The 192,014-nt window shown below is 44.8% G+C and carries 157 protein-coding genes (1 of these 157 only partly in view); 80 read left to right on the forward strand and 77 right to left on the reverse strand.

The window, feature by feature from the left end; all coding sequences use genetic code 11:
* Positions 1-514, forward strand: partial view of an SDR family oxidoreductase gene (locus KIT90_RS15035; RefSeq protein WP_009704802.1) — the 3' portion only. It extends 206 nt beyond the left edge of the window; 514 of the gene's 720 nt are visible here — the last part of the coding sequence; the start codon falls outside the window, past its left edge; the stop codon is at positions 512-514.
* Positions 515-599: 85 nt separating this feature from the next.
* Here the strand turns inward: KIT90_RS15035 and KIT90_RS15040 are convergent, their stop codons facing one another.
* Positions 600-1,253 (reverse strand): GntR family transcriptional regulator, encoded by a 654-nt coding sequence (locus KIT90_RS15040; RefSeq protein ID WP_010451199.1) that lies wholly within the window; start codon positions 1,251-1,253, stop codon positions 600-602.
* Positions 1,254-1,401: 148 nt separating this feature from the next.
* Here KIT90_RS15040 and KIT90_RS15045 point away from each other — a divergent pair, with 148 nt between their 5' ends.
* From KIT90_RS15045 to KIT90_RS15055, 3 genes are all read left to right on the forward strand, one after another.
* Positions 1,402-2,757 carry an FAD-dependent oxidoreductase gene (locus tag KIT90_RS15045; RefSeq protein ID WP_264406721.1) on the forward strand — a complete coding sequence of 452 codons (1,356 nt, stop codon included), beginning with the start codon at positions 1,402-1,404 and terminating at the stop codon, positions 2,755-2,757.
* 10 nt (positions 2,758-2,767) lie between these two features.
* Complete coding sequence (locus KIT90_RS15050) at positions 2,768-3,892, forward strand: mandelate racemase/muconate lactonizing enzyme family protein (protein WP_009696264.1); 1,125 nt, start codon at positions 2,768-2,770, stop codon at positions 3,890-3,892.
* A 188-nt stretch (positions 3,893-4,080) separates the two neighbouring features.
* The gene (locus KIT90_RS15055; protein ID WP_264406725.1) at positions 4,081-5,685 is read left to right on the forward strand and encodes a BCCT family transporter; all 1,605 of its coding nucleotides are present in this window, start codon (positions 4,081-4,083) and stop codon (positions 5,683-5,685) included.
* A 100-nt stretch (positions 5,686-5,785) separates the two neighbouring features.
* On the opposite strand, the gene KIT90_RS15060 is transcribed toward KIT90_RS15055, so the two are convergent.
* Positions 5,786-7,021 (reverse strand): hypothetical protein, encoded by a 1,236-nt coding sequence (locus KIT90_RS15060; RefSeq protein ID WP_285377327.1) that lies wholly within the window; start codon positions 7,019-7,021, stop codon positions 5,786-5,788.
* Positions 7,022-7,247: 226 nt separating this feature from the next.
* Positions 7,248-8,435 (reverse strand): hypothetical protein, encoded by a 1,188-nt coding sequence (locus KIT90_RS15065; RefSeq protein ID WP_009704807.1) that lies wholly within the window; start codon positions 8,433-8,435, stop codon positions 7,248-7,250.
* A gap of 228 nt (positions 8,436-8,663) precedes the next feature.
* Here KIT90_RS15065 and KIT90_RS27935 point away from each other — a divergent pair, with 228 nt between their 5' ends.
* From KIT90_RS27935 to KIT90_RS15095, 7 genes are all read left to right on the forward strand, one after another.
* Positions 8,664-8,915 carry a helix-turn-helix transcriptional regulator gene (locus tag KIT90_RS27935; protein ID WP_080773153.1) on the forward strand — a complete coding sequence of 84 codons (252 nt, stop codon included), beginning with the start codon at positions 8,664-8,666 and terminating at the stop codon, positions 8,913-8,915.
* A 104-nt stretch (positions 8,916-9,019) separates the two neighbouring features.
* The gene (locus KIT90_RS15070) at positions 9,020-9,733 is read left to right on the forward strand and encodes a response regulator transcription factor (protein WP_005442490.1); all 714 of its coding nucleotides are present in this window, start codon (positions 9,020-9,022) and stop codon (positions 9,731-9,733) included.
* Positions 9,733-11,019, forward strand: a complete 1,287-nt coding sequence (locus KIT90_RS15075) for an ATP-binding protein (RefSeq protein ID WP_285377328.1) — start codon at positions 9,733-9,735, stop codon at positions 11,017-11,019. Before KIT90_RS15070 ends, KIT90_RS15075 begins: the two co-directional genes overlap by 1 nt.
* A 133-nt stretch (positions 11,020-11,152) precedes the next feature.
* Positions 11,153-11,545, forward strand: coding sequence for a glycine zipper family protein (locus KIT90_RS15080; protein ID WP_020194094.1), 393 nt, complete (start codon positions 11,153-11,155; stop codon positions 11,543-11,545).
* Positions 11,546-11,724: 179 nt separating this feature from the next.
* The gene (locus tag KIT90_RS15085; RefSeq protein WP_011999519.1) at positions 11,725-12,081 is read left to right on the forward strand and encodes a diacylglycerol kinase; all 357 of its coding nucleotides are present in this window, start codon (positions 11,725-11,727) and stop codon (positions 12,079-12,081) included.
* Between the two features lie 21 nt (positions 12,082-12,102).
* Positions 12,103-13,755 carry a phosphoethanolamine transferase gene (locus KIT90_RS15090; RefSeq protein WP_285377329.1) on the forward strand — a complete coding sequence of 551 codons (1,653 nt, stop codon included), beginning with the start codon at positions 12,103-12,105 and terminating at the stop codon, positions 13,753-13,755.
* A gap of 127 nt (positions 13,756-13,882) precedes the next feature.
* Entirely contained in the window at positions 13,883-14,815 is a 933-nt protein-coding gene (locus KIT90_RS15095) for a Gfo/Idh/MocA family protein (protein WP_285377330.1), read from the forward strand.
* On the opposite strand, the gene KIT90_RS15100 is transcribed toward KIT90_RS15095, so the two are convergent.
* Positions 14,816-15,739, reverse strand: a complete 924-nt coding sequence (locus KIT90_RS15100) for a GlxA family transcriptional regulator (RefSeq protein ID WP_285377331.1) — start codon at positions 15,737-15,739, stop codon at positions 14,816-14,818. It lies immediately after the preceding gene.
* Between the two features lie 120 nt (positions 15,740-15,859).
* On the opposite strand from KIT90_RS15100, the gene KIT90_RS15105 reads away from it, so the two are divergent.
* The 5 genes from KIT90_RS15105 (at position 15,860) to KIT90_RS15125 (ending at position 19,384) form a co-directional block, all read left to right on the forward strand.
* The gene (locus tag KIT90_RS15105) at positions 15,860-16,378 is read left to right on the forward strand and encodes a cysteine hydrolase family protein (protein WP_038893544.1); all 519 of its coding nucleotides are present in this window, start codon (positions 15,860-15,862) and stop codon (positions 16,376-16,378) included.
* Positions 16,379-16,484: 106 nt separating this feature from the next.
* Positions 16,485-17,207, forward strand: coding sequence for a hypothetical protein (locus KIT90_RS15110; protein WP_285377332.1), 723 nt, complete (start codon positions 16,485-16,487; stop codon positions 17,205-17,207).
* Positions 17,208-17,379: 172 nt separating this feature from the next.
* Positions 17,380-17,532, forward strand: coding sequence for a hypothetical protein (locus tag KIT90_RS15115; protein ID WP_005535284.1), 153 nt, complete (start codon positions 17,380-17,382; stop codon positions 17,530-17,532).
* 12 nt (positions 17,533-17,544) lie between these two features.
* A complete protein-coding gene (locus tag KIT90_RS15120) occupies positions 17,545-18,759 on the forward strand; it encodes an MFS transporter (RefSeq protein ID WP_038867296.1) in 1,215 nt (404 codons plus the stop codon).
* Positions 18,760-18,952: 193 nt separating this feature from the next.
* The gene (locus KIT90_RS15125; protein ID WP_009704819.1) at positions 18,953-19,384 is read left to right on the forward strand and encodes a YccF domain-containing protein; all 432 of its coding nucleotides are present in this window, start codon (positions 18,953-18,955) and stop codon (positions 19,382-19,384) included.
* A 113-nt stretch (positions 19,385-19,497) separates the two neighbouring features.
* On the opposite strand, the gene KIT90_RS15130 is transcribed toward KIT90_RS15125, so the two are convergent.
* The 3 genes from KIT90_RS15130 to KIT90_RS15140 all read right to left on the reverse strand — a co-directional run bounded on the left by KIT90_RS15130 (position 19,498) and on the right by KIT90_RS15140 (position 22,022).
* Positions 19,498-20,148, reverse strand: coding sequence for a hypothetical protein (locus tag KIT90_RS15130; protein WP_020194085.1), 651 nt, complete (start codon positions 20,146-20,148; stop codon positions 19,498-19,500).
* An 87-nt stretch (positions 20,149-20,235) separates the two neighbouring features.
* Complete coding sequence (locus KIT90_RS15135) at positions 20,236-20,901, reverse strand: zona pellucida protein alpha (protein ID WP_285377333.1); 666 nt, start codon at positions 20,899-20,901, stop codon at positions 20,236-20,238.
* A gap of 179 nt (positions 20,902-21,080) precedes the next feature.
* The gene (locus KIT90_RS15140; RefSeq protein WP_033006722.1) at positions 21,081-22,022 is read right to left on the reverse strand and encodes a LysR family transcriptional regulator; all 942 of its coding nucleotides are present in this window, start codon (positions 22,020-22,022) and stop codon (positions 21,081-21,083) included.
* 662 nt (positions 22,023-22,684) lie between these two features.
* On the opposite strand from KIT90_RS15140, the gene KIT90_RS15145 reads away from it, so the two are divergent.
* Both KIT90_RS15145 and KIT90_RS15150 read left to right on the forward strand, forming a co-directional pair.
* Positions 22,685-23,302 carry an NAD(P)H-dependent oxidoreductase gene (locus KIT90_RS15145; RefSeq protein ID WP_009704823.1) on the forward strand — a complete coding sequence of 206 codons (618 nt, stop codon included), beginning with the start codon at positions 22,685-22,687 and terminating at the stop codon, positions 23,300-23,302.
* On the forward strand, positions 23,299-25,257 hold the full coding sequence (locus tag KIT90_RS15150; RefSeq protein WP_171305741.1) for a monovalent cation:proton antiporter-2 (CPA2) family protein: 1,959 nt from the start codon (positions 23,299-23,301) through the stop codon (positions 25,255-25,257). The genes KIT90_RS15145 and KIT90_RS15150 overlap by 4 nt, the downstream gene beginning before the upstream one ends.
* Before the next feature lie 51 nt (positions 25,258-25,308).
* Here KIT90_RS15150 and KIT90_RS15155 read toward each other — a convergent pair whose 3' ends face one another.
* Both KIT90_RS15155 and KIT90_RS15160 read right to left on the reverse strand, forming a co-directional pair.
* Complete coding sequence (locus KIT90_RS15155) at positions 25,309-25,602, reverse strand: hypothetical protein (protein ID WP_005442525.1); 294 nt, start codon at positions 25,600-25,602, stop codon at positions 25,309-25,311.
* Positions 25,603-25,754: 152 nt separating this feature from the next.
* Positions 25,755-26,621, reverse strand: a complete 867-nt coding sequence (locus KIT90_RS15160) for a LysR family transcriptional regulator (RefSeq protein ID WP_285377334.1) — start codon at positions 26,619-26,621, stop codon at positions 25,755-25,757.
* 117 nt (positions 26,622-26,738) lie between these two features.
* Here KIT90_RS15160 and KIT90_RS15165 point away from each other — a divergent pair, with 117 nt between their 5' ends.
* Positions 26,739-27,110 (forward strand): nuclear transport factor 2 family protein, encoded by a 372-nt coding sequence (locus KIT90_RS15165; protein ID WP_009704826.1) that lies wholly within the window; start codon positions 26,739-26,741, stop codon positions 27,108-27,110.
* 76 nt (positions 27,111-27,186) lie between these two features.
* Here the strand turns inward: KIT90_RS15165 and KIT90_RS15170 are convergent, their stop codons facing one another.
* Positions 27,187-28,323 carry a permease gene (locus KIT90_RS15170; protein WP_285377336.1) on the reverse strand — a complete coding sequence of 379 codons (1,137 nt, stop codon included), beginning with the start codon at positions 28,321-28,323 and terminating at the stop codon, positions 27,187-27,189.
* A 251-nt stretch (positions 28,324-28,574) separates the two neighbouring features.
* Here KIT90_RS15170 and KIT90_RS15175 point away from each other — a divergent pair, with 251 nt between their 5' ends.
* From KIT90_RS15175 to KIT90_RS15185, 3 genes are all read left to right on the forward strand, one after another.
* Entirely contained in the window at positions 28,575-28,868 is a 294-nt protein-coding gene (locus KIT90_RS15175; RefSeq protein ID WP_005433559.1) for a helix-turn-helix transcriptional regulator, read from the forward strand.
* Positions 28,855-29,415 carry an RNA polymerase sigma factor SigZ gene (sigZ, locus tag KIT90_RS15180; RefSeq protein WP_285377337.1) on the forward strand — a complete coding sequence of 187 codons (561 nt, stop codon included), beginning with the start codon at positions 28,855-28,857 and terminating at the stop codon, positions 29,413-29,415. The genes KIT90_RS15175 and sigZ overlap by 14 nt, the downstream gene beginning before the upstream one ends.
* 175 nt (positions 29,416-29,590) lie before the next feature.
* The gene (locus KIT90_RS15185; protein ID WP_285377339.1) at positions 29,591-30,034 is read left to right on the forward strand and encodes a GNAT family N-acetyltransferase; all 444 of its coding nucleotides are present in this window, start codon (positions 29,591-29,593) and stop codon (positions 30,032-30,034) included.
* A 34-nt stretch (positions 30,035-30,068) separates the two neighbouring features.
* On the opposite strand, the gene KIT90_RS15190 is transcribed toward KIT90_RS15185, so the two are convergent.
* The gene (locus KIT90_RS15190) at positions 30,069-30,962 is read right to left on the reverse strand and encodes a LysR family transcriptional regulator (protein ID WP_285377341.1); all 894 of its coding nucleotides are present in this window, start codon (positions 30,960-30,962) and stop codon (positions 30,069-30,071) included.
* 85 nt (positions 30,963-31,047) lie between these two features.
* On the opposite strand from KIT90_RS15190, the gene KIT90_RS15195 reads away from it, so the two are divergent.
* A complete protein-coding gene (locus tag KIT90_RS15195) occupies positions 31,048-32,163 on the forward strand; it encodes a linear amide C-N hydrolase (RefSeq protein WP_285377343.1) in 1,116 nt (371 codons plus the stop codon).
* Between the two features lie 104 nt (positions 32,164-32,267).
* Here the strand turns inward: KIT90_RS15195 and KIT90_RS15200 are convergent, their stop codons facing one another.
* Entirely contained in the window at positions 32,268-33,266 is a 999-nt protein-coding gene (locus tag KIT90_RS15200; RefSeq protein ID WP_285377345.1) for an AraC family transcriptional regulator, read from the reverse strand.
* A 9-nt stretch (positions 33,267-33,275) separates the two neighbouring features.
* Entirely contained in the window at positions 33,276-34,055 is a 780-nt protein-coding gene (locus KIT90_RS15205; protein ID WP_045479523.1) for an SDR family oxidoreductase, read from the reverse strand.
* 235 nt (positions 34,056-34,290) lie between these two features.
* Here KIT90_RS15205 and KIT90_RS15210 point away from each other — a divergent pair, with 235 nt between their 5' ends.
* Together KIT90_RS15210 and KIT90_RS15215 are read left to right on the forward strand one after the other, a co-directional pair.
* Positions 34,291-34,794, forward strand: a complete 504-nt coding sequence (locus tag KIT90_RS15210) for a lactoylglutathione lyase family protein (RefSeq protein ID WP_005441115.1) — start codon at positions 34,291-34,293, stop codon at positions 34,792-34,794.
* A gap of 74 nt (positions 34,795-34,868) precedes the next feature.
* Positions 34,869-35,858: a zinc-binding dehydrogenase gene (locus tag KIT90_RS15215; protein WP_020194076.1), complete on the forward strand. Its 990-nt coding sequence runs from the start codon at positions 34,869-34,871 to the stop codon at positions 35,856-35,858.
* A 66-nt stretch (positions 35,859-35,924) separates the two neighbouring features.
* Here KIT90_RS15215 and KIT90_RS15220 read toward each other — a convergent pair whose 3' ends face one another.
* Both KIT90_RS15220 and ppiC read right to left on the reverse strand, forming a co-directional pair.
* A complete protein-coding gene (locus KIT90_RS15220; RefSeq protein ID WP_285348202.1) occupies positions 35,925-37,274 on the reverse strand; it encodes an alpha-amylase family protein in 1,350 nt (449 codons plus the stop codon).
* Positions 37,275-37,761: 487 nt separating this feature from the next.
* Positions 37,762-38,055 carry a peptidylprolyl isomerase PpiC gene (gene ppiC / locus KIT90_RS15225; RefSeq protein ID WP_223976268.1) on the reverse strand — a complete coding sequence of 98 codons (294 nt, stop codon included), beginning with the start codon at positions 38,053-38,055 and terminating at the stop codon, positions 37,762-37,764.
* Between the two features lie 253 nt (positions 38,056-38,308).
* On the opposite strand from ppiC, the gene KIT90_RS15230 reads away from it, so the two are divergent.
* Positions 38,309-39,223, forward strand: coding sequence for a chemotaxis protein (locus KIT90_RS15230; protein ID WP_005441118.1), 915 nt, complete (start codon positions 38,309-38,311; stop codon positions 39,221-39,223).
* A 6-nt stretch (positions 39,224-39,229) separates the two neighbouring features.
* Here KIT90_RS15230 and KIT90_RS15235 read toward each other — a convergent pair whose 3' ends face one another.
* The 5 genes from KIT90_RS15235 to hutW form a co-directional block, all read right to left on the reverse strand.
* Positions 39,230-39,640: a hypothetical protein gene (locus KIT90_RS15235; protein ID WP_285377348.1), complete on the reverse strand. Its 411-nt coding sequence runs from the start codon at positions 39,638-39,640 to the stop codon at positions 39,230-39,232.
* Between the two features lie 141 nt (positions 39,641-39,781).
* Positions 39,782-40,318 carry an ATP:cob(I)alamin adenosyltransferase gene (locus KIT90_RS15240; RefSeq protein WP_054823712.1) on the reverse strand — a complete coding sequence of 179 codons (537 nt, stop codon included), beginning with the start codon at positions 40,316-40,318 and terminating at the stop codon, positions 39,782-39,784.
* Positions 40,319-40,422: 104 nt separating this feature from the next.
* The gene (hutZ, locus tag KIT90_RS15245) at positions 40,423-40,953 is read right to left on the reverse strand and encodes a heme utilization protein HutZ (protein ID WP_005441121.1); all 531 of its coding nucleotides are present in this window, start codon (positions 40,951-40,953) and stop codon (positions 40,423-40,425) included.
* A 107-nt stretch (positions 40,954-41,060) separates the two neighbouring features.
* Positions 41,061-41,564, reverse strand: coding sequence for a heme utilization cystosolic carrier protein HutX (hutX, locus tag KIT90_RS15250; protein WP_020194073.1), 504 nt, complete (start codon positions 41,562-41,564; stop codon positions 41,061-41,063).
* A gap of 22 nt (positions 41,565-41,586) precedes the next feature.
* The gene (gene hutW / locus KIT90_RS15255; RefSeq protein ID WP_285377350.1) at positions 41,587-42,957 is read right to left on the reverse strand and encodes a heme anaerobic degradation radical SAM methyltransferase ChuW/HutW; all 1,371 of its coding nucleotides are present in this window, start codon (positions 42,955-42,957) and stop codon (positions 41,587-41,589) included.
* A 167-nt stretch (positions 42,958-43,124) separates the two neighbouring features.
* On the opposite strand from hutW, the gene KIT90_RS15260 reads away from it, so the two are divergent.
* Genes KIT90_RS15260 through KIT90_RS15285 form a run of 6 tightly spaced genes read left to right on the forward strand, consistent with a single transcriptional unit; the run spans position 43,125 to position 47,704 of the window.
* Positions 43,125-43,871, forward strand: a complete 747-nt coding sequence (locus KIT90_RS15260; protein ID WP_285377352.1) for an energy transducer TonB — start codon at positions 43,125-43,127, stop codon at positions 43,869-43,871.
* Complete coding sequence (locus tag KIT90_RS15265) at positions 43,871-44,569, forward strand: MotA/TolQ/ExbB proton channel family protein (RefSeq protein ID WP_005441125.1); 699 nt, start codon at positions 43,871-43,873, stop codon at positions 44,567-44,569. Before KIT90_RS15260 ends, KIT90_RS15265 begins: the two co-directional genes overlap by 1 nt.
* Positions 44,566-44,979, forward strand: a complete 414-nt coding sequence (locus KIT90_RS15270) for a biopolymer transporter ExbD (RefSeq protein ID WP_005441127.1) — start codon at positions 44,566-44,568, stop codon at positions 44,977-44,979. Before KIT90_RS15265 ends, KIT90_RS15270 begins: the two co-directional genes overlap by 4 nt.
* 26 nt (positions 44,980-45,005) lie before the next feature.
* Positions 45,006-45,875: a hemin ABC transporter substrate-binding protein gene (locus KIT90_RS15275; protein WP_005441128.1), complete on the forward strand. Its 870-nt coding sequence runs from the start codon at positions 45,006-45,008 to the stop codon at positions 45,873-45,875.
* Positions 45,876-45,884: 9 nt separating this feature from the next.
* The gene (locus tag KIT90_RS15280) at positions 45,885-46,922 is read left to right on the forward strand and encodes an iron ABC transporter permease (RefSeq protein WP_285377356.1); all 1,038 of its coding nucleotides are present in this window, start codon (positions 45,885-45,887) and stop codon (positions 46,920-46,922) included.
* On the forward strand, positions 46,922-47,704 hold the full coding sequence (locus KIT90_RS15285; RefSeq protein ID WP_061008322.1) for a heme ABC transporter ATP-binding protein: 783 nt from the start codon (positions 46,922-46,924) through the stop codon (positions 47,702-47,704). Before KIT90_RS15280 ends, KIT90_RS15285 begins: the two co-directional genes overlap by 1 nt.
* 87 nt (positions 47,705-47,791) lie before the next feature.
* On the opposite strand, the gene KIT90_RS15290 is transcribed toward KIT90_RS15285, so the two are convergent.
* Positions 47,792-48,253, reverse strand: a complete 462-nt coding sequence (locus KIT90_RS15290; protein ID WP_005441131.1) for a TetR/AcrR family transcriptional regulator — start codon at positions 48,251-48,253, stop codon at positions 47,792-47,794.
* A gap of 527 nt (positions 48,254-48,780) precedes the next feature.
* On the opposite strand from KIT90_RS15290, the gene KIT90_RS15295 reads away from it, so the two are divergent.
* Entirely contained in the window at positions 48,781-49,080 is a 300-nt protein-coding gene (locus KIT90_RS15295) for a YfcZ/YiiS family protein (protein WP_005441132.1), read from the forward strand.
* A 71-nt stretch (positions 49,081-49,151) separates the two neighbouring features.
* Here the strand turns inward: KIT90_RS15295 and KIT90_RS15300 are convergent, their stop codons facing one another.
* The gene (locus KIT90_RS15300; protein ID WP_032802124.1) at positions 49,152-49,424 is read right to left on the reverse strand and encodes a YnjH family protein; all 273 of its coding nucleotides are present in this window, start codon (positions 49,422-49,424) and stop codon (positions 49,152-49,154) included.
* A 147-nt stretch (positions 49,425-49,571) separates the two neighbouring features.
* Here KIT90_RS15300 and KIT90_RS15305 point away from each other — a divergent pair, with 147 nt between their 5' ends.
* Positions 49,572-50,171 (forward strand): hypothetical protein, encoded by a 600-nt coding sequence (locus KIT90_RS15305; RefSeq protein WP_041053686.1) that lies wholly within the window; start codon positions 49,572-49,574, stop codon positions 50,169-50,171.
* A 75-nt stretch (positions 50,172-50,246) separates the two neighbouring features.
* Here KIT90_RS15305 and KIT90_RS15310 read toward each other — a convergent pair whose 3' ends face one another.
* A complete protein-coding gene (locus KIT90_RS15310; RefSeq protein ID WP_005441135.1) occupies positions 50,247-51,353 on the reverse strand; it encodes a 1-acyl-sn-glycerol-3-phosphate acyltransferase in 1,107 nt (368 codons plus the stop codon).
* A 192-nt stretch (positions 51,354-51,545) separates the two neighbouring features.
* Between KIT90_RS15310 and KIT90_RS15315 the strand changes: the two genes are divergently transcribed.
* Positions 51,546-52,154, forward strand: a complete 609-nt coding sequence (locus KIT90_RS15315) for a hypothetical protein (protein WP_039985250.1) — start codon at positions 51,546-51,548, stop codon at positions 52,152-52,154.
* Between the two features lie 63 nt (positions 52,155-52,217).
* Here KIT90_RS15315 and KIT90_RS15320 read toward each other — a convergent pair whose 3' ends face one another.
* Complete coding sequence (locus KIT90_RS15320; protein ID WP_005441137.1) at positions 52,218-52,700, reverse strand: hypothetical protein; 483 nt, start codon at positions 52,698-52,700, stop codon at positions 52,218-52,220.
* A gap of 26 nt (positions 52,701-52,726) precedes the next feature.
* Entirely contained in the window at positions 52,727-53,248 is a 522-nt protein-coding gene (locus KIT90_RS15325) for a nicotinate-nicotinamide nucleotide adenylyltransferase (protein ID WP_285377360.1), read from the reverse strand.
* A gap of 210 nt (positions 53,249-53,458) precedes the next feature.
* Here KIT90_RS15325 and nadE point away from each other — a divergent pair, with 210 nt between their 5' ends.
* Positions 53,459-54,289 carry an ammonia-dependent NAD(+) synthetase gene (gene nadE / locus KIT90_RS15330; protein WP_039839882.1) on the forward strand — a complete coding sequence of 277 codons (831 nt, stop codon included), beginning with the start codon at positions 53,459-53,461 and terminating at the stop codon, positions 54,287-54,289.
* Positions 54,290-54,399: 110 nt separating this feature from the next.
* On the opposite strand, the gene KIT90_RS15335 is transcribed toward nadE, so the two are convergent.
* Positions 54,400-56,217, reverse strand: a complete 1,818-nt coding sequence (locus KIT90_RS15335) for a hybrid-cluster NAD(P)-dependent oxidoreductase (protein ID WP_285377361.1) — start codon at positions 56,215-56,217, stop codon at positions 54,400-54,402.
* A gap of 272 nt (positions 56,218-56,489) precedes the next feature.
* Here KIT90_RS15335 and KIT90_RS15340 point away from each other — a divergent pair, with 272 nt between their 5' ends.
* Entirely contained in the window at positions 56,490-56,654 is a 165-nt protein-coding gene (locus KIT90_RS15340; protein WP_005453437.1) for a YqaE/Pmp3 family membrane protein, read from the forward strand.
* Between the two features lie 154 nt (positions 56,655-56,808).
* Positions 56,809-57,837 carry a dihydroorotase gene (gene pyrC, locus KIT90_RS15345; protein WP_061008314.1) on the forward strand — a complete coding sequence of 343 codons (1,029 nt, stop codon included), beginning with the start codon at positions 56,809-56,811 and terminating at the stop codon, positions 57,835-57,837.
* Between the two features lie 104 nt (positions 57,838-57,941).
* Here the strand turns inward: pyrC and KIT90_RS15350 are convergent, their stop codons facing one another.
* Complete coding sequence (locus tag KIT90_RS15350; RefSeq protein WP_285377363.1) at positions 57,942-58,850, reverse strand: DUF808 domain-containing protein; 909 nt, start codon at positions 58,848-58,850, stop codon at positions 57,942-57,944.
* 173 nt (positions 58,851-59,023) lie between these two features.
* On the opposite strand from KIT90_RS15350, the gene KIT90_RS15355 reads away from it, so the two are divergent.
* Complete coding sequence (locus KIT90_RS15355; protein ID WP_285377365.1) at positions 59,024-59,941, forward strand: M14 family metallocarboxypeptidase; 918 nt, start codon at positions 59,024-59,026, stop codon at positions 59,939-59,941.
* On the opposite strand, the gene KIT90_RS15360 is transcribed toward KIT90_RS15355, so the two are convergent.
* A complete protein-coding gene (locus KIT90_RS15360; RefSeq protein WP_038893499.1) occupies positions 59,936-60,724 on the reverse strand; it encodes a helix-turn-helix domain-containing protein in 789 nt (262 codons plus the stop codon). The two genes, KIT90_RS15355 and KIT90_RS15360, sit on opposite strands and share 6 nt — an antisense overlap.
* 98 nt (positions 60,725-60,822) lie before the next feature.
* Here KIT90_RS15360 and KIT90_RS15365 point away from each other — a divergent pair, with 98 nt between their 5' ends.
* From KIT90_RS15365 to KIT90_RS15375, 3 genes are all read left to right on the forward strand, one after another.
* Positions 60,823-61,728 carry a DMT family transporter gene (locus KIT90_RS15365; RefSeq protein ID WP_038893498.1) on the forward strand — a complete coding sequence of 302 codons (906 nt, stop codon included), beginning with the start codon at positions 60,823-60,825 and terminating at the stop codon, positions 61,726-61,728.
* A 160-nt stretch (positions 61,729-61,888) separates the two neighbouring features.
* On the forward strand, positions 61,889-62,374 hold the full coding sequence (locus KIT90_RS15370; protein ID WP_005441158.1) for an acyl-CoA thioesterase: 486 nt from the start codon (positions 61,889-61,891) through the stop codon (positions 62,372-62,374).
* Between the two features lie 189 nt (positions 62,375-62,563).
* Positions 62,564-62,809, forward strand: coding sequence for a hypothetical protein (locus KIT90_RS15375; RefSeq protein ID WP_027726536.1), 246 nt, complete (start codon positions 62,564-62,566; stop codon positions 62,807-62,809).
* A gap of 372 nt (positions 62,810-63,181) precedes the next feature.
* Here KIT90_RS15375 and malG read toward each other — a convergent pair whose 3' ends face one another.
* From malG to malE, 3 genes are all read right to left on the reverse strand, one after another.
* Positions 63,182-64,072, reverse strand: a complete 891-nt coding sequence (gene malG / locus KIT90_RS15380) for a maltose ABC transporter permease MalG (protein WP_005441164.1) — start codon at positions 64,070-64,072, stop codon at positions 63,182-63,184.
* Between the two features lie 12 nt (positions 64,073-64,084).
* A complete protein-coding gene (malF, locus tag KIT90_RS15385) occupies positions 64,085-65,659 on the reverse strand; it encodes a maltose ABC transporter permease MalF (RefSeq protein ID WP_122069707.1) in 1,575 nt (524 codons plus the stop codon).
* Between the two features lie 79 nt (positions 65,660-65,738).
* Positions 65,739-66,917 carry a maltose/maltodextrin ABC transporter substrate-binding protein MalE gene (gene malE, locus KIT90_RS15390; protein ID WP_009704861.1) on the reverse strand — a complete coding sequence of 393 codons (1,179 nt, stop codon included), beginning with the start codon at positions 66,915-66,917 and terminating at the stop codon, positions 65,739-65,741.
* A 669-nt stretch (positions 66,918-67,586) separates the two neighbouring features.
* On the opposite strand from malE, the gene malK reads away from it, so the two are divergent.
* The 18 genes from malK (at position 67,587) to KIT90_RS15480 (ending at position 87,206) form a co-directional block, all read left to right on the forward strand.
* Complete coding sequence (malK, locus tag KIT90_RS15395; protein ID WP_005441167.1) at positions 67,587-68,705, forward strand: maltose/maltodextrin ABC transporter ATP-binding protein MalK; 1,119 nt, start codon at positions 67,587-67,589, stop codon at positions 68,703-68,705.
* Between the two features lie 407 nt (positions 68,706-69,112).
* Positions 69,113-70,513, forward strand: a complete 1,401-nt coding sequence (locus tag KIT90_RS15400) for an undecaprenyl-phosphate glucose phosphotransferase (protein ID WP_009704862.1) — start codon at positions 69,113-69,115, stop codon at positions 70,511-70,513.
* A complete protein-coding gene (locus tag KIT90_RS15405; RefSeq protein WP_285377369.1) occupies positions 70,503-71,729 on the forward strand; it encodes an outer membrane beta-barrel protein in 1,227 nt (408 codons plus the stop codon). Before KIT90_RS15400 ends, KIT90_RS15405 begins: the two co-directional genes overlap by 11 nt.
* A gap of 12 nt (positions 71,730-71,741) precedes the next feature.
* Positions 71,742-72,275, forward strand: coding sequence for a polysaccharide biosynthesis/export family protein (locus KIT90_RS15410; RefSeq protein WP_005441171.1), 534 nt, complete (start codon positions 71,742-71,744; stop codon positions 72,273-72,275).
* Positions 72,275-74,470 carry a polysaccharide biosynthesis tyrosine autokinase gene (locus KIT90_RS15415; RefSeq protein WP_285377371.1) on the forward strand — a complete coding sequence of 732 codons (2,196 nt, stop codon included), beginning with the start codon at positions 72,275-72,277 and terminating at the stop codon, positions 74,468-74,470. Before KIT90_RS15410 ends, KIT90_RS15415 begins: the two co-directional genes overlap by 1 nt.
* A complete protein-coding gene (locus tag KIT90_RS15420) occupies positions 74,448-75,263 on the forward strand; it encodes a putative capsular polysaccharide synthesis family protein (protein ID WP_009704865.1) in 816 nt (271 codons plus the stop codon). Before KIT90_RS15415 ends, KIT90_RS15420 begins: the two co-directional genes overlap by 23 nt.
* Positions 75,260-76,312 carry a glycosyltransferase gene (locus tag KIT90_RS15425; RefSeq protein WP_285377373.1) on the forward strand — a complete coding sequence of 351 codons (1,053 nt, stop codon included), beginning with the start codon at positions 75,260-75,262 and terminating at the stop codon, positions 76,310-76,312. The genes KIT90_RS15420 and KIT90_RS15425 overlap by 4 nt, the downstream gene beginning before the upstream one ends.
* The gene (locus KIT90_RS15430; RefSeq protein ID WP_285377375.1) at positions 76,278-77,540 is read left to right on the forward strand and encodes an O-antigen ligase; all 1,263 of its coding nucleotides are present in this window, start codon (positions 76,278-76,280) and stop codon (positions 77,538-77,540) included. Before KIT90_RS15425 ends, KIT90_RS15430 begins: the two co-directional genes overlap by 35 nt.
* Positions 77,541-77,583: 43 nt before the next feature.
* Complete coding sequence (locus KIT90_RS15435) at positions 77,584-78,417, forward strand: putative capsular polysaccharide synthesis family protein (RefSeq protein WP_005441181.1); 834 nt, start codon at positions 77,584-77,586, stop codon at positions 78,415-78,417.
* Positions 78,414-79,445: a glycosyltransferase gene (locus tag KIT90_RS15440; protein ID WP_285377377.1), complete on the forward strand. Its 1,032-nt coding sequence runs from the start codon at positions 78,414-78,416 to the stop codon at positions 79,443-79,445. The genes KIT90_RS15435 and KIT90_RS15440 overlap by 4 nt, the downstream gene beginning before the upstream one ends.
* Before the next feature lie 8 nt (positions 79,446-79,453).
* A complete protein-coding gene (locus KIT90_RS15445) occupies positions 79,454-80,761 on the forward strand; it encodes a polysaccharide biosynthesis C-terminal domain-containing protein (RefSeq protein WP_285377378.1) in 1,308 nt (435 codons plus the stop codon).
* Between the two features lie 2 nt (positions 80,762-80,763).
* Positions 80,764-81,153, forward strand: a complete 390-nt coding sequence (locus KIT90_RS15450) for a VanZ family protein (protein ID WP_033006403.1) — start codon at positions 80,764-80,766, stop codon at positions 81,151-81,153.
* Positions 81,154-81,251: 98 nt separating this feature from the next.
* The gene (locus KIT90_RS15455) at positions 81,252-82,652 is read left to right on the forward strand and encodes a serine hydrolase (RefSeq protein ID WP_285377380.1); all 1,401 of its coding nucleotides are present in this window, start codon (positions 81,252-81,254) and stop codon (positions 82,650-82,652) included.
* 98 nt (positions 82,653-82,750) lie between these two features.
* Complete coding sequence (gene yqfB, locus KIT90_RS15460) at positions 82,751-83,071, forward strand: N(4)-acetylcytidine aminohydrolase (RefSeq protein WP_005432046.1); 321 nt, start codon at positions 82,751-82,753, stop codon at positions 83,069-83,071.
* Between the two features lie 50 nt (positions 83,072-83,121).
* Positions 83,122-83,709, forward strand: coding sequence for a TetR/AcrR family transcriptional regulator (locus tag KIT90_RS15465; RefSeq protein ID WP_039839911.1), 588 nt, complete (start codon positions 83,122-83,124; stop codon positions 83,707-83,709).
* 102 nt (positions 83,710-83,811) lie between these two features.
* Positions 83,812-84,843 carry an NADP-dependent oxidoreductase gene (locus KIT90_RS15470; RefSeq protein WP_285377382.1) on the forward strand — a complete coding sequence of 344 codons (1,032 nt, stop codon included), beginning with the start codon at positions 83,812-83,814 and terminating at the stop codon, positions 84,841-84,843.
* 14 nt (positions 84,844-84,857) lie between these two features.
* Complete coding sequence (locus tag KIT90_RS15475; protein WP_039985273.1) at positions 84,858-85,475, forward strand: glutathione S-transferase family protein; 618 nt, start codon at positions 84,858-84,860, stop codon at positions 85,473-85,475.
* Positions 85,476-85,769: 294 nt separating this feature from the next.
* Positions 85,770-87,206, forward strand: coding sequence for a catalase (locus tag KIT90_RS15480; RefSeq protein WP_009704876.1), 1,437 nt, complete (start codon positions 85,770-85,772; stop codon positions 87,204-87,206).
* A gap of 195 nt (positions 87,207-87,401) precedes the next feature.
* On the opposite strand, the gene KIT90_RS15485 is transcribed toward KIT90_RS15480, so the two are convergent.
* Positions 87,402-88,280 carry an NAD(P)-dependent oxidoreductase gene (locus tag KIT90_RS15485; protein WP_285377383.1) on the reverse strand — a complete coding sequence of 293 codons (879 nt, stop codon included), beginning with the start codon at positions 88,278-88,280 and terminating at the stop codon, positions 87,402-87,404.
* 116 nt (positions 88,281-88,396) lie between these two features.
* Complete coding sequence (locus KIT90_RS15490) at positions 88,397-88,765, reverse strand: DoxX family protein (RefSeq protein ID WP_285377385.1); 369 nt, start codon at positions 88,763-88,765, stop codon at positions 88,397-88,399.
* A 101-nt stretch (positions 88,766-88,866) separates the two neighbouring features.
* Between KIT90_RS15490 and KIT90_RS15495 the strand changes: the two genes are divergently transcribed.
* Positions 88,867-89,754: a LysR family transcriptional regulator gene (locus KIT90_RS15495; RefSeq protein ID WP_285377387.1), complete on the forward strand. Its 888-nt coding sequence runs from the start codon at positions 88,867-88,869 to the stop codon at positions 89,752-89,754.
* 62 nt (positions 89,755-89,816) lie between these two features.
* On the opposite strand, the gene KIT90_RS15500 is transcribed toward KIT90_RS15495, so the two are convergent.
* Complete coding sequence (locus KIT90_RS15500) at positions 89,817-91,688, reverse strand: fructose-specific PTS transporter subunit EIIC (RefSeq protein ID WP_038870415.1); 1,872 nt, start codon at positions 91,686-91,688, stop codon at positions 89,817-89,819.
* Positions 91,689-91,920: 232 nt separating this feature from the next.
* Between KIT90_RS15500 and KIT90_RS15505 the strand changes: the two genes are divergently transcribed.
* Positions 91,921-92,220, forward strand: coding sequence for a PTS fructose transporter subunit IIB (locus KIT90_RS15505; RefSeq protein ID WP_005441202.1), 300 nt, complete (start codon positions 91,921-91,923; stop codon positions 92,218-92,220).
* Between the two features lie 12 nt (positions 92,221-92,232).
* Positions 92,233-93,009: a PTS sugar transporter subunit IIA gene (locus KIT90_RS15510; protein WP_005432062.1), complete on the forward strand. Its 777-nt coding sequence runs from the start codon at positions 92,233-92,235 to the stop codon at positions 93,007-93,009.
* Between the two features lie 12 nt (positions 93,010-93,021).
* Here the strand turns inward: KIT90_RS15510 and KIT90_RS15515 are convergent, their stop codons facing one another.
* Positions 93,022-93,864, reverse strand: coding sequence for a helix-turn-helix transcriptional regulator (locus tag KIT90_RS15515; protein ID WP_005451367.1), 843 nt, complete (start codon positions 93,862-93,864; stop codon positions 93,022-93,024).
* A gap of 382 nt (positions 93,865-94,246) precedes the next feature.
* Here KIT90_RS15515 and KIT90_RS15520 point away from each other — a divergent pair, with 382 nt between their 5' ends.
* The 4 genes from KIT90_RS15520 (at position 94,247) to KIT90_RS15535 (ending at position 99,636) form a co-directional block, all read left to right on the forward strand.
* Positions 94,247-96,154, forward strand: coding sequence for a fructose-specific PTS transporter subunit EIIC (locus tag KIT90_RS15520; RefSeq protein WP_078608990.1), 1,908 nt, complete (start codon positions 94,247-94,249; stop codon positions 96,152-96,154).
* A gap of 77 nt (positions 96,155-96,231) precedes the next feature.
* Positions 96,232-97,464 carry a mannose-6-phosphate isomerase, class I gene (manA, locus tag KIT90_RS15525; protein ID WP_285377389.1) on the forward strand — a complete coding sequence of 411 codons (1,233 nt, stop codon included), beginning with the start codon at positions 96,232-96,234 and terminating at the stop codon, positions 97,462-97,464.
* Between the two features lie 186 nt (positions 97,465-97,650).
* Positions 97,651-98,586: an ADP-ribosylglycohydrolase family protein gene (locus tag KIT90_RS15530; protein ID WP_285377390.1), complete on the forward strand. Its 936-nt coding sequence runs from the start codon at positions 97,651-97,653 to the stop codon at positions 98,584-98,586.
* A 144-nt stretch (positions 98,587-98,730) separates the two neighbouring features.
* Positions 98,731-99,636, forward strand: coding sequence for a LysR family transcriptional regulator (locus KIT90_RS15535; RefSeq protein WP_285377392.1), 906 nt, complete (start codon positions 98,731-98,733; stop codon positions 99,634-99,636).
* A 65-nt stretch (positions 99,637-99,701) separates the two neighbouring features.
* Here KIT90_RS15535 and KIT90_RS15540 read toward each other — a convergent pair whose 3' ends face one another.
* The 6 genes from KIT90_RS15540 to norV form a co-directional block, all read right to left on the reverse strand.
* Complete coding sequence (locus KIT90_RS15540; RefSeq protein WP_285377394.1) at positions 99,702-100,697, reverse strand: HlyD family secretion protein; 996 nt, start codon at positions 100,695-100,697, stop codon at positions 99,702-99,704.
* A complete protein-coding gene (locus KIT90_RS15545) occupies positions 100,697-101,020 on the reverse strand; it encodes a DUF3302 domain-containing protein (RefSeq protein WP_020194030.1) in 324 nt (107 codons plus the stop codon). The genes KIT90_RS15540 and KIT90_RS15545 overlap by 1 nt, the downstream gene beginning before the upstream one ends.
* A gap of 425 nt (positions 101,021-101,445) precedes the next feature.
* Positions 101,446-102,303: a DUF2608 domain-containing protein gene (locus KIT90_RS15550; RefSeq protein ID WP_285377395.1), complete on the reverse strand. Its 858-nt coding sequence runs from the start codon at positions 102,301-102,303 to the stop codon at positions 101,446-101,448.
* 320 nt (positions 102,304-102,623) lie between these two features.
* Complete coding sequence (locus tag KIT90_RS15555) at positions 102,624-102,962, reverse strand: DUF1971 domain-containing protein (RefSeq protein WP_285377397.1); 339 nt, start codon at positions 102,960-102,962, stop codon at positions 102,624-102,626.
* Positions 102,963-103,004: 42 nt separating this feature from the next.
* The gene (norW, locus tag KIT90_RS15560) at positions 103,005-104,153 is read right to left on the reverse strand and encodes an NADH:flavorubredoxin reductase NorW (protein ID WP_285377399.1); all 1,149 of its coding nucleotides are present in this window, start codon (positions 104,151-104,153) and stop codon (positions 103,005-103,007) included.
* Positions 104,154-104,163: 10 nt separating this feature from the next.
* The gene (gene norV / locus KIT90_RS15565; protein WP_285377400.1) at positions 104,164-105,669 is read right to left on the reverse strand and encodes an anaerobic nitric oxide reductase flavorubredoxin; all 1,506 of its coding nucleotides are present in this window, start codon (positions 105,667-105,669) and stop codon (positions 104,164-104,166) included.
* A 190-nt stretch (positions 105,670-105,859) separates the two neighbouring features.
* Here norV and norR point away from each other — a divergent pair, with 190 nt between their 5' ends.
* From norR to KIT90_RS15580, 3 genes are all read left to right on the forward strand, one after another.
* Complete coding sequence (gene norR / locus KIT90_RS15570) at positions 105,860-107,392, forward strand: nitric oxide reductase transcriptional regulator NorR (protein ID WP_285377402.1); 1,533 nt, start codon at positions 105,860-105,862, stop codon at positions 107,390-107,392.
* 97 nt (positions 107,393-107,489) lie between these two features.
* Positions 107,490-108,137 carry an HAD family phosphatase gene (locus tag KIT90_RS15575; protein ID WP_045479627.1) on the forward strand — a complete coding sequence of 216 codons (648 nt, stop codon included), beginning with the start codon at positions 107,490-107,492 and terminating at the stop codon, positions 108,135-108,137.
* Between the two features lie 156 nt (positions 108,138-108,293).
* Complete coding sequence (locus KIT90_RS15580) at positions 108,294-108,827, forward strand: cytochrome b (RefSeq protein WP_285377404.1); 534 nt, start codon at positions 108,294-108,296, stop codon at positions 108,825-108,827.
* A 51-nt stretch (positions 108,828-108,878) separates the two neighbouring features.
* Here the strand turns inward: KIT90_RS15580 and KIT90_RS15585 are convergent, their stop codons facing one another.
* The 12 genes from KIT90_RS15585 to KIT90_RS15640 form a co-directional block, all read right to left on the reverse strand.
* Positions 108,879-110,186 carry a dicarboxylate/amino acid:cation symporter gene (locus tag KIT90_RS15585; protein ID WP_285377406.1) on the reverse strand — a complete coding sequence of 436 codons (1,308 nt, stop codon included), beginning with the start codon at positions 110,184-110,186 and terminating at the stop codon, positions 108,879-108,881.
* Between the two features lie 83 nt (positions 110,187-110,269).
* On the reverse strand, positions 110,270-111,499 hold the full coding sequence (locus KIT90_RS15590; RefSeq protein ID WP_285377408.1) for an NAD(P)/FAD-dependent oxidoreductase: 1,230 nt from the start codon (positions 111,497-111,499) through the stop codon (positions 110,270-110,272).
* A 222-nt stretch (positions 111,500-111,721) separates the two neighbouring features.
* A complete protein-coding gene (locus tag KIT90_RS15595; protein WP_285377409.1) occupies positions 111,722-113,434 on the reverse strand; it encodes a GMC oxidoreductase in 1,713 nt (570 codons plus the stop codon).
* Between the two features lie 211 nt (positions 113,435-113,645).
* A complete protein-coding gene (locus KIT90_RS15600) occupies positions 113,646-114,596 on the reverse strand; it encodes a hypothetical protein (RefSeq protein ID WP_285377410.1) in 951 nt (316 codons plus the stop codon).
* A 246-nt stretch (positions 114,597-114,842) separates the two neighbouring features.
* Entirely contained in the window at positions 114,843-115,610 is a 768-nt protein-coding gene (locus KIT90_RS15605; protein WP_285377412.1) for a LysM peptidoglycan-binding domain-containing protein, read from the reverse strand.
* Positions 115,558-116,598, reverse strand: coding sequence for a hypothetical protein (locus tag KIT90_RS15610; protein WP_045417303.1), 1,041 nt, complete (start codon positions 116,596-116,598; stop codon positions 115,558-115,560). The genes KIT90_RS15605 and KIT90_RS15610 overlap by 53 nt, the downstream gene beginning before the upstream one ends.
* Positions 116,579-117,271, reverse strand: a complete 693-nt coding sequence (locus KIT90_RS15615; RefSeq protein WP_285377414.1) for a pilus assembly protein — start codon at positions 117,269-117,271, stop codon at positions 116,579-116,581. The genes KIT90_RS15610 and KIT90_RS15615 overlap by 20 nt, the downstream gene beginning before the upstream one ends.
* 5 nt (positions 117,272-117,276) lie before the next feature.
* On the reverse strand, positions 117,277-119,979 hold the full coding sequence (locus KIT90_RS15620) for a TcfC E-set like domain-containing protein (protein ID WP_285377416.1): 2,703 nt from the start codon (positions 119,977-119,979) through the stop codon (positions 117,277-117,279).
* Between the two features lie 76 nt (positions 119,980-120,055).
* On the reverse strand, positions 120,056-120,565 hold the full coding sequence (locus KIT90_RS15625) for a hypothetical protein (RefSeq protein WP_285377418.1): 510 nt from the start codon (positions 120,563-120,565) through the stop codon (positions 120,056-120,058).
* Positions 120,566-120,609: 44 nt separating this feature from the next.
* A complete protein-coding gene (locus KIT90_RS15630) occupies positions 120,610-121,209 on the reverse strand; it encodes a hypothetical protein (RefSeq protein ID WP_038893452.1) in 600 nt (199 codons plus the stop codon).
* A gap of 650 nt (positions 121,210-121,859) precedes the next feature.
* Complete coding sequence (locus tag KIT90_RS15635; protein WP_285377419.1) at positions 121,860-125,195, reverse strand: Ig-like domain-containing protein; 3,336 nt, start codon at positions 125,193-125,195, stop codon at positions 121,860-121,862.
* 347 nt (positions 125,196-125,542) lie between these two features.
* Positions 125,543-129,166, reverse strand: coding sequence for an Ig-like domain-containing protein (locus KIT90_RS15640; RefSeq protein ID WP_285377421.1), 3,624 nt, complete (start codon positions 129,164-129,166; stop codon positions 125,543-125,545).
* A gap of 611 nt (positions 129,167-129,777) precedes the next feature.
* On the opposite strand from KIT90_RS15640, the gene azu reads away from it, so the two are divergent.
* Complete coding sequence (azu, locus tag KIT90_RS15645; protein WP_285377422.1) at positions 129,778-130,230, forward strand: azurin; 453 nt, start codon at positions 129,778-129,780, stop codon at positions 130,228-130,230.
* Between the two features lie 81 nt (positions 130,231-130,311).
* On the opposite strand, the gene KIT90_RS15650 is transcribed toward azu, so the two are convergent.
* From KIT90_RS15650 to pstS, 15 genes are all read right to left on the reverse strand, one after another.
* Positions 130,312-132,378 (reverse strand): EAL domain-containing protein, encoded by a 2,067-nt coding sequence (locus tag KIT90_RS15650; protein WP_285377424.1) that lies wholly within the window; start codon positions 132,376-132,378, stop codon positions 130,312-130,314.
* 337 nt (positions 132,379-132,715) lie between these two features.
* The gene (locus KIT90_RS15655; protein WP_285377426.1) at positions 132,716-134,806 is read right to left on the reverse strand and encodes an EAL domain-containing protein; all 2,091 of its coding nucleotides are present in this window, start codon (positions 134,804-134,806) and stop codon (positions 132,716-132,718) included.
* Positions 134,807-135,090: 284 nt separating this feature from the next.
* Complete coding sequence (locus KIT90_RS15660; protein WP_285377427.1) at positions 135,091-135,939, reverse strand: mechanosensitive ion channel family protein; 849 nt, start codon at positions 135,937-135,939, stop codon at positions 135,091-135,093.
* Between the two features lie 97 nt (positions 135,940-136,036).
* Complete coding sequence (locus KIT90_RS15665; protein WP_199438034.1) at positions 136,037-136,942, reverse strand: OmpA family protein; 906 nt, start codon at positions 136,940-136,942, stop codon at positions 136,037-136,039.
* Positions 136,943-136,951: 9 nt separating this feature from the next.
* A complete protein-coding gene (locus tag KIT90_RS15670) occupies positions 136,952-140,467 on the reverse strand; it encodes a hypothetical protein (RefSeq protein WP_285377429.1) in 3,516 nt (1,171 codons plus the stop codon).
* A 68-nt stretch (positions 140,468-140,535) separates the two neighbouring features.
* The gene (locus KIT90_RS15675) at positions 140,536-151,857 is read right to left on the reverse strand and encodes a hypothetical protein (RefSeq protein WP_373417691.1); all 11,322 of its coding nucleotides are present in this window, start codon (positions 151,855-151,857) and stop codon (positions 140,536-140,538) included.
* 142 nt (positions 151,858-151,999) lie between these two features.
* Positions 152,000-152,491 (reverse strand): DM13 domain-containing protein, encoded by a 492-nt coding sequence (locus KIT90_RS15680; RefSeq protein WP_009704910.1) that lies wholly within the window; start codon positions 152,489-152,491, stop codon positions 152,000-152,002.
* A 364-nt stretch (positions 152,492-152,855) separates the two neighbouring features.
* Entirely contained in the window at positions 152,856-153,773 is a 918-nt protein-coding gene (locus KIT90_RS15685) for an OmpA family protein (protein WP_285377432.1), read from the reverse strand.
* 29 nt (positions 153,774-153,802) lie between these two features.
* The gene (locus KIT90_RS15690) at positions 153,803-157,318 is read right to left on the reverse strand and encodes a hypothetical protein (RefSeq protein ID WP_285377434.1); all 3,516 of its coding nucleotides are present in this window, start codon (positions 157,316-157,318) and stop codon (positions 153,803-153,805) included.
* 30 nt (positions 157,319-157,348) lie between these two features.
* The gene (locus KIT90_RS15695; RefSeq protein ID WP_373417693.1) at positions 157,349-167,818 is read right to left on the reverse strand and encodes a hypothetical protein; all 10,470 of its coding nucleotides are present in this window, start codon (positions 167,816-167,818) and stop codon (positions 157,349-157,351) included.
* Between the two features lie 440 nt (positions 167,819-168,258).
* Positions 168,259-168,984: an SDR family NAD(P)-dependent oxidoreductase gene (locus tag KIT90_RS15700; protein ID WP_285377437.1), complete on the reverse strand. Its 726-nt coding sequence runs from the start codon at positions 168,982-168,984 to the stop codon at positions 168,259-168,261.
* A gap of 125 nt (positions 168,985-169,109) precedes the next feature.
* A complete protein-coding gene (gene pstB, locus KIT90_RS15705) occupies positions 169,110-169,970 on the reverse strand; it encodes a phosphate ABC transporter ATP-binding protein PstB (protein WP_174575002.1) in 861 nt (286 codons plus the stop codon).
* On the reverse strand, positions 169,967-170,803 hold the full coding sequence (gene pstA / locus KIT90_RS15710) for a phosphate ABC transporter permease PstA (protein WP_045479653.1): 837 nt from the start codon (positions 170,801-170,803) through the stop codon (positions 169,967-169,969). Before pstA ends, pstB begins: the two co-directional genes overlap by 4 nt.
* Positions 170,800-171,729 (reverse strand): phosphate ABC transporter permease subunit PstC, encoded by a 930-nt coding sequence (gene pstC / locus KIT90_RS15715; protein WP_199459021.1) that lies wholly within the window; start codon positions 171,727-171,729, stop codon positions 170,800-170,802. The genes pstA and pstC overlap by 4 nt, the downstream gene beginning before the upstream one ends.
* 51 nt (positions 171,730-171,780) lie before the next feature.
* Positions 171,781-172,815, reverse strand: coding sequence for a phosphate ABC transporter substrate-binding protein PstS (pstS, locus tag KIT90_RS15720; RefSeq protein ID WP_285377442.1), 1,035 nt, complete (start codon positions 172,813-172,815; stop codon positions 171,781-171,783).
* A 369-nt stretch (positions 172,816-173,184) separates the two neighbouring features.
* Between pstS and KIT90_RS15725 the strand changes: the two genes are divergently transcribed.
* Both KIT90_RS15725 and KIT90_RS15730 read left to right on the forward strand, forming a co-directional pair.
* The gene (locus KIT90_RS15725) at positions 173,185-174,579 is read left to right on the forward strand and encodes a sensor histidine kinase (protein ID WP_285377444.1); all 1,395 of its coding nucleotides are present in this window, start codon (positions 173,185-173,187) and stop codon (positions 174,577-174,579) included.
* A complete protein-coding gene (locus KIT90_RS15730; RefSeq protein ID WP_005441035.1) occupies positions 174,576-175,205 on the forward strand; it encodes a response regulator in 630 nt (209 codons plus the stop codon). The genes KIT90_RS15725 and KIT90_RS15730 overlap by 4 nt, the downstream gene beginning before the upstream one ends.
* Before the next feature lie 90 nt (positions 175,206-175,295).
* Here KIT90_RS15730 and KIT90_RS15735 read toward each other — a convergent pair whose 3' ends face one another.
* From KIT90_RS15735 to KIT90_RS15775, 9 genes are all read right to left on the reverse strand, one after another.
* Positions 175,296-175,856, reverse strand: coding sequence for a sugar O-acetyltransferase (locus tag KIT90_RS15735; protein ID WP_020197144.1), 561 nt, complete (start codon positions 175,854-175,856; stop codon positions 175,296-175,298).
* A gap of 136 nt (positions 175,857-175,992) precedes the next feature.
* Complete coding sequence (locus KIT90_RS15740; protein ID WP_285377447.1) at positions 175,993-177,333, reverse strand: HlyD family type I secretion periplasmic adaptor subunit; 1,341 nt, start codon at positions 177,331-177,333, stop codon at positions 175,993-175,995.
* The gene (locus tag KIT90_RS15745; RefSeq protein ID WP_270050373.1) at positions 177,308-179,026 is read right to left on the reverse strand and encodes a type I secretion system permease/ATPase; all 1,719 of its coding nucleotides are present in this window, start codon (positions 179,024-179,026) and stop codon (positions 177,308-177,310) included. Before KIT90_RS15745 ends, KIT90_RS15740 begins: the two co-directional genes overlap by 26 nt.
* Positions 179,027-179,087: 61 nt before the next feature.
* Complete coding sequence (locus KIT90_RS15750; protein WP_009704923.1) at positions 179,088-179,672, reverse strand: calcium-binding protein; 585 nt, start codon at positions 179,670-179,672, stop codon at positions 179,088-179,090.
* A gap of 205 nt (positions 179,673-179,877) precedes the next feature.
* A complete protein-coding gene (locus KIT90_RS15755) occupies positions 179,878-180,534 on the reverse strand; it encodes a LuxR C-terminal-related transcriptional regulator (protein WP_038893431.1) in 657 nt (218 codons plus the stop codon).
* 230 nt (positions 180,535-180,764) lie between these two features.
* Positions 180,765-181,433 (reverse strand): LuxR C-terminal-related transcriptional regulator, encoded by a 669-nt coding sequence (locus KIT90_RS15760; protein WP_009704925.1) that lies wholly within the window; start codon positions 181,431-181,433, stop codon positions 180,765-180,767.
* A 178-nt stretch (positions 181,434-181,611) separates the two neighbouring features.
* Positions 181,612-181,812 (reverse strand): chromosome segregation ATPase, encoded by a 201-nt coding sequence (locus KIT90_RS15765; protein ID WP_009704926.1) that lies wholly within the window; start codon positions 181,810-181,812, stop codon positions 181,612-181,614.
* A gap of 59 nt (positions 181,813-181,871) precedes the next feature.
* Complete coding sequence (locus tag KIT90_RS15770) at positions 181,872-183,788, reverse strand: methyl-accepting chemotaxis protein (protein WP_038893430.1); 1,917 nt, start codon at positions 183,786-183,788, stop codon at positions 181,872-181,874.
* 226 nt (positions 183,789-184,014) lie between these two features.
* Positions 184,015-184,758 (reverse strand): Crp/Fnr family transcriptional regulator, encoded by a 744-nt coding sequence (locus KIT90_RS15775; RefSeq protein WP_171370796.1) that lies wholly within the window; start codon positions 184,756-184,758, stop codon positions 184,015-184,017.
* 113 nt (positions 184,759-184,871) lie between these two features.
* On the opposite strand from KIT90_RS15775, the gene KIT90_RS15780 reads away from it, so the two are divergent.
* The 7 genes from KIT90_RS15780 to KIT90_RS15810 all read left to right on the forward strand — a co-directional run.
* Positions 184,872-186,248, forward strand: a complete 1,377-nt coding sequence (locus tag KIT90_RS15780; protein ID WP_171370795.1) for a hypothetical protein — start codon at positions 184,872-184,874, stop codon at positions 186,246-186,248.
* 83 nt (positions 186,249-186,331) lie between these two features.
* Positions 186,332-187,006 carry a hypothetical protein gene (locus KIT90_RS15785; RefSeq protein WP_285377452.1) on the forward strand — a complete coding sequence of 225 codons (675 nt, stop codon included), beginning with the start codon at positions 186,332-186,334 and terminating at the stop codon, positions 187,004-187,006.
* 174 nt (positions 187,007-187,180) lie between these two features.
* Entirely contained in the window at positions 187,181-188,137 is a 957-nt protein-coding gene (locus KIT90_RS15790; RefSeq protein WP_005432145.1) for a MoxR family ATPase, read from the forward strand.
* A gap of 14 nt (positions 188,138-188,151) precedes the next feature.
* Positions 188,152-189,078: a DUF58 domain-containing protein gene (locus KIT90_RS15795; RefSeq protein ID WP_285377454.1), complete on the forward strand. Its 927-nt coding sequence runs from the start codon at positions 188,152-188,154 to the stop codon at positions 189,076-189,078.
* A gap of 43 nt (positions 189,079-189,121) precedes the next feature.
* Entirely contained in the window at positions 189,122-189,598 is a 477-nt protein-coding gene (locus KIT90_RS15800; protein WP_039839969.1) for a DUF4381 domain-containing protein, read from the forward strand.
* Complete coding sequence (locus KIT90_RS15805; protein WP_009704930.1) at positions 189,591-190,595, forward strand: VWA domain-containing protein; 1,005 nt, start codon at positions 189,591-189,593, stop codon at positions 190,593-190,595. The genes KIT90_RS15800 and KIT90_RS15805 overlap by 8 nt, the downstream gene beginning before the upstream one ends.
* Positions 190,588-192,014, forward strand: a 1,427-nt coding sequence (locus KIT90_RS15810; protein WP_285377456.1) for a VWA domain-containing protein, incomplete at its 3' end; no start/stop codon positions are given. The genes KIT90_RS15805 and KIT90_RS15810, both read left to right, overlap by 8 nt.

Here is a 192,014-nt window from a genome sequence, read left to right on the forward strand (position 1 = left end):
GAAATTTGGCCCTGCTGACGCACTAGTAAACAACGCAGGCGTGATGCTACTTGGTCAAATTGACACACAAGATGCATCAGAGTGGAAACGTATGTTCGACGTGAACGTACTTGGTTTGCTAAACGGCATGCAGTCTGTGCTAGCACCAATGAAAACTCGCAACAGCGGTACTATCATCAACATTAGCTCAATCGCAGGTAAAAAGACGTTCCCAGATCATGCGGCTTACTGTGGTACTAAATTCGCAGTTCACGCAATTTCTGAAAACGTTCGTGAAGAAGTGGCTGCGTCAAACGTTCGCGTAACAACAATCGCACCAGGCGCGGTAGAAACTGAACTGCTTTCTCACACTACATCACAAGAAATCAAAGATGGTTACGGTGCGTGGAAAGAAGACATGGGCGGCGTGCTAGCTGCTGATGACATCGCACGTGCAGTTGTATTTGCTTATCAGCAACCACAAAACGTTTGTATCCGTGAAATCGCTCTAGCACCAACTAAGCAACAGCCTTAATCTCTGCGATTCTAAGACGAAGAAATTCAAAAAGCGGCTTTAAGCCGCTTTTTTGTTGCTGTAATCAAACGGATCTAAAACGACATTACTTCCTCGGTTTAATCGTTCGATAAGCCACATCAGTTAGGTAGTCATTGAGACGATGTGATGCCGCGACCGCTTCCTCAGCATCAGTATGGCTGACAGCGCGTAAAACGGCAGCATGAAGAGAAGATGCTTCAACCAAATCTGAGTCTTGGTTTTTAAATGCAAACCAAAAGCGGCGGGATAAGCCTTGTAGTGGTGCCATTGCTAACTGTAGATACTCATTACATGCAGCTTTGACGAGCAAGGTATGGATTTCTTTAAGTAAAGACGCGTAAAGCAGATCATCTTTGTTTTCTGCACAAGCTTCTAACTGCTCTGCCAACATTAACATCTGCTGTTTCTCTTCAACACTTGCTCGCGAGGCAGCGTAGTTGACACATAAAGCTTCAATGTCGCGACGGACTTCTAAGATCTTTAGTTGGCTCTCGACAGAGATTGCTGGGATTTGAATTCCACGTCGCGGGTGGATCTCAACCATACATTCATAAGCCAATCTTTGTAGCGCTTCTCGAACTGGCGTTCGCCCAAGTTCTAACTCTTCTGCCAACTGTTTTTCACTGACCATGCTCCCTGGTTCTAATTCGCGGAAGATGATCATTTTTTCAAGTTTGCTGTATGCAACTTCTGTCTTATTGACTGAATTTACGGTCATTCTCGTTCCTATTCCATTGATCAATCTTTTAGTGAGCAATCTCACGATAAGAAGTTTTGCCATTGTACCAAAAAAAGAAATCCGAATATATTAAAAACATACAACTGATATATCAAATGAACATCAGTCATCTATTAGTGAGGTAAGAATGAAATCTTGGAACATTATCCGTCGTTATGAACACACTCCTGACCTACCTGTTTTGGCTGAAGTAGAAGTGTTAGTCATTGGCGGAGGTCCTGCTGGTGTTGCCGCAGCTGAAACGGCTGGTCGTCTAGGTAAAAACACTTGGCTAATTGAGAAATACGGTTTTTGCGGTGGTGCTGCCGTCGCGGGCTTATCTGGCACTATTTGCGGTATGTACATGGCATCGGATGATGAAAATGCACAACCAGAACAAGTGGTATTCGGCTTTACAGAACGTTTTCGTCAAGCATTAGAAAACAAAGGTGGCGTCACAGCTCCACAGCGTTACGGTAAAACGTACACAGTGACGCACGATCCTTTGATGTGGCGTGAAGTAGCAGATGATTTCCTAGAGCAAGCAAATGTCAAAACTCTATTCCATACGTCAGTCACAGGCGTGATCATGGAAGGCGATGCATTTAAAGGCGTGATCATCGAATCAAACGCAGGTCAAAGTATCATCTTAAGTAAACAAATCATCGACGCTTCTGGTGATGCTGCTGTGGTAGCTCGTGCGGGCATGGATTATTACTTTGGCGACAATGGCCGTATTCAAAACCCAACCATGTTCTTCCGTTTTGGCGGAGTCGATATGGACACTTATCTTGACTACTACGGCAACGACACGATCTGCCCTCCAAAAGTCACCGAAAATATTCTTGCAGCCAACGAAAGCGGTGAATACCAGTTGCCACGTCATAAGATTTGGATTTTTCCGACCACACGCGCGAATGAGCTGATGGTTAATGCGACACGCCTTGCAGGTCAAGATGGACGCATGCTGAACGTCATTGATCCTGAAGATTTCACAGAGGCTGAAGTGTTTGGTCGTCGCCAAGTTCGTGAGTACGCCCGTTTCTTGAACAACTTTGTTCCAGGTTGTGAGCAAGCATTCGTTGTCGACACCGGTGTAGAAGTCGGCATTCGTCAAACGCGCTCTATTGTGGGTGTCGAAACGCTAACTAATGAAGACGTTGTTAACTGTCGCAAGCGTGAAGACGGCATTTGCCGTACACCTTGGCCTATTGAATTGCACTCCGGTGACAAACCAAAACTGCACTGGCTAATTAACGATTACTACGACATCCCATTCCACACGCTAGTGCCAGTAGTTGGTGAAAACATCATTGTTGCTGGTCGATGCTTGAGCGCCGAACACGAAGCCCTTGCTTCTGCTCGCGTCACCGCGCAATGCTTTGAGCTTGGTCATGCAGCTGGCATTGCTGCTGCACAAGCGATTGATACAAATACGGCGATTCGTGACCTAAATGTCGCGGAGATTCGCGCCACCATGATTAAAAATGGCTCACGCCTGTAAGGACTGAAAAATGACCGATCTAAAAATTGAACGTGTAGAACTTTACGCTGTAGCAGACCGCGATGCAGCACCTGTACCATGGGCAGATAACCAAGAACCTTTGTTATACACCAATAACATCGTCCGTCTAATTTGTAACGATGGTACAGAGGGGTTAGGCGCAACAATCAGCTACACAGAGAACGATTTTGACCGCTGCATTATCGAATCTCAACGCACCATAGTTCCAGGTTTACTGGGTAAAAATCCATTGGCAACTCAAGAGCTCTACAACTGGTTAATGGCGCGTTGTACTTGGGGTGGTCTGCCGGCTAAAGCGCCAATTGATATTGCAGCATGGGACATCAAAGGCAAAAAAGCGGGCATGCCTCTTTACATGCTTTTAGGTGGCGCTCGAAACAAAATGTTGTCTTACGCATCGACGCCAATGTTCGACACCGTAGAAGAGTACTTCCCGTACCTAGACGACTGTATTGCACACGGCTTTAAAGCAATCAAACTTCACTGCTACTGCGTGTACGAAAAGGACGTTGCCCTTGTTGACGCAGTTCAGGCTCGTTACGGCAAAACAGGCATTCGATTCATGCTTGATACGGCAACCTTCTACACGCCAGAACAAGCAATGGCAATGGCCAAACGCCTAGAACGCTACCACTGGGAATGGTTAGAAGCACCGGTTTCTGATTACGACTACAACACTTATAAACGCCTAGTTAAAAACACTGACCTTGAGATTTCTAGTCATGGTAACTGCTTGTTAACACTGCAAGAAGTGACCTATGCCTTATCACAAGAGATGTGGTCTGACATTCGCCAAGACGCGACGGTTTGCGGTGGTATTACACCTCTAAACAAATGCTTCCACATTGCAGAGGGCTTCTCTAAGAACCTAGAGATCCAATCAATGGGTTACACGCTAACGCAAGCCGCAAACCTGCACGTCGCTCTTGCGCACAACAACTGCAAATTCTTTGAACAGTTCTACCCTTACGAAGACTTTGAGCTAGCGTCGAAAACCGTTATCCGCACCGACAAAGAAGGTTATGTCCGTGCTCCTGAAGGCAATGGCTTAGGTGTTGAAATGGATTGGGACAAAGTGAAAGAAATGTCTGTGGCGTCGTACGTTTTCGAATAAACCGCATGCTTCATGACATAAACAATTAATACAGAGACAGCAAAAGACTGACATCCCTCTAACCCTACACTGTCTGCCTTTCTAATTACTCGTATGGGAACGGGAGAAAGGCAGACACCCTGAGTGTCAGTGACAATAAACAAGGCCGTCCGAGTATTCTCATTAATAGACAATATTGGAAAGTCACAATGAAATTGAATACTTCAGAAATCGACTGGAAACTTACTTTTGGCAGTTTTGGATTTGTACTGCTTCTAGGTATTCTTGCAGTGGTATACCCAGAAGCCGTAAAAAGCACCATGAGCGGCATGCTAGATTTTACCGTCATTAACTTCGGTTCTGGTTTCCTTTGGTACACACTTTTTGCAACAGGTGCCCTATTGTTCCTCGCCTTTTCTAAATATGGCGATATTCGTATGGGCGACACCAAACCTAAGTTTACGAAATTCCAACTGTTCGCAATGGCATTGTCTGCGGGCATGGGTGCAAGCACCATGTACTGGGGCTTTATTGAAGCGGTATACTACTTCATGGACCCTCAGTTCGGTATTACAGATAAAGCCATGGCAATGGAATACGCTACGGCTTACAACATGTTCCACTGGGGCGCAGCAGGCTGGTTTATCTACCTCATTGTAGCCATCCCATTCGCCGTCGTATTCTACCTAAAGAAAAGCCGTCGAATGAGCTTAAGTGGTGTCATTAACTCACTGTTTGACGACCGTTTACCGGTTTGGGCGCAAAAGTTTATTGACCTACTGTTTATTATCACAACGCTTGCTGCAACCGCATTAACATTAGGTTTGGGGATCCCGATGATTTCCTCTAACCTAGCGAGCTTAACGGGCATTCCAGACAATTTAATGTTGGGTATTGGCGTTATCCTTGGGTTGTCAGTGATCTTCTCTCTCAGCTCTTACATCGGCATTGAGAAAGGCATGGCCCGCCTATCTAGTGCAACCATTTATATCTGTGCAGCGTTTGTTGGTATCATCTTCATCATCGGACCATCCGCTCTGATCATGAACAACTTAACCAATGGCATTGGTATCATGTTGACTGAATACATCCGCATGAGCACCAACACAGATCCATATGGCACAACGTTGTTCCCTCAATACTGGACGGTATTCTTCCTAGCGAACTGGATTTCTTACTCACCGGGTGTAGGTGTCTTCATCACTAAGATCATCCAAGGTCAGAAGCTAAAAGACGTGGTTCTCATCCTCGTGATTGGCGGCACAATGGGCTCTGCGGTTATCTTCGGTGTATGTGGCACCTTCTCAATGGATCTTGTAAACAACGGCGTCGTTGATGGTGTCAAACTGATTGGTGAAGGTCAGCCAACTGAGTTGGTGAAGCAAGTATTTGATTCTACCTCTATCCCGATGTTGCTTACTGCTATCTACTTAGTCACGATGATTCTGTTTACAGTAACAACACTAGATGGCACGTCTTATTCACTGGCAGGCATCGCGACTAAGCAGCTAGATGAAGAAGCAAACGTAAACCCGATGTTCCGCCTATTCTGGTGTTTGTTGCTAACAGCGTTGCCAATCATCTTCTTGCTGATTAATGCAGACTTAAACATCCTTAAAGCATTCCCTGTACTGATCATCGTATTGATCGTACCAGTGTTCTTCATCGCGGCGGTTAAAACCCTCCAATACCTTAAACAAAACTACGGACAAATTATGGAGCATCAACGCCAACAAGATGAAATCCTTGCCAAGGAAGTACAACAAGAACAAACCGAGGTTACCAACCAACAACCTGCTCCACAGGCTAGTTAGTCACCTTTAGGCAATTAAAAAGCTCCGAGTAATCTCGGAGCTTTTTTGTTTTGACTGATCCGTCCTGAAATGTGTTTTCACATTGTGTGGCGAATTACAACTACTTCACCCAGATCCTAGCCGCTTTGTCATTGTAATGACTAGAAGAGTGCCAGATTCGAGTCCATCGGTAACATCCATAATAATGGTGTTTACCACGTTTTTTACCCAGTTTGATTTTGTAACCACGAGTCAATCGTGGTGATATTGTCATCGCAGAAAATGTGTAGATGTAATTATCACTCAAGTCGTACACAGCTTTCTTTGGTGCAACGCATAAACGCTTACCTGTAAAGTCATCATTTTCGTAAAAACAGGCAAGACTATCATCAGGTTCGATCAGTATCATTGATGTCTTATCATTCAGATACTTAACGAACTTTTCATCCTTGTAATAAGTCCTATATTTAGTTTTTCGACCAAATTCATAGTCAGAAACTAAAGTCACACGATACCCATTACGAATAGTGAAAGATGACGTGATGTCGTTAAAGTCAGCTGGAAGCTTTAAAGGTTTGTTTATGTCCTTAGTGGAATAGCACAAGCTGCGACCATTGTAATGAGCATGCTCGTAAAGACATAAGGCTGTTTCACCTACCCCATCATCAACTTGATACGAAGGAGAACAATCACTTACAACAGTCGGATTACCAATTGAAAAACCACCCATAGCGCAAGCTTTAATAGTGCTTGTTTCGTTAGTAACAGCTTTGCCTATCAATGTTTGTTCATCGACAAAATAACTAATCGTATTGTCTAGTACACGTTCATTTTGATCCAAGTGCTCTTGGTAGATGAACGAAAACACTCCCGCCCCATCAATAGACTGAGAGTAGGACTCTGGTTGTACACCCACCATAAGGTTATCACTGTCAACAAAATCGATCTCAATACCGCCTGTATTCTCAATGATTTGTCTAGTGCTTACAGGACTGCTCACATACTCAGAACACTGAACCTTCAAGTTGTTATCAATACAAAATCGTACTTTATTTGTTTCAATAGTGTTACTGGTTAAGTAGACTTTGCTACTCAGTTTGACACCATTCTCAGCTTGCCAGTAAATGTCTTGAGGGTTCCCTTGTTTATCAAAGTTCGTCGCCAACGCACCATCAACATAGGAAAAAAGAACATACTGCCCAGATGTACCCATGCTTTGCCGCGTTATAGAGAAGCTTTCGGAGACTATTTCTAGACTACCTAAATTGTCTAGCGCTGATGCTGACGTACCGGATAGCGCTTTCTGGGGTATTATTCCCACTAATATATAAAACAAAATAAATGAAAATTTTTTCATAATACCTTCCGTTTGTTCGTTACCTTATTTCATTAAGTAAGAGACTTTTAAATCTTCCGATGAGTTATAATTAAGAAGCTCAGTCACCTATGTTCAATGAAACAAATTTAAGTTGGTTAGCAAGAATGTAAAAAGTAAAATATCTCGCTAACCAACACTTATTAAATAGAACAAACTATTGCTAGCATTTGTTGTAAAAATAAAGCAATAGTGCTAACAATAAATATTAATCCGTATTTTTCTTACAGATATAATATCCCTTATAGAAAGAGCGAGGTGCTTTTTGAACGGAAAGATCATCACTTAACATAGTGACTTCTCCCCACCCACCAGTGACAGCGAAACCGGATTCGATGTGATTGCTTGACCAGTACCCTGTTTCTCCAGGCCAAGTCGCATCAATCTCATCCATATCTTCATTGACGAGGGTTTGCATATCGGCAGCAGAAAGCGCACTTATCTTGCCACCTAGTGCTTTACAATATGAATTTAGAAGATGCTCATCTCCCTCAAAAGACGGGGCTGCTGTGTAAGTTTTTTTCGCAGTTTTATCTGCATTCCAAACATCCTCTTCATGTTTGAACGATGTCGAAGGGAAAAGAACATCAAATTGTTGTTTAGTAGGTGGGCGGCAGTAAGGATCACAATCAGATTCCGCAACAATCCTAGTAGTACACGCATTCCAAGTTGTACTACCTACATCAAAGTAAACCTCCTCACATATCTCTACTACATTTACTTCAGCCAAATTAAGGCTCTTCAATTCGTAATATGCTTGAACGTCTACCTTTTTCCCACTTAGATCCGGAGTATTGGTGCCCTCACTTACCTGAGTTGCTATGACTTTTTTATCAACTTTATCTTGTATCAGACTCAACCATAAGCCAACACCAACTTTGGAGCCTTCTTCGTCATCCCCTGTAGGTCCGATATATGAAAAATCCACTGTAATGCCGATATCGCTATCTGCACTCAGTACAACATTATCTTGAACTGTTTGACTCACAGACCACCAGTCTCGATAATCAACAAGATCATTAGCAGTTCTTAACCGATCAGGAAAGTTCACATAAACGGAAGCAGAACACGATGAGTCTAAACACAGAGATATGCTTCTCCCTGCATCAGCTTGCTTCGGAGTATACAAGATACCATTCATCAATCGTTCTTTACTTGTAGCGTCAATCCAATAGTAATTGTTCCTCTCACCCGTTGCAGAGTAAAGGTTCAATCCCATGCTCCCATTAACGCTTCCTGTAATACTTTGTCCAACGTTAACAACTCCACTTTGATGCAAAGTCGGTATTTCAATCTTTTCAACTGACGCATTACTTTTCAGTGGTAAAAAAGAGGCCAAAAATAAAACTGGGACACTATACTTATGTATAAATTTTTCTCTAAATAAAAAATGCATTTACTAAATCTCATGTAAACCAATGGAAAAAGTAAATATTCATCATCGCTTTATAATTTAAAAGTCCCCACTTCATAATTCTTCTTATACTATTTGATAAGAGAGCTAATTATTTTTAGTTTTATGTCATTCATTCACACAATAGCTTGTCATAAATTACATATAAATGGACGAAAATCTCAGTACCATTTTTACTAATTGCATTAAATACTTTCTGATCACAATCCCATGCAGTCTAATAACGTAAATGAGCTTCCCTCTTCAAGTGATCTTCCATCAAGCTCAACTTGCCAACTGATCAACGAACTAAGAAGTAAAAGAAATAGAATTAATATGAGCCAAGAAGACTTAGCGTCATTTTGTGATACATCAGCGAGCCATATCAGCAAGATCGAAAACCTCAGAGTTGTTCCTAGGCTAGATACGTTTTTGAGAATGTGTTTAGCCTTAAACGTAGAATTCACCATACTAACAAGGTAAAAAGCCTTTTAGGGTAACCATTCATCAATGCAAATGCGTTTATTGAAATCCCTGACAAATTTGTTTAAGTTTCAGGGATAATTCCTACAAGATGCATCACTGCTATGAACGTACAAGACACTAAGCAATCACTTATCATCGTGGAAGACGATCCCAAGCTGCAGGCTATGCTAAGCGAATACTTTGAAGGACAAGGCTTCGAAGTTAGCTGCATAGACAATGGAACGGACGCTCCGGATGCGATTCTTGAAAGCCAGCCAGATCTCGTTCTTTTAGATTTGATGTTGCCGGGGCAAGATGGATTGAGCGTTTGCCGCCAGATCCGCGAATGCTACAAAGGAAAAGTGCTGATGCTTACTGCCAGTGATGATGACTTTGACCATGTTGCTGCGCTTGAAATTGGTGCCGATGATTTTGTGACTAAGCCGATCAAGCCACGTGTTCTGCTTGCTCGCATTCGAATGCTATTACGCCGTAAAGAAGCATCAGCAACAGATTCAGACACATGTTTAGAGGTGGGCGTCCTTTGCCTTAACCGTCTGCGTAAAACGTGCGCTCTAAACCAAGAACCCATTCCTCTCACCGACGGTGAATTTGATCTCCTTTGGGTACTCGCAAGCCATCCTGAACAAACCCTTTCTCGCGAGTGGCTCACCAAAACATTACGTGGCATCGAATACGACGGCACCGACCGCACCATTGATAACCGTGTCGTGACACTGCGTAAAAAACTCGGCGACAGCACTACACCACCACAGAAAATCATTACTGTGCGCGGTAAAGGTTACTTGTTTATGCCCGATGCTTGGAATGCGTAATGAAACGTATTTATCTGGAAAGCTTTTTAGGTCTGATCATCCTATTTGTAGCCAGTCTTGTTGGCTATGAAGTCATTGTTTATCAGCTTAATACGGACTACGACTACCTACTAGAAGAGCATGAAGCTCAAGCTTTCCATGAGCTGATCTATCCGATGTATCAAGAAAAAGGCGAGGAATACACCGTTCAGCAATTAGAGAAATTCGCAACATCGAGTCACATGTTGTTAATTGCTCAGGAAATGACGAATCTTCCTCCAGAGGTGCAGAAAGCATTCGATGAAGATCCATCCGTTAATACATCGTTTGATGATGAGCGAGACTTGTGGTTTCGCTTTGAGCCCGGCTCCCCTATCTTCAAGTTAACCCAAAACCCCAACAGCCCTATCATTCAAGCCATCAATTTTGACGACAACATCGTTTGGCTGTTTTTCCTTGCTGGTTTTGCGCTGTATTGTGTCTTGCTGATTTGGTTCTTAAGTCGACGAGTTCGCGCTTTAGAGAAGGTTACCGTTGATTTTGCCTCTGGAGATTTCAACGCCAGAGCGGACACCTCCAGTGCCAAATCCGTCGGTACGTTGAATAGAAGCTTCAACCATATGGCGGATAAGGTGTCTCGACTCATCACCACCAATAAAATGCTCACCAACGCGGTAGCGCATGAGCTTCGCACCCCGATTTTTCGTCTGCAATGGCAAGCCGATCTACTGGCCGACGCCGCTTTAAATGAACAACAACAGAAATACGTCGACAGCATCGTAGAAGATATCGACGACATGGAAAATATGGTGGAAGAGCTGCTCTACTACGCCAAAATGGAGCGACCAAATGCCGAGATTCAAACTTCCTCTGTCGCCCTATCAAGCTTTGCCCAATCGTTTTTACCCAAGTGGCAACGTGACACCCAACTTTCTATCTTGATTAACGACACGAGCTCACAACAGGCAATCATTGACGCCGACCCAAAACTGCTAAAACGCGCCTTAGATAACCTACTTCGCAATGCGATGCGTTACGCACAAACCCAAATCGTGCTAGAGATTATGGAGACACCGGAGAAATCTTGTATTCGTGTGCATGACGATGGCTGTGGTGTGGAAGAGAAAGACTGGCCTCATCTGTTTGATGCGTTTTACAGTGCTGATAAATCACGTAACAAGAGCACCAGCGGGTTCGGTTTAGGGCTTGCGATCGTCAAACAGATCGTTGAATTGCAGAATGGCGAAGTCTATGTCTCACACAGCCCGTACGGCGGTGCGTGTTTTACAATCTGCTTTCCCAAGTAAATTCATAAACTTATCAATACTCCCTTAAACGCCATTACAAAAGGCGACACTTCAATACAATTGGCCGACAGAGCATCACAATAAAACAGTGTACATTTAATCCATAAATTCACAGCAATAATGGATCAACGCAATGTATAAACCTCTTCTTCTCGTCACCCTTTCTTCCACACTTGCTGCTTGTGCTTACAACCAAGAACCAGTTGTCGATATGACCAATGTTGACCAAGCCCAATACGAGCAAGACTTCACGTATTGCCAAGGTTACGCAGAAAAAGTGGATAAAGGCGAAGCCGCTAAAACTGAAGCACAAAATGGTGCCGTTACAGGTGCGTTGGTCGGTGCCGTTGCAGGTGCATTAGAAAATGGCATTGGCGGCGCTGCTGTGGGCGCGGTGGCAGGCACTGCTGTTGGTGCAGGTGCTGGGGCTGTTGGTGGTGCTAACGATTCAACCAAAACTCAATCCTTAGTTCTGCGTAAATGCCTAGCGAACAAAGGCTATACCGTATACGACCTTGATTCATAACGTATAAATTCGCATCAATTACACAAAATTTTGCGTTGAGCGACGTTAATTTCACAAATGTTTCACGCTCGACCTATTAGTTTCATGTTTTCCAATTCGATGCACTTCTGTCATCAGGGGAGGCTTTATCCCTCAAAGCGCCCCTCTTTTTTAGGGCTTAGCAGTTAAAAGGCCACATTTTGAAACCAGGTAAAACAGGCATTCGCCGGATATTGGACGCAACCGGCTATTCACTTCAAGGATTGAAAGCAGCGTGGACTCACGAAGCCGCTTTCAGACAAGAACTGGTACTTACACTTGTCCTTTCTGTTTGCGCATTCTTGCTTCCTGTCACCACCTTAGAACGCATCATGATGATCAGCAGCCTTCTGTTGGTCGTGATTGTTGAATTGATTAATTCCGCCATCGAAGCGGTTGTCGATCGTGTCAGCGATGACTGGCATGAACTCAGTGGAAGGGCCAAAGACATTGGCTCCGCAGCAGTATTTGTTGCACTTTTTCTCGCCCTATTTGTTTGGGCGTCGATTTTACTTTAGTCACATCGAAGCACGTCAATTATGAAGACAATTGAACTCCCAACGAAAGGTATCTCCTACATTACCTTTACGCTTTTATTAGCCTTGTATTTCGCTCTTGTAGTCAATATCCCCATCTACAAAGAGTTGGTTCATATATTTGCGGATCTCGACCAGGTTAAGATCGGTTTCATCATTACGATTCCAATCTTCTTTTTTGCGGCGTTGAATTTCCTATTTAACCTGTTCAGTTGGCCTTGGATCAGCAAGCCCTTCTTCATCTTATTACTGATCACATCGGGCATGGTGAGTTACGCAAGCTACAACTACGGCACCTTGTTCGATACGGACATGATCACCAACATCGTTGAGACAGATACCAGTGAAGCCAGCTCATACTTGAGTGCCTACTCACTTATCTGGACACTATTGATGGGAGTTCTCCCTGCCCTGATCGTCTTCAAGATTAAGTTCAAGCCTCTTGAAGGCAAATGGCTTCGCTTCACGTTGACCAAAATCGTCTCAATGCTGGCTTCATTGGCTGTTATCGCTGTGATTGCAGGCATGTATTACCAAGACTATGCGTCAGTTGGTCGCAACAACAGTTACCTAAAGAAAGTCATAATTCCGACTCAATACGTGTACGCGATCTCTAGCTATGTAAAAGAAAACTACTTAACCACGCCAGAACCCTACCGTGAGATTGGTACGGATGCGAAACAATCCCAACTTGCACTAGAGCAAGCAAAAGAGAAGCCGACGCTACTTGTCTTTGTATTAGGTGAAACAGCACGAACTCAGAATTATCAAATTAATGGCTATGAACGAGAGACTAATCCATACACCAGTAAGTTAGATGTCATCTCGTTCCAAGACGTTTCTTCCTGTGGTACCGCAACGGCTGTCTCTGTGCCTTGTATGTTCTCTCAATTACCACGCCACGACTTCGATCGCAGTAAAGCAGACAACCAAGATAACGTATTGGACATCATGCAGCGCGCTGGCATTGATTTGATGTGGAAAGACAACGACGGTGGCGACAAGGGCGTTGCCCATAAGATCAACAAGATGGATGTCGCACGCGGCAAACAAAACACGCTTTGTAACGGTAACACCTGCTACGATATGGCGCTGCTAGACAATTTGGACGACCAAATCGCGAGCATGAAAGGTAACCGAGTTGTTGCGCTTCACCTGATTGGCAGCCATGGTCCGACATACTTCCAGCGCTACCCGAAAGACAAAGCGTTTTTCCAACCAGACTGCCCTCGCGCAGATATTGAAAACTGTAGTGTGGAGCAAATTGTTAACTCTTACGACAACACGATCCGCTACACAGACTTCGTCTTGGATCAGACCATTGCAAAACTGAAAACGTTGGAAGATAAATACAACACGGCGATGATCTACGTCTCTGACCACGGCGAGTCTCTGGGCGAAAACGGGTTGTTCTTACATGGCATGCCTTATGGTTTAGCACCGGATTTCCAAAAGCGTGTTCCTATGATGCTTTGGATGTCACCAGGCTTTAAACAAGCCAAACACGTCAACACCGATTGCTTGGCACAAGAAGCGCAGCAAACCGCAACGCACTCACACGATAATGTCTTCCACTCATTGTTGGGCATTATGGATGTGGAAACCAATGCCTACGACGGCGCTTTAGATATCTTTAAGACTTGTCGAACATCTTAGTTAAAGACAAATAAGTAAAAGCCTGTCCCATTTACTCGGGTCAGGCTTTTTTATGACATTTCGCTCTCAGAAATCCAACAGGTTCTCGTTATAATGTTTATCCCGTCAACGAACAAAGTAGAACCAAATGAAAATTGGCATCATCGGCTTGGGCGACATTGCTCAAAAAGCTTACCTTCCTGTTATCACTCAGCTTCCAAATGTTGAGTTGGTATTTTGTACCCGCAATGCGAACGCACTCAACGCGCTCGCTCAACAGTATCGAATCGCAGAAACCTGCCAAGACTATCAACAACTGGTTGGCATGGGCGTAGATGCGGTCATGATTCACGCCGCTACTAGCGTTCACCCTCAAATCGCGTCTTTCTTTTTAGAACAAGGCATCCCGACATTCGTTGATAAGCCTTTGGCAGACAGCGCTGCTGAAGTAGAAAAGCTATATGAACTGGCTGAACGCGTGAAACAGCCTCTGTATGTTGGCTTCAATCGCCGTCATATTCCGCTCTACAATCAACATATGCCGAACATCCAGAAAGGCGAACTTTCAGGCTTGAAATCTCTGCGTTGGGAGAAAAACCGTCATCAATTACCGGGGGATATCCGTACCTTCATTTTTGATGATTTTATCCACCCTCTTGATAGCGTGAACATCACGGCCAGAGCAGATCTGAAAGACGCTTACATTACACATCAAATGGATGGTGACCAACTGGCTCGTTTAGATATCCAATGGCAGCATAGTGAGACACTGCTTCACGCATCCATGAATCGCCATTTTGGGATCACCACAGAGCGTGTCCAAGCCTGCTATTCGAACAAAGCAATGGAATTTGATTCGTTTGTTGAAGGGAAACTGTGGCAAGACAATCAGGAGCAGAAGTTGAGCTTAAGAGACTGGACGCCAATGCTGACCAGTAAAGGCTTCCACTCTATGCTGTTGGATTGGTTTGAAGTCATCCAGTCAGGCAAAATCGCTTCTGAAATAGTAGCGCGCAATATCGCTAGCCACCAACTTGCCGAAGCGATTTGTCAGCACATTGAACAGTCAGTGCGTCGATAATTAAGCACTAAAACGAGCGCGGAACGCTTTGGGAGCCAATCCCATGGTTTTAATGAACACTTTGCGAAACGCGCTCGCGTCTTGATACCCAACTTGATAAGCGATGACTTCAAAAGCTAAGTTACTCGACTCTAATAAATCACACGCCTTTTGCACACGAAGATGCTGTAGATACTGATTCAAGTTCAAACCTGTCGCTTTTTGGAAACGTCTCTGAAGCGTGCGCTCAGTTAAACAACTGATCTCCGATAGAGATTGGTTTGAAATCACATGTGAGAAATGATCAGCCATGTAGTGCTGAGCACTAAGAACGGCACTATCACCATGTTGAAAGTTAGGTGTGAATTGCTGATAAAAACGTTGCTCTCTGGCACCAGTATCGACCACCAGCATCTTTCCCAACAAACGCATCACTGCAGGTGTACTTAGCTGAGAAACCAGCTCCAACCCCAAATCAAGCCAAGACATCATGCCACCAGCGGTAATGATACTGCCCTCGTTGATAAGGATGGACTCGGGCTTAAGCGTCACGTTAGGAAACCTATCTCGGAATAACCCTGCCAGCCCCCAGTGTGTTGTGCAAGCTTTGTTATTCAACAAATCAGCGTGAGCGAGAACAAACGCCCCTGCACATGCAGAGGCCACAACCGCACCGGCTTTGTGCTGCTCAAACAACCAAGACGTTAACGCCTCACTTGGCGAAAGGTAATATTGCTCCGCACCGCTTGGCGGCAGTATGACGACCGTGAACTCATCGGCTCGAATAACGCCTTCTTTGCAATCAATGATGTCTGCATGAAAGCGGCATTCAACATCCAGCTCAATCGAAGCGCGGTTTGCCATCTCAAACAGCTCCTGCAAGCCATAGACTGACGCTTTTGAAGCCCCCGGATAGTTCACAATAGCAATGTTTATCTTGTTCATTCCAATTGTCGTTTTTGACCTATTTTTTGTCATTTTAGACACTGAGCAAGATAAAAGAAAGTACGCATAATAGCTCCCATACCAAAGCAACACATTCACTGAAAACAAAAGGAAAACACCATGAGCCAAGCAGCACTTCTTGTTATCGATCTACAAAACGACTACTTCCCTAACGGTAAATTCCCTCTATGGAATACAGAAGCAACACTAAACAACATCAAGAGCGCCATTGCTAAAGCGAATGAGAAAAATATTCCTGTCATTCACATTCAGCACATCGCCGACCCAGCAATGGGCATTGCGCCTTTCTTTAATGAAGGTTCTGAAGGCGCAGACATTCATCCTGAGATTTTAGCGCTAGCGCCAAATGCCGATGTGGTTATCAAACACTTTGCGGACGGCTTTGAACAAACAAACCTTGAAGAAGTACTGCAAAAACACGGGGTAACAGAGCTATTAGTAACTGGTATGATGACGCAAAACTGTGTCACTCATACTGCGATTTCTAAAGCGGCAGAAAAATACGAGGTATCGATTCTTATGGACTGTTGTACAACGGTCGATGAAATGATTCACAACATCGCGCTGCACGCTGTATCAACTCGCGTTCCACTTGTAACGGCAGAACAAAAACTGTAAGCCTGCGAGCATCCACTATACTGTCTTAATTAGAATGACCCGATGCGCCACGCGTCGGGTCCTGTTGGTTGGCACTGACTCTCATTAACTCTATAGGGACAGCACAATGAAGTGGATGTCAGTTTTATCAATTATAACCTTATCGAGCGCACTCTCCGGCTGTGGAGGGAGCGATTCCTCAGATCCAGAGATTGCGGTAAGAGCTCTCAACTTTCAGACCGTTAACTTCGTCAACCAAAACCCGAGCGGTGTTTCAGATATCAGTGTTCAAGCCAATTATGGCAGCCTGCAAGAAGATATTTATTCCAATCTGCCACTTTATGGTGCGACAGAAACAGGCTTGCTGTTGATTCAAGAAAACGCCAGTACTTTTGATATCACGTTTGATTTGATTGAAACCAATAGCCAGCAAACCTTAGTCAGTGAGACACGTTCAATTGCTGTCTCTAATCCTCAAGTGATCTTTGCTTTTGGTGACGCTAACACAGGTTTTTATGACCTCGTCTTCCAAGACAAGCCCGACACGAGCAGTACAACCAATACCCAAGTCTCTGTATTCGTTATGGATGCTAGCCAACTCCAAGGCGGTATCAACAGTGATGTTTGGGTGGATGGGTCCCAACGGATCTTTAATCTGAGCAAAAGAACCTTGTCGAGCCAGATCATCGTAGGTGCGAATACCGCAAATGTTCCGATTGAAATCAGAGAAACAGGCACTATAACGGTGATAGACACGTGCAGTATTTCTACCGAAACCAGAGCCATCATGGTGATATTGGATCCATTGGGCAACTGTCGAGTGCTGTCTGTTTTAGACTCTGTTTTTTAAACCATTTGTTGGTATTTTGGACACTCAATAAGGTATGCATAAAACGCATACCTTACTTCACATTTTATCATTTGTGTCATCACAGACTTATCTCTACACTTCGCGCTCTTTTTTCTACTTGAGCGCACAATGCATGCTTTTTTCTCAAACCATTTTCGCTCAGGTGCTGAGAATGTCCGTCATGTTGGGCCTGTCGTTAATCATCGTCCATAACTCACCTAAGTTATTGGAAATATTGGCAGAACAAGCCATCAACAGCGGTTGCCATCAAACCACTGGCGACGGCGAACACCAGGATCACTCTCATCACCACCATCATCATTAATAAGAGCAAATTATGAGTATTTTCCGATTTCCAATTCTTGTTTGGCTTGGAATAGGGATTTTGATTATCTGTCTAGGGATCAGACAATCGTTCGGCATTTTCATGATGCCAATTTCAGACCACTTCCAAACGGGCCGTGAGTTCTTTAGCTTTGCTATTGCCTTGCAAAACCTGTTGTTTGGAGTGTTCCAACCATTTGTTGGTATGGCGTCAGACCGTTGGGGGGCAAAGCGTATAATCATTTTAGGTGCCATTTCTTACGCTTTGGGTCTTTACCTGACTTCTATCGCGGTTGAACCAACCATGATGTATTTGTCGCTGGGTGTGCTGGTTGGTTTCGGCTTAAGCGCGACCAGTTACGTGATCGTGCTAGGCGCAGTGGCGAAAGTGGTTCCTGCCCAACACGCTGCAAAAGCATTTGGTTTGACAACTGCTGCGGGCTCATTCGGCATGTTTGCGATGATCCCCGGCGCACAAGCGCTTTTAAGTGACTTTGGTTGGCAAGGTGCACTTCAGGTGTTTGCCGTATTGTGTAGCTTTATGGTGATGTTTGCGTTGTTCATGAGAACGGCAAAACCACAAACCAACAACGCCGCAAGTGCTCAAGAAGATACACAAACTTTGAAAGAAGCGTTAAAAGAAGCTTTCGCACACAAAGGTTACTGGTTGATCCACGCTGGCTTCTTCGTGTGTGGCTTCCATGTCATGTTTATCGCCACTCATTTACCAAGTTATTTGGCGGATAAAGATTTACCGGCTTCAACAGCAGCAATGGCACTGGCGTATGTTGGCATCTTCAACATCTTTGGCTCTTACTTTTGGGGCGTGATGGCTGATCGCTTTAACAAGCGTCACGTTATGTCTGCACTGTACTTAATGCGCACGGTGGTGATCGGTGCTTTTGTGACTTTACCTGTCACCGAACACACCGCTGCCATTTTTGGCGGTGCTATCGGCTTCTGTTGGTTAGGCACGGTGCCACTGACTTCCGGCTTGGTCCGCCAGATTTTTGGTGCTCGTTACCTTTCTACATTGTACGGTTTGGTGTTCTTCACTCACCAAGTAGGCAGCTTCTTGGGAGCTTGGGTTGGTGGCCGCATTTACGATTACTACGGCTCTTACGATCCAATCTGGTGGTCAACAGTCGTATTGGCATTTATCGCGGCTCTTATTCACCTGCCGATCAATGACAAACCGGTACCACGTTTGAACTTGGCAACCGCGTAATCAAAGAAGGCTCTTAACGTTTTCGTTGGGAGCCTTTTCTCTTTTCTCCCCGCAACACGCTTTTTGTTTTCCCTCAATCGAATAGGCATTCTCATCAATGATTGCTTATTTAAGATAAAGTGCGTCCATTCATCCTCTGTTAAGATTCGTGTGACATACTTAACACAACGCTATAAATCAAAAAGGGTTTTAAATGAGAACACTCGGCAACATCATCTGGTTTGTATTCGGTGGCGTATTCATGGGTTTGCTATGGTGGTTCTTCGGACTACTGGCCTTCATCAGTATCATCGGCATTCCATGGGGACGCGCTTGTTTTGTGATGGGTAACTTCTCGTTCTTCCCATTCGGCAAAGAAGCGGTTTCACGAGATGAACTGACCAATGAAATGGACATCGGTACTAGCCCGCTTGGCGTGATTGGTAACGTGATTTGGTTTGTATTTGCAGGTATTTGGTTGGCAATCGGTCATATACTTTCTGCCGTAGCATGCTTCGTAACCATCATTGGTATTCCGTTCGCACTTCAACACCTGAAACTGGCGGTTATCTCTCTGGCTCCGATTGGTAAAACAGTCGTGACAACAGAAGAAGCGGCAATGGCTCGCTACAACATCAACCGTTAATTTTGTCGCCCTCTGAGCATCCTGCTTAGAGGGTTATTCCTGTCAAAAGTAAGCCCATAATTGCCACTGCATACTCAAGAATAATGGATTGAAAGTTCATACTCCCACCTTAGTTAAAAGTTAAAATTAATACCTAGTTCTACGCTGTTCTCTTCACTTATCTTGGTCGACCCCGGTGAAACTCGATGCTCACCAAATGTGTACTTCACATAAGGCTCTACCCATTTCGGTTTTAAAGTAATACGCACTTCGTGATTGGTTCGATGACCGCCCTCAGTAAGTTTTTTATCGTAGTTATAAGAATAACCAAGCCGGATAAAATCAATCGGTGTATAGCTTGCACCAACGGTGTTTTTCCACTCTCTTTCTGTTTTTTCCAATGATGGGAATGACTTACCAATTGAGCTGGTTCTCCACTCATGAGAACTATTGGCGAAAACCATCCAATCATCCCCTAACGCGGTTCCGGTAAACACGCCCGCATCATAGACGTCGAACAGATCTGCACGTCCATAGCTCACAAATGCTTCTGTGTAGAATTGCCCAAGCATAACGCCATATCCTGTCCCCAATTCTAAATACCCCGTAGAATCGACCTCAGCAGAAATGTTCCACTCTTCTGTAGCTTGTAAATACCCTGAGGCAGTCACAATCCATTCATCATCTGTATTGGACACATCTAAACCAAACTCTGGCATTTTGTGGTCAGCAGAAAAACACGGCACGGCAAAGAGCGCGCAAAGCAGCGTCAGAGATTTATTCATTTGGATACCTATCAGAAAGACTCGAAAAGAAAAAAGGAGCCACTTAAATCAAGCGGCTCCTTGCTACTTACCCTTATGCGATTTGGTTTACGAGCGCTCAACGCGGTCGCGAATCGCTCTTTTTATTTCCTGACGTTGCTCTTGTGATAGGGATTGAACCTTTTGTTTCAATTCTGCGCGCTGTTCCGGCGTTAAGCTCTTCGCCGATGCCTCCATTGCAGGCTCAGGCGTCGCCTCAATAGGGTTTTCAGGCGTGATCTCAATTGGATTCACTGGACCGTCCGCGATTGGATGCTCTGGAATCGGCTCCATCGGGTTAGAAGGTGAACCAGCGATAGGATGTTCTGGTGTTGGTTCAATTGGATGAACAGGGTTTAGTTTCGCTTCTTCTACGATAAGGCGACCATCTTCAACGCTTAAATGTACGAAGCCATCATCACTAACAAAGATAAGTTCGTTATTACGGACTTCAATGTGACCCACTACTTCGCCTGATGAATCTTTAACAACCTCACCGTCAGTGTAGTAAAGCTCACCACCGACGTTAAATACGGTGTTTCCCTCTTCGCCACGGATCGCAACTGTCGTAACTTCGCCGTTATCACCTTGGATAGCCATGCCATCAAAATGCTCGCCATTAAAGGTTTGAACAGAAGCAACACCTACTGGCTCATTTGAGGAATCTGAACCTGATGAAGAACAGCCAGCTAGAAATGTCGCCGCGATGATTGCACTCAGTAATTTAACTTTCATGATTTACTCTCTTAATTTGTCGAAACTCAGGGATGCCTCTTGCAAGAAAAGTGGACTCCCTGCCCGATGAAGAGAAGTATATTGAGCAGTGTTTTATTACTCTAATCGCTAAAAAGAAACCCGCACTTAACGGCGGGTTATTAATAAACAAGAGTAGAGAGCGTGATAACCAAGGGTTATTATCGCTGTTGTGAGCGCTCTAGGTGTTTGGTTATGACATCAGTGATGATGCTGCGCAGCCAATGAACCATTTCATTACGGCGATTTTTATGGTGATAGTAAGCGTGCAAGCAAGGCTCAATCACGATACCGTCGAACTCGATATCCAATCTTCTTAATTGAGAGATCTTATCGACGTTCACCGTTTTTGAAGCGGGAAACACCATGTCCGAGTTTGCCACCACGTCGATGATGGCCGACGGCAATTCAGATCGAAACGCGATTTTTGGCTCCACGCCTTTGATTTTCATTATCTTCTCAGAAAACGATACGCTCGAGTTCCAATCGGCTGCAATCACGGTCGCAAACTCTAAATCCCTGCAATCCGAGATTTGTAGTCGGTCACCGGGAAACGGATGATCTTTTCGCACGTACGCACAGAAGGTGTCTTTGACGATCATTTTCGTCAGTAGCTCTTTTGGAGCGTGGTTGATTTCATAGTTCACACCAAGCGTGACATCGTCTTTGATGATCTCATCCATGGTGGAGCGAGACCAATTCAACAAGTGGATCTGAACGTTTGGCGCTGCTTGTCGAATCGCCTGACAGATTTCACTGGCGTAAGAGCTCAAGATAAAAGGCGCTAACGCAATCTTGATGGTTCCGTTCATTTCTAACGGGTTAAATGCTTTGGAACCGTTGAGCGTGATAGAGATTTCATCCAGTAACGGCGCGAGATTTTCTGCTAAATCGTTCGCATACTCCGTCGCTCGCAACCCGTGATGGGTTTTCACAAACAGCTCATCTTCAAAATGATCACGCAGCCGCTGCAATGCCTTACTCACGGCGGGTTGAGAAACAAACAAGCGCTCTGCCGCTCGGCGCATATTGCGCTCTTGGTGCAAAATGATGAATGTTCGGAGCAAATTCAGGTCGAGGTTTGAGAAGAGATCTTTGGCCATATTCCACGTCGATAATAACTTGAGGTTATTATTCAGCATAAGAACAGATTTGCGTACTTTCCAATCTCAACGCATGAATTCTTTGCGCTCGCTACGCTTCTATGACGGAAAAATAACAGTGGCTGCGATCAAGTTGGCGTTTATAAAATTCGAAATGCACCGCTTCGATGAACACCATGCTCTCAGTAAACGTTAATCTGCGGCATTCTTCGCTTATCACATTGCTCAAACTTATCATTTCACATCGCTTTGAAATAAGTCGTTTGTTCATCCTAGTATCAGCTCGGATGCGGGCTTTTAGATAACTTCTTTGATGCAGGAGTGAGGATATCCAGTATTGGTTTTTATGCGTTGATTCTCAAAAAGTAGAGTAAAAAACCTAGTACATTAAACGAGATAACCCACACCAAATTTGTAGATTGAGAACTTCCGTCAAGTGCATCCATCTTTCTCTAATAAAGGAGCTGCTCAAGCGTTTATTAAGGAAGATAAAAAGCAGTGCCCCGTGAAGATTTTCTATATTTCATTGAAAGTGATTTTAACTTTCCAATGTTCAATCACTAAAGTAGATAGGATAAGGTTTATGGGTTACAGTTTCTTACAACAATCAAAGTCTTTCATTCTTATACCAAAAATGGTTTAGACGCATAGCAAGGATTCCTATGATAAATAAAAAAGTATTGATTCTCTTTGCGCATCCTTCCCAGCATCGCTCAGAGGTGAATGCTCCCCTTTTTAAAGCAGCTAATACAATTGAAGGTGTCACTTGTGTCGATCTCTACGCCGAGTACCCACACTTCAATATCAATATTGACCGAGAACAACAGCGTTTACGCGACCACGATGTGGTGATTTTTCAGTTTCCGCTGTACTGGTACTCCACACCAGCCATTCTAAAAGAGTGGCAAGATCTGGTTTTAGAATACGGATTTGCTTATGGCTCAGAAGGTACAGAGCTGCATGGCAAAACCATGCTTTGTGTCTTATCCGCAGGTGGTAAAGAAGAGGCCTATAAAGCTGAAGGCTACAACCACTTCACCATCCGTGAGCTATTAGCTCCTATCGAGCAAATGTCGGCATTGACCGGGATGAACTACATCGCTCCACTTGCGTTGTTTGGCTCCCGTACTGCCCAAGAAGAAGATCGAATTCCACAGCACGTTGAACGCTACAAAACGCTGCTCAATGCGCTCGTCAATGACACACTTGATCTTGAAGCAGCGGCATCGCTAATCAAACTCAACAGTGCATTACCACAACTGATTAAGGAAGCATCATGACAGGGATATTCTTACAAGCCTTTGTTTACCTTATTGCCGCTGTCGTCGCCGTTCCTTTAGCAAAACGTCTAGGCTTAGGCTCGGTATTAGGTTACTTGATTGCGGGTGTGGTCATTGGCCCTATTATTGGCCTCGTAGGTGAAGAAACCACGACAATTCAACACTTTGCTGAATTTGGTGTTGTTATGATGTTGTTCCTCGTTGGTTTGGAACTTGAGCCTAAGATGCTGTGGGCAATGCGTAACCGCTTAATGGGCTTAGGTGGCTTACAAGTTGGTGGTACTGCCGCACTGATCATGGCGATTGCCCTGTACTTTGGTCAATCTTGGACCATAGCATTAGCGATCGGTTTGATCTTCGCGCTTTCCTCCACTGCGATTGTTCTGCAAACCTTTAGCGAGAAAGGACTGACCAAAACAGAAGGTGGTCAGAACGCGTTCTCAGTGCTGCTTTTCCAAGATATCGCAGTAATTCCAATGTTGGCATTTATTCCGCTGTTGGCACTGCCAGAGTTGGTAGAACAAGCGCAATCGGCAGCGCAAGCAGCTGCAGAACACCATGAAGAACTTAGCCTAGTGGCTGGACTTCCTGGCTGGGCTTACGGTCTAGTGATTACGGCTTCTATTGCTATCGTCGTTGTTGGCGGGCATTTCCTAAGTCGCCCACTGTTCCGCTACGTAGCAAGCTCTGGTCTACGTGAAATCTTTACTGCAACGGCATTAATGCTGGTGATCGGCATTGCGGCTTTGATGAGCCTAGTGGGTCTGTCTCCGGCGCTGGGTACGTTCTTAGCAGGCGTAGTATTAGCGAACAGTGAGTTCCGCCATGAGCTGGAATCAAACATTGAACCGTTTAAAGGTTTACTGCTTGGCTTGTTCTTTATTACGGTAGGTGCTGGCATCGACTTCTCAGTACTGTTCAGCGACTTTGGTTTGATCATCGGTCTAACGCTAGGCGTGATGATTCTGAAAGCAGCGATTCTATTCGCACTTGCGTTCATCTTCCGTATCAAAGGCAGTAACCGTTGGTTGTTTACTTTGAGCTTGGCGCAAGCGGGTGAATTCGGCTTTGTGCTATTGAGCTTCTCAGTACAAAACCACGTCATCCCATTCGAGCTTTCACAAACACTGGCATTGGTTGTTGCGATCTCTATGTTCCTAACGCCTGGTCTATTCATTCTATTTGATAAGGTGATTCTTCCTCGCTTTGAAAGTGAATCGAATGAGCGCGAAAGTGACACGATTGAAGAGCAAGGTACCGTCATCATTGCAGGTATTGGTCGCTTTGGTCAGATCGTAAACCGCTTGTTGGTATCTAATGGCGTGGAAACGGTTGTACTAGACCACCAAGCCAGCCAGATTGATAATATGCGCCAGATCGGTACACGCGCTTACTTTGGTGATGCGACTCGACCAGACATGCTACACACGGCAGGTATTGAGCATGCCTCTGCGCTTGTCGTCGCGATAGATAATCAAGAATCGAGCGTGGAGTTGGTTAAGTACGTAAAACACACCTATCCAAACGTGACTGTGATTGCGCGTGCATTTGACCGCGGACATGGTTACCTACTACGTCAAGCGGGCGCAGATATCATCGAATCAGAGACTTACCATTCTGCATTGGAAATTGGTGGTCACGCAATGAAAGCCATTGGTATTCATCCGTTCTTCACTGAGCAACAAAAATCGACTTATCGCCGCGTTGAAGATCGCAAATCCAACATGCTTTACGAAGCGTGGGTCGATGACTCAGAGGGTGAACGTTACGACAACAACTTCCGTCAGCTATTTATTCATCTTGAAGAAAAAATGGCAGAAGAGATGCAAAAGGATCGTCACGATAAGCTCTCCCGCTCAGAGCGTGGTTGGACACCGCCACCAAAAGGCTATGCCGACGACTTCAACGAAGAAAACGTCCAAGAGCTGCATCCACCGAAAGAAGACACTCAATAAACGCGAAAACCTCCCACTGGGAGGTTTTTTATTGCCAGTGAAAAAGCAGAGCTACATGAGATCACTCATCAATGTCTCATACTCTTCATTCGCTTCATCCACTAAATGCGACAGTTCTAATGCGTCGGTTTTCGCTAGGTTGAACTGCCACGGAACGGTGTCTTCTTTCCCGCAAATACGCGTTTGAGCGCCACTACTTTCAAAAGAAAGATCATCAAACTCGGTGGTGTGGTGTTCATGAAGCTCGACAATTTCAACTTCCAATTTACCGACGGGATTGACTTCAACATGGGCGTGTAAATCTGGGCTATTCGATAAACAATACTCTCGATGAACTGCAATCATGGCTGCCTCCTTGGTCTGCCAACTGACAACTCATCAAACAGTGTAGTTGAGGCATTTTGAACGTGGGGTGAAATAATAATGAAGATTGATCCTGAATAAAAATCAATCAATTTTAATTCCAAACCGACTCTGAGTGTTCGCCCCGATAACCGTCAGTTTTTACATAAAATGACTTCGTCAATGCGCGATTCAATCGCTTTTATTGCTATTGTCACTGCCATCGGTACATGAGCTTGGTAGGGATGCAATACATAAATTGGGTTCACCTTTGACGCTTTCGCACTGGGTACAGGTTCAAGAAGCGAGTTCGACTCCAACATAAAGTCAGGCAAAATACCAACGCCTAACCCCATTTCTAACAGGCTGGCCACATCAAAGACGGTATTCGCTCGGTGCTTCACTGGATATTGAATTTGATGTTCTGGCTCCTTGGAAGCAAACGCATGGATAACAGGTTCAAGCTGCCAATGTTGAGCAATATAAGGCGCACTTTCAAAATCAGAATGCGCACCTTTCGCACGACACAAAACGTCACAAAACTGTCCTACTTTGCGCTGTTTAATGTTTGAATCGCCAGAAGCACCCACCCGTACCGCAAGATCGATATCCTGCTGGACAATATCCACATGCTTATCATCACTGATCAAATTTAACTGCACATCAGAGTAATCAGCAAAAGCACTCGTTAAAGCAGGCAACACTATCGAGCGCATTAGTGCATGTGGCGCAGTGACAGTAAGCCTTCCCGTTGGCACTTGTTTTAACTCTGCTGCTTCTAACCACGCAGCTTCTGCTTGTTTTGTCATTTGCGCGCACTGCTCGTAAAAGCGTTCGCCCGTCGAGGTCAGAGTTTGCTTTCTGGTCGTACGTTTGAGTAAACAAGTATCCAGCTCTTGCTCTAGTTGCTTCAAAGCAGAGCTCAACACTGACTTAGAAAGCTCTAACTTATCTGCAGCTTTGGAAATTGAACCACACTCGACAATATGAACGAACAGAGACATCAAACGCAGCTTATTCATCGCCCTTCCTTATTGTTCTTTTTTACAGAACATTCAATTCTTATTACTTTGTTTTTCTATCTCAATTCTAACCCTATGATTGCTACATAAACAAACACCAATCACAGGATATTCAGGATGACTCAATCAGTTTTAGAACGCGCTCAAGCAGGCATCTCAGCATGGCAAATCGCTTTCAATAATCAAGACGCTGCGGGCTGTGCAGCACAATACGCAGAAGATGCGGTTATGATTGCAAAACCATTTGGCACCTTTGAGGGACGTGAAGCGATCCAAGCATTCTGGCAAAACATCATGGACCAAGGTTTTAACAGCGTGGACTACACCAACACTAAGTGGGAAAAAGACAGTGAAAATGGCTACATTCTTACTTCAGATTGGACGATGAACAAGGCGTTTGGTGTCGTGCACAAAGAGTTATGGGAAATTCAAGAAGATGGTTTGTCTCGCCTAACTTACGATGAGTTTGAAGTGCTTGGTGAGCGATAAGCTTTAAGTCTTTCAGCATAAAAAAATCCCCAAGCAGAAACTTGGGGATTTTTGTTTTTCAGTTTACTTAATTAAATTAAGCAAAGATGAAGGTGTATAGGTAACCTGCGCCCATTGCCATCGTTAAGATAACGAATAGGAAGGCTGCAATCATTTGGTTCTTAAAGATTGATTTCAACAAAATCACTTCTGTAAGACTTGCGCCTGCGCTACCAATGATAAGTGCCATTACCGAACCCAGTGCCATACCTTTTTGTACTAGCGCCGCACTTAGTGGAATAACTGCCTCTGCACGGATGTACAATGGAATACCAATAATTGCTGCTACTGGAATCGCGTACCACTTCGCTTCACCTGCGTACTCCGCAATAAGATCCGTTGGGATGAAGCCGTAGATGAATGAGCCAATCGCGATACCCATCATTAGGTAAGGAAATACTTGTTTAAAGTCTTTCCAAGTTGAGTGCCAAATACGTACCCAGCGGCTAGGTTCTTTTTCTTCCACGATTGTCGCTGTTGCACTACCGTCTGACGAGCAGCAAGACACTTCCACTTTAGGCTCTGCTTTTGGTGCGCTATCACCACAACAAGATGTTTTCGCTACCACAGGCGCTGGCTCACTACAGCATGATGCTTTTGCTGCAACTGGTGCAGGTTCGCCACAAGCGCTGGTACCACAGCTTGATGCCGGTTTCGCTTGTTCTTTTTTCTTGCTTGAATCACCGCAAGATGTACCACATGAAGAGGTGCCTGCCGCTTCGTACGCTTCTGGTTTTACGTAACGTTCAAAGCCTAGTTTTTCAAGAACATAACCCGCAACCACAGACACTGTCATCGCGATAGCAAAGTAGAATACCGCGACCTTCCAACCAAAGGTCACTACAAACAAACCAATGATCACTGGGTTAAGCAGTGGACTGGCAAATAGGAACACCATCATAGGTCCAAAACCTGCTCTTGCACGCAATAGACCTTTCAAGAAAGGAATGGTCGAACACGAACAGAAAGGCGTAATCGAACCTAATAGCGCAGCAATGAAGTAACCTTTACCCTTTTTCGAGCTCAGGATAGATTGTATTTTTTCTGGCGTTAGAAAGTCTTGCAACACTCCCACTATGTAGCTAATTGCTAGGAATAGGATGATAAGTTCGGTTGCTAGAAACGCAAACATATCAAGCGCTTCCTTAGCCATGGTCATGATTTCTGGATTCATATTGATTCTCCTACTGATGTCACATCAGTAACTGTAAATTTCCTAATGAAGCTGAACTCTTCATTTCTATTTTTCTCGAATTATAGAATTAAAAATCGACGCGTCAACCATTATATTTCGATAAATATCGAAATATATTTTAAAGTCTTAATAATCAATTAATTAACTATGGAATTTTTCTTGTTTGCTATTCACCCACACTTTCACTATCATCGAAATGTATTTATCGTCTGTCATTCCAAGAGGTCAGTATGGAACTCGAAGCTGTAGCAAAAGCGCTCAAAGAGCTAGGACACCCTACCCGTTTATGTATCTATAAAGAGGTGGTCAAAGCAGGCTATGAAGGAATCGCGGTTGGTGGCGTACAAGATAAACTTGGTATTCCAGCCTCTACCCTTTCTCATCACATTTCGAGCCTAGCCTCAGCCGGCTTAATCAGTCAGCGTCGTGAAGGTCGTACTTTATATTGTGTTGCTGAGTATGAATGCTTAGATACGGTTATTGGTTTCTTGCGTGACGAGTGTTGCATCAATGAAAACTGCTAACCTCGAATCAATTTGGAGCGAATACGAGCACGCTATTCATGCGTTCTTGCGCTCTAAAGTCAGCAATGAAGATGATGTAGACGACTTAAAGCAAGAGATTTTACTTAAGACTTATCAAAACCTTGCGGATATTCGTGATGTATCAAGCGTCAAATCTTGGCTCTTCCAAATCGCGAATAACGCCATCATCGATTTCTACCGTAAACGCGCTCGAAATCAGCGTGATAATGACCTCATTGCTGACGATCTTTGGTTTGAAGAGCAAGAATCAAACCTGAAACAAGAACTGTCAAAGTGCATTGCGCCGTTTGTGCAAGCATTACCAGATGAGCAATCGCAACTGCTCTCTTCTATTGAGCTTGAAGGCATGAACCAGAAGAAGTTGGCCGAAGAGCAAGGTATCAGCTACTCAACCCTCAAATCGCGCGTACAGAGAGGACGTGTAGAATTGAAAAAGCTATTTGAAGAATGTTGCAGTTTCTCGTTCGACAAACAAGGTCGTATGACAGATTGCAACCAAAACGGTGCTTCTTGCGATAAATGTTAATCCCTCGCTGAATGTCCACTTCACAATGAATACCGATAGCTTGGCGGCTCTTCATTGAGTCGCCTATCCATGAACTCAATCACAGCTTTATCTCTTCATCCGCTCTCTCATTTGCTATCTTGCTGAATAGTAAGCTTTACTTCTTCTGCTTTAAGGAAGAAGGAAGCTCATGTTTATGATCTCATTAAGAGAACTCACCAAAGAAAACTATCTAGATTGTATTCGTCTCAATCTTCACCCAGAACAAGAAGAAAACCTTGCCTCCAACGCGATTACGATTGCTCAATCACGCTTTGAAACCGACTACCGATTGAAAGTGATTTATGAACAAGAGACGGTGATCGGTTTGCTTGCGTTTTGCCATGAAGACGAACCGCTTGATTACTCCATTTACTGGCTGTTCCGCTTTATGATCGACAAAGATCACCAGAACAAAGGCTATGGAAAGCAGGTGCTTAACTTGCTCGTTGAAGAAGTGAAACAACTCGGAGGGAAAACCTTATTCACGATGCATAAACCCTCCAATCAGCAGGCAGGTCAGCTATATCGTGCATTCGGATTTCAAGAGGATGGCGTACTCGATGATGGTGACATATCACTACGATTAGTGCTTTCTTAATCCAGTACGAATCCAAAATGGAGAATTCTGGCTTTTACACCTGTTTATCAAACCATTCGGTCACCAATGCCACCAGATTTTGATGTACGGGGCTTAACGTATTGCCTCGCTTTAGTAGCACATAGCCAGCACGACCTTCGTTCGCCATAAAATCGATGTTTAACGGGACAAATTCGCCTTTCTCATCATGGGCTTGCACTAAATGATGAGGAAGCAAGGCAAAGCCATCATTTTTCAATAATCGCATCAACACATCGATGTTACTGATTCGCGAGATGTTCGGTGACATCACCTGTTGATTACCAAGTGCACTGGTACTGAAATTTTCTGCAATGTACTGATGATGTGACGCGAGATCCTGCAGAGTCACCACGGGTTTCTGCGCTATTGGACTTTTCTGGTGTGCATAGAAGGTAAACTTCGGGTAGCCCAAGTTAACAAAAGACATCCCTTCGGTTGGGAACGCTTTGCCACTGTTGAGCACCACCGCGAAATCCGCTTGTTTCGCCATAAGCATTTCTAACGCTTCATCTCGGCTGCGATGTAACCAATGAATCGCTGTACTCTTGTATTGCTTACGCATAGACAGGTCGATGTCCGCTATGGCATCGCACGGTACCGACATGTCGTGACAAATCGTTATCTCCGGAACATCCCCTTGAGAGTAGCTGTCACAAGAAAGCTCTAAAGACTGCATTTGGTAAAGAATGTGTTTGGCTTGGGTCAGTAACGTAGCTCCGATCTCCGTCAAGACTGGTGTCCTTCCTTTGCGTTCAAACAAGATCACATCCCAATCAATTTCGAGATCGCTGACTTGATGATGCAGCGTCGCTCTGTCTTTCCCGATTACCCTTGCGGCTTGGCTAAATGATCCATGCTCTGCGACAGCGACAAATGCAGTAAGTTGGTCAAAACTGGCTCTGGGCATTGGAAGCTCCTCAAACAATAAATCCGATTATCTTAGCTCAATCTAAACTTCTTTGTTGCAAAATCTGCAACATAACTGAGATTACATGGTGAATTATAAGCGTAATAATGACCTCATATTGAAACGTTACGAGGGCAATTCAATGAAAGGTTTTAGCAAAAAAGTTCTTCTAGCAGCATCTGTTGCAATGGCAGTTGGCAGTATCTCTACTGCGGCAAATGCGTGTTCACGTTTGGTTTGGGAAACTCAAGACCATGGTGTATTTGTCTCTCGTACTATGGATTGGATGGAAGCTAACCAGCCAACCATTGATGTTCGTCACGCAGGCCAAACCTACCGCGGCTACGATAAAGACGATGCGCTTACATGGACATCGAAATACGCTTCTATCGGTGTAAGTATTTACGGCGTTGGCATTATTGATGGCTTTAACGAGAAAGGCTTTGCGGCGAATGCCCTGTTCTTGGATGAAGAAAACCCAGGCGCACCGCAGACTGGCAAACAACAAATCGAAAACTCGCGCTTTGTCGCCTATTTGATTGATAGCTTTGCATCCGTTGATGAAGCATTGAAGCATCTAGATTCAATCCAAATCCAACAGTTCAGCCACAATGGCATCGAAATGAAGGGACATTATTCATTAGAAGACGCAAGTGGTGACTCTGCTGTGTTGGAATACATCGACGGCGCATGGCAAGTTCATCATGGCAAACAATATGACGTGATGACTAACAGCCCAGAGTACGCGCAACACTTGAAAAATTGGCAAGAAGCGCAACCAAAAGCGAAGAGTGATGTGAATGGTGAATTCCCGATCCCGGGTAACATTAATTCTGCTCAACGTTTTATCTGGAACAGCTACATGAAGGACCAGCTTAAAGAGCCTAGCAGCTACACCAATGGCATTGCGAAACTGGATAGTGTGACCTACAAAATCCCATTGGATGCGGCAAACCGCCCAGTGAATGGCGAAATGCGTGGCTACGCAACCATCTATGGTTTGGTGTACAACCTAGACCAAAAAGTAATGAACGTGCGTTACCAGTATGACGACAGTTACACGCAGTACTCAGTGGACTTTAATAAGTTGAATGACGGCCATAACTACACCATCAAAGCCGATTTACCGGATCTGTTTGGTGACATTTCATCTCGCTTAGAAAAAGGCGATGGCGTAATGGGTCAACACTTAGTGAAATAACTCAGATTACGTAAAAAACAGAACTTGAAAGGTGTGTGGACAAAAGCACCATTCAAAAAAAGCGCCGACATGTTCGGCGCTTTTCCTTTCTATTCATTTTGTGCTTAATGACACTGGTCTCGATAATGCCCGGGAGATATTCCCTTCCAAGCGCTGTAAGCTCGAATAAATGAGTTCGCTTCTTGAAATCCCAGTAGGAAGGAGATTTCACCCAGTGACATTTGAGACTTCTCTAAATAGTGATCGGCAAGCTCCGCCCGTACCATTTGCAGCACGGATTGATAACTTTCAGCTTCTGCGGTGAGCTTGCGCTGCAATGTACGTTTACTCATTGCCAGTTTGTCCGCGACCATTTCAATCGCACTGTTCCCCGCGGGTAATGACTCGACCAAGACTGCTCGAACACGTTCTACTGTTGAGGCACTGACATCAAGATCTTTTAGCTTTTGGTTCAGCCCTTGTTCGAAAAAGCCCCACATTTGCGCATTTGAAGTCACGAACGGATGCACTGCGTCTTCCGCTTTAAATCGCACCTCTACGTCATCACCTTTGACCAACGGGCAACCAAAGTAAGCTTGGTATTCCTCAAGGTTGTTGGGAAGCTCAGGCAACGTAACTTGTAGCGGTTGAATCCGCTTTCTCGTCGCTAAACGAGCTAACTGAGTAAAGAACACCACTTCTGTCAAAGCCAAAGATTTAGGCAGCGCTTGTCGTTGACCATAGCAACTGATGCTGAGTTTTGTTTCTTTATCGGTAACGTCTAACATCATTACCATAGGTCCAATCAACGGCTTATATTGCTGAATCCGTTTGAGTGCGGTGTTCAAATTCGGACTGCAAATAGCGGCAAAAATTGGGGCGTCAAACCCCTCAACCGACATATGTTCAGCAAGGAGCAACGGCATCTCGCGCTCACCGGACGCTTGTTCAACTCCGACCCAAAGCTGAAAGTACTCATTTGGGCTAAGCGTTGCCTTTTCTCGATTGAACAAGTCGGCAGGTAACTTGGCGTATGCCAGCACCAGTTGCGGATCGATATCCATATCGTTAAGCAGCACTTTCCAACTCTGAGGCACAGTGAATTGACTCGCTCGCTTGATCATATTTGATTCCTAAGCACTTTTTTCCATGGTTTGACGCGATATTTTTAGCACCAATTTTCTTGGTAGGAAAGGCACAATCCATTCAAGCATGAACTTCAAACCACCTTCGTTGAAGGCCACCAACTTACCCTGCTCCATCGCATTGTAACCACACTCTGCAACAGAACGAGGAGACTTAGCATTTTTAAACACTTCCACACCTTGCAAATCCCCGGCAGCAACAAAACCCGTCGCTACGGCACCCGGACACAACGCTGTCGCCGTTACATTGGTGTCTCTAAGCTCTTCCGCTATCGCTTGAGTAAACGAAGTAACATAAGCCTTGGTTGCGTAGTACACCGCCTGTAATGGACCCGGCATAAACGACGCCGTTGATGACACATTTAAAATCTTACCGCGATTGCGTGCCACCATGCCTTGCAGGTACAGGTGCGTCAGATTGGTTAACGTCACCATATTAAGTTGCATCATGGCTTGGTCTGCCACCAATTCGCGTTCATGGAATTTTCCGTGTCCACCAAAGCCTGCATTGTTAATCAGCACATCAATTTGCAAGCCTTGCGCTTCGGTTTGCTCAAACACACGTGCAGCAGAGTCAGCCTGAGTCAAATCCTCTGCAATCACAGCAACCTGAACCTTGTGTTTTTCGCGAAGCTCTGATGCCAGTGCCTCTAGCTTGTCTTTAGAGCGAGCAACAAGCACTAAGTCTCCCCCCTTCTCGGCGTGTATACGCGCTAATTCTTCACCGATACCACCTGATGCGCCTGTAATTAATGCTGTATTTGTCATGTGCTTGTCCTCTTAGTATGAGCTAACGTCGTTGTTGGTATGGATAAAGTTTATGCAATCCAATCGCGCCACACACTGGCAGAAGATGACATCTTACTTGCCGATCGTGCCAGCCTGATTAAAGACCGTTGATTACATAAATTTATTACAATGAGAACAAATGATAATTTTTGGATAAAGATTGAACTAGCTAATATGCTTTGAACAGGATGAACACACAGAAGAGGCAAAGGTTATGTCTATCCCATATCCAAGAACGTTTTCTCACATTGGTATTTCCGTACCCGATTTAGAAGCAGCCGTAAAATTCTATACCGAAGTTCTGGGTTGGTACCTGATTATGGAGCCAACTGAAATCGTCGAAGACGACAGTGCGATCGGTGAAATGTGTACTGATGTCTTTGGCGCAGGCTGGGAGCGTTTTCGTATCGCTCACTTATCTACAGGGGATCGAATTGGTGTCGAACTGTTCCAATTCAAGAACCAAGAAAATCCTGAAGATAACTTTGAATACTGGAAAACCGGGATTTTCCATTTCTGCGTCCAAGATCCTGATGTCGAAGGTCTGGCTGAAAAGATCGTGGCGGCAGGTGGTAAGAAACGCATGAAAGAACCCCGTTACTACTACCCAGGCGAAAAACCTTATCGCATGATCTACATGGAAGATCCGTTCGGCAACATCCTAGAAATCTACAGCCACAGCTACGAGTTAACTTACTCAGCAGGCGCATACCAATAAATCATCAAAGCTATCCAACGGTGATTGCGCCGTTGGATTTTTATTTTTCGGGCAAGTGCCCTTTGGGGAAAAGAATGAAAGCGATCACTTACCAAAAAGATCAAGATACCTTCACCTATACCGACATCGACACTCCAGCGATTGCGAGTGGGTTAGATGTGTTAGTAAAAGTTCATGCCGTTGGGCTCAACCCTGTCGATGCGAAAGTGAATCTTTGGCACGAGATGGTCGATGGTATGGATGATACTTTCGTTGGTGGCCTCGATGTTTCGGGGGAAATCGTTGCCATCGGTGACAAGGTTTCGGGTTGGCAGGTAGGTGATCGCGTTCTCTATCATGGCAACATGCGTCGAGTGAACGGTGGTTTCGCCGAATACGCGATTCAAGACTCGCGTACGTTAGTTGCACACCCTGATGTCACTCCAGAAGTCGCAGCCGCGTCACCTTGTGCGGGCTGGACGGCTTATCGAGCGCTCGTTGATAAGCTGAACATTTCTAAGCGTAAGAGCATTTTTATTGCTGGTGGTTCTGGTGGCGTGGGTAGTTTTGCTATCCAGCTCGCTCGCTTCTTCGGTGTAGAAACCATCATCACTACAAGCTCTGCATCAAACCACGAGTTTGTACGTTCGCTGGGTGCAACACATGTCATTGACTACAAACAAGAGGATGTACGTGAGCAGATCATGGCTATCACTGAAGGCTTGGGCGTAGAGGTATCATTGGACTGCGTTGGTGGCGACAACGACATTCTGTGTGCTTCTGTGCTTGGTTTTGAAGGTGAAATGGTAGAGCTAGTAAGAACAACGCGTGCAACCGAATACCCAGGAGCCTTTTTGCAAGGGCTCACCTTCCACCAACTGAGCTTAGGCTCTGGTCATGTGCATGGCGAACAAGGTTTTGCTTCTATCGTTAACGCTGGGGTGGAATTCTCCCACATGTTAGAACGTGGTGAGGTAATGGTGCCTAAATTGGAAGTCGTCGCATTAAAAGACGTCGCTCAAGCTCTAGTGTCTATTCGTCAGCAACGAACGGTCGGAAAGATCGTCGCTAAACTCGTCGACTAAATCCCAAGCGACAAATAAGGAAAAAAGAAGCGCAAACTCCAAAGCTGTTTGCGCTTCTAAGGGGTATTACTTTTCTACAAGCAGCATCGCTGATTTCGCCGCCACTTTAATCTCTTCACCGCTAGGCACTTCTTCTCCGGTCATCATATCAACCAGAGCCTTGTTCACTGTCAGTTGCAGTGATTGCGCTCGCGCAGATTTGTTGAGTACCAAGATGCCCTTCTCGCCGCGCTGAAGTACCAACATATCGTCGTTACCTTCCAGTACCGTCATTGGCTCGCCATGAACAAGATTATGGAATGCCACCATCTTTGCCATACGTGCGTCCTTCCACGCATTCTGCCATCTTGGTTTACCATCCACGCCCTTGATACCACTGGTGTCTAAATCCGTGTAGATAAGCGGAACACCGCCATCGCGTCCCAGAATGTAAGCATACGCCAGCCATTCGTTCTCTTCATCCATGACTAAATCCAAGAACACATCATTGTTTGGAATATCATGAGTAATCGCGAAAGTAATAGCTCGACGGTTAGATAAAGCCTGACCAAAACAGTACGGGTCGATCAAAGACTTAAAACTACCCTTCTTCGAGAACGCCTTAAAGATGGTTGAGAACAACGGAAAATCGTATGCACCTAACCGTGTTTCTTTCAAATACGGTTCTAGGAACAGCTCATATTCTTCTTCTGTCGCGCCACCATCTGTGATGATTTCACCAAAGATATGGACGTCTTGAGTAATGTCTTCGGTCCAAACCAACTTTAGGTGTTCTAGCGTCATGTGCTTTGCGGCATCAATACGGAAACCTTTCACGCCCAGAGCCTTAAGCGCTTTCAGGTAAGTACGTTGCTGCTCAACAACATGCTTGCACACACGTAAAGTCGGCAACCCAGGATCGGTTGGACCGCCCGAGATTCGACCATTTTGAACTTCCCACTTGTCTTTCCAATCTTTAATGCCAAAAGCTTCAACGAAGTCATTCTCATCAAACAGCGGCTCTGACAAGTCACCGAATAGAATCAGATCTTGATACTTGCTTGCATTCTGCTGGTAATCATCCATCACGGCTTGGCGTGGATATTGTAAATCCGAGCGTAGATGGGCTTCGTTCGCCATGTGATTAAAGACGACATCGGCGTAAACCAATACACCTACACGGTCGAGTGCTTCAACCATGTTTTTAAAATCTGTGGTATTACCGAGCGCATTGTCGATAACACGATAATCTTGAGGTTGGTAACGCTGCCACCAGCGTTCGTCTTGTGCGCTTTTCATCGGCGGAGAAACCAATACCGAGCCATAACCTAGCTCGCTGATCTCCGCTGCGCGTTGGGCAATGTCAGCATACTTCCAATCAAAAGCGTGCAAGATAACATTTGCACCTGTTGATTGTGTTTCCTGTAAGCCACTCATGTTTCTCTCCTCGTCGCGTTCGCTCACCCATTGTTACTCGTATTCTTCGTGAGCGAATCCAATAGCCAAAATTATAAGAACTATTAGCGAACCTCCCTCACCCCTTTTGCGTTTCTGCTAGGTGGAAAAACAAGGCGTAGCTCATCCCCAGTTAAGGTTTAAACGTCCGTTTAAAAGTATTCGAACGCCCAAGCCAAAACAAAGATCGCAAGGATACCGATTTAAACACCTGTTTTATAAGCATTTTGCAGATAAGCCATTCTGATCGCGCCTACTCTCACTATTACGCCTTTTCTCAGTAAGAATGTGGATTTGGGGCAATAATTCGATATGTAACAAATATTTAAGAAAGCGAAACTGCTGCTCACGTCACAGTTGGTGCGGTTTATAAATTGATAGGAAAAGAGAGGAAGAGTCGAAATGATGACGACAGGTGCGCGAATAAAGAACGCTAGATACAAAAATAGCGCGATAAACGCGCTATTTTTTAAGTGCGGTATAACACCTTAACAACGTGCCAACCGAATTTGGTTTTGACTAGGTGTGGCGTAAGAACCTCACCAGAAAAACAAACTTTGTCGAACTGTGGCACCATTTGACCGCGGCGAAACTCACCTAGGTCGCCACCACGTTTACCAGATGGACAAGTCGAGTATTTCTTTGCCAATGTCTGGAATTTAGCACCTTTTTTAAGCTGCTGGATGATGTCTTCAGCTTGTTCTTTATGCTTTACAAGAATGTGTAAAGCGGCTGCTGTATTTGCCATGTGTCTGTCTCTCACTGTTCGGGTCGCGCAAGTTTACCGAATCGCTTCAATATCGCAATAATTTCTCTAATGCAGCCCTTATCTTCATCTTTTGATATTCGGTTCTATCTAACAATTTGATGAAAACTTGGCCGCTCACCGATTCAATTTCAACTTTAATTTGCGCTATTTCCTAAAAAGCTCAATTTTCCACGCTCTACGGTTGAAGCGGTCGCCTTATAAGATTAGATTAGTTACATAAATCAGTGATATTGATAAGGTTATTTTCATGGCAAAAGTCGCGAGTAAAGCGAACCAATCTCAAGGTATGTTGGTGTTTAAACTCACCCTGCAACAGAACTTCGCAATTGGCACACTTAAAGTCCGTGAAATTGTTCCTTATATGCCGACCACCAAAATCCCCTATTCGCACCATCATGTAATTGGTACTGTGACGATTCGTGATTTGACGGTGCCAGTCATCGATATGGCGGCAGCAATTGGATTCCGTCCTATCCAAGAGGAAGAATACAAGAATTGCTATTTGATCGTGACCGATTGCCTACGTACTGTGGTGGCATTTATGGTGCGAAGTATCGAGAAAATCATTGAATGTGATTGGAAATCTATCGAAACACCACCATCAAGTGCGGGTCATAATATCTTTGTAACGGGTATTACTCGCTATGAAGAGAAAATCGTACAAATGTTGGATGTGGAACTTCTACTATCGAAGATCTACCCGCAATACGAGAATACCAAGATTCCAATGCTTACAGACATCGAGCGCGAGCGTTTGAAAGCCTTAAATATCCTTTTGGTGGACGACTCTTCTATCGCTCGCAAGCAATTGAGCGACGCGCTAGACCGCATCAACATCCCGTATCAAATCTGTAAAAACGGCTCAGACGCACTCGATTTGATGAAGCGAGATGCAGAAGCAAACCGCCCAATTGACCTTTTAGTGAGTGACATTGAAATGCCAGGGCTGGATGGTTATGAACTTGCGTTTGAAGTTCAAAATGATTCTGCGCTGAACAACTCTTACCGTATTCTTCACACGTCTCTATCAAGTGAGATCTGTGTTGACCGAGCTCACCAAGTTGGCGCTCACGAGGCATTAGAGAAATTCAACGCCGGGGAATTGATTGAAGCGATGCTGCGCGGTGCAAAAGAGCTGGAAGCAAAAGCGATGGCTTCTTAATCATATCTAATAAGTTTGCTTGATCTGGTATACATCAATAACTTTTTCGGCAGTAAACAAACTCATTATACTCGCTACCGAACATGAAAACAGTGCAACAAAGACGAACATTTTGATGTGACTATTGAGCAATAACCCTCCGCCGAAGAAATACAATCCTATCGCGATAACCGCTGGCATAATCAATGCGGGGCGACACAACAACTCCATTGAAAGGGAGAAAAAGTAAACCTCCTCCCTTTTAGCAATCGAATACCAGTTGTAGAGAACAATAGAAGCTGTCGCACCCACCGCTACCGCTATAGCAATCAAGACACTCGAAACATGCTGCCCTGCAAACAACACAAACCCCGCTCTGATAGACAATACCGCGCAAAACAGCCAAATCAATAAAGGTCCCCCAACAACTAAACCCATCGTTTCTTTCCTCTGAATCAATTTTAATCGTTATTCAAACAAAGGCAGAAAGATGGGTAAAGGTAATCAAAGCACTCGAATGAGAACTCTGCGACGGCTAGCTTAAAGTCATTAAATTCAGACTATCAGGTGATATTTTTCCTATTTACTTGGCATTGTGTAGCTGCGAGACACAAACTCAGTTTCTTCGACTTGATAAATGTGGTTGATGTAAGACGCCAGACTGTAGAGCACATTCGCGAGCAGGTTTGAATAGCGGAACAAAATCGGAGCGGGTTGTTTCTTACCTGAATGCTCAACGGCAACCAATGCACGAACCACCTTTTTAGCTTGGCAACGACACAAATGCAACTGGCTTGACGTTGGGTGACCGCCTGGAAGCACAAATCCTTTAAATCCACCGTCGATACGAGCCTTAACTGCATCGTAATCTGCTTTTAGCTCATCGACTTCTGCTTCTGTAATCGCGAGTTTTCCGCGGATAGAGCCATTTACATGATATACGTTGGGCTGCATTCGAGTCAGTATGTCACGGCTAAAGTCATCGAGTTCCATCGATAGAACCAACCCAATTCGGCTACACAACTCATCAGCGGTGATTTCAAAGTCACATACTGGGCTGTCTTCATAGATGAATGGGTAACAAATCTCGCCAAGTTCCTTGCTTACTGGTCTCATGCTCTTTCTCTGTGCTTTTGTTCTAATAAAAAAGGGAGTCAGTATAACCTAACTCCCTTTGAGCATTCACATCCGTTTAAACGATCATAAGTTAGAAAATCGGCTTATGCGTTTTCGATTTTCTTGTGACCTTCTTGAAGGTGAACGAAGTCAACCAAATCATCACCTGATACTTGGTAAGCTTGACCAAAGCCTTTCACGAATAGACCTTGTTCTGCTTTTAGGTTGAACAGAACGAAGTCTTCTAGTTGGCTCAGACCATCGATGATCTCACCAAAACGATCTTTCATCTGGCCAACAACTTGTTGCCACATTTCAGTATCACGCTCAACAACGGTTGCAACTGCATCAAACGTTAGACGCTTACGAGCAAACAACTGCTTCGACGAGTCTTCATCTTCAATCATCATCAAAGATACGTTTGGATTCTCTAGTAGGTTGCGTGCGTGACGAGCAATCTGAGAAATAAGAACGAAGTAACCTTCCTGGTTTTGAACGTATGGTGCGTAACTTACGTTTGGACGGCCTTCCGCATCAACTGTTGCTAATTGAATGGTACGACGTTCCTGACGAAATTCCTTGATTTCTGGTCCTAGACGACCTTGTAAACGCTCTTGTTTAACTTGCTGATCCATTTTGATACCTAACTTTACTTGTTTGTTGTTCCGAGTTTTAACTCGGTTATTCTTTAATAAAATGACACTGCGCTAACGAATTAGTGCAGTGTCATGCTCATTCGAGACTACTTGTTGAACTCTGCTTGCATTGCACGGAATGCTGTTACTTGATCTTCGATTAGCTCACGCTTCTCGTTGCGGCCTAGGTAAATCTTAAAGATGTTGCTGCCACACTCAGAGAAGAAACCAAAGTAATGGCTCTCACGTCCCATAAACGGTTTACTTACTAAGGCAATGTTTTTCACGTTATCCAGTTTTAGGTGGCCATGAAGCTCACCTTCTTTGCCCATAAGGTTGTAGTAACCACGAGCAACTTTACCTTTCGGGAACGGCGCTTTTACTTCAAAGATAGAACCAAAAGAATGAACGATAGTTGTTACTGGGCCAAAACCAACAAGACCTTCTAAAATGCTTTGTGCTTGCTCACCAGGAGCTACTGCAACCATCTCTTGAGGAAGTGCTGCTACCACTTCAAACTCTGATACACCAAGGCGCTCAGCCATTGCTGCAGGAAGTAGTTGCGGCTCTTGTTCTAGTAGGGCTTCGACCTGTTGCTTGATTGATTCCATTGTTTTTTCCATTTCTTTCAGATTAATTGTTAGATACTTTTGGTACGTTTTCGTTCATTTCAGAAGTCAGTACTTGAATGCATGCTTGAGCCAAAGACACCGCCCAGAAGCTACCTGCTAACGTCAGTACTAAACTGCGATCTTGTAACTCGACCAAACCTTTGTCATGCCAAACTTTGAATAGTGGCATCAGGAAACTGAAGGTGTCTTCGCCCATAAATGCTGGCAGTTTGCTCGCCTGAACAATGCCTCGATCAAAGCCAGACTTCAGCGCTGCGAATAGTGGCTCTAGTGGGCTTTGCTTCATCATCATTGCGATGGTGCTCTGCCCTTCATTTACAGCTTTAACGTAAGTGTCTAGCGTGCGGTGTTGCATCATGCCGTAACCACCGATGTTACCGCCCGCACCACAACCGACAGGCAATACTTCTGCATAGGTCTTCGCTAAGCTGTTGTATAAGCTGCGTTCACGGTTATCGATCGCCCAGTGGTTAACACTAAGCTGCTTCATGTGGTGCTCTGCCATAAACTTAGCACCAAGCTCGTACATGCCTGCTTTTTCCGGTGTCGTTGCAGGTGGCGGCATTTTGCCTTTTTCAACCAAATTGAGCATTGGCGCTGTACCGCCAACCACTAACTGATAAAGGTCCAAACCATGAACGCCTGTAGACATGAAGTCCTTAAGATCTTGCTCTAAAACGTCTTTTGTTTGGTAAGGCAGGCCGTAAAGTAAATCAATGATGACAGGGATCTTGTCTTCTTTTGCCAACTCACTTACGCGATCCAATACGTCTTCGCGATCATCCAAACGCTTAGCACTGCGACGAACTTTGGTATTAAAGCTCTGTACACCAAATGAGAAACGGTTGAATCCGCCGTCTAGCGCGCCTTGATATAACTCGTCTGAGAATCGGTTGATACGCCCTTCAAGTGTAATTTCGCAGTCAGCTGCTAGAGGGAAATAGTCGTGAATGGCCTGACCAAGAATACGAACTTGTTCTGGTGCCAGATCCGTTGGCGTGCCACCGCCGATGTAAACCGCATGGAAGATGCCACTTTGCGTCCACGGCATTGCCGCTTTCTCTTTTAGCTCTTTCATCAGAGCATCAAAGTATTCATCGACTAACTTACGGCTGGCAGCATTTTGGAAGAAGTTACAGAAAGTACAGCGCACACGACAGAATGGAACATGAATATATAAGCAGCGCTTATTGTTCTTAGTCGTCGTTTCCGAGGTGATTCTCGATAGGATGTCACCTTGTTGTGGCGGCGGCACTGGCATGCTACTGCCACCCGCATGCGCAGAGTGTTTTTTCACAAAAGCAAAGCGCAACGGATCGGGGCTATCACTCCCAAGGATTGATTCGTCAAATTTATAAATATCGACGGTCATATTTACTCACTTAAAGCCCACCACACAAAGGATTGAGGCTCATTTCAAAAAAACTGCAAAGATCATAATTTGGCCGTAATGATAATGCAATTGATAATTGATCTTATTTCTTTTGTAAGTGATAATCAGTCCAAGTTGATAATGATTAGCAATACCGAGATTTACCCGTGAACGTAAAAAGATATGTCATTGCCGGAGGCGCCTCTTTAGTGGTGCACGCTGCACTGCTTTTTGTCTCTCAAGAGACGAAGGTGTTTGCAATGCCTGCAGGGAATCCTACTAGCTCGGTTAGCCTCAATTTAGTCTCGGCTCCCAAACCAGTCCAAGCTGAACCGACACCACAAGAAGTGGTAGAAGAGAAGCAACCAGAGCCACAAAAAAAGCCTCAACCAAAGCCAGGGCCTAAACCGGTTAAAAAGACGGTAGAAAAGCCAATCGTGAAGAAAGAAGCGATCAAAAAGAAACCTGTCGAGAAAAAACCGAAGCCAGTTAAGAAGCCGCAAACATCTAAGCCTGTTGCCAAGAAAGATCCACAGCCAAAAGAAAAAGTGGAAAAGAAAGTGGCAAAAGAGCCTGTACCGCAACAAAAAGCAGCGCCGACTGAACAATCAAAAGGTGCAACGTCTCAGCCTGTGATGATTGACCAACCTGCTTTTGTTTCCCAGCCTGTTCAGCCTCGTTACCCTCGTTCAGCTCGTAAGCGTGGTATCGAAGGCGTGGCACTCTATGAGGTTTGGTTGGACGAAAATGGCAACCAAGTAAAACAAGTACTTATCGAATCTTCCGGTGCTGAAATGCTCGATGTTTCAGCCCTGCGTGCCATCAAACAATGGCAATTCTCACCACATATTTCTGGCGGGCAAAAAGTTGCTCACCGAGTTCAAATCCCAGTTCGTTTTAAGTTGGATGGATAATGGAACAGCTACAACATTTACAAACCCAATTTGGTCTTATGACTTGGCCTTTAGTTATTTGCTCTGCACTTACAGTCATGATCATCGCGGAAAGACTCTTTCAAGTATTCATCAGTCTAGGCGTAGGCAAACGCGCAATTCGTCAAAAGCTGAATAACCTTGATCCGACCAACAACAAAGATATCGAAGCGCTAGCGGATGAACTTTCTGGCAAACGCCCTCTTCTTTATCGTGGTGTTGCAATGTTGCTAGCGCATCACTCGTTCTCTAAATCTTTACGTGAAGATGCGGCGGGGATTTGGCTACAAGAAAAGCGCCATCAATTGCACTCAGGTCTTCGTTTATTGACTCTGATTGGTGTGATCAGCCCACTTATCGGTTTATTAGGTACGGTACTTGGCCTGATCGATATGTTTAAAGGCATAGCGTCTTCCACAGGTAACATCACGCCAAACGATTTGGCTGATGGCCTAGGTCTCGCGATGCGCACGACCGCTGCAGGTTTGATCATTGCCTTGCCCGCAATTTCTGGCGCACAACTGATCGGTCTTTGGGCTGACCGCGTTATCGCTAAGCTTGAGCATACACTGAACTATGTAAACCTCTGGCTAGAAGGCATTTCTTTGCAACACGTTTCTCCAGAAAACAACAAAGAAATCGCAACGGTTGCTGATCATGTTGAAGCGAGAAGCTCATGATTAAAGCACCTCAAGACAATAGCAGCCATGGTTTAACACCGGACCTCACCCCGTTACTGGATATTATCTTTATTGTAATGGTGTTCTTGATGTTGACTGCGGCAGTCAAGCTCGACTCTTTAGATGTCAACCTTCCAAGCACTGATTCCCAAGCCGTTGCCGAAGTTGATAAACAATCAATTACGGTCAACATCCTTAAAGACGAACCGCACTGGGCAATCAATGGCAAGTCTTACATCGATTGGGAAAACTTCACGATTGCTCTGCTAGAAGAAAGTAAATCAACAGATAAACCGATTGTGATTGGCGCTGAAAAAACCGCCGATATTCAGTCACTGGTTAAGCTTCTTGGCTTTTTACAAGAAAACGGAATTCAAGCGACTCAATTGCTCACTGAAGAGTCGCAATAAAAGAACATAAGATTGAGAACATCCTAATGAATAAAACACTATCTCCAGTTCGCACCGCCTTAACAGCAGCTGTCACTATGCTGGCAAGTGCGAGTCTTTTTGCCAATGAAGCCCCATCTTCTGAACGTGTTGTTAGTGCGGGTAGCGCTGTCACCGAATTGCTTATCGCGCTTGATGCAAAAGACAGCCTTGTTGCTGTTGATGTCACCAGCCAACTGCCAAAAGAAATGGAATTGCCAAAAGTGGGTTACCACCGTCGTCTGTCTGCTGAAGGTTTGCTAGCACTCAGTCCAACGAAAGTGATTGGTTCTGATGAAATGGGCCCGAGCACAACACTTGAGCAACTAAAGTCTGCTGGTGTAGATGTAGAGATTGTAAACACAGAAGCAAATGTTGAAGGTCTTGTGGATCGCATAGACCAAATCGCCAACATCATGCATCGTGAAACTCAAGCAGCAGCGCTAAAGACTGAAGTTGAAACGCAAGTAAAAGCGCTTGAGAGCAACCAACCTGCAAAAGCTGACAAAAAGAAAGTCCTCTTCCTTCTTATTCATGAAGGCCGCCCTGCAAACGTCGCAGGTTCAGAAACCACGCCAGATGCCATCATTCAGCTTGCGGGTGGTGAAAACCCAGCGGCAGGTCAGCTGTCGTCATACAAACCTCTATCTACAGAGGCCATGGTTGAAATGCAGCCGGATGTGATCCTAGTAAGTGGCCGCAGTTACCAAACAATGGGGGGTGCAGATGCCATTTTGAAAGCGATGCCTCTACTTGCTGCTACGCCGGCTGGGATGAACAAAAACATCGTGACAATTGATGGCCACGCACTCGTAGGTGGTTTGGGACTAAAGAGCCTTTCTGAAGCGAAGCGCCTGAATGAGCTGTTATACCCGTAGAGAGATTCAATGCTATTAAGACGTACCCCTTTACCTACTATTCTGCTTGCTTTATCCGGCATTTTAGCCTTTATCGCAGTTGCTTCAATTACGGTAGGCCCAATGAATATCAGCTTCACAGACAGCCTGCGAAGCTTAACAGGGGCGAGCTCTGATCTTGCTCCTCACATCCAACTGGTTATCAACGAAATACGACTTCCTCGCACTATTCTTTGCATGTTTATCGGTGCCATTTTAGCGATCTGTGGTGTCGTCATGCAGGGCTTGTTCCGAAACCCACTCGCCGAGCCTGGCATCATCGGTGTCTCTGCTGGTGCGGCGCTAGGTGGTGCATTTGCTATCGTCGTTTTTGCTGATTTCAGCCAAAACTATCCAACATTAATGAACCTAGCAGCACTGCCTTTCTTTGCTTTCTTAGGCGGTGCTATCACTACTGTTTTAGTTTACTGGTTAGGGACAAGCAAGTTTGGTACATCCGTTACCATCATGCTTCTCGCTGGTGTTGCTATCAGTGCACTATCAGGGGCCGCAATTGGCTTCATGAACTTCATCGCAGACGATCAAATGCTGCGTGACTTAACACTGTGGTCTATGGGGTCACTAGCCGGTGCGAATTGGTCAGGTATTGGCTTAGCGGCCGTGGCATTGGTATTGCTGATGTTCTGGTTCCAGAAAAAAGCGATGTCGCTAAACGCTCTCCTACTGGGCGAATCTGAAGCAAGGCATTTGGGCGTTCCCGTTCAAAAGCTAAAACGACAGCTCATTTTGTTATCTGCGGTAGGTGTGGGGATTACCGTGAGTATCTGTGGCGCTATTGGCTTTATCGGCCTTGTTATTCCTCACTTAGGTCGTATGCTCGCAGGGCCTGACCATCGAACTCTGCTTCCTATTTCTGCGTTGATGGGGGCATTACTTCTTACGGCAGCAGATATGTTTGCACGTGTCGCAGTTGCACCAGCAGAATTACCAGTAGGTATCGTTACTGCACTGATTGGTGCCCCATTCTTTATCTACTTACTGTTCCAACAAAAAGGGAAAATCCTGTAATGAATAACACCGTTTTGTCGGGCAGAAATATTTCGATGCGATACGGAAGCCGTGTCGTTCTGGACGACATCAGTATTGAGATTCGAGCTGGAGAAGTCACAGCATTGCTTGGTCCGAACGGAGCCGGCAAGAGCACGTTATTAAAGCTGCTGTGTGGTGAAATCCCATCTCAAAATGATATCGAATTCTTTGGTACCCAAAAGAATGATTGGGAACCTACAGAGAGTGCAAAACACGTCGCTATGCTGCCACAACACAGCACATTGACGTTTCCTTTCTTAGCGAGAGAAGTGGTAGAGCTCGGAGCAATCCCTCTTTCTATCTCCAATAAGGAAACCAGTGAACTCGCGTTGCACTACATGCAACAAACTGATGTTTTGCATTTAGCTGATAGCCTCTACCCTGCTCTATCTGGTGGCGAAAAGCAGCGTTTGCATTTAGCACGTGTTCTCACACAGCTTCATCAGTCTGGCGATAAGAAAATCTTGATGTTAGATGAGCCAACCTCCGCTTTGGATTTGGCTCACCAGCACAACACCTTAAAAATTGCTCGCGCAGCAGCCAAAGAGAATAATGCTGCCGTCGTGGTTGTGTTGCATGATTTGAACTTAGCTTCTCAATATGCAGACCGCTTAGTCCTGCTGCATGATGGCAAGTTAGTATGTGATGACACGCCTTGGAATGCACTGACTCCAGAACGCATTGAGCAAGTCTATGGCTACCGCTCAATCGTAACTAAGCACCCAACCTTGGATTTTCCTCAAGTGCACGCAGCGGCTTAATCAGCGCGTTTTATGCCCTTGTTTGTCATTCCAAATGATAGGCATACAAAAAAGCCCCGCAACGTTGCGGGGCTTTTTGTTTTGGGGTTATTTGCTCATTTGAATCAACGAACGACCAATCAACCACTCTAGCTCTTTGTCGCTACCTGCACCAAATTGGCTTTCTGCCATCTTGTACAAACGGTCAATGCCATTTGCAGCAAACTCATGTGCGCTTTCTGAAGTAACAATATGGTGGAACAATAGACGCAAGATCGCTAAGAATTCAGTATCTTCTAGAGCCTTAATCCAGCTCTTAGAGAACGCATCCAGACCTTTATCAAATTCTAGATGTTCTACGAACATTTTGAAGATACGACCGTCTAACGCGGCGGTAAAGTCCGTTTTCTTAGGGAAATGGTGGCTAATACCTGTACGCGATACACCTGTTTGTTGACTTAACGTGGTGTAAGACATTTTGTCATAACCAAGTCTTAGAAGCTGATCAACAACGGCATCCATGATTTTCTGGATAGTGATTTCGGTATCTTCTTTACTACGCTTTGGCATATTTTAAGCTCTTCTCTTTGTAAATCCATCTAACTCACAATTAAATGAGGCCAGAATGAAAATCATCCTCAGCATTATGTACTGTATGCCTCTAACAACAAATCAGAGGACCAATCATAACTAAAGTGCACTGCGTAACGTGCAATTTACAGTGATATTTCTGTCAATACATGTGACTCAAAATATGGCGAAAAGTCCACTCCATCAAAACCTTGCACCAAATCATTCATCGAAACTATTCTCAGGCTAAGAATGATAATTATGTAAAAATAATTAATCCGGAAATAGTCTTATAAATTGAACCCCAGTTCAACTAACCTGACAAAAATCTCACGAATATCTAGGTTAATTGATTTTAAATATTGATACATATCACATTAATTTCCTTAAGGAAGTTCTAATAAAATTAATTAACTCACTGTTAACAACATAACATACCGTGCCTTTTTTATCCAAAATCATTCATTTTTGTAGATAGAGATCAAATACCTGATAGAATACCCACAGTATTTACAAGAGGATTCGTTATGAGTGTCGAATTAGAAGAAAACCAAGTATGTGAAGCTTGCGGTTGCGCTGGTGAAATGGGTTTTATCATCAAAGAAGGTGACGATGTTGCCGACGTAACGATTTTCGCAGAGACTAAAGCAGCACTAGAAGCTGAGTTGGCGAAATACATCGAACTAGCAACACAAGTTTGTGCTGACGTTGAATACAACGTTTCAGAACTGACAGAAGAATCTAAAGAGCTAACGGCTCGATTCAAGTTTGAAGTAAGTGCTGAAAAGCTTATCTTTGAACTTAAGACTCGCTCTCTAGCGCGTTAATCATCGATATATAATCGACATATAGATAAAAGCGAGCTCTTAGCTCGCTTTTTTAATGCTTGATTGGCTTGTTACTGGTTGTCTTTCTGAAACACAACCCACTTCAGTGAACCGTTGGTTTCAAAGTCATTCTCATCGGTACACACGAGCAATACGCCATCTATGTTTAGCACCGCCCCAGTGGTGTATGCCTTATCGTCGTAGTAACAAACCCGCTGTCCTAGCTTCCCGTCTGCCACTACTAGAGCCTTTGTATCTGGTGTACTGTAAGATTTTGCTAATACAACGCCTGAGAAGGCCATAGCAGTACTCGCCACCAGCATAGAAATCGTTCTTAAGTTCATGAATATCCCCTCAATGAAGACCACATAAGTTAACAAAGAAACGTTTCGCGTTCTTGGCAGCATCTCATATTCTTGAGACATTGAGCTGTAGCGACCTACAATGCTTTACGTTATCCTTTTCCACTTATCCTTAATACTGTATCGGTTATGCGCGCTTTACTTCTCTTACTCGCTCTAACGGCTTTTTCTAGCTCATCCATCGCTTATGAGCTCGATTACTATGCCAAATTTGGCCATACCGATAACTATGGCAATATTGACCTTCGTAATAAGCCCTATACCACGATACCTGATGGGTTAGTTGTTAAAGGCAATCTAAACATTTCACAAACACCAATCACCAAATTGCCGAGAGGATTGGATGTTCAAGGAAGCCTAGAAGCCACCAACAGCGCATTAAAAACGATAAGACCAGGGGTGAAAATTAAGGGTTACGCGAACTTACTCGGTAGTAAGATTGAACGTTGGCCACGCGGTGTCAAATTAGGCGGCTATTTAAACTTAACCGATAACCCGTTAACCAGTTTGCCCGCAAGATTAAGAGTGAAAGGCGATCTAAGCGTCATTCGCACACCGCTTACCGAACTGCCGGAAGGTTTAATCGTGGATGGTAACCTGTACATAGGTGGTTCTAAACTGACAAAATTTCCAGACACCATGACAGTGAAAGGCAATATCTTTTTGGGGGGAAATCGAGTTACGAAATGGCCAACGAATTTGACCCTAGGTGGCGCAGTTGCGCCATAGAAAAGCTTGGATGAAAGCTCCTTCCTGAAACCAAGCGCTCAGTGCTTTATTGCAAAGCACTGAGCGAAGTTTAAATCATTCTTGGTTGTTTACTGGGTTAGCGTAACTAGCCACCAAGTAACTGTGAGCACCGTTAGGCAGTTGCTCCAACTTCTCTTGCAACTGAGATTTCACCGACTCCGTAATCGACTCATCTTCACGACCCGCAGCAAGCAGGTTGATTGGGAACACACGGTAGTTATTATGAATTTGACGATCGATTTCGTTCGCGAGCTCATCCGGAGTTTCAAACTCTTGGTCAATCACATCACCAAATGCAACGTGCACTTTACCTTTGTAACCAACGATACCTTGGATGATACTTTCGATATCTTCGAATTCGCCTTTCTCGTAACTACCATTCTCTGCTTTCTCATACAGCTCTTTGGCTTTTGCGATGTCACAAGGATCGTTCTGGTAAGAGATGGAAACAGGCACAATCTTCAATGAACGCGTGTATTCACCAAAACTTACTTTTTGCTTACGCCCTTCAACATGAAACATCTTTAAGATGGCAGGATCAGTAAAGTCATTCCCATCTTTGGCACGACCTTCTTTTTGCGCAATCCAAATCGAGTTGCCGGTATCAAGAGAGTGCTTGATGTAGCTTGATAGCAAGCCTAACGCTTTCATCATTTCACGCGGCGCTTTCGCCGAGCGTTTAACAATAAAGCTTTTGTTCAGTCTCATTAGCTCAGTCGCACAAGGCTTCTTAAGCAGGTTGTCACCAATTGCAATACGCACTGTACGATGATCCGTTTGGTGCAAACCGTAGTTTACGAGAGCAGGATCCATCGCGATATCACGGTGGTTAGAAACAAATAAGTAAGACGTATTCTTGTCCAGTTGGTCAAGGCCAGAAAACGTCACGCCGTCAGTGGTGCGATTAAGCGTATCTTGAAGGTACTTCTTCACTTCCAGCTGAATTGCCTCTACAGAATCCAATTTGCTCCACTTCGCTTTTAAGTAGACACGGATAATCGGACTCATGAGAGTTTTGAACCACGCCGCTTTGTTTGCAAAACGGTGGTTTAAAATCGCGCTGATAAACTCATCGTCTTTGATCAGGCGGTCCAGCGCAGCTGGGATTTCTTCGTCGTTGTATGGACGAATTTCAATATAAGGATCGGTATTGGCAGTCATTATTCAATTCATTTCAAAAAGAGCTGGCACATTTTACGCATTGTTTTGCCAACCCGCAGCAATTCAGACCATACTTTTAACATGGTCATACCAGTACCATTACAATTTCTATTCGCAAAAAAATCTGTTATCCGGTTGGCAATTTAGGGGTTTAGCGTTACCCTTAGCGCCCCAAAAACTCTGGTATTCACAATGAACTACGCAATTGAATTTCACGACGCTAATTACCCTTTTCTTAATGTTGCTGCGCGTAAAAAAGCGCTAAAACACAGCTTACTATCAGTAGTAGAAGGTTTGGCGATCATTAAATTGGGTAAACATGAGTATGCCATTGAACCGGGTCAGTATTTCTGGATTCCTCAGGGATGTTTGAGCTCCCTCACCTTTTTGCCTAACACGCGAGTAACTCGCTGTGACTTTTCTGTGCGCTTAACTGACGCATTTGCTCAACAAGCAGGTTACGTGAAGCCATCTGCTCTATTGTCAGCGTTGATTGAAAAGTTGGTGACAACAAAAGCACGTAGCGAACACCAGATGGATTTACTGGCAGTTGTTAGACATGAAGTTCTGACACTAAAGCCAATGTTGACTAGCTCTCCACTGACAGACTCGATTAATAAGTGGAAGCCGGGCTGTGATTCTTCAATTTCGATAGAGCTTTGTCTTGTCTTGACCTTAAGAGAAGCACGTAAGATGAAGTTGTCAGGCAAGAAGCAAGCGGACATCGTTGCAAGATTGTTCAACAACAACGACGAAGAATACGAACAGTTGTGTTTTTTAGTGTTTGGGGAAGCACTATAAAAACTAACGAGGCGAGAATGAAAAAAAGACGTACTCAGTACGTCCTTTTTGTTTTGAATTCGATTAAAACGGCACTTCTATCTGCATCATCCAATCGGCGTCGTAGTATTCATGCCAGCGGTAATCAAAACGCATTCTTGGTTCATCACCGCTCTTATCACCAAAACCGACGCTGAACATCAAGCCATGGCTTTTTAGCCACTCTTCTGTGCTCATCTTCGCCTCTTCATCCCTCAGTTCTTCTGGCATCCATAGCCCAAGACCAAAGTAGTTACTTTCTAGATTCTGAGTAAGAATCGGCGTGTCTTCCGATTTGATTGCCCACTGATCCCAATAGCTCTCTGTAGGCCCCTCAATCGACTTTTCAGCAATGTACCAGTTGATCGTGTCCATACTTAACACACCCACACTATCAAAAATATCTTCACAGATAGGCATGGTGTTATCAGCAAACACGACGGAACGATCAGATAAATAGTTACAAGCAGAGCTAGCCTGTGTTGCCACAAGCAGCGCGCATGCACTAAGTACCACAACTCTGACCATGAAAATCTGACCTCTTCGTTTTCAGATTACGATTGTTTGTATAAGCCTTCGCTTAGTAATAGTTTATTGACCGTTGGTGTCGTGAATGCACTGATGTCTTCACCCTCTAACAGTGCATTACGAATGTCCGTGCTTCTGATTTTGACTTTTTCAGGACACGCCATCACGGTCCAACGTTCGGTTATTTCTTCTGCTCTGTAAAATTTAGCAAATTTGAAAAAATTATCAGGACCTATGACAAAAGTTATATCGGCTTGCGTGTGGATTTCTTGAATTTTTTCTAATAACGCAAAAGTCGTCACATTTTGTCCAGGCTGGTACAAAGCTTGCTCAAGGTCAGAGCGTTGAACATTAGAAAGCCCCATGTCCTTAATGAAGGCATCAACCAGTTTGCACCGAATTGGGTAATCCAACATGTTTTTGCCCCAAGCATGTGCAATGCTTGGCTCAAGTAGCACGAGATCAAAGTGGCTCAGTGACTCGATCACGCTCTTGTGACCTAAGCTTGGCGGGTTAAATGCGCTGCCAAAAACGGCGATTTTTTTCATATCCGGTGATTACCTGGTTGAAGAGAGTTTTCTAATCCGATGATTTCGGTATGATACTACTAATCTTTAGAGCTTTTTGACACTAAAGCGACGTTTATGAATATCAACTGCATGGTTTCTCACCATTTGTGAACTATAAACGCCTGCCGCAGTATGAATTTATTCACACTCATTTGGTGTCGTACATATTTGCAGGAAAAGGAACCCTAAATGGAACAATCCATCCGCGATGAAATGCGAGTACTCCCTTCTATCGATCCGCATTTCGAAATTGAACGCCGTGTCGCTTTTATCAAGCGTAAATTGCAAGAAGCAGGCTGTAAGTCTCTTGTTCTTGGCATCAGCGGTGGCGTTGACTCAACGACATGTGGTCGTTTGGCTCAATTGGCTGTAGACCAACTGAACGAAGAAGCTGGCGACAATAGCTACCAGTTTATCGCCGTTCGTTTGCCTTACGGTGAGCAAAAGGATGAAGACGAAGCACAACTTGCTCTTGCTTTTATCCAACCAACGCACTCTGTATCGGTAAACATCAAAGCAGGCGTAGATGGTCTTCACGCTGCTTCTCACGTTGCATTAGAAGGTACTGGTCTTCTTCCAACGGAAGCAGCAAAAGTAGATTTCGTGAAAGGTAACGTAAAAGCGCGTGCTCGCATGGTTGCTCAATACGAGATCGCTGGTTACGTTGGCGGCCTAGTGCTTGGTACTGACCACTCAGCGGAAAACATCACGGGTTTTTACACCAAGTTTGGTGATGGTGCGTGCGATATGGCACCTCTGTTTGGCTTGAGCAAACGTCAAGTTCGTGAAGTGGCTGCAACATTAGGCGCACCAGAGCAACTGGTGAAGAAAGTTCCGACGGCAGACTTAGAAGAACTGGCGCCGCAAAAAGCAGATGAAGATGCTTTGAGCCTGACATACGAGCAGATCGATGACTTTCTAGAAGGCAAGCCTGTATCGCAAGAAGTGAGTGATCGTCTTGTAGCTATCTACAAAATGACTCAACACAAACGTCAGCCGATCCCAACGATCTACGACTAAATGACGATTTTACTCCTGAGCGATTTGTTGCTTAAACCGCTCTGAGATAAATAGAAAAACGCCGCTAAATTAGCGGCGTTTTTGTTTGTTACGGTTTATTTTTAACGCGTTCAGTCCGCGAGTGTCACGTCCGTTTGTGGGATTGCACAACATGCCAACACTTTACCCATCGCACGTTCCTCTGCGCTGATAGCAGGTACATCTGGGTGATCGACTAGCCCTGATTCTAATTGAACCTTACAAGCACCACACAAGCCCGCTCGACAGCTGTTGCTAATGGTTTTGCCTGCATTCTCTACTTGCTCAAGTAGCGTTTGTTGGTTGTTACCCATCAACTTAAAGCCGTTGAATTCAATCTCAACACTTTTCTCTGGCTTGGCTGTAGTAGCCGCAACGCCGAATGCTTCTTGATGATAGTTATCTTCCGGTAGCCCTTTCTTGAGTAGGAGATTTTTCGCCTTTTGCATAAAACCATCAGGGCCACAAACGAACACTTGGCGCTTCTCAACATCTTTGATCTGTTTTATATGGGATAAGCTGATTCGCCCCTTAAGACCAAACCAATCCACCGCAGGTTGAGTTAAGCAAATCTTCACATCTAGTCCCGGATGCTGACGTTTCAGTTCATCGAGCTCATCTTTACATGGGATATCAATCTCGGTGCTGCACTGATGGTAGAACACCACATCATCAAGTTGGTTGTGATCAGCTAAGTAACGAACCATTGACAGCATTGGGGTTACACCGCTTCCTGCAGACAGTAAAAGCAGAGGCTGAACAGAATGCTCTTTTATATAAAATTGACCATCTGGCGATTCCGCTTCCAGTACATCCCCTACTTGCAGATTATCAAGCAGTGAATTAGACACACGCCCACCAGAAACGCGCTTAACCGAAATCGCGTAGCGCCCCGGGCGAGATGGGCTCGAGGACAAGGTGTAACGACGCCCTACTTTCTTACCTTCTATATCCACTTCGATAGGTAAATGCTGACCCGGTAAGTACGTTGGTAGCTGACCTTTACTTGGCTCAAGCCATAAGGTGACAAAGTCGCGCGCAATCTCTTCTCGTTCGACACAAGTTAGCGTCATTCGATTAGGAGAGTTATCTGGATAAAACTCTGGCTCTTTGTATTCCAGCACTTCAACTTGGTCACCAGAACGAATAATGCCTTCGTTAAGGGCAACAAGATTTTGGCCAAAGAACACGCCCCCACGCTCATTCGCACGGAACTCTTGCAGTGTTTTAAGTGGTTCTTTGCTTTCTCGGAATGTACCGCGTTGAGTGTTAACGGTGGTTAGAATGCAACGCTCACAAGGTTTTACTGATTCAAATTCGACTTCACCAATGCGAATGCGCTTCCATGAATCTTCTTCAAATGGCTTGGTATCAGATACCACTAGGTTGGTTCGGAATTGATCCATTGAGTGCTGTTCAGAGCTTCTGCGATTTAACTCTTCCAGTGACGCTTCACTGATAACAAGCACCGGATAACCATCAGCAAAGCTAACGTTGTGCCCCAACTTCTCTCTTACACGATTGGATTGCTCACCAGTAAAAAGTAACTCAACGCGAAGACCTAACACTCTACTAAACCAATCATCCGCTTCGTCAGTGGTGGTGTATGCCGTAAAACTGTCTTTCCAAACCGTTGCAGGTGCTTCCTGCATTTTGAAATCTTGATAACGAATCTTTAGTGGCTCTTCACCAAGACTGGTAAACACTACGCCATCGGGCAACAACGCTGATTTAATGGTCACCATTTGGGGGAATTTTCGGGCGGTCACCATTGAGCCATCTGACGTCGCAATCATAAATCGACGATCAAAACTCAATCCTTGTTTTTCTACCCAAGCGGAAGATAAGGCAACACCTCCGACGGATTTGACTGGAAAAACATTAATTTGGGACAAAACTGATTGCGACATAGCCTTCTTCCTACAGGTACTTTCTCATTATTGGACTATCATATCCTCATAAGAGTAATGACCCAAGTGCCTATAAAAACTCAATTTTTATAAGGTATCTTCCCAAGGTGATTGACGTTGTCTCTCTTTAACGTTCTTTTTTGTCTCACTTTATGAACAGAGTTCCATAAATTTGCACAGTATTGACGAAATAAGGATTGCCAAAACGTGACATCGCACACATAATTCGCCAACTTTTTGACACTATACATAACCTATCCGGAGCATAGACCATGGATACTAATAAACTGATTCTAATTCTACTTTGTATCTTCCTTCCACCAGTGGCGGTTTACATGGAAAAAGGTCTAGAGAAAGACTTCTTCATCAACCTGATCCTAACGTTCTTCTTCTTCCTACCAGGCACAATTCACGCGCTTTGGTTGACGATGAAGTAACCAACTGAGCTCCTGCCGAAAAGAAATGTGAAAAATGGGATGAAATGAAAGTGCAATTCCACTATCATCCTGTCGCCTAAGCGCAAGCGTTTGCTCTTGAGGTAAATGCAGCGTTTAGGCTCCAAACATAACTTTTAAATGGTGGGAGCAATTAATGACAACACTGACTATTACTCGTCCTGACGATTGGCACGTTCATTTACGCGATGGTGAAGTTCTAAAAGATACCGTTCGCGATATTAGCCGTTATAACGGCCGCGCACTGATCATGCCAAACACCGTCCCACCAGTGACTAATACTGAAATGGCGCTAGCCTACCGTGATCGCATCCTTGCTGAACAACACGGTGAGCAATTCGAACCTCTTATGGCGCTGTACCTAACAGACAACACCACGCCAGACGAAATCCGCAAAGCGAAAGCGACAGGCAAAATCGTTGCAGCAAAGCTTTACCCAGCAGGCGCAACCACCAACTCTGATTCTGGCGTAACCGATGCAAAGAACATCTACCACGTTTTTGAAGCGATGGAAGAAGTTGGCATGCTGCTTTTGGTTCATGGTGAAGTGACTCACAACCACGTTGATATTTTTGACCGTGAGAAGGAATTCCTAGACACGGTTCTTGCTCCTATCGTCAACGACTTCCCTAACCTAAAAATCGTTCTTGAGCACATCACGACTGCGGATGCGGCTAATTTCGTCAACAACGCTTCTGATAACGTTGCAGCAACTATCACCGCTCACCACCTGCTGTTCAACCGTAACCACATGCTAGTCGGCGGCATTAAGCCACACTTCTACTGCCTACCAATTCTTAAGCGCAATACCCACCAACAAGCGCTTATCGAAGCAGCAACAAGCGGCAGCAAGAAATTCTTCCTAGGTACGGATTCAGCACCACACGCAAAAGGCGCAAAAGAGTCGGCTTGTGGTTGTGCTGGGTCTTACACTGCACACGCAGCGCTAGAGCTTTACGCTGAAGTCTTTGAGAACGAAGGCAAGCTAGAAAACCTAGAAGCATTCGCAAGCTTGAATGGCCCTGATTTTTACGGCATAGCTCGTAACTCAGATACAGTCACGCTAGAAAAAGCAGCGTGGGATGTACCAGAAACGATGCCATTTGGCAGCGACATCGTTGTGCCAATCCGTGCAAATGAAAAAATTGAGTGGGAAGTGAAGTAATCACCCTCAAGAAATGAAAAAGGGTCATGCCACCATATTCGATATGGAAAGGCATGACCCTTTTCTTTTGGCTTTAATACAGCCTCAACAAACTGAACTCGCGCTTATTTACCGCGAACCTTTTCAACCACAGTCCAAGCAGCAACCACAATCAAACCAGCAATGACACCAATCATACCGTTAAGCAGTGTCGGTACGATCGCAGTAGCAATGGTGTGACCACGGAAGTCCATAATGATAGGTTCAATCAGATGATGAATTGCAGGGACGTTATGAACAACAATACCGCCGCCAACCAAGAACATCGCAGCAGTACCAACAATCGCAAGCATCTTCATCAGTTTCGGGGCGAACGCTACTAACGCCCCACCGAGTTTGGCTTTCAGACCTTCGCCATTGGATTTACGCTCTAGATAGAAGCCCAAATCATCGAGCTTAACAATGCCAGCCACTAAACCGTAGACACCAATGGTCATCAAGATCGCAATCAGGCTTACTACCAAAATCTGCGTCACGATACTTGTTCCTGTGACGGTGCCTAACGCAATCACGATGATTTCAGCTGACAAAATAAAGTCAGTACGGATTGCACCCGCCACTTTTCTCTTCTCATACTCTTCCACGGATTCACCCGTATCAGAGGACTCTTCCGCGTTACCTTCATGCTGATGAGCGTGAGGGAATAGTTTCTCTAGGATCTTCTCTGCGCCTTCAAAGCAGAGAAACAAACCGCCAATCAAGAGTAATGGCATGATCAACCAAGGAATAAACGCACTAATGAGCAACGCCGCAGGCACCAGTATCAACTTGTTTTTAAATGAACCTTTCGCGACTGCCCATACCACTGGAATTTCTCTTTCGGCAGCAACACCCGATACTTGCTGCGCGTTTAGCGCCAAATCGTCGCCCAATACACCAGCGGTCTTTTTCGCCGCTACCTTTGACATCAATGCGACATCATCCAATACAGCTGCAATGTCATCCAACAGTGTCAGTAAACTTGCTCCAGCCATTTATTTATCTCTTTTATGGAATTGAATAAGTAACAAAATGTAACACCATTAAATCACTCAGCAAAGTTATGATTCTGCAAAGAATAAGGTCACAAATTGTGTTTTGTGTTGATGTGGCTTTGAGACAGGACTAGTCTTGTCTTACCTTTCAAGCACACAAAAGAAAAGTATAGATGAAAAGCGGATACACTTACCCAATCGGTACCCCAGGTCAGCCATGGGGCGAAGCAGAACGCAAAGCTTGGTGTGAGCAACGTGACGTAAAACGTAGCTACCAAGAAGAAGTCGTAACAAAAATTGATGCCCTTCGCGAGCGTTTTGATGTTGAGCAATACGGCGCACTTTCTTACGATGAAGCACGCTTCCCTCTGTTTTGTATTAAGACTCGTAACTGGGATGCAGCAAAACCTGTTGTTTTGGTCACTGGCGGCGTACACGGCTACGAAACAAGTGGTGTGCACGGCGCACTGAAGTTTGTTGATACACAAGCTGAACGTTATGCAGAACACTTCAACATTGTCGTTGCGCCATGTGTTAGTCCTTGGGGTTACGAAGTGATTAACCGCTGGAACCCAAATGCGATCGACCCAAACCGCTCTTTCTATGCAGATAGCCCTGCGGAAGAGTCAGCAAACTTGATTAAGCTGGTTGCGACCTTGGGTGATGTTCTAATGCACATCGACCTGCACGAAACCACCGATTCTGATGAAACTGAATTCCGCCCTGCACTTGCGGCACGTGATGGCCTTGAATACATCGAAGGCATGATCCCAGACGGTTTCTACACGGTGGGTGATACAGAAAACCCGCAACCTGAGTTCCAAAAAGCAGTCATCGAGTCAGTAGCGAAGGTAACGCATATTGCACCTGCTGACGATAAAGGCGAAATCATTGGCTCGCCAGTGGTGCAATTTGGTGTGATTAATTACCCAATGGTGAAACTGGGTTTGTGTGGCGGCGTAACCAACTGCACTTACGGCACCACTACGGAAGTTTACCCAGACAGCCCAAAAGTGACTGATGAAGAGTGTAACGACGCTCAAGTTGCAGCAGTTGTAGGCGGCTTAGACTACGTGCTCAATCAGCTATAACAAACGGTTCTTATATTGCTCCGGTGTAATGCCGGAGTATTTCTTGAACATAGCAATGAAAGGACTGGCTTGGTTATAGCCCAACGTCAACGCCACCTCTTTCACGGTTTGTCCTTTTCTTAACAGCTCCATTGAATGCAGATAACGAACTCGCAATCGCCATTCAGTAAAACTCATCCCTAACTCACTTTGGCAATGGCGAGCTAACGTACGTTCGGTGGTATGCACCTTTTCCGCCCACTCTCCCAAACTAATCTCATCCGTTGGCGCTTCTTCGACGGCTTTTAGGATGGGTTCTAGATATTTGTTGTCTGTGGTTGGCAAGAAATGATGCTCAACCTCTTGCTTCGCTAACTGATCAAGCAGTACCTGTACGATGCGTTTGTCTTCTTCACTCTTTGCCACGTTAATGTCGCGCTGACGGAAATCTTCTACAATCGCAGACACTATTGGCGTTACTTTGATCAGACTGGTTTTAGACGGGAAGTGCTGCGTTAGCTCTGGTGCAATATTTAAAGAGCAGTATTCCAATGGTTTACGGTTATAGCTGGTATGACGAATTCCGGCCGGCACCCAAATAGCCAGATGTGGTGGTGCTAAAAAGCGTGTGTCTTCTGCATCCATTTCTAGAATGCCGCCACTTATCAACTGCACTTGTCCCCAAGGGTGACTATGAATCCGAGTTTCAGTATTCGACAGAAAGGCTTCAAAATTCATAAACACATCTGATGGTGCTTGCTCAATTGATAATGAGGGATGAAGATTCCTCGTGCTCTTTTTCAAAATTGTCTTCCTATCGCTTACGATGTCTTTCCAGAGATACTTTTCATTATAAAGACCTGTCAGACTAGCGCCATTAATTATTGTGCGATGAGGTTCTCATGGTTTATTTGCTTCCGTTTTTTACTGTCATGATTTGGGGTGGGAATTCCATCGTAAATAAAATGGCAGCAAGTGCCATCGAACCGAGTGCAATGAGTTTCTACCGTTGGTTTGTCGCTATGGTGCTTCTGACGCCATTTTGCTTACCTGCCGTAATCCGTCAACGTCATGTCATTCGCCCTTACCTGCCAAAGCTCGCGTGCCTTGCGCTGCTTGGTATGGTGCTAAACCAATCGTTGGGCTACTACGCAGGTTTGACGACGACAGCATCGAATATGGCACTGATCACTTCTCTTGTTCCTCTTATCAGTGTTTTTCTGAGCGTACCCTTGTTAGGTAAGTCAATTTCTATGTTGAGCGTGGCGGGCGGCGTGATTTCGCTTGGCGGTTTGGCGTTTATGCTTGGCCATGGCGATATTACCTACTTCCTACATCAAGATATGACACAAGGTGACAGCTTGATGCTTCTTGCTGCACTTTGTTACGCGATTTACTGCGTGTTACTTAAGCGTTGGAAGATGCCATTCAACAGCATGACTCTGGTTTACATGCAGGGCTTTTTCTCATTAGTCATGCTTGCACCGTTGTGGTTGAGCAGTGATCAACTTCTGCCAAGCCAAAGCGCATTACCTTTAATTGCTTATGCGGGTATTGCGGCGTCTATCTTTGCCCCATTGATGTGGGTGAAAGCAATTGATTTGATTGGCGCGGATTCTAGTGCCATGTTCATGAACCTGATGCCTGTGGTCTCGGTAGCTTTAGCTTCAACTATGCTCGGCGAAGAAGTGCATGTTTACCACATCATTGGCGGCATGCTGGTTATCTCTGGCGTTATCTTGTCGCAAATTAAGATTCGCAAGAAGATACAATCGCCAAGCCCAGATTTACCACCAGCGACATCGTAATTCAATCTCACAAGCCACGCTCATTAGCGTGGCTTTTTTGTATCTGACGGCTTTATCTGAAACGTTGATAGAAAAGTTAATATTTTGTTGCATCAGCTATTCCAGTATCGATTCCTTATTGATACATTGAAGTGAGTAACAACGCACAAAGGAATGACAGATGAGCAGTGGTCAAAGAGATATTACCCTTCGTTTTCTTGCTGAACCGGGAGACGTAAACTTCGGTGGTAAAGTGCACGGTGGCGCCGTGATGAAATGGATCGACTTGGCCGCTTACGCGTGCAGCGCGGCTTGGAGTGGCAAGTACTGCATCACAGCGTATGCGGGTGGTATTCGCTTTGTTGCGCCGATTCATGTCGGTAACTTAGTCGAAGTCAGCGCGAAGGTCATTTACACAGGTCGTAGCTCAATGCATATCGCGATTGATGTACAAGCTAGCGACCCAAAAGAGTTAAAAAACCGCCTAACGACGCATTGTATCGTCATCATGGTTGCGGTCGATGAAGACGGAAAACCAACCGATGTACCAAAGTGGATTCCTGAGTCGGATGAAGACAAAGCACTAGAACAATCGGCTATTCGCTTGATGAACATGCGTAAGCAAATTGGCGAAGAAATGGAAGCGCACGTCAAATATCTCAAATAGCTCAAACAGTTCAAATAACTTGCCCCCAAGACCCAAAACTGATTATCAAGTAATCGTTTGCTCCCTATATGTGTGAAGTAATGTCATGGTTCTGTCATTCACTTCACACTAGATTCAAATTGTCATAAATCTTTCACTTTGATTTGATTAAATCCACGCACAATTTTAGTGTTGGATAGAGTTTGGATCTTGAGATTAAAAGAGACCACATTAAGTGAAAAGACATTGACCAATTTAAAGGCGGTCGAGTACCAATGGGTGCGCACCATGTATGTGGAAGGTTATAACGAAGACGAAATTAACCACTACATCCAGACTTGCTTTGGTGGCGATACCACATTTGCCGATCTTTTCCGTCGTGTCGCATTGCAACAAGAGAGTTTGTACACACTGCTGCAATATGTAGGCTGTGCGCCATCTAGCCGCGAGTTTTAAAGCCCTCCCCTGAGTACACCACCGTTTCCTTTCGAATACCCCTACACTAATTATGTGAAGTGATACGCACGGCATTCGGATGCCGCTGTGTAATGCATTGCAAACTGGTTAGTCTGTATCTGTTATAAATACAAAATGAATCTATAGGCATAAAAAAACCTGAGTCTAAACTCAGGTTATGGTTACAAGAAACTGTTAGTGATTAAAGCGTAAGGAACTAAGCTAACAGCCAGCTATGCGTAACGCCAATAGAAGCGAGATATTACTGATCGGCGGCCAAACCAAAAGTGTAATATCGATTGCTAAATATAAGGGCGACCTAATGGTCGCCCTTTTCTAGTTATTCTTTTGTATCTTAGTGACCAACCAAGATTAACCTTTCACACCACCAGCCGTTAGACCACCAACAAGCCAGCGTTGCGCCAGTAAGAATACTGCTGTGATTGGCACTGCTGAAAGCACTGCTGCTGCCGCAAAGTCGCCCCACAAATAGTTCTGAGGGTACAAGTACTGCTGCATACCAACCGCAAGAGTGTACGAGTTTACATCAGATAGCAGTAATGATGCTACCGGAACTTCGCCTATCACCATGATAAATGACAAGATAAACACTACCGCTAAAATTGGCACTGACAGTGGAAGTAGTACCAGACGGAATGCTTGCCAAGGCGTTGCACCATCAAGCGCTGCTGCTTCTTCTAATGAAGAGTCGATACTTTCAAAGTAGCCTTTGATTGTCCATACGTGAAGCGCAATACCGCCTAAGTAAGCGAAGATCAAACCACCGTGGGTGTTCAAACCTAGGAACGGAATGTACTGACCTAGCTTGTCAAACAATGCGTATAGAGCAACCAATGCCAATACTGCAGGGAACATTTGGAAGATCATCATAGCTTTCAGGATAGTGTTCTTACCTTTGAACTTCATACGAGCAAACGCATAAGCTGATGTTGTCGATAGCGCCACAATCAAGATAGCTGAGATTCCACCAACTTTTACTGAGTTCCATAACCAAGTCATAACTGGGAATGGAGGTGGTGTAATTGAACCATCTGCGTTTGTTACTGATATACCAAGCGCCAGTTTCCAGTGGTCTAGCGTTGGGTTGTCTGGGATAAGGCTACCCGTTGCAAAGTTACCTTCACGGAATGAGATCGCAATGATCATCAACAGTGGGAAGATAATCAGCGCTAGGAACGCCCACATTGCGATATGTGTAGCCCAAACACGATATTTTAATGACTTGCCTTGTACCATTGCCATTGTTCTGTCTCCTTAATCCTGAGCTACTTTAGTAACACGTAGGTTCAATAGTGCTAGTGCGCCAACCAATAGGAAGATAAGCGTTGCAACTGCACTTGCTAGACCGAAGTCTTGACCACCAGCACCTTCAAATGCGATGCGGTACGTGTAGCTTACAAGTAAGTCCGTGTAACCTGCCGGCTCTGATGTGCCAATCATGTTTGGACCACCACCCGTCAATAGCTGGATAAGTACAAAGTTGTTGAAGTTAAACGCAAAGCTAGCAATCAGCAGTGGCGTTAATGGTTTCAGCATCATCGGCAACGTAATGCGAGTGAAGTTAGTGATGAAGTTTGCGCCATCAATAGCCGATGCTTCGTACAGATCTTCAGGAATAGCTTTCAGTAACCCCATACAAAGAATCATCATGTACGGGAAACCTAACCAAGTGTTAACCACTAGGATCATGGTTTTCGCCATGAATGGGTCTGAGAACCACGCAGGGCTAATACCAAACAGCCCTTCCAACAACATGTTGATCTCACCAAAGCTCTGGTTGAAGAGACCTTTAAAGATCAAGATAGAGATAAACGCTGGTACCGCATACGGAAGAATAAGCAGTAATCGGTAAACAGAGCGGCCTTTCAAGGCTTCCCACTGAACGACACTTGCAAGTACCAAACCGATAACCAGTGTACAAACAACGGTCAACGCAGAGAAAACAATCGTCCAGATAAAGATGCTGATGAACGGTTCTTTAATGCCATCATCTTTCCAAACACGTTCAAAGTTGTGCGTACCGATGTTTACCACGAAACCTGGAGAAACCGTGTTTCCGACAAACTGACCATTTTCGTCTACTGGTTGGTAGTAACCCACATCCATATTAGGACGTAGTGTCTCTTGAGTACGATTGTTGTATAGCGTCTCACCATCATCTTGCAGTGTGTAAAGAGGAACAACTGCCGCAAACTTACGAAGACCGCTCATACGGATGTCATCGCCGTTCGGCATGTGTAAATCAACGCCACTCAGAGCACTGCGGTTTTTAACGATCGTTTTAATCGGTTCTTTCTCGCCCGTCGCTTCTGTGATTGGTGTTAAGTCTAAATCCGTTGCAGAGAAACCTTGCAATTCAAAGGTTGGTGTTGCTAAAAGCGCTTCACCTTTCTTCACTACAATTTGGTGACCCTGCTCAGTTTTGTACAGAGTGAACGGGTAGCTGTCGCCACTTTGGTACGTTCTGTCCATCAAAACGGTCTGCGCACGGTCAAAAGAGAGTTGGTTTTTTGCGCTGTAGTTAGTGAATGCAAGACCTATGGTATAAGCCAAAGGGAAAAGGATGAATAAGATCATCCCCGCAATACCTGGGTAGATATAGCGATGAGCGTAGGTCTTTTTACTACCAAAAATAAATAGCGCTAAAGCGGTAAGAATGAGCGTAAGGAGTGCAAACGCAATCTCACCACGAGAATACATAAGGATTGTTGCGTAGCCATTGATAATGCCGACTGTGCCCAATAGTGCCCACTTGATAAACACTTTTTTGCTGCTCGGAAGGCTGGCGTCTGGTGCTGTCATAGCATTTGTACCTTGAACTGACTGCATAGGGAACCTGCTAGCGAATATAGGATAAAAATAGAAAAGTAAGGAGGAGTTGCCCCCTCCTTAAAAGGGTATTACTGAATTATTTAGTCATTTGTTTTTCTGCATCTGCTAGTGCAGCATCTACAGTTTGACGACCGTCAACAACGTTGATGATAGCGTTCTTAGCAGCACCCCAGAATGCGTTCATTTGTGGGATGTTTGGCATGATTTCACCGTTCATCGCATTGTCCATTGTTGCAGCAATACGAGTATCTGAATCTAGCTCTTTTTGGAATGAGTTTAGAGCAACCGCGCCAAGTGGCTTGTCATTGTTAACCATACGTAGACCGTCGTTAGTTAGTAGGTAGTTCTCGATGAACTCTACTGCTAGGTCTTTGTTAGGTGATGCAGTGCTGATACCAGCAGTTAGAACACCAACGAATGGCTTAGAAGATTGGCCTTGGAACTTAGGTAGCGTTGTTACGCCGTAGTTCACACCAGACTTCTCGATGTTGCCCCATGACCATGGGCCATTGATAGTCATCGCCGTAGTGCCTTGGTTGAACGCAGACTCAGATACTGAGTAGTCCATATCTGCAGAGATAACCCCTTTATCTACAAGGCCTTTCACGAAGTTCATTGCGTCTTTCACGCCTTCGTTCGCGATACCAGCATCTTTAACATCGTAACCAGCTGAAGTGTACTTGAATGCGTAACCACCATCAGCAGCCATTAGTGGCCATGTGAAGTACGGTTCTTTTAGGTTCCACATAATTGCAGACTTACCGTCTTTCTTAAGTTTTGCGTCTAGCGCAGCAACTTCTTCCCAAGTCTTAGGTGGGTTTGGAACTAGATCTTTGTTGTAGATAAGAGATAGAGACTCAACCGCTACAGGGTAGCCGATCAATTTGCCGTCGTAACGTACTGCATCCCAAGCGAAATCAACGATACCTTCTTGAACCTCTTTAGAAGGTTTGACTTCAGCAAGTAGACCAGCTTCTGCATAACCACCGAAACGGTCGTGTGCCCAGAATACGATATCAGGACCATCACCTGTCGCTGCAGTTTGAGGGAACTTATCTTGTAGGCCGTCTGGGTGAGCCACTGTTACTTTGATACCAGTGTCTTCTTCAAACTTCTTACCAACCTCTGCAAGACCGTTGTAGCCTTTATCACCGTTGATCCAGATAGTAAGTTGTCCTTCTTCGATGGCAGCGTTTGCACCGAAAGAGCCCAGAGCAACAAGAGTACCTAGTGCTGCAGCGCTTAATTTTTTCATGTTCGTATCCTTTTTATATTTTTGATGTAGGGCTAGTCCATTGAGGTTCAGCCGTATTTCGACATATATCATCTGAAATAATCCCATATGTCTCATCCTCCTAATCCCTACGCCCTTGCAATTATGACGTATTTTCGTGATCTGAATCGCCAAGGGTTAGAGACTCAAATCACAAAATGAATACTTCCTGTGATCGATTTCAACTTTAGGTCACGCAATAATGTGACTTCCGCCCAACTCCACCTCTACTCCTACTTTTTGCCTCCTCCCTGCCTACTCCCCCTACAATTATTTCGATTAGGAGGATGTAGCAGTGAACACAATCTTAGAAACTGCAGTCATCCAAGAGTGGATGGTAAGAACCCTTTCCCAGCAGTACCTACCCTATAGGTAAAAAAGATTTGCTGGTTTTTCATTGCCATACGAGTGGAATGTCATTATTGGTGTTGTTTGTGGTAATTATTTCACGGGGGAGACAACACGAATAATGTGGGGGAGAGAAACTCGTATTTGGCTATGGTGGGTAGTGCTCCAGTTCAGGACATTTGGAGTACTACCCTGTTTTTCTTACCAATCACAATAACTTACCGATTCCTACTGTTACTGCTCGCTAGATAATTCATATAATGATGAGCGGTGAATAATAAAAATTGATCGAGGACGAGCTACATGGCGAGTGTCACGTTAAAAAATGTTTGTAAAGCGTATGGCGACGTACTGATTTCTAAGAACGTAGATCTGGAAATCCACGAAGGTGAATTCGTGGTTTTCGTAGGTCCATCAGGTTGTGGTAAATCTACCCTGCTACGTTGTATTGCCGGTCTTGAAGACATTACTTCAGGTGATTTGTATATTGGTGACCAGCGCATGAACGACGTAGAACCATCCAAACGTGGTGTTGGTATGGTATTCCAGTCTTACGCTCTTTACCCACACCTAAACCTATATGACAACATGTCATTTGGTCTGAAACTAGCAAAAGCAGACAAAGCAGAAATGGACAAGCGCGTAGAACACGCTGCTGAAATCCTACAGCTTGGTCACCTACTGGACCGTCAACCAAAAGCACTTTCTGGCGGTCAGCGTCAACGTGTTGCGATCGGTCGTACGCTAGTGTCTCAGCCAGACGTATTCCTTCTTGATGAACCACTATCAAACTTGGACGCGGCACTGCGTGTAAACATGCGTGCTCAAATCACGAAACTTCAGCGCCAACTTGGTTGTACCATGATCTACGTAACGCACGATCAGGTTGAAGCAATGACCATGGCAGACAAAATCGTTGTTCTAGACGGCGGTTACGTTTCGCAAGTTGGTAAGCCTCTTGAGCTTTACCACTACCCACAAAACCGTTTCGTAGCTGGTTTCATCGGTTCTCCAAAAATGAACTTCATGAGCGTATTCATTGAAGAAGTCGAAGCAGAGCGCGTAAAAGTACAACTTTCTAACGGTGTGTCGTTCTGGATTCCAGTCGATGGCACAACAGTTAACCGTGGTGACCGTATGTCACTAGGTATTCGCCCTGAGCACTTAGTTCAAGCGGTTGAAGCTGACGCGACGATTCACGGTGAAGTGATGATCGTTGAAAAACTAGGTAACGAAACTCAGGTTTACCTAAACCTGGAAGGCGCAGACGCTGACGTTATCTACCGTCAACCAGACACACTACCAGTTGAAACTGGTGACAAACTTGAGATTGGTATCCCTGCGTATCGTTGTCATCTATTCCACAGCGATGGCCGTGCATGCCGCCGACTACACAAAGAAAACGGCGTAGATTTCGAGTAAGAACTCTTTCACCTTTGCTTGCTACTAATCCCTCTCATCTGAGAGGGATTTTTTATTTCCGAAACTAAAGCATTAATTTCAATGGAAATAAATAACCCCTTCGATAAGACATCTATTAAGCCTTATTTTTTATGGTAAAACTCTCCGTATAATACTTTTCCTCATTCCTACTGGCTAAGTACTAACTTTGTCTTAAACCTCTAAACTCGACCCAACCTCAAAATTTCATTCTTATTTCCACTTACCTAAATAGCACAACTTTTTAAACTTATCTTCAAAATATAAGAGCATAAGTCTGTACGTCGGAAGCTAGGCATCTGAATACTTTCTGTCTATTCAAACACTAAGTTAAAACCATCAATTTTGGCCGCTAAAGAACGGTAGCGTACCGTTTAGGAAATTAGGATATGAAACATAAAGGACTTATTCGTTCTCATGAGGTGGAATTTGCATTTCTCTACCGCCTCACCGACCTTGCAGTCATCGTCTCATTCATGCTTTTTTTAATTCTGAATGACGCCAATACGTCGATTGAAAAGGATTACGTTATTCTGTCTTTCGTCAGCAGCGTGACTTTCTTCATCATTGCTGAAAGTGGCAAGCTATACCGCTCTTGGCGAACCAGCTCATTCAAAGACCAAGTCTTCATCGTTTGTGTCTCATGGCTTGTGACCTGTACATTCTTGTTTATGGTATTGTACTTTTCTCACGTTCATACCTTGTTTGAGCGCTATATTCTTGCGACTTGGCTATTAATCACTCCTGTTCTTCTGCTTTCTTGGCGTACACTCTTTCGCGCCGCTTTGGCTTACATGAGAAAGATGGGCTATAACACGCGCACTGCAATCATTATTGGCCAGACGCCACATGGGCTAACCCTTGCTAATGAGCTAGAGAGCCATACAGAGCATGGAGTACTATTCGATGGTTTCTATGACGAGCGATCCAAGGACCGTTTACCTCAGTCGGAGTACCCAATCAAAGGCAATGTTGGGCTAGCACTTGAAAGAGCAAAGCGTGGTGAAGTCGATTATGTTTACATTGCGATGCCAATGCACGCTAATGAGCGTATTGCGTCGTTCCTGAACCAGTTTTCGGATACCACTGCTAATACCTATCTCATCCCTGATTTCTTCACTTACAACTTACTGCATTCACGTTGGGATCAAATCGGCCAAGTTCAAACCTTGAGTGTATTTGATACGCCATTTGCAGGTATCTCATCATGGGTAAAAAGATTAGAAGACATCATCTTATCTAGCATCATCTTGCTACTTATCTCTCCGATTTTGCTCGCCATTTCTATCGGCATAAAAGCGACCTCTAAAGGTCCGGTTATCTTCAAACAATTCCGCTACGGTTTAGATGGAAGAAAAATCGAGGTCTGGAAATTTCGCTCAATGACCACCATGGAACAAGGCAGCGACGTTAAACAAGCCACCAAGAATGACCCGCGTATCACGCCTTTTGGTGGGTTTCTTCGCCGAACTTCTCTGGATGAGTTACCGCAATTTATCAACGTTCTTCAAGGCACAATGTCCATCGTAGGCCCACGTCCTCATGCGGTTTCGCACAACGAAGAGTACCGTCAGATAGTAGACCGATACATGCTTCGCCACAAAGTAAAACCGGGCATCACTGGCTGGGCGCAAATCAATGGCTATCGTGGTGAAACAGACACACTCGACAAGATGGAAAAACGCGTCGAGTTCGACTTGGACTACATCCACCACTGGTCAGTTTGGATGGACATCAAGATCATCTTCCTTACGATTTTCAAAGGGTTTACCGGTTCCAATGCGTACTAAGTTCATCAACATGACAAAAGCGGCGAGTTTTGTGTCGATTGCTTTGGCTTCGCTTTCTGCGAACGCTGACCCAATGGCGTATAAAACGGATTCTGGGATTGAGTTCATCCCGACCTTAGGCGTGTTCTACGAAGGTGATGACAACATCAACAAGGCCGATCGTGGAGAGAAAATCGAATCGGTCAACATTTGGGGAGTAGAGCCTGCCCTGCTGTCTAAAATTGAACGTAATCAATATCGAGCAAACATCCTGTACAAGCTGAGTGCTGGTTTCTCTTCCGATGAGCAGAATGATTACGATGACCACACCTTTCAATTTACCAACTTTTTCGAGTTCAACCACCGCAATCGTCTAGTGGTTGACTATCAGTTTCGTGCACAGCATGAAGAAAAAGGGGAGGACTTTACCGAAGGGCAAGGCAGCTTATTAAACGACCCCGTTGAGTTTCATCGCAACGACGTGAGAACAAACTATGTATTTGGCTCTGAAGGCTCAAAAGGTAGGCTGGAATTGGGTGTTGGCTATCGAGACAAAACTTACCAAAACTACCGTGATGGCTTGCCGGGAAAACCTGACGCCAAGACCAAATACAACGACTTTCGCGCCCCAAACGCGCATCTAGAATTTTATCTTCGAGCAACACCAAGAACATATTGGTTGGTTGGTACTCAACAAATGAGCACCGATTACCTTTCAGACAATCCTTCAGTGCCATCAAAAGACAGTTACTCTGGTTTCTACTACACCGGCGCACAGTGGGAAGTCACAGGGAAAACCAAAGGTATCGCCCGTTTAGGTTATCAAATTAAAGACTTTGACAGCCATCAACGCGAGACCTTTAACGGCTTCAGTTGGGACATCGGTTTAGAGTGGCTACCTCAAGAGCACTCGTTGATTACGCTCAAAACCACTCAAGCCGCAGTGAGCCCAGATCAAGATGGTGATTACGACTTACAAACTCGCTATCAGTTAAACCTCAAGCACGATTGGAATAGTTATCTCACGACACGCTTAGGTGCGCTTTATCAAGAGGATGACTACACCGGTGTCACTCGTAAAGAAGACCGCTATGCCCTCTCTGCCGGGCTCGATTACCAAATCAAACGATGGGTTTTACTTCAAGCAGATTGGCGCTACCAAGATAAGACCTCCAACTGGCAAGGCTACAGCTTTGACCAAAACGTTTGGTCTCTCAGTGCTCGATTCTCTTTGTAACAAGGAATGTGAATGAACTTACTAGCAACGTTATTTGGCTTGGTACTTGTGCTTCTGAGCACACCTTCTTTTGCCAGTGCCAATGAGCAAGATTACTTACTCGACACTGGTGACACCATTTCGGTTCAGGTCTACGGTGAGGAAGATCTTTCTATAAAGAACATCCTGATCACTTCAGACGGCTATTTTGATTACCCATACCTTGGACGCATCAAGGCCATCAACAAAACCCCTAAACAGCTTAAATACGAAATAGAAACGGGATTAAAAGGCGACTACCTGATTAACCCAAAGGTGATGGTAACCATCAATAGTTTTCGACTTTTCTACGTTAATGGCGAAGTGAGAAAGCCTGGCGGATTTGAATATCAGCCCGGTTTAACCATTGAGAAAGCTATCGCCCTTGCCGGTGGCTTGACCGATAGAGCCTCTCGCAAAAGCATTAACCTAACCCAACACAACACGGGTAAAACCGTGGAAAGCGTCAGCATGCAGCGCTCTGTAGAACCTGGCGACATTGTATTTATCGATCAGAGCTTCTTCTAATGACAGGCAATTCAATGAACGGAACTCATTCTACTCACCCTTCTTCGAATCACGTCGAGTTGATTCGTTTTGGGCATCACTTTAGAACACTCAAAAAAAACTGGCTGAGCATTCTCGCTTTCACCATCATTTTTTCTTTGACCTGTACTTGGTATATCTATTCTAAGAAGTCGGTATACCAAGCCACGGCAACCCTTCTTATCCAAGACGAACAAAAAAGCGCCCTTTCGATAGAGGAAGTTTACGGTGTAGATACGACCAAAAAAGAGTACTTCCAAACTCAAATTGCGATCCTGAAATCAAACCATATCGCTGACAAAGTGATCACACAGTTAAACTTGACCAAGCACCCGGAGTTTACCAGTGCCAGCGGCTTGAAGCAGAAGATAGATGAAGTAAAAGCCATCCCATTTGTACAGGACTTACTTCATGTTACACCGAATCCAAAGGAAACCTCGCAACACAGTAAGCCTTATTATCAAGCACTCCAAACCTTCAAGAGAAAACTTGAGATTGAGCCAGTACGCAATACGCAGTTGGTGAGAATTCGTTTCCGCTCGACTGCCCCTCAATTAGCGACAACCATCGCAAACGCCGTTGGTCAGGCTTATATCGACGCTAACTTCGAAGCAAAGCTCGTTGTGACACAAAATGCAGCGACTTGGCTAACCAATAACTCACAGAAGCTCGAAGAACGGTTAAGAGCTTCTGAACAAGCTTTACAAGACTTCTTGATGCAGGAAGGACTCATCGATATTAATGGCATTGATGATATTTACGCTAACGAACTCGAAGAGCTCAACCGTAAATTGAACGCCGCAGTCAATAAACGTATCGAAGCCCAAACTCTGATTGAATTGCTAAAACGTAAGTCATCTCAAGACTTAGATAGCCTATTGTCGATCGACGAATTTGCCAACCAAGCACAGATTCGTGATTTAAAGCTTTCAGAAGCCCAAGCGGTAAAAAACGTATCTGAACTCTCTCAACGATACGGTCCAAAACACGATCGTATGATCCAAGCGAAAGCACAATTAGCTTCGATTCAAGCAAGAACGCAGCGACTGATTCGCGAAATTTCCTTTAGTAAACAACAAGACTTACTCGCTGCTAAGTCACAAGAAGATTTGTTACGAGCAGAACTAGACGGCAAGAAGTCTGACTTCCAAATGTTGGGCTCACAAAAAGCGCGTTACGAGCAACTCAAGCGCGAAGTGGAATCAAACAAAGACTTGTACGAAGCATTCTTAAACCGCGAAAAAGAGACGAACGCAACCAGCGATTACAAAAACGTTACGGCGCGATTTACCGATCCTGCAATCGTGCCGCTCTTCCCTATTGCGCCTCAACGCATGAAGTTAGTCCTGATTGCGACCCTCTTTGGCTTCGCTATCGCGTGCGCGCTTGTGATCATCTTGGAAACATTGCGAGAAGTGATTCGTACCTCATCGGATGTACAAGACAAACTTGGAGTCACTTGTCTTGGCACTATTCCAAAGGTTAAAAAACGCAGCTTAAAACAAGGCGGAGTGACCTATTCGGCATACTTAGATCAGGATGAAAAGCTCTTTAGTGAAGCTTGTCGCTCGGTTCGAACCTCACTATTGCTGAGATTAACCAACACGAAACAAAAAGTGTTGCCCTTCACCTCTGCTATACCGGAAGAAGGAAAAACATCCACCAGCATCAATATGGCCGTTTCTTTCTCAACGATGGAGAAGGTTCTACTTATTGATTGCGACTTACGCAGACCATCATTGGCTAAGCGATTCAATCTTCCTGAATCAAACCCGGGGCTGACTAATATCCTCACCATGGATACGCCTTTGAGTGAGTGTATTGTTCGTAGTGACGAAGCGAACTTGGATGTATTGCCAGCAGGCATTATTCCGCCAAACCCGCAAGAGTTATTAGCTTCCGAACGGTTCGAAAAACTTCTTGAATACCTCAAGAGTAAATACGACCGCATCATCATCGACACCCCGCCACTGCTCTCGGTGAGCGATGCGTTAATCCTTGGCCAAAAAGCCAACGGGCTGATTACGGTCATTCGATCTGAATCCACCAAAGCATCACTGGTTAACGTAGCGTTATCCAAACAAATTCAACATTCAATACCATCACTTGGCGTTCTGATCACTCAAGCAAAATCTAAGGAAGGAGAAGCGCTTTATGTCCAAAAATACGCCTACTAATCAAAGTATGCAGTGGTATCAGCTTCTCAAAAGCCAAGCAGAACCTGTACTCATTTATCAAATGGGCAAAGTGGGCTCTAGCGCACTGGAAAAGTCGATCCCAAATTCGCTTCACCTGCACGATTTGATGTCGATTGAAGCTGGCAAACAGATTTCACCCGTTCGAGCTCAACTGCATAAACCCATCACTAACCATGTGAAACGCATTTTGAAACGAACCATCATGGTCAATTTGCTTAAGCGTAAACAACAAGTACGTATTATCTCCCTAGTTAGAGAACCAGTGGGCCGAAACATCTCTATGTTCTTTCAATCACTGCCGTTTTGGATGGCGGATAAGTACCTGAAAGACGACAGTGCAGTGCGTTCCGAACGCCCTCAATTGCTTCATGAAGCGTTTGAAGAACACGTAAACCACCAATATCCGCTCCAGTGGTTTGATAATGAAATCAAAGCGCTGACAGGCATCGATGTTTTCGCTCAGCCTTTCGATCAAGAGCTTGGTTATCAAACCTATCAAAATCGTAACTTCTCACTCATGGTGATTCGTATCGATAAGCTCGATCAATCACAACAAGCCATTAGTGAATTCCTGCAACAAGACGTCACAGTCGTTCACGAAAACCAAGCCGACAACAAATGGTATTCGCCATTGATTAAAGAGTTTAAAAGCTCATACCAGCCAAAATCCGAGTTTGTTGAAGAAATGCTTTCGTCAACGCTGACTAGGCATTTCTTTACCGCGCCTGAAATTGAAAAGTTCAAACAAAAGTATCTAGCGGCCAAGTCATGAAAACTAAAATACTTCATATTATCAATGATCTATCTAAGAACGGCGGCGCTCAAAAGTTTCTCGTTGATTTGGTTATGGAGCACACACCTGAGTACGAGATCAAAGTTCTCGTTCTCTGTGATGACAACGATTATTTAGAGCAACTCACTTCCAAGAACATTGAGTGCTTTAACTGGCAAACCCTCTCCCTCAAAGAGAAATGGACGCTGTTGCGCTGGCCAGATCTCGTGCATGGGCATTTATACCCATCAATCTACCTCGCATTACTCGCTGTTGGTAAAAAGCGAATTCAGACTGAGCATTGCTCATATAATCGCCGTCGTGACTATCCATTGTTTAAGTTTATGGAATTCCTTCTGTATCGCGGCCATAACCTTACAGTGAGCATCAGTGAAAAAGTACAAGAAGAGCTGGTTAAGTTCATGCCGCATTTTGAACATAAATACCGTGTCGTGCATAACGGTGTGGATTTAGCTCGCTTTCCTCTTACGGTAAAATCAGGCAGTCAACTTATGGGCAAATCGACGATCAACATCGGAATGGTGGGTCGTCTGCATGAGCACAAAGATCATGAAACGCTGATTCGCGCCACTGCCCAACTCCCCTCACACTATCATCTCCACTTAGCGGGAGATGGTGTTAAGCGAAGTGAACTCGAATCTCTAAGCCAAGAGCTCAATATTACTCAGCGTGTTCACTTCCATGGTGTTGTCTCGGACATTCCCGCCTTCTTGTCTGATATGGACGTATATGTTCAGTCTTCACATGTTGAAGGCTTCGGTTTAGCAGCGGTTGAAGCCATGGCAGCCGGTCTACCTGTTCTCTCTTCTGATGTGCCTGGGCTAGATGAAGTCATGGGTAGTGATACTTACCTGTTTAAAGTCGGCCAACCAGACCAACTAGCCGAGAAGCTCACGCAGCTGTGTAACACCGCAGAGCTTTACCAACAAGCGAGCGAATATTCAGTGAATCGCGCCAAGCTCTACACTATCGACAAGTTCCGAGATGGATACTATGGCATTTACCAACAACTTTGCGCTAGCAAGTAACCGTATCGCGCTACTGGCGGCGGTAACTCTGGCTCTTTTTTTTGTTCCAGTAAAAGTTAGAGCAGGTGGAGTCGCATTAGCACCGTCTGATATTGCGAGTTTGTTGTCATTAGGGTTAGCAGCGCTTGTGGTGATTGAAGGTAAGGCGCATAAGCTGTTTCACCCTTGTATCGGCTTCTTACTCCTGTTTACTAGCTATGTATTTATCAATGGCCTGCTCAACCGTGTCCCCCTACTACCGTTGATTACCGAGACGGTACAATGGATAGCGATCCTCTGCTTATTAGGTGTGTTATTCGCGTATGGGGTATTTGATGATGAGCGGGTAATGGTATACCTCACTTATTGTCTTGTACTGATTTGCTCTCTGGTGGCAGCATGGCACTTCGCGCAAGGTTACCACAGCGGTTTTAAGCTACTTGGCGTAAGTAAGTATGCTTTCGGCGTGCTCTGTTCCTTACTCTATTTGTATCGTGACCGAATTAGAGCATTCCCTTTCTTAATGCTGTTTGCTTTTGCACTTCTTCTACTCTCACAAGAGAGAAAAGCACTACTCGGTTTCTGTTTATTAGTCTTTGTTGATCAATTGGTTATTAAACGGCTGATACGCCAGACTATTAGCGATACTTATACATGGACAGTGTTAATCGCGAGCGCCTTAATTGTATTGGCAACCGTCTCTACCACCCTTTATTTTGGCTTTGATCTGTTCGCTGACAAGCTTGAAATCACCCAAGAAGACATCCTGTTTGCGAATCAAAGTGAAGCTCGTTGGGTCTCCAATTTACACCGTAAATTGCTGCTAGCAAATGGCTTAGACATCTTACTTCAGCACCCTATTTTAGGCGTTGGGGCAAAGATGCTACCTAACTATATGATCAACTACTTCAATTACGATGAGCTCGCGATTTACACCCACAACTTCATTCTCGACACTTCAATCGAATACGGCTTACTTGGTATCGCTTTGTTGTTTGGTGGTTATTTCTTATTTATGAAGTTTTGCTTCAACACATTGAAAGACAATAGAAAAAGCCTATTACTTTCCATCTATGCGCTGATTATGGTGTTTTTCGTTGCCGTCAACACCACCATCATTTTAATACTTTTACTACCCGTCATGATGAGCAAAAAACGGCATCATAGTCTTCAGGCAGAACAGCAAAAACAAACTGATCATCACCATCAATCTGAATTACCGATTCCGCCAATAACAAACAATCAATAAACGCCGCGGAACAACGAATTTATAGTTATCAAGGATAGGATAAATGAAATATTCAATCTCTCGACAATTTGAAAAAAACCGAGAACTTCAAGCCGACAATTTCGTATTGGTTTATCAAATGGGCAAAGTCGGCTCTTCGTCTATTGAGCACACGTTAGGTGAAAGAAAAATACCGAGTTACCACATCCATACCTTTGATGATCATGAAGAATTTCACATGTATCACAACAAAAAGGATGTAAGTAAGTTCTTTGATTTTAAAAATCGCACCATGTATCGCTTAGTCTTAAACAAACGTAAACGCATCTTGCAAAAACGCGAACACATTAAAATCGTCACACTCGTTCGTGATCCTATAGCGACCGTTTTCTCTCGATTTTTCCAAGACTTACATCTTCAGTTCATTGAAGGTAAGAAAAATGACGCGATTCATCGCGATATGGATGTGACCTACAAACACTTGGAGCATTGCTTCGATAACTACATCAACCTGAATTACTTCGCTAACTGGTTTGATAACGAACTTAAGCGCAACTTCAACATTGATGTGTTACGCCAAGAACTGGATAACACACAACCTTTCTATACGTTTAACAACGATCAAGCGAGCGTTATCCTGATCAAATGTGAGCAACTGAGCTCACTCGATCAAGAGATTGGTGAGTTTCTTCAACTTGATGACTTCATTCTTAAAAACAGTAATGAGGCAAAGAATAAGTGGTATTCCAACATCCACCAGTACTTCAAAGAACACTACGACTTTTCCAAGCTTTTTTACATGTATGACCTCCCTCTTTATCGCCATGTTTACTCAGAACAAGAGCGTGAAGCTTTCAAAAATAAGTGGAAGCAAACACCAGGGACAAAGTCAGCATGAAAAAAGTATTACACATTACCGAAGCCTTTGGTGGCGGGGTTCAAACGGCACTTTATAGCTACGTCCATTCGTCACGCTCTGAACCTTTCGAGCACTCATTGCTCGCCCGTGCACGCTCAAATGACATGACGAACGAATCCAGTAATCATGTCTTCCAACATACGAAATGGGTCGAAGGTGGCTTATTACAATTTATGAAAGATGCGAACGCATTTATCAGTGAATTAAAGCCAGACATTGTTCATTTGCATTCGAGTAAAGCTGGCTTCTTAGGGCGCTTTTTAAAGATCGGCCATGCCCGTTTAATCTACACACCACATTGTTATGCATTTGAACGTGAAGATATCTCCGGTTTTGCTCGCCACGTATACAAGACGTTAGAAAAAGTCCAAATGAACAAGATTGACGTTGTCGCAGGTTGCAGTCAGCGTGAGTGCGATTTGGCTGTCAGCATTGGTGCAAAACGAGCAGAGTTGCTCAATAACTACGTCACTTATGAGAGTAACGAACGACCAAAAAGCGAAACGCTATCCAGCTTAAAACTTGTGGTGCTTGGCCGAGTCGCCCCCCAAAAAGATCCGCAATTCCTGCTCGACACGTTAAGTCATATCAAACAATCCGACCTAACACGCCAGTTCAATATCACTTGGATTGGCGGAGGTGATACAGAACTCGAAGATCAGTTGCGTAGTCATGGGATAACAGTAACAGGGATGATTCCACGTAATGAAGTCGTGAGCTTACTGAAAAACTCAGATTTGTATTTGCATACCGCTGCTTGGGAAGGGATGCCACTCACCATCCTTGAGGCAGCAAAAATGCATTTACCTATGGTGATTCGCTCTATCGGCGCAACGAAAGACCTAAATTATCCGTTCTTAGCACAAAGTCCTCATGACATGGCGAAGCAGCTGACTCATTGCATCAACCATTACCATGAAATTGACTTTCATCCATACACGATTGGGCTCAACGAAGCGTTCAGTGAAGAGAAGCAACGTTTGGCGTTAAACAGCATCTATAACTAAGGTTTTCTATGCTTCAATCCATTAGTCAAAAGCTCCAAAACTTACCGAGTGAAAAGAAGCAGTTCTTCTCACTCGGTGCCGCGACCGGGATAGTCAAAGCCCTCGCCGCTTTCTTCGCATTCTTACTCACCCTAGTAGTATCAAGATACTCTGACGCCAACACTGCGGGTCAGTTCTTTTATCTGTTTAACCTTGTTTCTTTAGTCGCCATCATTGCTCAATTGGGCTTCAATATATCTCTGGTTAAGTTCAATGCCATTGCGTTTAAAAGCCAAAACAGGAGCGAGCAAAGTAATAATTATCGGATTGCTTTAGTGCGCAGCCTTTCGTTCAGCTTTGTTGCATGTGCTCTTATTTACTTGGCGTTTATCACCTTCCCAAGCCAACTCAACACCACTAACGTATCTAATTTCTCCCTTATCTTCGCGCTTGCGGCTATTCCTCTCCTCGTGATCGGTCAAACCAACAGTCGAGTACTACAAGCAAGCAAGAGAATGATTTCATCTCTTATCGCACTGCAATTGGGCGTCAGCTTTCTTATGGTGCTATTGATTATTGCTGCAAGGCCATCATTGTTGATCACCACAGATACATTGATGACGTTACTCTTAATTGCGGCAGCGATTGTTGCGTTACAGTCGACGCTTCAATGGGTTCGTTCTGGCGAATACCAGCATGGAAAAACGAGTGCAAACAGCGAACTCTCCTATTCAGCCAAACAAGTCTGGATTGGCAGTATCTTCACCAATTTGGTCCAGTGGGGAAGCTTAGTCATTGCGGGTTTCTTCATCTCAACTTCTGAGCTTGGCTTACTTGCCGCAGCGCAGAGAACATCATTGCTCATTGGCTTTGTCCTCATCACCATCAACTTCGTTGTCGCGCCTATGTTTGCCTCACTCTACAAAGAGGGCAAGATGGATCGATTACGTAATCTCAGCCGCCTTGCGTGTCGTGCGAATATCGCAGCCGCAACCATTCCGGTGATTGTTTGTGTCTTGTTCCCTGAGTTTGTGATGCAGTTATTTGGCAAAGAGTTTGTCGCTGCGGCCCCACTCCTTATCGCACTATCTCTAGGGCAATTAATCAACGTGGCAACAGGCTCGGTTGGTTTCCTATTACTCATGAGCGGGCACGAAAAAACGATGAAATACATTACTATCGTGTCTGGCGTTGTTTCTATCTTGCTGCTGATCGCTCTATCTCAATTCTATGGCGTTCTAGGGGCAGCTTGGGCCATCGCTATTGGATTAGCGATTCAAAATCTAGCCGCGCTGTATTTTGTGAAACGTTATCTAGGCTTCTTTCCTGTGGGGTAAACATGACAAATACGATTGCAAGAGTGAGCTTTATTGGCGTACTGCTACTGACCGTGTCTCTATCACTTTGGAAGAGCTCAGACATCGACCATAACATGTATCAAAGCATGGAGAACTACGTCGGTGGTTCGAGCACGTTACACTTCACCTTTAGCCTATTGATTGGTTTTCTTGCTGTGTTTAATTTCCCTAAATGGGTGAAGGCAACAAAAGCAGATATGTTTGGCATTCGTCTGCTGATTATTCTGCTTTGTATCGTTTCTCTTGAAGAGTTTAGTCAGCTATTTATCGAAACTCGCTCATTCAGTTTTGATGACTTAAGCACCAACTGGATAGGTATCATTTTGGGCTATTTCTGTGCCAAACTTATAAAACTCTTTGCTAGTCAGTGATTTTTCCGGCGTACACGCCACTCTAAATCGACAAACTACACGCCTGTCCTCCACAGGCGTTATACTCTCTCTATCCTTTCTCCATTCTGTACAGCGCCTTGATTTTAAAAAGAACACTTTCCCGAATTGCATTCAAATCCGCTATTGCCTTAGTTGCTACGCTCTCGTGCCTAACACAAGTACAAGCACAAGAAGACAAACTCACCGTCATCAACAGTTATATCGACGATCTCTTCACATACAGCAAAGCCATGGGCAGCTTCACTATTTTGGATAAAGGTAACGTGGTGTTGGACAAACAAACTGGTTACTCAAACCGTAAAGTTGGTTTGTTAGCCAGCCGTGGTTATGTTCGTGCAGACAGCTCAAGCCCATACAAAGTGGCATCTATCTCCAAAACCATGACGGCTACCATGGTGATGCAGCTAATTGAAGCAAATAGGCTTAGTTTAGACACCAAACTGAACGACTTCTTTCCTGAGATTAGCAACGCTAAGAACATCACTATCAAAGATTTGCTCCAACACCGCTCTGGGTTGGTGAACTTTATTGATGAACCCGACTTTCTGAGTTACTACACAAAACCTCAAACGCAAGCACAAATGATTGCGAGATTGGCAGCGCTACCCTCTAACTTTCCACCAGGCAGTCAATATGAATACTCAAACGCAAATTACCTTTTGCTAGGCTATATCATTGAAAAAGTGACGGGAAATAGCTTTGACGAGGTACTCCGCGCTCAAATCACACAACCATTAAACTTAACGCACACTCAGTATTGTCTTGATCTCAAGGCGTGCGATATTCACATTACTTCGTTCTATTACTGGAACAACGCATGGGTGGCAATCACACCACACTGGTCGCCAACCGTAACAGGCGCAGCGGCGAGCATTACGTCAACAACACTCGATGTTTCTCGGTTTATTCGGGCACTGTTCCAAGGTGAGTTGCTCCCGAAAGAAGCAGTGAAAATGATGTCGAAGGAGTATTTTGGTATTTACAGTCCTGAATACTCGCAACTTGAACGCTATGGACACGATGGTCTCTTGGAAGGTTATCGCTCGTCAATGCTGTACTTCCCCAAACAAGATGTTGCGATTGTCATCTCAGTCAACGGACTTCATGAAACTTATGACGACATTGTGAGAAATATTGTCGGTTTGTACTTTGATGAGAAGGTTGAATTGCCAGATTATGACCGCCCAAACATGACAATGAATGAAGGGCAACTTAAGGCCTTCACGGGAACATACAAAGCCTTGGATGGCAAAAAGGTAGTAGAGGTGTTCATTGATGATGGAGCATTAAAAGCTCAGATGGTAGGTCAACCCTCATTTACTTTCATTCCAATGACGGAAAACGAGTTCGAGAACAAAGCTTTCGGCATCATTTTAACCTTCAACCCTGTCAAAAATGAACAGGGAAAGACCAATAACGTTAAAGCGAAAAGTGGCAATCATACTGAGACCTACTACCGGCTACGCTCCTCGAAATAGCAACTCAGCACAGGTTTCCTCGGTTAGCACTTTTTTGGATATTTTTCTTAGAGGGCGAGATATACTCTTGCCCTATTACATTAATATGAGCATCGGTTATGTCTTCACATCCAACTAAAATCACTTTCTTTGAATTCCTAACTCCACTTATCACTGCGGGTAAAAAGACAATCACGATTCGTGATGAATCAGAGAGCCATTACGTGCCAAACACCGAAGTGGAAGTGTTCACCCTAGAAACAGACCGTAAGGTGTGTGACATCAAAATCCTATCAGTGGCACCACTGAAGTTTGATGACATCAATGAGTTCCACGCAGAACAAGAAGCGATTGAACTGCCAAAACTGAAAGAGCTTATTCGCGAGATCTATCCGAATATCGATGAACTGTATGTGATTGAATACGAACTGATCAAGTAAGAACCACAATTTACTAGACGACTGGTCTAATCGCTTTTATAGTATTGCTCATGAACGCAAAAACGAACGATACACGCCAACACATTCTCGATGTCGGCTACCAATTGGTAGTGACCAAAGGTTTTACGAGCGTTGGGCTCTCAGAACTTTTAAAGGCAGCGGATGTGCCGAAAGGCTCTTTCTACCATTACTTTAAGTCGAAAGAACAATTTGGTGAGGCATTGATTGAAGATTACTTCTCTCGCTACCTTAAGATGATCACAGCCCACTTTACTGAAAGTGAAGGCTCTGGTTGCGACCGCCTTTTGAGCTATTTCGAACGCTGGATGGCGATTGAAAATGGCCAATGTAACGCCAACAAATGCTTGGTCGTGAAGTTGAGTGCTGAAGTCTCTGATCTTTCAGAAGCAATGCGCGTAAAACTGGCTTCGGGAGCCACTCAAGTGGTGAAAGCCATCGAAGATTGTGTCCAAGCGGGCATTGAAGACAGCTCTATCCAAGTTGAGTCAGCAGAACAAACCGCCCATTTGATTTACCATCAATGGATTGGCGCAAGCTTACTCAACAAACTGTATCAGGATCGTTCCGGTTTAATGCGTAGCTTTGAGAGCACTCAAAGTATGCTAAAAGGCAAATAACGAACCAAACTTAATCCGCCTTATCTTTACCCAAAAAGTACGGCGGATTTTTTAGGAATCAAAACTAGACGACTGGTCTAATAATTAATATAGGAACTTACTATGACCCAAACGCTCAACCGTCAGATCGTATTGGCTAACCGTCCAAAAGGTTCGCCAGTCCCAGAGAACTTCCGTTTAGAACAGGCTGCCATCCCTACCCCGAGTGAAGGTGAAGTGCTTTTACGTAGCGTGTACCTGTCTCTTGATCCATATATGCGCGGCCGTATGAATGAAGGCAAATCCTACGCTGATCCGGTAGAGCTAAACGATGTGATGGTTGGCGGAACCGTTTGTCAGGTGGTGGAATCGAAGAACTCAGGCTTCCAAACTGGCGAGTGGGTGGTAGCTTACACAGGCTGGCAAGATTACGCGCTATCTAACGGCGAAGGTCTGTTTAAATTAGGCAGCGAGCCGACGCATCCGTCTTATGCCCTAGGTGTGCTTGGTATGCCTGGCTTTACCGCTTATGTGGGTTTATTGGAAATTGGTCAGCCTAAAGCTGGCGATACCTTAGTTGTCGCAGCTGCAACTGGTGCGGTGGGCTCTATGGTTGGTCAAATCGGTAAGCTAAAAGGTTGTCGTGTAATCGGTGTCGCAGGCGGCGCAGAGAAGTGTCAGTACGCAAAAGAGACCCTAGGCTTTGATGAATGTCTTGATCACACCGCAGATGACTTTGCAGAGCAGCTAGCAGCAACATGCGACAAAGGTATCGATGTCTACTTTGAAAACGTAGGCGGTAAAGTCTTTGACGCGGTATTACCTCTACTTAATGTCGGCGCTCGCGTACCACTTTGTGGTTTGATTTCTCAATACAACGCGACAGCGTTACCAGAAGGTCCAGATCGTATGTCGATGCTGATGGGTAACATTCTGGTTAAACGCATCAAGATGCAAGGCTTCATCATTTTTGACCACTACGAGCAAAGCTACACAAACTTCGTCAAAGATGTAAGCCAATGGCTAGCAGAAGGCAAAATCCACTATCGCGAACATCTAGTAGAAGGTTTAGAAAATGCGCCAGAGGCATTCATCGGTCTACTGGAAGGCAAAAACTTCGGCAAGCTTGTTATTCAAACCAATCAACCTGTATAAGAAAGGATTCTTCTATGATTAAACTGCATCATTTAAACCAGTCTCGCTCGAAACGCATCATTTGGTTGTTAGAAGAATTGGGGGTGGATTATGAGATCGTGCCTTACCTTCGTGACAGCGTCACATTCCTTGCGCCACCTGAGCTCAAGAGCATTCACCCACTCGGCAAGTCACCTGTATTGGAAGATGGCGACGAGATCGTTACAGAGTCTGGTGCTATCACTGAATACTTAATTGAAAAGTATGCAGATGGACGTTTTGCACCAGTGCGTGGCAGTAAAGCTTACACGCAGTACATTCAATGGCTGCATTTTGCAGAGAGCTCAGCCATGGTTCCCCTGCTGCTCAAGATGTTTGTTGCTAAAGATGGCGCACAAACCAATTTCCTTGCGGATTACGCCGATGCGGAAACCATGAAAGTCATGGGCTACGTTGATCAAAGCTTAGAAGGGAAAACCTACTTTGTAGAAGAGCGACTAACAGGCGCGGATTTCATGATGTCTTTTGTCGTCGATGTCCTAAACAAGTTTGGCGTCATTGAGCGCTTCCCAAACATCCAACGTTATGGTGCACAGCTCGCGACTCATCCTGCGTTTACTAAAGCAGAAGAACTTGAAGTGAAGTTCGGTTAATCGAGTTTAGACCTTCTCAAACCGTTGAGAATTTCTGTCTATTTCGGGAATCTTTGAAATAGGCAGAAACCATTCACACTAAACATACCTGAATACCATTTATAATCCACACGACAAATAATGTTAATTGACATAAAGCCATTAATTAACAACCACTTAAAGCATAGGTGATACCTATCACACTGATTGCTAATAACAGTTTTTTTCTTCTCAATTGCAGCGTTATTCTCCTCGCATAACTTTCGGATTCATCCAAAAGACAAGATTTATTATCACTATTGCAAGGAAATTCAAATGAGCAAGAAATTGACTACAGCAGCAGGTTGCCCTGTCGCACATAACCAAAACGTTATGACTGCAGGTCCTCGTGGCCCTCAACTATTACAAGACGTTTGGTTCCTTGAAAAATTGGCACACTTTGACCGCGAAGTGATCCCTGAGCGTCGTATGCACGCAAAAGGTTCTGGTGCTTACGGTACGTTCACAGTAACGCACGACATCACAAAATACACTCGCGCTAAAATCTTCTCTGACATCGGCAAAAAAACAGAACTATTCGCTCGCTTCACTACTGTAGCTGGTGAGCGCGGTGCAGCAGACGCAGAACGCGACATTCGTGGTTTCGCACTAAAATTCTACACTGAAGAAGGTAACTGGGACTTGGTTGGTAACAACACACCAGTATTCTTCCTACGTGACCCACTAAAATTCCCAGACCTAAACCACGCAGTAAAACGCGACCCTCGCACTAACATGCGTAGCTCTACCAACAACTGGGATTTCTGGACATCACTACCAGAAGCATTCCACCAAGTGACTATCGTAATGAGTGACCGTGGTATCCCAGCTTCTTACCGTCATATGCATGGTTTTGGTAGCCACACATTCAGCTTCATCAACGCAGAAAACGAGCGTTACTGGGTGAAATTCCACTTCAAAACTCAGCAAGGCATCAAAAACCTAACTGACCAAGAAGCAGAAGCAATCGTAGGTAAAGACCGCGAAAGCCATCACCGTGACCTTTACGAAGCGATTGAGCGTCAAGACTTCCCTAAATGGAAGATGTACGTACAGATCATGCCTGAGCTAGAAGCGGATGAAGTCAACTTCAACCCATTCGACCTTACACGTGTATGGTCTCAAAAAGACTACCCACTGATCCCAGTTGGTGAGTTTGAACTGAACCGTAACCCAGAAAACTTCTACGCAGAAGTTGAGCAATCAGCGTTCAACCCAGCAGCAGTAGTACCTGGTATCGGCTTCTCTCCAGATAAGATGCTACAAGGTCGTCTGTTCGCTTACGGCGATGCTCAGCGTTACCGTCTAGGTGTGAACCATCATCAAATCCCAGTGAACGCACCTCGTTGCCCTGTTCACAGCTACCACCGCGATGGCGCAATGCGCGTTGATGGCAACTTTGGTTCAACACTAGGTTACGAGCCAAACTACAAACAAGAATGGGCAGAGCAACCAGATTACTCTGAGCCACCTCTACGCATCAATGGCAACGCTGATCACTACGATCACCGTGTAGACGAAGACTACTTCAGCCAAGCGGGTGATCTATTCCGTCTGATGAGCGAAGAGCAACGTCAAACTCTGTTCGACAACACAGCTCGCGCAATGGACGGTGTGCCAGAGTTCATCCAACAACGCCACGTTCAACACGCATACCAAGCGGACGAAGCGTACGGCAAAGGTCTTGAGATTGCACTAGGCTTAAACAAGTAAGCGAACGCGGTAATCATCACACTGTGTGATTAAAAGACATAAAAAAGGAGGTGCCCAACAGCACCTCCTGATTTCAAATCACTAATCCTTAATCACTAGCCACAACCAATGCTCAAGGAGATTCATTATGATCAACTTAGATTTCTTTAAGCTCTTTGATACCAAAGAACTGTTTATCTATTACTGATTCATCAACTACTGATTTTTAGCGACCGCTTTGATCAGTACTGATGTATCCATGCGACCTAAACCATCACGTTGCAGGTCTGCGTATTGCTCATCCACTTTCTTAGTCAGTGGAAGCTCTAGGCCCACTCGCTCTGCTTCTTGCAGGCAGAAACCCAAGTCTTTGCGCATCCAATCAATAGCGAAGCCAAAATCGAACTTATCTTCCGCCATGGTATTTGCGCGGTTTTCCATCTGCCATGAACCTGCAGCGCCATGCTTCAGCGTTTCTACAACTTGAGCGATGTCCAAGCCTGATTTTTGTGCCAGCAACAAAGCTTCACTCAGCCCTTGTAAAACGCCACCAATACAGATTTGGTTTACCATCTTACAGCGTTGACCCTGACCGTTTTCGCCCAGTAGTGTCATCTGCTTCGCGTACACATCCACCGCTGGAGAGACACGTTCAAAAATGCTTTGTTCACCACCACACATGATGGTTAGAACACCATTTTCTGCGCCCGCTTGACCACCAGAAACTGGCGCATCAATGAAGTGATTGCCGTACTTAACACACGCTTCAGCCAGCTCAACCGCTAGGTCTGCAGAAGTCGTTGTGTGGTCCACTAACACTGCATCCGCTTTCAAGCCAACCAGAATGCCTTCTTCACCGTAAACAACGCTACGAACGTCATCATCATTACCCACACAGGTAAAAACAATGTCACAGCCTTCTGCCGCTTCACGTGGTGTTTCACAAGCCACGCCTTGGTATTCTTCAGCCCATTTGTCGGCTTTCGCTTTTGTGCGGTTGTATACTTTGGTTTCAAAGCCCGCTTTACTTAGGTAACCAGCCATTGGGTATCCCATCACACCCAGACCAATAAATGCTACTCTTAGTTTTTCCATTGCAAGCCTCCTTGAATTCGAAATAAGTGACGTTTTGAAACTATTACTATTTGAAACAGTTAATATTTGAAACATGTTACTAAAGATTTCAGAACATTACTTGTAATAATTTCGTCTTAAATAAGCGCAACAAACTCAGTTAAAGGCGAAGCCACCAAAAGTGATAATAAAAGCGTCACAATAGACGGAATCGCATCTTTCCAAGTATCAAAACGAAAATGGAAAAACATCGCACCAACTGAGGTGAAAACAATAAAACTTGCACCTATCGCACTTAACAAGTTGTTCGTCGATAACAAGCCAATTAACATCAAAATTGCACCCGTTACCTCAACCATTCCAACCAAAAACATAGCGGCACGGTTCAACCCATATTTTTGGAAGAACGCGAGCTGAGGCTCAAAAATCGGCTTCACCCAACCGATGATTTTGATCGAACTGGCAAACAAGAAAAACGCGATTAACAACCCTTGAATCAACACCATGATTTTAACTCCTGAACAGATGATGGAAGTATTAAAGCATTCCACTTAAAACTTAAGGAGGGTAATATTTAGCTACTTATCATTCCAAACAGGAATGCATCATGGATAAATTTGATTGTTTGAAAGTCTTTTCTCGTGTCGCTCAGTTAGGTTCATTTACTGCCGCGGCTAACAAACTCAATACCACTCAGAGTGCGGTGAGCAAGAAGATCGCTTGGCTTGAGAGTGAAGTCGGCATCACCTTGTTTCATCGTCATGCTCGCGCTATCAGCTTAACCTCTGGTGGAAAACAATATCTCGAACTGGCGCAGACACTCACAGAACAAATGGATTCCTTCGAGTCGCAGCTTAGACAAGAGCAAGCGTCGGTCTCTGGCGAGCTCAAGCTTTCAGTGCCGAGTGCGTTTAGCGTTCGCTTATTATCTGCGCCACTGAATGAGTTTCTCAACCAACATCCAGAGCTTAGCGTTGATGTGTCGGTTTCGGATAAGTTTGTCGATTTAGTTGAAGGCAATGTTGATATCGCGATTCGTGCCGCCTACCTAAAAGACTCGGGTTTAAAAGCTCGTTGGCTGATGGATAACGAATTAGTTTACTTCGCGTCTCCCAGTTACCTCGACAAGCACAAACCTATTCATACCGCTAACGATTTGAGTAAACATCTTTGCTTAACCTACTCACTCTCCAATCCGTCTAACCTGTGGCGTTTTAGCGGTGGAAATGAAACCATTAAAGTCAAAGTGAAAGAACAGGTTCGAAGTGATAGTCCTGAGATGTTGGTGCAAATGGCAAAGCTTGGGCAAGGCATCGCTGCAATGCCAAAATGGATGGTAGAACAAGAGCTTATCAACGGTGAGTTAATTCAAGTACTAACGCAATATCAATCAGTTAAGCTACCAATGTACTTGGTTTACAAAGATAGTGAGTACCAACCTCAGCGCATTCGCAGTTTTATTGATTTCTTGGTTAAGCACTTTTCTCAGGGATAAAAAAAGCTCCATCAAAAATGATGGAGCTAACTAGCAGATAGCCTTAGTTAGGGGCTACATACTTAAGGGATTCTTTTCGCCTGCAACAGTGCTGCAGCATTGAGCATCGCGTCTTTAGTGCTGACATCCAGCACCTTCATTTTTCTAAATCGCTCCGGCTCTTTGATGGCGACATCGTGAGCGAAGATAACAAACCTCGCCTTGGCGATATCTTTGTCAGTGATTCGGTTAATGATGCCGTTCGCACCTTGCGTTTCGACCTTGATCTTAATGCCTAACGCACAGGCGGCTTTCTCTAATGACTTCGCTGCTAAGAAGGTATGTGCCACCCCGGATGGACAAGATGTCACGGCAAGAATATCTGCCTCACCCTCACCTTGCACAGACGTATAAGCTTGAGATTGACCAACCGGACTGTCGTCTTCTGTGACCGTCTTCTTAAGCGCAATAACAATCAATGCTGTGGTAAACGAGCCTGCGATTGTGCCAACTATGTAGCCAATCTTGCCATCCACAACAGGCAGTACAATCCAGCCGCCCCACGGAGCGTGGTTAATGACATGGAACATAAAACCAATCACGTTACCGACAATGCCACCAGCAACAATCGCAGGCAGTACGCGAGCTGGGTCACCGGCGGCAAACGGAATCGCACCTTCACTGATCCCAATCATGCCCATGATGCCCGCCGCTTTACCGGCCTCACGCTCATCACGTTTAAATTTACTTGGCGATAGGAAAGTCGCTAACGCCATGCCCAGAGGTGGGGTACAGATCGCAATACCGACACCACCCATCAACCACGGCTGAGTATTCACCTGTGTCTGAGCAAACAAGGTCGCCACTTTGTTGATGGGGCCGCCCATGTCAAACGCAGTCATTGCACCCAGTACAGTGCCCAACATCACTTTACCTGAGCCCGCCATACCCGTGAGCACATCGTTCATGGTTGTCATTGCGCTCGCGATCGGTGAGCCGATCACCCACATCACTGCGCCACAGGTGACAAACGTACCAACCAGTGGGTAAATAAAGATCGAGCCGAGCGAACTCATGCTGTCCGGCAATTGAATCTTCTTCAGCAGCCAAACCACAAAGCCGGCGAAAAATCCGACCACAATCGCGCCCAAGAAGCCGGTGTTGTAGTGACTAACCGCAATCCATGAGCCAATCATACCCGGAGCCAGACCCGGCTTATCCGCAATCGAATAGGCAATGTACCCCCCCAATACCGCGGTAAACAGTGTCAAACCTGCGATACCCATCTCAGCGATATCTGCCAGAATACCTTCTTCCGGAACACCGCCATGGCCCGAAATCATCACAGACAGAGACAACAACACGCCGCCCGCGACGATAAACGGAATCATATGAGAGGTGCCAAACAGCAAGTGCTCTTTCATTCTGCCGAGCTTTTGTGCCCAAGGGCTGAGTGGCTCAGACGCAAACTCTAAAGGGTCGATACCAGAATCATTCGTGTTCGATTGAATATCGGTGAGTAGCTCGCGCGCTTCCTCCACCGACTCCGCCGCTTTCAACTTATTGACGAAACCATCTTCAATGATTTTGGTGGAAATTTGTGCCAAGACTTCGATGTGGTGATGGTCATCCCCATCCGGAGAAGCCAACATAAAAAATACGTCAGACAGTTCGCCATCATCAGCGCCGTAATCAATCCCTTTTCGGCTGATGCCCACTGCGACTGCGGGTTTAGCGACCGCATTACTTTTGGCGTGAGGAATGGCAATACCCTCGTCAAAGCCGGTATTGCCAATCTCTTCTCGTTTCCAAATGTCCGCCAAGAACTGACTTTTGCTAGTGAGCTTGCCCGCCGCGTCCAACAATTCGACGAGCTCTTTGAGCGCTTCATCTTTGGTTTGAGCCTGCAAATCCAAGCAAATGGTTTCCGGCTCAATAAGGTTTAATATGTCCATTGTTTGTACCTTGCAATGTTCACGCTCGTGAGTCATGAGTTATTTGTTCCATCTATGACTGTGTACAGAGTAACCAACACTTTCTGTTTTCAATACAGGATAAAAAGTGCATTAACTGGATTAATGTAACATGAGATTTAAACTGTGATAGAGCTCTTGCGATTATCTGCTTTAAATCCATCCTTTCGTCGACCACTATGCTAAAATCCACAAAAAATAAAATGGATAGAACATGAAAATCGTAGCGGTGACAGCGTGCCCTACAGGCATCGCTCATACTTATATGGCGGCAGATGCTCTAATGAAAGCTGCGCCTAAGCATAACGTACAAATTAAGGTCGAGACGCAAGGTGCGATGGGTATTGAGAATCAGCTCACTCCCCACGACATTGCACAGGCAGATCGTGTCTTAATTGTGTCCGATATTGAGATTGAGCAACCAGCCCGCTTTGAAGGCACCAACAAAGTCCAAATTCCAATTGAAGATGTGTTACTCAATGTCGATAAAGTGTTCCTCGTGCACTGTCGATGATACGCTGTGCTGATGAACGAATACCAAATCACCTTTTTTGTCGACGATATTAATGCCAGTGCTCACGTAGCGCAGCCCCTCAATCGCGTCGCCAAAAAGTTCAAAAGCACCATACACATCATTAACATAACGCAAAACCGCATCGCTGAACTCACCAAGTCAGTCGCGGTTTTACAGGTCGGCTTGCAGCAAGGCGACCTGTGCCAAATCACTGCCATCGGTATTGATGCCGAGCTTGCCTGTTTCGTTATCAAAGACATCATTGCTGAGAACTTTACCGTTGTGGGTTCCCACATTAATTACGAGTTCTCAAGCCAACTTGCAGAGCGTCTTCCCCAGATTTGCCCACCGTGTGAAATCCAATGGCATTACGCCAAAGCGCACACCGAGCTCACCAAATTTGAGTGCTTGAAAGGGCTAGCTCAGCTTATTCATCCGATTCACCCAGACGAACTCATTCTCGCCTTTATCAAACGCGAAGAACGCTCTTCGACCGCAGTAACACCAGGCATTGCCCTGCCCCATGTCATGTTCGAAGGTGTGGACCACATTTCTGTAGCGGTTATCGCGAACGAGATTCCGATGGATTGGGCATCTAAAATGGGTGAAGTGCATCTTGCTATAGCATTAGTAATGCCAGCAAAACCCACACGCGAGCACATCATTGCGGCAACCAACTTAACTCGTAATCTGCTGACCGACCAAATGGCTGAACGTTTACTGCTAACAAAAAGCAGCGTCGACTTGCAGGCGCTTCTGATGTACGCCATGTCGAGGCTGCTCGCTTAATCTTTACTTGCTTTAAATTGAACCGCGATATTCCGTTGGCGTTCTGCCCGTGCGGTTCTTAAAGACTCGGCAGAAGTAGTTCACATCTTTGAAACCACAGCGCACCGATACCTCATTCAACTTAAAGTTGTATTTCTTGAGCATAAACTTCGCGCGGTCTACCCGTACCCACGTAATGTAATCGGCTAACGTCATGTGACCTTGCTGACGGAACAAACGCGACAAATGGTTAGAAGAGATGCTAAATCTTGACGCAATACTGTCACGCGTGATTGGACGATGGAAGTTCTCTTGGATGTAGATACAAATGCCCTGATACAGGTCTTGCACTCGGCTGTGCGCCTGCGTCTCAATAGGCGCATCTAACATCGACTTAGCGTATTGCAACAAGGCTTGCAGCAGTAACTCATCCATTGGCTTCTTATTACACTCACGAGCCAATGAACTCAGTGCTTCCAAGATATTATCAATCGCAAATCCAGAACGAGTTTGAATACTGTGCTTTTGGATATCGTAAAAGCTCGCTTCCCCTTTACGTTTGGACACAAGACTCAAACCCAATTGACGGCGACCAAAGAGAATGCTTAATACCGAGCAATCTGTATCCCAGTCAGGTTTATTCCAACAGTTAGGCGGAATAAATATCGCATCACCGGTTTTCGCCACGATATGCGTCACTTTGCGATCATGACTTTCCATTTCATTAATATATTCACCAGATAAGACCAATTCTAATCGAGGGAAGTTAACCTGATAGCTAAATTCAGGCGGTGTATGAAAATCACCAGCAAACCATATATTGTGGAATGGTTCTCGCTCGTTTAATACTGATGAGATCAAATCATGAAAAATCATTTTACGTACTCTTAAACACGCATCCATGATGCTATACCTATAGATATACACCCTACTGGATTTTTGTGCTATTGAGCAAAATCACACTTCCATTTTAAGGTTACAAAAATCCAGTTAACGCATCAATTTTCCAGTCTAGAAAATCATCAACAAAGCCCTTAAATCCTTATATATGGGAGCAATAACACATTTCACTTATGGTTCATCGACTTCCACATAATGTCACAGATATGCAGTAAGTTTATCCAGTAGACGATCTACGTCACACTCTAGTCGGGCGGTTACAATCGTCCAGTAAATGCATTTTTTCTTCACTACTGTCTCCGCTTGGTTAATTTCAAAATACCCCTGAAATAAAAATTATATTTATAGGGGTTCGACAATGATCACCAAACTAATAAATGAAGACTTGATTAAGCTTGATCTTCAAGCGACTTCAAAAGAAGACGTATTTAAAGAACTGGTTGCAGTTCTACACGCCCAAGGTCGTATTTCAGACCAAGAGCAATTTCTTGCAGATATAAAAGCACGTGAAGAATTAGGTAACACTGGATTTGAGGATGGCGTTGCTATCCCACACGCGAAAAGTGCAGCGGTTCTTGAACCAGCGGTTGTGATCGGCGTAAGCAAATCAGGTATCGAATACGGCGCAGAAGACGGTTTGCCTTCAAAACTGTTCTTCATGATCGCTTCTCCAGACGGTGGCGATAACCACCATATCGAAGTTCTTGCAGAGCTATCTTCAAAACTGATTGAAGATGGTTTCATTGATGCATTCTTAGGTGCAGCAAACAGCCAAGACGCACTGGCACTTCTGCTTGCTAAAGAAGAGCCTCAAGCAGTGACAGACGCACCAGCAAACCAAGGCTTCATCATTGGTGTTACTGGTTGTCCTGCGGGCGTTGCGCACACTTACCTAGCGGCAGAAGCGCTAGAGAAAGGTGCAGCGGCGATGGGTTACGAAATCAAGGTTGAAACGAACGGTTCAATCGGTGTGAAAAACAGCCCAACCGCAGAAGAAATCGAGCGTGCAGACGCAATCATCGTGGCATGTGACAAGCAAGTCGACATGAACCGCTTTGCGGGCAAACGCGTGGTAAAAACCAACGTAAAAGCCCCTATCCGCGATGCTCAAGGTCTGATTAACGAAGCGTTAAGCGCTCCAGAATACCAAGCAGAAGCAAGCAGCAATGCACAAGCGTCTGTTGCAAACAAAGCCTCTCAGGCTCGCTCTGACCTGTACCGCTACTTGATGAACGGCGTATCACACATGATCCCATTCGTTGTAACGGGTGGTCTGTTGATTGCACTTGCTCTTGCCGTCGGTGGTCAGCCAAGTGAAGCGGGCATGGCAATTCCTGAAGGCAGCATGTGGAACCAAATCCTCAACGTAGGTGTGGTTGCCTTTACGCTGATGATCCCAATCCTAGCGGGTTACATTGCTTACGCGATTGCTGACCGTCCTGCTCTAGCTCCTGGCTTGATCGGTGGTTGGATTGCAAACAACGGTTCTTTCTACGGCGCAGACGCTGGTACAGGCTTTATCGGTGCCATCATCGCTGGTCTGCTTGTGGGTTACTTCGTGAAGTGGATTACGTCGATTAACTACCACAAATTCATTCAACCTTTGGTGCCAATCATGATTGCGCCAATCACAGGTTCGCTATTCATCGCTGGTCTTTTCATCTTCGTTATCGGCGCGCCAATCGCAAGCCTAATGGACGGTCTGACTGCGCTACTAACAAGCATGAGTACAGGTAACGTCGTTCTACTAGGCATCGTACTTGGTGGTATGGCTGGCTTCGATATGGGTGGTCCATTCAACAAGGTCGCATTCCTATTCTCTGTAGGCATGATTGCGAGCGGTCAAACTCAATTTATGGGTGCGATGGCGTGTGCAATTCCTGTTGCACCTCTAGGCATGGCACTGGCAACGGCGCTTGGTCGTAAGTTCGACCTGTTCGAAGAATCAGAAACCGAAGCGGGTAAAGCAGCAGGTGCTATGGGTCTGGTTGGTATCTCTGAGGGTGCGATTCCGTTCGCAGCGCAAGATCCAATGTCAGTGATTCCAGCAAACGTACTTGGCTCAATGGTGGCGGCAGTAATGGCGTTCTCATTCGGCATTACTAACAGTGTTGCTCACGGCGGTCCAGTTGTCGCTCTACTTGGCGCGATGAACCACCCAGTACTTGCTCTGATTTGTATGGCAACTGGCGCAGTGGTTACCGCAGTAACGTGTGTAACTCTGAAGAAAGTTCGCAAAGCAAAAATGATGCAAGCAGCCGCTTAATCACCCCTACCCCCAAATGGCTCCTATGGCTTGGGCAATGTCGCCCAAGCCATGATTTTCTCTCATGGTGACACTCTATGTCTGATTTAACGATGTCCGATACACAAACGATTCAAACTCAAGCTAAGCATCCGATGTTTTTCCTGATGAACAACGTGATTCAAAACTACGCTTGGGGCAGTACTACTTCTGTTAACCAACTGTTTGGCATTGAAAACCCAACGGGCGAACCACAAGCAGAAGTATGGATGGGCGCGCATCCAAACGGTTGCTCATTGGTGATGGTAAACGGTGAGGAGACCAAACTCTCTTCACTGATTGCTCAAGACATGAATGCCTTTCTGAGTGAAGAAGTCACAAACCGTTTTGGTGAACTTCCATACCTATTTAAAGTGCTTGCCGCTGAGAAAGCACTGTCGATTCAGGTTCACCCAAACAAACAACAAGCAGAATTAGGCTTTGCACTGGAAGAAAAACAAGGCATTCCCCTAACCGCTGCAAACCGTAACTACAAAGATCCAAACCACAAACCTGAGTTGGTTTACGCGCTCACCGAATACCAAGCGATGAATGGCTTCCGCCCAACAAGTGAAATCATCAGCTTCTTCTCTGAGTTGGCGATTCCTGAGCTGCAAGGCTTAGTGGATGACCTTATCGCAAACCAAACGCCAACTGGCTTGGCGACTTTCTTCTCGGGTCTACTATCACTAGAAGGCGAACAGAAAGAGATGGCGTTGACGGTGCTATTGGCTCAAGCTCGCATCACCGACTTACCTCTGTTCAACCTTATTCTTGAGCTAGAGAAGCAATACCCTGGCGATATTGGTTTGTTTGCACCACTGATGCTTAATGTCATTACCCTACAACCGGGTGATGCCATGTTCTTGGATGCAGAAACGCCACACGCTTACTTGAAAGGTACGGGTCTTGAGATCATGGCGAACTCAGACAACGTATTGCGCGCGGGTCTGACACCAAAATACATGGACGTGAAAGAGCTCGTTGCATGCACACGCTTCAACGAGAAGCCGTTCGACAGCCTATTGCTCGCACCAAACGAAATCGACGATATGTTGGAATACCCAATCCCAGTCGACGATTTCAAATTCGCCATCGTTAAACAAGCTCACAAGCGTACTCTAGAGGTTCAAACCGCTGAGATCCTTATGCCTCTGGATACAAAGCTTGTGCTAACTCACGCAAACGGCGAAACATGCGTGGTTGAAAAAGGACAATCAGTTTTCATTCCGGCTTACGCAAAACAGGTTACTTTGGATTGTGAAGGCCGTGTCGCACGCGCTTACAGCTAATCGTTATTATTAATAGTACGCCACTAAAACCAACGCCTCGCCACTCGCGGGGCGTTTTGCTTTTAACCCTAGTAAAGCAATGGTTAATTAAGCACTATAGTCTTGATCCAAAACAGAAAAATTTCCCTACAAAACCAAGAAACTGTGTAAGACTTATTGAGTAGCCCTGTTGATAAAGGTGGCAAGATGACTCATAGAAACGCTCGCTCTCTTCATGCCATTATCGGCGCACTCGTCGGTGATGCAGCATCTCTCGGATTTCATTGGCTTTACGATCAAGAACTCATCAGGCAGTTTGGTTCTCCGCATCCGGAATTTCATCAACCTAACCGAACTGAATACCATGACAAAGGTTATTTTGCCCACGGTAGCAAGCAAGTCGGTGACCTCACCCACTATGGCGCGCAGCTTGTTGCCATGTTAGACGCTCTGGTTCAAACCGGACACTACGACGAAGCGCGTTACATTCGCTCCTTTCGAGAATGGTTTGATTTTGGTGGTAAATGGCAGGGCTATACAGACAAACCGACTAAGCAAACACTGCTCAACATTCATGAGTTGGAAGCCAAAGAACTGCGCGTAACTTTGTGCGGGGCTGACGACACACAAAACCCTGCATTATCTAAGCTTCCGCCTTTGGTGGCTTTTCATTCCGATGATGACAAACTCGCCAAACTGGTCGATTCCGCCGTGCGGGTTACCAATAACAACGACACCGCAGTTATGTACGCCCAAGCTGTCGCAGTGATGATTCAGATGGCGTTGCAAGGCGCCGCGCCCAAAGCGTGTGTGATGGCAGCTCAGACGGTTTCTCCAAAGATTGCTAACGATATTCAACGTGCAGAAGCGATGAGCGGCAGAAGCGCCACCAGCGTTGCGGAGTCCGTTGGGATGCATTGCGGTTTAGACGCTTCATTTGTGGTGATTTGTCATTTGTTGATGAACTCCGAAAGCTACGAAATCACCATGCGTGAGAACATTTACTGTGGCGGCGATTCAAGTGGGCGAGCCATTCCGCTCGGTGCCATTCTCGGGGCAAGTTACTACGACACGCCAATGTCGATTCCAAATCATTGGATGGATCAAACCGCGCTACCTCGCCGTTTACTGCAGTGTTTATAACCCTTTTCAACCAGCGAAAAGAACAGAACCCATACTCTGGTCTTTTCGTTGGTGATGATTTGAATCTCGCCTGACAGAAATAATCCTCGAAATCTTTGCGCTATCCACCTACATTGAAGATAAAGCAAATCAAAGAGATAGCCTATGGACCTTAACTTGTTAAAAACGTTTGATGCGGTCATGAAGTCAAAAAGCGTCAACGATGCCGCTACCGCATTAAACATCACTGCCCCCGCCGTGAGCCACGCACTCAACAAGTTAAGAGATCAATACCAAGATCCCCTCTTTGTTCGTCAAGGCAGAGGTATCGTGCCGACGAATTTCGCGATTGAGCTACACGCAGAAATCAAAGAGCCTTTAAGCCTATTGATCAACGGTTCGAAATCTCGTCAAGAATTCACGCCAGAAACCAGCCAACGCACGTTTCGAATCTCTAGCCATAAAGATATAGATTTAATGCTCGTGCCAGCCTTGGCGAAATACAAATCTCAGCATGCGCCATTGGTGTCTATTGAAGCGGATGTGGAACACTTAAACGAACAAGACCGTCAAGACGACTTAAGACGCCGACGCGTGGACGTGATTCTTGCTACCGTGCCTTTAACGGATCATGGTTATCACAATGAATTGTTGTTTGAACAAGAACTTATGGTGACAGTGAGCCAAGATCATCCTCGTATTCAGGGCGAGCTCACGTACGACGACTTCATGCGTGAATCACATGTAACTTGGCGAACTCAGCGACTCAACACCAATGCTTTAGACTCTTTGATCATTGAAGATACGCTGCCCCCGAGACAAGTGGCTTACTCCACCGGCTCGACCATGACAGCGCTACAGTTAGTTTCTCAAACCGATTGGATTTGCGTTACCTCGCGTTGGTTCTCTGGCAACTTGGCAAGCAAGCTCGGATTGAACACTTTCCCTTTGCCCTTTGAAGCCAATAAGGTGCCTATTTACATGACTTGGCACCAATCACAAAAGAACGACAAAGGGCATGAATGGCTGAGGAATGCGATTAAACAAGCGGTCACTCAATCCATTGTGTAACAGACGAGCAATAGCAGTACACCCACAGAAAAAGGGCGAAGCCTGCTGCTTCGCCCTTGATGTCATTAGCCTTCGAATAACCAGTTTTGCCAACTCTGCATTCTCAGAATCACTTTACGTACAATGCTGAACATTTCCCATTTCGGTGAGTACACCGCGACGTGTGCATCTGTGCCGGATGGCAATGGCATGTCTTTGACTAAGTTTGGATTATCCAATTCCACTTTCACTAAGATTCGGCCACCAGCAGGAATCTGCTCTGGGTACTTCATGTTACCTGATGGTGATATCGCGCCCTGAGCAAAAATGTCATTCACTTGTGTCACATGCGCCTTGTAAGCATGACCGGGAATAGTATTAAAGGTCACTTCCGCCGGATAACCGACTTTCACATATCGTGCTGGCGCTTGTTTAAATGCAGCAAACAACTGTTTGTCTTCTTTATGGACGAAGGTCAGGTTGCCTTGAAACGGCACAATACGACTCTTCATACCCGGACGCAGCGCCACTTGCGTGACATACCCATCCGTTGGTGCGGTTACGGTGGTTTTGCTCAGATTAAACTGCGCAACCTCAAGCTCTGATTGGTATTTGCTTTGATTAGCTTTTTGCTCCAATAATTGGTTCTCAATGTTGTCGATTTTCTCTTGAGAAGAGTAACCTTTGCTGCCTAGCTTTTTGTATCTCGTTAATTCAGATTGGTAAAAATCAATCGCTGATTCGGTACGTTTGATGTCACCTTGAATACGGTTCACTTTGTCTTTAAACGGCGTGTCGTCAATTTGATAAAGTGGATCACCCGCTTTCACTTGCTGGTTTCCTTGCACATACACTTGGGTAACCAAGCCTTCAACCTGAGAAGTGATTGGCGTCGTCACGCTATACAAACGCGCCATACGAGAAACCGGTTGATACATCGCCATGTAGAGAAAAATCCAACCAACGATGAACATGCCAATGACCGATGCCGTGGTGAGTGTCCACTTGGTTTTAGGCACACGAAATACTCGAAACACGATAACGCACAGCGCTACGTAACTTAGGATGATGAGTGTTTCCATTATTCTTCCCCTCTCGCTTGCTCAAGTTGATTGATGCGGGCTAACAGCTGCTCGTAATCTTGTTGAGATATCGAAGGCTTAGCACCTAACCAGTTTTTCTTCTCTCCGTCGTACATGGTTGCCCAGATCCAAAGGAACGGCCAAATCACATGGAGGAAGAACAAGCTCACCCATCCCGCAACATGAATCGCATCGGCGTGAGGGTGGTTACGTTTTTTCGCAATTTCGTAGGGAATATCGTGCAGGGCAATCAATCCAAAAATCAGAATCAACAGCACCACAAATAAGATCGCCAGAGAGGCGTAGTCCAAGGTTAAATTCATTGTGGAAGCTCCTAGTTTAAGACGTTCTAGACGTTTAAGACGCGCTAAACACTGCTAAAACGTAACTGAGTGATGACTTTCCTTAAGCTTGTCGCTCCGTCGCAATGAAGAAATAGTAGGATGAGGCTTACATCAGGACTATTGATTCCTGTTTAAATGACAGTTTAGTGATATTTAATTGTCCATAAAATCATCAAGTTAGACCTCTATACCCATTCAAGTTCTGAATAGTTTCAGAATAAGCAGAACAGGACCGAATCTCGCTTTCTACAGACAGAAAAAAAGCGATACCAATATTGATATCGCTTTGGATAAGGTTGCAAGACCAGTAAATATTCCGAAAAAATCGATTGGACCCCTCCATCTCTCTAAACGGGTATTAATAACCCGGCACAAGCAACAAACCTAAAATCACTTTTATCTGTCTACTGACCTAAACAAGTATCACCAATACGCGCTGGGGCGATCTGGTCTAAGACTTTGTTTAACGCTTTCCAATCACTTGCCATCTTGTTGGCTTGCTCTTGCGTTAGCACCGTGCCATTGGCAGCAATGCGGTCGTGCTCCACCTTGGTGTAGTGGAAAATCGTCATATCCATCGCTTTGTCGTCTTTGTAAGCATTTTCCATGTTGACGACGTTCTTTTTGCTGTCATCGACAAACACGACGTCACTGAAACTTTGACCTGTTTTATCCAGAATGTACTCAAGCATGGTGCCTTTGTTCATTCCTGTCGTCATCATGACGCCGTTGATGTAACTCATCGGACGCTCAGGGTTATCAATGTAAACCGGCAAAGATTCCGCCCCTTTTTCCTTAAGCGCGGTACGAGTCATATCGAATTGGTTACGCATTAACTCTCGTTCGGTTGCGTAACGATAGTTCGGAGAGCGAGACGTTAACGCTATAACCGTTAAGCCCTCATCTTGCCAACCACGAAGCATGGCTGGTACATCACTTTCAATGGTTTTCATCGGAACCAGCTCGTACAACATGCCAATAGAGTCTTGGAACAGGCAGTCTACTTTGTCAGATTCTTTTGGCTTCACATCGAGTTTGCCTCGTTGCCATTGGTACCAGATATCACCACCAATATCGGACGTTGAAGTCAGTAATGTGTTATCAATATCGACCACAATCAGGGGACTTTTTCCTGCTTGTTTGAGTTGGTTTACTTTAGCCGCAACGTCGTTAAAGCTGTTGGTATCTTTGACAACCACATCCGCCATTGCATTAGTAGCAAAAGACAGAGCGCAGAATAGAACCGCTTTTTTTAGCGTCATAGTATTTCCTTAGTTTGATTGTTTCGACTAGCTCGAGTTCGTCAAACAATATTTACGTTATAACATAACAAAATCACAGTAACTTGTTGTTACGTTCCGACTATATAGTTGATGTACATCACATAAATGGGAGCAAGGTTTCATTTTGGAACTCCGCTCATCGGATCTCCCACAAAGTTTCTGTGCTTCAAGGTGCCAGCTTGCGACAAACAAAAAAAGAGCAGAGACGAATCTCTGCCCTTTCACCTACGCTTAATGATTAAGCTTGATAGCAAACGCCTCTTCCCGACAAATTAGCGCTGTATTAACTTCTGTATGCGTTATTTCTTCGCGTGGAACATCGCTTGCCCACTCTTGTCTTTATTCGACCAGAAATTGATGTTGAACTGAGCATCATCGCTCATCTCAATACGGTGCCAGTACTTCGGTGGGCTGGTAGCAAACTGACCTGCATTAATCACCACCACTACTTCTGCTTCTGTGGCGTGTTCATCAGCAAAGCCGTAGTAAGTCACTTGCCCTTCCATGACACACAACTGTCCAAACACACCCTCAGCGGTATTGTGATGAGTCAGTAGCGCTGGTGGCACATTGTCTTTAGTGAAGAAAGGCGTTGAACGTTGAACAGTCCAGTCTTTAGGAATTCGTAGATGCGACATAATGATACCCTCTCTAATTACAATTCTTTTCGTTTAAATCGGTTAAGCCTGACCGGCTTGAGACAACTCTCGAAGTAATGGAAATGCTTGCGTAACTTGTTCTCCCGTCACGACGAAGCCCATGAGTCGGCTATTTTCATCTTCTGCCTTTGCGGCAATGCCGGTTTGAGAAATCTGCACGCTCCAGTTCGTCACCGAACTAAAATCGCCTGCCAATTGAATTGGGTAGCTCGGCGTTTTCACCTTTACCATCATGGGCGGTAGTTTCAACTCTGCTTCTTGCCCCAGTAGTTGTTTGCCCAAAGCATTGGCACTTAGCACGATCGGTTGGAGGTACGGCATCATTCGACCTTGGATCTCAGCGCAATCGCCTAATGCGAACACATTGACTGCTGATGTCTGTAATCGGGCATCTACCTCGATGCCTTTATTGACACTCAACCCACAAGCCTTCGCTAACCAAGTGTTAGCACGTAAACCCGCCGCTGAAATCACTACATCAGCTTCAATTGCTTTACCTTGGCTCAAGCTTGCCACCAGCGAATCATTTGAGTGATTAATCGCAGCAACTCCAGTCTCCAAGGCAAGTTGAATACCTTGCTGCTTGAGTTGGTTTTCAAGCGGCAATGCAACGAATTCAGGAATCAAGTTAGCGAGCAAACGGGGATTTGGCTCAACCACCGTAACTGCTTTACCACTGGTTGCGAGATCCATGGCGATCTCGACGCCGATCAAACCACCACCCATTACTAGAATTCGTTTCGCACGGCTAATTTGCTCTTCCGCTAATTGATATTCTTGTAGCGAGTTCAGCGTTATCACCTCTGGTGCTGCATCACCAGATATTGGCGGCACAAAGGCTTTCGCGCCTGTCGCAAACACCAGTTTGGAGTAAGGGTAGGCTTGACCATTGACTAACACTTGCTGAGCTTGCACGTCGACATGCTCAATCATGGTATGGGCGAACAGTTCGATGTTGTGTTCCTGTGCGAACGCCTCACCACTTTTAACCACTAAGTCTTGGGCGGTTTGCTTGTTGCTGAATACATGACTCAAATCGGGCTTGTTGTATTCCGCACCATCATCAGCAGTAAACACTTGCAGCGGAATATGTGCGTCCATTCGACGCACTGTTTTCACCAATTGGTAAGCCGCAAAACCGCTACCAATAATCACAATAGGTGCTTGCATATTTGCCTCCTTACCCGTTGTATTCAACAAAGACGTCTTTACCCAAGTGGCATTCTGGGCACAAGAAGTAATCTGGCACTTCAGACCATGCCGTACCCGGCTCAACACCTTGGTTAGGCTCGCCTTTTGCTGGGTCGTATACCCAATTACAAACTGTACAAACCATGCATTGGCAATCTGCAGGATGTGACTCAGCACTAGGGTTGCTGCTATGAGCAGCATCAACTACCGCTTGTGTTGCTACTTGTGCAACGGGTTGTGATTGAACTTGTGGTGCAGACGCAGCAATCGCCGGAGCAAGAACAGGACTTGTCAGGTCATGCTTTGCCCACAATTTCGCGATGCTTTGACCATGTTCGCGACATTCACGCATCGCTTTACCATCTGGTCGCCATTTGGTTTTCAAGCTCACTGCGGTTTCAAAACCTGCGTCAGTCAATCGAGCATGGATACGATCCACCGCGCCACCATTCCAACCGTAGCTACCGAACGCAGCGGCTTTCTTCTCTTTAAAGCGCAGACCGGTAATTTCTTCTAGCATGCCTGCGATCTTCGGCATCATGACGTTATTCATGGTAGACGAACCAACCAAGATGCCTTTTGAGCGGAATACATTGGCGAGAATTTCATTCTTATCATGCTTAGAGACATTAAAGACTTTGACCGCCACGCCAGGATCGACATCGTGAATACCCTGCGCGATTGCATCAGCCATCATTCGGGTGTTGTTTGACATAGAGTCGTAGAAAATCGTAATGCGATCTTCTTGATAATTGTCTGCCCACGCCAAGTATTGCTCGATGATTTGAACTGGATTATCGCGCCATACAATACCGTGTGACGTTGCGATCATGTCGACAGGCAAATTAAAGCTCAGCACTTCTTTGATTTTAGCGGTTACCAAGCTGCTGAATGGCGTTAGGATGTTTGAGTAGTAACGCAAACACTGTTCCATCAACTCATTTTGATCCACTTCATCATTGAATAAGCGTTCATCGCAGTAGTGCTGACCAAATGCGTCGTTACTGAATAACACTGCATCGTCAGTTAGGTAAGTCATCATGCTGTCTGGCCAATGCAGCATCGGCGCTTCCACGAACACCAATTGCTTACCGTTGCCAATATCAATGCTGTCGCCTGTTTTTACGGTTTTGAAGTTCCACTCAGGATGGTGGTGATGACCCACAATCGAATCAATTGCCGCTTCTGTACAGTAAATTGGCGTGTTCGGAATCTTCTCCATCAATGCCGACAATGCGCCTGAGTGGTCTTCTTCAGCATGGTTTACCACGATAAAGTCGATAGACTTAAGGTCGATTTCCATCTCCAAATTTTGGATGAACTGTTGACTGAATCGATGATCGACCGTATCAATCAATACGGTTTTCTCTTCACGAATTAGATAACTGTTGTAGCTGGTACCTTTTGTCATTTTGTATTCTGTACCGTGGAAGTCTTGAACTTCCCAATCGCGTTGACCTACCCAGTGGATGTTGTTTTTTACGTGAATTGTCATAATTACTACCTTGAATGACGGGATAAACAAAAATAATTTCTTCTTGTATTGCACTGGGCGTGCCAACTTTTAATTACTATATATTTCAATATCTTAATTAAAACCTAACTTTAACGACTGTCATTTAGACACAGTTGAAAATTGTTATTTAGACACTACAATAGTCATATTGACACAACCGGTATTGGCTATGACTTCTTTAATCGCGCAATGGCTACACATCACGCAAGACCTTAACTCGGCGCTCACTCAACAAGCTCGCTTTGATACGTTATTAACCACGATTCGAGAGGTATTGAAGTGTGACTCTTCTGCCCTTCTTTTGTATGAAGACCAGCACTTTAAACCTCTAGCGATCAATGGATTGGCGAAAGAGGTCCTTGGACGCCGTTTCTCCATTGAGCAGCACCCAAGATTAGAAGCCATTGCCCGAGCAGGCGATATCGTGCGCTTTCCCTCCGACAGCGACTTACCTGATCCATACGATGGCTTGATTCCAAACCACGATGACAAACTGCATGTCCATTCCTGCATTGGTTTACCTCTGCTGATCGACGATCTACTGATTGGTGCCATTACGATTGACGCCTTCGACCCCAATCAATTTGATGGGCTACGCAACCAAGAGTTACGTTTTGTCAGCGCGTTGGCAGCAGGTGGCCTACACACTGCACTCCTACTAGAACAACTAGAGACACAAGCGAGCCTGCCACGTGACTCTTACGCCGAGAAGCGCACCTTAAGTAATGAAATCATTGGTAACTCTCAGGGTATGAAGAATCTTCAAGAGCAGATTGAAGCAGTCGCCGATACGGAATTGTCTGTGTTGGTCATGGGAGAAACGGGCGTAGGTAAAGAGTTGGTTGCCAGCGCTATTCACCATCGCTCTAGTCGCTCTAGCAATACTTTGGTTTACCTCAACTGTGCGGCGCTGCCGGAGTCAGTCGCGGAAAGCGAGTTGTTCGGCCATATCAAAGGCGCATTCACAGGCGCAATCAGTAATCGTAAGGGTAAGTTCGAACAAGCCGACGGCGGCACACTGTTTTTGGATGAAGTCGGCGAACTGTCGTTAGAGCTGCAAGCTAAGTTACTTCGAGCTCTACAATACGGCGACATTCAACGTGTGGGTGATGACCGTCATATTCGAGTCAACACACGCATTGTCGCCGCCACCAACCGTATATTGCATGAAGAAGTGACCGCTGGTCGCTTCCGAGCCGACTTATATCACCGCCTAAGCGTCTTCCCACTTCATGTTCCACCTCTTCGTGAACGTGAAGACGATGTGGTATTACTCGCAGGCTTTTTTGCCGAACGCTTAAGAAGCAAATTGGGATTGAACAGCGTTCGTTTGTCCCCTATTTTAGTGCAAGCACTCAAAGACTATTCATGGCCAGGCAACGTGCGAGAGCTTGAGCATGTAATTAAACGTGCCGGTGTTTTGGCAAAAGCGCGCACTCACGCCATGGACATTGAGCTAGTTGAGCAAGATTTTGATATTCGAACGCTGAATCAGAACATCAAGAACATTGAAGAAGGGGAACAAAACTCTCGGCTTGAGCTACCAGAAGGCGGATTAAAACCAGCCACAGACGCCTTCCAAAAAGCGATGATTGTTCGAGCTCTGGAAGAGAATCAAGGCAACTGGGCAGCAACGGCACGTCAGCTTGAATTAGATAACGGCAATTTGCACCGATTAGCAAAACGCCTAGGGATAAAATAGGGATTGGGTAAAAAGCGTGTGAGATGGTGGAATTCCGCAGGAAAATCGATGTTGCTTGTGTCAAAATGCGCCATCTCAATCGACAAGTCATAAAGTAATGAATTATCAAGCAGCTATTTTCGACATGGATGGGTTACTCCTCGACACAGAACGCGTCTGTATGCGTATCTTCAAAGAGGCATGCGAAGCACAAAATCTTCCTTTCTTCGAAGAGGTTTACTTAACCATCATTGGCCGCAATGCCGCTGGTGTTGAAGCGATTTTTCGTAAGACCTATGGTGATGACTTAGACCGTCTGCACAATGAATGGCGTACTCGCTACGATGCGGTCGTGAAGCATCAAGCCATTCCGGTAAAAGAAGGTGTGGTTGAACTGCTTGAATGGTTGAAAGAACAAGGCTTACCTATTGCGGTTGCTACTTCAACTGCAAAAGAAGTGGCACAGAAGAAGTTGGAACTGGCGGGCCTAAGCAAGTATTTCGACAACTTAACGACAGGCTGTGAAGTGTCCCACGGCAAACCAGATCCAGAGATCTACCTGCTTGCAGCAAGTCGTCTAAACGTAGATCCAACCAAATGTATTGCGTTTGAAGATTCCAACAATGGCGTACGTTCTGCAGTAGCAGCGAACATGGTTACTTTCCAAATCCCAGACCTTGTAGAACCTTGCGAGGAAGTTCTTGCCTTTGGCCACGCGATTGTTCCTTCTTTGCATCACGCATTAGCTGAGTTAAAACAGGCATAACCCGTTCCCACTCATCTAACTGACTAAAAACGCTCCATCTTTTGGGGCGTTTTTTGTGGATAATATTTACCCAACTTTACACTGAGATGTGTAGTTCTATTCACAACATTGATGGATAATTGCTCGTATAACCACAAATAAAACGAGGATTAATTCATGCTCAACAAGAAGCCATTAACTTGGCAAACCATTACATTGCACTGGATAACAGGGCTTGCCTTTATCGGTGTATTCGCGCTTGGTCTATACATGGTTGATTTGCCACGCAGTCCAGAAAAGTTTGAGTGGTATGGCATCCACAAATCACTAGGCGCTATCATTTTAGTTGTCGCTCTTATCCGTCTAGTGTGGCGCTTAAAAGAAGGCGCTCTGCCACCCGCTTCAGAAATGCCTGTATGGCAATATAAAGCGGCCAAAGCAGTACACGGTATCCTTCTGCTCGCTACTTTGGCAATGCCTATCTCTGGTATCGCAATGAGCGCAGGTGGTGGCCGAGCGGTCGATATCTTCGGTTGGGTTATTATCGCTGAAGGTCCAGAAACCCCTTGGCTTCAAGAGATTGGCTCAACCATTCATCACTCTGCAGTTGAAATCTTGATTGCCGTGTTTGTTCTCCACGTTGCTGGCGCCATCAAACACCAAGTGGTCGACAAAGATGGCACCATTTCTCGAATGCTTGGTCGCTCATAGAGTCCATATAGATACAAAAAACGCACTCTCGATTGGGAGTGCGTTTCACTTTTAGCTCATCAACATCTCAGAAGAATCGAGCGATTGAGGTTCTACCGCCTGCTTCTTCTGCCAGCGGTCGATCACAAGCGTCGCAATCAAATCCCCCTCCACATTAACAGCGGTGCGGAAGGTGTCTAGCGGTCTTTCTATCATCAATAAAATCGCAATCGCTTCCAGTGGAATACCCGCTGCTAGCAGCACTAACTGCATCCCCGACATGGAGCCCGAAGGCATACCCGGCGCACCAACGGAAGAAACCATTGCCATGATGAAAATCATCACCAATCCAGTGGTACTCAAATCCACACCAAACAACTGTGCTAGGAAAATCGCGGCGACACCTTCAAATAGCGCGGTACCATCCATGTTCATTACAGAGCCGAGTGGCAGCACCATGCTGCTGACTTCTGGCGCGACATCTAAATTATCTTCCGCGCTTTGTTTTGCCAAAGGCAGCGCCGCCGCACTTGATGACGTCGCAAACGCCATGGCTAATGGTGCTGAAATCGCTTTAAACAGCGCAACAGGAGAGATGCCCGTCATGACCTTAGCAATCGTCGGTAACACCACTAGCCCGTGCACCATAGTTAGGACAAACACCAGTAACGCAAACAACGCGAGTTGTTGAATCAGATTCCCACTTGAAGTCAGCGTGATATCAAACACGATCGCAAAAATAGCAATCGGAGACAGTTTAACGATGCCTCGAATCATGGTGTTGACGCTTTTGTTCAGCCCCGAAATCACCGCTAGCAACGGATGACCTGACGGAACAGAAAGCAAAATCGCAACGCCTGCCATAAAGGAGAAAACCACGATCGCCAGTAAGTTGCCATTCGCCAGTGCAGCAAACGGATTCACCATCGCCATCTTAACGAGATTAGTGAGTATGGCGGCACCACCAGCGCCTTGCTCGTCAATCAAATGGACATCACTACCCACAGAAATGCTTTGGCTAAGTGGCTCCCATGCAGGTAAGGCTAACGACGCACCAAGCCCTAAACTAATGGCAATTAAGGTGGTGAAACTGTAGAAGAGCAGTGTTCGCCCACCCAGAGCTTTAAGGCGAACGGTTGAGCCAATATTGGTGATGCCTTCAACAAGAGAAAACAGCACCATCAAGCCCACCACCATTTTCAGTAAGCCGAGGTAGACCGTTTTGCCCAACATTAAAATTTGGTAGTAATCACTCGACAGTAAAAGCGATTTGTCTGCCAACCCATGGTCGACTAAAAGAAGGATGGCTTGAGCCCCACCCCACGCAAGTAGGGCAGAAATAAGAAGTTGAACGGGCAAAGAGAGTTGCAAATGACGCATAAAAAACACCTAGCGCCACAAATCCTGATGATTTGGGCGCTCGATAAAAATGAAAAAATGGAAGTGAAGAGTCACGGCTTGGATTAAGACCAAGAGCCTTTGTAATATGGGTTCAATAAACCTTTTACGCGTTTGAGCACTACCAAAGCCGACACACGGAACCAACCGAAAATAACGCGCTGATGAAGCCTAAAGATCGTGTCGTACAAGCGGCGAACGTAGCGTCCACGCAATACGACTTTATCATTCATCAATGCGCCAACCGCGTAGTCATGTCCAAGAGCAACGACCATTCCGCCGTCTTTGAATACAAACGGTTTTAACTCTTTGCCTTTCACCAAGCGTTTAAATTGCTTCGCCAAATGTGCAGCGGCTTGGTTGGCGGCTTGCGCTCGTGGTGGTACAACACGTCCATCCTCTTGTGGACATTCTGCACTATCACCGATGACAAAAACGCTCTCATCAAGAGTGGTTTGCAACGTTGGCAACACTTTAAGCTGGTTAATGCGGTTGCTTTCTAGACCATCAAGATTCGCTAACCAATCCGGGCATCGAATCCCCGCCGCCCAAATTTGCAGATCGGCAGGAATGACTTCATTTTCCGTCACGATACGGTCTGCTTCTGCACGCTGAACTTTAGTGTTTAAGCGAACATTAACGCCTTGCTTTTGTAGTTTCTTCAGTACCTTGGCAGACATACACTCAGCACTTGCAGGTAAAACACGATCCGCCGCTTCGATAAGCGTAATGGAAAGTTGAGTATCATCTTGATAGCGGTTTAATTGCTTGCTGACTTTCGCCCACTCGGCTGCCAACTCAACACCAGTCGCACCTGCACCCACGATAGAAACACGATGTGAGCCACCGTTCGCCAGCATTTGCTTCATCTGCTCCCACGCTTTTTCTGCTTGAGAAGCCGAATCTAAGAACAAGCAATGATCGCTTACGCCCGGAATTTTGAAATCGTTACTGATCGCGCCAACGGCAATCACGAGGTAATCGTATTTCAATATTTGCTCTGGAGAGAACTCAGCGCTCACCGTAATGGTTTTATTTGCTCGGTCTAAGCCTGACATGCGCGCTTGAACATATTGGTAACCGTGACAAGCAGCATGAAGACGAAACGCAACCGAATCGAGCTCATTATCAAACGTGCCCGCCGCAATCTCATGCAGTCTTGGTTTCCATAAGTGATGAGAAGATGGCTCAACCAAAGTAACGGTATGGTCAGATTTGCCAGCAAAACTGCTCGCTAAACGCGTGACCATTTCTAGACCCGCAGCACCACCACCGACAACAACAAAATTCGACATACTCCCCTCCCGGAAACCATCCATCGAAAGATAAAAATCAAAAACGCAGCAAATACGTTTGGAATGGCGGGAATTATATTGAGTTACAAATAAATGATAATAAGCTGAAAAAGAAAATAACTATTACGAATTTGTAATAATGAAAACTAAGCATCTGAGCCAAATGCTAAAAACAAAAAAGCCACCACTTTTCAGTGATGGCTCTTATCGATACATAATTGGTTATGAAAAATCTTTTGAGATAATGTTTTCAATATTTCTTTCTGCTAGTGCAGCAATGGTCAGCGCAGGGTTTGCGCATCCATTGTTTCCAGGAATAAGCGCCCCATCAATAACATAAAGACCGCTGTATCCATCTACACGCCCAAATAGGTCTGTCGCTTTCCCCATTTCCATTCCTCCAACTGGGTGCGCACCAGTAAAAATAACGTCGGAGAACCCCTGAGCTCCTATTCGTTGCCAGTTGGCTCGTGCAACTTTATTGTTTACTGCTCTTAACGCATCCGTTGCATCTTTCTCATTCTCTTTCGGATAATGAAGAACTGCATCATCGATAGAGGCATCATAATAAAAATGACCTCGATTCTTAAAGTCCGCAGTCACGGATAGCATCATAGAAATCCCTACGTCGGCAATACCAGCATTTGCCCAGTTTTCTGCTGCGACCGGGCTTCTTCCGGCTTCATCAACATAAATTGCTGTAGGAGAAGGAGAAGCTTGAGCAATACCAGCAGGTAATCCAAATAACGACTGTCTAAATGCCATTCGGTTGCCATTATCACCCCAGTTCTTGCCAACATATTCATTTAACTCCGGCAAGTCTCCTCTCTCTTTTGCTCTAACAAGCATACGTGTTGTGTGGTAAGAACCAGCCGATAGAATAAGCTTTTCGCACGTAATCGTTTTTTGTTGAACAACATTGCCGTGAGCATCAAGCTCTTGAATGTCTAATTCATAAATATCACCATTCATTCGAATGTTGATCAGTTCATGCTTGTGGTGGAAAGTGACGTTCCCTGTTGCCTCTGCTAATGGAATATAGTTTTGCCCAAGGTCATTCTTACAACCGTTACTATTACCGAAATTAGTTAAGCCAATAGTTGCTGAAGGTAAGCTTTTCCCTTTGAGTTCTTGCCTGATAACATCCCAATTCCAGTTACCTTCGATAAGATAAGGAGAGTAGCCTGCTTTTGAAACTTCTCTATTCCAATCTCTACAATGCTTAAACGGCGCACTGGCAAAAACATCTTTAGGCATATTGCTGTAGTTTAAGATGGATTTCACTCTTGGATAGTAAACGTCCACCATTTCTTTGTAAGAAAGCTCGTTAGGGTAAAGTTTCTTGAAATGCTCTTCCTTTGGAACAACCATAACACCGGTATAAATCACCGAGCCGCCACCTACCGCAGTTCCTAATAATAGGTCGGAACCATCTTGGTTGTTTTCTCCAGGCTTATCGACAATATCAAGAACACCACCGAATTTTTCGATACTACGTGGCGTAATCGTTTGAAGGAACGGAAGATCAAACGTGAGTGCAGGAAACGTGGTCTTTGTTCTTTGCCAAAACATCCGCTTGTCAGCCAACATATCATGTGCAAATACCGCTCGCTTTGGGTCATTAGGCCAGCGGTTTCCTCTTTCAATTACCGCCGTTTTGATACCAGCAAGACCAAGTCGATAAGCGCTAATTGCACCACCAAAGCCGCTCCCAATGACAACGACCGGCAAATGGCCATTTATTTGAGGAGGGCGGTCAAAAAGCTCTGGTAGATAGCTTTCTAAAACAGGTAAGCCTTTAAACTTGTCAATCGGTTGTTCATTTTCTGGGCGAAAGAAGAAAGCCTGAGCCTTTGGAGAAGTGACACTCATACCAGCAGCAACCGAGGTAGCAACACAAGATTTTAAAAATACTCTTCGATTTGTACCATCCATTAGTAACTCTCCTTTGTTATTAAACAAGATGAATACTATCGAAAATACTACCGAAGCTTATTGTTTGTAGTTGGCATATACGCATAAATGTTAATAACCATGCTAATTCTCAGCATACTCATTTTTACTGTTTAAGTCGTATAATAACGCGATAAAACACTGGCATGGAGTCTAATACGTTTGAAAACGTATACATTTATGTGAATTCAAATCAAACAGCAATCGCATCATATGTATCATTAAAAAATACATTAGCATCCACACCATGCCTTCGCATTTGCTCATACTCTTTTTCGTAAATAGGGTGATATTTAATTATCAACCCTAGGAAGATTGGATGACTAAGAATTTTCTGCAAATCAATATGATAAAGATAAACGTTGCCGTAATCCTTGGAACAATCAATCAATTTTATCTGCTCAGCCCCCAATGTCTCATACAAAGACATATCTTCCCTACCTCTCGCAGTAAAAAAAGCATTTTTTACGTTAAAATGGTGGCGAATAATATAGTTGAGAACCAAACCAAACAAAAGCTCATAATCATCCGAATTCTTGAAGAAAGATAGCCCAAAAAATAAAGTGTCTTTATTGGGATTACTTGTGTAACGATCAATGGACAAACCCAAAATATCAAACAGAGCGCCAACTTCTTGATGGAAGTACATATATGATTCTGGAATCTTACTTTCTACATTTCCTTTATAAAAAACGTCAACATTATATCTTTTATTATAGTCATCAAAACTATTTGTTTTAGCAGATACTAAATTAATTTTAGAGGTATAATCACCATATATTTCACGGGCTTCGTAATTGCTACCTTTGAAGTGACATACCCTCGAATCACGCTCTGGATTGAGAATAATAGCATGATAATAACTATTAAATTGGTTTAGAAATTTTCGATATTGCGACTCTAAAGAAACCGGAACTTTCGGTGCTGAACATTGATTTAAAAAAACATTTAAACAACTAGCCGCATTGGCAATAAGTAATTGACGGCAAGATGATGGTTTCGTTACACCGTTTGTCCAACGACTCATCGTAATATTATCCAATCCTTGGAATTCGTCATATTCTAAGTGAAGTTTAATCATCAACTCCTTCCTAGGAATTTTTTTAAAAACCACTTCTTTTAAGAATTCGTGAAACTTTAACATTAAAATGCCCTTCAGAGTTCATGACATATCGAAAACCATGATTATCAATAAGCAAAAGAGTGAATACCAGAAAAGGCAGAGAAAAATGTAACAAAAGGAACATTCCTACAATCAACGTAAGAAAATAAAACGTCGACTACAGGAATGCCCCTACTATATCTTTTAAACTTAAAATTTAATTGCTCTTTTTTTGCATTTTACTATCAAGCAATAACAATTTGATAAAATAGAGCCAACAAATATGCACTACTTGAAGACAACCACCTGATTTGGAAAGATTAAATCTGGGTTCTTTTTAAACTTTGGATTCCAGTGTATGAGCTCTCTAAGGTATACCTTACAGTTCCGTGCAATTTTAGATAATGTATCACCAGAGACGATGACATAAGGATCAACACATTCTTTATATTGGGCAACATCATGTATTTCGTTGTTCAATGGTAAGTCATTGTTTGGTAGCACAATGTCTTCTGGCGAAGAATATTCCTCAACATATTCACTTTCCGAAACACCTCTGTCAAATTCAGAAAGTTTAAACTTTAATCCGGCTTCAACAAAATAATCACCATAAGGATTGGCACGACTGAATTTACTCTCAATAAAAAAATCAAAGTAGTTTGATACTGAAGCTGAAAAGCCAAGCCCTAACTTGCTATCTACCCCACTATCAATAAAATCCATTCCGATTATTGGATAGATCGAATACACATCATCAAACTCATACAGATATCCGGCTTCCAAGCCAAAGTATCGTTGAAAGTAGCTATTAGATGAATGATGCATTTGTCCCTTAAGCAAATAATCTCCTAGCGTATAATCTAAGAAGTAACTGTAATAGTTGTTGTTTTTGTCTGTGCTTTGATCTTCTTTGATATTGTAATAACCCGTAGAAATACCAATACTCGCCGATTTTTCATTTCCAAGTGCAGGTTGATGAAAAAATGCGATAAGTGCACACAAGCTATAAATCCAATTCAAACCGGACGGTAACTGCATCCCTGTAATCTCCTTCATTTACATCACCAAAATAAAGCTCTTTAAAAGAAAAGGCCAAATCAAAATCTAGCGTTTTTCCAACAAAAGGAATCTTAGAGGTTGCCTGCTTCAGCTCTCCAGCTTCGACAATATTACTCTTTTCACACTTCGAACAAACTAAGCTATAAGGAATAACATCATTTGACGTAGAGTGTTCTAACTCAAACTTATCCGCAGTCCCAGAAGAGAAAAACTGCATCTTTATCCCTGGCTCTATATGCCCAGAGATACTAACTTCATAAGTTGTAGTCCCCTCAACACTGTGATTAGCCGTATCATACGAAAGAGAAAAAATACCATCACCTGTTACGTCAACAGCTGAGATGAACGACGGTTTATAGTCAATGGTAAATACCGTCGTGTCATTGTAAGTTTGGTAAGTTGTCGCTGTTCCGTACTTCATGTAATAAGTAACAGGTAAGCTCACCGTTGCATAATAAATACCTGTAGGAGCGTTGGCAGCTTTAAATGCATCAACGAGATTATCCAGCTTGTAAGCACTTCTATAAAAATCAAATGGCTTATACTTTCTAGTCGCGTTCAGATCATAACTTGCACGACAAGTGTTATTATCTCGAAGAATGTATTGGCTTCCTGCCGAGCTCTCATAACTGCACGTATCAGCATTCGAGTTTTTTGCGACGGTAAAAGGGCTTGCGGTGCTAAATTGAATCCCCGAGTGCTGAAAAGACGTGGATACTTGTACACCAGTAGTCGAACTAAAAGTGATCGTCGAAGTTGGACTCTTCTGAAAACTTGGACTCCAGCTATAAACAGGCAATAAATTGAATGAGCTACTTGGTTGCCAAATCTGTTGCACCACTTCTCCGCCAACAACATTTGCATTCATCCAAGTAACCTCACTCCCAACAACTTTTGCCGTAATGTTATTGGATGCATATGCTGTTTCTGAGTTTAATCCAGCAGCTAAAACAGCAAGTGATAGGCTACATAGATACTTGTTCATTGATACTTTCATTTGCATTTATCACCGTGATATTAATATTGTTCTTCCCGACATAGCTTTCAGGCAATTTAAACACCTTTTCAGATCCTGCTAATAACTTGTATTGGTAAATACAGTTACTAGAGAAACCCTTTTCACAGGTATTAATTACAGCATTTAACATGGTGTTACTTTTGTTGGAGAATCTAAACTCTTTGTTATTTACGCGCTTAATTTCGTAATTTAGTTTCACTTCAGACGCAGGGTCCATGAAATAAATTCTGTATCCAAAAGCAACGGAAACCGCAGAGTCTTCACCTTCACCGACATAGGGATAAGGGTTTACATCAACCGCATAAACCTGATCTTCATCAAAATCACATGTTTGCTTCGCGCAATCATTTCGCATCCTAACCGTTCTGGTTTCACCATCTTTTAATATGATCTGGCTTGGTGAAACTGAAAACGTCCAAGTTGACAAATTATCTTTGTTTACCTTAGTGACGATTTTCTCTCCATTAACATAAGCGACTTTTGCAATTTCTAAGTTAATGAACATATCCTTACCATCATTATTCGTAATAGAAAAGTCAGCATAATGTTCATCGTTCGCCACCTCAAACAGACTGCTTACTGCTACAGCATGGGTAAAGAAACTCGTTAATGAAGTAATTAATAATAATAATGTTCTCATGACTACTACCTATTTTTAGTAAATTTATTGGAATCAGATGTTGATAACGCGTAGTTTTGTAATTCAAGAATAACTTGTTTATTTTTTGCTATTGATAATGTAGGTTTCGCGTATAACTTAGCAAAATAATGACGGTTCCCATTAAAGGATATTTGTATTACCTCCATATCCGACATTAATTTTTTATACTTTTCAATAATACTATTGTCATCAAAAGCACCTAGGTAATAAATGTGTTCACCTTTATCACCCAAGCCATTTACAACAATTTGCAAACCTAATTCGTCTTCTTCTATTTGCGGGAAACAATTACTCTTACCATAAGTACTATCTAGGTACCCTTCACGTAACGCACAAATCTGTTCATTTGCCGTTAACAGAAACTTTTCACCCCTTTGCACTGAAATGTTATAGACACCATCTCCAACTTTCGCGATAGACGAACATCCTTTGCACTCTACATTATTAATTGGGCGACTATTGAAATCTTCAAAGTAAGTCAAAACGGAGACCACTTCTTCAAACTCGGTGGTGATTTCTTTCAGTGTTCCTGGGTAACTAAACATGTCACTATTTTCTATTTGTTTGTGTTTATAGCCACTTAGTTCAGTATCCAAGTTGAATCCATACTCATTGTATTCTTCCAACTCAATCAAGGTATATTTACCCTGAATCGTTTCTCGTAGGTTGTTTTGCCCGTTTCTTCGAATCTTAACTAGCCCCAGATCATTCTGATCTTGGGTACTCGTTTTCGCGTTTTTTATGACTAGATAGGATTGCGCTCGCTCTCTAGATGCGTATATATCATCAGATGTAACGATGGTTGTTGATTCAATGTTAGCGGTAAAATTCTGATAATCCTCAGTGGTGCCATTCGCATATAAATTTGCACTAAATTTATCATTGTGGATATTTGCACTTACACCGTAGACAGATTGTGAGTCATTACCATCAACATACTGAGATAAATCCGCGCCTCCGGACAACATCACTCCACCCGCTTCAACTTGAGGCGCAGAATATTGTAAAGTATTACTAAATCGTGTTTTACTTCGTGTCGAATAATCAACACCAGAGATATATGAAAAACTATCATTTAGATCGAAGTTAACGTTAAGTGAGAATATATGCTCGTTTAATCTAGAGTTGTTAAAGTCTTTTTGATAGCTATAACCTAAATCGACGTACACATTATTAAAAATGTTCTTATTGTAATTTGTCGATAAATTTAAATTGCTTACCTCTAAACCAGAGTCCTCATATGTCTCTCGGTATCTATTAGCATAAAAACTAAGCGTCCCCTCATAAATTCGAGACGAATAAGAAACTGTCGCTTGTGTATAGTCATTGCTTCCGTATCGGATGCTCCCCAACTGAGATGATTCTGAAGGCGCTTTATTCGCATCTAACATTTCATAATCAAAGTTAACATCAGCGACCCGAAAGTTTGTATTGAACAGGTAGCCGCCCTGAAACTTATTGATATAACCAGCCACTGCTAAATCTGAGTCTGTATAGTTTGCGCCTACGCCAAACGAAGCCTCTTGATTGGTAAATTGAGTATTACTACCAATTAACAATCGGTCACTTAACAACGAATAGGTTGCCGCTAAATCGAGATAAGTTTCCTCATAGTCACCTCGGTTGAACGTATTGCTTGATTTCATGACCGAGGCAGAATAATCGTAGCCTCTTTGAGATGTTTCGGAGTTATTGTTGTGTATGATTTTCTTTGAAACTTCTTCTGGATAGCCAACTGGTTTCAATACGATTGATACCTCGTAATTTCCTCGCGGAAGGTCACGGTAGCTTACGCTGTGTTGCCCTTTTGACACCGAGTTCGTATAAATGATTTGGCCGCCTCTCAACACTTCAATCGTGCCTCTAGCTTTCATATCGAAAAACAGCTTTTTAGTGTTACCAATATCTTTAACTAGTAGGTTGTCATTCGAGAAATAACTGATCCCTACCGTTTCTTCTTCTCTATTAAAGTTGAAAATAGAGGTCGAGTTTTCTGCTGTGTTTCCGCGATGAGTCTCATACGCTTTTATCGAGCTACCTTCTAAATCATAGGTGTAAGCCAATTCATCTACATCGAACTGACTAGAACTGTTGTCGACAACATAGAGTGATGCTTCTAGATCAACGTGTGAACGACCAAAACCAATTGTGGAGTTATTAGTGAGTGTCGCACTTGTTGAGCTTTGATAATGAGTTGTGAAAAGACGATTAGTTGAGATTAGAGCGCGACGATCTTCACTCAATTGAGTAAAGCCTAGATCTGTCATACCTTCTGAGAGGTAGTTTGCAGGTACTTCAATTAAGACTTGTTTCTGTGAATGATCGTAAACGTAAAGAATGTTCTCGTCACTTTTTTGCTCTTCTACGATCGTTTGTAAAACTGCATCAATATGATCGCTAGCGACACCCGACCTTCTGAGTGCTTGTTTTAATTTCTCTGGTTCTTCAATGGTCTTAATACCATCAAAATTGGAAACAACTGAAACAGATGTACGTGTCTCATTTGGTAGGACAAATACTATTTGATTTGATTGATACTCATAAAAGTGCTCAAAACCTGGAGGAATAAACTTTGAATTGGCATACGCTGAAAACGCAGACGTAGCACTAAGAACCAGGATTGCAGTTTTAATCGAGCAAACGCCTATTCCTTGTAATTCTTTTCTATTTTTTGTTTTAGAATCCATGCAGAAAAACAACAAACCAAATACCTCCAAGCCTCAGCACATGAACACTCGTAGTGCTAAGTAAACGGGTCTCTTATTAAAAATCTAATCCAATGGAGAGCGTGACTTTTCCACTACATCGCTCATCCTCAACATCAACTTGAACGTTGTTATCAAAGTCGATTCGAAAATCCTTCTCTACCCATAATGTGTCTCTATCAGTAAAGAAATCGTCCAACCTGATCTCTTTTCCTACGCTCAATACTTCACCATCCAGCGTGTGCTCAGCAAAGTTGGATTTGATTGGGTTGCCTTTATGGTCAAAGCATTCACTTACAAGAACGTTGGTCGATATCTTATATCCAGCAGAAAAACTGCTTGGAACATCAGTCGTCACGATAAGCTTGGTATCAATAGTTTTCAGCTCACCTGTCGCTCTATTTACATCAACTTTTAAGCTAGGTTCTTTGAACTTGAATTCTTTAATTCTGTATGAGAAAAATTTTTCATTTTGGATCTCTGCCGACAGCGGTAACACCTTGGTTACAGAGTTGGAAGACAGAGCAATAGAAGGATAAAGCAGAAATAAGGTGATAACTTTCTTCATAGGCTTAATGTGCGCGGCCTAAGTATTAGGCCGCGCGTTCCACTTTATGGCGTCGTGTATGCTGCAAATTCCACATCTGCACGTAGTACGGTTGTTGCTGTGATCACGTCACCAGCAATCACGTTGTCCATACCAGTACCTGGTGCGTTAGCAATTTTCCATTCCGTCTTCCAAGCGTCAGAAGCTGTTGATGTCAAAGCTGAGTTTGTTTTAACAACAGTGCCATCTTTGAATACGCTCACGTCAACATTTGATAGGTCAACGCCTTTCTCAGATACAAACGCTGGCACGTCAACACGGTAAGTGATGCTTTCTGGTGCTACGCCAGAACTCGCTGCGCTCTCTGTACCAACAACAACAGGTAAGCCAACTTCATTAGTATCAGAATCGTAGTAACGAACCTCAACTAGTACATTTTCAGAAGTGAAGCTGCCGTCTGGATTGATAGTTAGACCCGCATCAACAAGAGCGCCACCGTTTTGACCAGTGATTGTAATCCACTCACCGTTTACTACTGTTGGTACTTTTGCTTCCCAAGTTAGTGTTGCGCTTGTTGTATCGATATCACCAGCTGATGGGTTAGCCGATGCGCCAAAAGCAAATAGTCCAGTTAGAACCGCTACAGATAACATTGTCTTTTTCATATTATTACTCTTACTATCCTGTTAAAAATATTAATTGTGGCAATGTTGAAAAATTGATTTCCTCTCTCACCCCACAGTTCATATATTAATGGTTTCATTATTTTCGGAATTAGCATCACATTTGATTATTCGCCTTTCATGCCAACATACATAAAAAACTCGATTAGAAACAGTAAGAAACATGTTTATACACATATTAAAATTAACAATAATCACCTAAAAATCAATAACATAAAATAAGATCAGCAACAAAAACAAATCTAAATAAGAATAATCCTACTTTTGATATTACATATTCTTACACTGGTTTTTACTCGATATTACAAGACATATTAGATGCTCATGAAATTTGCACCTTCGACTTTAATTTAAAAGTATAGATAGACAAAGATAATCTTTTTTCACTAGGTGGTTCTTCTTATTAACACTATAGAATCTGGCGTTAACTTCTAAGTACCATAAGTTTAATAATCGCGAGAGTGCTATTAGTTTCTTTCAATATGATGCCTTTGGATAAAAATCTTTGCTGTTGCAAAGACAGTTATTGACTTTGATGTGCGGCAAGAACCGATCTGAAAAATGCTACTTAACTAAAAAAGCCTGAATCTAAGATTCAGGCTTTTTTCAACGTTTATGGCATAAATACTAAGCTACAAACATTGAATATTTTTCAATGTTGCTACAGCGCCAGTATCAGGGTCGAAAATATCAACTGAGCCTGTACCAGCAGATGAACACTGGACAGTGTAGTCTGGATGTAACGTCCCATTGCCACTCGGTTGAACATAACCATTGCCAGGAATCAATACACCAGTTGGGTTAATGAACTTATACGTTTTTTTAACTCCACCGTTAAAAAGATAAATCATATGGTTTTTTCTATAGTTCCTGCACGAGCTATCTACAGTTCCTTGACTATTTTTCACTTGGTAGCTGCGTTGATTTAGAGTAACGTCAACCTCAGTGTCTACTATGCTCGTATGTACCCAAACCCAGTCATACCAGTTATTAGGATTCTCACTAAGTTTAAAGTTACAAGTACTCGATAAAGAAGAAGAATACAACTGATAAACGACAACCCTTGTTCCTCCGCTCAATGTAATTAGATTCCCTCCTTTGAAAGTCACATTTGTAGTTTTGGAGCTTGTGCCGTACTTAGCCGTCACAGTGACAGTTTCAGCATTTGAGTTAGTAATATTTGCACTTGCATAGCCACTACTATCTGTCTTGGTAGTTTGCGATACCTTTGCACTTCCTGTTGCAGTAAAAGTCACTGTCTGGTTACTTACGGGGTTGTTGTTCGCGTCAGCTAACAGTGCCCTAACTTGGTTTGCTTCTGAGCCATTTGCAGTAGCGTTATCTTTGAGCACCGATATTGATTTTACGGTCGCTGTACTTACGTTCGCTATAAAGCTAACGTTTGTTGACCTCGTACTCGTACCATATTTAGCTGTTACTGATGTCGTTCCAGCCTTTGTGTTTTTCACATAAACCGAAGCAACACCACTTGCGTTCGTTTTTGTTGAACTGGTGATACTACCATTCGACACTGTGAAGTTTATGGTTTGATTAGAGACTAAGTTACCGTTTGTATCTGCCAGTACTACATTGACCTGATTCGTGGCGGAGTTATTCGCCACAGCATTATTTTTTGCGATTTCAATTTTGGTAATCGTCGCAGAACTTGCATCGGCATTAAAAGAAAGCGTCACTGTTCGAGAAAATGAACCAACGGATAGCGTGACATTAACGCTTTCTGCTTTGGTATTGGTTAACTCAAATTTCGCCTTACCATCATTCCCAGTTGCAACGGTACTACTTACGAACTTAGCGCTACCAGTTGTCACACCTTTAATATCAACACCAACTGCCGCACTGCCATGTTGCTTGAACTCGGCCTCTACAGAGACTTTTGAACTACCATTAGCGGCCGCAGAGGCAGTCAATGTTTTGATCGTCAAGACACCGTAACTGTAATCGTTCACAAATCTGGCATAGGAAGTGAGACCTATCGTCTTGTAAGTTGCTTTGATACCTACTGATTCAGCAACTGTGTTTGTAAAATTGACGACCGCGTTACCACTTGCATTCGTCACACCAGTTGTATTTTTTAGTTTAGCTGTTGAGCTATTCGTAGCAGCAAAGTTAACAGTCACCCCAGGAACGGAATTAAAGTATTTATCCACAACTAGAGCAGTTATCTGGTTTTGATCGATACCATCCGCTAAAGCATCATTTTGAGAAGTCGATATCTGTCTTAAAACGGCAGTACTAACGTCTGCAATGAAAGTAACTGTTTGAGAAACTGAAAATGTTCCGCCAACATCTACGGATACACTGACTGATTCAGCTTTGGTACTGGTTACCTCAAATCTTACTTTGCCACTATTGTCTGTAACCTGCGAGTCTTTAACTAGGTTCGCTCGTCCCGATACTGAAGCATCAACGGTAATTCCTGAAGCCGCTTTCCCATTAACAAGGAAAGTTGCTTCTACAATCGCCTTGTCGCTGCCATTCGCTACTGCAGTGCCATCGATTGCTCTTATAGAAAGAGCACCGTTACTCACACAGGTTACATAGTAGCCTTGACCATCATCAGTAAGCTCCTGTCCGCTAGACAAGCTAACCACTTTATAAGTTGAACTATCTAGAGTTATATAGCCTCTTGAGAGTGGCCAGTTTTTGCTATTCCCTTTGTCACTCGCCCATACAGCTTGAAGTTCAGCTTTCGTTGGTAAGCGACCAAACGTTCCACAATACTGAGCCGCATTACCTTGACGGAATACCGCTACGGCAGGTTTCGCTGAATGCGCTGAGTCAAAATAGGTGCCGTCATTTCGAATACCACCACTATCTGCTTCACTTTTCGTTAGAGGTCCACTGTAGATCTGGTTGTTGTAATAGTAATCACCCCATAATCCCGTTTGATTTGGGTTAATCGCAACAATCTTCATCAATGCAACATCAAAGCCACCACGATGATCGGTGACAATGGCATTTACATAATACTGTCCCGCATGCTCAACTCTGAAGGTGAATGTTTTGTTCGCTGTATCTGAGGCATCCGACAAAGCAACAGCTGAATCAAACGCAACAACTTGGATTAATTGGAAGTTGTCGTCCTGCTTATCAATAACGTATGGTGAAATATCGATAACTGCAGTTTTGCCAACTTCTACGGTATCGAGGATTTCAATTTTGTCAGGAATGTCTATACCAACAGAACTGCGTTCAGAAACCGTCACCACAGCAGAACCAACCAGCACGTTACCGCTACTATTTTCTAGCGTGTATAAAATACGCTCATTGCCTTTGAACGTTGCTGCAGGTGTATATGAAATCTTGTTATTTGTTTTATCGAGAGAGACAGTTGATGAACTGCCTGTTGGCATTAAGATGACATCATCAGTCAAAGAGAAACCAGACAAAGACGTGTTATCACCAACTTTTGTGAGCTCATTTTCGATGTTGATTTCCAAGGTCTCACCTTGATAACCAGCAACACCAAATGGAACCAATTCTGCTTGTTGCGCATTGTTTGCAACCACGACACGGCTCACGCCACTTCGTTTACCAATCATTTGGTAACCACTTGAATATCCATCAAGTCCAACCGTGTATTGGTAGTCACAAACCATTGCGTGATCAGAGATAATTTGGAAGCTTTCATTATCACTATCAACAAGTTGACAGCTTGGATCTGATGATAAAACTTCAACTTCGGCAAGGGAGATACGCTCGCCTCCTGAACGCGCAACTTTATCGACTACATTAACTCGGACTTCTTCCGAGTCAGTACTTTGAACGACACTATAGAAGTCTTCCGCGTGAACAGAAACATATTGGTCAACTTGGTTTTCAGGCCATATTTCGCTTGAATTTCCTGAATCAGATTCGCCACCGCACGCAACTAAGATAGGAAGTAAACCTAGAGGTAGAAGTGTACGTACCCATTTCTTAAAACTATTTAATTTTTGTATCGGCATAGAACTCACACTTAAGTAATCGCCTCTTAAATCTGCGCGAGTGGGTTCATTAGACGGAAGGTAAGCTGCATTTGGGGAAAGAAACAGAGCTAGATAAAAGTGCTTTCCCAATACTCGTAGAATTTAAATTCGAGCTAAACCGCACACCACTAATAGAACCACCAACACACGCCAAGGCTTTGGATGCATATTTACCGATTATCATTTTTTAAGCGATTCATTGTTTAGCACTAAAAGTACATTACTCATTAGCTTGCTAACAAACATGGGAAAGCCATGATACAAAAACAAAAAAAGCCACCACTTTTCAGTGATGGCTTTGCTTCATTGATGTTGCTTTGTCTTAATTATCGAGGATCAAGACCTAGCTTTTGTAGTACCAATTTGAAGTTTTCGCGGCGCTCTTTCACGTTGTGAACATCACCTGTCGAACACGTCAGATCCGGACAGCCACGGTTAACGATGCCTGAAACGTCATCGATAAATTGTGAACCTTGCAGACCACTGTCCACGTACTTCTTCAGTTCGTTGTGGTAGTTCCAATCAGCGTACTGACCGCCTTCATCGTTGTATGCCTGAACTGATGTTACCCAGTAGAACAGACCTGCGATCCACTTGATCTCTTTGTTCTCTTCCGAGCTACAAATCAGACCTGGGTTAGAACAGAAGTCTAGCTCAGCATAAAGTGGGTTCGCCGGTGGCGCTTCTACCGTTACGCCATCAATTGTCTTACCAATGGTTGATGGATCGACGTGCGAGCGACCTAGGTAGTGGTTAAGCGTACCGAAGTTCTGACGACCTGTGGTTTGGATAACACCACGACCCCACCAGCCACAGCCTTCAACGCTTTCTTGGCTGCTGCCGTCCCAAATGAACTTACCTGCTTTCTGACCCACATAAGTCTTACACTCGTCGCGTTCCCATACTTGTTTAGACGTATCTACACTTTCCGGAACATCGTTACAGTGACCGTTGTTTGTCCAACGACCTGCTGCACCGTTCACCAATAGACCACGCTCTTCAAGCACTGCATCAGGTGCTGCAAAGACTGGAGCTGGAGCGCCATACCATTTCGCGTGAGTCAGAGCGCTGACTTCCATTTTGTCATCACGAGGACAAGAGTACGCATGGTCCAAACCAGAAACTGGGTTTACACCGTAATCTGCGTATTTCTGGCCCAATTGACCACAACTTGCTGCCATTGGGTAATCCGCAGGCGCGCCGTATTTCACTTCAGACCAGTTGTTTTCATCACACGCGTTGTAGCGGATGGTCTCTTGCATACTTTGCGCAAGGAACGCAGCAATCGCGACTTTCGCGTATTTGATGTTGGTTGCATCATCAACTTCATCGTTCATCAACCAGAACTTGTTGCCTGCTACACCAATGTTGTGCATTGCATTCAAGCCATCTAGGAAGTCGTTCCACTTGTAAACCGTTGACGGAACCCACTGAGATTGTGGTGTTTCGTATAGGAAGGCTTCGTTATCCATCACGCTTTCAGCATTTGCTAACTCTTGGTTTAGCGCTTCAATGCGAGTCAATGAACCTTTCTCTAACTCTTCACCTACGTAGTACAGTGGCACTTTCGCCGTTTGGTAAAGTTCAATTTTGCTGGTTAGGGCTTGAGAGTCTTGATCAAACATCAATGCAAATACGTTGCTGTACGCGGCTTTACGGATTTGCTGATCGGTTTGCGTGTTACCCATGAAGTAGTTTGCGGTTTGCTCTGTCGGCATGTTCGCTAGCATCGCAGGCGCATCAACGTAATCTGTTACCTGTTTTACGTACTCAAGTGCGTAATGCCACTGCTCGCTGGTTAGCGCAGCGGTTGCGTTCGATTTAGTAAACACTACAAAGTCAGCTTTGTTCGCAGCATCTGCTTTGTAAAGCTCGAAGCTATCAAGTAGATCGGCTGTGAAAACGGACGCTTCATCCCATACAGACTGACGACCAGAGTGGGTATCGTAAGCAAACTCGCCAATGCTTAACGACCAACCAAATGTCGCTTGTGGCGCAAGGGTTGTGAAAATCAAGTTGTAAGCATGTGCCCACCCTTTCACGTCGTTGCTCAGTGCGTTGATCGCATCGATATCAATACGGCTACCCGTGATATCAATGGCATTCGTCAGTGCTTGTTTAACCGCTACGGCACCAAACGATGCACCTTTCTCTTGCGTAGCTAGATCCAGAACATCCGATTGAATCACGATAGACGCTGCACCCGCGTTCTCTGCTTGTTCTATAGCCGACACAAACGAACGTGTCAGTTGCTCTAGGTCTGTTAAAGCATCACTGCTGCTTGCTGCAATAGTTGGCGTGCTTGGTGCTTGAGTTGATGGGCTCGCCACTACGAATGTATTTGGCCAACCTGCCACTTCTAGACGCACTGGGTCCATTGGGTTACGCAATGATAGCGCTGGCGCTGTACCCGGCTCAGTACCATCACAGTTTAGATGCAATGACCATGAGCTATCGCTACCAGGAACAGATTGCGTCCAGTACACCGCTGAGTAAGCAATGTTTTTATGAACCATAATGTCACCGCCTGTTGCGTGATCACCACGAGTCCAGTCTGGGTACACATTAAAGTCAGCACACAGTCCACCTGTTGGTGGAGGTGTCGGCGTTTCTACTTTTTCAACTGTGATGTTTACACGTGCTGTCGCCGTTAGGTTCTCAGCATCCGTCGCAATCGCTTCTAGCTTAACTGCACCAACTTCTGACGCCGTCCAGTTACAAGAGAACTGGTTTGTGGTTGCTGCGTTGAAGTCACAGATTTGCTTGTTGTTTGCTTTCACGATAACGCGAGACAAATCATTATCAGCATCCGTTGCACGAACGGAAATCGATACCGCTTCGCCTTTTTCAAACTTAGAACCGTTTGAAGGCGAAGAGAAGCTCACTTCTGGCTTAACAAAGCTTGGAGCTGCTTCTATAGCAACAGCGATACTGCGTTGTTCAACCATTTGGTTGTTCTGATCGAGAACCACCACTTTAAGTGTCGCATTGCCCACTTCATTTGGAGTCCAAGATTGAGAATACGTCGTTTGACCTGCAGCGATGTTACGTTGACCTAACTTACGGTCATTTGCCCAGAACTCCAGTTTCGAGATTAATTCACCATCAACGTGTGCTTTGATCGTCGTTGCCTGACCCACCATCAATGTTTGACCTTGTGTAGGCGCGACGAACGTCAGCTCATGCACTTCTGGCTCCACAGGTGGCTCAACTGGCTTCTCTTTTACTGAAATGCTGACCGCTTGTTGCTGTGTAAGACCTGAGGTGTCTTCCACTACAGCTTTGATCGTGTGAGCGCCTGCACCAACAGAAGTCCAACTTGCTTGGAATGGAGCTTGTGTTACGCGAGCTACTTGTTTATTGTCGACAAAGAAAGTCACCGCTTTAACGCTGGTATTAGTCGCCGTTACGTTTGCTAGCATGGCAACCGCTTGACCTTCTTCAAACTCAGCACCGTTCACTGGCGATGCCAATTGAAGAGAAATTTCTGGTTCGCCGACTTCACCTTCATCGTCAGCAATCAGACGAATAGTATTTTGAAGAAGTGTCAGATCCAACACGCCGCTCACACCAAGCGTTAGCTCAATACGTTCACCTGCCGGAAGTTGAGATTTCACCCAGCTACCGCTATCAAAAGCGAGCGCAAGCGTGTTCTTGAACAGGTTACCTTGTGCGTCGCTGATGAACTTCATTCCCGGGTAGCTGATGCCAGTCGCAGACCAAGAGGGTGTCGACGTCGATAGGTTTGAATCAAACGTCACTTTCGCATCACGCAGTTCAACTGGCTTTGAACCGTCGTTCGTTAGGATAACTTTGTAAGTGTTCCACCACTGGCTTTCTGAGCCGACGATAGTTGCGTCTGTGATCACTCCTGCGTGTGCAGCAGGCAACCCCATACCGATCGCCAGTGCTAAAACACTTGGCATGATCGCTAGCGTATTCTTTCTCATAATTAAGGACTTATACAAACAACAATAAAAAGGAACAGCATTATAGAGGGGGACTTTTTTCGCGCCGCAGCGGACAGATGTAACCAAATGTAACTCAACTTACAGGTGTAAAAGTGCCAAAAATAAAGCGTCTTTTTACGTCAATTTGACGACATTTCGCACGTAATCGATAAGCAAACATAAATCTGGGACTCTAGTTCAATTTTCTGAAAGTGTGCGCAAGATAAAACAAATCAATTTATCCGTTTCTACAAATAGTGGAATTTGTGTTTTTAACGCCTTTATGCATCTGAAAATCAATAAGTTACAGAATAAATACACTTGAAATACTTAGTTACATGTTAGCGAAAAAAGCACCAAAACTTGGGCGATATTAAGGCATAAATAAAGCGCCTAAAGCGGTTACCAAGATCGTCTTCACACTTCTTAATTGAAGCGCGAAAAATAAGGTATATGAATGATCATCCAGTGAAAACGATAAGTATAACTTTGCAACAAAACGTCAATATCCGGATTGAAGCACGGTTTCAGATTGAATATTCGATGATAATGAGATGTATTGGATCGGTTTGAATCCAAGTCAGCCCAAAATAAAATATGGAGAGTGTTATATGTCTTTACGTTTAGTAGCAGCAACCTTTGCACTAGTTGGAATGAGCTTTGGCGCACAAGCGAGCGCAGAGTGTGAAGTATCTATCGATGCAAACGATATGATGCAGTTTTCGACCAAAACTTTAAGTGTTCCAGCAACGTGTAAAGAAGTAAAACTGACGCTGAACCACACAGGTAAGATGCCAGCACAGTCAATGGGTCACAACGTAGTCATTGCAGACACGGCTAACCTACAAGCAGTAGGTACAGAAGGCATGTCAGCAGGCATTGAAAACAACTACGTGAAACCTAACGATGATCGCGTTTATGCCTTCACTAAAGTGATCGGCGGCGGCGAGAGCACATCCATCACGTTCAGCACAGAGAAAATGACTCCAGGGGGCGACTACTCGTTCTTCTGCTCTTTCCCTGGTCACTGGGCAATCATGCAGGGTAAGTTTGAGTTTAAGTAAGCATTCACGCTCAAACTTAAGCCTCTGAAAAAGAAAAGGGAAGCACGATGGCTTCCCTTAATTGTATCTGTAGTTCAAGAGTTAAAACGCGAAGTGATCGTACTCTGAACTGTCGTCTGATTGGGTGTATTCAAGTTTCGCAATGTCATCAAACGGCATGGGTTTATAGAAGTAGAAGCCCTGAATCAAATCAATCCCCTGCTCTGCCATAAACTCTAATTCACGCTCCGTTTCGATACCTTCCGCAACAGTTTCTGCCCCAGTGATTTTCACAAGTTTAGCTGTCAGTCTGAACAACTCTCTTCCGTTCTTGTTATCAAGGTTGAGCACTAAAGAGCGATCGATTTTCACCTTATCAAAATCGTATTTCGACAAGTAGCCGATCGACGAATAGCCGGAGCCAAAATCATCAAGCGCGATCTTCACTCCCGCTTCTCGTAACTCACTCAACACACGGTGGGTACGATGCTCATCTTGAATCAACATGTCTTCGGTAATTTCAAACTCAACTTGCGAGTAAGAAAGTGCGCTTTGATGAATCATCATCAACACTTTCTCTGTGAAATCTGGCACCAAACACGTTTCTGGAGACAGGTTGATCGACACCTTAAAGCTTGGACGGTTCTCTAACGGCGCAACTTCTCGCAGCGTCGTTTCTACCACCCACAAGTCCAGTTCACTCATCAAGCCCACTTTGGCAAAATCTTCTAGAAACGTTGGAGGCGAGATCTCACCCGTTTCAGAGCGATGACGAATCAACACCTCAAGCGAACGAATCTCACCAGTGCGAGCGTTTACCTGCGGTTGGTAGAACAGGACGAACTCACCGTGTTTCTTCAAGTCGCTAATGCGTTTCTGAGCAGCAAATTTATTGGTGATCTCTGGGAAGAAAGCCCCCGCGACTTTACCGTTGTCTAACCCTTCATAGTTGAAGAAATCGTCAGAGACTGACTTCGCAAACAAAGCGTTTGAGCTGCCAATTTTGTCCATCTGCTTAAAGAACGGATAGTAAATCACGATACCGACCAGAATAATGATCAGCTGTAATATCGCGCCCGTCCACGTGTAACCTGTACCGATGTAGCCACTGGCTAATGGGGGTGTCATCCAACTCATGATTTCTGTTATCGGCGCAACTAAGCCCATCACCGTGGCAATGTACGCAATGATAAGACCGATAATAGGCGCAATCAGAAACGGCACAATCATGACCGGGTTGAACATGATTGGTAAGCCATAAATGATCGGTTCGTTGATGTTGAACAAGCTCAGTACTAAGGCCGTCGCCGCCAATGCTTTGTAACTGCGATTCTTGGTCAGAAACAGCATACACAGCACCAGAGAAATGGTGTTTCCTGCCCCACCCATTCCCGCATAAAAGTCATAGAAGTTGGTGGTTAAAATTGGCAGCGGTGTGCCGAGTGCTTCGTGGTTCTCTATCGCGACACGCGTTGTCTCATACAACTCTGCTTTGTAAGGAGCAAAGATGATGTGACCATTGATGCCAATCGACCAAAACAGGTTACGTACAAACTCATAGATAATGCCATCAAGCAAAGAGTTCGAGTCAAGTTCTGGAAGCAGAAAACTCGCGATATCCGCTGCGCATACCGCCTTGCCCAGCACGTAGCCAAGAGCCGAATATCCGACCACCAATACAACGGTTGCCATCACAAGGTTGTATGACTGATCCACCACATTTGGCAGCTCTGAGCGCATGAACCATTTTCGGTTTTGCATTACACGCACAGACCAAGCGATCACTGTTGGTACAAGGATCGCCAGTGGATAGTTACTCGGAACGACGGTGCCTTCTTGCAGCAAACCCCATTCGTTACACACGATAAAGTAAACCATCAGCGATGGCGTGATGACATTCACGCGAGAGACTTTCAACAAAGAAGAAAGAAACTGCGAGAAATACACTAACAGTAAAATCGGGAAAAGCTTCCAAATGATCGCGCTTGCCGTGCCAATCGTGATGCCAAGTTGCTCATAACCAGCAATCATGGATAGGTTACTCAGCAAGGTACTAAATGCTGAAATAAGCGACACGGGCAATAACATCACAAGGACATTACACAAACCGTTAATGTATGAATTGGAAGAAATTAAAGTAAAAAGCCGATTAATGTATCGATTATTCATTTGGCTAAGTAAATCCATCAAAGTACGACTCAAAGAGCCGTTCAGGAAGTTCGCCGCAATTAAATCCGTTTAGTTTGTTTCGCAATGAGGGAGAGTTTCGACATGCTCGTCGAGGACGGTATCATTCGAGTAACAAAGCGTTGATCGTTCAACGTTGCGAATAGTCACTCAACAAAGGTAGCCATAGCCAACTTGTTGTTATCATCCAAACAAAAAGAGCACAAGCTAGAACCCTCGTACTCTTTTAGTCTGGTTAAACGCGTTGTTTCTTGGGTCAACGTCGTTTGTTATTTCGCCTGCTATTTAAGCAAGGAGGCGCACATTAGCGTCAGCAAGTCTATATTTCCACTCGACTTTGTGATTGTGACGATAAAAGTGGCTTGTCTTGTTGCTCACCAAGGATATCCACCAGTGGTGACGGGCGAGCAAAGAAATAACCTTGCACTTTATCGACACCACAACCTTTCACAAAATCGTACTCTTGTTGAGTTTCCACCCCTTCTGCGACCACTTCGCAATGGGTAATGTGGCCCAACTTTGCGACCAACTCATAGAGGTCTCTGCCCTTTTGATCGTTGGCATCGAGTAAGAGAGAACGGTCGAGCTTGATCTTATCAAACGGGTATTTCAGCAAATGCGGGAACGACGCATAGCCCGTACCAAAGTCATCCATCGCGATACGAATGCCTTGTACTTGTAGCGCTTCCATGGTTTTAATCAAAAACACCTTATTGCTAAGAATCGCTTCTTCGGTAATTTCAATTTCCAACCATTCTGGCGAGATGCCGTAGTGGGCTAAGCGCGATAGTAGGTGCGGCACAAACTCTTCTTGCTCAATCGTTGCTACTGCGATGTTGATGGCAATACGGCGATCTTTCGACAGCGTCATTTGCTGCATATCTGCCAAGACTCTTTCAATGACTAACTTATCCAACAGCGGCATTGAGTTGAGCATTTGGAAGTCACTCACAAACGTCGGTGGGCAAAGATTTCCATCTTTATCGATATAACGAAGTAACGCCTCATAAGAGAACACGTTAACCTTCTTAGTCGACTGAAGTTTTTGATAAAACATCACCAACTCACCTTCTCGCAATATCGTGGTTAAACGCTTTTGTGCCGTCGATTTGCTGATACTGGAGTTATTGGAGTCTCTTACGTTGTTCAACAATGATTTGAATATCGAGCTCTCAATACCGGTATAGGCGGTGTTCGCACGAAACTGCGCCGAAAACTTCCCTGCGTATGCCAAGTAAAATGGTCGGTAAATGAAAACACCCAACACAATGATCAACGCTTGCAGAATCGAACCTTCGATTTGATTTCCCATTGCCATGTAGCCGCTGAAAATGGGTGGAGTCATCCAGTTTACGATGTTCTCTACTGGTGGCACTAAACCAAAAGAGATACACGAATAGGTGAGAACAAAACTTACCAAAGGAACCAAAACGAAAGGTACGATCAGGATCGGGTTAAAGATGATCGGCAAGCCAAACAGCAACACCTCGTTGATGTTAAAAATCACCAGTGGCATTGCGGCCAGAGCAAGCATCAGGTGGTTGCGCTCTCTCGCGAACATCAGCACACACAACAACAAGCTAATCGAGTTACCAGAGCCGCCCATCGACATGAATGCATCATAAAAGCCTTGGCTAATGACGTTGAGTGGCGCATCCCCTGCTTGCCAAGCCATCATATTGGCCTCTGTGGCAGCAAAAATCTGCTGCTTAATCGCAAACAGCAAATTGTGTCCGTTGATGCCAATCGAGCCAAGTAACCCAAGCACGGTTTGATACATCAATCCGCCGGTGAGTGTAAGTGGGTCGACACCCAAATCACGGACCATACCACCAAACAGCGCCATAAAAATCGCGGTGAAGTGGGACATGACCAAGGCCACCAGCACAAACAAGAAGAAGTGCACCACGTGCTTGAGCAAACGGGACGAGAAATCTAGGGCTTGTGGCTCTAGCAAACGTATCTTGAACAGGCTGCAATACACGTACGTCATCGTCGCGCTCAATAAAGCGAGCAACGGATTGTTTGGCAACATATAAGTCGCTGACAAGCTGCTGTTTTCTATCGAGACCAAATAAAACATGATCAGCGAGTAGATGATGAACAGAGCGCTCGAAACATTGGTTTTGTGGGAAAGGTAGTACCCTGCCACGACACAAAACGCACTTGGATAGAGGTTGATCAAAATGTCGGAGACGTGGAATAACAGCTGCGACAAATCAGCCAAACCAGTAAGCCTGAAAACGTGTCCGAGAAATATAGCCAACGCATTAGACAAAGTCAGTGGAAGTAACAGCAAAGCAATAGACGCCAAATCCGTTAAATAGGACTTGGAGCTCGCTCGCCATTGACTCACCACTGCCAATAAACGTTGGGCAGGTGCAAATTTGAGTGTAAAGCCAGTTTGCATGAAGCATCTTATTATAAATGGGGGAGTGAGCTGTTAAACGAACAGCCGTAATTGCAACCTGTGCCTTTTTAGGCGTGACCATCTATGTAGTCTCAGTTAGTAGTAATTTGTATTTCTTAGCAGCAAGCGTAAGTTGTGCGGATAGGTTGCGAGGCGTAATTTAGCGATTATATGCGCCTCGATCCATTAAGATTATTTGTCGTGACGATAATTAGATACATAAAAATAACCCTCACAGTGAAAAGCGAGGGTTATCATTTGCCAGATGATTATTGAGTGAGAACTTAATGCTCAGTATTCATTGGAAATCGTTGCTCATAAAGCTCCATAAAGTCTTTACGAATCAGATGCTCTAAATGGTTTGCCTTGTCAGTCGGGCAGAAAATCATGATATGCAGGATTTGCTCACCATTGATGTTACTTGAGATATGGATGTGCGGCTCTGCACCCGGCAGATCAACACCAGCGTGTTTCTCGATCATCGCATTGTAACGGTGAGCAACATCGGCAAAGTAACTGCAATGCTCGTCAATCTTATCGGTCAGTAACGGCAAAAGTGGGTAGAGATTGACGAAGTCTTTCATCACGACAGAAAAGTCATGGTAGACGTAACGCTTCATGAAGTTGAGGTTCTTCACTGGGTAGGTGAAGAACATGCTGTTGGGCAACGTCGCGGTTTTCCCCGTGAAGTGGTATTGCCCATGATGCAGGTCGATTTCTTGAATCACTGTCGCCATCATGTTGTGCTCAATAACCTCACCACACAACTTACCGACTTCAATCCAGTCACCAATGCGGAATGAACGCGAACTGGCGCGTTGAATCGAACCGGTAAAACAAAGAATAATCTCTTTAGATGCGACCACAATCGCCACAGCAATCGCCGTAACGCTTAGGGCGAACTCGCTGATTTCAGATTGCCATAAGATGAACAATAGAATCAGAGTGAGAGCAAATGTGCCGTTTTTGGTTCTCGACATCCAACTGCGTTGTTCTTCCGTAATGAAGGCATCGTCGCCACGAATTCGAGACAGAATCAAACGACGTAGAACAATGATAAACAGCAGGATTAATGCGGAAAATAAAATTTTGTGAGTGAGAAGAAAATCGACGACTAACTGCACTTTCTCCATTACCCGACTCCCTGTTTGGTTTAGATAGGTTGACCTTTCATGCTAAATATCGCTCAGAAAACAGATAGCTAGCTTGCGAGAGGACAACCTTACCAAATTATTCAGTCGGTTGCCCCAGTTCGCTTTCTTTAAATACGATAAACGCACGGCGGTTTAAAGCATTGGCTTCTGGAGATTCCTCGTTGATCACAGGTTGAAGCTCACCAAAGGCTTTTACTTCCCACACAAACTGCGATGGATCGAGTTTCGTCTTGAGATACGCCACCACGGTTTGCGCTCTTCGCTCCGCCAATTGTTCATTATAAGAGAGCGAACCCACTTGGTCGGTATGACCAGCCACCATAATGCTACCTTCTAAACCTTGCAGTTTTGCGATGAAATCATCTAATTGTGAAAGGTCTTCCGGTTTTAATTCCGACTTATCGAAATCAAAGTGGGGGGTCATCGCCATGTAGATCTTACGTTCTGGTTTTGGTGGCTCACAGAAAGGCATCTCTTCGTACTTCTTCGCCTCTTCAAACATCACGTAAGCACGACGGTTTTCGGCGCGAGCTTGATCCGATTTACCCAACGCTAGCGGCTGCGACTCACCAAAGTGCTTCACTTCCCAGTCGTATTGCTCTGGATCGAGTTGTTGCTGGAGATACGCTTCTACCGATTCAGCACGGCGCATAGACAGCTTCTCGTTATATTCGTCAGAACCTTTAAAATCGGTGTGACCAACAATCGTGATGCGCCCGGTCAAGTCTTGAATATCACGGATGAACGCATCCAGACTTGCCGCATCGGCTTCACGAATGATGGATTTATCGAAGTCGAAGTGTTCGGCAACCGCAATATGGATTTCGCGTTGCGGCGCTAAACATTCACTGATCAGAAACTTGGAGACATTGACATCGGCAAACTTTTCTCGGTTCTCTTGGCTTACATACGCATCCGCCGAACAACCTGCCAATATTGCCCCTGCGATCATGCCGCTTAACAAACGAATCGTCGTTTTCATATCGCCCTCTTATAACTTACCAACTAGGTTAATGAACACGCCTGATGCATCGTAATCGTCATCATTCGCTAGGTTGCTATCAAAGCCTGAGAAGTTGTAACCCACGCCGACTTTGAAGTTGTCGCTCAAATGTTTGTTAACCGAGACCAATGCGCCCTGCTCTAGTTCGTCGTAGGTGCTGTCCGTCTTCCAGTGGTACTCACCAGTCACATCCCAGTCTTTCATAACACGGTAAGAGGCACTCAAACCGTAGAGAGAAATTTTACTGTCGACTGGAATGTCTTCGCCTGACTGACGAGTGAAAATTTCATGCTTGTCCTTATAAGCGTATTTCGCGCCTAAATCCCAGTTTGCATCCAACGAGTAGATACCTTCGATTTCGATGATGTGGCTTTCTTCATCTTTGTAATCCACATCGCGGTTAAGTTGGTCGAAGTCCACCAAATACGTGTAGCGAGAGAGTACGTTCAAACGGTCGTTGTAGATCGGGCGATATGCTAAACCTGCAGTGGATTCAATAAAACGAGCCAACACTTTATCGCTCGATTTACTTTCTGAGCGTGAGTAGTTGAATTTACCAAATAAGGTGTACTCTTCCGTTAGATGATGCGTGTAACGGTTAGTCGTCACCCATTGTTCGACACGTTTCTTATCTGGGTCGGCGGAATCATCAGTCTTGTCGACACGGTATTCGACTTTGTTCTTGAACAATACGTCATCCACATCAATCGAAGTGCTTACACTCACCGCTTGGCGCTCTGTGGTGATCTTCTGGTCGTCTTCGATTTCGCCTTTTTGATAGCCGATACCCATGTCGATGTCGTCGTTCATGTCGTAACCAAAACCAAACGAGTCAATACGACCTTTGCCGTTGTTCTCATCAACAAATTGGTTTTCTTGGTAGAAATCGACCGTTGTAGTCAGGTCTGCACGTTGACCGACAATCACGTTGTTTTTGCCTTCGTAAGTGTCGTCTACGTAGGTTAAATACGTGCTGTAATCTTCGGTTACGTCATACGTCACGCTTGCTTCTGCCGCATCGCCGCGATCACCCGTGGTGTATTCTGCACCAACCACAAAGTCCTCTAGGATGCGGGTTTCACCACCTAGCGTAACGCTGTCGTTCTCGTCGTATTCGTCGGTTTGGCCCACGGTTTTCTGGCCTTTTATGTACACGTTGTTGTCGCTGTCCCAGATGTAGTCAGCACGCAGACCCGCTAACGTCCCTTTGCCTTTTTCATCTTGGTTGTTTAGCTCTTCAACTTGTTTACCCGCTGCCGAGATCTTGATGTGTTTGGTGACTTTAACTTGGGTTTCCAATTCCACTTGCTGAGTATCGGTTCGCAGATCACCATCGGATTCACGCTCTTCAACCGAGGTAAAGCGCGTCTTCACAGCAACTCGGTCAGTGGCTTGGAAACGAATTTCGGTACCGTAAGACTCTTGCTCTAAGTCATCATCTTGGCTAGCAAAACTGTAACCTGCGTCTTTGGATTTGTACCAAGCTTTGACGTCATTACCCACCGCAGAGAATACGTTTGGTGCTAGGTCGTAAAGGTTCATCACGCCTTTCACTTGGTAGATATCGCCTTCACGATCTTCCGCGTTGCTGCCAATCGGAGTAAAGGTTAAACCACCATCGAAAGAAACATAGTTGGAATCGGTTTGACGGCCTTTACTGTGTCCAAATTCGGCTTTCAAGTACGTACCTTCTGATGCACGCAAAGTTAAGTCCGTGCCGTACGCTTCGTAATCTTGGTTGTCTTTTTCTTCGGTTTGGTAGTTTGCGCCCACACCAATGTAGTCGTTCACCCAACCTTTCACACGACCACCAGCGGTCATTGCGTCAAGCGCGTCACTGCCTTGAGGAACGTATTCGTAGTCCACCGAAAGGTAGTTGTCATAGCCAGATGCGGGTTGGTCGTTGATGACAGTGCCGAAGTTATCCGAAATGATGTTGTTCAGCGGTCTGGTCAGAATAATACGGCCTTGATAAGGATCGATTTCATAGTCACGTCCCGATTGGAGCGGCATTTCTTGCACAGTGATGCTGCTGTCTGGGTCGACAACTTTCACCATCACTTTGTCACTGCCCGGTACTACTTCACCATGACGCAAGAAGTACAACGAACCACCAGTACCTAGGAATTCATCGTGAGCGAAGAGTGAATCAGATTCAGCCGCAAAGCCAACAATATTTAGGCGATCTTCACCAAACTTGGTGGTTGAGCGAGTACGGTAATCCCCTTTAAAGCCGTATAAACTACGGTTGTAATCGTTGTTGTCGGTGCCAGTAATGCCAGTGTTGTAGTTACCCCACAACACATTGGATTTGTCGTACTCAACGTTGAGGTAAACCTTACCTTTGGTGTTCACCACTTTGTAGATGTTGGAGCTGTCACCATAGTTGCCGTAATACATCTCATCGTCGTCTTCGAGAATGTCGAATACGCTGGAGGAGTCAGAGGCAAACGGGTTCTTAAACATGTCTCGAACGTCACTCTCTTTAGTATCAAAGTGAGTGGTCACTCTGAGTTTGTCGCCAAACTTACCCTGACCAAAGTACGCCAAGCGCCCTTGGTTATAGATGTCATCTTGGTATTGTTCGTCGACGGCTAATGCGGCGGAGTTGCCCGTCACTTTATTTTTACCGATGTAGAAATCCGCAAGGCCCGCTTGTACCCAATACTCATCAGGGATACGCACGTACAGTTGGTAGCGGCGCTCTTCACCGCTGTCGAATACCACACGAGTTGGGAACAGATACGCATCTGCTGGCAAGTATTGTTCTGCGTATAGCTCGCCCTCTTCCACATCAAACTCGTCTTCACCAATCACGACTTTATCGACGCCTTTTAGTCCCGTACCCATGAATCTTGCCAGACCCGCAGAGGTAGGAATGTTGTGACGCATCAACTGAGCTTTGCCGAGCTTGCGGCTTTGCTCTTCTTCACCGTCGTTCTTATCGATATCGACTTCAGAATCTGGCTCGACAAGGTCAATCACACCAACCGTCGTCACGTCCATGTTGCCGTCTTTATCAAAGGCTTTTAAACGGAACAACAGCTGTGTGTTGGATTCAAATTGATACTCTTGGTCGGTCGTGCCATCCCAAACAATGTTGAAATCGTTTGCAAATTGCTGACCTTCTACCACTGCTAAAGGGTCAACCAAGCCACGGTCACCACCACGGAAGACTTCCAGTTGGTAATGGTCAACGTAGTAGCTGAAGTTGGTTGTGATAGCGAAGCTCATTTCTTGCAATGGCTTGCCATCTTTCACTTCAACATCGCTGCTAATACTCAGGTCAAGTACCGGGTCAAATCGCATGATGTCGCGGCTTACCCAAATCGCACCTTGGTCTAGGTAGATACGTGAGTTATCCGTTTGTTCGTGAGCTTTTACTTCAATACCCAGTGAGTCACTGTCAAGTTTCTCCAATTGGCTGGTGTCTTTCGCGTACGAAAGTATCGGCAACGCAGCCGCGATACACATTGTCAGTTTTGATTGTCTAAATCTAATCATAATAATCCTGCTTAACCGCTTGAGTGGTTGGCTGGGAAGGCCCCAGCCTGCGTCTGTACTGCGAACGGTTAATCATCCCCACTGCTTTGAATACTGAAGTTAAATTTCGTCAGTTTGTTTGGTGTGATCCGGCGTACTTTCGGGTTCTCACTGACCACCCTCATACCTGTCGGTAGCGAGTCTGTGTCGACTTTGACCAAGAACTGCTTACCTTTTTTATTCAACACCCACTGATCTGGAACGTGGTATCGACCATATTGGTCTGTCTCGATGATGATGCCTTCGACCGTTAATAGTCGAACGCCTGGGATACCGTCTTCGTAAAGTCCTTTGTTCTCTACAATGATTTCCCATAAGTACATATCACCATCTCGGTAGAGGTTTCTCACCACGTCGATGCTCTCTGCCGACAGACCTTTTTTCTTATCTCCTTTGTGCTTGGTAATCGCGTTACCTTGCTTATCGAACTCGATGTGCGTGCCGTTATCCGTTGTCACCTTGAAAGGGAAACCTTGGCGAGTTCGAGTATTAAACTGGAACACCACTTTGTTGCTGTGTTCGAGGGTACGGTTACGAGATAGGCCGTACAGCTCATCGACTTCATAGCCTTTATCTACACTCGACATCACGACGTCTTGGCCTTTGTGCTTCACCTTCACATCTTTAAGTTGGGTTTCAACACCATCTTGAGTAATAAAGGTTGAGCCCGGTACGTAATCGCCCGCGGCAAGGTCTACATCGATATAAATGTCATCTGCCGTTGCGTCTGCTTGGAAACCGTCACCGTTGTGATCTTCAAACACCTTGCCGATGATTGAAGCGGTATCGAATACCTTGTCTGGCATGACTTCGACCGTTGCACTGGCAAGGTTCGACTTCACAACGTAGTTGGTCGTGGTGTTTTGTGCCGAGAAGCTTTCTGCCGGTGGCGCTTCAGCCCATGCGGTGTTGGTGTAAACGCCAAAGGTGGCACCAACGCTTACACGCATTAGGTAGCGGATACGAACAGCATCAGCGGTTTTCGAATCGCCCTTGCCGTAGATATTCATGTCGCCGACTTCGAAGAACAATTGATTGGTCTTCGTTGGCTCTACGGTAATTTGGATATCATCCGAGGTATCAAATACGCCATCAGGGCCACTGTTAACCATCTCTGTCGAGTCTGGGATGTAAGCAAAGCCGCCCGGATAGCGGTCAACCAAACGTACACCAGTGAATGGGTTATCGTTTTCATTGGTAATCACGACTTCGTATTCGACAACTTCACCGACGCTCGCCTCTGACTTGCTCGCTACCTTGGTCACTTTCAGCATGCCTTCGTTGTAGGCTTGCTTCTTAACCTTAATCGTGACGTTGGCGGACGCGACTTCACCTGTCGATGCTTTCGCGGTAAAGACGTTCGTGAAGTTGTCATCAATGCCTTGGTTGATTTCACCCGTCACTACGATTTCGTATTCATTACCTTGGTACGCCTTCATAGTGTGGTTTGAATCGACGTTGCTATCTGAATCGACAGAAACCACCACACCAGACTTAAGCTCAGTGATGGTCGCTTTCCATGTGGTGAACAATGGATTGCCGTTGTTACCAATAAGCTTATCGATTTCGTCCAACAGGTTGACGCTTTCTGCATCTGCAGAGCCTCGGTTGGTCGCCGTCATCGTGAAGGTAATTTCATCGTCGTCGTTGGTGTATTCCGCTTTATCTGCCACCTTGGTCACCGACAAAATGATCGGCAGTGGTTTGATAGTTGCGAAATCATCCGCCAGAACATCACTTTCGGACTTGTCGTAGGCATACGCGTGGTTGGTGATTTCTCCCATCGCATCTGCGTTGACGACACCTGTGATTTCAATGTCCAACTTATCGTTTGGCGCAATAATCACACGGCTATTCACATCCAAATTGTCACCTTGAATCTGTGGTAACACGATGGTGCGATCGTCACTGTATGAGCTTGTCATGCTCCAACTGGTAAACGCTGGCGCTTCGGTGTCGTGAATCGTATTTACTTTCAACTCAGAGATAAGATCTTTAAGCACTATCTCTTCGGTAAACGAGCCAGATTCATTACTTAACACCACGTGGTAAGTGACGTTTTCACCCGGACGGTAGTACTCATCATCAACGGTCTTCTCCAGCTTGACCGACTCTGGCATCGCCAATAGCATCGCTGTTGCTTCTTGTGTTTCACCGCGGAACAACGCACTTGCCGTGTTCTCAATCTCGCCCGTTGCGTACTGATTCACCAAACCAGTGATAACAAACTCCACCTCATCATTCGCTGCTATGTTCAGCGTTGAATCGATGTCCGTATTTACGCTTGGAATATTGGTAATGTCAGTATCGGAACTGCCCTTGTTCACTTCGATACGCCACGAATCGAACGCTTTGACTGTCGTGCCATCTAAGCGAACCACTTCAAGATCACTAATGGCATCTTTCACCTCGACGTCTGTTGCTGGCACCGTACCTTCGTTCTTCACTTTGACGCGGAACGTCGCTTCTTTGCCCGGAATATAGAACTCAGTGTCAGCGGTTTTCTCGATAGAGATACCTTGTGATTGAGGTTGAATAGTCGCGCTCGATTGTTGTGTGGTGCCATTCAAATCAGCGGTGGCAGTGTTGGTAATTTCACTCGCCGCTAATGGGTTGGTTTTCGCCGTAATGGTGAACTCAACAATGTCATGGGGCGCGATATCGATCACTGAACGAATGTCTTGGTTATCGATAGGCATTGGTGTGATCGTTGTGCGGCTGTCACTGTTGGTTGTTTCAATCGTCCAGCTTTCAAACGCTCGCTCATTAACCCCGTAGATGTTGGTCGCTTTGATACCCGACAGGATGTCATCCAATTTAATGTCGTTATCGAAGCCATCGGTACCGTTGTAAACACGAACATGGAACACCGCTTCCTCACCCGGAATGTAAATTGGTGATTCTGCTGTTTTCTCAATCCAAACTTCTTCAGGTAGGGTTTCTAACGTTGCCGTTGCATCGGTAGTCGCACCGCCGAACTCAGCCGTCGCGGTGTTAACGATGTTGGCTACCGCACTGCTGTTAACTGTACCTGTGATGGCAAATTCAACCGTGTCGCCAGGTGCAATATCAAGGTTGGTTGAAATGTCACCATTTGGCCCCGGTACCGTTTCGATGTTGGTGCGTGGGTCGCCTTTAGTGGTCACGATCGTCCAGTCATTCAACGCAGGTTCCATTGCCCCACCCGAGGTTTCCACTTCAAGTGAAGAAATGATGTCCTCGACTTTTACATCGGCCGCAAAGCCAGAACCGTTGTTGGTCACCTTGACACGGAATGTAGAGAACTCTCCCGGTTGGTAGTAACGCTCATCGGTGGTTTTCTCCAGAACAATATCGCCCGGACGCGGTTTCAACGTTGCCGTTGCCGTCACGTCTTTACTGTTGTGATTCAACGTTGCGGTGTTAACAATGTCACCCGTCGCTTCCGTATTGACTAAGCCAATAACGTAAAGGGTAATGGTGTCGTTCGGTGCGAGGTCGATGTTGTAATCGATATCCTTATCGACAACGAGTGAGTTAGCATCGACTGTGGTCAGTGAGCTGCCCGTAACATACTGAACCGCCCATTGTAGGAAGGCTTGGTTCGCTGAGCCATCAATGGTGTTAACGGTTAGCGCACCAATTTCATCTTTTAGGTTGATGTCATTCGCGTAGCTGTTGCCTTCGTTGACGATTTTCAGGATGTAACCTGCCGCTTGGTTAGGGCTATAAAACTCTACCATTGGCTCTTTGGTGAAGGTTAAATCTGGGATCTTCGCTGTGCTGGTCGCTTCTGCAGTTTTAGTTGAACCGTTGTAGGTCACTTCAACTTGGTTAGTGACATCGCCCACCACTTCTGGGTCAAGCTCCCCTTCCGCAGTAATCGTCACCACATCATTTGGACCGATGTCCAAGCTGCCATCTAAAAACTCACCAGTGGACGATGGGAACTTGGTGTCACCCGTCTGTGAAGATGCATTGAAGAAGATGGTGCCAGATTCAAACGCTTTTACTGTCGCGCCAGTAATACTGGTTGAAGTGATGTCGTTGACCAGATCTTTGATCGCCACATCACTCGCCCAGTTGGCTGTGGTGTTTTCGATCTTGATGGTATAGGTCAGCTTGTCACCTGATTCGTATTGGCTCTTATCAACCGTTTTATCGACCGTGAGGTCAGCAGTTGCCGCCACGTAAGTCGCATCCGCAGTTTGAGAGCCGCTTGAATCGCTCACTTCCACTACGTTGGTGATATCGCCAACAAGGTCCGCTTTTACAACACCTTCGACATGAAGTTTCACTGTGTGATCTGGGTGAATGTTGTAGCGAACTTGATAACCGTTGTCGCCAGTCACCTCAGAGCCCGCGATTGGTTGAGTCAGCGTTGGATCGGTACCATCAACACTCACAGATGTTGCTGACCAAGAATCAAACGCACGTACAGGTAATGTTGCGCCAGCTTTCTCTGCTCGAATCGTCTTCCAAAGGTCTGAAATCAACACATCGGTCGCATAACCTGTACCGGTATTTTTCACCTCAATGTCGTAACCGATGGTATCACCCGGATGGTAAATCGCAGGGGTGATTGAGGTGACTTTAGTCACAGCAAGGCTTCCCGGCTCTGGGACGATAACTTTTTCTTTGAGGTTGTAGGTGAAGTACTTGGTTCCTGAATTCAGTTTGCCTTGTAGTTGGTTTGTAAACTCACCAACGGCATCATCACGAACATGACCAACGACTTCGATTAGGATTTCACTTTCTGCACCGCCATCAACTTTACCATTCATTTTCACGGTAACATCGATGTCAGTATTGGCTGCGATAGATTGAAGCGGTGTAATGTCACGGAACCCAGAAGCATTACCGTCGCTCACCACACTTGCTGTTACTGTCCAATCTTTAAGTGCTGTCTGTTCAGAGCCATCAGCAACTTCAACCTTGTACGTCGAGATCAAATCTCGAACATCAATTTCTTCGTTAAGTAGCGTTTCATTTCGAATACGCATTTCATAGCGAACCTCGGAACCTGGTGTGTAAGTTGGTGTGCTGGTTGACTTCTCTGCCGTTAAGCTTGAAGTACCCGGATCCAACACAATCGCATTACTATCAACATCATTCACTTTTGCAATATTTGTGATTGTGCCAGACGCATCCGCCGCTACCGTGCCGTCAATCTCAAACACAACCGTATCACCCGGCATCAAGTCGAACGCTGCATTCAGTGGTACGGTTCCTTGGTAGTTACCCGTAATAGAGAATCGGTCTGGATCAGGCGCACTCACAATTGCCACACTGTAGTCTTGGAATGCAGCCTTACCATCTGATGTATTAATGGTGTTTAGCTCATCAACGATAGTCGCGCCATTGGTAATACTGTCACCCACGTTGGTCACGCTAACTTGATATTGAACTTGGCCGTTCGGGTTGTAGTGACAATCTGTACCCGTCGTTGATGGGAAAGTACATGTACCACTGTCTGCGGTAGTACTCAGCACTGACTTCTCGAAGTTCAATACAGGCACTACTGGTGGAATCACATCTGTTGTATCACTTTGATTGCCAGCTTTACCCGTGTTGCCATCGATATCACCCAGTGCATCTGGGCGAACTTTACCGGTAACCGTAAATTCAATGACTTCTTCGGGGGCAATATCGACTAACAGGTCAAGATCATCAGTCGCATCATAAGATTCAATATAAGTGTCTTGTGTTCCCGTTGTACCTGTTGAAGTAAAGGCATGAGAGATGTTTGTCTCTGAGAACGCAGATTTCGTCGTCCCACCAATCACCTCAACGCGAACGTTAGAGACGATATCTTGGATAACGGTTTGGTCACGCCACACGGGTTCGGTGTTGGTCACCGTAAATTTGTAGATGACCTCATCTTCCGGTTTGTAGGTGTCACCGGATACATAAGATTTGCCATCGATAGAGACAATTTCTTTGCTCACCGACAGGTTACTGCCCTCTGGCGTGACTTTCGCAGAATTGAAGTTGCTACCGTTGTATTTCGGAGTCGCAACAATCTGGTCGAGCGCGTCTTGGCGGATTTGAGACTCCATGACAAAGTCAATCCAACCACCCGGCGCAATTGAAAGTACAGGAATGTCGATGTCTGCATTCGCGCCGCCGGTATAGCCGTCAATTAGCGTCGTCGCTTCACCCGAGGTCGTCGCGGTCACTGTCCAACCATATTGGCCAAATGCCTGTAGCGTTTGTGAGTCAGACTCGCCCGCTGCGTTTTGCGCGACACGCACTTTAACGTTTGAGAAAAACTCTTTCAGTGATTTGTTGTACTCCAAACCTTTACCATTGTTCTCAATGCGCAAGTGGTAAACGATCTTTTCACCGTCTGTCGTATGGTTGTATGTGGTCTTGTGTGTCGCTAGTGATGTATCGGTGTACGCTTTATGCGACTTAGCAATGCTCACCGGCAGCATGTTCACTGGTTCTGACGGTAAATTATGACTGTTGTCAACCACCGCAACGTTGAGAATTTGGCCAACAGCTTTCTCACTGATCTTCGCTTTGATGGTGTAAGTAACAAAGGTTCCACCTGTCGCGAATCCGTTTGCGGCTAAGTTAAACTTAGTGTCGATATCGCTGTTATTGCTGACAGAGCCTGCATCACTGATACCACTCGAATCGGTACTGGTCACAATGGTCCATGAATCAAACGCACGACCTTTACCGCTTCCATCGAAGTAATCAGTCTGGATTTTGCTGATTTCATCCTTGATTGGCATCTCATTGATGTGAACGTTGTTCAGGTTCTTCAGTGAGATTTCATACTCGATGTAACCACCCGGCGTGTAGCCACCGCTTAACTCGGTAGTACCATCCTGATCGTAGATTTTGGTAACATGTTTAGAGAAGTCGTACTTCTCAGCAGAGGCTTTGGTCTCCGCACTCACGGTATCACCATCGACGGTAAGCAAGTTCAAGATCTCACCGACGGCGTTGTTGTTCACCTTCGCTGTGACAACATACTCAATAGTTGTGCCTTTAGGGATGGATGCATGAGTATCGATGTCTGCGTTATCAGCAATCTTGCCATCCAGATCGAGAATAGCCGAGGAGCTACCACTGACGATCCTTGGAACGACCGTCCAACCCGAGTCAAACGCTTTACCGCTCGTGCCATCGACAAGATCGACCATGATATTGGATAGTCGGTCGATAACAGGAATGTTGTATGCGTTGCCCTTACCATCGTTTTCGATCGTTAAGCGGTAAACCAGAGGTTGTCCCGGTTCATAGCTTGATTGATCTACCGTTTTGGAGAATGCTAGATGGTAGCTGTTCGGAATGACCGTGATACCACCAATGGTGATTGTGCCAGTCGCGTCTTCGCGCACTACACCAACAACTTCAAAGGTAACAGAGTCTTTTCCTGCGACATCAATCGTTGTATTGATGTCTTGATTATCCGCAACGGTGCCATCTAACGTGCCATCGGTTGTGCCGTCGCCACCATTAGAATCGTCCTTCGAAACATCTACTGTGAAACCTTTATCAAATGGCGTCGCTAAAGATCCATCCAACAACTGAGTCGTCACACCGGTAATGTTTTCACTTACTGCGTGGTCATTGACATAACCAGTTTGAGAAGAAACCGTCACTTGGTAGGTAAGCGTATCTCCCGGAGAGTAGAATTTTGATTCCACGCCATTAACCAATAGCTTTCTGACTACATCACCACCATTGTATGCGCGCTCCATCTCGTGATGAGAAACGTGTGATTCTTCAGTCACTTGGCCAAAGTCACGGTAGACGTAGGCGTCATTCTCAATTTTGTCATTTAAGTTACCCATTGAATCCTGAGAACCAATGACATTGTCTTTAACTCGAGCTTTAATGCGGAAAGTGCGTAAACCTTTAGATACAAGTGTCATCGTGTTTGATGCATCACCCGGTGGGTAGATAAAATCTTCGGTTGTTTGAGGTTGAAAACCGCCACCGTCATCATAGTCAAACTGCCAGTATTCAAATGGCGATTGGTCTGGGTAGTTTTCATACTGATTGTCTTTGTCATTCGCCAAAACAGAACGAATGTCTGTCAGTAAATCAACGACCTTAAGACCACTTTCTTCATTAGCGCCATTGTTAAAAACACGAATTTCATAAGTGACGTCATCGCCAGGAATGAAACGAACTTTGTCCGCCGTTTTCAGAATAGAAACGTTAAGAGAATCCCCCGATGTACCACCAATTTCAGCGGAAGAAGATTGGTTTAAGTTCGTCGATGGATCATAGATCTCTGCGGTATTAGAAATCTCATCTTCTACATAGTCATTTTTTACTGTAGCGTTAATGGTATAGACGACATAACCTTCTGAGCCATTGATCTTAGGGTCAATATCGATGTAGCTATTGATGTTGCCGTTATTTGGAAAACCTGACTTTTCACCTTCATAACTGCCTGTTTTAAATGGTGAATTATTGGAGTCTGTCGACGCTGTAATTGTCCAATCTGAGAACGCATTTAGGCCGAGGATATCATCCGTAACATGCACTTCGTTGGCATAGCCTGGACCAGTATTGACGATTGTGACTTTAAACGTCACCTTATCGCCGGGCTTGAAATCATCATCTGGTGTCGTTTTGGCGACAATAACTTTCGGGTCATGAGGGTAAACCACTACCGTGTCCGAAGCTGAGTTTTGAATGCTTGAGTCAGGCGTTTTAATTTCTGCCGTGTTATCAAATCGAGAGTAAATGATCTCGTTTTCATTTGAGCGATCGATTTGTGCCACGATGGTGTAAAGCACTTCAACGTTTGGCGGGATCTGCGCTGTGGTGTCTAGATCTGTGTTGTCACTGAAGGTACCGACATCTGTATAAGCAGGGTTGCCATCAAGTTGAGGATCATCCGAGATGATCTCAGCACTGATCGTCCACGACTTGAAGACTTGTTTTGACGTCGTGTCTGGTTCCAATATCTTCGCGGTGATCGAAGATAAGGCGTCTTTTACCGCCACATTTGTCGCATAACCGTTTTCTTTATCGTTCTTCAGGCTGATTTGGTAAGTGACTTCGGTATCCAGCTTAGAATAAGCCGTCTGCTCACCATGAAAACCTGAGTCAGTATTGGTCTTAACGCGTTTGTTTAGCTCAATCGCAAAATCACGAGGATCAGAACCACGGTCTGCATAGACAGAGCCATCCACCGTGACTTCGTTTGAGATATGACCATTTGCAATTGGGTTAGTGTCAGCAACGATGGTGTATTCGATATAGGAGTGAGGTTGAAGCGTTGCGATGACATTTAAATTGTCAGGGTGTTTAACTTCTCCGGTAATCCCCGTATTTGAAGCAGTTGCTGGTGTGCCATCGTCTTTAAATGCTTCAGCGGTGATCGTCCAATCCGAATAAGCATTGATTTCTTTGCCGTTGATATCGGTTGTTTTCACTGAGTTCAGGTCATCTAGCACCTGAACTTGGTTTGCAAAACCATCACCGTCGTTCGTCACGGTAATGGTGTAAGTAAGAGTCTGGCCTGAAGAGTAAAAACGGCTATCTACATCTTTACTTGCGCGCAAGTTGTCATCTGGTGTTTGAACGCCCGAGCCTTCTTCAGTAACGTTATCGTTAGAACAGCTTGGGTCGTCATCAAGAATGAGACCTGTGCTGGTATCATTGGTTTTCGCAGTCAGCTTGTACTTGATGGTTTTACCTGGAGCGATATCTGGGGTTAGCGAAAGTGGGCTCGACGTCCAAGTGCCGTAGCTAAAGGTGCCAGGGTCCGAGCCAATCGAATCCTCACCCGAAATAACCTCAACTTTCCACTGCTCAAAAGCTTGACCATCTCCTGCACCACCCGCTTGCTCAGTCTTAACACACGTCAGGTTATCTTGAACTAACAGGTTGTTGGCAAAATATTTTGATGAGCCATTTGTAACAGTAATTTCGTACTCAATTTCACCACCTGGTACATATTCGGATGCAGAAGTGGTTTTAGAAATAGAGATATCAGAATCCGTCACACTCAACACTTTTTCAGCATCAACCGTATCAGAAATACTGGAGCTTTCGACCAATGAGCCTGAGTCATCCGTTACAGAAGCAGTAAAACCTTGCAAGGTGCCAATCGTGATTGGGGTAAGGGTTGCTTTAATTTGGTAAGTGATCGACTCACCCGGATAGATAGAAACGGTATCGTCAAAATCGACATCCGTCTGCGTGCTGCCTTGGTAGTCAGAAAGTGAGTTACTGCCAATGCTTGAAACCGTGATATCCCAAGTCGTGAAGGGGTTACCATCCACATCGGTGTTGTTGTAAGAAGGGGATAAATTGTTAGCTAAACCATTGCGGCTAACTAGGTCTTTAATGTTTTGTTTTACATGATAATTATGAGCAATCGCGCCACCGTTGTTACTCACCTTCAATTCAAAATCCACCTCACCGTTAATCAGGTATGGCGATGTTGAATTGAGCGTGTGTCCCAGTTCAATTTCAGGATCAGATGGAGGCGTTGATAGCGGGTTGCCGTCGACCGTGCCAGCACGAGTCGTGGAGCTTGCTTGGGTATCAATATCGGAGACTAAGTCCGCAGCAACCGTTGCTTTGATGGTGTAAGTAATGTAACCACCAACAGAGATCTCCGCATCGGTGACTGACAAATCTCCTGTTGTTGCAAAGGTACCCGCATCGCTCCCTGATGAAGCGACGGCACTAATGCTCACGCTGCTAAATGCACTCCCGGTTGTGCCATCTAACTTTTGTCCTGTTAAAGACGCAAACTCTTGCTCAATATCTAATCCTTTAACCGCATAAGCACCGTTATTGGTTGCCGTTAAAGAATAAGTCAGTGTGCCGCCAACATCGTATTCGGTCGGGCTAACGTATTCTTCGAGAAGATAATCATATTCAGCCGGAGGGAAAGTAATTGTATCTGGGTTAGTAAAAGTCGTCTCTGTGCCGGAAACCGTTCCTTTTACTTCGGTGTTGCCAAGAACAATATCTTCAGCAGCATCATCAGCAACCGTCGCTTCAATTTGATAAGTAATACGCCCTAGCGGTAATAAGTTTGCGCCGGTCACATTCAGGTTGCTATTGCTAGAGGAGTAAGTACCTGAATTCGTACCTAGCGTGTGAGTATCAGTGATCTTGACACTACTGAACGCCCTATTCGAACCAGACATCACATCCCAAATGGCATTCGTTACGGAGACATCACTGATCGTGCTGATCGTCGTATTTCGAACTTCAATCGAGTATGTAATGACCTGTCCATTTTCGTAAGGCAGACCGAATGTTGGATTAAAGGATATTTCTATTTCCCCTGCAGCTAATGCTTTGAAAGGAAGCAAAAACATCAGCAAAAACAAGGCTAGATAACGTTGAACAATTGGCACAATACTTTTCCGACTCATATAAAATATTAATTATTCAGATATTTATGACTAAGCTAGCAATAGCGTCAAAAACTAGGCGCCGAGATATTGGCGACAGAAAAATTAACATTGTCACGTTTCTGTCATTTTTTATTCGGCATCCGTTAAAACTTTTTGGCTGTCAGTTCTGGTTCAGATTTGCGACAGATTCGAGCTGCGCAGAGGTAATAAATTCACCAAATGTTTCACACCAAATAATAACGGTCGTGTAGTTGTCTAAAGGCAGATCTTGAGGAAGAGTGACCATAAAACGGTCAAATGTTTTCACGTCACCCACATTAATCATTTGCGGCTTCAATCGATTGAAATCAGCTTCCGTTTCAACGAATGTTGGAGAGAGGTAAACTTTGTAATCAGGGCCAGGAGCTAACTCACCTTGGAACGCGATGGTGTCCTCAGTTAACCAGATCTCCCCTTCTCCCCAGTGCAGGAAATCACTGTCAGTTCGATTGCGATCAAAAGAACCTTGATACAGCACACCTTCAGTGGAATTAGAGATGACGGAAACATCCGGGGAATCCGGTTGAATAAGAATAGGTAGAGCGTAAATTCCCGCAGCAAAACCAGCCAAAACACATAAAGTGTGGCTTACAAGCAACAAAATCCATTTCATAGTTATATACCTAGCTTTAGCTAACACGACGTCACTAATAAAGTTAGTCTATAAATCTCGCTAAATCAGGGTATTACCCATAACTCAGAAAATTCCTATATGTTTTTCAGGTCAATATCACAATTCTCGTTATCATATTGCGATTCTAGATACTTAAATCGAATAATTGTTATTCAGCCAAGTGCAACTCATGGAAATGCAAATGAAAATAATTTGTGCTAAGGGCAAAACGGTTTTATTTCATCTAGGATGTATTGGCCAGCGCTTGAGAAAGTAGGAAAGGAGGAGAAAATAGAGTGGAAGTACGGGATAAAGGTAAAAAAAGCCAGCCTTTATTGGTTCAATTCTAGGCTGGCTTTTTTAATTATTGTTTAGGTTGGATGGTTGGCTGCTCTATCGAACCTTCTTTGAATACGATGAAGGCTCGGCGGTTAAGGGCATTGGCTTCTTTCGAGCGTTCATTGATAACCGGTTGTAGCTCACCAAACGATTTCACTTCCCATAAGAATTGCGATGGGTCGATTTTGGTTTTCAGATACTTCACCACTTCAGATGCTCGGCGCTGTGCCAACTTCTCGTTGTATGACAGCGAACCAATTTGGTCAGTATGGCCTGCGACAAGAATACTGCCCTGCAAACCTTGTAGCTTATCAGTGAAGCTGTCCAATTTAGCTAAGTCTTCCGGCTTCAGTTCAGACTTGTCGAAATCGAAGTGCGGTGTCATCGCCATGTAGATTTTGCGATCCGGTTTTGGTGGCTCACAAAATGGCATTTCTTCATATTTTTGCGCTTCTTCGAACACCACAAAAGCACGACGGTTTTCAGCACGATCTTCATCGGTTTTACCTAGCGCTAGTGGCTGCGTTTCACCAAAATACTTCACTTCCCAGTCATAATGGTCTGGGTCGAGTTTTTCTTTCAGGAAGCTTTCCACTGATTGAGCGCGGCGCAGTGACAAGGCTTCGTTGTATTCCAGTGAGCCTTTGTAATCGGTATGACCAACAATGGTAATTCGACCGCTTAAGCCTTCGATTTCATGCGCGAAGGCATTCAAACTCGTCGCATCCACGTCTCGAATGTTGTACTTATCAAAAGCAAAGTGCTCTGCCACAGCAATGTGAATTTCTCGCTCTGGCGCTAAACATTCGCTGATTAAGAATTTCGATACGTCCAAGTCGGTAAATTTGTCTCGGTTCTCTTGGCTTACGTAAGTATCAGTGGCGCAACCTGCGACAAGCAGCGTGCCCACTACCCCACCAAGAAGACGAAGGGTTGTTTTCATAAATTCCTCTCACTCATTCACGGATGGGGTTATAACTTACCAACCAAGTTGATGAATACGCCTTGTGCGTCGTAGTCGTCATCGTTGGTTAAGTCGCTATCAAAGGCAGAGAAGTTGTAACCAATACCGACTTTGAAGTTGTTGCCGATGTGCTTGTTCACTGACACCAAGGCACCATGTTCTAACTCATCATTTAAGGTGTCCGTTTTCCAGTGGTATTCACCGGTGACATCCCACTCTTTCATTACTCGGTAAGAAGCGCTCAAACCATACAGATCAATGTCACTTTTGACGATTTCGTTCTTGCCGGATTCACGCGCAAAGACTTCTTCTTTGTCTTTGTGTGCGTATTTCGCGCCGACATCCCAGTTTTCATCGATGCTGTAAATCGCTTCGACTTCGATGATTTGACTGGTTTCATCTTGGTAATCCACGTCGCGGTCTAGTTGGTCATAATCCGCAATATAGGTATAACGGCTCAATAAGTTCAGACGGTCGTTGTAGATTGGACGGTATGCTAAGCCACCTGTTGCTTCGACAAAGCGCGCCATAGTCTCACCTGTGGTTTGACTCTCAGTGATCGAGTAGTTGTACTTACCAAACAAGGTGTGCTCTTCCGTTAAGCGATGCGTGTAACTGTTGGTCGTCACGATCTGCTCCAGCTCTCGCTGTGCGACATCGGGATCGTCTTCGTTCTTGTCGACACGGTATTCCAGTTTGTGACTCAAGTTGATGTCATCCAAATCGATTGACGCGTTCAAACTGACCGATTGTCGCTCGGTGATTTGGTTTTCATCGTCTTCGATTTCACCTTGTTGATAACCAATGCCCATTTCGACATCGTCCGTCACGTCATAACCAAATCCGTAGGAGTCGATACGGCCGTGGCCATCGTTTTCATCGACAAATTGGTTCTCTTGGTAGAAATCCACACTTGAAGTTAGGTCAGCACGTTGGCCAACAATCACGTTGTTTTCACCTTCGTAGTTGTCATCCACGTAAGTGACATAGGTAGAGTGGTCGTCAGAGACATCATATGTCACCGTCGCTTCGGCAATTTCGCCGCGATCACCAGTGGTGTACTCACCGCCCAGTGATAAGTCTTCCAACACGCGGAACTCAGCACCAACAGAAACGCTGTCATTATCGTCGTAGTCGTCCGATTGGTTCATGGTGGTTTGGCCTTTGACGTACACGCTGTTGTCGCTGTCCCACATATAATCCAAACGTAACCCCGCCAAGGTTGCGTTACTTTGCTCATCGGCTTGGTTGAGCTCATCCACCTGTTGGCCTGCTGCCGATAGCTTGATGTGCTGAGTCAATTTGAATTGGGTTTCTAGCTCAATGGTCTCAGAATCGGTTTTCAGATTGCCATCCATGTCACGCTCTTCGTTGGCAGAAAAACGCGATAACACAGCAATACGGTCAGTGGCTTGCAGACGCAATTCCGCCCCATACGCTTCTTGCTCAAGGTCGTCGCTGCTACTTGCATAGCTGTAACCGGCGTCTTTGTCTTTGTACCAAAGTTTGACGTCGTTACCGACCGCACCGAAGATGCTCGGCGCCAAGTCATATAAGTTCGCAACGGCTGTCACTTGAATGCTGTCACCTTCGCGGTCTTCTAGACTGTCACCAATCGGCGTAAAGGTTAAACCACCATCGTACGAGACAAAGTTCGACTCAGTTTGTCGACCTTCACTGTGAGCGAATTCCGCTTTAATGAACGTTCCTTCCGTTGCGCGAAGCGTTAAATCAGAGCTGTAAACTTGGTAGTTTTGGTTGTCTTTCTCTTCCGTCGCGTAGGTGACGCCAAGGCCGATGTAGTCATTCACCCAGCCTTTAACACGGCCGCCGTAAGACATCGCATCCAGTGAGTCAGAGCCTTGAGGGACGTATTCGTAGTCCACAACCAGATAGTTTTCGTAATCGTCGTTGCCTTCAATCACGCTGCCAAAGCTGTCAGACATGATGTTGTCTAGCGGCTTAGTCAGGATAATTCGGCCTTGGTATGGGTCGAATTCATAGTCACGCCCCGGCTCTAGTGGCACTTCATTTTGCGTTAAGCCGCTTTCATCCACAACCCTAACGTAAACCTTGTCACTGCCTGGTACTGCTTCGCCGTGACGCAAGAAGTAAAGTGAGCCGCCAGTGCCAAGAAATTCATCGTGTGCATACAGAGAATCTGCTTCTGCTGCAAAACCAACGATGTTCAATCGGTCTTCACCGTACTGAGTTGTATCGCGAGTGCGGTAGTCCGCTTTAAAGCCATATAAGCTACGGTTGTAATCGCTGGTTTCTGTGCCTGTGACGCCCGTGTTGTAGTTACCCCACAAGTACTGCGACTTGTCGTATTCTACATTTAGGTAGACTTTGCCTTTGGTATTGACCACTTTCTCGATGTTTGAGCTGTCGCCATAGTTGCCGTAGTACAACTCGTCATCGTCTTCTAGAATGTCAAACACGTCTGAATCTTCCGATGCAAACGGGTGCTTAAACATGTCTTTCAGTTCACTTTCTTTGGTGTCAAAGTGGGTAGTAATACGCAGCTTGTCACCAAACTTACCTTGGCCAAAGTACGCCAAACGACCTTGGTTATAGATGTCATTTTGGTATTGTTCATCAACGCCAAGCGCTGCACTGTTACCTGATACGTTGTTCTTACCGATGTACAAATCTGCCAAACCAGTTTGTGCATAGTAAGTGTCTGGGATACGCACGTAGAGTTGGTAACGGCGCTCATCGCCATTATCAAACACGACTTTGGTTGGGAATACATACGCGTCGGTAGGTAGGTACTGCTCTGCGTACAAGTTACCATCTTCAACGTCGAACTCGTCTTCGCCAATGATGACTTTATCAACGCCTTTAAGGCCGGTACCAATAAACTTCGCGAGACCTGCGTCGGTCGGAATGTTGTGACGCATCAACTTAGCTTGGCCATAGCTGCGGCCTTTGCCTTCTTCGTCTTCGTTGTCGTTTCGGTCGATGTCCACTTCTGCATCCGGACGAACGAGATCCGTCACACCCACCGTAGTGACATCCATATTGCCGTCTTTGTCCCATGCTTTTAGTCGGAACAACAGCTGGCCGCCAACATCAAACTGGTAGTCTATATCTGTAGCACCGTCCCAGTTGATATCAAAATCGTTGGCCAACTTATCGCCTTCTAGCACGGCAATCGGCTCGGACAAACCAAAGTCGCCCACGCGATAAACTTCAAGTTGGTATTTTTTGATGTAGTAGCTGTAGTTAGTGGTAATGGTGAAACCAACGCTATCGCGCAGCGTACCCTCTTCCACTTCTAGCTCATCACTGACGCTCACATCCAGCACAGGGTCAAATCGCGTGATATCACGACTCGCCCAAATTGCGCCTTGGTCTAAATAAATACGCGATGCGTCGTCTTCTTGTTTTGGTGTTTCGACCGAGATATCAGTGGTCTCTGACTCGAGTTTTTCTAGCTTGCTGGTATCAGCTGCCATGCCCATCATCGGCATGGCAGAAATAATACAGGTAGCTAAACGAGACTTGCTAAATACTTTCATACAAATTCCAGATACTGCTCCAATGACTCACTACTCTTGCTCGGTGTCTTTCGCTTTGCGATGAACACTGAAGTTAAACTTCGTGAGCTTATTCGGGGTAATTCGCAACACTTTCGGGTTTTCGCTCACCACTTCCATCGAAGTCGGTAACGAGTCAGTGTCTAACTTCACTAGGAAGTTTTTCCCTTTCTTATTCAGCACCCATTGGTCGGGCACGTGGTAGCGTCCGTACTGGTCTGTATGAATGACGATGCCTTCCACCGTCATCAGCTTGACACCAGGTATCCCGTCTTCATAAACCCCTTTGTTCTCAATCACGATTTCCCACAAGTAGGCATCGCCATGTCGATAGAGGTTTCTTGTGACGTTAAGATTCTCTGCACTTAGGCCGTTCTTTTTGTCTGATTCATGAGCAAACTTGATTTGGCCTTGCGCATCAAATTCGATGCGGGAACCACCGTCCGATGTGACGGTAAAATCAAAGCTCTCACGAGTACGTGTTTTGAATTGAATCGCGACAGATTTTGTTTCAGAAATGGTGCGGTTTATCGAGTGGCCCCAAAGATCACCCAATTCAACACCTTCTTGCACGGCTGAAATCACTTGACCATTGTCGTGCTCATCCTCAACCGACAGCTCTTTCCCATCGCGGACGACGATTGTAGAGCCAGCGATGTAGTCCTGTGTAGGCAAGTTGGCAATCAATTCCACATCAAATGCCGTCGCGTCTGCTTGGAAACCGTCTTTGTTGTGGTCTTCAAACACCTTACCGATGATGGATGAGGTATCGAATACCTTGTCCGGTTCTACGGTCACTTTGGCACTGTCTTCGTTCGACACCGCAAGGCCATCGACTTTCGATACCGCGGTGTTGATGTAGTCTCCAAACGTTGCGCCAACGGAAACTCGCAGTAGATAACGAATACGTAGCTTCTCGCCCGGATCGAAGTTCAATGAAGTAAACAGCAACTTGCCCGTGTCTGATGGTTCGATCGTCAACACTCGATCGTCTTCATTACCAAACTCACCATCTGGGCCACTCAACACCACTTCCGATGTATCAAGGATGTACTTGAAGCCGCCTGGGTAACGGTCTTCCACTGTGACGTTTTTGAAGTACGATTCGTTGTTGTTTTCTACAATGACTTCGTATTCCACGGCATCGCCCACTTGCGCGGTGTCTTGCAACGCAGCTTTTGTTAGCAGAAGTTCACCACTGTTATCTGGGATCTTCTTGATGTGCGTGGTCACGCTGTCACTGGTTTGTGTACCGTCGGTTTCTGTCGCGGTAAAAGTGTTAGTGATCTCGTCATCCAAACCTTTACCTAGCGTGCCCACAACTTCAAAGGCGAACGCATTACGTTTTTTCGACTTCAGGTTGACCGTTAAGTCCAAATCTTCGCTTGCTGGGAAGGTGTGGCGATCAATCACGCTGCCGCTGTCGTCTACTTCGACACCTTCGATGGTCCAGTCGGTGAAGACTTTGTTGCCCGCTTCATTTTGCAGCTCACTGATTTCATCGGTTAGACGAACATTGGCTGCGTTACCATCACCTTGGTTTGTCACGGCTAAGTAATAAGTGACGGAATCATCATCCGGTGTGTATTCCGGCTTATCAGAACGCTTCTCGACCACAAGCTCAGCAGGAACAGGCGGTAAATCCAACGCTGCAACTTGGTCTGCTGAACCCTGCACTGAGGTTGGCGAAGGCATCATGCCTTTTGAGCGCGCCATTGCAGCCGGATTCCACGTCAGATCTAAGTAGTAACCGAGTACATCAATGTTGGTCAGCATGTCTTCGTTGACGGTCAACGTGAAGGTGTAATCAATCTTACCGCCCGGTGCGATATCAACGATGGTGAACAGATCTTTATCGTCTTCATAATCGCCCGGTTGAGTTTCAGCCCCCTGCCAATCGGCCGTTAGCGTCCAATCATCAAAGGCTTTGTCACGAGAACCATCGATGTAATCACCCATGGATTCACTGAACTGGGTATAGATAGCAACGTTCTTCGCAATACCGCGTCCAATGTTTTCAATCACTAGGTGATATTCCACTTTTTCACCCGGCACGTAATGTGGTGCGTCGGTATAAAGCTCAGCTTGCACAACCGCACTCACACTCTGAACAGGAGGGCTGATCACATCCCCACCATCGACTTGCGCGGTGTTCACAATGGCCCCAGTCGCTGAATCCACAACCGTCCCTTTCGCGCGGAATACCACCTTACCTTTTGGTGCAATATCCACGCTGTATTCTGTTGGGCTAACTGATTCGACATTGCTGCCTATGGTTTGTGATTCAACCTCAAGCGATGTTGAGCCATCTACAAACGCAGGGCCTGTCGTACCATCGTAATAACCAACTTGGATAGAAGACATGTCATCCACCACGCTCAAATCGGTGATGTAGTTATTCGAGGTGTTCTCGATAGTGATCAAGAACTCCAACTCTTCACCAGGCTCGTATTCGGTTTGAACGTTTGTTTTGGTGGCAACAAAATTGGAATCCATCGGCAGCATAATCGCCGTTGAATCTTGAGAAACACCGTTGTAAGTGACGGTTGCAGTGTTGCTGATCTCACCAATCGCGGTGGTACGGATCAGCGCTTTCACACGGAAGGTCACGGTACTCTCAGGCGCAATATCCATGGTTGCATTAATGTCATCGCTCAGCTCGAACGTTTTTGGTGTCACAACCGTACGTTCATCCGATGCTTCGTATGTCACTTCCCACAACATAAACGCCGATTCTTTATTACCACTGGTGGTGTCAACATCGATGTCACTGATGATGTCTTTCAGTTCAACACCAGAAGCAAACGCCAATGATGTGTTACTCACGGTAATGTCGTAGTTGATCAGCTTCGTCACTTCATAGGTTGGCGTGTCTACCGATTTGTCGATGGATACCGTCGCGAGGATCGGTGTACTGATTGCGCTTTTTTCTGTTGTATTCCCTTCAAACGTTGTACTCGCGGTATTGGTGATGTCACCCGTCGCATTGGCTACCGTTGTCGCTTGAATGGTATAAACGATCGTATCTTCAGGAGCGATATCCAGCGTCTCTTTCAGATCTTCACCTGTTGTTGGTGCTGGTACTGGCGTTTCACCCGTTGTTGAAACCGCTGAAATCTGAATTGAACTTGGGTCAAGCGCTTTTCCTGTGGTACCACCAGCAAGCGTTGTTTCAATCGACTTCAATGTGTCTTCAATTTCAACGGCTTCTGCCCAACCTAAGCCGTTGTTCTTAACCGTCACGGTATAAGTCAGCGTATCACCCGGTAGGTATTCAAGCTTGTCGACTTCTTTCGCCAACGTGACTTGTGCGTCTTCAGGCAAATACGTCGCTTCCGCTGTGTAGTCTATGCCATCACTGTTCACTTTAACTAGGTTAGTGATGTTGCCTTTGGCCTTGTCGTTAACGGTATTCGTCACAACGAAAGAGTAACTATCACCAGGATGGATACTGTAAGTCGCGCTGTAACCTTGATCGGTATCGATCACGTTTTTACGAGCGTTCAGCAAAGGATCGCCACTACCACCGAGTACTTCATCACTGATCACCCATTTACCCGAAAAGGCTTGTGCTTTGTCAGTACTGTTCGCCACATCGGTCATAATGGTATCGATGCGATCCACCAACACTTGGTCGACCAAGTAACCTTCACCGACGTTAGTTAACGTAATTTTGTACGCAACAGGCTGACCCGGTTGGTATTTCGCATCCGGTTCTGCAATAGGCGTAGTCTCTTTGATCAGTTCCAATTGGCCCGGTTTTGGTGTGATGTAGCCTTGCTCAAGTCGAGCAATCTTAGAATCATCAAGACCGTGTTTTAGGTATGCCGTGTTGGTGAATCGGCCAATTGCATCATCACGAACCTTGCCTTCCACGTGAATGCGGAGAACCGTGTACTTATCTCCGCCGCCAGTGCCTGCGTCATCACGACCAGCCATTTTGATCGCTTCTGATGGCAAATCGATATCTGGATTCACGGCGCCAACATAAACATCCAGAGCAGTGAAGTCATTTGCCGTTGGATCACTTGGAGCAGAGTTAAACAGCACTTCGTAATCAAGCGTCCACTCTTTAAGCGCCGTCTGCATTGAACCATCAACCGTCTCGACTTCAAAACTACTAATAATGTCACGCAGTGAGAACAAACCGGAATCGACATCATCATTGGTAATATCGATGTAGTAGTTGATAGTGCCGCCTGGGACATATTCTGGAGTATCGGTCCACTTATCGATCAGGATTTTTGAACGCCCCGCCTCAAGCACAATGTCATTCGTGTCATTGCCATTCACTTGCGCCGTATTGGTAATCGAGCCCGTTGCTGAAGCAGAAACGGTCCCCTTCACGTCAAACACGATGTGTTCACCTGGGCGAAGATCTACCGTGGCATTCAAAGGTACGTTGCCGTTGTAGTTACCTTGAACGTCGTAGGTTCCCGCAGGCTCAACAGCAATACCTGTGTTCCATTCAGTGAAGGCATCTACACCATCTTCCGTTTTAATATTGTTAATGGCGTCGATAACACGAACGTCATTAGCAATGCTGTCGCCCGTGTTTTCTAGGGTGACTTGATATTCCACATCACCGCGAGGAGCATAAGTACAGCCACTGCCATCACTAGAAGGAACCGAACAACTCGCGGAATCGCCATCGGTGTACTCTAACGTCTTGAAGTAGTTGATTTCTGAAGGCTTAGGTGGAATAGGTTCAGACGAATCCGACTTACCATCAGCGGTCACTCGGTTCGCTTCAATCTCACCCAGTGCGTCGTCTATTACTGTACCTTTCAGGTTAAAGGTCAGCGCTTCTCCAGCTGCAATATCCACTTCGATATCGAGATTACCGGCTACGCTGTAACCCGGAACATAGGTATCAATGTTCGCGTCGATACCATTACTCACCGTATGACTGATATCACCAGAGGCATACGCCGGTTTGGTTGTACCGCCAATAACTTCAACGCCAATATCGGTCACCGTATCTTGAATACGCACATTGTTCGCCCACCCATTTTCTGGGTTAGTAACCACGAATTCGTACTCCACTTCATCACCAGGAATGTAAGTATCTCCTGAGGTGAAAGGTGCACCATTAATAGACACGACGCGTTTTTCCACATTGATGTTGTTCGCCAAAGGCAGCAATGTAGCCGTGCGGTTTTTGCCATCGTAGTTCGCGGTGTTTTTAATATCACCCAGTGCATCTTCGCGGATAGTGCCATGGACGGTGAACGTCAATGATTCCTGAGGGGCGATAACAATGTCATTATCAATATCGATATTATTGCCATCGACAAAATCTACCGCTTCGGTAATTGAGCCCGTTGCCGCGTCTTTGACTAGGCTTACTTCCCAGCCAGCAACAAAAGGTTGTCCAACCGGATCGCCACCCGCCGTCAAATTATCTTCCGCAATACGGGTTTGAATCGCAGAGATGGTGTCTTTTAGATGAGAGCCATACTCGGTGCCATAGCCGTTGTTTTTCAGCTGAATACGGTAGTAGACCTCACTCTCACCCGCTGCTTGCGAGTAAGTCGTTTTCTCTGTACTGAATCCAGCGTCAGAGAAGGCTTTCTTATTGAAGCTGATTTCCGGATCGGCCATAGAAGACGGAGGAGAAATCGCAATAAGTTCATTACCATCGTCTTCATCAATAAACGCACGGTTACTAAAAGAGCCCACCGCTTTCGGACTGATCTTCGCAAGAATCACGTAGCGAACATAAGGCGTAGTTAAGAAACCACCGAAGTCTTTGGCTGCAATATCAAAGTGGGTATTGATGGGCTGATTGTCTTGAATTGAGCCGTCTACGTCTGGATCGGTGATTCCTGAACCATCAGAAGTGGCTTCAATTGTCCAACTGTCAAACGCAGGCCCACGAGTACCGTCATAGTAATCGGTAGTAATCTCATCAATTTCATCACGAATACTGATGTCATCAACGTGTGCTTCTGCAACGTTTTCGATCAGAATCTCATACTCAACGTAGCCACCTGGCATGTAGTGAGTTGCACCAGTTAGCTTGTTTCCATCCACATCGTAGTAAGCAAGGATGTTCTTCTCGTAGTCGATCTGACGAACAGTTTGTCTAATCTCATGCGAGATATTATCGCCATCAACGGTGAGTAAGTTGACAATGTCGCCATTGGCTTTGTCATTAACCGTCGCAACCACTTCATATTCCAAGGTTGCCCCCATTGGAATATCAGCCAATACGTCTAGGTTACTGTCGCTGGAGGTATAAACATTGCCAGCACCTGCGCCTGCGTCGACGTACTCTTTATTGTCGCCGGTCGCCTTTGAGGTAATATCCCAAGTAACGTATGCATCACCTGTACTGCCATCAACGAGATCTACCGAGATATCTTCAAGATTATCGACAATAGGAATGTCATCAGCATTGGCTTTACCGTCATTCTCGATGATCAAACGATAGGTGACCGTTTTACCCGGCTCGTAAACCGTTTCATCAGTGATTTTGTCAAAATTCAGATGATAATCATTCGGAATAACAATGGTGTCACGATAGCTGATATCACCAACCGCATCGGGACGAATCATCCCCTTCACGGTGTACGTGACATCTTCTCCTTCATCGATATCAATCGTGGTCACAATGTCATTGTTGTCAGCGACCGTACCGTCTTTTGTACCATCTGTAGTGCCCGCATTCGCAAGATCACTTTTCTCTACACTTACGCTGAACTGATTAGTCTTTGTCGTAGGATCATAGAACGGGTTGCCCGTTGATCCATCTTGCAATTGAACTGAAATACCATTAATCAATTCATTCACATCAACGTTATTGCGGTAGCCTTTACCATCTTGTGAGGTGTACTTAAAGGTATAGATCAGCTCATCACCTGGAGAGTAACGGTTGATGTTAGTGGTACGGAAAACATCACCATTGTTGTAAACCTGATGGTTTTCAGCAACGGCACGCTTTAAGTACTCACATGAAGTTGTACAACCTGCATCATCTTTGTGAATCAACAATGCCTCGTTGCGGATCAAATATTGTTCACCCGCTTCTACTCCGTTAGAAACCGCATTGTCTTTGACCAACGCTTTGATCTTAACGGTAATAAAATCGTTCGCAGGAATGTTAAGCGGGATCTCAACATCGTCGGTATTAGGCGTACTGTAGGCACCACCATCAACTGAATACGACCAATGTTCAAACGGATTTTGCTCAAGTAAATCCTCTGACTCACCATCTTTGTCATTCGCAAGCGTGGTTGTGATTTCACTCAAACGGTCGATCAAGATCAGATCCATTTCTGGAATATCACCATTGTTGCCGATCACGATGGTGTACTCGAGATCTTCACCAGGGGTGTAACGCACAACATTGGTTGTTTTAGTCAACGCAACGTTGATGTCATAAGCACTGTCTTTGTTGTCGATTTGAGCAGAAGAGCTGTGATCGCGGTCCGTTAATGGATCGTAAACATCAACACGGTTAGAAACCTGATCGAATGGATAATCATTTTTGACGATACCGGAAACTTCATAATGCACCCACCCTCCCGGAGTGATATCAACGTCGGTATCGATGTTTTCGTTGTCTGAAACGTCACCGTAGCGTGAGCCTGGCTCATCGGTATTTGTTGAACCTGTTATAGACCAGCTGGAGAAGAAGTTCAGCGCTTCGATGTCATCCTTAACGGTTGCATCATTGGCGTAACCCACTCCACGGTTGTAGATGTAGATATCAAACGTTGCACGCTCACCAACAATAAAATCAGTGTTTTGAGCGGTTTTCGCCACAACGAGATTCGGTTCGTTTGGATGCGTTGTGACTGAATCCGCTAGATTGATGTTGTCTTCTGCGTCAGTCGACTTGACGGTTGCTGTGTTAGAGAAAGATCCCCACAAGATTTCAGTATCAACACTGCGATCAAGAGTACCAACAATGGTGTATGTGATGGTTACACCCGGTGGGATTTGAGCGATAACATCAAGATCGTTGTTATCAGAAAAGTCTCCTGCGTCAGCGGCTACTTTTAACCAAGGCGAATCTGCCTCAATGTCTGCTGAAATAGTCCACGAGGTGAAGACTTTCTTCATCGTACCAGCAGGCTCCAGCAGTTCTGCCTCAATGGTTCTGATGTCATCTTTAATTTCGATATTAGAAGCAAAACCATTGCCTTCAGGGTTAGTCACACTGATGGTGTAAGTCACTTCATTGGTCGTATTGGTGTACCAGCTTTCTTCATCATTCCCATCTACGCGCTTATCCAGCACTAGGTAGTAATCACGAGGGTAAGAGCCTCGATCCGAATAAAGCTTGCCATCCACTTCAACTTCGTTTCGGATTTCATCATCCGCAATTGGGTTAACTACTGCAGCAATCGAATAAATAATGGTTTCTTTAGGGGCAACTGTCGCATTTACATCTAAGATGTTCTTATTGCTCTGATTACCAGCAATTTCGCCCGTAAAGCCCGGCTTACTGTTTGTGGAAACATTGCCATCCTCATCATAAGAGGTCGCCGTTACCACCCAACTTACGTAAGCTTTGGTTGATGTACCGTTGATAGAAGTAGTGGTTACAGAAGCCAGATCATCATAAACAGGAACGTCGATCGCGTATCCTTCACCGCTGTTTTCTACCGTGATGGTGTAGTTTAGAGTACTACCTGACGAGTAGTAGCGAGAGTCTACTTCTTTTTGAACTTTTAAGTTGGAGTTCGGCATTTGAACACCAGAACCAATTTCGCCTAGGTTATCCCCCAAACAAAGTCCCGCATCTGTGCCATCATCAACAATCTGACCAACACTGTTATCTGCGACTTGCGCAACAAGTTCGTAGCGAACATACCCTTCCGGAGCGAGATCCACTTTTAAGTTGATATCTTTTTGACTCCAGTCGGAATACTCGTCGACGTTACCGTAGTTAGAACCATCTCCCCTTTTACTGGCAACTCTCAGCTTCCACTTCTCAAACGCTGAATCAACATCACCATTCACCTGTTCTGTACGAATACATGAAAAACTGTCTATTACCCTGACATCATTGGCAAAGTATTTCGAATCCGCGTTCGAGATTTCGATGTCGTAAACCACTTCATTCTCACCAGAAACACCTGGCACATACGTCGTGTCTTTAGTTCGCTTGTTTCGTTTAATTTGGCTCGATGATGAATCGAGAACCTCTTCCGTGTTTAGCGTATTTGCAAGCACGCCAGCTGAATCAGCGCCGCCTTCGTCGTTAAGAACTTTCGCCTCCAACTGAGGGATCTTACCGATAGAAACGGGACTTGCATGCACCACAATGGAATAAACGATCTCTTCACCAGGGTAGATAGACACTTTATCGTCGAGTGATTTGTCGGTTTGCTTGCCCGATGCTTGTAGCTCAGAAAGGCTGTTCGAGCCAATCGATACTACTTCATTGGTCCAAGTCGAGTACGGGTTACCCGTTGTGTCGTCGGCATTTTTGTCGTTACTGATGTCGTTGCCTAGATCCGACTTCAACGAGTCCATCAACTGCTGAACAGTGTAGTTGTGAGCGATACCTGCACCAGAAGCGTTACGCACTGTGATGGTGTATGAGAAATCTTCGCTAACGAGATAATCGTCCGTTTTGTTGAGCGAGTGCGAGAGTGTGACATCAGCGTCTTTTGGCGGCGTTGTGATGCCACCCGCTGATTGGTTGTCGTCACGTGTTTTTGCTTCAGCGCTGTCATTGATGATGTCGCCGACCAACGTTGAATCGATTTGACCTCGAATGGTATAGGTGACTGAACCACCAACTGCGATAGATACATCCTTCGCATCCAAGTTACCGCTTGTTGAGAACGTCCCCGCATTACTCCCTGAACCCGAAGTAGAAGAACTGTTAGATACAGACGTAAAGGCTGAAATCATTGCACCATTGATGTCTTCGGCCTCAATATCGGACACAAGGTCGGTAACCGTCATACCTTGGATTTTTGCAGAGCCTGTGTTCGATACTTTTAGCGTGTAAACCAGAGCCTGCCCTGTGCCATATTTGTCAACCGACGCAGAAAGATCGATGCTGTGTTCATACACTACTCTCTGGTGGGTAGTTGTGTTTGAGTCTTCTCGTGAGAGTGCACTAGAGCGAACATTGGCAACGTTGTTAATATCGCCCGCCGCCTGCTCAGAAACGGTTGCTTTGATGGTGTAAGAAACCGTGCCGTTATTGCGAATTCGAACATCAGTGGCAGTTAGGTTGCCATTTCTGTCGTAGTCACCAGCAGAAGATAGAAAAGAAGCGGACGCGGAGATCTCTGCGCTTTCAAATGCATTCACTAAACCGCCGGAATCACCGGAAGTCATGATGTTCATGATCTCATCATTGACCTCTAACCCAGAAAGTGTGGAACCAGAGGTGTTGGTTAAGGTCAACGTGTATTCAATCTGGTTGCCGTTATCGTATTGGCCACTTACTGGTGACAACTGGACATCAAGCCCGGCTATATCCGCTTTCGCAGGCATAGCAATCAATACCATTAGGAACGACAAAAACGCACCACCTAGGGTGCGAATCAAACGACTAAAATCTTTCGACATGCTTACTTCTACTACCCAAATCAGCTAGTTAAGGAGAATTAAGATTAATTAAGGCGAATTAATCAGCAGAAAAGTTTAGCGAAGCGAATGTGATTACAGTCGGCATCTTTTGAGCGAAGAGTTTTTTAAATGCCTATTACGACCATGAAGAAAAACAATATGTAAGACAGGATTTAAGGGGGTAGCATTCAAAGCATTGATATATCGCTACAACTCGCCAAATCAGAACCAATGATTTTATAACTCTTTAGTTGATAAAAACTTATAAAATCGGTCAATAAGCAATCAATTTAAAATCGGGAAGGGAAATTTTTGTTGACATGAAAAACTAGGAACGCGCTATTTTAGAGCATTCCTAGTCGATAGAAATGGGACTTTTCTTAATCTAGCAAGCTGTCTTGATAAATCATTTTTTTACTCATTCCACCATCAACGACCAAGTTATGGCCATTAACGAAGTCATTCTCTGGGTGCGTTAAAAAAAGACACGCATTAACAATATCTTTTGCTTTCCCGACTCGACCTGATGGATGCTGCTGATGGTCAAAACTATCAAGCTCATCATACCCTTCAACCTGAATCCAACCGGGGCTAACCGCGTTGACGGTAATTGGCGTATCTGACAACGAAATGGCCATCGATTGTGTCATAGAGACCACACCACCTTTTGATGCGCCGTAAGCATCCCAACCAGATTCATTTTGATTCCAGCGCGTGGAGGCAATGTTGATGATTCGTCCATAAGGCTGAGCATGATTCAATGCGATAAATCGTCGGGAACAAGCAAACGCGCCTTTGAGGTTAACGTCAATCACACGTGAAAACTCTTCAAAAGTCAGCTGCTGAATGGGCTTGTTAAAGTTGGCGATCGCACCATTGTTGATTAGAACATCGACTTTGCCGTACTTTCCTTGGATCTCATCAAAAGCCTGTTCAATCTGCTCTGGTCGCCCTAAATCAACGAGGTGAAAATCCATATCTGAATTCTTGTTAGGCGCAATGTCTAGCACGATAACTTTTGCTTGTTGCTCAAGGTAAGCAAGAGCAAGGTGTTGACCGATACCTTGGCTACCGCCAGTAATCACGACCACTTTATCTTTATACATACAGAGTTCTTAATTGTTTTTAATAACACCAATTTTAGAGCCCAAACGCATAAAAAAATAGGCACGATTCTCGCAAAATCGTGCCTAAAGAGTGCTGAGTCAACAGCCGCTATTGTTGTTATTCGTTATCCAAAATCACCAGAGATGTATCGCTTAGTACGATCATTATCTGGGTGGTGGAAAATTTTATCGGTCGTGCCATATTCTTCTAACTTACCGAGGTACATAAAGCCGGTGTAATCAGAGATGCGCATCGCTTGCTGCATGTTATGCGTAACGATAACAATGGTGTATTTCTCGCGCAGTTCAGTAATCAAGGTTTCAATCGCTGCAGTCGCAATTGGGTCAAGCGCTGAAGTCGGTTCATCCATTAGGATTACTTCAGGCTCTAGAGCGATCGTACGAGCGATACATAAACGCTGCTGCTGACCACCAGATAAGCCATTTGCATCGGCATCCAGTTTGTCTTTCACTTCTTCCCACAAGTGCGCGCGTTTTAATGCAGATTCAACACGATCTTTGATTTCCGCTTTACTAAACGTACCTTGGATTTTAAGACCAAACGCCATGTTCTCGTAAATCGACATTGGGAATGGTGTCGGTTTTTGGAAAACCATACCGACTTTAGAGCGCAGCTCGTTAACATCGGTGTTGTTAAAGATGCTTTCGCCATCCAACAAGATTTCACCTTCTGCATACTGATGACCGTACAAATCATAAATTCGGTTCAAAGTACGAAGAAGCGTGGATTTACCACAACCCGAAGGGCCAATAAGTGCTGTCACACGGTTTTTGTAAATCGGCATGGATACCGATTTCAGTGCTGCATCTGCGCCTTTGTTGTAGTAAAAATTTAAGTTTTGAATATCCATACGATGAGTCAGATTTGCTGTCACATCGTTGGTATTAATGCTGTCTACCAAAGTGCTCATAGTTGGCCCGTTCATGTTGTTTGTAGTGACTGGGTTTAAAGTTGCCGTGTTCATGCTCTTCTCGCTTTAAATAGCTGCGGCAACGAGGTCGCCAGTACGTTAACAATCAAAATAAAGGTCGTGATAATCAGTGCGCCAGCCCATGCTAGCTCCTGCCACGATGTGTAAGGACTCATCGCAAACTGGTAAATCGTTACTGGCAAGTTTGCCATCGGTTTGCTCATGTCCGTAGTCATAAAACTGCTGTTTAGCGCGGTAAACAACAAGGGTGCTGTTTCACCCGAGATACGTGCGATAGACAATAGAATCGCGGTAATAATACCCGGTGCCGCAGCTCGGTAGCTCAGTTGAGTTATCACGCGCCATTTAGGGGCACCTACGCCACTGCCCGCTTCTTTGAGTGTTGGTGGAACAAGACGAAGCATCTCTTCTGTTGAAGCAACAATCACTGGCAATGCAAGTACCGCGAGTGCAATTGCCCCCGCCCAACCCGAGTAACCACCAGTTGGAACCACAATCAAAGCGTAAACAAACAGACCGACTAGAATCGATGGTGCGCTCATTAGCATGCCGTTAAGGAAGCGCAAAGACTCAGCGACTTTGTTGTCTTTGTCTGCCTCAGCAAGCCAAGTACCAGCCAGAACACCAATCGGTGCTGCGATTAAAATGCCCAAACCAGTCAGCATCAAGCTACCAATTAGTGCGTTTTTCAAACCACCTTGGCTGCCAGGACCTGGAGTCAGTTCAGTGAAGATAGCCAAACTCAAGCCCTTCACGCCTTCACCAACAAGCGTGTACAAAATACTGGCGAGTACAAAGACACCGAATGCGGCTGACAAAGAACAAAACGCTAAGAAACTAAAGTTCTTTAATTTTCTAGTATTCATGATGACTTCCTTAGTAAACGTCGAGCAAAGCCCATCACGAAGAAAGTGATAATAAAGAGCACAACGCCAAGCCCAATAAGTGAAGCGATATGAATTGGGTCTGTCGCTTCATTAAATTGCTGAGCAATCGTCGATGAAATTGAGCTCGCTGGCATAAAGAATGAAAACTCAATACGACTCGCACCACCGATAACAAAAGCCACCGCCATTGTTTCGCCAAGTGCTCGCCCTAGGCCTAAGATGCATGCGCTCACCGTTGCATTTTTCACTTTTGGGATAAGAACTTTGGTGATCACCTCAAATGGTGTCGCACCTGTTCCATACGCCGCTTCACGAAGTACATCAGGGACCGATTTAAGTGCGTCACGCGTCAATGACGTCATGATTGGCAGAATCATAAATGAAAGGATAATGCCCGCCGCTAACAAACCGATACCAATCGGTGGCCCATTAAACCAGCTACCGATCAAAGGAATATCAACTAAATGCATGCCTGCCCACATTTGGAACCCTTCTGAGAACCAAGGAACAAAGACAAACAATCCCCACATACCATAGATAATGCTTGGTACAGCAGCGAGTAGCTCAATGGCTTTACTCACTGGCTGACTTAGCCATTTAGGTGCCAGTTCAGCGAGGAACACTGCCGTACCTAATGCGATAGGTGCAGCAATAACAATAGCGATGAAAGAAGTAACAAGTGTGCCGTAAATTGCAGAGGCAGCACCAAATTGACCATTAATAGGATCCCAAATATCTCTAAATACAAAGCCAGGGCCAAATTCTTTAAAAGCAGGCCATCCACCTTCAATTAGTGATAATAAAATACCAATTAGGGTCACAAAAATTAATAAAGCACTCGCGAAACTCAATTTATTAAAAACCGAATCACCATTTACTTTATTTTTAATAGCTAATGTAGTCATAATATTTTATTCAGTTGTCTGGAGAACATATTCCCCAGACAACTTAATGAATTATTGAATAATCGCTTGGCCGTCTGATTTCAAACCATTTTTCCAAGTTTCGTTAACCATGTTAACTACCTTGCTTGGCATTGGGATGTAATCTAACTCTTCCGCAAGCTCACCTTGCTCATAGCTCCACTCAAAGAACTTCACGATTTCTTTTGCTTTGTTCGCATCCGATTGGTCTGTGTGCATAAGGATGAACGTAGCAGCCGTCATTGGCCAAGAATCAGCACCTGGCTGGTCGTTTAGTAGAAGGTGATAACCTGGTGCATTTTCCCAATCAGCGTTAGCTGCAGCTGATTGGAAAGTGTCCATACTTGGGTTTAGGAACTTGCCTTCTTTAGACTGCATTTGGGTGTAAGCAAGGTCGTTTTGCTTAGCAAATGCGTATTCCACATAACCGATCGCACCGCGAGTACGGTTTACAAAGTTTGCTACACCTGCATTACCGTTACCGCCAATGGTTGTTGCTTTCTTTGGCCATGTGATGTCTTTACCAACGCCAATAGATTCGTGCCATTCAGGGCTTACGCGGTCTAGGTAATCCGTAAAGTTGTAAGTCGTACCAGAACCGTCCGAACGATGCACTACGTAGATAGGTTGATTTGGTAACTTCACGCCTTCGTTTAGCGCTGCAATCGCCGGATCATTCCAGTTCTTGATATTGCCTAGGTAGATGTCAGCAAGCACTTCACCTGTTAGCTTAACTTCACCAGCATCGATGCCTGGGATGTTTACTACAGGAACAATTGCCCCCATCACCATAGGGAACTGAATCATGCCCTCTTTGTTCAACTCTTCAATAGTCAACGGCGCATCTGTCGCACCAAAGTCTACTGTGTTTGCTGTGATCTGACGGATACCGCCGCCAGAACCAATCGCTTGATAGTTAATCTGAACGCCCGTTTCCTTTTGGTACTGCTCAGCCCACTTCGCATAAATTGGATGAGGGAATGTCGCACCAGCGCCATTGATCGTTGTTTTGGCAGCAACGCCAAATGATGCTGCAACCAGAACTGAAGACACTAGAGCTGATTTCATGAATTTCACAATATATCTCCGATATAATTTAGCGATTAAGTTGGGCTAATAAAAAGCAACATTTAATTAGCCCAGATTAGTTTTAGTGTTCAAGTAAAACTAGGTATTGAAATAAATCCAACAATCAATCGGTGCTCACCAATCGACGGGTGCAGATTAGAAATTCAATATGACAGTTTTATTAAACATCGAAACTAAAGCGCACCATGTGAATAACAATTATCTCGGTAGAATTAATTATGATAAGAAAACTTCACACAACTTTTATAAAGTAAGTACAGATGTAAAAGGATATGTATGCAATGCACCATAATAAGATTGCAAATATTAAATATTGATGAAGGGTACGGAGTCATTTAGACTCAAACCATGGACATGTTACTCATCTTTAAGATCTACCTCTTCTATGGCTTAGCTTTCTTCGCCATCTTTTTTGCCATTCTTTTTCGAGACTTACGCAAAAGCCGGATCGCTATCGCTTCTGCTTTACCTATTCTTGCGTTATTTGGGTTCATTCACGGTTTCCACGAATGGTCAGAACTTTACTTGGTCATGTATGAGCATGAGTTCACGCTCACCAAGGGAATAGAGACTTTTAAGGTATTCAAGCTCTGGTTCTCATTTATTGCGCTTGGTGCTTTTGCATGGAAGATGCTGGATCTCACTGACTGGAAGTACATTAAAGCCATCAAATATGGTGCACTCACCGTGCTTACCTTATTCGTTATCAGCTTAATCGTTCGGTTCGGAAGTAACGAGTACGCAATTTACATTCACAACACCGCAAACCAAGTCCGATGGGTCTTCGGCTTGGGCGCTGGCGCAATCTCTGGGTTAGCAATGATGAGCTATGCGAACATCCTAGAAAAAGAAGGTCATGGCGCATCACTCCCATTTAAGTTAACCGGCCTTGCTCTGATAGCTTATGGCATTGCGGCAGGTGTACTGACCTCCGATTTAGGGCTTTGGGTACTTGGCGTTAGAATGGTTTGTGCCATTTGTATTTTATGCACCTTATGGATCGCACTGCGCGTGTTTGACGATGAAAAAAGCAAACAACTTGAAAGTAACATCCAACTCTCTCAACAAGATGCCAAACTTAAAGAACTTGGTGAACTGACTTCCGCGGTCGCTCATGAAATCAAGACGCCGCTTTCCAGCGCAACAATGAGTTGTGATTTATTGGAGAAACATTTACCCGACAACGAGGCCAGTCACAGGCATCTAGCCCGCATCCGTCACGGCTTAGAACGTGCTGCAGAGATCAGCCATGAAGTGCTGAATTACGCTCACCACAAACCAATCCAACGCGAAGTGGTTTCTTTGAAAAAGATCGTGGACCAAGCACTTTCTTTAAACCAATACCGCTTAGAGGGCTTCATTGTAAGTACTTCCCTTGATGACACGCTTAATGTCTTAGGTGATGCAGGCCAACTAGAAGAAGTGGTAACCAATATCATCGGCAATGCGATTGATGCTAGCCAAGAACACAAGCAACTCTACATAGAAACGTATCAAGACAAACTGGTGGCGATTCTCTCCATTTCCGACTGGGGAACTGGGATGCCACTGGACAAAATTGCTAAAGCGAAAACACCTTTCTACACCACCAAACCAAGGGGTGAAGGCACAGGTATGGGATTGGCAATCAGTAATCAAATTATCTTACAACACGGTGGCGAGCTAAACTTGAGGAACTCGAAGAAGAGTGACCACATTACTGGCTTAACAGTTGAAATCCGCTTACCAAGGAATATTGAATGACACTAAAACTCTTACTTGCAGAAGACGATGTTGAATTGCGAGAGGTCCTCATTGAGGCATTAACCTTGGAATCGTTTGAAGTGGTCGCGTGTGATAACGCTGAAGACGCACTAGATATTGCAAGCGAGCAACATTTTGACTTAGCTTTGTTTGATGTCGTGATGACAGGAATGACAGGGATTGAAGCCCTTTCAGCTCTAAGACGCCTACATCCAAACATTGGCATCATCATTACCACCGCTTTTGCCACTGTTGATGTCGCTGTCGATGCGATGAAGAAGGGTGCTGATGAATTTCTTACTAAGCCGTTCAACCTTGCTGCATTGTCTGTCACGTTAAAGCGTGTTCACGCAGAGCGGTCACCAAAGTCACCGCTTGATGAAAGAAAGCATGACCAGATTTTTAGTGCGCTCTCCAACCCAATTCGTCGTTCAGTGATAAAGCAACTCAAGATCCATCGAAAAATGAAGTTCATGGACCTCTGCCGTGTGGTTGGTATTGAGGACCACACCAAGTTCAACTTCCACCTAAAACAACTGGTCAACAGCGGTTTGGTTATTAAAGAAGATGGGCGAATTTACTCGCTGACAGAGCAAGGGCAACAAGTTCACTCCAGCATGCTTTAATACACCTTTAAAATGCATAAAAAAGCCGACTGAATGTCGGCTTTTTAATTTTAATTCGCTGTCCCGTCCTGAGATAAGTAACCAATTCGATTATTTTTGTTCGATTGGACGAATTACTTTACATGGATTTCCCGCAGCAACAACGTTTGGTGGCACATCTTTCGTAACAACACTGCCCGCACCAATCACCGAGTTTTCACCGATAGTCACACCTGGGCAAACAATCACGCCGCCGCCTAGCCATACGTTATCGCCAATAGTAATTGGCGTGCCAAACTCAACGCCCTCTTCTACACGGCCTTTAACATCCAAAGGGTGTCCTGCAGTGTAGATCTGTACATTAGGAGCAAATAGAACATTATCTCCAATATGTACTTCCGCCACGTCTAGTACGACGCAGTTAAAGTTCGCATAGAAGTTCTTTCCTAGTTTGATGTTTGAGCCATAATCGCATCGGAAAGGCGGTTCTAAATACGCCCCTTCAGAGTCAGGAATAAGCTCGTCAATTGCACTGCGCCATTCCTCAGTATCTGGAATGCTGTTGTTGATTTTCTGCAGTACTTTTCTGCATTCAATACGTGCTTGGTAAAGTTCTTTATCCCATGCATTGTATGGCTCACCAGCCAACATTTTTTCTTTTTCTGTTCTCATTGTTCACATCATCTCACACAAAATAAAGGCGCATCAAAACACATCCCAATCTCACAAAATGTGACCTCGTTAATGGATCATTTATTTACGTAATTTACGTGCGTTCAATGACGAGATTTCAAACAGAAGTTATCCGTTAGTCTTCTCGGAATGCGCGATTCATACTCTCGGTTAATGGTTTAACAAGGTAACTCAGCGGTGTTCGTGGCTCTGATAGAATCAACACTTCAGCGTTCATACCAGAAGTCAGTCGATGCTTGGCAACGTCCTCTTGAGCCAAAGCAATACGGGCAAGATAAAAGTCATCTTGGTTTTGCTCTGAGAGCTTATCCGCGGAGATAGTTAATACGGTGCCATCGAGAGGTGCTAGCGTTCTTGCATTCAAAGCCGTTAAACGAACTTGAGCATGCTGACCTGGCGTAATCAAATCGATGTCTTGTGGACTCACACGCGCCTCCACCAGCAACTTGTCATCTTGAGGAACGAGCTCAAGCAAGGTTTCCCCCGAGCCAATCACCCCCTTTTCAGTAAACACTTGCATGTTCACTACTCGACCGGAGATTGGAGCGACAATCGCTGTTCTTGCGACGACATCTTTTGCAGAGCCGTACTCCTCTTTGATCGAAACAAGCTCTGTCTTGGTGTTACGCAACTCTTCGACAATTTGATTGAGTCGCTCTAGTTTCAATTCTTCGATTTTTGCTTGGTTTTCATCTAATCGCTTGGCCACGGTCAAAGATTGACGGTCCAATTGGCTGAGCGTACTGCGGACTTCTGCGGCAAGACGTTTAAGTTGAAGTAAAGCAGATTTTCCTGAAAAGCCTTTTTGCACTAACGCCTGATTACTGGCAATCTCTTCCTCAATGAATTTCAAGCGCTCGCGTTCGATTACTTTCGTTGCATTGAGGTTATCCAATTCCAAATTCGCGCCTGAGATGCTCTGCGCAATGATGTTTAGTTTGCTGTCGAAAAAGCGCTTTCTCGCCTCAAAGATCTTACGTTGTACTGATTTCGCCTCAGCAACAATCTCTGCGTTTTTAATCGTCTCAATATCTTGCGCCCAGTTAATCTCCAGTAATTCATCGAGTTCGGCATTCAATCGATTTTCTTTGGCTAGAGTATGAATGTACTGACCACCAAGAGAATCTAATTTTGCATTTGCTTGACGCTTCGAAAGCTGGATAAGCAACTGTCCTTTTTCTACCAAGTCACCTTCTTGAACGTAAAGCTTTTCAATAATGCCACCTTCCAAATGTTGAATCTCTTGGCGCTTACTCAATACAGATAAATCACCGTAAGCGATAGCAGCACTCTCTAGCTTTGAGGTAGCCGCCCAGTAGCCTAGTCCACCCAAGAATAAACTTAACGTCAACACACCAAGTAGAATGGGACCTTTAAGTTTAAGCTCGGCCGTTGGCATAAAACGGAAAACGCTTTCCGCCGTCAGTTTGTTATCGGTTGGCAGTTGATTGCTCATTTCGCACCCTCGGTATATCTGTTCTTTCTTCTCCCATTAGGCGCTTTAACACCTCATCTCTCACTCCATACAATTTGACGCGACCTTCAGCGAGATACAGTAATCGGTCCATTTGGCGCAACGTACTTGGGTTATGAGCAATCACGATGACAGTGGCCCCTTCTGACTTAAGGTGCGCGATTAAACGCTGATATGATGCTTCGCCTTCTCCATCAAGGTTCGCGTTGGCTTCATCGAATACAACAACGGATGGATTGCCGTAAACGGCGCGAGCCAGAGCAATGCGCTGACGCTCTCCACCTGACAATCCACGTCCATTTTCGCCAATGACAAAATCATAGCCTTTGTTTTTCTTAAGGATAAGCTCGTGACAACCGGCTAACTGAGCGGCATGAATGACTTTTGCAGGGTCTTCATCTTTAAATCGCGCGATGTTATCTCTAATCGTCCCCGGAAACAGTTCCACTTCTTGCGCGAGATAACCAAAGTGGGCTCCTCTATCTTCAGAAGCCCACGAAGAAACCTCCATCCCATCTAGAGTAACCTTGCCCGCGAGCGGTTTGATGTTACCGAGAAGCAGTCTTGCAAAGGTCGACTTTCCTGTACCAGAGGGACCAATTACCCCCACGGAGACACCGGGAGGGATTGATAAAGAGATGGATGATAAAACAGGCTCTGTCGCGCCAGGGTGACGATAAGCTAAACCCGTAAATTCAAAATGTCCTTTCGGACGAGGCAGGGGCATGTCCGATTCATCTTGTTTAACGATCCTATCAATTTCCCACAACCGCTTATAAGCATTCCTAGCAGACATCGCACTGCGCCATGTTCCTATGGCTTGTTCCATTGGCGATAACGCTCTGCTCATCAAAATGGAACTGGCAATCATGGCGCCTGCAGTAATCTCGTGCTGGATCACCAACCATGCACCTCCTCCTAACAAGCATATTTGCAACGAGCCACGAACAAACTTAGAAAAATTAGCGAGATAGATCGACTTCCCCGCTACCGTCTGCTCTAACAAGTTGGATTCGTTTGCTTTCGCGTGCCATCGCTCTAGAAACGCATTCATCATCCCCATTGCGACAATCGAGTTTGCGTTTTGAGTGGCGATTTCAGCGTGATTGATATGCGAAATTGAGCGAACTTCACTCTCTTGTAACACCTTTCTTGTCACTAATTCATTGATGATTCCAAGGCTAAACAGAACAATCGAACCGCCTAAAGCAATGTGACCTAAAACAGGATGCAGCAAATAAACGAAAAGGATAAAAACAGGCGTCCAAGGCGCGTCCAACAAAGGATAAGGTGCCTGACTACTTAAAAAACTCTTAATGTTTTGTATATCCCTCAATACTTGGGATGTGTAACTTTTACCGGTATGAGTTTGATATTGGATACTACGCTTGAGCATAAATGCCGACAGTTTTGCATCCAGCCAATAGCCAAATGACTTACTCATTTGCGCACGAGCAATATCTATCAAAGACATAGTAAGTAGTGCCGCAAGGACAATAACGGTCAGCAAGAAAAGTGTATCGATTGAATAGGAAGAGATAACGCGGTTGTACACTTGGAGCATGTACAGAGGAATAGCAAGTACTAATAAATTTATGAATAAACTAAAACCAACCAGCAAGCCTATGAGCGTGCATAGTTTTTGTCTAACTTCTTTGAAAACCGTTTGTTGCACGATTATTTCCACATATTTTTATACATTAGGCGCTAGACTCGCTAGCGCCCAAAAAGGTGACTTAGATAATGAATAAGTCGCTGCCGTATGAGTTGATGTCCTCTTGCGTAACACCAAGCAATTTGACCGTTAGATCCGCGCCATCAGTAAAGACAGCATTGCCTTTAGCGTCATAAGTAAAGCTCAGATCAGCATATGATGTTACAGAGTCGCTGATGATATGCAGTGAATCTTCACCAATAGTGAAATCAACGACTTTCGCTTCCCCATGACCGCCAAATTTGTCGGTAAAGATAAACTTGTCTGCGCCACTACCACCAACCATTACATTGTCGCCAGAACCAGCAACCAGTAGGTCATCGCCTGTACCACCGTTTAGCTTGTTGTCACCTAGCAAACCGAGCAATAAATCACTACCCGTACCACCACCGAGGTAGTCGTTACCTGTGCCAGCCATTAGAATGTCGTCACCTGCACCACCAGTTAGACGGTCATTTCCCTCACCACCGACAACGAAGTCGTTACCACCGCCACCAACGAAAGAATCGTTGCCACCAAAACCGATAAATACGTCATTGCCACCGTCAAAGTCAGCGACCTGATGGTTATCACCCGCGTCACCATAGTAAGTGTCATTTGTGCTCATTTTATGTCCCTCTTGGCTTTCTATTTGAATAGACCTTTATTTCACGCCTGCTTAACTTCCTACAGACACCGGAAGTCTAATAAACAAAAGCATAGGAACAAGTTTGAATATGGATTGATATTTCAAACTAACAATATTATTAGCACATTAAAAACTGGTACTTTTAGATATAAAAGGCATTTAAAACATAAGGTTAAATCTAGTACTACAGGTTTCTTCTCGCCCAACTAGTGGCTTGCGTTCGGTTTTTGACTTCTATTTTTCGAAATATGTTGTAAAGGTGAGATTTAATAGTATGCTCGCTGATAAATAAAGAGTCGGCAATTTCCATATTTGATCCGCCTTCTTTAAGCATCTGTAAAACTTGAACCTCTCTTCGCGTGAGCTCTACCTCTATAGTTGGATCAATAATATGACTCGCTTCTTTGCCTTTATAATAATTGACAAGTTGATCAAGCAAACGACGCGATAGCCAATTCTCTCCTCCTATAATTGCACTTAAGCCTTGGCATAATTTCTCCATAGAATCACTTGGACCAAAAATACCTTTAACATTGGGCCAAGAAGCTAACTCCGATGTATCCAACTCATGCCCTAAATTGAGCATAATAGTACCTAATACTTTATCGCTATCCTTTAAATAAACTAAAGTATCAGATGGCGTATCTACTGAAAAATCTACCAACAGGAAATATTGTTCTGGAATGAGTTCATGATAGCTTGGATTTTTGCTATCGATAATCGTAATCTTGGTATCTGTGTTTTTTGAAAGCATCTCCTTGAAGTTCTCACTCTGCAGACTTTGTTGAGTGATCATTAGGATTTCAGGTTTTTCTTTATACTGTCCCATAATGTTTCTCATACTTTTATTGACTAAATATTTTAGATTAATAACTAGTTATAAGTATTTGAACTCATATCTAAGTGCTAGCCGATAGAGTAGAGTTATTTGCTACTTTTTTAAATTGCAATTTCGTTAAGATCATAAACAAAAAAAGTGTTTCTCATAAAAGAAACACTTTTTTAGAACGAGATAATTATATTAGATATAAGTCGCAAAGATTATGAAATCGATTGAAATAACCATATTTATTATACGGCAATCGAAAGATCAGACATATTCTCTTTAGCCCAAATTAATGCTTGCACTCTATTTTTCACGTCAATCTTCTTAAAAATATTATGAAGATGTGTTTTTACAGTATTTTCACTCACAAATAACTGTTCTGCGATCTGTTGATTCGAAGCACCCATTGATAAGAAGGTAATTATTTGCTGTTCTCTTTTAGTTAAAATTGCGGGAACGTTCTTATTAAGTGGTCTGCTGTGTCTACGTAGATGAGTAATGTACTGTTGAGAAAACTTGCGGCTAAACCACATGTCACCTTGTAATACTTTACCAATTCCAACTTGAAGAGTGCTTATGTCATCCGATGTGTAGAATATTCCCGCGAGCGTTTGCCATACAAATAACTCTTCCGTAGAAATAGACTTGTCACAGTTTATCAAGACCTCAATAGTGTCTTTAAATGTAGCTTTCTTAAATTCCATGTAGTGAGAGAACACTTCATCGGTAATCACACTGTAGTCCAACACGATTGCTGAGGCGGGATTTTGCAACTCTGCTTGGGCAGCAAGCTTTTCAGGTGCGATTAGACTTACGTTGATGCTGAGCTTCGTTTCGAGCACATCCTTCAATAAAGAGGACTGTAAGCTGTCCTCAGTTATTAAGATCACGTTCCTTGTATTTTGATGCTCCATCTTGTTCGCTGCCCTTTAGTTATTTTGATTGAAATAAGCAATAGATTTAGTTAGAGCGGCAGCATTGTCAAGTATGAAAAAAAGTAGTAACAACTAATAACTTATTGATTAGTAAATAGTTGCAAGGCATGAGTTAAATGGCGGGTATTAAAAAAGGGAGTATGAAACTCCCTCTTTATTAGTGCACTGGCACCGAACTTTTCTGATTGAACTTACCAAAGTATTGCTCAAGGATTTCTGGTGTCAGCTTTCCTTCAGCCTCTAGCTTTTTAAGCTCTGCTACGATTTCCTGTTGTTCTTCAAGAGATGGCAGCTTAACCTCTGGTTCGTCACCAGCTTCTTGTGAGATCAGTTCTAGTTCTTTTTCGAAATCATTCATAGTACTTACCTAAAATATCGAGTCATTAAACTTGTAAACTAGCCCTATTCTATCCAACTCTACAGCTTGAAGCTACCAACCATCTTATCTAGGCGAGATGACAGCTCTTGTAGATCTCGGCTTGCTCCAGCCAGTTCTTCTGCTGTTGCTGTTGTCATCTCATTGATAGCGTTAATTTCTTCAATGTTTTGGTTGATAGTGTGCACCACTGTCGATTGCTCTTCTGTCGCTGTCGCAACTTGGGTGTTTCTATCTGAAATATCCGCAATACGCTCAGAAATATTCATCAGTACATCAACCGCTTCATCTGTTGATGCCACACCTTCAAACGTTACCGCTTTACCAGCTTCCATCGCGGTCACTGCGTCTTGAGCATCACTTTGAAGTTGGTTGATCATCTTCTGAATCTCTTCCGTTGAATCAGCAGTACGAGATGCTAGATTACGCACTTCATCTGCTACCACCGCAAAACCTCGCCCTTGCTCACCTGCGCGTGCTGCTTCAATTGCCGCATTCAACGCAAGTAAGTTGGTTTGCTCAGAGATATCGCGAATCACATCCAGAATAGAGCCAATGTCTTTGGTTGTGGTTGCCAGTTGCGTCACTACCATGCTGGTCGTTTCTACGTCATCAGCAAGACGACTAATCACTTCCTTCGCTTGCGTCACGACTTGGCGACCTGTCTGCGTGTTGTCAGATGCTTGGTTTGCAGTATCTGCCGCTGTTGCTGCGTTTGAAGCAATCTCGCTGATCGTCGCACCCATTTGGTTAATTGCGGTCACGACTTGGATCGTTTGGTCACGTTGTTCTTGGCTGTTGTCATGAGTTGAAGTCGCTTTGCTAGAAACACTATCCGCAGCCTCACTTAACGCACCACTGGTTAGAGACACTTCTTTCATGGTTGCGTGGATCTTCTCAATAAAGCCATTAAAGCCTTTTGATAGCTGAGCGATCTCGTCGTTACCCTTGATTTCAATACGTTGAGCAAGATCGCCCTCACCTTCACCAAGATCGGTAAATCGGTCTGCAATTTGGCGAATTGGGTTAGTAATGCTGTTTGCTAACAGAACGCCCATTGCGATGAAGATCAGCGCGACGATCGCTGTTGTGAACAACATTTTCTCTGCAGTTGCATCAAGATCCGCAAACACTTCATCGACAGGTACAACACCAACAACAAACCAATCCATCGAAGGCACATACAAGCTAGACACGAACATGTCTTGGCCTTCAAACTCTGTTGTCACTAGATTGAAGTGACCTTTGTTAAGTAGCTGAGAAGCTTCACGTCCAAACAATTGGCTAATAGAGGTTTTGTTTTTGCCTTGCTGACGGTGGATCTGGATATCACCTTTGCTGTTGGTTAGAAAAACATAGCCTGTTTTCTCAATCTTAAAGCCATTCAATAGCGACACCATATCATCCATCGACTTAGACAGACCTGACATCGATACGCCATTCACATCTTGGTAGTTAGTGAACATTTTCACATCGCCATTCGCTTCTTGGAAAACGCTTACCGAAGTGTCTTGACCAGAAGAAGTAAAACCAAAGAACCACGCATCTTGCGAACGATTAAGCTGGCGTAAGAAACCGTTTTGGTTCCAGTAATATGCTGTTTGTCTGTTTGCTACCGAAGCGTCGTTCAACTGATATTGGGACTTCACATTGTTAAGCTGTTGAACGAGTTGCGCTTCTACCATTGGGTTGCGATCTGTCGTCGAGAGCGCTTCAATGACGAATTCGTTCGTGGCAAGTTGCTTTGCCGCTTGCTGCATTTGTACAACTTCACGGTCAATTTCAGTATTAATCTGCTGCAACATTGCAGGTAATTCAATATCGATTAAGCGATGACTTAGCACTTCACGTGCGTGTCGCTGTGCCATGACACCGACAATGATGGTAGAAGCGAGCACGGCAAAAGTAATACCGATGACAACCTTCTGTTTGATACTCAGGGAGTTAAGTTTCAACATATCTGGACCTTTAAAAAGAATCACTCGTTATCTGTATTCTAAACAGGATAAAACTGGATGCATAACAACTCGCTATGCACGGCTTGAAACTTATATCGACCTTCCCCTACAAAACTAGAGAAATTTCTCACAAATGTATGCAATTAAAATGCAATGGAAACTTAAATGCGTGACATTAATCAATCTCAGCTAAAATTTCTTTCTTTTGATCATGAACTTAACATCATCAATTGGGCAGTCCGGAGCGAATAAAATCGTCCAACTTTTCGCCATTAATAATATCGATTCGACGATAGCCAATGCTGATGATTCCTTGTTTAGCCAACTGTTGTAGTGAACGACTTAATGTCTGGCGTGAACACCTTGAAAGGTGAGCTAATTTATCTTGAGTGTATAAAATAGGAGCGTTGTGCCCTCTAGACGTATTCAATCGACTAACCAACGCAATCAATTTAGCGACTCGATACTCATTTTTTAGCAACACGGATTCTGTGGTCCACTCCATCAAAAGCCTGAAACGGACGCTGATTTCATGGATTGCGATTTGATAAAGTTGAGGATAACGCGATGCGATATCGCGCATTTTCTTCACTGGTATAGCGATGGTGAGCGTATCAGAAGTAGAGTAAAAATCATGTTTTGTTGGTTGGTCTTCAAAACAGCCTAGCCACGTCAACCAACTTCCTGGACCTAAAATCGCAATGCAGGCCTCTTCCCCATTTGCATTACAACTCACCAGCTCGATATGACCGGACACAACAAGGCGCATGGTATCTACCTTGGTGTGGGCTGAATTTAGCAAAGTAGGCACTTTATAACTCTCAACTCTAGCTGCGAGTACCATTTCGTCCACTGCCTTTCTATCCAACTCTGCCAACGTCGGATCTGCATGCAGTACTTGGTCAGTAAACACAATGGGATCTTCTTGGCTCAATGAATGACTCAAGTGAGATTGTAAGATTTTAGACATTGTTCGAATCCTACCTCTGATACGTTGTTAATTAATTGTTACAGAAAGACTAACAATTAATCGAATAAAAATACCAGAGAAAAACCACAAGGTTGTGGGACGAGGATTTAATTATGCTAATGCCATGCGTAACAACTCTAAGCCGATGGATACGTACGACCGCCATCACAGCAATGTATTTTACCATTGCGATTTGGACGGCAACTTCTGTTGCGAGCGACACCTTTGAGGGTATTCCCGGAGAAAGAACTTGTTTCTTTCGTTATGGGCCAGTTTCAGCCGATCCTTACATTAACGTTGCCTACCCTGATGCCGCGGTAAAATATTGGGGAGCAGCATTTACCGTACCTAAAGGGGCGAAACTGAAGCTAGAAGGTCAATTTCCCCATGCTCGATACATGTCACTGATTAGCTATGATGATCGAGGAAGGCCGGTTCAATCTCTTCCAGATTACATGATTAAGCCAAGCCAAAGTAACGTGAACCCTTTTCGTGAAGGAAGCCAAAGGGATAGCGTTTTCAGAAACTATGCTGTAAATGTGCTCGATTACGAACCCAAAGACGATTACACCGCAGGACAAATTCGTGAGGGAGTCGAGTCAGACCAACTGCATGCACCAAAATCTTCTGCGAATCAGCAAGTGCTGATTTATCGAATTTACGCCAAAGACGAAAATAGCGATGGAACCGCAAACGTATCCTTACCTAAACCCATCCTAACCCTTGCCTCTGGTAAAGAGCTGCGTGGTTCTGAAGCGTGTGCAGCTTTGAATAGTGCCCAACCCTTAAAGGCACAACTCAACGCCCTTGGAATACCTGTCGAGAAATATCGTAAACTGGTCACCCAACCAAATAAGCCAGCAGGATTCCCCGCGACGAACCCTTCTACTTGGCATATTCAGTTAGATCGTCAGAGCTTGCTTGGCATCTACACGGGGAAGATCAATCCTGAGGCGCGTCGTAGTTCAGGTGGTTTCTATCCAAACTTAGACAATAACTACATTAGAACCGTAGTGAATCGTAAACATGGTCCTGTGTATGTTTTGCGCGCAAAAGCTCCAATAACCCCGAAAACGTTTCATGGCGATAAACAGATGACTGGAGGTGAATTGCGTTACTGGTCGGTATGTTCGAACAAAGGTTTTGCGGTTACCAAAGTCAACGATTGCCTATACGACGAGCGCATCCCCGTCGACAAAGATGGTTACTATACCATTGCCGTAAGTCGCAAATCAGACAGGCCTCGCAATGCTTTTACTCAATGTGGTATTGGTTGGCTTCCAATGGCTGATGATGGAGATGGGATTGTAGATAAAGATGCATCAATAGTTCAAATTCGTCATATGCTTGCCTCACCTAAATTCGAGCATGCCATTCAAAATATCCAACAAGACAAAGACATTGCCTCCGTGATGCGCGAGTACTACCCGAGAACCTTCTATACCACCACTAACAACTTTGAACTGATGTTCCCTTGTCATCAAAGTTAGTTACTCCACTCGCTTGATTCCTATGGCAGGTATCCCCCTTCCTGCCATTCCTAATTCAAATACAGACTGATATCGAGGTAGCCATGACTCTTAAGCTACTGTGTTTGCTGTTGTTCGTTTTTCTCGTCGCAACAGTGTACGCATCACCAACTTCTCACTCTGAAAGTAATACGGAACTGGACGACCCTACTGCACTCAGTTCATTTGTCGGGCTCCGTTCTGGTAGCAATGGATACGGTGCCATTGGCCAACTGAGTTTCCATCATCCTGATAGCGCATTTGGTCATAACAGTTTCCTTCAATTTAAAGACGACTTTGAAACCGTGCATTTACGCCACTTCTCTATTTATAAACCAACAGGGACAGGTTTGTTTGTCGATGCGCAGCGCAATAATACCAACCCAATTCCTATCAACCGTGCTTCTTTTGGGGCAATTCAAGTTATTCTTGTCACTGAGACATTACGCATTAATCCTGCACTCTTGTATGGTTCAACTTGGACAGACGATAAACGAGCACGACAAAGCCTGCTTCCCGACACACCCATTATTACGCTTTATAGCTTCATTCGCTGGCAAGTAAGCAGTGACTGGTTTGTGAACTTAGTGCCTCAATACACCTACAGTGTTGGAGGCAAAAAAGTACGTTTGTTTGAATTGGTGACTCAAGTTGGCCACAACATCACAGAAGAAGCGACGGTTTCAATAAATGCGGATGAAGATGACAATTTTTGGCTCACACTCAAGCACGCATTGTGAGCTACCGTATGGTTAGAACGTCCGATACACCGAAGACTACGTCAGAACCTTGTAAAACATAGCAATACCCCAATATTGAAAAGATAAATTACACGGACGTACTGGAACTTTTCCCCTTGAGAAAGTGACCAATACTCAAAACAAGAATCATATGGATACCAGAGAGTCCAAAAAATGCACAAAACAAACTTCGAAACTCTTCAAAGCTACTTAGAGTCTCAGATCATTGGTCAGCATGATCTGGTAAAACAGTTACTTATTGCTCTACTTGCCGATGGGCATATCTTGGTTGAAGGTCCTCCAGGATTGGCCAAGACCCGTGCGGTGAAATCTCTATCGGATTGTGTAGAAGGTGATTTCCACCGTATTCAGTTCACACCAGACTTACTGCCAGCCGATTTGACAGGTACCGATATCTTCCGTCCAGAAACGGGCGAATTTACTTTCCAGTCTGGTCCTATTTTCAACTCACTGATCCTTGCTGATGAGATCAACCGTGCGCCAGCTAAAGTGCAAGCCGCGATGCTTGAAGCAATGGCTGAGAAGCAAGTGACAGCAGGACGAAACACATACGCACTCCCAGAGCTATTTTTGGTGATGGCGACTCAAAACCCAATTGAGCAAGAAGGTACTTACCCGCTGCCAGAAGCGCAGCTTGACCGTTTCTTGCTACACCTTGATGTGGATTATCCAGATGCGGAACACGAGTTGGCTATCTTGCGCATCAACCGTGGTGAGGCAAAAGGCGAAGCAACGATTGAACGTCCAAGCTTGAGCCAAGAAGACATTTTCACTGCACGCAAAGAAGTGCTCAACATTCACATGGCAGACGCGATTGAGCAATACATCGTTCGTCTTGTGATGGCGACTCGACAACCAAGCGATTACGACTCAGAGCTTGCGAAATGGCTATCTATGGGTGTGAGCCCGCGTGCGACGATCGCCCTTGACCGTTGTGCTCGCGCTCATGCGTGGTTGGCAGGTCGTGACTTCGTTTCACCAGAAGACGTTCAAGCCATGGCTTACCCTGTGCTACGCCACCGTCTATTGCTTAGCTACCACGCTCAGGCAGAAGGCATTACAGCCAATCAGGTTATCGACAAGCTTCTTAATCTTGTAGGTAGCGCATAACGTAGGTAGGTGACATGTCTGCATCATATGCATTGCCACCTCATGCGAATGGGGTGACATTAACCCTTGAAGAGCTGCTTCAATATCGCACTCAATCGGTTCGTTGGTTGCCACCAGCACAGAGTATTTGGTCGCAAATGAGTGGTAACCATACCAGCCGTCAAAAAGGGCGCGGTATGGACTTTATGGAAGTACGCCAATACCAAGCGGGTGATGACATTCGCAGCATCGATTGGCGAGTCACGGCTCGAACGGGAAAAGCGCACACCAAGTTGTTTGCTGAAGACAAAGAGCAAGCGGTGATTTTGTACATCGACTTGAGCCCAAGCATGCACTTTGGTTCGCAATATGTATTGAAGTCAGTTCAACTGGCGCATTTCGCTAGCGTCTTGATTTGGCTGACGTTAGCCAAGAAAGACCGCATCGGCGCGGTGATAGATGATGGTTCCCAGTGTATTGAGTTCCGCCCTTCTTCTCTTCAAAAACAAGGGCTGAGAATTCTTGACGCGATAGTGAATACTCACAATCAATTGCTTACGAATCAACAAGCTGACAGCACGCGTACGCTGCCTTACATGAGCGCAATTGAAACGCTACACAACCTGGCACCGAAAGGCAGTGAGCTCATTCTGCTGAGCGACTTTGCTCAAGTGGAAGAGAAAGAGTTGGTTCAACTGCGTCGGTTAAAGCAACACAACAGCGTTCGCGCGGTTCAATTCTATGATCCCTTAGAGCGAGGCGAAACCGACTTCCGAGGCCAAGCAAAAGCATCCGATGGTCATCGAAGTCAGTGGTTCAACTTCGGCTCGAAAGGAGAACGCCAAGAATTGGAGTCTCACTTCGTTAAGCATCAACAAGCCATTAAACAGCAGTGTCATTCAATGGCAATTCCATTTAACAGTCTGTCGAGCGGGTTACCGCTGGTTCAGCAGTTAAGCTAATCAAAGCAACAACATACAAATCATTCAAGCAGTAGTAATAATAATGACAACGAATAATCAAAGCCTAAACCTTGAACCTTTAATCCTACCGAATGCACCTGATTGGTTCCCACTTGCTTGGGGATGGTGGGCTGTTCTGGGCGGTGTAGTTCTCTCCATCTTAATCGTCGTACTGTACTTAAGATGGCGTACAAAGCGTCTTGTGGCTAAGAAGACCGCATTGAAATTGTTGGCCAATCCGATCACACCACACACACCGTCTTCTGCATTAGAGGTTCTTCGTCAAGCGGCTTTGAGTTACTTCCCTCGTGAAGAAATCGCGCCATTAACAGGTTCTGCTTGGTACGAGTTTCTTGATAGCTACACCAAAGAAACTCGATTTGTCGATAAACAACAACAGTGGCAAGCGGCGCTGTATCAAAAGTCTGGTCAAGAGCAGCATCAAGCCTTAATTGATGATTGCGCTTTCTGGATTGAAACCGCATTGCCACCAAAGAAAAAGGCAAAAACTCGTGACTGAGGCAACTCTCGTTTCGAGCCTCTCTCAGTGGTTGAACATTGAGTTTGTCTGGTGGTGGGCATTATTGTTACTGCCCCTACCTTGGCTGATTTATAAGTTCTTCCCTGAAGAGACTCAGCAAGCTGAAATTAAGCTGGCGTACCTGCCAGACAACAAACACAGCAACAAACCAAAACAGGTCGTGCAAAAATTCCTGTCTATTGGCGTATGGGCTCTGTTGGTTGTCGCTTGTGCTCGCCCAGTTTGGTACGGCGATCCGGTTGAGTTCCAACCGAAATACCGTGACATGATGTTAGTGGTCGACTTATCTGGCTCTATGCAGAAAGAAGACATGAATGACAACGGTGAATACATAGACCGTCTAACCGCCGTCAAAAGAGTCTTATCTGATTTCGTAGAAAAACGCCAAGGTGATCGATTAGGTGTGGTTCTATTTGGTGATCATGCATATCTACAAACACCGCTGACCGCTGACCGTAAAACCGTGATGCAACAGATCAATCAAACCGTCATTGGCTTGGTTGGCCAGCGCACCGCAATTGGTGATGGTATCGGCTTAGGCACCAAAACCTTTGTAGACAGTGACGCACCACAACGTGTGATGATCTTGCTCAGTGATGGTAGCAATACTGCTGGTGTCCTTGATCCGCTTGAAGCCGCTGAAATCGCTAAAAAATACAACGCAACCATCTACACCGTAGGTGTGGGCGCTGGTGAAATGATGGTGAAAGACTTCTTCATGACGCGCAAAGTCAATACCGCCTCAGACCTTGATGAGCAAACGCTGACCAAGATTGCAGAGATGACAGGTGGTAAATACTTCCGAGCACGTGATGCTAAAGAACTTGAAACGATCTACGACACCATTAATCAACTAGAGCCAGTTTCTAGCGATACGCAAACTTGGCGTCCTCAGTCGGAATGGTTCCCTTACCCACTAGGTGCTGCACTTGTGCTTTCCGTGTTCCTGTTTGTTCTAAGGAGAAAACATGGCTGAGTTTACTTTCCTAAATCCTTATTGGTTGTTGGGTTTGCTCGTCATTCCTGTCGTTCTTGCGATTAACAGCCAATACAGAACCAAAAAGTCATCGTTGATTGCGCCCCATTTAGCCAAAATGCTCGGTCATTCAGTGAATACCAAGCATTACTTCGCCATTTGGGGATTAGCATGGGCGTTCGCTTGTGTTGCTCTAGCAGGTCCAAGTTGGCAATCCAACACTCGCCCAAGCTTTGAACTAAGCCAAAACCGAGTGTTAGTTCTGGATATGTCGCGCTCTATGTACGCAACGGATGTGAAGCCAAATCGCCTGTCACAAACCCGCTATAAAGCGTTGGATTTATTGCCGAAATGGAAAGAAGGCTCAACAGGTTTGGTCGCGTACGCGGGCGATGCTTATACGTTAAGTCCACTGACGACAGATTCCAGCACACTCGCTGGCATCATCGAAAACTTGTCTCCTGAGTTAATGCCTTATCAAGGCTCCAACTTACCATCAGCGATTGAAACCGCGCTTAGCCAGTTTACTCAAGCGGGTGTCAATCAAGGTGACATCGTCGTGCTGGCAGATGATTTGGATGACTCCGAATTGTCTCGCTCGTTAGCGTTATTAAACGGTAAAGACTTTCGTGTGTCAGTACTCGCTATCGGTACATCAACTGGCGCACCAATTGCTCTTCCGGATGGTTCTTTAATGAAGAGCCGACAAGGCAACACCGTGGTAGCGAAGACTAACCTGAAAAACTTACAGAAGTTAGCCAAGGATACCGGCGGATTATTTGTGCCAATTCAACACAATAACCGTGATGTTGAGAACATTGCCGCGTTTACCAATAACGCGAGCAACAACCTTGCAGCCAAGCAAAATGACGACGTAAAAACCGACTCTCGCTTGAACGGTGGTTTCTGGTTGCTACCTCTGCTGTTGATTCCTGCAGCCCTACTCTTCCGACGCGGCATGATTTGGGTACTGGTCGCCGCCGTATTACCGATGAGTTGGACACCGAAAGCAGAAGCAAATGCGTTCTTGAATCAAAACCAACAAGGCGAACAGCTTTATCAACAAGGTGAATACGAAAAAGCCCAAAGTACCTTTACTGATCCTAACTGGAAAGGCGCAGCAAGCTACCAAGTTGGGGATTACGAAAGTGCGATAGAAGCATTCTCCAATAATCCAAGCCTTGATGGCCGTTACAACTTAGCAAACGCACTTGCCAAGAACGGGCAGCTTGAGGATGCGGCTGAGCTTTATAAAAACGTAATTCAAGAAAAGCCTGACTTTGAAGCTGCGAAAAAGAACCTGTCGGTTGTAGAGGAGAAACTGAAGCAACAGCAGCAACAGCAGCAACAGCAGCAACAGCAGCAACAGCAGCAACAGCAGCAACAGCAGCAACAGCAGCAACAGCAGCAACAGCAGCA

This window comes from Vibrio sp. B172a, from assembly GCF_030248355.1.
Classification (GTDB): Bacteria; Pseudomonadota; Gammaproteobacteria; order Enterobacterales; family Vibrionaceae; genus Vibrio; species Vibrio owensii.

What these genes read in the sequence shown, in the direction of transcription:
- KIT90_RS15320 (WP_005441137.1), bottom strand. Translation starts at nt 52,700, where the DNA reads ATGGTCAGAGTTGTGGTACTTAGTGCATGCGCGCTGCTTGTGGCAACA.
- KIT90_RS15690 (WP_285377434.1), bottom strand. Translation starts at nt 157,318, where the DNA reads ATGAAAGTATTTAGCAAGTCTCGTTTAGCTACCTGTATTATTTCTGCC.
- KIT90_RS15125 (WP_009704819.1), top strand. Translation starts at nt 18,953, where the DNA reads ATGAGAACACTCGGCAACATCATCTGGTTTGTATTCGGTGGCGTATTC.
- pyrC (WP_061008314.1), top strand. Translation starts at nt 56,809, where the DNA reads ATGACAACACTGACTATTACTCGTCCTGACGATTGGCACGTTCATTTA.
- KIT90_RS15410 (WP_005441171.1), top strand. Translation starts at nt 71,742, where the DNA reads ATGAACTTACTAGCAACGTTATTTGGCTTGGTACTTGTGCTTCTGAGC.
- KIT90_RS15765 (WP_009704926.1), bottom strand. Translation starts at nt 181,812, where the DNA reads ATGAATGATTTCGAAAAAGAACTAGAACTGATCTCACAAGAAGCTGGT.
- KIT90_RS15155 (WP_005442525.1), bottom strand. Translation starts at nt 25,602, where the DNA reads ATGATTGCAGTTCATCGAGAGTATTGTTTATCGAATAGCCCAGATTTA.
- KIT90_RS15465 (WP_039839911.1), top strand. Translation starts at nt 83,122, where the DNA reads ATGAACGCAAAAACGAACGATACACGCCAACACATTCTCGATGTCGGC.
- KIT90_RS15660 (WP_285377427.1), bottom strand. Translation starts at nt 135,939, where the DNA reads ATGGAGAAAGTGCAGTTAGTCGTCGATTTTCTTCTCACTCACAAAATT.
- KIT90_RS15300 (WP_032802124.1), bottom strand. Translation starts at nt 49,424, where the DNA reads ATGAACTTAAGAACGATTTCTATGCTGGTGGCGAGTACTGCTATGGCC.
- KIT90_RS15205 (WP_045479523.1), bottom strand. Translation starts at nt 34,055, where the DNA reads ATGACAAATACAGCATTAATTACAGGCGCATCAGGTGGTATCGGTGAA.
- KIT90_RS15045 (WP_264406721.1), top strand. Translation starts at nt 1,402, where the DNA reads ATGAAATCTTGGAACATTATCCGTCGTTATGAACACACTCCTGACCTA.
- KIT90_RS15500 (WP_038870415.1), bottom strand. Translation starts at nt 91,688, where the DNA reads ATGGACATATTAAACCTTATTGAGCCGGAAACCATTTGCTTGGATTTG.
- KIT90_RS15090 (WP_285377329.1), top strand. Translation starts at nt 12,103, where the DNA reads ATGAAGACAATTGAACTCCCAACGAAAGGTATCTCCTACATTACCTTT.
- norR (WP_285377402.1), top strand. Translation starts at nt 105,860, where the DNA reads ATGACTTCTTTAATCGCGCAATGGCTACACATCACGCAAGACCTTAAC.
- KIT90_RS15700 (WP_285377437.1), bottom strand. Translation starts at nt 168,984, where the DNA reads ATGTATAAAGATAAAGTGGTCGTGATTACTGGCGGTAGCCAAGGTATC.
- KIT90_RS15490 (WP_285377385.1), bottom strand. Translation starts at nt 88,765, where the DNA reads ATGGTGTTGATTCAAGGGTTGTTAATCGCGTTTTTCTTGTTTGCCAGT.
- nadE (WP_039839882.1), top strand. Translation starts at nt 53,459, where the DNA reads ATGGAACAATCCATCCGCGATGAAATGCGAGTACTCCCTTCTATCGAT.
- KIT90_RS15590 (WP_285377408.1), bottom strand. Translation starts at nt 111,499, where the DNA reads ATGTCGAATTTTGTTGTTGTCGGTGGTGGTGCTGCGGGTCTAGAAATG.
- KIT90_RS15400 (WP_009704862.1), top strand. Translation starts at nt 69,113, where the DNA reads ATGAAACATAAAGGACTTATTCGTTCTCATGAGGTGGAATTTGCATTT.
- KIT90_RS15210 (WP_005441115.1), top strand. Translation starts at nt 34,291, where the DNA reads ATGTCTATCCCATATCCAAGAACGTTTTCTCACATTGGTATTTCCGTA.
- KIT90_RS15450 (WP_033006403.1), top strand. Translation starts at nt 80,764, where the DNA reads ATGACAAATACGATTGCAAGAGTGAGCTTTATTGGCGTACTGCTACTG.
- norV (WP_285377400.1), bottom strand. Translation starts at nt 105,669, where the DNA reads ATGACAATTCACGTAAAAAACAACATCCACTGGGTAGGTCAACGCGAT.
- KIT90_RS15200 (WP_285377345.1), bottom strand. Translation starts at nt 33,266, where the DNA reads ATGATCAAGCGAGCGAGTCAATTCACTGTGCCTCAGAGTTGGAAAGTG.
- KIT90_RS15150 (WP_171305741.1), top strand. Translation starts at nt 23,299, where the DNA reads ATGACAGGGATATTCTTACAAGCCTTTGTTTACCTTATTGCCGCTGTC.
- malG (WP_005441164.1), bottom strand. Translation starts at nt 64,072, where the DNA reads ATGGCAATGGTACAAGGCAAGTCATTAAAATATCGTGTTTGGGCTACA.
- manA (WP_285377389.1), top strand. Translation starts at nt 96,232, where the DNA reads ATGTCTGATTTAACGATGTCCGATACACAAACGATTCAAACTCAAGCT.
- KIT90_RS15795 (WP_285377454.1), top strand. Translation starts at nt 188,152, where the DNA reads ATGTCTGCATCATATGCATTGCCACCTCATGCGAATGGGGTGACATTA.
- KIT90_RS15305 (WP_041053686.1), top strand. Translation starts at nt 49,572, where the DNA reads ATGCGCGCTTTACTTCTCTTACTCGCTCTAACGGCTTTTTCTAGCTCA.
- norW (WP_285377399.1), bottom strand. Translation starts at nt 104,153, where the DNA reads ATGCAAGCACCTATTGTGATTATTGGTAGCGGTTTTGCGGCTTACCAA.
- KIT90_RS15725 (WP_285377444.1), top strand. Translation starts at nt 173,185, where the DNA reads ATGGACATGTTACTCATCTTTAAGATCTACCTCTTCTATGGCTTAGCT.
- KIT90_RS15750 (WP_009704923.1), bottom strand. Translation starts at nt 179,672, where the DNA reads ATGAGCACAAATGACACTTACTATGGTGACGCGGGTGATAACCATCAG.
- KIT90_RS15340 (WP_005453437.1), top strand. Translation starts at nt 56,490, where the DNA reads ATGGATACTAATAAACTGATTCTAATTCTACTTTGTATCTTCCTTCCA.
- KIT90_RS15680 (WP_009704910.1), bottom strand. Translation starts at nt 152,491, where the DNA reads ATGAAATGGATTTTGTTGCTTGTAAGCCACACTTTATGTGTTTTGGCT.
- KIT90_RS15630 (WP_038893452.1), bottom strand. Translation starts at nt 121,209, where the DNA reads ATGAAAAAGACAATGTTATCTGTAGCGGTTCTAACTGGACTATTTGCT.
- KIT90_RS15475 (WP_039985273.1), top strand. Translation starts at nt 84,858, where the DNA reads ATGATTAAACTGCATCATTTAAACCAGTCTCGCTCGAAACGCATCATT.
- KIT90_RS15195 (WP_285377343.1), top strand. Translation starts at nt 31,048, where the DNA reads ATGGTGAATTATAAGCGTAATAATGACCTCATATTGAAACGTTACGAG.
- KIT90_RS15060 (WP_285377327.1), bottom strand. Translation starts at nt 7,021, where the DNA reads ATGAAAAAATTTTCATTTATTTTGTTTTATATATTAGTGGGAATAATA.
- KIT90_RS15110 (WP_285377332.1), top strand. Translation starts at nt 16,485, where the DNA reads ATGAAGTGGATGTCAGTTTTATCAATTATAACCTTATCGAGCGCACTC.
- KIT90_RS15080 (WP_020194094.1), top strand. Translation starts at nt 11,153, where the DNA reads ATGTATAAACCTCTTCTTCTCGTCACCCTTTCTTCCACACTTGCTGCT.
- KIT90_RS15530 (WP_285377390.1), top strand. Translation starts at nt 97,651, where the DNA reads ATGACTCATAGAAACGCTCGCTCTCTTCATGCCATTATCGGCGCACTC.
- KIT90_RS15575 (WP_045479627.1), top strand. Translation starts at nt 107,490, where the DNA reads ATGAATTATCAAGCAGCTATTTTCGACATGGATGGGTTACTCCTCGAC.
- KIT90_RS15310 (WP_005441135.1), bottom strand. Translation starts at nt 51,353, where the DNA reads ATGACTGCCAATACCGATCCTTATATTGAAATTCGTCCATACAACGAC.
- KIT90_RS15220 (WP_285348202.1), bottom strand. Translation starts at nt 37,274, where the DNA reads ATGAGTGGCTTACAGGAAACACAATCAACAGGTGCAAATGTTATCTTG.
- KIT90_RS15280 (WP_285377356.1), top strand. Translation starts at nt 45,885, where the DNA reads ATGCTATTAAGACGTACCCCTTTACCTACTATTCTGCTTGCTTTATCC.
- KIT90_RS15605 (WP_285377412.1), bottom strand. Translation starts at nt 115,610, where the DNA reads ATGAAGGAGATTACAGGGATGCAGTTACCGTCCGGTTTGAATTGGATT.
- KIT90_RS15800 (WP_039839969.1), top strand. Translation starts at nt 189,122, where the DNA reads ATGACAACGAATAATCAAAGCCTAAACCTTGAACCTTTAATCCTACCG.
- KIT90_RS15270 (WP_005441127.1), top strand. Translation starts at nt 44,566, where the DNA reads ATGATTAAAGCACCTCAAGACAATAGCAGCCATGGTTTAACACCGGAC.
- pstA (WP_045479653.1), bottom strand. Translation starts at nt 170,803, where the DNA reads ATGAATACTAGAAAATTAAAGAACTTTAGTTTCTTAGCGTTTTGTTCT.
- pstC (WP_199459021.1), bottom strand. Translation starts at nt 171,729, where the DNA reads ATGACTACATTAGCTATTAAAAATAAAGTAAATGGTGATTCGGTTTTT.
- sigZ (WP_285377337.1), top strand. Translation starts at nt 28,855, where the DNA reads ATGAAAACTGCTAACCTCGAATCAATTTGGAGCGAATACGAGCACGCT.
- hutZ (WP_005441121.1), bottom strand. Translation starts at nt 40,953, where the DNA reads ATGGATCAGCAAGTTAAACAAGAGCGTTTACAAGGTCGTCTAGGACCA.
- KIT90_RS15350 (WP_285377363.1), bottom strand. Translation starts at nt 58,850, where the DNA reads ATGGCTGGAGCAAGTTTACTGACACTGTTGGATGACATTGCAGCTGTA.
- KIT90_RS15595 (WP_285377409.1), bottom strand. Translation starts at nt 113,434, where the DNA reads ATGGATGGTACAAATCGAAGAGTATTTTTAAAATCTTGTGTTGCTACC.
- azu (WP_285377422.1), top strand. Translation starts at nt 129,778, where the DNA reads ATGTCTTTACGTTTAGTAGCAGCAACCTTTGCACTAGTTGGAATGAGC.
- KIT90_RS15405 (WP_285377369.1), top strand. Translation starts at nt 70,503, where the DNA reads ATGCGTACTAAGTTCATCAACATGACAAAAGCGGCGAGTTTTGTGTCG.
- KIT90_RS15635 (WP_285377419.1), bottom strand. Translation starts at nt 125,195, where the DNA reads ATGCCGATACAAAAATTAAATAGTTTTAAGAAATGGGTACGTACACTT.
- KIT90_RS15175 (WP_005433559.1), top strand. Translation starts at nt 28,575, where the DNA reads ATGGAACTCGAAGCTGTAGCAAAAGCGCTCAAAGAGCTAGGACACCCT.
- KIT90_RS15730 (WP_005441035.1), top strand. Translation starts at nt 174,576, where the DNA reads ATGACACTAAAACTCTTACTTGCAGAAGACGATGTTGAATTGCGAGAG.
- KIT90_RS15095 (WP_285377330.1), top strand. Translation starts at nt 13,883, where the DNA reads ATGAAAATTGGCATCATCGGCTTGGGCGACATTGCTCAAAAAGCTTAC.
- KIT90_RS15665 (WP_199438034.1), bottom strand. Translation starts at nt 136,942, where the DNA reads ATGAAAACGACGATTCGTTTGTTAAGCGGCATGATCGCAGGGGCAATA.
- KIT90_RS15535 (WP_285377392.1), top strand. Translation starts at nt 98,731, where the DNA reads ATGGACCTTAACTTGTTAAAAACGTTTGATGCGGTCATGAAGTCAAAA.
- KIT90_RS15540 (WP_285377394.1), bottom strand. Translation starts at nt 100,697, where the DNA reads ATGGAAACACTCATCATCCTAAGTTACGTAGCGCTGTGCGTTATCGTG.
- KIT90_RS15485 (WP_285377383.1), bottom strand. Translation starts at nt 88,280, where the DNA reads ATGGAAAAACTAAGAGTAGCATTTATTGGTCTGGGTGTGATGGGATAC.
- KIT90_RS15685 (WP_285377432.1), bottom strand. Translation starts at nt 153,773, where the DNA reads ATGAAAACAACCCTTCGTCTTCTTGGTGGGGTAGTGGGCACGCTGCTT.
- KIT90_RS15625 (WP_285377418.1), bottom strand. Translation starts at nt 120,565, where the DNA reads ATGAAGAAAGTTATCACCTTATTTCTGCTTTATCCTTCTATTGCTCTG.
- KIT90_RS15040 (WP_010451199.1), bottom strand. Translation starts at nt 1,253, where the DNA reads ATGACCGTAAATTCAGTCAATAAGACAGAAGTTGCATACAGCAAACTT.
- KIT90_RS15610 (WP_045417303.1), bottom strand. Translation starts at nt 116,598, where the DNA reads ATGAACAAGTATCTATGTAGCCTATCACTTGCTGTTTTAGCTGCTGGA.
- KIT90_RS15760 (WP_009704925.1), bottom strand. Translation starts at nt 181,433, where the DNA reads ATGGAGCATCAAAATACAAGGAACGTGATCTTAATAACTGAGGACAGC.
- malF (WP_122069707.1), bottom strand. Translation starts at nt 65,659, where the DNA reads ATGCAGTCAGTTCAAGGTACAAATGCTATGACAGCACCAGACGCCAGC.
- KIT90_RS15470 (WP_285377382.1), top strand. Translation starts at nt 83,812, where the DNA reads ATGACCCAAACGCTCAACCGTCAGATCGTATTGGCTAACCGTCCAAAA.
- yqfB (WP_005432046.1), top strand. Translation starts at nt 82,751, where the DNA reads ATGTCTTCACATCCAACTAAAATCACTTTCTTTGAATTCCTAACTCCA.
- KIT90_RS15740 (WP_285377447.1), bottom strand. Translation starts at nt 177,333, where the DNA reads ATGAGCAATCAACTGCCAACCGATAACAAACTGACGGCGGAAAGCGTT.
- KIT90_RS15425 (WP_285377373.1), top strand. Translation starts at nt 75,260, where the DNA reads ATGAAAACTAAAATACTTCATATTATCAATGATCTATCTAAGAACGGC.
- KIT90_RS15290 (WP_005441131.1), bottom strand. Translation starts at nt 48,253, where the DNA reads ATGCCAAAGCGTAGTAAAGAAGATACCGAAATCACTATCCAGAAAATC.
- KIT90_RS15695 (WP_373417693.1), bottom strand. Translation starts at nt 167,818, where the DNA reads ATGGTATTGATTGCTATGCCTGCGAAAGCGGATATAGCCGGGCTTGAT.
- KIT90_RS15355 (WP_285377365.1), top strand. Translation starts at nt 59,024, where the DNA reads ATGAAAAGCGGATACACTTACCCAATCGGTACCCCAGGTCAGCCATGG.
- malE (WP_009704861.1), bottom strand. Translation starts at nt 66,917, where the DNA reads ATGAAAAAATTAAGCGCTGCAGCACTAGGTACTCTTGTTGCTCTGGGC.
- KIT90_RS15415 (WP_285377371.1), top strand. Translation starts at nt 72,275, where the DNA reads ATGACAGGCAATTCAATGAACGGAACTCATTCTACTCACCCTTCTTCG.
- KIT90_RS15295 (WP_005441132.1), top strand. Translation starts at nt 48,781, where the DNA reads ATGAGTGTCGAATTAGAAGAAAACCAAGTATGTGAAGCTTGCGGTTGC.
- KIT90_RS15165 (WP_009704826.1), top strand. Translation starts at nt 26,739, where the DNA reads ATGACTCAATCAGTTTTAGAACGCGCTCAAGCAGGCATCTCAGCATGG.
- KIT90_RS15585 (WP_285377406.1), bottom strand. Translation starts at nt 110,186, where the DNA reads ATGCGTCATTTGCAACTCTCTTTGCCCGTTCAACTTCTTATTTCTGCC.
- KIT90_RS15555 (WP_285377397.1), bottom strand. Translation starts at nt 102,962, where the DNA reads ATGTCGCATCTACGAATTCCTAAAGACTGGACTGTTCAACGTTCAACG.
- KIT90_RS15435 (WP_005441181.1), top strand. Translation starts at nt 77,584, where the DNA reads ATGAAATATTCAATCTCTCGACAATTTGAAAAAAACCGAGAACTTCAA.
- KIT90_RS15170 (WP_285377336.1), bottom strand. Translation starts at nt 28,323, where the DNA reads ATGAATCCAGAAATCATGACCATGGCTAAGGAAGCGCTTGATATGTTT.
- KIT90_RS15140 (WP_033006722.1), bottom strand. Translation starts at nt 22,022, where the DNA reads ATGGCCAAAGATCTCTTCTCAAACCTCGACCTGAATTTGCTCCGAACA.
- KIT90_RS15235 (WP_285377348.1), bottom strand. Translation starts at nt 39,640, where the DNA reads ATGGGTTTAGTTGTTGGGGGACCTTTATTGATTTGGCTGTTTTGCGCG.
- KIT90_RS15315 (WP_039985250.1), top strand. Translation starts at nt 51,546, where the DNA reads ATGAACTACGCAATTGAATTTCACGACGCTAATTACCCTTTTCTTAAT.
- KIT90_RS27935 (WP_080773153.1), top strand. Translation starts at nt 8,664, where the DNA reads ATGCAGTCTAATAACGTAAATGAGCTTCCCTCTTCAAGTGATCTTCCA.
- KIT90_RS15515 (WP_005451367.1), bottom strand. Translation starts at nt 93,864, where the DNA reads ATGATTTTTCATGATTTGATCTCATCAGTATTAAACGAGCGAGAACCA.
- KIT90_RS15445 (WP_285377378.1), top strand. Translation starts at nt 79,454, where the DNA reads ATGCTTCAATCCATTAGTCAAAAGCTCCAAAACTTACCGAGTGAAAAG.
- KIT90_RS15545 (WP_020194030.1), bottom strand. Translation starts at nt 101,020, where the DNA reads ATGAATTTAACCTTGGACTACGCCTCTCTGGCGATCTTATTTGTGGTG.
- KIT90_RS15130 (WP_020194085.1), bottom strand. Translation starts at nt 20,148, where the DNA reads ATGAATAAATCTCTGACGCTGCTTTGCGCGCTCTTTGCCGTGCCGTGT.
- KIT90_RS15075 (WP_285377328.1), top strand. Translation starts at nt 9,733, where the DNA reads ATGAAACGTATTTATCTGGAAAGCTTTTTAGGTCTGATCATCCTATTT.
- KIT90_RS15240 (WP_054823712.1), bottom strand. Translation starts at nt 40,318, where the DNA reads ATGAGACCAGTAAGCAAGGAACTTGGCGAGATTTGTTACCCATTCATC.
- KIT90_RS15775 (WP_171370796.1), bottom strand. Translation starts at nt 184,758, where the DNA reads ATGTCTAAAATCTTACAATCTCACTTGAGTCATTCATTGAGCCAAGAA.
- KIT90_RS15655 (WP_285377426.1), bottom strand. Translation starts at nt 134,806, where the DNA reads ATGCAAACTGGCTTTACACTCAAATTTGCACCTGCCCAACGTTTATTG.
- KIT90_RS15430 (WP_285377375.1), top strand. Translation starts at nt 76,278, where the DNA reads ATGGCATTTACCAACAACTTTGCGCTAGCAAGTAACCGTATCGCGCTA.
- KIT90_RS15550 (WP_285377395.1), bottom strand. Translation starts at nt 102,303, where the DNA reads ATGACGCTAAAAAAAGCGGTTCTATTCTGCGCTCTGTCTTTTGCTACT.
- KIT90_RS15190 (WP_285377341.1), bottom strand. Translation starts at nt 30,962, where the DNA reads ATGCCCAGAGCCAGTTTTGACCAACTTACTGCATTTGTCGCTGTCGCA.
- KIT90_RS15120 (WP_038867296.1), top strand. Translation starts at nt 17,545, where the DNA reads ATGAGTATTTTCCGATTTCCAATTCTTGTTTGGCTTGGAATAGGGATT.
- KIT90_RS15105 (WP_038893544.1), top strand. Translation starts at nt 15,860, where the DNA reads ATGAGCCAAGCAGCACTTCTTGTTATCGATCTACAAAACGACTACTTC.
- KIT90_RS15790 (WP_005432145.1), top strand. Translation starts at nt 187,181, where the DNA reads ATGCACAAAACAAACTTCGAAACTCTTCAAAGCTACTTAGAGTCTCAG.
- KIT90_RS15185 (WP_285377339.1), top strand. Translation starts at nt 29,591, where the DNA reads ATGATCTCATTAAGAGAACTCACCAAAGAAAACTATCTAGATTGTATT.
- KIT90_RS15640 (WP_285377421.1), bottom strand. Translation starts at nt 129,166, where the DNA reads ATGAGAAAGAATACGCTAGCGATCATGCCAAGTGTTTTAGCACTGGCG.
- KIT90_RS15215 (WP_020194076.1), top strand. Translation starts at nt 34,869, where the DNA reads ATGAAAGCGATCACTTACCAAAAAGATCAAGATACCTTCACCTATACC.
- KIT90_RS15265 (WP_005441125.1), top strand. Translation starts at nt 43,871, where the DNA reads ATGGAACAGCTACAACATTTACAAACCCAATTTGGTCTTATGACTTGG.
- KIT90_RS15370 (WP_005441158.1), top strand. Translation starts at nt 61,889, where the DNA reads ATGAGCAGTGGTCAAAGAGATATTACCCTTCGTTTTCTTGCTGAACCG.
- KIT90_RS15135 (WP_285377333.1), bottom strand. Translation starts at nt 20,901, where the DNA reads ATGAAAGTTAAATTACTGAGTGCAATCATCGCGGCGACATTTCTAGCT.
- pstS (WP_285377442.1), bottom strand. Translation starts at nt 172,815, where the DNA reads ATGAAATCAGCTCTAGTGTCTTCAGTTCTGGTTGCAGCATCATTTGGC.
- KIT90_RS15780 (WP_171370795.1), top strand. Translation starts at nt 184,872, where the DNA reads ATGCTAATGCCATGCGTAACAACTCTAAGCCGATGGATACGTACGACC.
- KIT90_RS15785 (WP_285377452.1), top strand. Translation starts at nt 186,332, where the DNA reads ATGACTCTTAAGCTACTGTGTTTGCTGTTGTTCGTTTTTCTCGTCGCA.
- KIT90_RS15160 (WP_285377334.1), bottom strand. Translation starts at nt 26,621, where the DNA reads ATGAATAAGCTGCGTTTGATGTCTCTGTTCGTTCATATTGTCGAGTGT.
- KIT90_RS15495 (WP_285377387.1), top strand. Translation starts at nt 88,867, where the DNA reads ATGGATAAATTTGATTGTTTGAAAGTCTTTTCTCGTGTCGCTCAGTTA.
- KIT90_RS15230 (WP_005441118.1), top strand. Translation starts at nt 38,309, where the DNA reads ATGGCAAAAGTCGCGAGTAAAGCGAACCAATCTCAAGGTATGTTGGTG.
- KIT90_RS15650 (WP_285377424.1), bottom strand. Translation starts at nt 132,378, where the DNA reads ATGAATAATCGATACATTAATCGGCTTTTTACTTTAATTTCTTCCAAT.
- KIT90_RS15735 (WP_020197144.1), bottom strand. Translation starts at nt 175,856, where the DNA reads ATGAGAACAGAAAAAGAAAAAATGTTGGCTGGTGAGCCATACAATGCA.
- KIT90_RS15050 (WP_009696264.1), top strand. Translation starts at nt 2,768, where the DNA reads ATGACCGATCTAAAAATTGAACGTGTAGAACTTTACGCTGTAGCAGAC.
- KIT90_RS15770 (WP_038893430.1), bottom strand. Translation starts at nt 183,788, where the DNA reads ATGTTGAAACTTAACTCCCTGAGTATCAAACAGAAGGTTGTCATCGGT.
- KIT90_RS15510 (WP_005432062.1), top strand. Translation starts at nt 92,233, where the DNA reads ATGAACGAATACCAAATCACCTTTTTTGTCGACGATATTAATGCCAGT.
- KIT90_RS15055 (WP_264406725.1), top strand. Translation starts at nt 4,081, where the DNA reads ATGAAATTGAATACTTCAGAAATCGACTGGAAACTTACTTTTGGCAGT.
- KIT90_RS15325 (WP_285377360.1), bottom strand. Translation starts at nt 53,248, where the DNA reads ATGAAAAAAATCGCCGTTTTTGGCAGCGCATTTAACCCGCCAAGCTTA.
- KIT90_RS15420 (WP_009704865.1), top strand. Translation starts at nt 74,448, where the DNA reads ATGTCCAAAAATACGCCTACTAATCAAAGTATGCAGTGGTATCAGCTT.
- KIT90_RS15580 (WP_285377404.1), top strand. Translation starts at nt 108,294, where the DNA reads ATGCTCAACAAGAAGCCATTAACTTGGCAAACCATTACATTGCACTGG.
- KIT90_RS15615 (WP_285377414.1), bottom strand. Translation starts at nt 117,271, where the DNA reads ATGAGAACATTATTATTATTAATTACTTCATTAACGAGTTTCTTTACC.
- pstB (WP_174575002.1), bottom strand. Translation starts at nt 169,970, where the DNA reads ATGAACACGGCAACTTTAAACCCAGTCACTACAAACAACATGAACGGG.
- KIT90_RS15070 (WP_005442490.1), top strand. Translation starts at nt 9,020, where the DNA reads ATGAACGTACAAGACACTAAGCAATCACTTATCATCGTGGAAGACGAT.
- KIT90_RS15365 (WP_038893498.1), top strand. Translation starts at nt 60,823, where the DNA reads ATGGTTTATTTGCTTCCGTTTTTTACTGTCATGATTTGGGGTGGGAAT.
- KIT90_RS15335 (WP_285377361.1), bottom strand. Translation starts at nt 56,217, where the DNA reads ATGTCGCAATCAGTTTTGTCCCAAATTAATGTTTTTCCAGTCAAATCC.
- KIT90_RS15670 (WP_285377429.1), bottom strand. Translation starts at nt 140,467, where the DNA reads ATGATTAGATTTAGACAATCAAAACTGACAATGTGTATCGCGGCTGCG.
- KIT90_RS15145 (WP_009704823.1), top strand. Translation starts at nt 22,685, where the DNA reads ATGATAAATAAAAAAGTATTGATTCTCTTTGCGCATCCTTCCCAGCAT.
- KIT90_RS15285 (WP_061008322.1), top strand. Translation starts at nt 46,922, where the DNA reads ATGAATAACACCGTTTTGTCGGGCAGAAATATTTCGATGCGATACGGA.
- KIT90_RS15520 (WP_078608990.1), top strand. Translation starts at nt 94,247, where the DNA reads ATGATCACCAAACTAATAAATGAAGACTTGATTAAGCTTGATCTTCAA.
- KIT90_RS15115 (WP_005535284.1), top strand. Translation starts at nt 17,380, where the DNA reads ATGTCCGTCATGTTGGGCCTGTCGTTAATCATCGTCCATAACTCACCT.
- hutW (WP_285377350.1), bottom strand. Translation starts at nt 42,957, where the DNA reads ATGACCGTCGATATTTATAAATTTGACGAATCAATCCTTGGGAGTGAT.
- KIT90_RS15600 (WP_285377410.1), bottom strand. Translation starts at nt 114,596, where the DNA reads ATGTTAAAGTTTCACGAATTCTTAAAAGAAGTGGTTTTTAAAAAAATT.
- KIT90_RS15065 (WP_009704807.1), bottom strand. Translation starts at nt 8,435, where the DNA reads ATGCATTTTTTATTTAGAGAAAAATTTATACATAAGTATAGTGTCCCA.
- hutX (WP_020194073.1), bottom strand. Translation starts at nt 41,564, where the DNA reads ATGGAATCAATCAAGCAACAGGTCGAAGCCCTACTAGAACAAGAGCCG.
- KIT90_RS15275 (WP_005441128.1), top strand. Translation starts at nt 45,006, where the DNA reads ATGAATAAAACACTATCTCCAGTTCGCACCGCCTTAACAGCAGCTGTC.
- malK (WP_005441167.1), top strand. Translation starts at nt 67,587, where the DNA reads ATGGCGAGTGTCACGTTAAAAAATGTTTGTAAAGCGTATGGCGACGTA.
- KIT90_RS15505 (WP_005441202.1), top strand. Translation starts at nt 91,921, where the DNA reads ATGAAAATCGTAGCGGTGACAGCGTGCCCTACAGGCATCGCTCATACT.
- KIT90_RS15480 (WP_009704876.1), top strand. Translation starts at nt 85,770, where the DNA reads ATGAGCAAGAAATTGACTACAGCAGCAGGTTGCCCTGTCGCACATAAC.
- KIT90_RS15620 (WP_285377416.1), bottom strand. Translation starts at nt 119,979, where the DNA reads ATGGATTCTAAAACAAAAAATAGAAAAGAATTACAAGGAATAGGCGTT.
- KIT90_RS15440 (WP_285377377.1), top strand. Translation starts at nt 78,414, where the DNA reads ATGAAAAAAGTATTACACATTACCGAAGCCTTTGGTGGCGGGGTTCAA.
- KIT90_RS15675 (WP_373417691.1), bottom strand. Translation starts at nt 151,857, where the DNA reads ATGAGTCGGAAAAGTATTGTGCCAATTGTTCAACGTTATCTAGCCTTG.
- KIT90_RS15755 (WP_038893431.1), bottom strand. Translation starts at nt 180,534, where the DNA reads ATGAGAAACATTATGGGACAGTATAAAGAAAAACCTGAAATCCTAATG.
- KIT90_RS15100 (WP_285377331.1), bottom strand. Translation starts at nt 15,739, where the DNA reads ATGAACAAGATAAACATTGCTATTGTGAACTATCCGGGGGCTTCAAAA.